Source organism: Mycolicibacter hiberniae, from assembly GCF_010729485.1.
In the GTDB taxonomy this organism is placed as follows: Bacteria; Actinomycetota; Actinomycetes; order Mycobacteriales; family Mycobacteriaceae; genus Mycobacterium; species Mycobacterium hiberniae.
In genome coordinates, this window is record NZ_AP022609.1 from 1 (window position 1) to 228,627 (window position 228,627).

General features: G+C 67.9%; 209 protein-coding genes, 4 tRNA genes and 10 pseudogenes (1 of these 223 only partly in view). 117 read left to right on the forward strand and 106 right to left on the reverse strand.

Features of this window, described 5'->3' with window-relative positions; translation table 11 throughout:
• Positions 1-48 precede the first annotated feature (48 nt).
• From G6N14_RS21405 to G6N14_RS00030, 9 genes and pseudogenes are all read right to left on the reverse strand, one after another.
• A pseudogene (locus G6N14_RS21405) lies at positions 49-1,457 on the reverse strand (AMP-binding protein).
• A 13-nt stretch (positions 1,458-1,470) separates the two neighbouring features.
• On the reverse strand, positions 1,471-2,019 hold the full coding sequence (locus G6N14_RS00010) for an enoyl-CoA hydratase/isomerase family protein (protein ID WP_268967477.1): 549 nt from the start codon (positions 2,017-2,019) through the stop codon (positions 1,471-1,473).
• Between the two features lie 79 nt (positions 2,020-2,098).
• Positions 2,099-2,260, reverse strand: a pseudogene (locus G6N14_RS21330) (enoyl-CoA hydratase/isomerase family protein); the annotation flags it as partial.
• 97 nt (positions 2,261-2,357) lie between these two features.
• Positions 2,358-2,801, reverse strand: a complete 444-nt coding sequence (locus G6N14_RS20720; RefSeq protein WP_235674189.1) for an enoyl-CoA hydratase/isomerase family protein — start codon at positions 2,799-2,801, stop codon at positions 2,358-2,360.
• Positions 2,726-2,995 carry an enoyl-CoA hydratase/isomerase family protein gene (locus G6N14_RS20725; protein ID WP_235674190.1) on the reverse strand — a complete coding sequence of 90 codons (270 nt, stop codon included), beginning with the start codon at positions 2,993-2,995 and terminating at the stop codon, positions 2,726-2,728. Before G6N14_RS20725 ends, G6N14_RS20720 begins: the two co-directional genes overlap by 76 nt.
• Positions 2,992-4,224: pseudogene (locus tag G6N14_RS00020) on the reverse strand (acyl-CoA dehydrogenase family protein). The gene G6N14_RS20725 and the pseudogene G6N14_RS00020 overlap by 4 nt, the downstream one beginning before the upstream one ends.
• Positions 4,221-4,820 (reverse strand): enoyl-CoA hydratase/isomerase family protein, encoded by a 600-nt coding sequence (locus G6N14_RS00025; protein WP_407663152.1) that lies wholly within the window; start codon positions 4,818-4,820, stop codon positions 4,221-4,223. The pseudogene G6N14_RS00020 and the gene G6N14_RS00025 overlap by 4 nt, the downstream one beginning before the upstream one ends.
• Positions 4,750-5,025, reverse strand: a complete 276-nt coding sequence (locus G6N14_RS21410; protein ID WP_235674192.1) for a Clp protease/crotonase-like domain-containing protein — start codon at positions 5,023-5,025, stop codon at positions 4,750-4,752. Before G6N14_RS21410 ends, G6N14_RS00025 begins: the two co-directional genes overlap by 71 nt.
• 7 nt (positions 5,026-5,032) lie before the next feature.
• Positions 5,033-6,283, reverse strand: a complete 1,251-nt coding sequence (locus tag G6N14_RS00030) for a hotdog family protein (protein WP_085136602.1) — start codon at positions 6,281-6,283, stop codon at positions 5,033-5,035.
• A gap of 97 nt (positions 6,284-6,380) precedes the next feature.
• Here G6N14_RS00030 and G6N14_RS00035 point away from each other — a divergent pair.
• Positions 6,381-7,201, forward strand: a pseudogene (locus G6N14_RS00035) (enoyl-CoA hydratase/isomerase family protein).
• Between the two features lie 8 nt (positions 7,202-7,209).
• Here the strand turns inward: G6N14_RS00035 and G6N14_RS00040 are convergent.
• A pseudogene (locus G6N14_RS00040) lies at positions 7,210-8,070 on the reverse strand (SDR family NAD(P)-dependent oxidoreductase).
• Positions 8,071-8,125: 55 nt separating this feature from the next.
• Between G6N14_RS00040 and G6N14_RS00045 the strand changes: the two are divergent.
• Positions 8,126-9,697, forward strand: coding sequence for a class I adenylate-forming enzyme family protein (locus tag G6N14_RS00045; protein ID WP_085136605.1), 1,572 nt, complete (start codon positions 8,126-8,128; stop codon positions 9,695-9,697).
• 10 nt (positions 9,698-9,707) lie between these two features.
• On the opposite strand, the pseudogene G6N14_RS00050 reads toward G6N14_RS00045, so the two are convergent.
• From G6N14_RS00050 to G6N14_RS00060, 3 genes and pseudogenes are all read right to left on the reverse strand, one after another.
• Positions 9,708-11,008: pseudogene (locus tag G6N14_RS00050) on the reverse strand (amidohydrolase family protein).
• Between the two features lies 1 nt (position 11,009).
• The gene (locus G6N14_RS00055; protein WP_085136607.1) at positions 11,010-11,420 is read right to left on the reverse strand and encodes a Zn-ribbon domain-containing OB-fold protein; all 411 of its coding nucleotides are present in this window, start codon (positions 11,418-11,420) and stop codon (positions 11,010-11,012) included.
• Positions 11,420-12,565, reverse strand: a complete 1,146-nt coding sequence (locus G6N14_RS00060; protein WP_085136608.1) for an acetyl-CoA acetyltransferase — start codon at positions 12,563-12,565, stop codon at positions 11,420-11,422. The genes G6N14_RS00055 and G6N14_RS00060 overlap by 1 nt, the downstream gene beginning before the upstream one ends.
• Before the next feature lie 78 nt (positions 12,566-12,643).
• Between G6N14_RS00060 and G6N14_RS00065 the strand changes: the two genes are divergently transcribed.
• The 4 genes and pseudogenes from G6N14_RS00065 to G6N14_RS00080 all read left to right on the forward strand — a co-directional run bounded on the left by G6N14_RS00065 (position 12,644) and on the right by G6N14_RS00080 (position 16,493).
• Complete coding sequence (locus G6N14_RS00065; protein ID WP_085136758.1) at positions 12,644-13,426, forward strand: HpcH/HpaI aldolase family protein; 783 nt, start codon at positions 12,644-12,646, stop codon at positions 13,424-13,426.
• A 37-nt stretch (positions 13,427-13,463) separates the two neighbouring features.
• Positions 13,464-14,578 (forward strand): annotated as a pseudogene (locus G6N14_RS21335) (TauD/TfdA family dioxygenase).
• Positions 14,575-15,667 (forward strand): annotated as a pseudogene (locus tag G6N14_RS00075) (hydroxyacid dehydrogenase). Before G6N14_RS21335 ends, G6N14_RS00075 begins: the two co-directional pseudogenes overlap by 4 nt.
• Positions 15,664-16,493: pseudogene (locus tag G6N14_RS00080) on the forward strand (enoyl-CoA hydratase/isomerase family protein). The pseudogenes G6N14_RS00075 and G6N14_RS00080 overlap by 4 nt, the downstream one beginning before the upstream one ends.
• Before the next feature lie 39 nt (positions 16,494-16,532).
• Here the strand turns inward: G6N14_RS00080 and G6N14_RS00085 are convergent.
• Positions 16,533-17,722: pseudogene (locus tag G6N14_RS00085) on the reverse strand (amidohydrolase family protein).
• Positions 17,723-17,914: 192 nt separating this feature from the next.
• On the opposite strand from G6N14_RS00085, the gene G6N14_RS00090 reads away from it, so the two are divergent.
• Positions 17,915-18,688 carry a TetR/AcrR family transcriptional regulator gene (locus G6N14_RS00090; protein WP_085136612.1) on the forward strand — a complete coding sequence of 258 codons (774 nt, stop codon included), beginning with the start codon at positions 17,915-17,917 and terminating at the stop codon, positions 18,686-18,688.
• Between the two features lie 6 nt (positions 18,689-18,694).
• Here the strand turns inward: G6N14_RS00090 and G6N14_RS00095 are convergent, their stop codons facing one another.
• Positions 18,695-19,855 carry an acyl-CoA dehydrogenase family protein gene (locus tag G6N14_RS00095; RefSeq protein ID WP_085136613.1) on the reverse strand — a complete coding sequence of 387 codons (1,161 nt, stop codon included), beginning with the start codon at positions 19,853-19,855 and terminating at the stop codon, positions 18,695-18,697.
• 90 nt (positions 19,856-19,945) lie between these two features.
• Between G6N14_RS00095 and G6N14_RS00100 the strand changes: the two genes are divergently transcribed.
• Complete coding sequence (locus tag G6N14_RS00100; RefSeq protein ID WP_085136614.1) at positions 19,946-20,959, forward strand: acyl-CoA dehydrogenase family protein; 1,014 nt, start codon at positions 19,946-19,948, stop codon at positions 20,957-20,959.
• A 25-nt stretch (positions 20,960-20,984) separates the two neighbouring features.
• On the opposite strand, the gene G6N14_RS00105 is transcribed toward G6N14_RS00100, so the two are convergent.
• Complete coding sequence (locus tag G6N14_RS00105) at positions 20,985-21,875, reverse strand: enoyl-CoA hydratase (protein ID WP_085136615.1); 891 nt, start codon at positions 21,873-21,875, stop codon at positions 20,985-20,987.
• Between the two features lie 80 nt (positions 21,876-21,955).
• Between G6N14_RS00105 and G6N14_RS00110 the strand changes: the two genes are divergently transcribed.
• From G6N14_RS00110 to G6N14_RS00120, 3 genes are read left to right on the forward strand one after another with little or no spacing between them, the layout of a single operon-like run.
• On the forward strand, positions 21,956-23,149 hold the full coding sequence (locus G6N14_RS00110; protein WP_234808981.1) for an amidohydrolase family protein: 1,194 nt from the start codon (positions 21,956-21,958) through the stop codon (positions 23,147-23,149).
• A 7-nt stretch (positions 23,150-23,156) separates the two neighbouring features.
• Complete coding sequence (locus G6N14_RS00115; protein WP_085136760.1) at positions 23,157-24,254, forward strand: NAD(P)H-dependent amine dehydrogenase family protein; 1,098 nt, start codon at positions 23,157-23,159, stop codon at positions 24,252-24,254.
• On the forward strand, positions 24,235-24,894 hold the full coding sequence (locus tag G6N14_RS00120) for a nitroreductase family protein (protein WP_179960796.1): 660 nt from the start codon (positions 24,235-24,237) through the stop codon (positions 24,892-24,894). The genes G6N14_RS00115 and G6N14_RS00120 overlap by 20 nt, the downstream gene beginning before the upstream one ends.
• A gap of 16 nt (positions 24,895-24,910) precedes the next feature.
• Here the strand turns inward: G6N14_RS00120 and G6N14_RS00125 are convergent, their stop codons facing one another.
• Entirely contained in the window at positions 24,911-25,780 is an 870-nt protein-coding gene (locus G6N14_RS00125; protein WP_085136617.1) for a 1,4-dihydroxy-2-naphthoate polyprenyltransferase, read from the reverse strand.
• 104 nt (positions 25,781-25,884) lie between these two features.
• Between G6N14_RS00125 and G6N14_RS00130 the strand changes: the two genes are divergently transcribed.
• Positions 25,885-26,661, forward strand: coding sequence for an S-methyl-5'-thioadenosine phosphorylase (locus G6N14_RS00130; protein ID WP_085136618.1), 777 nt, complete (start codon positions 25,885-25,887; stop codon positions 26,659-26,661).
• A 16-nt stretch (positions 26,662-26,677) separates the two neighbouring features.
• Here G6N14_RS00130 and G6N14_RS00135 read toward each other — a convergent pair whose 3' ends face one another.
• Positions 26,678-27,412, reverse strand: a complete 735-nt coding sequence (locus G6N14_RS00135) for a cutinase family protein (protein ID WP_085136762.1) — start codon at positions 27,410-27,412, stop codon at positions 26,678-26,680.
• Between the two features lie 118 nt (positions 27,413-27,530).
• A complete protein-coding gene (locus G6N14_RS00140; protein WP_085136619.1) occupies positions 27,531-29,003 on the reverse strand; it encodes a DUF7937 domain-containing protein in 1,473 nt (490 codons plus the stop codon).
• Positions 29,004-29,121: 118 nt separating this feature from the next.
• On the opposite strand from G6N14_RS00140, the gene G6N14_RS00145 reads away from it, so the two are divergent.
• Entirely contained in the window at positions 29,122-30,774 is a 1,653-nt protein-coding gene (locus G6N14_RS00145; RefSeq protein WP_109559879.1) for a DUF7159 family protein, read from the forward strand.
• Positions 30,775-30,832: 58 nt separating this feature from the next.
• Here G6N14_RS00145 and menE read toward each other — a convergent pair whose 3' ends face one another.
• The 9 genes from menE to G6N14_RS00190 all read right to left on the reverse strand — a co-directional run bounded on the left by menE (position 30,833) and on the right by G6N14_RS00190 (position 37,843).
• A complete protein-coding gene (gene menE, locus G6N14_RS00150; protein ID WP_234808997.1) occupies positions 30,833-31,978 on the reverse strand; it encodes an o-succinylbenzoate--CoA ligase in 1,146 nt (381 codons plus the stop codon).
• A gap of 14 nt (positions 31,979-31,992) precedes the next feature.
• The gene (locus G6N14_RS00155) at positions 31,993-32,295 is read right to left on the reverse strand and encodes a DUF3349 domain-containing protein (RefSeq protein ID WP_085136622.1); all 303 of its coding nucleotides are present in this window, start codon (positions 32,293-32,295) and stop codon (positions 31,993-31,995) included.
• Positions 32,296-32,352: 57 nt separating this feature from the next.
• Positions 32,353-32,643 (reverse strand): hypothetical protein, encoded by a 291-nt coding sequence (locus G6N14_RS00160; RefSeq protein WP_085136763.1) that lies wholly within the window; start codon positions 32,641-32,643, stop codon positions 32,353-32,355.
• Between the two features lie 5 nt (positions 32,644-32,648).
• Positions 32,649-33,854 carry an inorganic phosphate transporter gene (locus G6N14_RS00165; RefSeq protein ID WP_085136623.1) on the reverse strand — a complete coding sequence of 402 codons (1,206 nt, stop codon included), beginning with the start codon at positions 33,852-33,854 and terminating at the stop codon, positions 32,649-32,651.
• Positions 33,855-33,897: 43 nt separating this feature from the next.
• Positions 33,898-34,191 carry a hypothetical protein gene (locus tag G6N14_RS00170; protein ID WP_085128117.1) on the reverse strand — a complete coding sequence of 98 codons (294 nt, stop codon included), beginning with the start codon at positions 34,189-34,191 and terminating at the stop codon, positions 33,898-33,900.
• Complete coding sequence (locus G6N14_RS00175; protein ID WP_085136624.1) at positions 34,188-35,465, reverse strand: inorganic phosphate transporter; 1,278 nt, start codon at positions 35,463-35,465, stop codon at positions 34,188-34,190. The genes G6N14_RS00170 and G6N14_RS00175 overlap by 4 nt, the downstream gene beginning before the upstream one ends.
• 107 nt (positions 35,466-35,572) lie before the next feature.
• Positions 35,573-35,983, reverse strand: a complete 411-nt coding sequence (locus tag G6N14_RS00180; protein WP_085136625.1) for a VOC family protein — start codon at positions 35,981-35,983, stop codon at positions 35,573-35,575.
• Between the two features lie 33 nt (positions 35,984-36,016).
• Positions 36,017-36,886, reverse strand: a complete 870-nt coding sequence (locus G6N14_RS00185; RefSeq protein ID WP_085136626.1) for an SDR family oxidoreductase — start codon at positions 36,884-36,886, stop codon at positions 36,017-36,019.
• A gap of 42 nt (positions 36,887-36,928) precedes the next feature.
• Positions 36,929-37,843, reverse strand: coding sequence for a 1,4-dihydroxy-2-naphthoyl-CoA synthase (locus G6N14_RS00190; protein ID WP_085136627.1), 915 nt, complete (start codon positions 37,841-37,843; stop codon positions 36,929-36,931).
• Between the two features lie 216 nt (positions 37,844-38,059).
• Here G6N14_RS00190 and G6N14_RS00195 point away from each other — a divergent pair, with 216 nt between their 5' ends.
• Positions 38,060-39,037, forward strand: a complete 978-nt coding sequence (locus tag G6N14_RS00195) for an o-succinylbenzoate synthase (RefSeq protein WP_085136628.1) — start codon at positions 38,060-38,062, stop codon at positions 39,035-39,037.
• Between the two features lie 4 nt (positions 39,038-39,041).
• On the opposite strand, the gene G6N14_RS00200 is transcribed toward G6N14_RS00195, so the two are convergent.
• Positions 39,042-39,764, reverse strand: a complete 723-nt coding sequence (locus G6N14_RS00200) for a sensor domain-containing protein (RefSeq protein ID WP_234808982.1) — start codon at positions 39,762-39,764, stop codon at positions 39,042-39,044.
• 37 nt (positions 39,765-39,801) lie between these two features.
• Here G6N14_RS00200 and G6N14_RS00205 point away from each other — a divergent pair, with 37 nt between their 5' ends.
• From G6N14_RS00205 to G6N14_RS00215, 3 genes are read left to right on the forward strand one after another with little or no spacing between them, the layout of a single operon-like run.
• Entirely contained in the window at positions 39,802-40,632 is an 831-nt protein-coding gene (locus G6N14_RS00205) for an alpha/beta fold hydrolase (RefSeq protein ID WP_085136629.1), read from the forward strand.
• A gap of 10 nt (positions 40,633-40,642) precedes the next feature.
• Positions 40,643-42,295: a 2-succinyl-5-enolpyruvyl-6-hydroxy-3-cyclohexene-1-carboxylic-acid synthase gene (gene menD, locus G6N14_RS00210; protein ID WP_085136630.1), complete on the forward strand. Its 1,653-nt coding sequence runs from the start codon at positions 40,643-40,645 to the stop codon at positions 42,293-42,295.
• Between the two features lie 47 nt (positions 42,296-42,342).
• Positions 42,343-42,861 (forward strand): DUF3592 domain-containing protein, encoded by a 519-nt coding sequence (locus G6N14_RS00215; RefSeq protein WP_085136765.1) that lies wholly within the window; start codon positions 42,343-42,345, stop codon positions 42,859-42,861.
• On the opposite strand, the gene G6N14_RS00220 is transcribed toward G6N14_RS00215, so the two are convergent.
• The gene (locus G6N14_RS00220; RefSeq protein WP_085136631.1) at positions 42,858-43,502 is read right to left on the reverse strand and encodes a DsbA family protein; all 645 of its coding nucleotides are present in this window, start codon (positions 43,500-43,502) and stop codon (positions 42,858-42,860) included. The genes G6N14_RS00215 and G6N14_RS00220 overlap by 4 nt on opposite strands.
• Before the next feature lie 37 nt (positions 43,503-43,539).
• Between G6N14_RS00220 and G6N14_RS00225 the strand changes: the two genes are divergently transcribed.
• A complete protein-coding gene (locus tag G6N14_RS00225; protein WP_085136632.1) occupies positions 43,540-44,232 on the forward strand; it encodes a demethylmenaquinone methyltransferase in 693 nt (230 codons plus the stop codon).
• A 21-nt stretch (positions 44,233-44,253) separates the two neighbouring features.
• Here G6N14_RS00225 and G6N14_RS00230 read toward each other — a convergent pair whose 3' ends face one another.
• On the reverse strand, positions 44,254-44,937 hold the full coding sequence (locus tag G6N14_RS00230) for a class I SAM-dependent methyltransferase (protein WP_085136633.1): 684 nt from the start codon (positions 44,935-44,937) through the stop codon (positions 44,254-44,256).
• A 71-nt stretch (positions 44,938-45,008) separates the two neighbouring features.
• Positions 45,009-46,238: a menaquinone reductase MenJ gene (gene menJ / locus G6N14_RS00235; RefSeq protein ID WP_085136634.1), complete on the reverse strand. Its 1,230-nt coding sequence runs from the start codon at positions 46,236-46,238 to the stop codon at positions 45,009-45,011.
• Positions 46,239-46,259: 21 nt separating this feature from the next.
• On the opposite strand from menJ, the gene grcC1 reads away from it, so the two are divergent.
• Together grcC1 and htpX are read left to right on the forward strand one after the other, a co-directional pair.
• On the forward strand, positions 46,260-47,276 hold the full coding sequence (gene grcC1 / locus G6N14_RS00240) for a nonaprenyl/(2E,6E)-farnesyl/geranylgeranyl diphosphat synthase (protein ID WP_165756894.1): 1,017 nt from the start codon (positions 46,260-46,262) through the stop codon (positions 47,274-47,276).
• Positions 47,277-47,349: 73 nt separating this feature from the next.
• Positions 47,350-48,198, forward strand: a complete 849-nt coding sequence (htpX, locus tag G6N14_RS00245; RefSeq protein ID WP_085136635.1) for a zinc metalloprotease HtpX — start codon at positions 47,350-47,352, stop codon at positions 48,196-48,198.
• 31 nt (positions 48,199-48,229) lie between these two features.
• Here the strand turns inward: htpX and G6N14_RS00250 are convergent, their stop codons facing one another.
• From G6N14_RS00250 to G6N14_RS00265, 4 genes are all read right to left on the reverse strand, one after another.
• Positions 48,230-49,807 (reverse strand): SulP family inorganic anion transporter, encoded by a 1,578-nt coding sequence (locus G6N14_RS00250; RefSeq protein WP_085136636.1) that lies wholly within the window; start codon positions 49,805-49,807, stop codon positions 48,230-48,232.
• A 162-nt stretch (positions 49,808-49,969) separates the two neighbouring features.
• Positions 49,970-50,992, reverse strand: coding sequence for an NAD(P)H-dependent glycerol-3-phosphate dehydrogenase (locus G6N14_RS00255; protein ID WP_085136637.1), 1,023 nt, complete (start codon positions 50,990-50,992; stop codon positions 49,970-49,972).
• Positions 50,993-51,091: 99 nt separating this feature from the next.
• Complete coding sequence (locus tag G6N14_RS00260) at positions 51,092-52,567, reverse strand: flavin-containing monooxygenase (protein ID WP_085136638.1); 1,476 nt, start codon at positions 52,565-52,567, stop codon at positions 51,092-51,094.
• Between the two features lie 45 nt (positions 52,568-52,612).
• Positions 52,613-53,104 (reverse strand): YajQ family cyclic di-GMP-binding protein, encoded by a 492-nt coding sequence (locus G6N14_RS00265; protein WP_085136639.1) that lies wholly within the window; start codon positions 53,102-53,104, stop codon positions 52,613-52,615.
• Positions 53,105-53,184: 80 nt separating this feature from the next.
• Between G6N14_RS00265 and G6N14_RS00270 the strand changes: the two genes are divergently transcribed.
• Positions 53,185-53,270: transfer RNA gene (locus G6N14_RS00270), tRNA-Tyr, on the forward strand.
• A 109-nt stretch (positions 53,271-53,379) separates the two neighbouring features.
• Positions 53,380-54,345, forward strand: a complete 966-nt coding sequence (locus G6N14_RS00275; RefSeq protein ID WP_085136640.1) for an amidohydrolase family protein — start codon at positions 53,380-53,382, stop codon at positions 54,343-54,345.
• 43 nt (positions 54,346-54,388) lie between these two features.
• Here G6N14_RS00275 and G6N14_RS00280 read toward each other — a convergent pair whose 3' ends face one another.
• Positions 54,389-55,531 (reverse strand): acyl-CoA dehydrogenase family protein, encoded by a 1,143-nt coding sequence (locus tag G6N14_RS00280; protein WP_085136641.1) that lies wholly within the window; start codon positions 55,529-55,531, stop codon positions 54,389-54,391.
• A gap of 111 nt (positions 55,532-55,642) precedes the next feature.
• Between G6N14_RS00280 and G6N14_RS00285 the strand changes: the two genes are divergently transcribed.
• Genes G6N14_RS00285 through G6N14_RS00340 form a run of 12 tightly spaced genes read left to right on the forward strand, consistent with a single transcriptional unit; the run spans position 55,643 to position 67,796 of the window.
• Positions 55,643-56,818, forward strand: coding sequence for an acyl-CoA dehydrogenase family protein (locus G6N14_RS00285; RefSeq protein ID WP_085136642.1), 1,176 nt, complete (start codon positions 55,643-55,645; stop codon positions 56,816-56,818).
• 22 nt (positions 56,819-56,840) lie between these two features.
• Positions 56,841-57,998: an amidohydrolase family protein gene (locus G6N14_RS00290; RefSeq protein ID WP_085136767.1), complete on the forward strand. Its 1,158-nt coding sequence runs from the start codon at positions 56,841-56,843 to the stop codon at positions 57,996-57,998.
• Entirely contained in the window at positions 57,998-58,285 is a 288-nt protein-coding gene (locus G6N14_RS00295) for a hypothetical protein (RefSeq protein ID WP_085136643.1), read from the forward strand. Before G6N14_RS00290 ends, G6N14_RS00295 begins: the two co-directional genes overlap by 1 nt.
• Before the next feature lie 31 nt (positions 58,286-58,316).
• Positions 58,317-59,159 carry an MlaE family ABC transporter permease gene (locus G6N14_RS00300; RefSeq protein ID WP_085128139.1) on the forward strand — a complete coding sequence of 281 codons (843 nt, stop codon included), beginning with the start codon at positions 58,317-58,319 and terminating at the stop codon, positions 59,157-59,159.
• A complete protein-coding gene (locus tag G6N14_RS00305; RefSeq protein ID WP_165756895.1) occupies positions 59,159-60,013 on the forward strand; it encodes an ABC transporter permease in 855 nt (284 codons plus the stop codon). Before G6N14_RS00300 ends, G6N14_RS00305 begins: the two co-directional genes overlap by 1 nt.
• Before the next feature lie 2 nt (positions 60,014-60,015).
• Positions 60,016-61,371: an MlaD family protein gene (locus G6N14_RS00310; RefSeq protein ID WP_085136645.1), complete on the forward strand. Its 1,356-nt coding sequence runs from the start codon at positions 60,016-60,018 to the stop codon at positions 61,369-61,371.
• Positions 61,368-62,408, forward strand: a complete 1,041-nt coding sequence (locus tag G6N14_RS00315; RefSeq protein ID WP_085136646.1) for an MCE family protein — start codon at positions 61,368-61,370, stop codon at positions 62,406-62,408. Before G6N14_RS00310 ends, G6N14_RS00315 begins: the two co-directional genes overlap by 4 nt.
• A 4-nt stretch (positions 62,409-62,412) precedes the next feature.
• A complete protein-coding gene (locus G6N14_RS00320; protein ID WP_234808983.1) occupies positions 62,413-63,450 on the forward strand; it encodes an MCE family protein in 1,038 nt (345 codons plus the stop codon).
• Entirely contained in the window at positions 63,447-64,553 is a 1,107-nt protein-coding gene (locus tag G6N14_RS00325; RefSeq protein ID WP_085136647.1) for an MCE family protein, read from the forward strand. Before G6N14_RS00320 ends, G6N14_RS00325 begins: the two co-directional genes overlap by 4 nt.
• A complete protein-coding gene (locus G6N14_RS00330; RefSeq protein ID WP_085136648.1) occupies positions 64,550-65,773 on the forward strand; it encodes an MlaD family protein in 1,224 nt (407 codons plus the stop codon). Before G6N14_RS00325 ends, G6N14_RS00330 begins: the two co-directional genes overlap by 4 nt.
• Complete coding sequence (locus G6N14_RS00335; RefSeq protein WP_234808984.1) at positions 65,770-67,032, forward strand: MlaD family protein; 1,263 nt, start codon at positions 65,770-65,772, stop codon at positions 67,030-67,032. The genes G6N14_RS00330 and G6N14_RS00335 overlap by 4 nt, the downstream gene beginning before the upstream one ends.
• Positions 67,033-67,055: 23 nt before the next feature.
• On the forward strand, positions 67,056-67,796 hold the full coding sequence (locus G6N14_RS00340) for an RsiV family protein (protein WP_234808985.1): 741 nt from the start codon (positions 67,056-67,058) through the stop codon (positions 67,794-67,796).
• Here G6N14_RS00340 and G6N14_RS00345 read toward each other — a convergent pair.
• From G6N14_RS00345 to G6N14_RS00355, 3 genes are read right to left on the reverse strand one after another with little or no spacing between them, the layout of a single operon-like run.
• Entirely contained in the window at positions 67,786-68,223 is a 438-nt protein-coding gene (locus G6N14_RS00345) for a DUF2599 domain-containing protein (RefSeq protein WP_085136649.1), read from the reverse strand. The two genes, G6N14_RS00340 and G6N14_RS00345, sit on opposite strands and share 11 nt — an antisense overlap.
• Positions 68,224-68,233: 10 nt before the next feature.
• Positions 68,234-68,449 carry a ferredoxin gene (locus G6N14_RS00350; protein WP_234808986.1) on the reverse strand — a complete coding sequence of 72 codons (216 nt, stop codon included), beginning with the start codon at positions 68,447-68,449 and terminating at the stop codon, positions 68,234-68,236.
• A complete protein-coding gene (locus G6N14_RS00355) occupies positions 68,434-69,906 on the reverse strand; it encodes an aldehyde dehydrogenase family protein (protein WP_085136650.1) in 1,473 nt (490 codons plus the stop codon). Before G6N14_RS00355 ends, G6N14_RS00350 begins: the two co-directional genes overlap by 16 nt.
• 95 nt (positions 69,907-70,001) lie before the next feature.
• On the opposite strand from G6N14_RS00355, the gene G6N14_RS00360 reads away from it, so the two are divergent.
• Positions 70,002-70,799: a FadR/GntR family transcriptional regulator gene (locus G6N14_RS00360; protein WP_085136651.1), complete on the forward strand. Its 798-nt coding sequence runs from the start codon at positions 70,002-70,004 to the stop codon at positions 70,797-70,799.
• Positions 70,800-70,806: 7 nt separating this feature from the next.
• On the opposite strand, the gene G6N14_RS00365 is transcribed toward G6N14_RS00360, so the two are convergent.
• The 9 genes from G6N14_RS00365 to G6N14_RS00405 form a co-directional block, all read right to left on the reverse strand.
• Positions 70,807-72,015: a CaiB/BaiF CoA transferase family protein gene (locus tag G6N14_RS00365; protein ID WP_085136652.1), complete on the reverse strand. Its 1,209-nt coding sequence runs from the start codon at positions 72,013-72,015 to the stop codon at positions 70,807-70,809.
• A gap of 27 nt (positions 72,016-72,042) precedes the next feature.
• Positions 72,043-73,137 (reverse strand): DUF7064 domain-containing protein, encoded by a 1,095-nt coding sequence (locus tag G6N14_RS00370; protein ID WP_085136653.1) that lies wholly within the window; start codon positions 73,135-73,137, stop codon positions 72,043-72,045.
• A gap of 85 nt (positions 73,138-73,222) precedes the next feature.
• Positions 73,223-74,062 carry an acyl-CoA thioesterase gene (locus G6N14_RS00375; RefSeq protein ID WP_085136654.1) on the reverse strand — a complete coding sequence of 280 codons (840 nt, stop codon included), beginning with the start codon at positions 74,060-74,062 and terminating at the stop codon, positions 73,223-73,225.
• Positions 74,059-75,231 (reverse strand): thiolase family protein, encoded by a 1,173-nt coding sequence (locus G6N14_RS00380; protein WP_085136655.1) that lies wholly within the window; start codon positions 75,229-75,231, stop codon positions 74,059-74,061. The genes G6N14_RS00375 and G6N14_RS00380 overlap by 4 nt, the downstream gene beginning before the upstream one ends.
• A 51-nt stretch (positions 75,232-75,282) precedes the next feature.
• Positions 75,283-76,488: a thiolase family protein gene (locus G6N14_RS00385; protein WP_109559881.1), complete on the reverse strand. Its 1,206-nt coding sequence runs from the start codon at positions 76,486-76,488 to the stop codon at positions 75,283-75,285.
• On the reverse strand, positions 76,485-76,913 hold the full coding sequence (locus tag G6N14_RS00390; protein WP_085136656.1) for a Zn-ribbon domain-containing OB-fold protein: 429 nt from the start codon (positions 76,911-76,913) through the stop codon (positions 76,485-76,487). Before G6N14_RS00390 ends, G6N14_RS00385 begins: the two co-directional genes overlap by 4 nt.
• Before the next feature lie 30 nt (positions 76,914-76,943).
• Complete coding sequence (locus G6N14_RS00395; protein WP_085136657.1) at positions 76,944-78,506, reverse strand: AMP-binding protein; 1,563 nt, start codon at positions 78,504-78,506, stop codon at positions 76,944-76,946.
• Between the two features lie 82 nt (positions 78,507-78,588).
• On the reverse strand, positions 78,589-80,022 hold the full coding sequence (locus G6N14_RS00400; RefSeq protein WP_085136658.1) for a FadR/GntR family transcriptional regulator: 1,434 nt from the start codon (positions 80,020-80,022) through the stop codon (positions 78,589-78,591).
• A gap of 4 nt (positions 80,023-80,026) precedes the next feature.
• Positions 80,027-80,860, reverse strand: a complete 834-nt coding sequence (locus tag G6N14_RS00405; RefSeq protein ID WP_085136659.1) for an enoyl-CoA hydratase/isomerase family protein — start codon at positions 80,858-80,860, stop codon at positions 80,027-80,029.
• 55 nt (positions 80,861-80,915) lie between these two features.
• Between G6N14_RS00405 and G6N14_RS00410 the strand changes: the two genes are divergently transcribed.
• The 6 genes from G6N14_RS00410 to G6N14_RS00435 are packed head-to-tail and all read left to right on the forward strand — an operon-like array spanning position 80,916 to position 88,766.
• On the forward strand, positions 80,916-81,821 hold the full coding sequence (locus tag G6N14_RS00410) for an SDR family oxidoreductase (RefSeq protein WP_085136660.1): 906 nt from the start codon (positions 80,916-80,918) through the stop codon (positions 81,819-81,821).
• A 48-nt stretch (positions 81,822-81,869) separates the two neighbouring features.
• The gene (locus tag G6N14_RS00415) at positions 81,870-83,102 is read left to right on the forward strand and encodes a cytochrome P450 family protein (RefSeq protein ID WP_234808987.1); all 1,233 of its coding nucleotides are present in this window, start codon (positions 81,870-81,872) and stop codon (positions 83,100-83,102) included.
• 1 nt (position 83,103) lies between these two features.
• Positions 83,104-84,375 (forward strand): FAS1-like dehydratase domain-containing protein, encoded by a 1,272-nt coding sequence (locus G6N14_RS00420; RefSeq protein WP_085136662.1) that lies wholly within the window; start codon positions 83,104-83,106, stop codon positions 84,373-84,375.
• The gene (locus tag G6N14_RS00425) at positions 84,372-85,193 is read left to right on the forward strand and encodes an enoyl-CoA hydratase/isomerase family protein (protein WP_085136663.1); all 822 of its coding nucleotides are present in this window, start codon (positions 84,372-84,374) and stop codon (positions 85,191-85,193) included. Before G6N14_RS00420 ends, G6N14_RS00425 begins: the two co-directional genes overlap by 4 nt.
• Entirely contained in the window at positions 85,190-86,569 is a 1,380-nt protein-coding gene (locus G6N14_RS00430; protein WP_109559894.1) for a phosphotransferase family protein, read from the forward strand. The genes G6N14_RS00425 and G6N14_RS00430 overlap by 4 nt, the downstream gene beginning before the upstream one ends.
• A 34-nt stretch (positions 86,570-86,603) precedes the next feature.
• Positions 86,604-88,766, forward strand: coding sequence for an acyl-CoA dehydrogenase family protein (locus G6N14_RS00435; RefSeq protein ID WP_085136664.1), 2,163 nt, complete (start codon positions 86,604-86,606; stop codon positions 88,764-88,766).
• Between the two features lie 17 nt (positions 88,767-88,783).
• Here the strand turns inward: G6N14_RS00435 and G6N14_RS00440 are convergent, their stop codons facing one another.
• Positions 88,784-89,197: a Zn-ribbon domain-containing OB-fold protein gene (locus tag G6N14_RS00440; protein WP_085136665.1), complete on the reverse strand. Its 414-nt coding sequence runs from the start codon at positions 89,195-89,197 to the stop codon at positions 88,784-88,786.
• Positions 89,198-89,241: 44 nt separating this feature from the next.
• On the opposite strand from G6N14_RS00440, the gene G6N14_RS00445 reads away from it, so the two are divergent.
• Genes G6N14_RS00445 through G6N14_RS00465 form a run of 5 tightly spaced genes read left to right on the forward strand, consistent with a single transcriptional unit; the run spans position 89,242 to position 94,845 of the window.
• The gene (locus G6N14_RS00445) at positions 89,242-90,387 is read left to right on the forward strand and encodes a thiolase family protein (RefSeq protein ID WP_085136666.1); all 1,146 of its coding nucleotides are present in this window, start codon (positions 89,242-89,244) and stop codon (positions 90,385-90,387) included.
• Positions 90,381-91,937, forward strand: a complete 1,557-nt coding sequence (locus G6N14_RS00450) for a class I adenylate-forming enzyme family protein (RefSeq protein WP_234808988.1) — start codon at positions 90,381-90,383, stop codon at positions 91,935-91,937. Before G6N14_RS00445 ends, G6N14_RS00450 begins: the two co-directional genes overlap by 7 nt.
• Positions 91,938-91,953: 16 nt before the next feature.
• The gene (locus G6N14_RS00455; RefSeq protein WP_085136667.1) at positions 91,954-92,808 is read left to right on the forward strand and encodes a mycofactocin-coupled SDR family oxidoreductase; all 855 of its coding nucleotides are present in this window, start codon (positions 91,954-91,956) and stop codon (positions 92,806-92,808) included.
• A 10-nt stretch (positions 92,809-92,818) separates the two neighbouring features.
• Positions 92,819-93,826, forward strand: coding sequence for an LLM class flavin-dependent oxidoreductase (locus G6N14_RS00460; protein WP_085136668.1), 1,008 nt, complete (start codon positions 92,819-92,821; stop codon positions 93,824-93,826).
• On the forward strand, positions 93,823-94,845 hold the full coding sequence (locus G6N14_RS00465; RefSeq protein WP_085136669.1) for a spirocyclase AveC family protein: 1,023 nt from the start codon (positions 93,823-93,825) through the stop codon (positions 94,843-94,845). The genes G6N14_RS00460 and G6N14_RS00465 overlap by 4 nt, the downstream gene beginning before the upstream one ends.
• Before the next feature lie 35 nt (positions 94,846-94,880).
• On the opposite strand, the gene G6N14_RS00470 is transcribed toward G6N14_RS00465, so the two are convergent.
• Positions 94,881-95,771 carry an SDR family NAD(P)-dependent oxidoreductase gene (locus tag G6N14_RS00470; RefSeq protein WP_085136670.1) on the reverse strand — a complete coding sequence of 297 codons (891 nt, stop codon included), beginning with the start codon at positions 95,769-95,771 and terminating at the stop codon, positions 94,881-94,883.
• A gap of 19 nt (positions 95,772-95,790) precedes the next feature.
• On the reverse strand, positions 95,791-96,780 hold the full coding sequence (locus G6N14_RS00475) for an alpha/beta hydrolase (RefSeq protein ID WP_133054941.1): 990 nt from the start codon (positions 96,778-96,780) through the stop codon (positions 95,791-95,793).
• Positions 96,781-96,950: 170 nt separating this feature from the next.
• Here G6N14_RS00475 and G6N14_RS00480 point away from each other — a divergent pair, with 170 nt between their 5' ends.
• Both G6N14_RS00480 and fadD4 read left to right on the forward strand, forming a co-directional pair.
• Complete coding sequence (locus G6N14_RS00480) at positions 96,951-97,211, forward strand: hypothetical protein (RefSeq protein ID WP_085136672.1); 261 nt, start codon at positions 96,951-96,953, stop codon at positions 97,209-97,211.
• 2 nt (positions 97,212-97,213) lie between these two features.
• Positions 97,214-98,740, forward strand: a complete 1,527-nt coding sequence (gene fadD4, locus G6N14_RS00485) for a fatty-acid--CoA ligase FadD4 (protein ID WP_085136673.1) — start codon at positions 97,214-97,216, stop codon at positions 98,738-98,740.
• Between the two features lie 42 nt (positions 98,741-98,782).
• Here the strand turns inward: fadD4 and G6N14_RS00490 are convergent, their stop codons facing one another.
• A complete protein-coding gene (locus tag G6N14_RS00490) occupies positions 98,783-99,214 on the reverse strand; it encodes a pyridoxamine 5'-phosphate oxidase family protein (RefSeq protein ID WP_085136674.1) in 432 nt (143 codons plus the stop codon).
• A gap of 116 nt (positions 99,215-99,330) precedes the next feature.
• Between G6N14_RS00490 and G6N14_RS00495 the strand changes: the two genes are divergently transcribed.
• The 5 genes from G6N14_RS00495 (at position 99,331) to G6N14_RS00515 (ending at position 104,455) form a co-directional block, all read left to right on the forward strand.
• Entirely contained in the window at positions 99,331-100,929 is a 1,599-nt protein-coding gene (locus tag G6N14_RS00495; protein ID WP_085136675.1) for an amidohydrolase, read from the forward strand.
• A gap of 87 nt (positions 100,930-101,016) precedes the next feature.
• Entirely contained in the window at positions 101,017-101,802 is a 786-nt protein-coding gene (locus G6N14_RS00500; RefSeq protein WP_085136676.1) for a class I SAM-dependent methyltransferase, read from the forward strand.
• 21 nt (positions 101,803-101,823) lie between these two features.
• On the forward strand, positions 101,824-102,300 hold the full coding sequence (locus tag G6N14_RS00505; RefSeq protein ID WP_085136677.1) for a DUF309 domain-containing protein: 477 nt from the start codon (positions 101,824-101,826) through the stop codon (positions 102,298-102,300).
• A complete protein-coding gene (galT, locus tag G6N14_RS00510) occupies positions 102,297-103,379 on the forward strand; it encodes a galactose-1-phosphate uridylyltransferase (RefSeq protein WP_085136678.1) in 1,083 nt (360 codons plus the stop codon). The genes G6N14_RS00505 and galT overlap by 4 nt, the downstream gene beginning before the upstream one ends.
• Positions 103,376-104,455: a galactokinase gene (locus tag G6N14_RS00515; RefSeq protein WP_085136679.1), complete on the forward strand. Its 1,080-nt coding sequence runs from the start codon at positions 103,376-103,378 to the stop codon at positions 104,453-104,455. The genes galT and G6N14_RS00515 overlap by 4 nt, the downstream gene beginning before the upstream one ends.
• Before the next feature lie 22 nt (positions 104,456-104,477).
• Here G6N14_RS00515 and G6N14_RS00520 read toward each other — a convergent pair whose 3' ends face one another.
• The 3 genes from G6N14_RS00520 to G6N14_RS00530 all read right to left on the reverse strand — a co-directional run bounded on the left by G6N14_RS00520 (position 104,478) and on the right by G6N14_RS00530 (position 108,609).
• Positions 104,478-106,844, reverse strand: coding sequence for a lysylphosphatidylglycerol synthase transmembrane domain-containing protein (locus tag G6N14_RS00520; protein ID WP_085136680.1), 2,367 nt, complete (start codon positions 106,842-106,844; stop codon positions 104,478-104,480).
• A 221-nt stretch (positions 106,845-107,065) separates the two neighbouring features.
• Positions 107,066-107,941 (reverse strand): oxidoreductase, encoded by an 876-nt coding sequence (locus tag G6N14_RS00525; RefSeq protein ID WP_085136773.1) that lies wholly within the window; start codon positions 107,939-107,941, stop codon positions 107,066-107,068.
• A gap of 5 nt (positions 107,942-107,946) precedes the next feature.
• A complete protein-coding gene (locus G6N14_RS00530; protein WP_109559882.1) occupies positions 107,947-108,609 on the reverse strand; it encodes an ankyrin repeat domain-containing protein in 663 nt (220 codons plus the stop codon).
• 217 nt (positions 108,610-108,826) lie between these two features.
• Here G6N14_RS00530 and G6N14_RS00535 point away from each other — a divergent pair, with 217 nt between their 5' ends.
• A complete protein-coding gene (locus G6N14_RS00535) occupies positions 108,827-109,615 on the forward strand; it encodes a hypothetical protein (protein ID WP_085136774.1) in 789 nt (262 codons plus the stop codon).
• Here G6N14_RS00535 and G6N14_RS00540 read toward each other — a convergent pair.
• The 5 genes from G6N14_RS00540 to G6N14_RS00560 all read right to left on the reverse strand — a co-directional run bounded on the left by G6N14_RS00540 (position 109,590) and on the right by G6N14_RS00560 (position 113,297).
• Positions 109,590-109,892: a hypothetical protein gene (locus G6N14_RS00540; RefSeq protein WP_085136682.1), complete on the reverse strand. Its 303-nt coding sequence runs from the start codon at positions 109,890-109,892 to the stop codon at positions 109,590-109,592. The genes G6N14_RS00535 and G6N14_RS00540 overlap by 26 nt on opposite strands.
• Positions 109,889-110,137, reverse strand: a complete 249-nt coding sequence (locus G6N14_RS00545) for a hypothetical protein (RefSeq protein WP_133054942.1) — start codon at positions 110,135-110,137, stop codon at positions 109,889-109,891. The genes G6N14_RS00540 and G6N14_RS00545 overlap by 4 nt, the downstream gene beginning before the upstream one ends.
• 119 nt (positions 110,138-110,256) lie before the next feature.
• Positions 110,257-111,534: a DUF4226 domain-containing protein gene (locus tag G6N14_RS00550; protein WP_085136684.1), complete on the reverse strand. Its 1,278-nt coding sequence runs from the start codon at positions 111,532-111,534 to the stop codon at positions 110,257-110,259.
• Between the two features lie 60 nt (positions 111,535-111,594).
• Positions 111,595-112,401, reverse strand: a complete 807-nt coding sequence (locus G6N14_RS00555) for an acyl-CoA thioesterase (protein WP_085136685.1) — start codon at positions 112,399-112,401, stop codon at positions 111,595-111,597.
• 50 nt (positions 112,402-112,451) lie between these two features.
• Positions 112,452-113,297, reverse strand: coding sequence for a class I SAM-dependent methyltransferase (locus G6N14_RS00560; RefSeq protein WP_085136686.1), 846 nt, complete (start codon positions 113,295-113,297; stop codon positions 112,452-112,454).
• A gap of 267 nt (positions 113,298-113,564) precedes the next feature.
• Between G6N14_RS00560 and G6N14_RS00565 the strand changes: the two genes are divergently transcribed.
• The 3 genes from G6N14_RS00565 (at position 113,565) to G6N14_RS00575 (ending at position 115,878) form a co-directional block, all read left to right on the forward strand.
• Positions 113,565-115,133: an acyl-CoA carboxylase subunit beta gene (locus G6N14_RS00565; protein ID WP_085136687.1), complete on the forward strand. Its 1,569-nt coding sequence runs from the start codon at positions 113,565-113,567 to the stop codon at positions 115,131-115,133.
• Positions 115,134-115,255: 122 nt separating this feature from the next.
• Positions 115,256-115,471: a hypothetical protein gene (locus G6N14_RS00570; protein WP_085136688.1), complete on the forward strand. Its 216-nt coding sequence runs from the start codon at positions 115,256-115,258 to the stop codon at positions 115,469-115,471.
• Positions 115,468-115,878, forward strand: a complete 411-nt coding sequence (locus G6N14_RS00575) for a hypothetical protein (protein WP_085136689.1) — start codon at positions 115,468-115,470, stop codon at positions 115,876-115,878. Before G6N14_RS00570 ends, G6N14_RS00575 begins: the two co-directional genes overlap by 4 nt.
• A 13-nt stretch (positions 115,879-115,891) precedes the next feature.
• On the opposite strand, the gene G6N14_RS00580 is transcribed toward G6N14_RS00575, so the two are convergent.
• Together G6N14_RS00580 and G6N14_RS00585 are read right to left on the reverse strand one after the other, a co-directional pair.
• Complete coding sequence (locus tag G6N14_RS00580; RefSeq protein ID WP_085136690.1) at positions 115,892-116,353, reverse strand: hypothetical protein; 462 nt, start codon at positions 116,351-116,353, stop codon at positions 115,892-115,894.
• Positions 116,354-116,428: 75 nt separating this feature from the next.
• A complete protein-coding gene (locus G6N14_RS00585; RefSeq protein WP_085136775.1) occupies positions 116,429-117,214 on the reverse strand; it encodes a chymotrypsin family serine protease in 786 nt (261 codons plus the stop codon).
• 161 nt (positions 117,215-117,375) lie between these two features.
• On the opposite strand from G6N14_RS00585, the gene G6N14_RS00590 reads away from it, so the two are divergent.
• Positions 117,376-118,803, forward strand: coding sequence for a protein adenylyltransferase SelO (locus G6N14_RS00590; RefSeq protein WP_085136691.1), 1,428 nt, complete (start codon positions 117,376-117,378; stop codon positions 118,801-118,803).
• Between the two features lie 16 nt (positions 118,804-118,819).
• Here the strand turns inward: G6N14_RS00590 and G6N14_RS00595 are convergent, their stop codons facing one another.
• Complete coding sequence (locus G6N14_RS00595; RefSeq protein ID WP_085136692.1) at positions 118,820-121,156, reverse strand: MMPL family transporter; 2,337 nt, start codon at positions 121,154-121,156, stop codon at positions 118,820-118,822.
• A 166-nt stretch (positions 121,157-121,322) separates the two neighbouring features.
• On the opposite strand from G6N14_RS00595, the gene G6N14_RS00600 reads away from it, so the two are divergent.
• From G6N14_RS00600 to G6N14_RS00610, 3 genes are read left to right on the forward strand one after another with little or no spacing between them, the layout of a single operon-like run.
• Complete coding sequence (locus G6N14_RS00600; RefSeq protein ID WP_085136693.1) at positions 121,323-122,363, forward strand: type III polyketide synthase; 1,041 nt, start codon at positions 121,323-121,325, stop codon at positions 122,361-122,363.
• 2 nt (positions 122,364-122,365) lie between these two features.
• The gene (locus tag G6N14_RS00605; protein ID WP_085136694.1) at positions 122,366-122,866 is read left to right on the forward strand and encodes an isoprenylcysteine carboxyl methyltransferase family protein; all 501 of its coding nucleotides are present in this window, start codon (positions 122,366-122,368) and stop codon (positions 122,864-122,866) included.
• The gene (locus G6N14_RS00610; RefSeq protein ID WP_085136695.1) at positions 122,863-123,879 is read left to right on the forward strand and encodes an NAD(P)/FAD-dependent oxidoreductase; all 1,017 of its coding nucleotides are present in this window, start codon (positions 122,863-122,865) and stop codon (positions 123,877-123,879) included. The genes G6N14_RS00605 and G6N14_RS00610 overlap by 4 nt, the downstream gene beginning before the upstream one ends.
• Here G6N14_RS00610 and G6N14_RS00615 read toward each other — a convergent pair.
• From G6N14_RS00615 to G6N14_RS00665, 11 genes are all read right to left on the reverse strand, one after another.
• Positions 123,764-124,915, reverse strand: a complete 1,152-nt coding sequence (locus G6N14_RS00615; RefSeq protein ID WP_109559883.1) for an aminotransferase class I/II-fold pyridoxal phosphate-dependent enzyme — start codon at positions 124,913-124,915, stop codon at positions 123,764-123,766. The genes G6N14_RS00610 and G6N14_RS00615 overlap by 116 nt on opposite strands.
• Positions 124,912-125,934, reverse strand: a complete 1,023-nt coding sequence (locus G6N14_RS00620; protein WP_085136696.1) for a 3-oxoacyl-ACP synthase III family protein — start codon at positions 125,932-125,934, stop codon at positions 124,912-124,914. The genes G6N14_RS00615 and G6N14_RS00620 overlap by 4 nt, the downstream gene beginning before the upstream one ends.
• A gap of 7 nt (positions 125,935-125,941) precedes the next feature.
• On the reverse strand, positions 125,942-126,607 hold the full coding sequence (locus G6N14_RS00625) for a DUF8713 domain-containing protein (protein ID WP_085136697.1): 666 nt from the start codon (positions 126,605-126,607) through the stop codon (positions 125,942-125,944).
• Positions 126,585-128,324: a thiamine pyrophosphate-binding protein gene (locus tag G6N14_RS00630; protein ID WP_085136698.1), complete on the reverse strand. Its 1,740-nt coding sequence runs from the start codon at positions 128,322-128,324 to the stop codon at positions 126,585-126,587. Before G6N14_RS00630 ends, G6N14_RS00625 begins: the two co-directional genes overlap by 23 nt.
• A gap of 86 nt (positions 128,325-128,410) precedes the next feature.
• Complete coding sequence (locus G6N14_RS00635; protein WP_085136699.1) at positions 128,411-129,115, reverse strand: anti-sigma factor family protein; 705 nt, start codon at positions 129,113-129,115, stop codon at positions 128,411-128,413.
• On the reverse strand, positions 129,112-129,645 hold the full coding sequence (locus G6N14_RS00640) for a sigma-70 family RNA polymerase sigma factor (protein ID WP_085136776.1): 534 nt from the start codon (positions 129,643-129,645) through the stop codon (positions 129,112-129,114). Before G6N14_RS00640 ends, G6N14_RS00635 begins: the two co-directional genes overlap by 4 nt.
• 61 nt (positions 129,646-129,706) lie before the next feature.
• The gene (locus G6N14_RS00645) at positions 129,707-131,335 is read right to left on the reverse strand and encodes a carotenoid oxygenase family protein (RefSeq protein ID WP_085136700.1); all 1,629 of its coding nucleotides are present in this window, start codon (positions 131,333-131,335) and stop codon (positions 129,707-129,709) included.
• Entirely contained in the window at positions 131,332-131,598 is a 267-nt protein-coding gene (locus tag G6N14_RS00650) for a sigma factor-like helix-turn-helix DNA-binding protein (RefSeq protein WP_085136777.1), read from the reverse strand. Before G6N14_RS00650 ends, G6N14_RS00645 begins: the two co-directional genes overlap by 4 nt.
• Before the next feature lie 261 nt (positions 131,599-131,859).
• Positions 131,860-132,627: a chymotrypsin family serine protease gene (locus G6N14_RS00655; RefSeq protein WP_085136701.1), complete on the reverse strand. Its 768-nt coding sequence runs from the start codon at positions 132,625-132,627 to the stop codon at positions 131,860-131,862.
• 152 nt (positions 132,628-132,779) lie between these two features.
• A complete protein-coding gene (locus G6N14_RS00660; protein ID WP_234808989.1) occupies positions 132,780-133,739 on the reverse strand; it encodes a NaeI family type II restriction endonuclease in 960 nt (319 codons plus the stop codon).
• A 194-nt stretch (positions 133,740-133,933) separates the two neighbouring features.
• Positions 133,934-135,013 (reverse strand): DNA cytosine methyltransferase, encoded by a 1,080-nt coding sequence (locus tag G6N14_RS00665; RefSeq protein WP_085136778.1) that lies wholly within the window; start codon positions 135,011-135,013, stop codon positions 133,934-133,936.
• Between the two features lie 119 nt (positions 135,014-135,132).
• Between G6N14_RS00665 and G6N14_RS00670 the strand changes: the two genes are divergently transcribed.
• Positions 135,133-135,558, forward strand: a complete 426-nt coding sequence (locus G6N14_RS00670) for a very short patch repair endonuclease (RefSeq protein WP_264079963.1) — start codon at positions 135,133-135,135, stop codon at positions 135,556-135,558.
• A 174-nt stretch (positions 135,559-135,732) separates the two neighbouring features.
• On the opposite strand, the gene G6N14_RS00675 is transcribed toward G6N14_RS00670, so the two are convergent.
• The 6 genes from G6N14_RS00675 to G6N14_RS00700 form a co-directional block, all read right to left on the reverse strand.
• Complete coding sequence (locus tag G6N14_RS00675; RefSeq protein ID WP_234808990.1) at positions 135,733-136,497, reverse strand: DUF6339 family protein; 765 nt, start codon at positions 136,495-136,497, stop codon at positions 135,733-135,735.
• Between the two features lie 29 nt (positions 136,498-136,526).
• Entirely contained in the window at positions 136,527-137,420 is an 894-nt protein-coding gene (locus G6N14_RS00680) for a hypothetical protein (RefSeq protein WP_085136705.1), read from the reverse strand.
• Positions 137,410-139,269 (reverse strand): hypothetical protein, encoded by a 1,860-nt coding sequence (locus G6N14_RS00685; protein ID WP_133054943.1) that lies wholly within the window; start codon positions 139,267-139,269, stop codon positions 137,410-137,412. Before G6N14_RS00685 ends, G6N14_RS00680 begins: the two co-directional genes overlap by 11 nt.
• Positions 139,266-140,261 carry a PD-(D/E)XK motif protein gene (locus G6N14_RS00690; RefSeq protein WP_085136707.1) on the reverse strand — a complete coding sequence of 332 codons (996 nt, stop codon included), beginning with the start codon at positions 140,259-140,261 and terminating at the stop codon, positions 139,266-139,268. The genes G6N14_RS00685 and G6N14_RS00690 overlap by 4 nt, the downstream gene beginning before the upstream one ends.
• A complete protein-coding gene (locus G6N14_RS00695; protein ID WP_085136708.1) occupies positions 140,258-142,858 on the reverse strand; it encodes a Z1 domain-containing protein in 2,601 nt (866 codons plus the stop codon). The genes G6N14_RS00690 and G6N14_RS00695 overlap by 4 nt, the downstream gene beginning before the upstream one ends.
• Positions 142,859-143,006: 148 nt before the next feature.
• Complete coding sequence (locus tag G6N14_RS00700) at positions 143,007-143,156, reverse strand: hypothetical protein (RefSeq protein ID WP_163786996.1); 150 nt, start codon at positions 143,154-143,156, stop codon at positions 143,007-143,009.
• A 38-nt stretch (positions 143,157-143,194) separates the two neighbouring features.
• Between G6N14_RS00700 and G6N14_RS00705 the strand changes: the two genes are divergently transcribed.
• Both G6N14_RS00705 and G6N14_RS21175 read left to right on the forward strand, forming a co-directional pair.
• On the forward strand, positions 143,195-144,859 hold the full coding sequence (locus tag G6N14_RS00705) for an ABC-F family ATP-binding cassette domain-containing protein (protein ID WP_085136709.1): 1,665 nt from the start codon (positions 143,195-143,197) through the stop codon (positions 144,857-144,859).
• 232 nt (positions 144,860-145,091) lie between these two features.
• The gene (locus G6N14_RS21175) at positions 145,092-145,226 is read left to right on the forward strand and encodes a hypothetical protein (protein ID WP_264079961.1); all 135 of its coding nucleotides are present in this window, start codon (positions 145,092-145,094) and stop codon (positions 145,224-145,226) included.
• A gap of 170 nt (positions 145,227-145,396) precedes the next feature.
• Here the strand turns inward: G6N14_RS21175 and G6N14_RS00710 are convergent, their stop codons facing one another.
• Entirely contained in the window at positions 145,397-145,651 is a 255-nt protein-coding gene (locus G6N14_RS00710; protein WP_085136710.1) for a hypothetical protein, read from the reverse strand.
• A gap of 42 nt (positions 145,652-145,693) precedes the next feature.
• Between G6N14_RS00710 and G6N14_RS00715 the strand changes: the two genes are divergently transcribed.
• A complete protein-coding gene (locus tag G6N14_RS00715) occupies positions 145,694-146,179 on the forward strand; it encodes a nuclear transport factor 2 family protein (protein ID WP_085136711.1) in 486 nt (161 codons plus the stop codon).
• Positions 146,180-146,181: 2 nt separating this feature from the next.
• Positions 146,182-147,018: an SDR family NAD(P)-dependent oxidoreductase gene (locus tag G6N14_RS00720; protein ID WP_085136712.1), complete on the forward strand. Its 837-nt coding sequence runs from the start codon at positions 146,182-146,184 to the stop codon at positions 147,016-147,018.
• 4 nt (positions 147,019-147,022) lie between these two features.
• Here the strand turns inward: G6N14_RS00720 and G6N14_RS00725 are convergent, their stop codons facing one another.
• Complete coding sequence (locus G6N14_RS00725) at positions 147,023-148,441, reverse strand: SDR family oxidoreductase (protein ID WP_085127883.1); 1,419 nt, start codon at positions 148,439-148,441, stop codon at positions 147,023-147,025.
• 71 nt (positions 148,442-148,512) lie between these two features.
• On the opposite strand from G6N14_RS00725, the gene G6N14_RS00730 reads away from it, so the two are divergent.
• On the forward strand, positions 148,513-150,153 hold the full coding sequence (locus G6N14_RS00730) for a peptide chain release factor 3 (RefSeq protein WP_085136779.1): 1,641 nt from the start codon (positions 148,513-148,515) through the stop codon (positions 150,151-150,153).
• A gap of 20 nt (positions 150,154-150,173) precedes the next feature.
• Here G6N14_RS00730 and G6N14_RS00735 read toward each other — a convergent pair whose 3' ends face one another.
• The 7 genes from G6N14_RS00735 to recC form a co-directional block, all read right to left on the reverse strand.
• The gene (locus G6N14_RS00735; RefSeq protein WP_085136713.1) at positions 150,174-151,643 is read right to left on the reverse strand and encodes a glycoside hydrolase family 130 protein; all 1,470 of its coding nucleotides are present in this window, start codon (positions 151,641-151,643) and stop codon (positions 150,174-150,176) included.
• Positions 151,640-152,662, reverse strand: coding sequence for a glycosyltransferase (locus G6N14_RS00740; RefSeq protein WP_085136714.1), 1,023 nt, complete (start codon positions 152,660-152,662; stop codon positions 151,640-151,642). Before G6N14_RS00740 ends, G6N14_RS00735 begins: the two co-directional genes overlap by 4 nt.
• Positions 152,659-153,837 carry a glycosyltransferase gene (locus G6N14_RS00745; protein WP_085136715.1) on the reverse strand — a complete coding sequence of 393 codons (1,179 nt, stop codon included), beginning with the start codon at positions 153,835-153,837 and terminating at the stop codon, positions 152,659-152,661. The genes G6N14_RS00740 and G6N14_RS00745 overlap by 4 nt, the downstream gene beginning before the upstream one ends.
• Before the next feature lie 117 nt (positions 153,838-153,954).
• Positions 153,955-154,851, reverse strand: coding sequence for an NYN domain-containing protein (locus G6N14_RS00750; protein WP_085136780.1), 897 nt, complete (start codon positions 154,849-154,851; stop codon positions 153,955-153,957).
• Positions 154,852-155,209: 358 nt separating this feature from the next.
• Entirely contained in the window at positions 155,210-156,949 is a 1,740-nt protein-coding gene (gene recD, locus G6N14_RS00755) for an exodeoxyribonuclease V subunit alpha (protein WP_085134874.1), read from the reverse strand.
• Positions 156,946-160,233 carry an exodeoxyribonuclease V subunit beta gene (recB, locus tag G6N14_RS00760; protein WP_085135062.1) on the reverse strand — a complete coding sequence of 1,096 codons (3,288 nt, stop codon included), beginning with the start codon at positions 160,231-160,233 and terminating at the stop codon, positions 156,946-156,948. Before recB ends, recD begins: the two co-directional genes overlap by 4 nt.
• Positions 160,233-163,529 (reverse strand): exodeoxyribonuclease V subunit gamma, encoded by a 3,297-nt coding sequence (gene recC, locus G6N14_RS00765; protein WP_085135063.1) that lies wholly within the window; start codon positions 163,527-163,529, stop codon positions 160,233-160,235. The genes recB and recC overlap by 1 nt, the downstream gene beginning before the upstream one ends.
• A 114-nt stretch (positions 163,530-163,643) precedes the next feature.
• Here recC and G6N14_RS00770 point away from each other — a divergent pair, with 114 nt between their 5' ends.
• The 3 genes from G6N14_RS00770 (at position 163,644) to G6N14_RS00780 (ending at position 166,252) form a co-directional block, all read left to right on the forward strand.
• Positions 163,644-164,129, forward strand: a complete 486-nt coding sequence (locus G6N14_RS00770; protein WP_085134875.1) for a protein disulfide oxidoreductase — start codon at positions 163,644-163,646, stop codon at positions 164,127-164,129.
• A complete protein-coding gene (locus G6N14_RS00775; protein ID WP_085134877.1) occupies positions 164,126-164,989 on the forward strand; it encodes a cytochrome c biogenesis CcdA family protein in 864 nt (287 codons plus the stop codon). The genes G6N14_RS00770 and G6N14_RS00775 overlap by 4 nt, the downstream gene beginning before the upstream one ends.
• Positions 164,990-165,142: 153 nt before the next feature.
• Positions 165,143-166,252: a 6-phosphofructokinase gene (locus G6N14_RS00780; RefSeq protein ID WP_085134878.1), complete on the forward strand. Its 1,110-nt coding sequence runs from the start codon at positions 165,143-165,145 to the stop codon at positions 166,250-166,252.
• A gap of 40 nt (positions 166,253-166,292) precedes the next feature.
• Here the strand turns inward: G6N14_RS00780 and G6N14_RS00785 are convergent, their stop codons facing one another.
• From G6N14_RS00785 to G6N14_RS00800, 4 genes are read right to left on the reverse strand one after another with little or no spacing between them, the layout of a single operon-like run.
• On the reverse strand, positions 166,293-166,913 hold the full coding sequence (locus tag G6N14_RS00785) for an RES family NAD+ phosphorylase (protein WP_109559740.1): 621 nt from the start codon (positions 166,911-166,913) through the stop codon (positions 166,293-166,295).
• Entirely contained in the window at positions 166,906-167,421 is a 516-nt protein-coding gene (locus G6N14_RS00790; RefSeq protein WP_085135064.1) for a hypothetical protein, read from the reverse strand. Before G6N14_RS00790 ends, G6N14_RS00785 begins: the two co-directional genes overlap by 8 nt.
• Before the next feature lie 48 nt (positions 167,422-167,469).
• A complete protein-coding gene (locus tag G6N14_RS00795) occupies positions 167,470-168,330 on the reverse strand; it encodes a cytochrome c biogenesis CcdA family protein (protein ID WP_085134879.1) in 861 nt (286 codons plus the stop codon).
• Positions 168,327-168,839: a redoxin domain-containing protein gene (locus G6N14_RS00800; RefSeq protein ID WP_085135066.1), complete on the reverse strand. Its 513-nt coding sequence runs from the start codon at positions 168,837-168,839 to the stop codon at positions 168,327-168,329. Before G6N14_RS00800 ends, G6N14_RS00795 begins: the two co-directional genes overlap by 4 nt.
• Positions 168,840-168,957: 118 nt before the next feature.
• Here G6N14_RS00800 and cynS point away from each other — a divergent pair, with 118 nt between their 5' ends.
• Positions 168,958-169,407 carry a cyanase gene (gene cynS / locus G6N14_RS00805; RefSeq protein ID WP_085134880.1) on the forward strand — a complete coding sequence of 150 codons (450 nt, stop codon included), beginning with the start codon at positions 168,958-168,960 and terminating at the stop codon, positions 169,405-169,407.
• Positions 169,408-169,418: 11 nt separating this feature from the next.
• Positions 169,419-170,474, forward strand: a complete 1,056-nt coding sequence (locus G6N14_RS00810; RefSeq protein WP_085135067.1) for a patatin-like phospholipase family protein — start codon at positions 169,419-169,421, stop codon at positions 170,472-170,474.
• On the opposite strand, the gene G6N14_RS00815 is transcribed toward G6N14_RS00810, so the two are convergent.
• Positions 170,471-171,304, reverse strand: coding sequence for a DUF8453 domain-containing protein (locus tag G6N14_RS00815; RefSeq protein ID WP_085134881.1), 834 nt, complete (start codon positions 171,302-171,304; stop codon positions 170,471-170,473). The two genes, G6N14_RS00810 and G6N14_RS00815, sit on opposite strands and share 4 nt — an antisense overlap.
• An 11-nt stretch (positions 171,305-171,315) precedes the next feature.
• A complete protein-coding gene (locus G6N14_RS00820; protein WP_085135068.1) occupies positions 171,316-172,032 on the reverse strand; it encodes an MBL fold metallo-hydrolase in 717 nt (238 codons plus the stop codon).
• A 195-nt stretch (positions 172,033-172,227) separates the two neighbouring features.
• Between G6N14_RS00820 and G6N14_RS00825 the strand changes: the two genes are divergently transcribed.
• From G6N14_RS00825 to rplA, 11 genes are all read left to right on the forward strand, one after another.
• A tRNA-Thr gene (locus G6N14_RS00825) sits at positions 172,228-172,300 on the forward strand.
• 38 nt (positions 172,301-172,338) lie between these two features.
• Positions 172,339-172,412 (forward strand) — tRNA-Met (locus tag G6N14_RS00830).
• Positions 172,413-172,455: 43 nt separating this feature from the next.
• On the forward strand, positions 172,456-172,623 hold the full coding sequence (rpmG, locus tag G6N14_RS00835) for a 50S ribosomal protein L33 (protein ID WP_024440978.1): 168 nt from the start codon (positions 172,456-172,458) through the stop codon (positions 172,621-172,623).
• 12 nt (positions 172,624-172,635) lie between these two features.
• Positions 172,636-173,112, forward strand: coding sequence for a (3R)-hydroxyacyl-ACP dehydratase subunit HadA (gene hadA / locus G6N14_RS00840; RefSeq protein WP_085134882.1), 477 nt, complete (start codon positions 172,636-172,638; stop codon positions 173,110-173,112).
• A complete protein-coding gene (gene hadB / locus G6N14_RS00845; RefSeq protein ID WP_085134883.1) occupies positions 173,099-173,527 on the forward strand; it encodes a (3R)-hydroxyacyl-ACP dehydratase subunit HadB in 429 nt (142 codons plus the stop codon). The genes hadA and hadB overlap by 14 nt, the downstream gene beginning before the upstream one ends.
• Before the next feature lie 12 nt (positions 173,528-173,539).
• Complete coding sequence (hadC, locus tag G6N14_RS00850) at positions 173,540-174,040, forward strand: (3R)-hydroxyacyl-ACP dehydratase subunit HadC (protein ID WP_085134884.1); 501 nt, start codon at positions 173,540-173,542, stop codon at positions 174,038-174,040.
• Between the two features lie 159 nt (positions 174,041-174,199).
• Positions 174,200-174,272, forward strand: a tRNA-Trp gene (locus G6N14_RS00855).
• A 77-nt stretch (positions 174,273-174,349) separates the two neighbouring features.
• Positions 174,350-174,790: a preprotein translocase subunit SecE gene (gene secE / locus G6N14_RS00860; RefSeq protein ID WP_085134885.1), complete on the forward strand. Its 441-nt coding sequence runs from the start codon at positions 174,350-174,352 to the stop codon at positions 174,788-174,790.
• Positions 174,791-174,813: 23 nt separating this feature from the next.
• A complete protein-coding gene (gene nusG, locus G6N14_RS00865) occupies positions 174,814-175,593 on the forward strand; it encodes a transcription termination/antitermination protein NusG (RefSeq protein ID WP_085134886.1) in 780 nt (259 codons plus the stop codon).
• A 25-nt stretch (positions 175,594-175,618) separates the two neighbouring features.
• Positions 175,619-176,047 carry a 50S ribosomal protein L11 gene (gene rplK, locus G6N14_RS00870; RefSeq protein ID WP_085134887.1) on the forward strand — a complete coding sequence of 143 codons (429 nt, stop codon included), beginning with the start codon at positions 175,619-175,621 and terminating at the stop codon, positions 176,045-176,047.
• Between the two features lie 157 nt (positions 176,048-176,204).
• The gene (gene rplA / locus G6N14_RS00875) at positions 176,205-176,912 is read left to right on the forward strand and encodes a 50S ribosomal protein L1 (RefSeq protein WP_085134888.1); all 708 of its coding nucleotides are present in this window, start codon (positions 176,205-176,207) and stop codon (positions 176,910-176,912) included.
• 133 nt (positions 176,913-177,045) lie between these two features.
• On the opposite strand, the gene G6N14_RS00880 is transcribed toward rplA, so the two are convergent.
• The 5 genes from G6N14_RS00880 to G6N14_RS00900 all read right to left on the reverse strand — a co-directional run bounded on the left by G6N14_RS00880 (position 177,046) and on the right by G6N14_RS00900 (position 181,929).
• Positions 177,046-177,936 carry a cyclopropane mycolic acid synthase family methyltransferase gene (locus G6N14_RS00880; protein WP_085134889.1) on the reverse strand — a complete coding sequence of 297 codons (891 nt, stop codon included), beginning with the start codon at positions 177,934-177,936 and terminating at the stop codon, positions 177,046-177,048.
• A 149-nt stretch (positions 177,937-178,085) separates the two neighbouring features.
• Positions 178,086-178,949: a cyclopropane mycolic acid synthase family methyltransferase gene (locus tag G6N14_RS00885; RefSeq protein WP_085134890.1), complete on the reverse strand. Its 864-nt coding sequence runs from the start codon at positions 178,947-178,949 to the stop codon at positions 178,086-178,088.
• A gap of 116 nt (positions 178,950-179,065) precedes the next feature.
• Complete coding sequence (locus G6N14_RS00890; RefSeq protein ID WP_085134891.1) at positions 179,066-179,971, reverse strand: alpha/beta fold hydrolase; 906 nt, start codon at positions 179,969-179,971, stop codon at positions 179,066-179,068.
• 2 nt (positions 179,972-179,973) lie between these two features.
• Positions 179,974-181,329, reverse strand: coding sequence for an ABC1 kinase family protein (locus G6N14_RS00895; RefSeq protein WP_085134892.1), 1,356 nt, complete (start codon positions 181,327-181,329; stop codon positions 179,974-179,976).
• A gap of 75 nt (positions 181,330-181,404) precedes the next feature.
• Positions 181,405-181,929 (reverse strand): DinB family protein, encoded by a 525-nt coding sequence (locus tag G6N14_RS00900; protein ID WP_085134893.1) that lies wholly within the window; start codon positions 181,927-181,929, stop codon positions 181,405-181,407.
• A gap of 102 nt (positions 181,930-182,031) precedes the next feature.
• Here G6N14_RS00900 and G6N14_RS00905 point away from each other — a divergent pair, with 102 nt between their 5' ends.
• From G6N14_RS00905 to rplL, 4 genes are all read left to right on the forward strand, one after another.
• Entirely contained in the window at positions 182,032-186,210 is a 4,179-nt protein-coding gene (locus G6N14_RS00905) for a glycoside hydrolase family 38 N-terminal domain-containing protein (protein ID WP_085134894.1), read from the forward strand.
• On the forward strand, positions 186,210-187,124 hold the full coding sequence (locus G6N14_RS00910; protein WP_085134895.1) for an ROK family protein: 915 nt from the start codon (positions 186,210-186,212) through the stop codon (positions 187,122-187,124). Before G6N14_RS00905 ends, G6N14_RS00910 begins: the two co-directional genes overlap by 1 nt.
• A gap of 326 nt (positions 187,125-187,450) precedes the next feature.
• Complete coding sequence (gene rplJ / locus G6N14_RS00915) at positions 187,451-188,077, forward strand: 50S ribosomal protein L10 (protein WP_085134896.1); 627 nt, start codon at positions 187,451-187,453, stop codon at positions 188,075-188,077.
• 45 nt (positions 188,078-188,122) lie between these two features.
• On the forward strand, positions 188,123-188,509 hold the full coding sequence (rplL, locus tag G6N14_RS00920) for a 50S ribosomal protein L7/L12 (protein ID WP_085134897.1): 387 nt from the start codon (positions 188,123-188,125) through the stop codon (positions 188,507-188,509).
• A gap of 54 nt (positions 188,510-188,563) precedes the next feature.
• On the opposite strand, the gene G6N14_RS00925 is transcribed toward rplL, so the two are convergent.
• Positions 188,564-189,271 (reverse strand): TetR/AcrR family transcriptional regulator, encoded by a 708-nt coding sequence (locus tag G6N14_RS00925; RefSeq protein ID WP_085134898.1) that lies wholly within the window; start codon positions 189,269-189,271, stop codon positions 188,564-188,566.
• Between the two features lie 60 nt (positions 189,272-189,331).
• On the opposite strand from G6N14_RS00925, the gene G6N14_RS00930 reads away from it, so the two are divergent.
• From G6N14_RS00930 to G6N14_RS00975, 10 genes are all read left to right on the forward strand, one after another.
• On the forward strand, positions 189,332-190,840 hold the full coding sequence (locus tag G6N14_RS00930) for a carotenoid oxygenase family protein (protein WP_275986583.1): 1,509 nt from the start codon (positions 189,332-189,334) through the stop codon (positions 190,838-190,840).
• A 95-nt stretch (positions 190,841-190,935) separates the two neighbouring features.
• Positions 190,936-191,988 (forward strand): ABC transporter ATP-binding protein, encoded by a 1,053-nt coding sequence (locus G6N14_RS00935; RefSeq protein WP_085134899.1) that lies wholly within the window; start codon positions 190,936-190,938, stop codon positions 191,986-191,988.
• Between the two features lie 364 nt (positions 191,989-192,352).
• A complete protein-coding gene (rpoB, locus tag G6N14_RS00940) occupies positions 192,353-195,898 on the forward strand; it encodes a DNA-directed RNA polymerase subunit beta (RefSeq protein ID WP_109559743.1) in 3,546 nt (1,181 codons plus the stop codon).
• Positions 195,899-195,936: 38 nt separating this feature from the next.
• Positions 195,937-199,887 carry a DNA-directed RNA polymerase subunit beta' gene (locus G6N14_RS00945; protein WP_085134901.1) on the forward strand — a complete coding sequence of 1,317 codons (3,951 nt, stop codon included), beginning with the start codon at positions 195,937-195,939 and terminating at the stop codon, positions 199,885-199,887.
• 133 nt (positions 199,888-200,020) lie between these two features.
• Positions 200,021-201,502: a glutamate-cysteine ligase family protein gene (locus tag G6N14_RS00950; RefSeq protein ID WP_085134902.1), complete on the forward strand. Its 1,482-nt coding sequence runs from the start codon at positions 200,021-200,023 to the stop codon at positions 201,500-201,502.
• A 34-nt stretch (positions 201,503-201,536) separates the two neighbouring features.
• Positions 201,537-202,295, forward strand: a complete 759-nt coding sequence (locus tag G6N14_RS00955) for a deoxyribonuclease IV (protein WP_085134903.1) — start codon at positions 201,537-201,539, stop codon at positions 202,293-202,295.
• A 319-nt stretch (positions 202,296-202,614) separates the two neighbouring features.
• The gene (locus G6N14_RS00960) at positions 202,615-204,255 is read left to right on the forward strand and encodes an acyl-CoA dehydrogenase family protein (RefSeq protein WP_085134904.1); all 1,641 of its coding nucleotides are present in this window, start codon (positions 202,615-202,617) and stop codon (positions 204,253-204,255) included.
• Positions 204,256-204,267: 12 nt separating this feature from the next.
• Positions 204,268-205,203, forward strand: a complete 936-nt coding sequence (locus G6N14_RS00965) for a crotonase/enoyl-CoA hydratase family protein (RefSeq protein ID WP_085134905.1) — start codon at positions 204,268-204,270, stop codon at positions 205,201-205,203.
• A gap of 22 nt (positions 205,204-205,225) precedes the next feature.
• Positions 205,226-205,936 (forward strand): PaaX family transcriptional regulator C-terminal domain-containing protein, encoded by a 711-nt coding sequence (locus tag G6N14_RS00970; RefSeq protein ID WP_407663153.1) that lies wholly within the window; start codon positions 205,226-205,228, stop codon positions 205,934-205,936.
• A complete protein-coding gene (locus G6N14_RS00975; RefSeq protein ID WP_085134907.1) occupies positions 205,933-206,697 on the forward strand; it encodes a crotonase/enoyl-CoA hydratase family protein in 765 nt (254 codons plus the stop codon). The genes G6N14_RS00970 and G6N14_RS00975 overlap by 4 nt, the downstream gene beginning before the upstream one ends.
• Positions 206,698-206,730: 33 nt before the next feature.
• On the opposite strand, the gene G6N14_RS00980 is transcribed toward G6N14_RS00975, so the two are convergent.
• A complete protein-coding gene (locus G6N14_RS00980) occupies positions 206,731-207,138 on the reverse strand; it encodes a DUF3060 domain-containing protein (protein ID WP_085134908.1) in 408 nt (135 codons plus the stop codon).
• Positions 207,135-207,503, reverse strand: a complete 369-nt coding sequence (locus G6N14_RS00985; protein ID WP_085134909.1) for a DUF3060 domain-containing protein — start codon at positions 207,501-207,503, stop codon at positions 207,135-207,137. Before G6N14_RS00985 ends, G6N14_RS00980 begins: the two co-directional genes overlap by 4 nt.
• Before the next feature lie 134 nt (positions 207,504-207,637).
• Between G6N14_RS00985 and G6N14_RS00990 the strand changes: the two genes are divergently transcribed.
• From G6N14_RS00990 to G6N14_RS01050, 13 genes are all read left to right on the forward strand, one after another.
• Positions 207,638-208,267, forward strand: coding sequence for a TetR/AcrR family transcriptional regulator (locus tag G6N14_RS00990; RefSeq protein ID WP_085134910.1), 630 nt, complete (start codon positions 207,638-207,640; stop codon positions 208,265-208,267).
• A gap of 255 nt (positions 208,268-208,522) precedes the next feature.
• Positions 208,523-208,897 (forward strand): 30S ribosomal protein S12, encoded by a 375-nt coding sequence (rpsL, locus tag G6N14_RS00995; RefSeq protein WP_007767794.1) that lies wholly within the window; start codon positions 208,523-208,525, stop codon positions 208,895-208,897.
• Positions 208,897-209,367, forward strand: coding sequence for a 30S ribosomal protein S7 (rpsG, locus tag G6N14_RS01000; RefSeq protein WP_064997884.1), 471 nt, complete (start codon positions 208,897-208,899; stop codon positions 209,365-209,367). The genes rpsL and rpsG overlap by 1 nt, the downstream gene beginning before the upstream one ends.
• A 76-nt stretch (positions 209,368-209,443) precedes the next feature.
• Entirely contained in the window at positions 209,444-211,546 is a 2,103-nt protein-coding gene (gene fusA, locus G6N14_RS01005; RefSeq protein ID WP_085134911.1) for an elongation factor G, read from the forward strand.
• A 91-nt stretch (positions 211,547-211,637) separates the two neighbouring features.
• Complete coding sequence (gene tuf, locus G6N14_RS01010) at positions 211,638-212,828, forward strand: elongation factor Tu (protein WP_085134912.1); 1,191 nt, start codon at positions 211,638-211,640, stop codon at positions 212,826-212,828.
• Between the two features lie 102 nt (positions 212,829-212,930).
• Complete coding sequence (locus G6N14_RS01015; RefSeq protein ID WP_085134913.1) at positions 212,931-213,737, forward strand: SHOCT domain-containing protein; 807 nt, start codon at positions 212,931-212,933, stop codon at positions 213,735-213,737.
• Between the two features lie 51 nt (positions 213,738-213,788).
• Complete coding sequence (locus G6N14_RS01020) at positions 213,789-214,619, forward strand: mycofactocin-coupled SDR family oxidoreductase (RefSeq protein WP_085134914.1); 831 nt, start codon at positions 213,789-213,791, stop codon at positions 214,617-214,619.
• The gene (locus G6N14_RS01025) at positions 214,616-215,830 is read left to right on the forward strand and encodes an NAD(P)/FAD-dependent oxidoreductase (protein ID WP_109559751.1); all 1,215 of its coding nucleotides are present in this window, start codon (positions 214,616-214,618) and stop codon (positions 215,828-215,830) included. Before G6N14_RS01020 ends, G6N14_RS01025 begins: the two co-directional genes overlap by 4 nt.
• Before the next feature lie 64 nt (positions 215,831-215,894).
• Positions 215,895-216,938, forward strand: coding sequence for a phosphotransferase family protein (locus tag G6N14_RS01030; RefSeq protein WP_085134915.1), 1,044 nt, complete (start codon positions 215,895-215,897; stop codon positions 216,936-216,938).
• A gap of 1 nt (position 216,939) precedes the next feature.
• Positions 216,940-217,701: an SDR family NAD(P)-dependent oxidoreductase gene (locus G6N14_RS01035; protein ID WP_085134916.1), complete on the forward strand. Its 762-nt coding sequence runs from the start codon at positions 216,940-216,942 to the stop codon at positions 217,699-217,701.
• Between the two features lie 24 nt (positions 217,702-217,725).
• Complete coding sequence (locus tag G6N14_RS01040) at positions 217,726-219,042, forward strand: acyl-CoA dehydrogenase family protein (RefSeq protein WP_085134917.1); 1,317 nt, start codon at positions 217,726-217,728, stop codon at positions 219,040-219,042.
• On the forward strand, positions 219,039-219,647 hold the full coding sequence (locus G6N14_RS01045) for a TetR/AcrR family transcriptional regulator (RefSeq protein ID WP_085134918.1): 609 nt from the start codon (positions 219,039-219,041) through the stop codon (positions 219,645-219,647). The genes G6N14_RS01040 and G6N14_RS01045 overlap by 4 nt, the downstream gene beginning before the upstream one ends.
• Entirely contained in the window at positions 219,647-220,615 is a 969-nt protein-coding gene (locus tag G6N14_RS01050; RefSeq protein WP_085134919.1) for an NADPH:quinone oxidoreductase family protein, read from the forward strand. Before G6N14_RS01045 ends, G6N14_RS01050 begins: the two co-directional genes overlap by 1 nt.
• Here G6N14_RS01050 and G6N14_RS01055 read toward each other — a convergent pair.
• Together G6N14_RS01055 and G6N14_RS01060 are read right to left on the reverse strand one after the other, a co-directional pair.
• The gene (locus G6N14_RS01055) at positions 220,602-221,006 is read right to left on the reverse strand and encodes a lipocalin-like domain-containing protein (RefSeq protein WP_085134920.1); all 405 of its coding nucleotides are present in this window, start codon (positions 221,004-221,006) and stop codon (positions 220,602-220,604) included. The two genes, G6N14_RS01050 and G6N14_RS01055, sit on opposite strands and share 14 nt — an antisense overlap.
• Positions 221,006-222,502 (reverse strand): acyl-CoA carboxylase subunit beta, encoded by a 1,497-nt coding sequence (locus tag G6N14_RS01060; RefSeq protein WP_085134921.1) that lies wholly within the window; start codon positions 222,500-222,502, stop codon positions 221,006-221,008. Before G6N14_RS01060 ends, G6N14_RS01055 begins: the two co-directional genes overlap by 1 nt.
• Before the next feature lie 151 nt (positions 222,503-222,653).
• Here G6N14_RS01060 and G6N14_RS01065 point away from each other — a divergent pair, with 151 nt between their 5' ends.
• The 7 genes from G6N14_RS01065 to G6N14_RS01095 form a co-directional block, all read left to right on the forward strand.
• Positions 222,654-223,745 (forward strand): phosphotransferase family protein, encoded by a 1,092-nt coding sequence (locus G6N14_RS01065; protein WP_085134922.1) that lies wholly within the window; start codon positions 222,654-222,656, stop codon positions 223,743-223,745.
• A gap of 25 nt (positions 223,746-223,770) precedes the next feature.
• Positions 223,771-224,604 carry an enoyl-CoA hydratase/isomerase family protein gene (locus G6N14_RS01070; RefSeq protein ID WP_085135071.1) on the forward strand — a complete coding sequence of 278 codons (834 nt, stop codon included), beginning with the start codon at positions 223,771-223,773 and terminating at the stop codon, positions 224,602-224,604.
• Positions 224,605-224,725: 121 nt separating this feature from the next.
• Positions 224,726-225,532: an MlaE family ABC transporter permease gene (locus G6N14_RS01075; RefSeq protein ID WP_085134923.1), complete on the forward strand. Its 807-nt coding sequence runs from the start codon at positions 224,726-224,728 to the stop codon at positions 225,530-225,532.
• Between the two features lie 3 nt (positions 225,533-225,535).
• On the forward strand, positions 225,536-226,390 hold the full coding sequence (locus G6N14_RS01080) for an MlaE family ABC transporter permease (protein ID WP_085134924.1): 855 nt from the start codon (positions 225,536-225,538) through the stop codon (positions 226,388-226,390).
• A gap of 63 nt (positions 226,391-226,453) precedes the next feature.
• Entirely contained in the window at positions 226,454-228,031 is a 1,578-nt protein-coding gene (locus G6N14_RS01085; RefSeq protein WP_085134925.1) for a methylmalonyl-CoA mutase family protein, read from the forward strand.
• Entirely contained in the window at positions 228,031-228,462 is a 432-nt protein-coding gene (locus tag G6N14_RS01090; RefSeq protein ID WP_085134926.1) for a cobalamin B12-binding domain-containing protein, read from the forward strand. Before G6N14_RS01085 ends, G6N14_RS01090 begins: the two co-directional genes overlap by 1 nt.
• A gap of 2 nt (positions 228,463-228,464) precedes the next feature.
• Positions 228,465-228,627 carry the start of a TIGR03564 family F420-dependent LLM class oxidoreductase gene (locus G6N14_RS01095; protein WP_085134927.1) on the forward strand. 791 nt of this gene lie beyond the right edge of the window, so 163 of the gene's 954 nt are visible here — the first part of the coding sequence; its start codon is at positions 228,465-228,467; the stop codon falls past the right edge of the window.

Here is a 228,627-nt window from a genome sequence, read left to right on the forward strand (position 1 = left end):
GTCAGGACATGACTGCGGCCCGGTTATCCCGCCGGGGAAGCTGTCGGATCACTCGTGATCGCCGGGCAGCAGGTTGCGTTTGACCACCTTGCCGACCTCGTTGCGCGGAAGCTGATCGACGAACACGATGCGCGCGGGCACCCGGTGGGTCAGTCGCGCGGCACCAGGCATCCAGATCCTGCACGGTCACTGTGTCGTCAAGACGAACCACGAACGCCCACGGCACCTCACCGACACGCTCGTCGACGCCGACGACGGCGGCCTCGCACCCCGCCGCGGACAGCAGAACATCCTCCACGGTGCCCGGGAACACCTTCAACCCGCCGCGGTTGATCATGTCCGACACTCGCCGTCGAGCCAGAGGAATCCGTCGTCGTCGAACCAGCCGAGATCGCCGGTGCGAAACCAGCCGTCGGCGGTGAGCCGGTCCCAAAACGCCGGGTCGATTTTGCGGGCCTTCGTCGTCGGAGTGCGCACCAGCACTTCGTCATCGGCGATCATGACATCGATCCCCGGCAACGGGCGCCCGACGGACCCCAGTTTGGTCTCACCCCATTCGCGGGCGTCAGCGGCTGACCAGCCGACCACCCGCCGCCGAGTTCGGTCTGACCGTAGGAGTTGAGCACCACGACCCGAACTTGTCGCGGAAGGCCGCGGCGTGGATCGAGACAACGGGCGGTGACCGATCGCACGATCGTCAGTGGTGACAGGTCGGTCACCGTCGTCTCGTGCAGCACCATGGTCAACGCACGTCGGCGGCAGCACGGTGGAGCGCAACCGGTGTCGCTTGACCAGCATGGCGAAATCTCGTGGTGTGAAGCGCTCCATCAGCACCACACCGGAGCCTGCGCGGAACGCGAACAGCACCTGGTAGATACCCGCCCACAACGACAGCGACAGGGGTACCAGATTCGGCATCGGCGCCCGTTTGGCCCTGGGGGCGTTCGAATTTCCCCGAAGTTTGCTCAGCAGGCGGTCGATGAGATCGAGCACCGTGGCGTGCCGCGGCACCGGCTTCGGCTTCCCGGTGGTGCCCGAGGTGAACTGCAGCAGTGCGACGTCGGCGTCGTATTGGGGTCGTTCGGGCGGCGCCGTCGGCAGACAGCGCCAGGCCGCCCGTTGTCGGTGATCACCGGCAGTCCGCAAGCGGCGAAGCGATGCGCCGACCTGCCTGTGGTGACCACGGCGACCGGCCGCAGGGTAGCCAGCTGCTCGGCAAGTTCTGCGTCGGCCGCCCGCGGATTGAGCGGGGTATAGACGCCGCCGGCGAGCCAGGTGCCGAAAAGCGCCGCGACGGTGATGGCGTCGTTGGGCAGCATCGCCGCCACCACCTGCCCGGTCTGCAATCCTGCGGCAGTCAGCAGGTCGCCGAGCAACTGGGCTCCGCCGATCAGTTGTTCGCGGCTGACGTCGTGATCGACGGTATGTACAGCGATGGGCGGCAGACCGTCGAGCAGCCTGCGCCAGGCTTCATGAATCCGGCTCCAACGGAAGCCATTGCGGGGAGCGTTTGTCGGCGAAGGCGCGCGGGCCCTCGTCTTGGTCGGGGTGACCCCACATCGATGTCAGGTGTTTGGCGCCTTCCCGGCACGCGTCGGTCAACCCGTACTCCAGGGCGCACAGTGCGCTTGGTGGCGCGCATGCCGCCGGCGAGTTTTGGGCGATCTTCTCCGCGAGTTCCTGGGCGACGTCGCGCAGCTTCTCCGGTGGATCGACGACCTGGCTGATCATGCCGAGTTGGTGGCGCGCTGCGCGGTGAGTCGCTCGTGGCTGCCGACCAGCGCCATCCGCAGCACGGCCTCGGCGGTATCTGCGCATCAGCGCGATGGTCTCCAGCGCGCTGACCTGACCGATCGAGACATGGGGATCGACGAAAGTCGCATCGGCGGAGGCGATGACGATGTCGGCGTCGGCGACCCAGTGCAGGCCGCCACCTGCGCACACGCCGTTGACCGCGGTGATGACCGGTTTGCCGACGTTGCAATGCCAGGCGGTGAGCCCGAGGTCGAGGGAGGACATCGTCTCCCCGAACTGCTCGGTTGTCCCTTCGTCGAGTTCCGACGTCGGTGCCCACCTGGAACGCGCGGCCGTTGCCGGTGTGCACGATGACCCGGACGCTGGTGTCAGCGTCGAGTTCAGCCCATGCCCTGCGGAACTCCTGGCGCATGAGCAGGTCATAGGCGTTGAGTCGCTCGGGACGGTTGTTGATGATCCAACCGACCGGTCCGCGACGCTCTACGATCAGCCGCTGGTAAGTCATGACACCTCCGAAGAACCCATGCGCCGATCGCCTCTGCCGCTTCGCGGCGGGCTTTGAGTCAGTCCGACTTCCAACGACCGCCACAGCGCCTGCTTGGTCACTCGCACGCAGTCGGGCAGTTGGTCGCGATCGCTGCGGCCAACGTGCCCGCCGCGGTGCGCAGCCGGTCTTGCGCGACGACCTCCGATACGATGCCCAGTTCGTAGGCGCGTTGTGCGGAGATACGTTCGCCTCGACCGCTCAACGCCATTCGGGTTATCCCCTCCATCGGCGATTTGCGCAACAGGGTGATCGCTTCGTAGGCGACGGCCTGCCCGACGGAAACGTGTGGGTCGACGAAGGAGGCGCACTCGGCGGCGATCACGATATCGGCGTCGGCGACCAGATGCAGCCCGCCGCCGGCGCACACGCCGTTCACCGCGGCGATCACCGGTTTCCAGACATCGCAGTGCCAAGACGAGATCTTCAGCTCGGCGTCCCGGGTCCGCCGGGAGTGCTTGCGCATGGCGTCCCTGTCGCGCGCCACCTGTACGACGTCCATGCCGGTGCAGAACGCCTTCCGTTGGCGGTGTTGACGATCACCCGAACGTCGGGGTCGGCCTCGAGGTCAGCCCAGGCGTGTTCGAGCTCGTCGAGCATCAGCGCATCAAAGGCGTTGCCGGCCTCCGGGCGGTTCAGGATGAGCCAGCCGATGCCGCCGCTCTTCTGCACAATCAGCCGTTCGTAGTCGGTCACGATCGCGGAATGTCCTTCCACGGCTTTCCTTCCAGGGATCGGGCCTTGGGCAGTCCGAGCACCCGTTCGCCGAGGATGTTCTTGTTGATATCGGTGGTGCCGCCCTCGGTGCCGTTGGCCAGACTGCGCATCCAGCCCTGGACGTCCCGCGGCAGCGTCGTCGTCATCGGAGCGGGCCAGGCGATCGAAGCGGTGCCGCCAGGTCGACGATGAGATCCTGAATCTGCTGGTTGAGCGTGGCCTGGTGGACCTTTCCGATAGACGACGCGGCGCCGGGTGACTGGCCGCCGCCAGCGCCTGCCGTACCGGGCGTTGGTCCAGCCGCGTACCTGTTCCTGCGCCCATAGACGCATCACCTTGGTGCGGATGACGGGATCGGCCCAGCGGCCGGTCTCCTGCGCCAATGCGATCAACCGCTGCGCGCTGGAACCGCCGAGCCGGCCCATGCCGCCGGAGCCCGATCCCGAAACCATCTGGCGCTCGACCGACAGCGTCGATGCGCTGACCCGCCAGCCGTCGTTGAGGTCGCCCACCCGGTGCGCATCAGGAACCCGCGCGCCGTCTAGGAACACCTCGTTGAACTCGCGCTCACCGGTGATCTGACGCAACGGGCGCACGTCGACACCGGATTGGTGCATATCGAGCAGAAAGTAGGTGATGCCCCGATGTTTTGGCAGTTCGGGATCGGTGCGCGCCAGCAAGATCCCGAAATCGGCCTCATCGGCCCAGGTCGTCCAGACCTTCTGACCGGTGATCACCCATTCGTCGCCGTCGCGTACCGCGCGAGTGGCCAGTGAAGCCAGGTCCGAGCCGGCACCGGGCTCGCTGAACAGCTGGCACCACTTCTCCTCGTTCCGCACGATGGGGGGCAGGAACCGCAAGCGCTGCTGTTCGGTCCCGTGACTGAACAGAGCCGCCGCCGTGTTGTTGAGGCCCAACGGGTTCAGGCGCGTCAACCGCAGTGGGGCGAGCGCGGTTTCGATGGCGCGCGCCACGTCGCCGGAGACCCCCAGCCCACCGTGCTCCGGCTGCCAGCCCGGCACGACCAGGCCGGATGAGGCGAAGGTGGGATACCACCGCCGGTAGGCGTCCGCGGTGCGGACGGTGCGCAGTGCCCGCGGACCTTCGGCCGCGGCGCGCCAGTGTTCAGGCACCTCGGCCCGTATCCATTGCTCAACTGTGGCTACCGCTTGTTCTGCGGTGCTCGAGGCGTCGATCGGCAGTGTCATCGACCCTGAAACTCCGCTTCCCGCTTCTCCCGGAAGGCCGCCAGGCCCGCTTTGAAGTCGTCACTGCGGGTCGCCAGTTCCAGAGCCATGGCTTCGTTGTGGAGGTGCCGGTCGAGGTCCAGTCCGTTCCCGCTCTGTAGCAGCCATTTGGTGAGGCCCAGCGCGACCGTCGGCCCGGTCGCGATCCGGTTCGTGAACTCGTCGGCAGCGGCAGCCAGATCGGTTGGGGCGTGGGCCTCGTGGATGATCTCCCATGCTGCGGCCTGAGCACCGGAGAGCTCCTCGCCGAGCATCAGTAGTCGGCGGGTGCGCACCATCCCGATCAGGCGGGGCAGCAGCCATGCGGCGCCGCTGTCCGGACTCAGACCGCGGGCCATGAACGGTTCCCAGAATTTCGTGTCGTCGGCGGCCAGGCAGAAGTCGGATGCCAGGGCGATATGGAACCCGAGTCCGGCAGCCCAGCCGTGCACCACCGAGACGATCGGCACCTGCGTCTCGAGCATCAGCGGGATGAGCCGGTTGGCCTTATTCGGCAGTCTGCGCTGGGTGGCGCCGACGCGCGGTTTGCGTGCAAAAGGTGCGGTCGTTGTGATCAGGTCCGACCCCGCAGAAGTCCGGCCCGTTGGCGTCGATGCGGATGACGCGCACCTCTTCGTCGGTACCGGCTGCCGCGACGTGGGCCACCAGGGCGTCGAGGACTACATCGTCGATCGCGTTGCGCCGCTCGGCACGGTCGAGGGTCAGGCGCAACTCGTGGCCCCGGTGTTCTACCACGAGGCCCGGGACGCCGGCGTAGGTCATCAGCGGCTCAATCCTGCGCGAACCGCGCCGACACCGCGGTCAGCAGTTGGGTGAGGTCGGTTGCTCCGCCGGGCGGATCGGGTAGCCGGACCGGACCTCGTTCACGGCTGGGCAGCAGGACGGTGGCATGGCCCGGCGCGGTGATTTCGCCTCGGTGGTTGGTGGCCGCCAATTCCAATTCGACGGCCGGCCGGTCCCCCTCGGCGAGGAACTTGCGCACCACGGTCCCTGAGATGGTGTGCAGGTCGCCGACGTAGTTGAACAGCCGGAACTCGCAGTCCAATTTCCACAGCCAGGCGTCATCGCCCATCCAATCGGTGCACAGATGGATGAGCCACGTCTCGCGCATCCGGCCATAGTCGAACGTGGTCGGGTTTCCGGCGCCGCGGGCAGCATCGGGGTCCCAGTGGACGCGCTGCGCAACATCGGGCACACCTTGCTCATTGGGCGTGTAGAACCGGGGAATTCGCTGCCGGTTGCGCCATGCCAGCCGTAGCGGTCGCACACCGTACATACCGGTGCCCATGCCGACGTGCCAGCAGACCATGTCGGTGACGGTCAGTGGCCCCTTGGTCAGCGGCCCGACGGCGTCACCCTCCCGGACGTCTTCCCACCATCGCGGCTCGGACCCGCGCGGGGCCTCCCTCGGGTACCGCGCGTCGATCTCGGTGATCTCCTCCGGTGTCCAGGTCTTGAGCTCGACCCCCTGGTATTTCTTGCGACCGCGGGCCTTGCTGCGTTCGGTGCGGATCATGTTGCGGTACTGGCCTCCGAGGATGGTTCCCTCGTCGTCGCGGAAGACCTGCGCCGTCCACTCGTGGACGGCGCGCTCGGCGAAATCGCTGGTCTTGTCGAGTGCTGCCACCAGGGCGTTGCGCCGATAGACGCGATGTCCTGCTCGCAGCGGCGCCCACCATTCCCGCGACGATGACGCGTAGAAGGCGTGTACACCCCGCAGCGGGTCGCCCTTGGTGAGCGCGCGGTCCGCCTCGGACAGCTCGGTGACTTCGTCCTCTCCGATCACGGTGTCACCGCCTATCAGCGGCGGCGGCGCGATCGGTTCGCCCCAAACCGATTTGGACGCATAGTCGGGATCGCACCACAGTGGATTTCCGTCGCCGTAGCTCTCCGCGGCATGGCGAAAGGCGTCTTCGTTGGGACGCCGGTAGTGCGGTGGCTGCGGGTTGGGGACGGCGATGCCGATGGTGGCCCGCAGCCGTTCCAGCGCCTCATCGGTGATTTGGCCGGTGCCGGTCATCGCGCAACCTCCTCATGGCGCATGCACTTGGTCGAGACCAAAGTGAGAATTAAGATACCCGAAAACGGAAAGCGACGTTAACGTAGGGCGGGTTTGGATGCCGGAAGAACCGATCGGGATCAATTACGACGTGGGGTCCGACAATGTGGGCCGCATCGTCATAGACCGCCCAGACGTCGGAAACTCTTTGTCGCCATTGGCTCGAGATGCGCTCGCCGACGTCCTGATCAGTGCACACGCAGACCCCGGAGTTCGAGCGGTACTCTTGGCGTCAACGGGTTCGCGGCACTTCTGTACCGGTGCGGGCTTGGCATCGGCACCAGCCGATACGTCCAGGCAGCTTCCCCCCGACCGGCGTCCGGGTGATATTGCGCGCCAACTGGCGCACGGCTGGCAACGGTTGGTGGGCGCTGTCCTCGACTGTGACAAACCGGTTGTGGCGGCATTCAGCGGAACAGCGTTAGGTGGCGGTGCCAGTCTGGTGCTGGCGTGCGATCTGGTGGTGATGGGGCAGCAGTCGGCGTTGGTCGAGGATTCGTGCATCGCGGGATCGTGCCCGACTCCGGGGCCGTGCACCTGCTGACCAGGATCGTCGGCCTGCGTAAGGCCACCGAACTGCTGATGTTGGGTCAGCCGGTGGATGCCGAGGAGTGTTTGCGGCTGGGTCTGGTGAACCGCGTAGTGCCCGCCGACGAGGTGCACCAGGCCGCGGACGCCCTGGCGGTACAGCTGGCGGCGGGGCCGTCGGTGATGCTTGCCCTGACCAAGCGCCTGCTCGCGGTTTCGGCGGAGTCGCCGCGGGAGCGTGGGTTCGAGCAGGAGGCATGGGCGGCCGAACTGAACTCCCGCACAGCTGATCTGCACGAAGGTCTGCAGTCCTTCGCCGAGCGCCGGTCGCCGCGGTTCCGCGGGCGCTGAGCGTGCCTTCAGCCGGCGGCGGGCCCGCCCCGGATGGTGAACGACGAGCTGTCGTCGATCTGGTCGATCGCGGCGGCCACGCCTTCGGCGGTCAGGGCGGGTCCTCGATTCCTTTCGTCACGCCGATGAACACCCGAGACACCTTGCCGGCGCCGACCGAATAGATATGGGCCGTGCGCTCACAGCTGCGGTGCGCCAGATACACCACCACCGGGGTGACCAACTCCGGGTCCATCGCCTTGGCCGCCTCGCCCATGATGTCCTCGGTCATCCGGGTCCGCGCGATGGGCGCGATGGCGTTGACGGTGATGCCGTTGCGTGCCCCCTCGATCGCCAGCACATGCATCATTCCGACCAGGCCCATCTTGGCGGCCCCATAGTTGGTCTGTCCGAAGTTGCCGAAAAGACCGGTGCCCGAAGTGGTATGCACTATCCGGCCGTAGTTCTGCTCCCGCATGATCGGCCACACTGCGCGGGTCACGTTGAACGCGCCGGTGAGATGTACGGCAATCACTGCGCCGAACTGGTCGGCTGTCATGTTCTTGAAGGCGGCGTCGCGCAGAATCCCGGCATTGTTGACCAGGATGTCGACGCGCCCGTAAGCCTCCAGTGCCGCCGTGACGATGGCCTCACCACCCGCCTCGGTGGCCACCGAATCGGCGTTCGCTATGGCTGTTCCCCCCTCCGCGGTGATCTCGTCCACAACGCGCTGGGCCACCGACTCGGAGGCGCCGCTGCCGTCGACTGCGCTGCCGAGGTCGTTCACCACAACCCGGGCCCGCGGCGCTCAGTTCGATCGCGTGGCAGCGGCCGAGCCCTCCGCCGGCACCGGTGACGATGGCTACCTGGTTGTCGAATGCAAGTGTCATGGGTGAGAGGTTACATTCGCAGTATCGAGAATTATTGTTTGCATCGGAGGATCTCATGACGTGCCCGACCGGTCTTCTGGGCAATGCGGGGCCGCGCGCCGCCGGACTGCGGGCGCGCTATCGGGCCGCCGGGCATTGGTCGCAGCAGTCGCTGGACCTTGTACACGACACTGCGGCAAGGCATCCCGAGAGGATCGCATTGATCGATCGGGGCGAACAGATCAGCTTTGCTGAACTGGACGGCCGCATCGACAGGATATGCCGGGAGCTGACCGGGGCTGGCGCGGCGCCGGGGAGTGCGGTTGTCGTGGTGGCCGGCAACGACGTCGACTCGGTGGCCGCCGTGCACGCGGTTCAGCGTTGTGATGCCGTCGTGCTGCTGGTGCCACGCAGCGCCGGCGCTGCGCAGATCGCTCAGATCATTGATCGCACCGGGGCATCGTTCGGTTTGGCGCCGAACTGGCCGACGGCGGCCGAAGAGCTGGCCACGAGGTGCAGGTGGATCGCGAGCTCAGAGGGTGACTCGTTCAGGGCACCGGCACCGCATCGGCCCCACCGGCCCGCCGATGAACCGTCGTTTGTGCTGTACACCTCGGGGACCACCGCCGAGCCCAAGGGGGTGGTGCACTCGCTGAGCACCCTGCACAAGGCGTCCGCCAACTACATCGCCGCCGCCGGACTGGGGCCGGCGGACCGGATCTTCCTGATCAGCCCGCTGGCGTCTGTCACCGGTGTGGTGCAGGCCTTGTTCATCGGTCCCATGCTTGCGGCGCCGATCGTGCTGGAGGACCGTTGGGATCCCGCGGGGACGTGCGACTTCCTATTGTCCAGCGGGGCGACGTGGTACGGCGGACCCGACCGCCTGCTGGACCGGCTGCTCGACGAGGCGGTGGCACGGGAAAGTCCGGTGCCGCTGCGTGCGGTATATCTTGGCGGCACCATGCTCGACCCACGGATCGTCGAACGCGTCGAGGATGACTTCGGCATCGTCGTGATGCGAGCGTATGGATCCTCGGAGGTCCCGGTCAGCACCTCCGGGCAGCGGACGGACGCCCGGCAGGTGCGACATGCCGACGACGGAGTGCCGCTGGCCGATGTCGAGGTGCGACTGGGTTCGAGCGGGGATTCGGCGGAGTGTTGCATCCGTGGTCCGCACACCTTTCTGGGTTATACCGATCCCGCCGCCGACGACAACGCCTTCGACGGAGAGTGGTTCCGCACCGGCGACGTCGCCGAGGTCGACGGCGGACGGGTCCGCATCGTGGGGCGGATCAAGGACATCGTGATCCGCAACGGGATGAAGATTCCCGCTGCCGAGGTCGAGCAGGCGGTGGCCGCGATAGCCGGTGTCGGCGAATGCGCGGCGTACTCGGTTCCCGATGCGACCACCGGAGAGCGATTGGCCCTGGCTCTGGTGCTCGACGGCGACGCGGAGTTGTCGCTGGCAGAGTTGACTGCGGCGCTGGTGTCGGCCGGACTGCCCAAGTACAAGCTGCCCGAGGAATTGGTGTTCTGGGATCAGCCGCTGCCGGTCAATGCCAACGGCAAGGTGGCGCGCAACAGGTTGCACGAGCATGCGGCCGGTCGGCCACGGGTGGTGGCCGACCGCCTGGTCGCAGCAGATTGATCGCCAGACGTCAGTCGGAACCGCTGACGTTGACGGTGGCCTCTTTGATCTGGGCCTGCCAGTCCGACGACTGGCTACTGTGGTCCCGTTTGGACAGCGCCTGAATCGAGACATCGTGGCCCTCGGCGGCCTTGCGCAGACTTCCGACGGTGGCCTGCTCGCGGGTGATGTGGGTGAACGGGTCCCAGTGATACCAGCGCATGGCGTTCTCGTGGGTCATCTTGTTGATGTCGGCGTCGGGTACGTCGAACTGCTTGAGCACCGCATCGAGTTCCTCGGGGGCGCTGGGCCACATGGAGTCCGAGTGCGGGTAGTCGGCCTCCCAGCAGATGTTGTCGACGCCGATCTTGTTGCGCAGTTCCACCCCGACCGGGTCGGAGATGAAGCAGGTCAGAAAATGGTCGCGGAAGAACTCCGAGGGTTTCTGCTGACCGAAGTCCTGACCGGTCCACGTCGAGTGCATCTCGTAGGTGCGGTCGACACGGTCGAGGAAATACGGGATCCACCCGGTGCCGCCCTCGGACAGCGCGATCTTGAGGTCCGGGTAGGCCTTGACCGGCTTGGACCACAGCAGATCCGCGGCGGCCTGCACGATGTTCATCGGCTGCAGGGTGATCATCACATCCATCGGAGCGTCCGGTGCGGTGATGGCCAGTCGACCCGAGGAGCCGATGTGCACATTGAGCACGGTATCGGTGTCGACCAGCGCATCCCACATGGGTTTCCAGTGCTCCAGGTCGTGGAAACTCGGGTAGCCCATCGCCGCCGGGTTCTCGGTGAAGGTCATCGAGTGCACGCCGCGGGCGGCGTTGCGGCGAATCTCCTTGGCGCATGCTGCGGGATCCCAGATCACGGGCAGCGTCATCGGGATGAACCGGGCCGGATAGGCGCCACACCACTCCTCGACGTGCCAGTCGTTGTAGGCCTGGATGAGTGCCAGGGAGAAGTCGTGGTCCTCGGTGGCGAACAGCCGCCCGGCGAAGCCCGGGAAGGAGGAAAGCACATCGAACCCAGGATGCCGCCGGCGTTCATGTCCATGACGCGTTCGTCGACGTTGTAACAGCCGGGCCGGATCTCATCGAGTGCCTGCGGCTCGAGTCCGTACTCCTCCTTGGGCCGGCCGGCAACGGCGTTGAGCGCCACGTTCGGGATGGTGACGTCGCGGAACTGCCACCGGTCGCTGCCGTCTGCGTCGTGCACCAGTCGCGGAGCGTCGTGCTGGTACTTCTTGGGCAGGTGGTTGGCAAACATGTCGGGCGGTTCGACGATGTGATCGTCGACGCTGACCAGGATCATGTCGTCTTTGTTCACTTCATTTCCTCTCGCGTGCCGGCGTGAAAATCGGGATGGCGAAGCCGTCTTCGCCGTGGCGAAAGTCGAGAATGAGCTCCAGCCCGGCATCGAGCTGCTCGACGGTGCAGTTTTCGATGTTGGTCATCAGGCGTGGCCCCTCGGCCAGGTCCACCATGGCGACCACATACGGAGTGCGCGCGTCGAAAGGAGCGGCGTTCTGGTGGACGACGGTCCAGGTATAGAGCGTTGCGCGGCCACATGCCGGGTTGGGCGATACGTCTTCGCTCCAGCAGTGTGGGCAGAACGACCTGTGATGCAGCGAGTTTCGGCCACAATCCCGGCACGCGTTGACCAGCAGCCTGCCGTTCTGGATGGCCGACCACCATGCCGCGCTGTCCACGTCGATGGTGGGTCGATCGGGGCTCGTCATCACTGCCTCCCCAGGATCATCGTGGCACTGTGACTGAAGAAGCCGCCGGTAGCGTGTACGCAGGCGAGCTCGGCATCCTCGACCTGGCGTTCGCCGCACTCACCGCGAAGCTGCCGCACCGCTTCGACCATGAGGAACATGCCGCGCATTCCCGGGTGGCAGGCGGCCAGCCCGCCGCCGTCGGTGTTGGTGGGCAGCGCGCCACCGGGCCGCAATGCCCCCGAACCGATGAATGCGCCTCCCTCGCCCTTGGCGCAGAAGCCGAGGTCTTCGACGGTGAACAGCACAGTGGCGGTGAAGGAGTCGTAGAGCTGGCACACATCGATATCGGCGGGACGCACACCGGCCTGGGCGAAGGCGGCCGGTCCGGACAGGGCACCGGCCGACGTGGTGAAGTCATCCCAGGCGCTCATGCTGACGTGCGAGGCGGCGTCGGCGGAACCGAGTACCCAGACCGGCTCCTTGGCGCAGTTGCGGGCCACGGCTTCACTGGCCAGCACCACCGCGCCGCCACCGTCGGTGCGCAGGCAGACGTGTTTGGCGGTGAAGGGATCGGCCAGCATGGGCGCGGCCGCCACGTCGTCTACGGTGATGCGTTCCCGGTCGAAGGCGTTCTCGTTGCCGGCCGCCCACTCGTGCGCGGCGACCGCGACCTCGGCCAGTTGCTCGGCAGTGGTGCCGAACTCGATCATGTGCCTGCGGGCGGCCATGGCGTACTTGGCGATCAGCGTGGCGCCATAGGGAGCCTCGTACTGCATGGCACCTCCGGCACCCATCGCCGCAGCCGAGGCTCGGGTTCGCCGTTTGACGTCCGAGCGGGCGGTGGAGCCGTAGGTGAGCAGGATGACGTCGACCTCGCCCGCCGCGATGGCGGCGACCGCATGTCGGGCCATCACCTCCCACGAGGAGCCGCCCACATTGGTGGCATCGACCCAGCGCGGCCCCAGGCCGAGGTACTCGCTGACCTCGATCGGTGGCAGCAGCGTCCCGTGGCCGCCGAAACCCTCGATATCGTCCTTGGACAGGCCGGCGTCGGCAATAGCACGGCGTGCGGCCTGGGCCATCAGCCCCATCGCGGTCATATCGGGCACCCGCCCGCAGTCGGAGAGTCCCGCTCCCACGATGGCAACGCGCTTGGACGGCATAGCACATGGTAACCACACCGGTAACGGCGTTTACCGAACACCGTCAATAGTGATTCTCATTCCGCTAACGTCAGCATGATGCGGAACAACCTCAGGGCGGAGTTGCGCGGCGACCGGTTGGTGCTGTGTCTGGCCCTGCTGAACTCTCGGACGCCCGAGGTGCCGGCGATCGCTGCCGCCTGCGGTTACGACGCGATCTACGTCGACCTTGAGCACACCTCGACGTCGTTGGAGACGGCAGCGCTGATGTGTGTGGGCGCCGTCGGTGCGGGCATCGCGGGCCTGGTCCGAGTGCCCTCACAGGACCCCGGGGTGATCGCGCGAGTTCTCGATGGTGGCGCAGTGGGAGTTATTGTTCCACATGTCAATTCGGCAGACGAGGCGGCCGCGGTGGTGGCTGCGGCCAGGTTCCCTCCGGTCGGGCGGCGGTCGATCTCCGGCCCCAGTGTGGTGAGCGGATATCGTCCCCTCGAACCGTCCGGACTCACCGCCGAGCTGGAGCGCCAGACGGTCGTGGCCGTCATGATCGAAACCGTGCAAGCCGTAGCGGATTGTGACCTGATTGCCGCGGTCCCCGGTGTCGACATGATCCTGCTGGGCCCGAGTGACCTGACCGCCGAGATGGGAATCCACGGCGATTACGAGAATGATGATTTCCATTCTGCGGTACGCTCTGTTGCAGCGGCTTGTCGTAGACACGGCGTGGCGCTGGGAATCGCCGGTATCAAGTCGGTTGAACTGCTGGAACGGTTTGTGGGCCTGGGCCTGCGATTCATTTCGGCGGGGACCGATGTCGGGATGATGACCGAGGCGGCCGGCTCCCGCGCGCTGGCGCTCCGTGCTTTGTCGACGGGTCGCTGACAAGCGCACAGGCCGCGCACGACGACAGGAGCCCGGGATGCCCACCGCGATACACACCGCACAGGTCAGCGACTCGATGGCGTGGACCGGCGCTGACTTCACCAGCAAAGAGGAACTCTGCTTCGACCTGTCCGCCCGCAATGTGGCGGCGCTGGAGTCGATCCTGGTGCGGACAGCGGCAAGGGACCGAGACGACATCACCTTCGACGACGTGCGCCATCCCGACCTCGATGACGACCTCGCGAGGCTGTATCGCGACCTGATGTTCGGCAAGGGCTTGGCGTGCGTCCGCGGATTCCCGGTCGAGCAGCACTCCGTGGAGGATCTGGAGCGGATCTACTGGGCGTTCTGCTGGCATCTGGGATATCCGGTGTCCAACAACTCCTTCGGTGACCGTCTGGTTCGGGTCCAGGAGGAGATCCTGCCCAACGGTGTACAACCGGCCCGGGGCACCAAGTCCAGCGCGGAGCTGGCGATGCACAACGATGCCGCCGACATTCTGTCGCTGCTGTGTGTGTATCCGGCGCTGTCCGGTGGTGAGAGCCAGTTCGCCAGCGGCCCGCGGCGCACAATCGGATCCTGGCGGAGCGACCTGACCTGCTGCCGGTTCTTTACCAGGGGTTCCCGCACCATCGTCGCAGCGAGCAGCCCGATGACCAGCCCGATGTCACGCCGTACGACGTGCCGGTGTTCTCGCAGGTCGACGGCCGGGTCTGCATCAACTTCACGTACAGCAGCATCCTGCCCGCGATGAAGACCCTGGGCCGCGAGTTCACGCCCGAACAGAATGAGGCCATTGAGTTGCTCCGGCGGGTACTCGTCGAGCAACAGGTCGAGTTCCGGCTCGAATCGGGGGAGGCCGCGGTGGCCAATAACTTTGCGATGTGCCACTCACGCTCCGATTTCGTCAGCAGCACGGACCCGAAGAAGGCGCGCTGCTTCCTGCGAGCCTGGATGGAGGTGCCGCGCGAGGACCGCCGACTGCCGCTCGGCCGCGAGTACTTCCACATGGAGAACAAGGACATGCGGCTCGGGTACGACGTAGTGCCGGGCCGGGACGGCTCCATAGCGCGCAACGACTACAAGAATGTTGACGCCGAGCTGGCCGACATGTTCAAGGCCGCCCAGGTGAAGCCCAAGCCAAGCCGGTGAGCAGGACGTACCCGCGGCTGGCATACGAGCGGTGGACCGACCCCGTCGCCGGCGACGTGCTGGAGACCGCCGACATCGATGTCGTCAGGCTGGATCTGTCGGCGCCGGCCGAACGCAACTGGTCGGTACTGGAGTCGGCGCACGGCTACCAGGTGGCCACCCGTACCGACACCGCGTCACTACCCGGCGCCTCGCAGTATCTGGCCGGGGCCGAGCTGATCGCACGGTGCGAGAACCTGTTGGCGGTCTGTTCTGCCGGGGCCGGTTACGACGTGATCGATGTGCAGGCCTGCACGCGTGCCGGTGTGGCGGTGTGCAACAACTCGGGGCCCGGCGCGGAGGCGGTGGCCGAACACGCGCTCGGGTTCATGCTCGATCTGGCGAAGAAGATCACCGTCTCAGACCGCGCCCTGCGCGCGGGACCGGTGGAGAACCGGCTGACCCTGCGCGGAACTCAGCTGCTCGGCAAGACTCTCGGGGTCATCGGCCTCGGGGCGATCGGCTCTCGACTCGTGGAACTCTGCGCTCCGTTCGGGATGAACGTGCTCGCCTACGATCCGTATCTGGACGAGGCCAGAGCAGCAGAACTCGGGGTGGTCGGGGTCGCGCTTGCCGAGCTGATGCGATGCTCGGACTTCGTCCAGGTCACCTGTCCGCTGACGGCCGAGACCGAGGGACTTCTCGGGCGCGCGGAGTTTGCCGCGATGAAATCGACGGCGTACTTCATCACCACCGCGCGCGGGCCGGTCCACGACGAGCACGCGCTGCTGGACGCCTTGCGCAGCGGCGCGATAGCAGGGGCCGGCCTCGATGTGTTCCATACCGAACCGCCCCGGCCTGATGATCCGCTGCTGCAGATGGACAATGTCGTGGCGACCCCCCACACCGCCGGAATCACCGTCGAGGCGGCACGCGATATCGCGGTCGCCACCGCGACCCAGTGGAAGGCGATCTTTGCCGGGCCAGCTGCCGCCCCGGCTGCTCAATCCCGATGTGTGGCCGCGCTACTGCGAGCGGTTCAACGACGTGTTCGGTTTCCGTCCACACGCCGAATCTGACCCGGCGGATTTCGACTCAACGCGAAGGTGAGGACTGTGGGATACCAGACGATCGAGTTCGAGGTGCGCGGGCACACGGCATGTGTGACCCTCAATCGACCCGAGGTGCTCAACGCCATCAACGACGAGATGATCGCCGAGCTGGCCGAGGTGTACGCCGAGGTCGAGACGTCATCGGACATCTGGACCCTGATCATCACCGGCGCGGGCCGGGCGCTGTGTGGGGCGCCGATGTCAACAAGGCCGCCGACCACGACATGGAAAACGCCGCGGGAATCGACAACCAAGGCGAACCCATCCTGAGCTCGCTGCGGCAGTGGGATGCCCCGCAGGAGGCGACACCGCCCTGGCTGCAGATGACCAAACCGATTATCTGTGCGGTCAACGGAATCGCGTGCGGTGCAGGTATGGATCTGGTCACCACGGCGGACATCACCATCGCCGCGGAGAGCGCATCCTTGATGGACCCGCATGTGAGTATCGGCGTGGCGTCGGGGCGGGAAGCCGTACGACTGGCCCGGATCCTGCCGCTTCCGGTGGCGATGCGGCTGGTGCTCATGGGGCGTCATGAGCGGCTCAGTGCCCAGCGGGCCTACGATCTGGGCATCTTCACCGAGGTGGTGCCAGACGCCGCGTTGTTGGACCGGTCCTGGGAGATCGCCGAGATCGTCAACGCGAATGCGCCGCTGGCCGTGCGCGGATCACGGATGGCGGTGCGCAACGGCCTGACGCTGCCGATTCACGAGGCGGAGTTGCTGGCCGAGAACTACCGCATGAAGGTGGCACTGACCAAGGATGCGATCGAGGGACCGCGAGCGTTCTTGGAGAAGCGCACGCCGCAGTGGCAGGCGCGCTAGATCGTCGCGCTTTTCGCGCTTGAAGCCTCGCCCGTTCTCCTACGCCAAGCCGAAGAAATTCTTCGCGTTGGTGGACAATACCTTTCGCTTGGTTTCCTCATCGAGACCTTCGGTCGCCTTGTTGGCGACCTCGGTGCTGTGTGGCCAGTTGGTGTCGTTGTGCGGGTAGTCGGTCTCGAACATCAGCTGATCGGGCCCGATGAGGTCGAGGATGCGAAACGCCACCGGATCGCCGAAGGTCGAGAACCACACCCGGCCGGGTATCTGGCTGCTCGGCGGCGCGGTGAGCAACGGGTGGATACCGCCCCATCCCCGACGGTCTTCCCACACCTCGTCGACGCGTTGTAGGTAATAGGGGATCCAACCGGCCTGTGCCTCGGCGAACGCCAGCTTGAGCTGGGGAAACTGCATCAGCTTGGCCGAGAACAGCCAGTCCACCAGTGCGATCGTGCAGTTGACCGCCATGAGCGCACTGGTGACCACGTGCGGGGCGTCGGGCGACGACTTGGTCAGTGATGAGCTCGACCCGATGTGCATCATGATGCCGACGTTGTTGCGTTCGCAGGCGGCGAAGAACGGGTCCCAGTAGCCGCTGTGGATCGACGGCAGATCGAGGCGTGCGGGGAGCTCGGAGAAGCAGACGGCGGGCATGCCTTTGGCCGCAACCCGCTCCACTTCTTTGGCGGCCAGCTCTGCGTCCCACAGCGGGATGATTCCGAGTGGAATCAGCCGACCGTTCGACCCCGCGCCCCACTCGTCGATCTGGAAGTCGTTGTAGGCCTGGACGCAGAGCAGGGACAGGTCTTTGTCCTTGCCGTAGAGGAATCGTTGCCCGCAGAACCGGACGAGCGTGTTGGGGAAGCACGCCGAGGCCTCGATCCCAGCGATATCCATGTCGGCGAGACGGTCCGCGACGCGGTAGCAGCCGGGGCGCATCTCGTCGTAGGTGATCGGGTCGGTGGTGAGTTCGTCGATCTCGTAGCCGCCGCCGCGCTGATGAGCGGGATCGGGATGAGGGCGTCTTCGTAATGCCAGATGTCGGCTTCGCGGCCGCCCGCGTCGTCAATGAACGCGACGTCGGAGGTGACACTGGGGTCCATACGTCCGCGGTGCCTGACGATTCGCGGCCCGACGTCCCGGTAGCGCGCGGGCAGCCTGCTGGTCCACAGGTCGGCCGGCTCGACGAGGTGGTCGTCCGGCGAGACGATCGGAATATCTGCAGAGCTGATTGAACTCAACGCCGTACTCCTTCGCCACGCCCGACAGCAAGTATTTGTTAAAAACGAGAATGCGCGTTTCCACGATAGCGTATCGGTACCGCGCCCGGTGCTGGGATGGCGGGGCGCGGCCGGCGAAAATCAACATGCTCGTGTAGGTAGACGGACAATTCTCGCCGGCGATCCCGTATCCTTCGAGGCATCATGAACGCGAAGAAAGGCACTCCCGGCGGCGCGCCGGCCGAGTTGGAGATTGTCGAAGCCGAACTGGACAGCCCCGGCACGACCTGGCAACAGCGAACCATCGACCGGCGACTCAGTGCTGCGCGGGCACGCGCCCTTGCGCGGAGTTCGCGATTCCTGGCCACGGCTCTCGAGCTCATCGAAGAGTCCGGGCGAGCCGACTTCACCATCCAGACGCTGATCGATCGCTCCAGCCTGAGTCTGCGGGCTTTCTACCAGCACTTTGCGGGCAAGGAAGAGCTGCTGCTCGCGCTCTACGAAGACGTCACCAGTCAGTTCACCGAAAGTATCCGCCAGGAGGTCGCGGCCGCGGACGGGCCGATGGAGCAACTCGAAGCGTTCTGCCGCGGATTCCTCTCCCGTGCTGAATCCTCGGAGAAGTCCGGCGGTCGGGTCATGACCATCTACAACCTCAGCCTGGAGATCGAACGTCCCACCGACTTTGCGAAGATCTGGGAGCCGCATCAGAAGCTTCTCACCAAGATCGTGACGGCCTGTTCGCGTGCCGGTCTGGTTCGCAGGGATCTGACGCCCGCGCAGCTGACCACACTGTTGAACTCGACTCTGACCGCACTCGCGCAGATCGGCGTGTTCCAGCTCGGCACCAAGGGTGCCGAGCTCACCGAAGATCAGTTGTGGGCCTGGTGTAAGCAGGCGATCTCGCCGCCGGCGGACGAGAAGCCGGCGCCAGTGCGGGCTTCGCGCCCGTCGCGCGCGCGCACGGCCCGTAAGTAGCGCAGGCTAACGGGGTAGACCCAGGCCGTGTTGCGCAATGATCGATCGTTGAACTTCGCTGGTGCCGGCGTAGATCGTGGTACCGAGGGCGAACCGGAGTAGCTGTTCGAACCTGCCCCGCTCGGGGGAGGTCGGGTCCAGATAGGCCCGGGCCCCGTCAGGGCCCACCAGTTCGACGATGTCCTGACTCGCACGCTCCAGGGCTTCGGTGCTGAAGACCTTGGACATCGGGCCTTCGGCGACCGGTTGTCTGCCCTGCTCGCTGAGCCATACACAGCGTCGCTGCAGCAACGTGGCGACTTCGGTCTCCATTGCGACTCTGGCGATTCGGCGTCGCACATCGGGCCGGCTCATCGGTACCGCGCCACCGTCGGGTGGGGTCGCCTGCGCCCACTGCTCGGCGTGGTGCAGAAGACGGGCGATGTGCGGCCCCCAGCCCGAGGCGTGCTCGTACTCCAGCGAGAGCCGCAGCACCTGCCAGCCGCCGTCGATCTCGCCGATACGCCACTGGTCGCCGATACGCACGTCGCTGTAGAAGGTGACGTTGGTGCGCTCCCCGGACAGCGTCCAGACCGCCTGCGCCTCGAACCCGGGGCTGTCTCGCGGTACCAGGAACATGGTTAGTCCCTTGTGCTTCGGCTTGTCCGGACTGGTCCTGGCGAGCAGGAACACGTAGTCGGCGATGTGACCGTTGGTGGTGAACATCTTCGATCCGTTGATGATCCAGTCCTCGCCTTCGCGCACAGCGCGGGTGGTCGCCGCTGCGACGTCCGAGCCGCACTCGGGTTCGGTGAATCCCAGCGCGATGGTGATATCGCCCCGCATGGCGTCGGCAACGATCCTCTCCCGCATCGCGGGGGTGCCGGCGGTTTGAATGATCTTCGCCACCATGCGGGTTGTCTCGGACAGGTATACCGGTGCGTCGAAGCGCATCATCTGTTCCTTGACCACCTGCTCGGCCCACAGTCCGCGATTCTGGCCGCCCAACTCGACCGGCCAGGCCGGGGCGAAGTAGCCCTTGTCCACCAGGCCCTTGGCGAAGCTCTCGTCATGGGAGACCCCGCTGCGGTAGGTCTGCTCCTCGAACTCGGGCGTCAGCACCTCCTGCAGATGTGCTTGTACCTCAGCGCTGAATTCCGCGGTCTCCGAGTCGAGTCGAAAATGCATGCCTGGCACCAATCTCTCGCCGGAACACCTAGACGATACTGCTAATCTCAAAAGTGAGAGCAATCATATCCGCTGGAACGGGGCACTGACTTGGACCTGAGCCTGTCCGACGAGCAGCGTCAGCTCGTCGACTCCTTCGCCGCCCTGTATGCGCGTGAGTCGACTTCGGAGCGGGTGCGCGCCGCCGAGCCGACGGGTTTCGACGCCGCCCTGTGGCTGGCGCTGCGGGAAACGGGTGTCGTGGAGATGGCCGTACCCGAATGTGACGGTGGGTGGGGTGCCTCCGTGCTCGAGCTGGCGTTGTTGGCCGAACAGCACGGCAGGGCAATAGGATCGGCTCCCGTCATCGAGGTCCAGGTTGCTGCGGGGCTGTTGGCGGCATGCGGCGGGCCGGGGGCCGAACTGCTGGCAACGGCGATGTCGGGTCAGAAACTGATCACCTTCGCGCCGCGCCGGTCCCATGGTTCGGAATTGGGAATGGTGCCGGCGGGCGCGGTCGCCGACGCGGTGATCGCGCTCGTGGGCGATCGGCTGGTGGCATCGAGCACCGCCGAAAGAACCGTGGTCGGCAACCTGGGAGCCCTGCCGTTGGCCGACGTGGCGATCGACCCGCACGCCGTCACCCTGGCCGAGGGCGCCCAAGCGATTGCCCTGCATTCGTCTGCGCTGGACCGGTGGCTGACGCTGACCGCGGCTGCGCTGGTCGGTATCGGCGGTCGCGCTGTCGAGGTGGGTGCACAGTACGCCCAGCAGCGCAAAGCCTTTGGTGTGGCGATCGGATCCTTCCAGGCGGTCTCACACCCGCTGGCCGACAGTGCCACGGCCGTCGACGGTGCGCGGCTGCTGGCGTTCGAGGCGGCGTGTGCGTTCACCGACGAGACTCCACGGGTAACGGAGCTGTCCGCCATGGCGTTCGCCTTCGCCGCCGAGTCCGCCCGGGATGCCACCCGGACCAGCCTGCACGTGCACGGGGGATACGGCTTCGGCATGGAGGCCGATGTCCAGTTGTACTATCGGCGGGCCCGCGGCTTGACCCTGGTCTACGGAGATCCGTTGACCGCACTGGACCGGGTCGCCGACGCGCGCTACGGCGCCACCGGCTGATGGGCGGTCATTCCAGCGCCCGAACCTAATCCTTGACGGCCAGGACGACCGGAGGTGCGCTGCGCCAGTCCGGTACGCCCTGCTCGGGGCCGGCCGTGGCGAGCTTGTCGTCGCGGATGCCCGACCAGTGCGAGTGATTCAGCTGGTGCAGAGTGAAACACGCCTGCAGCGAGTTGTAGAAGCCCATGTTGTCCTGGGTCTGGTTGACCGACTCCTTGATGAGCAACGCGGCCATGGTGGGCACCGAGGCGATCCTGCGGGCCAACTCCAGGGTGCGGTCGGGAAGTTCGTCACGGGTAAAGACCTTGCTGACCATGCCCAGTCGGTGTGCCTCGTGGATGTCGATGGCGTCGCCGGTCAGCATGAGTTCCTTGGCCTTGCGAGCGCCGAATTCCCAAGGGTGGCCGAAGTACTCCATGCCGCACATGCCCAGGCGGGTGCCGACCACATCGGCGAACCGCACATCCTCACTGCCGACGATCAGATCGCACGCCCACATCAGCATCAGACCGGCGGAGAACACATCGCCGTGCACCTGGGCAATGGTGATCTTGCGCAGGTTTCGCCAGCGCAGGGTGTTCTGGAAGAAGTAGTGCCACTCCTGCAGCATGCACTTCTCGGCGCCCTCCCGCGTTCCGCCGTTGATGGCCGCCGTCGGGTGCTGACCGGGGCCGGGCAGGTACTCGCTGATCGCCTGCTTGGACCCGATGTCATGGCCGGAGGAGAACATCTTGCCCTCGCCGGCCAGGATGACCACCCGGACGTTGTCGTCGGCCTCGGCGGCGCCGAACGCCTCGTCGAGTTCCACCAGCATGCCGCGATTCTGCGCGTTGCGCTGATCCGGCCGGTTCAGTGATATCCGGACGATGCTGCCGCCGTCGTAGGCCTGCCATTTCAGGAACTGGTAATCGCCCACCGCTCTCCCTCTTCCCGCTATGGTAATAATGTTATCGGCTGATGAGAAGGTATATTCTCACACGTAACTTAGGAGTCGCCGTGGCCCCTCCCGTCCGTGAGATCTGGGACGCCGACAACCATCTGTACGAGCCCGCCGACGCATACACGCGGCATCTCCCGCGGCAGTATCGCGACGCCATCCAGTGGATACAGGTCGGCGGCCAGACGAAGTTGATGATCAAGGGGCGGCTGACCGACACCATCCCCAACCCGACGTACGAGGTAGTGGCCTCGCCGGGGGCCTGGGCCGACTACTTCCGCGGGATCAATCCCGACGGTAAGTCGTTGCGGGAGCTGGCCGATCCCATCGCCTGCCCGGACTCGTTCCGCCGCGCCGATCAGCGGCTGGCTCTGCTCGACGAGCAGGGCGTCCACGCCTGCGTGATGTTTCCCACCACCGGGGGAATGCTCGAAGAGCGAATGACCGACGACATCGAGCTGGCGCACGCGGTGGTCCACGCGTACAACCGGTGGCTGTTGGAGGAGTGGAGCTTCGATTACCGCGGACGTATTTTTGCGACACCGGTGATCACCCTGCCCGATGTCGACAAGGCCGTCGCCGAACTCGACTGGTGCGTCGAGAACGGGGCGCGTGCCGTGCTGGTGAACCCGCGGCCGGTGGCAACGCCCTCGGGCCGGACCACCTCGATGGGACAGCCGTACTTCGATCCGTTCTGGGCGCGTCTGAGTCAGCACGGGATTCCGGTGCTCATGCATGCCTGCGATTCCGGCTATGACCGCTACAGCCGCGACTGGGAGGGCGCCGGCGCCGAGTACCAGCCGTTCAAGCCCGATGCGTTCAAGACGATCGTGTACGAGGACGCCCGCTCGATCCTGGACACCTGCGCCGCGCTGGTCGCGCACGGTGTCTTCACCCGCCACCCCGGGGTGCGGGTCGGTGTCGTCGAGAACGGCGGCAACTGGGTGCCGCGGCTGATCGACCTCTTCGATCGCGTCTACAAGAAGATGCCGGCCGAGTTCGGCGAACATCCGGTCGCCGCGTTCAAGCGACACATCTGGGTGAACCCGTTCCACGAGGAGGATATGGCCGGGCTCATCGACCTGATCGGCGCGGATCGAGTGCTGTTCGGCTCGGACTACCCGCACCCAGAAGGGCTGGCCCATCCGGCGGAGCTGACACCGGAGATCGCCGCCCTGGACGAACCGGTGATCGAACGTATCGTCGGCGCCAACCTGCGTGAGCTGCTGACGGCGGTGCCCGGTGGCCGATAACCCACGGGTGATCCTCTGGGGGCCGGGTCAGGTGGGTATCGGAGCGTTGCGCGCGCTCATTGCGCATCCCGGGCTGGACCTGGTCGGGCTGATCGTGCATTCGGAGTCCAAGGCCGGGCGCGACGCCGGGGAGATCTGTGGCATGCCCACGACCGGGGTGATCGCTACCCGCGACATCGATGCCGCGCTGGCGATCGATGCCGAGGTGGTCGCGTTCTTCGCCTCCGGCGATTACCGCTACCGGGAGGCCGCCGAGGATGTCGCGCGCTGTCTGCGCGCAGGCAAGAACGTGGTGTGCACATCCCTTGTGCCACTGTGCTATCCACCCGCGGCCGACCGCGAAACCGTCAAGCTTCTCCAGGACGCCTGCCGCGAGGGCGGCACCAGTCTGTTCAACAGCGGCGTTGACCCCGGCTGGGCGAACGATGTCATCGCGCTGACGATGACCGGGTTCAGCAGCAGGGTCGACACCATCACGATGCTGGAGATCCTCGACTACGGCCCGATCGCCCAACCGGAGATCATGTTCGATTTCATGGGTTTCGGTCATACGCCGGATTACCCGGCCCCGCTGTTCGACCCGGCGCGGCTGGCCGCGCTGTGGTCGCCGATCGTCCACCTGGTCGCGGACGGCGTCGGTCTGCCCCTGGATCGTGTCGAGACGACGATCGACAAGTGGCTGGCCACCGAGCGCTACCAGGTCGCCTCCGGCTGGGTGGAGCCCGGAACCATGGGCGGTATGCGCTTCAAGCTGGCCGGAATACTGGACGGCGAGGAACGTGTCGTGCTCGAGCACATCACCCGGATGGGTGAGCATGCGGCACCGGACTGGCCGCAGCATCAATCACCGCACGGCGGTTACCGGGTGATCGTCGACGGGTTGCCGACCTACACCGTCGACATCGAGATGCACGGGCGCGGAAACAACATGCGCGGGCTCACCTACGCGACGGTGATGCGAGAGCTCAATGCGATCCCGGCGGTGATTCGCGCAGAACCGGGCCTGCTGTCGACCCTGGATCTGCCGTTGGTCACCGGGCCGGTGCGGGGCGGTACCTGGCAAGGGGTCCTGCCGCGGAGGGTGCATGAACCACAACTCGGTTGAGCCGGTCTCGGACGATCTGTGGACGGTGATGAGCACCGCGACGGCGGTGCGGCGCTACCGCGACGAGGCCGTTCCCGATCAGATGCTGGAGAAGTGCCTGACGGCGGCGTCCTGGGCACCCTCGGGCGGCAACGGGCAACCCTGGCGGTTCGTGGTGCTCAACTCGCCGGAATTGCGTGCGCTCGTCACCACCGCCGCGCAGCGCACCTGGGAGGTGATGAAGGACTTCTACCGGCTGCCGGACGTCACCGACAGCGCCGACGATCCCAAATCACGCACATTGCGCACCATGGCCGAACACATGCGCGTCGGTGGCGGCGCACCCGCTCTGGTGTTGTTCTGCGTGCAGCCGCAGCGGGGCACCACGGAGTTGCAGCAGGGGGGCTCGGTGTTCCCCGCCGTCCAGAACTTCCTGCTGGCGGCGCGTTCGCAGGGGCTGGGCGCGGCCATCACCCTGTGGCAGGACGCCTGCGACGCCGAGTTGCGCCGGATCGTCGGCATCCCCGATACCTGGAAGGTCGCGACCTTGGTCACCGTGGGCTGGCCACGAGGACACCACCATCGGGTCCGACGCAAACCACTGGCCGATGTCGCGGTCCGCGACCATTGGGATCGGCCCTGGACACCTCAACCGGTCTGACCGGGTTTCGGCCCCGTCAGCGCAGAAACAACGCCGTCGCCTCCACGGTTGCCCACACCAACATGACCAGGCCGGTATCGCGCAACACCGGGATCAGCGCCGCCCCGCGCAGTCCGGAGCGCACCGGCGCAGCCGCGCGCAGGGCCAGCGGCGTGGCGATCAGCCCGACTGCGCACCACGGCGTGGCCCGCATCAGGGCCAGCGTCATCAGTCCGGTCAACGCCAGCAGCAGCGTGTAGAGGACCCGCGTGCGGGCGTCGCCGAGCCGGACCGCCAGCGTCAGTTTGCCGGCCGGCTCGTCGGTGGGGATGTCGCGCAGATTGTTGGCCACCAGCACCGCCGAGGACAGCGCGCCCACCCCGACCGCCAGCGCGCCGCCGACCCAGTCGATCCGCAGAGCCTGGGTGTATTGGGTGCCCAGCACCGCGACCAGACCGAAGAACACGAAGACCGCGATCTCGCCGAAGCCGGCGTAGCCGTACGGTCGCGACCCGCCGGTGTAGAGCCATGCTCCGGCAATGCAGACCGCCCCCACTGCCAGCAGCCAGGGCGCGGTGAGCAGGGCCAGCACCAAACCGGCCAGCGCTGCCACCGACAGCGCGGCGATCGCTGCGGACAGCACCGCCCGGGGGCTCGCCAGCCTGGCGCCCACCAGGCGCACCGGGCCGCTGCGATCGTCGTCGGTGCCCCGGATGCCGTCGGAGTAGTCATTGGCGTAGTTGACCCCGATGATCAGCGCCACCGCGACGGTCAGCGCCAGCAAGGCCTTCCACCACACTGCGGCGCCCAGCCACGCGGCCGCGCCCGTTCCGGCGACCACAGGGGCGATCGCATTGGGCAGGGTGCGGGGACGTGCCCCCTCTATCCATTGTGCGAAGCTGGCCACCGCACGATCCTTGCATGAGCGGCGGAACGTGCTCGGCGGTGACGACCCGATCGGGGTGGCCGTCAGCGGCGAGGTACCACCGAGATCAGGAGGAAGCGGCGGACATGCTGGGCGTGATCGGCGGTAGCGGCTTCTATTCGTTCTTCGGTGACGACGCGCGCCGCGTCACCAGCGACACCCCCTACGGGAGCCCCAGCGCCGAGATCACCGTCGGTGCGGTCGGCGGCCACGAGGTCGCCTTTCTGCCGCGGCACGGCGCGGCGCACGAGTATTCGGCCCACACGGTTCCCTATCGGGCCAACATGTGGGCGCTACGGGCGCTGGGAGTGCGGCGGATCCTGGCGCCCTGTGCGGTCGGCAGCCTGACTCCGGAACTGCCCCCCGGCTCGGTGGTGGTCCCCGACCAGCTGGTGGACCGCACCCGCGGCCGTGTCGACACCTACTTCGACGACGGCGGTGTGCACGTCGAGTTCGCCGATCCGTACTGCCCGGCGCTGCGGGCCGCGGTGACCGGGCTGCCCGACGTCGTCGACGGCGGGACCATGGTGGTGATCCAGGGCCCGCGCTTTTCCACCCGCGCCGAAAGTCAATGGTTCGCCGCGGCCGGATTCCGGCTGGTCAACATGACCGGGTATCCCGAGTCGGTGCTGGCCCGGGAGTTGGAAATGTGTTATGCCGCGGTAGCTCTGGTCACCGACTTGGATGCCGGTGTCGACGTCGGCGCCGGCGTGAAGGCCGTCGACGTGTTCGCCGAGTTCCAGAAGAACATCGAGCCGTTCAAAAACCTGGTGCACCAAGCCATCGAACAGATCGACGCCGAGCGCACCTGCACGCACTGCCTACCGCATGCGGGTATTCAGCTGCCGTTCGAACTGCCCTGAATCGACGTAGCGGCGCTCAGAGGTGGGCGGCCGCATACTCGGCGCCCTGCTCAGTCATGCCGTTGACGCCGTACGACGCATGTGCGAAGGGCGGCCCGCCGGCGGGAGCGCCGTTGCAGATGGTGTCGCCGTCGGCGCACAGTTCCAAGGCCTTGGACGCATACTGTGGACCGATCCGCACTGGTGGCGCGCCGTTGGGCGCAAGGAACTCCGCCGAAGGCTTGCCGAACAAGACGACCGCCGCAACGTGGTTGGCCACTGACGGCGGCATCGGCTGGGGGAGGTAGGCGAGGTAGGCGGCGGGGACTTCTTTGGGAACCTCGGCCGACGTGGTGTAGCCGGCCAGCGCCGCACCTTGTGAGAAGCCGCCCAGCACGATGCGGGTGTTGGGGCAGTTCGCGGCGGTGTTCTCGATATGGGTGCCGGCGTCTCGGATACCGTCGACCACGGTGCGGGCGAAGTCGACACCGCCGCCGAAATCATTGCTGGCGGCGTAATTGACCGGATACACCTCGAAGGAGCGCTCACCCACCTTGGCCCGCAGCGCATCGACGAAGGATTGACCGATGCCGCCGACGCCGGGTGGCTCGCCGGTGCCGCGCGCGAACACCACCTCCACGTCGGGGCAGGGTTGCGCCGAGACGGATGGGACGCCGGGGGCCACCAGTGCGGCACCGCCCAGCACCATCGCTGCGCCCAGATACCGAGCGATGCGCCGTGTTGTCGTTGTGACCAGTGCAGTGATGTCCATCGTGACCTTCATCCGTATTGTTTGCCCGCGCTCACGAGCAGAAAGTTTCGGCTACCCGTCGTCGGAGTTCGATAAACGCCTCGGTGCACCGGTGCTCGTGCTGGCCGCGCGAAGGCACTCAGTCGCCGCTCGAGCTGCCCTGCACCACGTCGCCGTCTTCGGCTGCATCGTCGCTGCCCCGATAGATCTTTGGTCCACCCGTGGGTGCGGCGGTGGGAGAGTTCGCTGATCGGAAGATGCGCGGTGCGCCGGGCTCGCCGGGCTTGTGGCGGTCGTGGGCGGGCACCGTCAGGCGTCCGACGACGATTGCCACCGCCAGGCCGCACAGGGCAAGCCCGCACAGCACCACGTCGAAGGTGCTGGTGATCTGCTGCGCGAGTCCGTTGCCGTACACCGGGTTCGCCGCCGCTGCGACGCGCTGGGCCTCGGTGAGCCGTGGAGCCAGACCGACGCCCACCACCACGCGCGCCACCGTGAAGCCGACGAGGACGGCACTCACCGACCAGACGGCGGGCGCCGGCAGGGATCGACTGCCCAGGTTGAGCCGCAGCCAGATCGCCAGGGCCGCGCTCACCACGTCGAACGCGCCCATCGCAACGCTGTCGTAGGGCGAACGCGGCAGGTCCAGGCCGGCAGCGACGCTCAGGTCGACGATGCGCATGAGGGCCGACCCGCAACTCCAGACCGCGATGAGCAGCAGCGTGTTGCGGGTCGCCGCCAGCCACGTCGTCGGCGACGCGTCGCGTGCCGCGGCTACCGCGAGCAATGCCCCGGCCGCCACCCACACCAGATAGCCCTCGAAACCGACCCCCGCCGTGGAGGTGTTCTGGGCGATGCCGTGAAAGCCGTCGATGTCGCGGCCCACCGGCAGCACCCACACCAGGAGTGCGGAAACCACAGTGGCTGCGCCGAGAAGGACAACGCTGAGTTGGGATGCCTTGTCGCGCAGTAGCACCCACCGCGAGGCGAAGAGCACCGTGACCCATGCCACCGCCCCGTACACCAGGGCGGTCGCGATGATCGCCACCTGCTCGCGGCCGAAGCCGTCGGCGGACTGTGCGTCGGGCAGGGCGAACCTCACCCGCCAATAGAGGTTGAACAGCGTGCTCAGGGTGGCACCGGCGATCGATGCGTACCCCAGGGCCCGGACTGTGCGCCGCCACAGCCGCACCGGTCCGGCAAGTACCGGTTGTGCGGCGAGCAACGCCCCTGCGGTGCCCAGCAAGGCGCCCGGGCCCACCCCGCCCGGCGGGCGCGGGCTTCCCCCGTAGCGCACCGTCTGCAGCACGTCGGCGGCTACCACACCGAGCACCAACAGCAGATACGGCGTGGCCAGCAGCAGTCGCAGCGCCGCGGTGGCGGCCGGATCGGCGGGCTCACGCGTGATCGCCCAGGGCCCGGCGTAGGTGGCGGCGATCGCCGCGACTGCGAGCACCGTGGCGACGGCCAGCGCAACCGCCAACCACGCCGTGGTGTCCGGGATTCCGACGCCGAGGTACACGCTCCACGGCAGGGCCGAGGCCGTGATCAGCAGTGCTGCGGCCGTCGCATCGCGGCCGAAATTCCAGGCCCTGGTCGACTCGGCGATCACCTGCTCACCATAGCCGCGAGCGGCACCTACGCCGTGGACCTGCGACGATCAGGCCGTTCGGCTCTCGGTCAGGCGCGGCTAGACTGGCTAATCGAGTGGCCGCGGAAGGAGACGCGTAATGGACGTCGCGCTCGGGGTGTCGATCACCGGCGCGCTCGCCCGGCTGGCGCTCGTCGAGTCGGACGGCTACGGCGATGCCGTCCTCGACGAGTCGATGCTCGACCTGACGCGCAATCCAGTCGAAACGCTGACCGACACCGTGCTCGGTACGCACCGCATGCTGGCCCACGAGGGCCACCGGTTGGCGGCGACGCGACTGTGCTGGTCGGACGCGGAATTGCTCGCCCAGCTCCGCCGGGCCCTGGAGGAGGCGGGGGTCGAGAACGTCGCCGAGCTGGCCCAGGCGCGTTCGGCCGTGGCGCTGGCGCGCAACGCCACCGACGAGGACGGTCAGACCACGTGGTTGCCCGCCGGACCGGCCGGCGACGCGACCATGACCGCACCGGCGGTGACGCAGGCCAGCGCCGTGGAGGCAGCGTCCACGGAGCTGGCGCCAGCGGTGGCCGAAGGCCAGCCGGAGCAGCAGCTGGCGTATTCGATGACCGACGACGACGGTGAGTTGCTGCCGGTGGAGTACGCCGAGAACGACTACGAAGGCTACGAGGCCGACTACGGGGGAGTTGACCCCGCTGAAGCCGACGAACAGGCTCCACTGCCGCCGGTGGGGCGTGCACTTCTGGTGGGCAGCTCGGTCGGGGGAATTCTGGTGGCCGGATGCGCGGCACTGGCGGTGGCGGTGACCATCGGCATCCGCCCGACCGCCGCGTCCACAACGTCGCAGCCCCCGGTGGTGCCGCCGCCCCAGTCCCAGCCGGTGCCGGGCAACTTCATGCCCGTGCTGCCGGTACCCAAGCCGGTGCCCACGTCCGTTCCGCAGGTTCCGCCGCTGAACTCCATTGTGGCGCCCGTGAATCCAGCTCCGGCCGTGGTTGTTCCGCCGGCGGTGCCGGCATCCCCGGCGCCTCCTGCGGTGATCCCGTTCCCGATTCCGATCCCGATCATCACCGGACCCGTCGGGGGCGGCGGCGGTTGGCTGCCCGGCTCGGGTAACGGTGGGGGAGGTGTCGGGCCAGGTCGCGACCACGGCGAAGGTGGTCACTCCGGCGGCGATGCCGGCTCGGGCGGCAATACGGGAGGCAACGGCCCAGGCGGCAACCCGGGCGAATCCGGCAGCGGTTCAGGCGGTTCCGGCGACAGTGGTTCCGGCGGCAACACCGGCGGGTCCGGCGGCAACACCGGGGGTTCTGAAGGCAGCGGTTCCGGGGGTGGCGACGGGGGCGGCGACGCGGGCGGATCCGGTTCCGGTGGACAGGGCGGAGACACGAGCGGTTCCAGCGGTTCGGGTTCGGGGACTTCCGGGTCGAACGGTTCCGGTTCGGGGACTTCCGGCTCCGGCGGTTCGGGTTCGGGAACATCCGGGTCGGACGGCACAGGCGGCTCCGGCGCTACGTCGGGGGGCCCCTCGGGTGAATCAGGTGGCTCCGGCGGTACTTCCGCCGGTTCCGGCGGCACCGCCGGCGATTCCGGCGGCGGCGGATCGAGCTCCGCGGGCTCAGGCGGCGACGCCGGGGCATCGTCGGGCAGTAGCGGCTCCAGCGGCGACTCCGGCGGCTCGAGTAGCGGCTCGAGCGGCGCCTCCGGCGGCTCGAGCGGTGGTTCCAGCGGCGGCTCCAGCGGCTCGAGCGGTGGCTCGAGTAGTGGGGCGGACTGAACTTCTCACCCGGTGACCGCGCAGGGCCGGCTCGCTGGCGGCGATTCGGGCTCGCGGTCTAGCCTGACGCTTTCCGGCCGGCAGAGAACTGGTGCGCCAGTGCTTTTCGATCCAGTTTGCCGATCCCGTGCCGGGGGAGCGAGGCGACGAGATGCAGCTCGCGGGGCGCGGCCGTAGTGTCCAGAGACTTCGCGACATGGGCGCGCAGCTCTTCCAGGGTCGGCGGTGCCGCACCGGGCGCCGGCACGACCGCGGCGACCACGCGCTGCCCCAGTCGATCGTCGTCGATCCCGAACACCGCGCACTCGGCCACCGCGGGATGGGTCGACAACGCCGACTCCACCGGACCGGGAAGCACCGTCAGGCCGCCGGTGCTGATGGCGTCATCGGCTCGGCCGAGCACCGTCAGACGGCCCGAGGAATCAAGGGCGCCAACGTCATCGGTGACAAACCATCCTGGCTGCGCGAACGGGTCCGGCTCAACCGGATTGCGATAACCGCGGGCCAGGGTGGGACCGCCGATCGTGATACGGCCCTCGCTGCCGATGCGCACCCGGACGCCCGACAGCGGAATCCCGTCATAGACGCAACCGCCGGCGGTTTCGCTCATGCCGTAGGTGCGCACCACCCGCACTCCTGCGGTTGCTGCGGCGTCCAGTACCGGTTGCGGTGCCGGGCCTCCGCCCAGCAGCACCGCGTCCAGCTCCGCCAGTGCGGCCGCGGAAGCCGGGACTGTCAGCGCCTTGGCCAGTTGGGTGGCGACCAGTGAGGTGTAGCGCCGGCCAGATCCGAGTGCCGACACCGCTGCGGGTAACTGCGCGACGTCGAAACCTGTTGTCACATCGAGCTCTACGGGGTCCATACCCGAAGCAACGCTGCGCACCAGCACCTGGATGCCGGCGATATGGTGGGCCGGCAGGGCCAGCAGCCAGCGGCCTGGTCCGCCCAGTCGCTCGTGCGTGGCAGTGGCGCTGGCCATCAGAGACGCCGCTGTCAGCAGGGCGCCCTTGGGCGTCCCGGTGGTTCCCGAGGTGGTCACCACCAGCGCGAGGTCGTCGCTGATGGGTTCACCCACCCGCAATGCGGTCAGGGTCGATGGATCGGTGTCCGGGCCTACCGGCGTGAATGCGTCGTTTCGCCCATCCAAAACCTCCTGCAGGGCGGGCAGGAGCGCGGCAACGGCACCGCCGGGCGGAATCGCCAGCGCACGCAGGAGTGCTATGGGTTGCCTCCGTTGGTGGGGGCGTCATCGAGCAGCCAGCCCTTTGCCGCCAGCCGCTCACGTACCCGTTCGACATCCTCAGTGGCGGGCAGTTCGTTGGTCAGACGGGCGATCAGCACGCCGATGTCGATGCGGTCGAACTCCCCGCGGCCGATCAGTTCGCGGGCGACGTCTTTGACTTCGTCGTTGGTCAGCCGCCGCGACAGCAGTGCCAGTAGCGGAACGTAGTCATTCTGCGGCACGCCGTCGGGATACCCGGCGCGCAGCCAGGCGACGATCGAGGTGAGAAACTTGTTCATACCGCGTCAACTTCCCGCACCGACACCGCCAGGAACATGTCGGCTGCCATAGTACGTCTAGTCAAAGCCAAACACCTCGTCCCACGTGCCCCAGTCTTCCCACTGCCAGCCGATCCGATGCTCGATGAAGTCGCGGGCGATGAACAGCACCCCGACCGCCACGGCGGCGATTAACACCGCGAAGACCGTCCACCGCAGCAGGATCAGCTCTCGGCGGTAATGCGTCGCTGTGTCGGCTGCGTCACCCAGTCGGACGCCGACGGCGAACAACGCCGGCAGTGCGGTGCCGACCAGCAGGCCGAAGATCAGGATCTTCGCTGTCGCAACGTAGTCGAACCAGCTGCTCAAGGTGGTCACGCGCCGACCTCCTCGGTGCCTACCTTGTCCGCAACGCTGGGTGCATCCGGTTGGGGCGCAATGACTTCGAGACCATCCGTCATATGGGCGCCCCAGTCGGCGGTGACGTTGGTGTGGTCGACCGGGACTTTGCGCGACTGCAGCCAGATGAGTGCGGAGGCTCCCACCAGCAGTACCGCCCCGGTGATGGTGCCGGGGTAGCCGCCGATGCGGTGGATCATCTGGTAAGTGCCTGCCCCGATGGCGCCGGCCAGCGGCAGCGTGATCAACCAGGCGGTCGCCATCCGGCGGGCGACTCCCCAACGCACGGTGGCGCCGGGCCTTCCCAGACCCGATCCCAACACCGAACCCGTCACTACCTGCGTGGTCGACAGTGAGTAGCCGAAGTGACTGGACAGCAAAATGATGGCCGCCGAGGACGACTCGGCAGCCATCCCCTGGGGGGATTCGATCTCGACGAGTCCCTTGCCCAAGGTGCGGATAACCCGCCACCCGCCGAAATAGGTGCCGGCGGCCATCGCCACCGCACACGACACGATCACCCACAGCGGCGGTGTGACATCGGTCTTGTGGGCGGCCCCGTAGGAGATCAAGGCGAGGAAGATCATGCCCATGGTCTTTTGGGCGTCGTTGGTGCCGTGCGCCAGCGACATCAGGGCCGCGGAGACCACTTGGCCGCGCCGGAAGTCCCGCAGGGTGCGTTTTCGCGAGACGCCCCGGCTCAACCGGTACACCAGCCAGGTGCCGACGGTGGCGATCAAGGTTGCGGCCAGCACGGCGATCACCGTGGGCACCAGCACCTTCGAGACCACCCCGGGCCAGCGCACCCCGGCCGTGCCGGCGGCGGCCAGCATGGCGCCCACGACGCCGCCGATCAAGGCGTGCGACGAGCTGGACGGGATGCCGAAAAGCCAGGTGGTCAGGTTCCACACGATGCCGCCGACGAGTCCGGCGAACATCACCTCCAGCGTCACCAGATTGGTGACCACGAGGTCTTTGGCCACCGTGGCCGCCACCTGGGTGGACATGAACGCGCCGACAAGATTAAGCGTCGCGCACAGCGTCACCGCCGTCTTGGGCTTGAGAGCACCGCTGGCGATCCCGGTGGCCACAGCGTTGCCGGTGTCGTGGAAGCCGTTGGTGAAGTCGAAAGCCAGGGCGGTGATCACAACCGTGATCAACAGGAACAGCTCCAAGGTCACCGTGCGGATTTTTGCAGCAGAACCGGGACCTTGTCGAGCCGGGTCAGCCGTGCTTGGCGCCCAGCAGGTACCAACCCAGATGGTGGCCCAGGAAGTCGCGGGCGATGAACAGCACCCCGAGGATCGCCACGGCCAGCACAACCAGGAAGATCGTCCAGCTCAGAGCCACCAACAGCGACCGGCGCAGGCCGGGCGTCCCGGCGTCCACCGCGGAGGCGCTGGTGCCGGCCGCGTTCACCCGGACGCCGACGGCGAACAGCGCCGGCAGCAGTCCACCGACCAGCAGGCCGAAAACCAGGATCTTCAGCGTGGCGTCGAAGTTGAACCACTGGCTCATGAGCGGATGACCTCGCGGGCCGGGGCGGGGGTATCGGGCACAGCCGCCAGCTTCGCCTCGTCGGTGCCGGCTTCGAGCGCCGCGCGCAGGGCGCGCTCGACTTCCTGACCGGCTTCCTCGGGCCGCACGCCCGGGGCGTCCAGGCCGCCGGTCAGGGTGCCGTCCCATTCGGCGTTGACGTTGCTGTGGTCGATACGGGCGCGGCGCGACCGCAGCCAGATCGCCAGCACCGCCGTGATCAGCAGGGTCACGCCGACGGCGATGCCGAAGTAGCCGCCGATGCCGTGCACCAGGCCGTACGCGCCGGAGCCGACGCCGCCGGCCATGGGCAGGGTCACCAGCCAGGCCGATGCCATCCGCCCGGCGACGCCCCAGCGGACCTGTGCGCCGGGCTTGCCGACGCCGCTGCCGAGCACCGAACCGGTGGCGACCTGGGTGGTGGACAGCGAGTAGCCGAAGTGGCTGGACAGCAGGATGACGGCGGCGGCCGACGACTCGGCCGCCATGCCCTGGGGAGACTTGATCTCGACCAGTCCCTTGCCCAGGGTGCGGATGATGCGCCAGCCGCCGGTGTAGGTGCCGGCGGCCATGGCCAGCGCGCAGCTGACGATCACCCACAACGGGGGAAGGGTTTCGGACGTGCTGACGGCGCCGTAGGACATCAGGGCCAGGAAGATGACACCCATGGTCTTCTGCGCGTCGTTGGTGCCGTGCGCCAGGGACACCAACGCGGCCGAACCGATCTGGCCACGCCGGAACAACTTCTCGGACCGCTTCTCGTCCACGCCGCGGGTTGCGCGGTAGACCAGCCAGGTGCCGACGGAGGCGATCACCGTGGCGATCAGGGTGGCGACCACCGCCGGGACCAGCACCTTTGAGACCACGCCGCTCCAGATCACCCCGTGGCCGCCCACCGCGGCGATCATCGCGCCCACGATGCCGCCGATCAAGGCGTGCGACGAGCTCGACGGAATGCCGAGCAACCAGGTCAGCAGGTTCCACACGATGCCGCCGACCAGGCCGGCGAAAATGAGTTCCAGGCTCACCAGCTGGGCGTCGACCAGCCCCTTGGCGATCGTCGCCGCGACCGCGGTGGACAGGAACGCGCCGATCAGGTTCAGGCAGGCCGACAGGGTGACCGCTGCCTTGGGCTTGAGCGCACCGCTGGCAATCGACGTCGCCATCGCATTTCCGGTGTCATGGAAGCCGTTGGTGAAGTCGAAGGCCAAAGCCGTGACTACCACGATGATCAAAAGGAACAGATCAAGGCTCACGGGAGCATCACGGCACTGATTCTGGTGCCTCGATGGGGCCGTTGTCTAACCATCGCCGGTGGGAAACGCCGGTGTATGTCGAGACGTTTCGAACTGTTTGCCGTTCGTTAACCTGACGCCTCGGGCTGTTTGGCCTGGCGGGTGTCGCGCCGCAGCGGATGCTCGGCGGGCACCTCCACGAATATCAGCGTCAGGCCGTCCGGATCGGTGACATGCATCTCACGCAGACCCCAGGGCTCCTGGCGTGCTTCCCGGGCGATCGGCACGCCACGCTCCTGCAGTTCGGCCTGAGTCGCGGCGACGTCGCGCACCTGCAGCCACAGTGCCCCCGGGAACGGTGGTGGAGCAACGCGCGGGTTGCCGTGCCCGGCGAGTTCGATCAGCGACTGGCCGGCGTAGAACACCATTCCGGCGCCGTAGTCGCGGGCGATCGCCAACCCGATCTCGTCACGGTAGAACCGCAGCGAGCGTTGGTAGTCGACCGGGCGGAGCAAGACCCGGCTGGCCAGAATCTCCATGCCTGCGTGTCTAGCACGTTCGGCGCCGCGGTATCAGCGACCGCGCTGCATGACCGAGGTGACCAAGCCCGGGGCCACCACATCCAGGGCGCGCGCGGTCACCGCGATGCGCGGGGCGATGCGCACCGGTCGGCTGCGCGCCGCGGTGATCATCCATTCGGCGGCCTCGCCGGAACTCAATGCCGGGCGGTTCTCGAAGGCTTTGGTGGGCGCGATCATCGGGGTGGCCACCAGCGGGTAGTACAGCGTGGTGGAATGCACCCCCTCGCCGGCCCACTCCGTTTCGATGACGCGGCTGACCGCCGACAGCGCCGTCTTGGAGGCGTTGTACACCCCGAACAGCGGTGAGGCTTCGCTCATCACACCCCAGGTGGCGACGTTGATGATGTGCCCGTCGCCGCGCTGGCGCATGCCCGGGGCGATCGCGCGGATCAGGCGCAGCGGCGAGTAGTAGTTCAGGGTCATGGTCCGCTCGACGTCGTGCCAGCGGTCCAGCGACTCCGCCAGCGGCCGCCGAATGGAACGCCCGGCGTTGTTGACCAGGATGTCCACCCCGCCCAGACGGGCTTCGACGTCGGCGGCCAAAGCGTCGATGGCCGCCATGTCGGACAGGTCGCAGGCAATCGCGATGCCCTGGCCGCCGGCGGCGGTGATCCGTGCCACGACCTCGTCGAGCAGGTCCTTACGGCGGGCCACCGCGACCACGGTGGCGCCCTCGGCGGCGAACCGCTCCGCCGCGGCCTCGCCGATACCCGAGGAGGCGCCGGTGAGCAGCACCCGCTTGCCGCGCAGCTCGATCGGCTTGGCCAGCGGCCGGTATGCCAGCAGTTGCGGCGCGACGGGCGGCCGCATTGCGGTCAGGAAGGCCGCCTCGGTCAGGCGGCGCAGCGGGCTCTTGCTCATGGTTGGCGAGTCTAGGCGGGGGCTCGCGGCAGGCGATCGCCCCTAGAAGTAGCGGGGGAACCGGCTCCAGTCCGGATCGCGCTTCTCCAGGAACGAGTCGCGGCCCTCGACCGCCTCGTCGGTCATGTAGGCCAGCCGGGTGGCTTCCCCGGCGAACAGTTGCTGACCCACCAGGCCGTCATCGAGCAGGTTGAAGGCGAACTTCAGCATGCGCTGCGCCTGAGGCGATTTGCCGTTGATCTCCTTGGCCCACTGCACGCCGGTGGCTTCCAGATCGGCATGGTCCACCACGTCGTTGACCGCGCCCATCTGGTGCATCTGCTCGGCGGTGTAGGTCCGGCCCAGAAAGAAGATCTCGCGAGCGAACTTCTGGCCCACCTGCCGGGCCAGGTAGGCGCTGCCGTACCCGCCGTCGAAGCTGCCGACGTCGGCGTCGGTCTGCTTGAACCTCGCGTGCTCGCGGCTGGCCAGGGTGAGGTCGCACACCACATGCAAACTGTGCCCGCCGCCGGCGGCCCAGCCGTTGACCAGGCAGATCACCGGTTTGGGCATGAACCGGATCAGCCGCTGCACCTCCAGGATGTGTAGCCTGCCCGCCCGGGCCGCATCGACGGTGTCGGCGGTCTCCCCGGCGGCGTACTGGTAGCCGCTGCGCCCGCGAATGCGCTGATCGCCCCCGGAGCAGAACGCCCAGCCGCCGTCTTTGGGGGAGGGCCCGTTGCCGGTCAGCAGCACCACGCCGACGTCCGGAGACATCCTGGCGTGATCCAGCGCCTGGTACAGCTCGTCGACGGTGTGCGGCCGAAACGCGTTGCGCACCTCGGGACGGTTGAACGCCACCCGCACCGTCGCGTCGGTGACGTGGCGGTGATAGGTGATATCGGTCAGGTCGGCGAAGCCGGCGTCGTACTCCGAGACCGGTCGCCAGATGCTCTCGTCAAAGGGGTTGCTGCTCACGCCTGCGACCGTACCGGTGCGGTGGCGTCAGGTGGCGCGACCCTGTGGGCGGACGCGCGCAGTCCGGCCGCAGTGGCAGCAGCGGCCGACCAGGGTGTCTACCGTGGAGACGATGACCAGGCAGGTGTGGACGGCCCGGACGAACCGCGGTCTTGACGGCACGGCCCGTGTGCACGGTCCACGCGGGGCCGCCGAACCGGCGACGAGCCGCCGCGCGTGAGCACGAGCCACCGGCCTGAGGGGCCGCCGCCGCTGGACGACATCCTCGACCGCCTGCACGTGGTGGCGCTGCCGATGCGCGTCACATTTCGCGGCATCATGGTGCGTGAGGTGGCACTGATCGACGGTCCGGCCGGCTGGGGAGAGTTCGGCGCCTTCGCTGAATACGAACCGCCCGAGGCCGCGCACTGGCTGGCCGCCGCACTGGAGGCCGCCTACCGCCCACCGCCACCGTCCCTTCGCCACCGCGTCCCCATCAACGCAACAGTGCCCGCGGTCGAGCCCGAACGGGTGCCCGAGGTGCTGGCGCGGTTCCCCGGCGCCCGTACCGCCAAAGTCAAAGTCGCCGAGCCGGGCCAGTCCCTGGCCGACGATGTCGCCCGAGTCGAGGCAGTCCGCGCGCTGATCCCCACCGTGCGCGTCGACGCCAACGGCGGCTGGACCGTGGCTCAGGCCGTTGCGGCGGAAAAGGCACTGGGCGCACTGGAATACCTGGAGCAGCCCTGTGCCACGGTCGCCGAACTGGCGGCGTTGCGCCGCAGGATCGACACGCCGGTGGCCGCCGACGAAAGCATCCGCAAAGCCGAGGACCCCCTGGCGGTCAAGGCCGCTGACGCGGCCGATATTGCTGTCCTGAAAGTCGCCCCGCTGGGCGGCGTGGGCCCGCTGTTGACGATCGCCGGCCAGATCGGCATTCCGGTGGTGATCTCCAGCGCTATCGACTCGGCGGTCGGCATCGCCGCCGGGCTGCGCGCCGCGGCAGCGCTGCCGGATCTGCAGTACGCCTGCGGCCTGGGTACCGGATCCCTGTTCGTCGAGGACATCGCCGAGACGCCGGCGCCGACCGACGGCTACTTACCGGTGCAGCCGGTTGTCCCGGACCCGGCCCGGCTGCAGGCTCTGCGCGCGACGCCGCAACGCCGTCAGTGGTGGATCGACCGGATCGGCTCCTGCCATCGCCTATTGCGGCGCTGAGCCCTCACACGCTGGGCAGTCGGGCGTCGATCCCGTTGGCGATCGTCACGGCTTCATCGCTGACGTAGAGCTTGCAGGCCAGTACGTCGATCGCCACGTTGTTGGTGACGCGCAGGGCCCGCTGGCATGACCAACCCGCGCTTCCGTCCTGGTGCTGGGTCATCCACAGCGTCCAGTCGACGTCGGTCACCGGGTCGAATGTCCAGGAGGTGTCGGGGCGGTCGTTTTTGACGGTGCCGAAAGTTCGCTCCCCGCACGGGGACCATTGCCGGGCGGTCATGCCGAAGAAATCCCGCGCGGCGTCTCGGGTGGCGAACACCGTCGCGGCCTGAATCACGAAATGGTCGTGGCTGTACTCGGTGAGGCTCTGGACCAGCGTCGCCGTCCAGTCTGCGTCGCCGTACACCGTCTTCTCGGCGGGCATCCAGGCCACCAGGCAGCTGTGGTCGGGGAATTGGCGGCCGGAGTCGAACATCCGCGATCGGGAGTCTTGCACCCGCATGCCGCCGGCCCCCATGATGTCGCTGACGGTGGTGGCCTTGAGCAGCAGTTCGGGCAGCATGGCGGCGGTCACCGGCCGGGGGCCGTCGCGGTCGGCGGGGATCGCCACTCCGCCGGTGACGCGTGCGCAGTCCGTCAGCACGGCGCAGGCCAGCATCAGTACCGATACCAACCCGGCGTGCCGTAGCCGCATCACCTTCCCCCGCTGCGCAGTTGCGATGCTCACACTTTAAAGCGCCGAGGCGTCGCGTACCTTCACTCTGGTGACCAACCTCGCCTACGACGACCGCAATCAGGAGGGGGAGCCGGTCCTTTTCATCGCCGGGCGCGGGGGCGCCGGCCGGGGCTGGCATCTGCATCAGGTCCGCGAGTTCCAGCTCGCCCGGTACCGCCCGATCACCTTCGACAACCGGGGCATCGGTGCCACCGAGAACGCTTCCGGGTTCACCACCGAGACGATGGTGGCCGACACCGCCGAACTGATCGAATCGCTGAACATCGCCCCGGTCCGCATCGTCGCGGTGTCGATGGGCTCGTTCATCGCCCAAGAACTGATGCTGGCACGGCCCGAGTTGGTGAAATCCGCTGTCTTGATGGCAACCCGCGGCCGCCACGACCGCGCCCGCGAGTTCTTCTATTCCGCCGAAGCCAAACTCGCCGAATCCGGTGCCGATCTTCCCGCCGAGTACGAAGCCAAAGTGCGCCTGCTGGAGAGCTTTTCACCGAAGACGCTCAGTGACGACGCGGCAATCAAGGACTGGATCGCGATGTTCACCATGTGGCCGGTCAAAAACACCCCGGGATTACGTTGCCAGCTCGACGTGGCACCGCTGACCAACCGGCTGCCCGCCTACGCCAATATCACCCAGCCGGTGCTGGTGATCGGTTTCGGCGACGACGTCGTCACCCCGGCGCACCTGAGCCGCGAAGTCGCCGACGCGATCCCGGGCGCACGCTACCTGGAGATCCCCGACGCCGGGCACCTCGGTTTCATCGAGAAGCCCGACCAGGTCAACAAGGCGGCCCTGGAGTTCCTGGCCGAGGTCGACGGCAAGCCCTTCCGCTGGGCGGCTGCACCGTCGCCGCACGACTAACCTGATACCAATGACCAACCCCTCGACGGCACAGGCCCGCATCGTCGTCGACGAGCTGATTCGCGGTGGCGTCCGCGACGTGGTGCTGTGCCCGGGATCACGCAACGCGCCGCTGGCGTTCGCACTGCACGACGCCGACCGGGCCGGTCGGCTGCGGCTGCACGTGCGCATCGACGAGCGCACCGCCGGCTATCTGGCGGTCGGGCTGGCGGTGGGGGCGGGCGCGCCGGTGTGCGTGGCGATGACCTCGGGCACGGCAGTGGCCAACCTGGGACCGGCGGTGGTCGAGGCCAACTACGCCCGGGTCCCGCTGATCGTGCTGAGCGCCAACCGTCCCTACGAGTTGCTGGGCACCGGCGCCAACCAGACCATGGAACAACTCGGCTACTTCGGTACTCAGGTGCGCGCCACGATCAGCCTGGGTCTGGCCGAGGACGCCCCCGAGCGCATGGCCGCCCTCAATGCCACGTGGCGGTCGGCGGTGTGCCGAGTCTTGGTCGCTGCCACCGGATCTCGGACCGCCAACGCCGGACCGGTGCAGTTCGACATCCCGCTGCGCGAGCCGTTGGTGCCCGACGCCGACGACACGGGATCGCTACCGCCGGGCCGACCGCACGGGCGTCCCTGGACACTGACCCCGCCGGTCAGCTTCGACCAGCCCGTGGATATCGACCTGACCCCGGACACCGTGGTGATCGCCGGGCACGGCGCGGGGCGCCACCGGAACCTGGCGGCGCTGCCCACCGTCGCCGAACCCACCGCTCCGGCGCCGGAGAATCCGCTGCACCCGCTGGCGCTACCCCTGCTGCGCCCGCAGCAGGTCATCATGGCCGGCCGGCCCACCCTGCACCGCCCGGTGTCGAGCCTGCTGGCCGACCCCACGGTGCCGGTGTACGCCCTGACCACCGGCCCGCGCTGGCCGGACGTCTCGGGGAACTCGCAGGCCACCGGTACCCGGGCCGTCACCTTTGGGGAACCCGACCCGGCTTGGCTGCGCCGCTGCGCGGAGCTGAACCGGCATGCCGAGGCCGCGGTGCGTGAGCAGTTGGCGGCGCACCCGCTCACCACCGGCCTGCACGTGGCCGCTGCCGTGGCCGCCGCACTGCGCCCCGGCGACCAGGTGGTGCTCGGCGCTTCCAACCCGGTACGCGACGCCGCCCTGGTCGGGCTGGGCAACGCCGTGGACCGCGGCGGTATCACCGTACGGTCCAACCGCGGCGTGGCCGGGATCGACGGCACGGTGTCCACCGCGATCGGCGCCGCCCTGGCACACGAGCGGGGCAATCCCGACGCGCGCACCCTCGCGCTGATCGGGGACCTGACGTTCGTCCACGACAGCTCCGGGTTGCTGATCGGGCCCACCGAGCCCACACCGCAGCAGCTGACGATCGTGGTGTCCAACGACAACGGTGGCGGCATCTTCGAGCTGCTCGAGCAGGGCGACCCGAGGTTCGCCGATGTCTCATCTCGGGTCTTCGGCACCCCGCACGATGTCGACGTCGCCGCGCTGTGCCGCGCCTATCACGTCGAGTTCTCCCAGGTCGAGGCCGAAGCCCTGCCCGCCGCACTGGCCGAACCCGCCGGCGGTGTGCGTGTGCTGGAGGTCAAAGCGGACCGGTCGTCGCTGCGGTCATTGCATGCCGCTATCAAGGCGGCGCTGTGAGGCTGCCCGATTATCGGTCCACCCGGGCCTATCGAACCCTGAAACCGTTGGTGCACGGCCTGATCTGGGGGGACGGCGCCCTGCCCCGCAACTCGCCGGCGGGCCGGGCGCTGCGCTGGGCGCGCATCGGCGTGCTGATCATGGTGACGCTGGTGACGCTGCAGTCGCTACTGCTGGTCGCCGGCGCCTGGCGCAACGACATCACCATCGAGCGGGACATGGGCGTGGCCGAGGCCGAAGTGCTCAACGCGGGCTTTCGCCGTTCCACTATCGAGTTCGTGACGCCGGAGCGGATCACCTACCGCCCGGAGCTCGGTGTGCTCTATCCCTCGGAGTTGGCGACCGGGATGAGGATCTACGTCGAATACAACAAGGCCGACCCGGATCTGGTGCGGGTCCAGCACCGCACCGCGGTGCTGGCCGTCATCCCGGCCGGCTCGGTCGCGGTGATCGCGTGGCTGGTCGGGATCGCGGCGCTGGCGGGGTGCAATCTGGCCGAACGACGGTGCGCCAGGACCCGGTCGGTGATGCGGCGCTCGGGTGGCCGGGGAACGCCGAGCGGCTAGCGCTGTTGCACGAGCTGGTCGAGCCAGCCGGTGTCGTCGGTGTCCACCACCGTCCTGGTGGTCAGGTCATACACCGTCGGGGTGCCGGGGCTGGCCGGGTTCGCCGCCAGCAGCTGCACGCGGTTGAAGGCGTTCATCGACGTGGTGTCCACGGCCGGCTGCGCGGCGGCGATGCGCTGCACCACGTGCTCGGGCAGGCCGCTTTCGCCGGCGGTGGCGGCGATCTCCGCCACCTCGGGCGTGCCGCCCTTGCGGTACAGAGCCGTCACGAACGTCTGGTAGGCATCGGCCGACGTGGCCGGGTCGGTCGCTGCCATCAGGGCGTTGCCGACTCGGGCGGAGATGTCGTTGTGGCGACGGGCATCCAGAAACGTCATCCACCGGTAGGTCACCGCCACCTCGCCGTCGGCCAGGTGCCGGCCGAGAGCCTCACCGAAGGCCGCTTCGAACTTGGCGCACTCCGAGCACTGCGCGTCGCAGAAGATCTCCAGCTGTACCGGGGCGGCGGGCGCGCCGGCCAGCACGCCGAAGTGATCGGCGCTCAGCGCCGTACCGGGCCGGTCCGGTTCGGCTGCCGCCGGACCCGACAGGGACCCGCCCAGGACCGCCAGCGCTGCGAATGTGCCTAGCAAAGACCGCATTCCAGGAACCCTATCGGAGGCGGGTACCGTCGGTCGGGTGAGCCGCGCGAGCCTGGACAAAGATCCGCACGCCGTGGCGTCGATGTTCGACGGCGTCGCCCGGCGTTACGACCTGACCAATACCGTGCTGTCGCTGGGCAGAGACCGCTCCTGGCGGCGGGCCACCCGGCTGGCCCTGGAGCTGCGGCCCGGCCAACGGGTGCTCGACCTGGCCGCGGGCACCGCGGTGTCGACGGTGGAGTTGGCCCGCTCCGGTGCCTGGTGTGTGGCAGCCGACTTCTCGGTCGGGATGCTGGCCGCCGGTGCCCGTCGCGCGGTGCCCAAGGTCGCCGGGGACGCCACCAGGCTGCCCTTCGCCGACGCCGTGTTCGACGCCGTGACCATCAGCTTCGGCTTGCGCAACGTGGTCGATCACACCGCGGGACTGCGGGAGATGGCCCGGGTGACCCGGCCGGGCGGACGGCTGGTGGTCTGCGAGTTCTCCACCCCGACTGTGCCGGTGTTCGCCACCGCCTACAAGGAGTATCTGATGCGCGCGCTGCCGGCGGTGGCGCGCGCCGTGTCCTCCAACCCGGAGGCCTACGTCTACCTCGCCGAATCGATCCGCGCCTGGCCGGATCAGGCCGCGCTGGCCGAGCAGATTCGCGCCGCGGGCTGGTCGGAGGTGGGCTGGCGCAATCTCACCGGCGGGATCGTCGCGCTGCATTCGGCCCGCAAACCGCTGGAGTGATGCGCCCCGCCCGGGCGCTGTTCAGCCCAGGTGTGCCGAGAGCAACCACCCGGCAGCGGACTTGCGCCCGCCCGGCTCGTCGCGCAGAGGGACGCCACCGAAGCCGGGGAAGTCGTCGGGGAACACCGCGTGCAGGCGGGCCGGCTTGATCTCATCGACCACCCAGTACTTGGAGACGACGTCGCGCAACTCGTCGGAGGTCACCGCGAACGGGGGGCCTTCGGGAATGGCGGCCTTGTCGAAGACCAGCACGAAGTAGGACGCCCCGGGGGCGGCCGCCCGGGCGATGCAACGCTGGTAGCCCTCCCGGGCCTCCATCGGGATCGAGTGGAACAGCGTGCTGTCGACGATGGTGCCGAACCGGCCGTCGTAGCCGGAGAACGCGCTGATGTCGGCGACCTCGAAGGTGGCGTTGGTCAGTCCCCGCCGGGCCGCCTCGCGCCGGGCCAGGTCGATGGCGGTGGGCGAACTGTCCAGGCCCACGGTGGTGTGGCCCCGTTCGGCCAGGTACAGCGAGATGGCGGCTTCGCCGCATCCGACGTCGAGGATGTCACCGTGGAACTTGCCCTCGGCGATCAGTCGGGCCAACTCGGGCTGGGGCTCCCCGATGCTCCACGGTGGTTTGGCGCCAGCCCCGAACTGCTCGGACTCGCCCCGGTAGGCGGCGTCGAACTGCAAGTCCATGGAATCGCTGGAATCGCTCATCACCCCGGTATAGCAACGCCCGTCGCGTACGTCAACGAGGTTGATATGCAGGTGGTCCCGCGCGCACGCCGCTAGGAGAACGGGCGGCGGCGGTCGGCCAACCGGGACAGTCGTCCCCCGCCGCGCCAGGCCCGCGCCACCAGATCCGCGTCGTCGTCGGTGACCAGGTTGGCCATCACCCGCACCGCCACCCGCATCAGCGCCGTCGAGCGCATCGCCACCGGGCCGCTGGCGGGCAGGAAACGGGGGAACGTCAGCAGCAGCGCCAGCCGCCGCGCCACCGAGAACCCGCGAGCATAGTGGGCGGTCAGCAGGGCCGGCCAGGCCTGGGAGAGGTCGCCCGCGCCGGCATCGCCCAGCAGTTCGACGGCCAGCCGCCCGGTCTCCAAGCCGTAGTCAATGCCCTCGCCGTTGAGCGGGTTCACACACGCCGCGGCGTCACCGATCAACATCCAGTTGGGTCCCGCGACGCCGGAGACCGCACCGCCCATGGGCAGCAGCGCGCTGGCCGGTGCACGCACCGGGCCCTGGAAACCCCACTCCTCGCGGCGCAGGTCGGCGTAGTAGGACATCAGCGGTCGCAGCGCCACATCGGCCGGCCTCTTGACGGTGGCCAGCGCGCCGACGCCGATGTTGACCTCGCCGTTGCCCAGCGGAAAGATCCAGCCGTAGCCCGGCAGCACCGCGCCTTCCGGCGAACGCAGCTCCAGATGCGAGGTCAGCCACGGCTCGTCACTGCGCGGCGAGGCCAGATAGCCGCGGGCAGCCACCCCGTAGACCGTCTCCTGGTGCCATTGGCGGCCCAGCACCCGGCCCAACGTCGAGCGTGCCCCGTCGGCGACGATCAACGTCCGGCAGGCCACCTCGGCGCCGTCGGCCAGCACCACCGCGCGCACCCGACCCGACGAATCGTGTTGAACGCCGAGGGCCTTGACACCCAGCAACATCCGGGCGCCGGACTCCTCGGCGACCTTGCGGATGCGCTCATCGAGTTCGGTGCGCGGCGCCGCGCTGCTGCTCGACGGGAAGCTTCGACCGGGCCAGGGCACCTCGACATGGCCCCCGAAGCCCGTCAGCCGCAGGCCCCGGTGCCGGATGTGGCTGTCCAGCCACTCGCCGAGGCCGAGCAACTCCAGTTGCTCGACCGCACGCGGGGTCAGGCCGTCCCCACACGGCTTGTCCCGGGGGAAGCCGGCCGAATCGACCACCAGCACGTCGTAGCCGGCCCGAGCTGCCCAGGCGGCTGCCGCCGACCCGGCCGGTCCGGCGCCCACCACCACCACATCAGCCTGCGAATTCACAGTGACCAGTATGTTGGACCCGTGAGGACACCGGCGAGCGTGGTGGCGGGGCTGGATTTCGGCGGCCTGGGGGACCCGGGTTTTGCGGGCCGAGTCCGTGACGGCGTCGCCCGCATCGAAGACCTGATGGACACCGAGCTGCGTGGCGGAGACGGCCTGATGACCGAGGCCGTGACCCACCTGTTCGAGGCCGGCGGAAAGCGCTTCCGTCCGCTGTTCACGGTGCTGTCAGCCCAGCTGGGACCGGAGCCGGACGCCTGGCAGGTGACGGTGGCCGGTGCGGTGATCGAGCTGGTGCACCTGGCGACGCTCTACCACGACGACGTGATGGACGAGGCGCAGATCCGCCGCGGGGCGCCGAGCGCCAACGCGCGATGGGGAAACAACATCGCGATCCTGGCCGGTGACTACCTGTTCGCGACGGCCTCGCGGCTGGTCTCGCGGCTGGGCCCGGATGCGGTGCGCATCATCGCCGAGACCTTCGCGCAGCTGGTGACCGGACAGATGCGCGAGACCCGCGGGGCCGCCGAGGGCGTGGACGCGGTAGAGCACTACCTCAAGGTGGTCTACGAGAAGACGGCCTGTCTGATCTCGGCGTCGGGTCGTTTCGGCGCGACGTTCTCCGGTGCCGACGACGACCAGATCGAGCGACTGGCCCGGCTGGGCGGGATCGTGGGCACCGCGTTCCAGATCTCCGACGACATCATCGACATCGACTCCGACCCCGACGAGTCCGGCAAGCTGCCCGGCACCGATCTCCGTGAGGGCGTCCACACGTTGCCGGTGCTCTTCGCGTTGCAGCAGAGCGGGGCAGACGCCGACCGGCTGCGCGAGCTGCTGGTCGGGCCGGTCACCGACGACGCGGCGGTGCAGGAGGCGCTGGGACTGCTGCGGGCGTCGGCCGGCATGGTCAAGGCCAAGGAGACGGTGGCCGACTACGCGGCGCAGGCGCGTGTGGAGCTGGCCGCGCTACCCGACTGTGTCGGGCGGGCGGCGCTGGCCGGCCTGGTCGACTACACCGTGAACCGGCACGGCTGACCACAATTGCGGAACTCCTGGGAGGTCGGCGGCGTTTAATGAGCACGACCGAGGTTCTCCAAGGAGGAAGTCGATGACCTGGCACCCGCACCACAACACGGCAAAGACGTTCTTTCTGCTGTTCGTGATGTCGGCGTTGATCGTTCTGGTGGGCAGGGCGTTCGGACCCCAGATGATGTGGGTGGCGGTGTTGTTCGCCGTGGCGATGAACGCCTACACCTACTTCAACAGCGACAAGCTGGCGCTGCGGGCGATGCGGGCCCAACCGGTGACGGAGGTCCAGGCGCCGGAGATCTATCGGATCGTGCGCGAGTTGGCCACCACGGCGCACCAGCCGATGCCCCGGTTGTACGTCAGCGACACCAACGCCCCCAACGCTTTCGCCACCGGCCGCAACCCGCGGCACGCCGCGGTGTGTTGTACCAGCGGGATCCTGCGCCTGCTCAACGAACGTGAGCTGCGTGCGGTGCTGGCCCACGAGCTGTCGCACGTCTACAACCGCGACATCCTGATCTCGTGTGTGGCCGGGGCGCTGGCCTCGGTCATCACCGGTTTGGCCAATATGGCGATGTTCATGGGCAACCGCCGCGACGGCAATCCGCTGGCGATGCTGCTGGTGGCGCTGGTCGGTCCGCTGGCCGCCTCGGTGGTGCGGATGGCCGTGTCGCGGTCGCGGGAGTACCAGGCTGACGAATCCGGCGCCGTGCTCTCAGGCGACCCGCTGGCGCTGGCGTCGGCGTTGCGCAAGATCTCCGACGGTGTGCAGTCCGCGCCGCTGCCGCCCGAGCCCGAGCTGGCCAGCCAGTCGCACCTGATGATCGCCAACCCCTTCCGGGCGGGCGAGAAGGTCGGTCAGCTGTTTGCCACCCACCCTCCGATGGCCGACCGGATTCGCCGGCTGGAGGCCATGGCCCGCGGTTAGGGGTACCGACCCGCCGAGGCGGCCAGTCCGGTCAGTTCCGGCTCAAGGGCGCATCGTGGAGGTGCAGATCGGTGTGCCCGGCCGTTCCCGGGACCGCGCCGTCGCCCGGTGTGCAGGTGCTGCACGCGGCGGCCAGGATCGGCGGGGTCTCGTCGAAGGCGTACACCATGCCGCCCGTCGCGCGATGCTGGTCCTGCCAGTCCGCCAGGGCCTGCTCAGCCGCATGGTCGAGGTAGGTGGTCGAGACCTCCAGGCGAACCCGCGCCCCGACCGGGATGTTCGCCAGCACGCCGGTCAGCTTCGGCAACGCCAGGAAGGTGCAGGCGCCCGCCACGCACACGTGCCACTCGTCGCCCACCTGCTCGGCGGTGACCTTGACCCGCAGCACCCGCCAGCCGGTCAGTGCCAGCGCCAGGACCAGGCCGATCAGCACGCCTTCGAGCAGGTTGAGGAAGACCACGCCCAGGATGGTCACCAGATACACCGCGATGTCACCGGAGTGCCAAGCGGTTTCGACGTGCACCAGTTTGATCAGCTGAATACCGATGGTGATCAGCAGGCCGGCCAGCGCCGCGCTGGGGATCTTGTCCACGATTCCCGCGAACGGCAGTGCGAACAGCAGGATCCAGACGCCGTGCAGGAAGGCCGACGCCCGCGACTTCGCGCCGGCGGTCACGTTGGTGGCACTGCGCACGATCACCCCGGTGATCGGCAGGCCGCCCAACATTCCCGAGGTGACGTTGGCGGTGCCCTGCCCGATCAGTTCGCGGTTGAAATCGGTCCGCGGACCGGTGTGCATGCGGTCCACCGACACTGCCGAGAGCAGGCTCTCCACGCTGGCGATCAGCGCCACGGTCACCACTCCGATGACGGCCGCGGTCCACTTGCCGTGCGGCAACTCCGGCAGCTGGATCGCGTCCAGCAACGACCCGTCGAGGGTGATGCGCTGCACGTCCAGGGAGAAGATCAGAGACAGCAGCGTCGCCCCGGTGATCGCGACCAGCGGGCCCGGAATGCGGCCCAACGGCCCCCGCACCGATCGCCAGGCGAGCATGGTGACGATCACCAGGATTCCCAGGATCGGCTCGGGGCCCTGGGCGTCGATCACCGCATGGGGCAGACCGATCACGTTGTCCCAGGCCGAGCTGGCCGACTTCCCGCCGAGCATCACGTGCAGCTGCTGCAGTGCGATGGTCACACCGATCCCGGCCAGCATGGCGTGCACCACCACCGGCGAGATCGCCAGGGCGGCCCGCGCGACCCGGCTCAGCCCCAGCAGCACCTGCAGGATGCCCGCGCCGACGGTGATCGCGCAGGTCACCTTCCAGCCGAAGCGGGCCACCAAATCGGCCACGACCACCGTCAGTCCGGCCGCCGGTCCGCTCACCTGCAGCGGAGATCCGCCCAGCACGCCGACGACGAGGCCTCCCACGATGGCGGCGATGAGCCCGGCCAGCACGGGCGCACCCGAGGCGATGGCAATGCCCAGCGACAGGGGCAGCGCCACCAGGAACACCACCAGGGATGCCGGAAGGTCATCGCGCAGAACTGACCGTGACCAGGCCTTTCTCTGGTCTGCGGCGTGGCCGGCGCGGCGAGCGATCAGCATCGAGGTGGACCTCTGCTCTTCGTAGGGTTTTGCTGAGACCCCGTGAAGCTATTCCATGCGCATTACCTGTGATCGAATACGACATGTCCATTAAGTAAACAAAGGTTACCGCGTCGGCATCAGATGTACAGGGTTCACACAGCCATAATCCGGGTTACCCAGTCAGAATCCCGTGCCCTCCACCTCGTGACCAGGAGTTTCGGCGATCAGCCCGCGATAGGCCTGCTCCACCGTCGAGCCGTGGTTGATCACGCCGTCGACCTCGCGGGCGATCGGCATGCTCAGCCCGTACTGCGCGGCGAACTTCATGATCACGCTGGCCGCGCGGACGCCCTCGGCCACCTGGTTCATCGACGCGATGATCTCGTCGATCGTCTTACCGGCGCCCAACTGCTCGCCGACATAGCGGTTACGGCTGCGCTGGCTGGTGCAGGTGACGATCAGGTCGCCCATTCCGGCCAGACCGGCGAAAGTGTCGCGGGCCCCGCCCATCGCCTCGCCGAGCTTAGACATCTCCCGCACCGATCGCGACATCACCATCGCCCGGGTGTTCTCCCCGATCCCCAGCGAATAACCCATGCCCACCGCGATCGCGTACACGTTCTTCAACGCGCCGGCCATCTCGACCCCGACCACGTCGTCACTGGTGTAGACCCGGAATCGCTTGGTGCGGAACAGCGATGCCAGTACGCAGGCCAGGTTCGGGTCGGGCATGGCCAGCACCGCGGCCGCGGCGTAGCCCTCGGCGACCTCGCGGGCGATGTTCGGGCCGGCCAGGATGCCGGCGGGATGCCCCGGCAGCACCTCGTCGACGATCTGCGACATCCGCATATTGGTGCCCTGCTCAAGGCCTTTGACCAGTGACACCACCGGCACCCAGGGGCGCAGCTCCGGGGCCAGCTCTTCGAGCACGCTGCGGAAGCCGTGCGAGGGGACCGCCATCACCACGACGTCGGCGCAGTGCGCGGCTTCGGCGAAGTCGGTGGTGGCGCGCAGTGTGCTGCTGAGCTCCACTTCGGTGCCCAGGTAGCGGCTGTTGCGGTGGTTGTCGTTGATGTCAGCGGCCGTCGATTCCGATCGGACCCACTGCAGCGTGGGCGCGCGGCGAGAGCAGATGGAAGCCACGGTGGTGCCGAAAGATCCACCGCCGAGCACAACGACATTGGGGGTACGAGTAACAGGCATGAGCGACAGCGTATTGCCGTCGCCACGGCCACACCTGCCGTTTGGGGCAGTGGTTTCGGCGCGCCCGCCCCAGCCGGCGGGGCCGCCGGCGACGGCGGGCTATCCGGCCAGCGGAATCGGTTCGCCGGGCCGCCCGAACACCATCGACTCGGCGATGCGGTCGAAGCGAAAGTCCAGGGCGTCGGCGAAGTAGTTCTGCCGCACATTCCAGGGCCGCTTGGTGCCCGAGCGTGGCAGCGCACGCGGTGCCCGCAGCACATAGCCGGCTTGGATGTCCCAGGCCGGCTTCTCGCCCATCGGCGTGTCGCCGCGGTGCGGGTAGGCGTGGGTGTAGCCGCGAGAAGCCATGTAGGCCATCAGCTTGGCGGTCGCTCGGGCGGTGATGTCGGCGCGCAGCGTCCACGACGCGTTGGTGTAGCCGACGCACCAGAACAGGTTCGGTACGTCTTCGAGCATGTGCGCCTTGTAGACGAAGCGATCGGTGGCTTTGATCTCTGTGCCGTCCAGGCTGATCCGCACGCCGCCGAGCGCCTGCAACTGCAGACCGGTGGCGGTGATGATGATGTCGGCGTCCAGATGCGTCCCGGACTGCAAGACGATGCCGGTGGCGTCGAAGCGGTCGATCCGGTCGGTCACCATCTCGACCCGCCCAGCGCTGATCTCGGTGTAGAGATCGGCATCGGGAATCAGGCACAGGCGCTGGTCCCACGGTTGATAGGGCGGCTTGAAGTGGGTGTCGATGTCGTAATCCGGCGGCAGGTTCTGCACCGCCGTGCGGCGCAGCATCCATTTGAGAATCGGCGGCGTCTTGCGGGCCAGAACCCAGACGTAGCCCTCGGACAGCGCCATGGTGAGCCGCAGGATCGCGTGCGCCCAGCTGCGGGGAAACAGTTTGGCGACCACATCGACGAAACGACTGCCGCGGGTCGCCGAGATCAAGTAGGTGGGCGTGCGCTGCAGCAGGGTCACGTGCCCGGCGTCTTCGGCCAACGCCGGTACCAGCGACATCGCGGTGGCCCCGCTACCGATCACCACCACCTTCTTGCCGGTGTAGTCGAGGTCTTCGGGCCAGTGTTGCGGATGGACCACCGTTCCCGAGAACGTCTCCGAGCCGGGGAAGTCCGGGGTGTAACCGCTGTCGTAGTTGTAGTAGCCGGAGCCGAAGAAGACGAACCTGCTGCGGTAGGTCCGCTGGGTCCCGGCTTCGTCGGCGGTGATCGTCCAGGTGTCGGTCGCCGAATCCCAGTCGGCCGCCAGGACGTGATTGTTGAACCGGATGTGGCGGTCGATGCCGTACTTATGCGCGGTATCGGTCAGGTAGTCGCGGATCTCGTCGCCGTCGGCGACGCGTTCGCGCCCCTGCCAGGGTTCGTACGGCAGGCTCAGCGTGAAAATGCTGCTGTCGGAGCGCACACCGGGGTAGCGGAACAGGTCCCAGGTCCCGCCGATGCGCTCCCGTCGTTCCAGGATCACGTAGTTCACGCCGGGGTTGCCCTCGGCGATGCGGTAGGCCGCGCCGATCCCCGAGATGCCCGCTCCGATGATGACGACGTCCGCGACCTCTTCAGTAGTCACGGTCCCAGCCTAGGCACCGGGCGGGCTGCTGGGTCCGAGATTGCGCTACCGGTAGTTCACAAATTGCAGGGCGACATCCAGGTCGGCTCCCTTGAGCAACGCGATGACGGCCTGCAGGTCGTCGCGCTTCTTCGACGACACCCGGATTTCGTCACCCTGCACCTGGGACTTGACGCCCTTGGGACCCTCGTCGCGGATCAACTTGTTGATCTTCTTGGCGTGCTCGGCGTCGATGCCCTGCTTGAGGCTGCCGCTGACTTTGTAGGTCTTGCCCGAAGGCTGGGGCTCGCCGGCGTCGAACGCCTTCATCGAGATGTCGCGGCGGATCAGTTTCTCCTTGAAAACGTCGACCGCGGCCTTGACCCGCTCCTCGGTGGAGCTGACCAGCTCGATGGTCTCCTCACCCTTCCACGAGATGGTGGTGTCGGTGCCGCGGAAGTCGAACCGGGTGGCCAATTCCTTGGCGGCCTGGTTCAAGGCGTTGTCGACCTCCTGCCGGTCGACCTTGCTGACGATGTCGAACGATGAATCCGCCACGAGACCTTGTCCTCTCCTCGAGTTGTGCGGGCCGTTTGTGTTGTGGGTACATCCTCGTTGTAGTCTGCTAGGCGCGATGAGGCAGGTTGCCCGAGCGGCCAATGGGAGCGGACTGTAAATCCGTCGGCGCAAGCCTACGCAGGTTCGAATCCTGCACCTGCCACCAAGGTCAGGCCCCCGGTTTTTCCGGGGGCCTGATTTGGTTGTGCGGGACCCGCAGGCCGCGGCGAGTAGCGTGGTCGCCAGGGGAAACTCGGGGCGGAAGCGGGGCGGCGATGCGCACCATCGCATTGGAAGAGCACTTTCTGACCGGCGAACTCGCCCACTACAGCGATGCGACCCGCGAGCTGGCCCAGCCCCAGATCTGGCGGGAGACCGCCCCGCGGCTGACCGATCTGGCCGAACAGCGCCTGGCGGACATGGACCGCGCCGGTGTGGACATCGCGGTCCTGTCGTTGACCGCGCCGGGAATTCAGGCCGAACCCGATCCGCAACTGGCGGTGGCCCGCGCCGCCGAGGTCAACGACTTCCTGGCGGGACTGGTGGCCGCCAACCCGGGCCGGTTTCGGGGATTCGCCGCATTGCCGTTGCAGGACCCGGAGGCCGCGGCCAAGGAGCTGCAGCGTGCGGTCGAGCAGCTCGGGCTGTGCGGTGCCCTGGTCAACGCGCACACCGGCGGGGTGTACCTGGACGCACCGCCCCTGCGGGTGGTGTGGGAGCGCGCCGAAGCGCTGGACGTCCCGCTGTACCTGCACCCGGCGAACGGTTTCGACACCCCGCACGTCATCGCCGGCCACCCGGAGCTGATCGGACCGATGTGGAGTTGGGGCACCGATACCGCCACCCACGCGCTGCGGATCATCTTCGGTGGGGTGTTCGACGACTTCCCCGGAGCCAAACTGCTGCTCGGGCACATGGGCGAGAGCCTGCCCTATTCGCTGTGGCGGCTGGACTCACGGTGGGACTGGCACCGACACCACGGTGTGCAGCTCGCGCTCGGGCATCCCTCGCACTACCTGCGCCGCAATCTCTACGTGACCACCAGCGGGGTGTGCGACAACCCGCCGCTGTTGTGTGCGCTCGCCGCGCTGGGGCCCGAGCATGTCCTGTTCGCCACCGATTACCCGTACGAGGACATCGACGTCGCCACCGCCTTCCTGGCCGGTGCGCCGATCTCCGAGGCCGACCGCGCCCTGATCAGCCACCTCAACGCCGAGAGCCTGCTGCACATCGCCGATTGACGCGGGCCCTGATCGCCTTGGGGCACGGGCGGTCCGGGGTGGTTCAGGCCGACGCCGTCGCGGTGGTCAGGCCGGCCTCGATCGACTGGCACAGTAACTCCCGGTGGTGCGTGGCGTCGCCGGAGAGCATGGCGTCGACCCGGGCCCGGCGCAGGTACAGATGCAGGTCGTGTTCCCAGGTGAACCCGATGCCGCCGTGCAACTGCAGTGCCTCACCGGCGATCCGGTTCACCGCGTCGGAGACATAGGCCTTGGCGATGCTGACCGCCCGGTCGGCCTGCGGATGTGCGGCGTCGAGGGCCATCGCCGCGTAGTAGGTCGCGGCGGTGCTCGCCTGGGACCAGATCCGCATGTTGGCGCATTTGTGCTTGACCGCCTGGAAGCTGCCGACGGGGCGGCCGAACTGGACGCGATCCTTGACGTATTCGGTGGTCATGGCGAGCAGTCGTTCACCGATCCCGACCATCTCGGCGCAAGTCAGGGCCGTGGCCAACAGCAGCGACCGGGTGATCGCACACTGGGCCTGATCGCCGTCGGCGATCAGCGACGAGGCGTCCAGCCGCACCTGGTCAAAGCGCACGTCGCAGTAGCTGCGCGTGACGTCGAGAGTCTGCTGGCGCTCGATCCGGATTCCGGGGGCGTCGGCGGGAACCACGAACCGGGCCGGCCCGGTGTCGAGGGCCGCGTCGACGATCAGCACCTGCGCGCTGTCGGCGTCCTGGACGCTGACCTTCGATCCGGTGAGGGTGAAGCCGTCGGGGCGTCGTTGCGCGCGCGTCGTGATGCCGGCCGCCGACCAGGGCCGGCCGAACTCGGCGAAGGCCCAGGTGGCGATCACGGTTCCCGCGCAGATCGCCGGCAACAGTGCCGAGCGGTGCGCATGGTCGGACCGGCCCAGCGCGTCGGCCGCCACCACCACCGGCAGGAACGGGACGCAGCCGAGGCCCCGGCCCAGTTCTGCGGCGACCAGCGCCAGCTCGACGGTCTGCTGGCCGAGCCCGCCGTCGTCTTCGGCCACGCCGAGGGCGGGCCAGCCGAGTTCGGTGCCGCGCCGCCACAATTCGGGATCGAACCCGTGCGCGGTGTCGATGAGGTTCCGGGCCGTCTCCACCGGGAACTTGGTCGCCAACAGGGAACGAGTCGAGTCGACGATGCCGCGCTGCTCGTCGGTGAGCTCGAAGTCCACGGGCCGCTCCTTAACGCGAGATGCGCAAACAGGTTGGGGATTGAAAATCCGTTACCGAAGATACAGGATACTGATTAAGCTTAATCCTGGCGCGACGAACCGGAGGCAACGTTGCATCTCGGGCAAGACACCGAACTGGACGCGTTGCGAGCGCGGGTACGAGATCTTGCGGCCCGGTACGCGCCACCGCGCAACAAGCACACCGGGGTGCGCGCGCCGGAGGCCCACGAGATACCGGCGCTGCGGAAATGGACCGGACTGCTGTTCGAAGAGCAGTTGCTCGGGGTGCACTGGCCGGTCTCCTACGGCGGGCTGCCGGACGCCCATCCGCTGCACGAGTCGGTGGTCACCGACGAGCTGATCAGGGTCGGCGCGGCCGGCCCGGTCGGCGGCGGCCTGCTTGCCGCAGCGGCGGTCATCGCCTCGGGAACCGATGAGCAGAAGGACTACTTCCTCCCGCGAATCCGTACCGGGGAACACATTTGGTGCCAGTTGTTCAGCGAACCCGACGCCGGCAGTGACCTGGCCGGGCTGCGCACGCGAGCCACCCGCGACGGCGACGACTTCGTCGTCGACGGCCAGAAGGTGTGGACCACCAACGGGCAGCACGCGGACTTCGGTTACCTGTTGGCCAGGACCGATCCGGATGCCCCCAAGCACGCCGGTATCACCGCGTTCGCGCTCGCCATGGACACCCCCGGTGTGTCGGTGCGCCCACTGCGCGAGATCACCGGCACCGCCGACTTCAACGAGGTGTTCCTCGACGCGGTGCGGATCCCCGCCGGGCAGGTCATCGGTGCGGTCAACGCGGGCTGGGCGGTCACCACGACCAGTCTGGCGCACGAGCGCTCCAGCGCCGGGGCCGGAGCGTCGCTCTTCGGGGCGCTGGACAGGCTGGCGGCCCTGGCCGGCGCGGTCCCGCGGGGCGGACGGCGGGCCATCGATCACGACGACGTCCGGCAGGCGCTCGGCGGCTTCGTCGCCGACGTGCATGTCAACGCGCTGGTTTCAGCGCTGGGCGACAGCCGATCGCTGCACGGCACCGGCGATGCTGCCGATGCCCCGATCTCGAAGATCCTGTTCAGCGAGATCAACCTCGCCTTGCACGAATACGGCATGCAGTTGCAGGGCCACGACGGCGTGCGGATCGAAGGCGATGCGCAGGTCTACGACGAGGGCTGGTGGCAGGACGCCTTCATGTACGGCCGTGCCTTCACGATTGCCGGCGGCACCAACGAGGTGCTGCGCAATCTGATCGCCGAGCGTGCGCTCGGCCTGCCTCGCTGACCGATCGAGCAAAGGAGACACCATGCCGTTGCAGGACTGGATGAAAGTCATCTCGGTCGACGACCACGTCATCGAACACCCCTTGGTGTGGCAGGACCGGCTCTCGGAATCCGAGCGTGCCGAGGGCCCGCAGATCATCGAGACCGCCGAGGGCCACCATGTGTGGCGCTACGAGGGACAGTTGTATCCGCAGATCGGCCTCAACGCCGTGGCCGGCAAGCCGCCCGCGGAGTACGGCATGGAGCCGGTGCGCTACGGCCAGATGATCCCCGGCTGCTACGACCCGGACGAGCGCCTCAAGGACATGGACATCGACGGTATCCACGGGGCGCTGTGCTTCCCGTCGTTCCCGGGCTTCGGCGGGGGAGTGTTCCAGCGCGCCAAGGACAAGGACTTGGCGCTGTCGTGTGTGCGGGCGTGGAACGACTTCCAGGTCGAGGAGTGGTGCGCGTCGGCTCCGGGCCGGTTGATCCCGTTGGGGATCCTGCCCACCTGGGACCCGCAGTTGGCCGCCGCGGAGGTGGAGCGGCTGGCGCAGATCGGTACCCGGGCGGTGTCCTTCCCGGACAGCCCGGTGCCGCTGGACCTGCCGTCCTTCCACCATCCCACCCACTGGGAGCCGGTCTGGGACGCGCTCGAAGCCGCCGACATGCCGGTCTGCCTGCACTTCGGCTCCGGCGGTTACGTGCCGGGATTCCCCGCCCGCAACCCGTCGCCCGAGGACACGGCGCCGTTCGCGGTGGCCATCGCCACCTTCTCCACCAACCTCATGTGGAGCACCGCCGATCTCGTCTTCTCCGGCATGCTGCAGCGGCACCCGAATCTGAAGTTCATGTTGTCCGAGGGCGGAATCGGCTGGATCCCTTACCTGCTGGAGCGGATGGACTACACCTGGGAGCGGCACCGGTGGTATCAGAAGATCAGCCGCACGGACCGTCCGTCGGATCTGTTCCGCCGGCACTTCTGGGGCTGCTTCATCGACGACGAACACGGGGTCGCGTCCCGGGATGCGATCGGGATCGAGAACATCCTCATCGAGGTGGACTATCCGCACTCGGACTCCAACTGGCCCAACAGTCGCAAGAGAATCGCCGAGACACTACGCGAGGTGAGCGACAGCGACGTACACCGGATCGTGGAACTCAACGCCCGCGAGCTGTTGCACCTCGGTGACCGATGATGGACTCCAGCGGGGGGCGTCCGGAGACCGACGACTATGACCTGCTGACCTTCGGTGAGGTCGCGGCGCGGCTCACCGAGGTGCTGGCCGCCGAGACCGCAGAGCTGGAAAGGCTACGCCGCCAACCCAATCCCGACCAGGCCGCGATGCGGGGAATCGAACAACGCATCGAGCGCCTGAAAGCCGGCGCCCAGCGCTACAGCGAGGAGCAGCGAACCAACAGCGCGTTCGTCCGCCGATACGGCTCACTGACCGCCTCGTCAGACGATCGTCCGCCATGGCGTTGACCAATCGGGAAAACCGGGGAGGGAACCGCCGATGACAGCGGAGCTCCCCTCCCCGCTGGGGGAGGTCCGGGAGTGGACGCACGGCTACGTCGAGCGCCATCCCATCGCATCGCTGAAAACCGTGGGCAGCCAGGCCGCTCTGGGCGTGCGGGCAATGCAATACCTGTTCATCGACATCATCGAGCGCCGGTTCGCCTTCCGTGAGTTCGTCGAGCAGGCGACGTTCATGGCTTCGACCGCGATGCTGCCCACCATGTGCGTGGCCATCCCCATCGGGGTGACGCTGCAGATCCAGTTCGCGCTGCTCGCCGGCCAGGTCGGTGCGACGTCGCTGGCCGGCGCGGCCAGCGGGCTGGCAGTCATCCGGCAGGGCGCCCCACTGGTCGCTGCGCTGCTGATGGCGTCGGCGGTCGGCTCGGCCATCTGCGCCGACCTGGGCTCGCGCACCATTCGCGAAGAGGTCGACGCGCTTGAAGTGCTGGGTATCTCGGCGATCCGGCGCCTCGTCGTGCCGCGCTTGGCCGCGGCGATCACCGTCGGCCTGGCGTTGACCGGTCTGGTGAGCTTCATCGGTTTTCTGGCCGGCTACCTGTTCAACACCTTCGCCCAAGGCGGAGCCCCCGGGAGCTTCGTGTCGACGTTCGCGTCCTTTGCGACCGTCGGGGACCTCGTCGTGACCCTGATCAAGTCGGTGGTCTTCGGTGCGATCGTCGCCATCGTGGCCTGTGACAAGGGATTGACCACCAAGGGTGGTCCCGCGGGGGTGGCCAATTCGGTCAACGCCACCGTGGTGGCCTCAATTCTGCTGCTGATGGTCACCAATGTGCTGTTCACCCAGATGTACGTCCTGATGTTCCCGAAGGCGGCCCTGTGATGGCCGCCCCCTATCTGCCTCCCGGAGTTCGGCCACTGCTCGGCGCCACGACCGCGGTGGCGAACACCGTCATGCGGCTCGGTCACATGCTGACCTTCTTCGCGCACGCCGTCGCGGGAGTGCCGGTGATGCTGACGCGATACCGCAAGGCCTTCCTGATCATCCTGTCCGACGTCAGCTGGGGCAACGGGTCGATTGTGGTGGGCGGCGGCACCGCGGGAGTGATCATCGTGCTGGGGGCCACCGCGGGCGCCATCGTCGGCATCGAGGGGTACCAGGCCCTGCACCTGCTCGGGATGGAACCGGCGGCGGGCCTGTTGTCCTCCACGGTGTCGACCCGAGAGCTGGCGCCGATCATGGCCGCCCTGGCCTTCGCGGCGCAGGCCGGTTGCCGCTTCACCGCTCAGCTCGGTTCGATGCGCATCTCTGAAGAGATCGATGCGATGGAATCACTGGCCATCCGGCCGATCCCGTACCTGGTGACCACCCGGCTGGTGGCCTCCACGCTGGCGATCATCCCGCTGTACATCTTGTGCCTGGTGGTCAACTACGCGACCGTGAAGACCATCGTGACGTTCGCGGGGGGCCTGTCCGGCGGCTCCTTCGAGCATTACTTCGGCTTGGTGCTGACCGGCACCGATGTCGTGTACTCGGTGATCAAAGCCGTGGTCTTCGTCCTCATCACATCGACCATCCAGTGCTATTACGGCTACTTCGCAGCCGGCGGTCCGCAAGGAGTCGGGGTGGCGGCCGGCCGGGCGATGCGGGCCAGCATCTCGGTGATGATCATCGCGAACCTGCTTCTCACTGTGGGTCTTTGGGGGATCGGATCGGGAGCAAGGCTGGGGGGATAGGCATGCAGCAGATCGAATCGGCGCATCGGCAGCTGGCCGGCTGGCGCCTGTTGCTCCGGGGGCTCGCCGTGCTGACCGGGGTGCTGCTGCTCGCCGGAGTGGCGATCGCCAAGTCGCAGGGCGCCGTCTCCGAGCACGTCGCCGTCACCGCCCTGCTCACCGACGTCGGCGACGGCCTGCCCAAAGGCTCCGACGTCAAGTTCCGCGGCGCGCTGGTGGGCTCCGTCGCGAAGGTGACACCGGCGCTGGGCGGGCGACCCAATGCCGCGGAACTGATCATCGACCCGCACTTCGCACCGGGAATTCCGGCGACGGTGACTGCTCGCGTGGTACCCAGCAATGTTTTTGCGGTCTCCTCAATCCAACTGGTGGACAACGGACCGGCCAGCGGGCTGCGCAGCGGCGCCCGGATCGTTCAGGATCAGAGCCTGGCCACCGTCCAATTCCAGACCGTGCTGACCAAGCTGCGCGAAATCCTCGGCGCGATCGGCCGGCCCGACTCCGGCGACTCGATCGGCGTGCTACAGGCCGTCGCGGAAGCCACCGGCGGCCGCGGCGACACCCTCACCGCCGCCGGTGGCGGCGCCAAGCGGATCGTCCGGCAGCTCAACGAGGTGATGCAGGCCCAAGGCTCGGCGTCCACCGTCGGCCAGCTCACCGACGCGTTGACGGGCCTGCAGACAGCTGCGCCGGAGCTGCTGGAGACGGTGCACCAGATGGTCGTGCCCATGCGGACCCTGGCCGAAAAACGGCAGGCGCTCACCGACTTCCTGGCAGCCGGTAACACCACCACGGGATCGATGGCGGAAGCCTTCGTCAACAACACCGACCGGATGATCGTCATCACCACCCAGCTCTCCCCGGTGCTCGGTGTGTTGGCCGACGCCGGTGGCGAGTTCGCTCCCATGGTCACCCGGATGAACAACGTGGTGAACAGGTTCTTCGACCACGTCTGGCGCTCGGATCGCCACACGGCGGTGGGCAAGTTCCTGCTGGTCATCACCCCCAACCGGATGTACACCCGCGGGGACTGCCCGCGCTACGGCAGCCTCGAGGGCCCCAGTTGCCAGACCGCGCCGCTGTCCGCCGATCCGCCATTGCTTCCGCAAGCCATCGATCCCCGCAACTATCCGCTCGCGCCGGAGCTGACCGGCGGCGGCCCGGGTTTGGTGGGCGGTCCCGAGGAACTGGCGAAACTGACCGAGATCCTCGGCCCGGACACCAACCCGGCCTCGGAGCTGCTCTTAGGTCCGGTGCTGCGCGGAACCACCGTGCAGATGATCCCCGAACCGGCAGCGCCCCCCGGCGCGCCGGCCGAAGCCACGCCTGCGGGCCCCACCCAGGCAGGTGGCTCATGAGTGGCCACCACCGCCGGCTGCTGGGGCTGTGCACGTTTCTGGCCGTCTGCTTCGCGCTCACCTGGACCGTTTTCGTCACGCTGCAACGCCAGGTCGCCGGCCCGACGACGCCGTATGCCGCGCTGTTCACCGATGTCTCCGGCCTGAAAGCCGGTGACGACGTCCGCATGGCCGGAGTCCGGGTCGGCCGGGTCGAGGGCGTGACCCTGCAGGGTGAGCTGGCCCGGGTCGACTTCCGCATCGAGAAGGCGCAGCCGCTCTCGGGCGACACCAGGGCCTCGATCGACTACCAGAACCTGGTCGGCCAGCGCTACGTGGGTCTGTCGCTGGGCACGTTCGACAACCCCGGGGTGCTGCGGCCAGGCACGGTGATCCCGGTCGAGCGCACCCAACCGTCATTCGACATCTCGCACCTGCTCAACGGATTCGAGCCGTTGTTCGCCCTGCTCAACCCCGAGGAGGTGGACAACCTCACCTCCGCGGTCATCGCCTCGATGCAAGGGGATACCGGCGCGATCACCCAACTCATCGCCGACACCACCCAACTGGCCCAGGCCTACTCCGGCACCGATGAACTCCTGGACCCGGTGTTGACCAACCTGAGATCGGTTCTCGAGTCGGTGGCCCGGCGCGGTGGGGACGTCGAGTCCAGCATCTCCTCGGCCAAGGACATGTTCCACGGGTTTGCCGCCCGGCGTGCGGAATTCGTCACCTCCCTCGACCAGGTGTCGGTGGTGGGGCAACGTCTGGCCAACGTGATCGGCGATATCCAGCCCGACCTGCGCGAGTTCGTGCAACGCGAGCCCGGGTTCGCCAAGCACTTCATGGACAACAAACAGGGATTCGCCTACATGGGCTTCAACATTCCGCTGATGCTCAAGGGTCTGGCCCGGATGAGCCAAGAGGGGTCTTATCTCGACATCTACGCCTGCAACATCACGGTCAGCGAGTTCCCCCGCATCGACGCCCTGATCGACGCCATTCTGCGCAACGGGACACCAAGCGGGGCAAAACAATTCAGTGCGAAATGCAGGTGAGGACGTGAACAGGATCAGCGCCGTGCTGCGGCGCCCCATCGAGAGCCACGGCAACCTGCGGCTCGGGCTAGTCACGGTGGCGGTGATCGCGCTGCTCTGCGGCGGCGTGCTGGGCATGGGAAAGATGGGCGTGGGCCGCCTCACCTACACCGCTGACTTCGCTCAGGCCGCCGGCCTGAGTGCCGGCGACCAGATCACGGTGGCCGGCGTCCGGGTCGGTGCGGTCAAGGGCCTTCGGCTCGAAGACGACCACGTGGCCGTGGCGATGGAGATCGACAAAGGCCTGCACCTGGGAGCGGACACTCGAGCGTCGATCAAGCTCACCACGTTGCTCGGCGCGCGCTATGTGGACCTACGGCCGGCCGGCTCCGGAGGGCTGGCCCAGCGGCGCATCCCGTTGGCCAACACCGAAGTGCCCTACGACCTGCAATCCGCGCTGCAGGATGCGACCACGACGTTCGACGCCGTCGACGCCGAGAAGATCGCCCACTCGATGACCACATTGTCCCGGCAGCTGCAAGGCGGCCCGGAGATCCTGCCCCAGGCACTCGACAACATTGCGCACCTGTCCGCGGTCATCGGGGCCCGGCGCGACGAGATCGGCAGTCTGCTGCGCAGCACGCAGCAGGTGTCCGAACTGTTGGGCAGGCAGCAGAGCAGCCTGGGGGTGCTGATGCTGCAGGGCCGCGATGTGCTCGCCGACCTGGCGGCCCGGCGGGAGGTCATCGTGCGACTCATCAACGCGACCACCAAGCTCATCGCGCAGCTGCAACCGGTGCTCGTTGGGGATCGCCGCCAGACCCGCGAACTGCTGGCCAACCTCGACGGAATGCTGTCCTCGGTCGGCCGCAACGATGAGCTGTTCCGGAATATGTTGCAGATCATGCCCGTTCCGATCAGGAACTTCTCCAACGCGACGGGCAACGGCAACGAGTTCGACTTCAGTTCGACGGGCGGCACGCTCATCGACTCGTTCATGTGCGCGATCAGCGGCCGTGCCAAGCAGTTCAACCTGCCGCACTACTTCGAGGACTGCGGATGAGCGGGCGGCTGATCGCCAAGGCGCTCGGGGTCGTCGCGATGGCCCTGGCCGCGTTCGGCTGTTCCCACGACTCACCGGGGCCGCTGGCCCGCGGCATGACCGTCACGGCCCAGTTCGACAACGCCAGCGGACTCTATGAGGGCAACGCCGTCTCCGTGCTGGGCATGCGCGTGGGCAAGATCGTCAAGATCGAGGCCAGGGGCGACTACGTGCAGGTCACCATGTACATCGACGGCGGAGTCAAGATCCCGGCGGACGCCCAGGCCGTCACGGTCTCGACCTCGATCCTCACCGACCGGCACATCGAGTTCACCCCGGTGTACCGGGGCGGACCGCTGCTGGCCGACAACGACTCGCTCAGCCTCGCCCGCACCCGCACACCGGTGGAGTTCGACCGGGTGCTGGCGATGATCGACAAGCTGTCGCTGCAATTGGCCGGCGACGGTGCAGGTTCGGGGCCGGTCGCCGATCTGCTCAGCATCAGCGCATCGATGACCGGCGGAAACGGCACCAAGATCCGGTCGGCGCTGAGCCAGCTGTCGGAGGCGCTGAAGATGAGCCAGGACCGCGGGGCCCCCACCCGCGAGGCGATCACCACGATCATCACCAACCTCGACCGGCTGACCAAAGCCGCCGCCGACAACGATGCGACCATCCGGGAATTCGGCACCGCGGTGCGGCAGTTGAGCAGCGTCCTGGAAGGCCAGCGCCTGGGCCGTGGATCCACCGGCGCACAGCTCAATCAGATCCTCACGGAGATAACCGACCTGCTGGAAAGCAACCGCGACGTCCTCAAATCCACCACAGCAAACGCCGAGACCGTCACCCGGGCGATAGCCGACTACCGCCGCGAGATGGCTGAGACGCTCGACCTCATCCCGATGCTGGCGGACAACGTCTACAACATGATCGACCCCATCAAGGCAGCCATTCGCGCGCATCCGCTGCTGGACCAGGTCGAGCTGAACACGCAGGCCACCAAAGAGATGTGCAACCTGCTGGGCATGCGTCAGTTGGGCTGCGCCACCGGAACAATCCAGGACTTCGGTCCCGATTTCGGCATCACCAGCATGATCGAGGGACTGGCGGGTCTGGGTTCATGACGTCACGCATCAGCTCTGTGACCGCGGCGGTGGTGCTGGCCGGCGCCCTCAGCTCCTGTTCGGTCGGCCTGGACCGGCTGCCGCTGCCCGCACCGTCCGCGGGAGCCCGGACCTACCCCATCACCGCCACATTCGCCAACGCCCTCAACCTTCCCACCAAGGCCAAGGTTCGGCTCTCCGGAGCAGATGTGGGCGAAGTGGAGTCGATGTCGGCGCGGGACTACACCGCCGTGGTCACCATGCGGATATCCGCGGACACCCAGATCCCGGTCGGCACCACCGCCGAGCTGCGGTCGGCGACGCCGCTGGGTGACATCTTCGTTTCGCTCAAGCCGCCCGCGGACGCCCACCCGGGTGTCGTGCTGATGGCACCGGGCGATGCGATTCCCGCGCACGCGACCGCCACGGCCGCCTCCGTCGAGCAGGTGCTCACCACGGCGTCTCTGCTCAGCAACGGCGGCGCCATCCGCAATGTGATCAATGTCGTCAACGGCATGGGGCATGCGGTCGGCGGCAAGGGCGAGGATCTCAAGCAGTTCCTCGACGAGTCCACCCGGATCGTGCAGAACCTCTCAGACCGATCGACGGCCATCAAAACGGTGCTCGCGCAGAGCGGCGAGCTGTCCACGACGCTGTCGGATCGGCAGCAGAGCATCGACGAGGCCATCGAGGCAAGCGCGCCGGCACTGGGAACCCTGGCCGGCAACACCGATCACGTCGTGGACCTGGCCGCAAACATCAACCGCATCACGTTGCAACTGGCCAAGTTTCCGTCGGTCAGGGGTGAGATATCGCGCAGTATGATCGCCGATCTCAACCGGCTGTCGGCCGGCCTGGACGCGGCGACCAACGCCCCGGACGCCTCCCTGGAGAATTTCAGCAGAGTTTTCGGGCCGATGCTGAAGCTGACGAACTCCACCTCCTCGCACGTCGATATCGACTTGGCCGATATGGCGGTCGGCGCATTCGCCGACCTCCACCACCCCGGTGACCCCGGCAGCCACGGGCCCACCCGGGAGGACTTCCGCAATATGGTCGGCAGCATCAGCTATGCGCTGATCAAGGTCCGTGACAAGTTCTGGGGCGCCCCCACCATGCCGCCCGGGCTGGTACCCCCGCCCGATCTGATCGGCCCGCGGCCCGGCGAACTGACACCGGCACCGCCCCGGCCCAATCTGCTGGCACCGGGCGTCTCGACTCCTCCGGCGGGGTTGCCATGACCGCGATGCTCGGGTGGAGTCTGGATGCGCTGCGCTACCTGCGGGCGCGACGGCTGGGGCTGTCGGCGGCGGCGCTGGCGGTGATGCTGGTGGTCGGGGTGCTCTACCTGCTGTTCGGCACGCTGCGGATCGATCCGGCGCGATCGGACATCAAGGTGCGGGTGCACCTGGCCGAGACCGGTGGGCTGCTGCCCGGCCAGGACGTGACGCTGCGGGGCGTGCCCATCGGCCGCGTGCACTCGATCGACATGTCCGGCGACGGGGTCGTGGCGATCGCCGCTCTGGACCCGGGTGCCGCCGTGCCGGCGGGCAGCGTTGCGCACGTATCGGCACTGTCGCCGGCGGGAGAGCAGTACCTGGACTTCCGGGCCGATACCAACGCCGGACCGTATCTGAGCGACGGGGCCGAAATCGACACCGCCCGGACACGCACACCGGTCGCACTGTCGACACTGCTGGCGGATATGGACGGCACGCTGGCCCAGCTCGATCCGGCGACACTGGCCGCCGTCTTCGACGAGCTCCGGGTCGGTCGGCAGGGGCCGCAGAAGCTGGCGGCCATCCTCGACGGCGGCGCGTTCCTGGCGTCGACGCTGGACTCGGTGTTGCCGCAGACGGTGAGTCTGCTCAACACCAGCAAGGTCGTGCTCTCCACCGTCGGCGATGTCAGTCCGGGGCTGGCGGCGACCTCGGCGAACCTGTCGTCGGTGCTGCGCGGGGTGCAGCAGATGGACGGTGGGTATCGGCGGCTTCTCGACAGCGGACCGGCGGCCATGGCGGGTATCGACGCCCTGATCGCGGACAACTCACCCACCATGGTGCAGCTGCTGGGCAATCTGACGACGGTCTCGCAACTGATGTACGTGCGAGTCCCGGCGTTGCAGGAGCTGTTCTTCCCGCAGTACCGCGACGGATCGGCACTGGACGCGGCCGCCAGTACCTTCCGGGACGGTGGCGTGTGGGGAGCCGTCAGTCTCTACCAACGGTATTCGTGCGACTTCAACCTGCCCAAGGCCCCGCCGACGGTGGCCGACCATCCGGAACCGTACCTGTACACCTATTGCCCCAACCCCGACCCGAAGTATCTGGTTCGGGGCGCACGCAACGCGCCCAGACCGCCGGGGGACGACACCGCGGGACCGCCGCCCGGCGTCAACCCGTTGCAGCGCGCCGACCCGACCCCGCAGGGGCCGTACACCATTGACCTGCCCTATGCCGGACCGACGCTGCCCCTACCCCCGCCGCCGAGTGGGCCATGAGTGCAGTCGAAAGGAGCGCACCCATGTCGGAATCCGGACCACGCCCGCTGTGGCGCCGCACGCTGCCGGTCCTGCTGGCGGCGGTCCTGGCGCTGTTGTCGCCGGCACCGGCCCCGGCCGACCCGGCATCAGGTGGTGTCGGCTACGCCGTGATTGCGGCGAGGCTGACCGGGACCAGTCCCAACGAGCTGGGGACCTGGACGGTGGACTACGAGAGGGTCGCCGGGGGCGACCCGGCGATCACCGATCCGATCAACCAGATCCTCGACGACGAGGCCGCCGGGCAGATCGCCACCTACGTGGCCAGCTCCAGCCACACGACGCCATGGACCTTTCACACTCAGGGGCGGTTGTTGTTCCGGCCGGTCACCGTATCGGCGTTGTTCGACGGTGAGTACAACGCCGTCGAGCTGCCGAACATGCCGTACAAGACGGTGGCGACCCGGGTTTTCGATGCGCGCAGCGGGATTCAGATCGTCTGGGAGAACCTCTTCGTCGACAGACAGGCCGGTCTGCGCAGGCTTTCGGAGCTCACCAAGAAGATCCTGCCGACGGTCTATCCGGCTCCGCTGGGCGGCTGGGCGGAATACGGCCCCGGAATGGCCCCGCTGGAACGCAACTTCAGAGCGTGGATTCCCACCGCGCAGGGGCTAGAACTGCATTTCCCCGAGTACCAGGTCGGCCGCGGCGTACACGTCATCACGATTCCCTGGCCAGCCGTGATCGACCTCATCGCACCGGAATTCGTGCCGATCACCAGTTGAGGACGTCGTCGGGGCCGCCCGGGTTACACCCCGAGTTGAGCATGATCGTGTCGGCCACCACCGGCCGCCACGGCTCCAGGTTCCAGGTGCCGACCTTGCCCGGATTGGTGAACGAGGACAGCTGCCAGAAACAGAAGAACTGCTTCTGCATGGTCAGGGTGTTGGCATCCGGTGCGTTCTGCAGGAGCTCAGCCCAGGCGTCATAGCTTTGGGCGCCATTGGTGAACACCCCGGATGCGGCCCACCCCCACGCGGTGGGGAACACCCGCAGGGTCGCCCGGTCGCCGTTGTCGACCCACTCCACATGGTCGATGTACTGCGGTGAACCCGGCGGGCGCGGGGGCACCGGATCGGCGTTCGCCGAACTGCCGGCGAACAGCACCGCCAGCACCCCGGCGGCGGTGGCGGCCACGCGTTCCCCGCTCATCACATCCTTCTCAGTCCACCAGTCGGATGGCCGCGCGGGGGCACGACGACGCGGCCTCGCGTGCGTCGTCGTGCCGGCCTTCGGGCACCGTGATCTCGTCGACCACGCTGTATCCGTCGTCATCGAGGTCGAAGAGATCGGGTGCCACGGCAAAGCACCGGCCGTGCCCCTCACAGCGGTCGTGGTCGACGATCGCGCGCACCGCCGTGCCTACCCGACCGGCCACTGCAAGGCTTTGTGCTGCAGGTATTCCGACAGCCCGTACTCGCCGAACTCGCGGCCGATGCCACTCTGCTTGTAGCCGCCGAACGGGGAAGCCGGGTTGAGTCCCCCACCGCCGCCGTTGATCACGACCATCCCGGTCCGCAGCCTTCGGGCGACCGCGTCGGCGCGCAACGGATCCGCCGACCACACCCCGCCGGCCAGACCGTAGCGGCTGTCGTTGGCGATCCGCACCGCGTCGTCGTCATCGGTGAACGGAATCACCACCGCGACAGGGCCGAAGATCTCCTCCTGCGCGATGCGCATGCTGTTGTCGACACCCACGAACAGCGTCGGCTCGACGTAATAGCCGCGGTCCAGGTGTGCCGGGCGCTTGCCGCCGAAGGCGATCTGCGCGCCCTCTTCGACACCGCTGGCGATCAGCGACTCCACCCGCTCGCGCTGCACCTCGCGGATCAGCGGTCCCATCATGGTCGCGGGGTCGGACGGATCACCGACGCTGATGAATCCCAGGACACCGACGATCCGGGCCACCAGATCGTCGTGCAGCGACTCGTGCACCAGAATCCTGGTCTGCAGGGCACAGCCCTGACCGGCGTGGGTGATGAAGCCGGCCAGCACGCCCTGCAGCGCCTTGTCCAGGTCGGCATCGGCGAGCAGGATGTTCGCCGACTTACCGCCGAGCTCGAGCACCACCTTCTTGATGCTCTCAGCGCCCTGGGTGTAGACCTTGCGGCCGACGGCGTCGGATCCGGTGAAACTGATGATGTCCACGCCCGGATGGCGGGTCAGGCGCTCACCCGCGGCGATATCGCCGGTGACGACGTTCAGCACGCCCGGCGGCAGCCCGGCAGCCTCGGCGATCTCACCGAGAACCATGGCCTCCAACGGGGTGTAGGGCGAGGACTTGAGCACCGCCGTACAACCCGCGGCCAGCGCCGGACCCACCTTGGCCAGGTTCAGCAGGATAGGAAAGTTGAACGCGGTGATCAGCGCGGCGACACCGTAGGGTTCGCGCACCGCGACCCCGTGCCCGATGCCCTGGCCGTAGATGGGCGGCACCGGCGCCTCGAACGAGAATTGGGGCAGCACGCGGTGCACCAGGTCGTTGAAGTGGTCGATGGGGGTGCCCACCTGGAGCATGTCGGCCAGCATCCGGGTGGAGCCGGCCTCGGCGATGTTCAGTTCGACGAGTTCGGCTCTCCGGCGGGTCAGCTCATCGGCCATCGCTGCCAGGATGCGTCCGCGTTCGGCGGGACGCATTGTGGGCCAAGGGCCTTCGTCGAAAGCGGTGCGCGCCGCTGCGACGGCGGTGTCGATATCCGCGGTGGTCGCCTGCGGCACCTCGGCAATGATCTCCTCATTCGCCGGGTTGACGACCTCGAGGACTTCGCTGCCCGAGCCTTCGACCCACGAGCCGTTGATGAACAGGCCGCGGGCCGGTAGTCGTGTCGTGGTCACGGAATCCTCCTGGTAGATGGGCGATGAGTATGCTGAATTAGATATTCGGGTTCGGGGCGGGCGTGGTGCGCCGCGGACGGCCAAGGAGTGCTGATATGGCTACGGTGAATCCGGGCGCTGGTTCGACAAAGCTGGTGCGGGCGCCCAAGACGGCCGAGATCATCGCCGATCATCTGCGCAGCAGCATTGTCCGGGGTGTCCTGAAGGACGGTGACGCGCTGCCCACCGAGGTGGAACTGGTCAAGCAGTTCGGCGTCTCGCGGCCCACCCTGCGGGAGGCGTTTCGCATTCTGGAGAGCGAATCGCTCATCGTCGTCCGGCGCGGGTCGCGGGGCGGGGTTCTGGTGTCCGCACCGGAAACCTCCGTGGCGGCCCGCAACTTCGGCTTGCTCCTGCAGATGTCGGGAACCACGCTGGCCGACCTCTACGAGGCCCGCAAGGTCTTCGAGCCCGCCGCAGCGCAGATGCTGGCGCAACGTGCCACACCGCACGACGTCGAGGACCTCAAGGCTGCGGCCGCGGCGCTGGCGGCGCTGGTCGCCCGGGGAACCGACGCCGCCGACTTCGGAGAGTGGTCGGCTGCCACCTTCAGGTTCCACGACCTGATCCTGGAACGGGCCGGCAACAACACGATCGCTCTGGTCGGCGCCGTGCTGCGCGAAGTCGTCACCCGCCATATGGCCCGGGTGATGGCGGTGGCCGGGGGCAATCACGACGAGATCGAGAAGCAGTTCAAGCGCACCATCCGGACCTTCAACAAGTTCACCGCGCTGATCGAAGCGGGCAAAGGCGTTGAGGCAAAAGAGCTCTGGAGCGCGCACATGGAACGGGCCGGCCGCAACATGCTGTGGGGCGGACTCGCCAGGGAAACCGTGCTCGACCTCTACGTCTGACATCGCATCAGCCCAGGGCGCCGTCGTCGCGCAGGGAGTTGATCGCATCCCAGTCCAGCCCGAACTCCAGTAGGATCTCCTCGGTGTGCTGTCCGAGTTCGGGCGCGGGACCGACCGGAACGTTGGGGGTCTCGTCGAATTGGTAGGGCGGGGCGACCAGTCGGAAGGGGCGGTCGTCTGCTCCGGTGACCGTGGGCAGGTAGCCGTTGTCGGCCACCTGCGGGCTTTCGCACACCTCGTCGAAGGTGGCCGCGGCCGACCATACTCCGGAGAACCCCGCGAGCAGCTGCTTCCACTCCGCCAGGGTCCGCGAGCCGAAGACCTTGTCGAGTTCGGCGACGCAGGCCGAGCGGTTGGCGAAGCGCTGCGCGGTATTGCCGAATCGCTCGTCGGCGGCCAAGTCGGTGCGCCCGACGATTTCGCACAATTCGGGCCAGAACCGATCGGATTGCAGGCACACCAGATTCAGCCACCGATCATCGGCCGTGCGGTAGCTGTTGACGATCGGATTCGGCGCTTCCCGGCGGTCGGTGCGGGGGATCTCGCTGACGCCGACCGCGCTGGCGGCCAGATCCGGACCCATTGTCCACATGCCGGTGTTCAGCAGTGACACATCGACCACCCCGCCCTGGCCGGTCCGCTCGCGGCGGAACAGGGCCATGGCGATCGCACCGGCGATCGCGCTGGAGCCCTGCAGGTCGAAGAACGCGGCCGGCTGCGCGGCCGGCGCGTCGGCGCCGGGTGCGGTGAGCTTGTGCTGGACGCCGGCCGCCGACCATGCCGCGGCGGCATCGAATCCGCCGGCGTCCGCCTGGGACCCGCGGCTGCCCCATCCGGAACCGCGGGCGTAGATGAGGCGCTCGTGGCCGGCGCGCAGGTCTTCCGCCTCGATGCCGAGCTTGGCGCGCACCTTGGGCAGGTAACTGGTCAAGAACACGTCAGCGGTGGCGGTCAACTGGCGAAGTGTCGCGATGCCACTGGGGCGGGACAGGTCCAGGGTGATGCTGCGCTTGCCGCGGTTGGGCACCTGCAGGAAGGGATTGGGCAGCGACGTGTCGCCGTTGAGCGAATTCAGCAGGCCCCGTTGGGGGTCACCGGTCGGCGGCTCGACCTTGATCACGTCGGCACCGAGGTCGGCCAGAATGGCGCCGGCGCCCGGGACGAATGTCCACGCGGCCACCTCGATGACGCGTACGCCCTCGAACGGTCGGATCACTTGGTTTCTCCTGGTCTAGGTTTCGCGTCAGTGCGTGGCGTGCAGGGCTTCGAGCATGCGAGCGAAATGTTGTGGATGCCAGATGTCTTGGTCTTCACCCCAGCCGATCTCACCGTCGAGGTCCCACCGCATGAGCGCGGTGCTGCCGCCGCCGCGCTCGCAGATGTGGCTGACCGTGAACCCCTCGGCGTCCATCACCCGGCCGGTGACGTCCACCAGATGCACGTGCATGTGCGAACTCCAGCCGGTGACCGGGTCGCGGTAGTTCTTCATCCGGCTGGCCGATTTGTCCAACCGCTCGAAACGGCCGTCCCGCAACAGCCAGCCGTGGTTCAGCGGAGACCAACCCTCGGCGTCGCCCTCGGCGACCCGTGCGAAGGCCAGAAAGCCGGTGCGCGGTCCGCAATGGCCGAAGATGTACTGGATCCGGCCGCGGCCGCGTTCTCGCTCGATCTCCCGCCAGCGTGCACCGCCGGGGTGCAGGACCCGGTCGCCCTGGGCCGCCGGGGCGGTTCGCGGGGGCCGGGGACCGCCCCGCGGGGCCCAGGTCCGGTCCCGGATCGAGTAGCAGTCGATCGGAATCCGCTCCCCGTTCAGCACCAGCTCGCCGGTGACGTGGCCGAGCTGATCGAAGTGGGTGTGCGTCATGAACGGCGGTTCGCCGGGGGTGAATCGGCGCGGGTCGTGGGTGCCCTCGAAGGTGAGCCGCACCGCGAAGTCGGACTCCGGGTCCTGGTACTCGATGCGGTATTCGCGCATGGGGCGCACCATCTGCACACTGAACCCGCCGCCGGGCAGCACGATGTCGCGCAGATCCAGGCTGGTGTCGGCGAGGGGGACATCGCTGCGCATCCGGAAATACCGCAGATGCTCCGGGGTCGCACCGGCTGGATCCCACACGTAGACCCGCCATGTCGCGGTGCCGCGGCTGGTGTGGAACTCCGCGTGCAGCCACCCGCCGATCTTGCGTTCGGGGATGTTGAACGACCACCAGGTGGTCTCGGTCCAGAACGGGTCGGCCGGGCACGGGTGGAAGTCGTCGTCGGCCGGGGTGAACGGGCAATCCGCGCTAACGGCTTGCGGTGTGGCTCCCAACGTGTCCGCTGACGGCCTGGTCGACATAGCCGTGATCCTAACTGAAAAGGATACTGATTTAGTAGTTAATTGCTGCGATCAGCCAGCCGGACGACCCGCGCCGGACGCCTGCCTACGGTGCCCCGCCGGTGGCGTCGAACAGCGACTCCTGGGTCAGGCTGGCCACCAGAGCGCCGCGTTGGTCGTAGATCTGACCGGCGTAGACGCCGCGGCCGCCCGAGGCGGCCAGCGGATGCAGATCGAGCAGGAGCCAGTCGTTGGGATCGCCGCGCCGGTGCAGCCACACCGCATGATCGATGCTCGGCAGCAGCCCCACCCGTTCGATCTCCGGTGCCCGGGACAGCCCGGTGCACAGATCCGAGACGAACACCACCCCGCAGGCCCGGGCATTCGGATCGTCGTCCAGCGGCTCGCGGATGCGGACCCAGAACTGCGCCGGCCACCGGTACCAGGGTTGGCCGCCGTCGGGCACCCGCGCTTCCAGGTCGAAGGTGCGCGAGGCATTGAGTTCGTAGGTGACCAGCTCGGCCGGAGGCGGCACGGCGGGGATCTCGACGGCCTGGTACTCGGTGGCGTCATCTTTGGGACGCGAGAAGGAGCATCCCATCGAGAAGATCGCGGTGGTGCCCTGATACGCGGTGACGCGCCGGCCCGAGTAGCGCCCGCCATCGCGATCGCGGTCCACGCGCAGCTCCACCGGCCTGCCGGCATCGCCGGCCGCCAAGAAGTACCCGTGCAGCGAGTGCGCCACCCGGTCGCCGGGCACCGTGAGGCTGGCGGCGCGCAGCGCCTGGGCGGCGATCTGGCCGCCGTAGATGGCGCGCCGACCGGTCACCGCCACCGGGTCGGCAAGGAAGCGGTCGTGCGGAAGCCGCCGCAGCGTCAACAGCTCGGCCACCGCTGTGGGAGTGACCTGCTCCCCGTCGAACACCTCACGCGAGGTGAGGTTCACAGCAACTCGATGATCGTCGCATTCGCCATCCCGCCGCCCTCGCACATCGTCTGCAGGCCGAAACGTATTCCTTCGCGCCGCATGCGATGCACCATCGTGGTCATCAGGCGTGCGCCGGAGGCGCCCAGCGGGTGGCCCAGCGCAATCGCCCCGCCGCTCGGGTTGGTCGCCGGCTCGACGGCCCCGGTCTCCTTCAGCCAGGCCAGCACCACGGGGGCGAACGCCTCGTTGACCTCGAACGTGCCGATATCCGATATGGCCAGGCCGGCCCGGTCGAGGGCCTTGGCGGTGGCGGGTATCGGCGCGGTCAGCATCATCACCGGGTCGGAACCGGCGAGCACTGCGGTATGGATGCGGGCCCACGACGCGAGCCCCAGTGCGCGGGCCCGCTCGGAGGTGGTGATGAGCAGTGCCGCGGACCCGTCGCTGATCTGCGACGAGCTGCCCGCGGTGATCACGCCGTCGGCGGCGAAGGCGGGCTTCAACCCGGCGAGTTTCTCGGCCGTGGTGTCCGGCCGGACCCCGCCGTCGGTGTCCACAGTCGTTCCGTCGGGCAGGGCCACCGGAACGATCTCCTCGGCGAACTCGCCGGCTTGGATGGCCCGCGCCGCGCGGTGGTGCGAACCGGCGCTGAACTCGTCGATCTGCGAACGCGACAGCGACCAGCGCTCAGCGATCATTTCGGCGCCGAGGCCCTGGTGGAAGTGCTTGACGCCGTAGCGTTCCCGCTCGGATTCGGTCATCGGATCGCCCACGTCGACGCCGCGCGAGGCGCCCATAGGCACCCGGCTCATCATCTCCACCCCGCCGGCCACGGCGACGTCGTACTGGCCGGAGATGACCCCCGCCGCCGCGAAGTGCAGCGCCTGCTGGCTGGATCCGCACTGCCGGTCCACCGTGGTGCCGGGCACGTCCTCGGGCCAGCCGGCACTGAGCACCGCGTGCCGGGCGATGTTGCCGGTCTGCTCGCCGACCTGGCTCACACAGCCCCAGATGACGTCGTCGACGACCGCGGGATCGATTCCGGTGCGATCGGCCAGGGCCCGCAGCACCTGCGCGGACACTTCGCCGGCGGCGATGCCCGACAGCGCGCCGTTGCGGCGCCCGACCGGCGTGCGCACCGCGCCGACGATCACCGCGTCGCGGCCGGGTGTCTGGTGTGTGGTCACGGGGACTCCTCTGCCCTGGGGGATGCTGTCTGGGTCGATGGGTGCGGGGAGTCAGCCGGCCTTTTCCAGAATGTGGATGCCGCAGGTGGAACCCAGGCCGATGACATGCGCCAAACCGACACGGGCGCCGTCGATCTGGCGCGGTCCGGCCTCGCCGCGCAGGTGCTGGCAGATCTCCCACACGTTGGCGATGCCGGTGGCCGCAATCGGGTGGCCCTTGGATTGCAGGCCGCCGGAGACGTTGACGGGAAGCTTGCCGTCGCGCCAGGGTGCGCCGCTTTCGAAGAAGTCGACCGCGCCGCCGGGCGGGCACAGGCCCAGGTTGTCGTAGTGCACCAGTTCGGCGGTGGCGAAGCAGTCGTGCAGCTCCACGAGGTCCAGATCGGCGGGTCCGATCCCGGCCTGCTCGTAGGCCTGGGTTGCGGCGTTACGGGTGACGGTGTTGACGTTGGGAAGTACCTGGCATGCCGGTTCCCAGGGATCGGTGGTCAGCACCGAGGCGCTGACCTTGACTGCCCGCCGGCGCTGCTCGGCCGAAAGTGATTGGAGCCGTTCGTCGCTGACCACTACGGCCGCGGCCGCGCCGTCGCAGTTGGCCGAACACATCGGGCGGGTGTTCGGATAGGCGATCATGACATCGTTCATGATCTCCTGCGCGGACATGGCTTTGGTGTGGGCCGCCAGCGGGTTCAGCGTGGAATGGGAGTGGTTCTTCTCGCTGATCCGGGCGAACAGTTCCAGCGGTGTTCCGGCGTAGTCGTGGCGATGCAGGTACTGCATGCCGATCTGGGCGAACACCCCGGGCATCAGGTCGGTCCCGACGCGGCCCTCCAGTCCGGTGACCGCATCCAGCCGGCCCTGTGGCTGCCAGGTCTTGGGTCCGGTGCCGGCCTTGCCGGAGGCGCCGAGCATCCCGGCGCCGGCGAGCTTCTCGGCGCCCACCGCCAGCCCGAGGTGGGCTTCACCGGCCTTGATCGCCAGCATGGCGGTGCGCAGCGCTGTGGCACCGGTGGCGCAGGCGTTGGCCACGTTGAACACCGGGATGCCGGTCTGGCCGAGCTGCTTCTGGACGGCCTGCCCGTAGCCGGGTGGGCCGAACAGGTTGCCGGCGGCCAGCACGTCGATGTCGGCGACGGTGACCCCGGCGTCGGCCAGGGCAGCGCGGGCGGCTTCGACGCCGAGCCCCACCCCGTCGCGATCCGGCCGCTTGCCGAACTTGGTCATCGAGATGCCCAGAATCCAGAGGTCACCGTTCACCGCAGGTCCTCGCTTTCGTTCGCCGGCTCGAATCCGAACCCGATCGCGGTACGGCCCTCGTCGTCGGTACCGATCGGAAAGGTGGTCAGGCGCAGGGGCATGCCCAGGCGGACCGCATCCACCGTGGGATCGACGTTGACGACGTTGGCCCGCACCGAGATGCCGGCGCAGTCCACCACGCCGGCCACGTAGGGCACGGGCACGCCGGGGGCGGCCACTTCGACCACGGTGAAGGTCTCCAGGGTTCCGGTGGGCGAAACCGGCTCGGTGGTGAAGTCAGCGCCGAAACACGACGCGCAGGCGTCGCGCCGGTCGAAGTAGTACGCGCCGCAGGTGACGCATACCGTCGCGACCAGCTTCGGGGGGTCCTCCAGGCTCAGATACCCGACTATCGGGATGGGTTTCCCAGCAGCGGTCTCGCTCATGGCGTCGCGGTCCTTTCGATCGGGTTCGGTTCAGACCTGTCGTCCCGCGCCCGCCCAGTAGGCGTCGCGGAGCGTACGTTTGACCAGCTTTCCGGTTTCGGTGCGGGGCAGCGCGGTGACGAAATCCACCGAGCGCGGGCATTTGAATCCGGCCAGCCGGTCGCGGCAGTACGTGATCAGTTCGTCGGCCAGCTGGTCGCTGGGCTCGGCCCCGTCGAGCAGCTCGACCACCGCTTTGACCTGTTCGCCCCATTCCGGGTCGGGTACGCCGATGACGGCGGCGTCGGCGACGGCGGGGTGAGTGCTCAAGGCGCCTTCGACCTCGGCCGGGTAGATGTTGACGCCACCGCTGATGATCATGTCCTTGGCGCGGTCGCAGATGAACAGGTAGCCGTCGTCGTCGAGGTAGCCGACGTCACCGATGGTGAAGGCGGACCCGCGATGCACCGAGGCCGTCAGTTCGGCGTCATTGCGGTATTCGAAGCGTTCCCCGTCCAGGCGCTCGATATAGACGTTGCCGATGGCGTTGGCAGGCAGGTCATGGCCGTCGTCGTCGATGATTCTGACCCGGACTCCGCGGATCGGCCGGCCCACGGTTCCGGGTTTCTGCAGCCAGCGGTACGGCTTGGCGATGGTTGCGGCGCCCTCGGTGCCGCCGTAGGTCTCCCAGATCGCCGGGCCCCACCAGGCCAGCATCTCTTTTTTGACCTCAAGGGGGCACGGGGCGGCCGAGTGCACCACCGACCGCAGGCTGGACAGGTCATACTTCGCGCGTACCTCGGGGGCGAGCTTGAGCATCCGGACGAACTGAGTCGGCACCATGTAGGCGGTTGTCACCCGGTGGCGTTCGATCGCGGCGAGCGTCTGCTCGGCGTCGAAGCGGCCCAGGATCGCCAGTGGCTGACCGACGTTGAGGGCTCCCAGGTAGAAACTTTGGCAACCGGCGTGGTGCATGCCGGTGGAGACCAGGTGAGCACCGTCGAAGGGACGGAAGTCGAACGCGCGGCCGAAGACGGCCATCGCGTTCGCCGCCTCCGAAGGGTCCCGGCCGTCGAGTTGGCGCACGATCCCCTTCGGCTTGCCGGTGGTGCCCGAGGAATACCGGATGGAATCGCCCTGCGTGCGGTCGGCGGGCGGGGTGGTCGGCTGCCCGGCCAGGAAGTCCGATTCGGCCACAAACCCGTCGGCGTTCGTATCGCCGACGACGATCCGGACGCGGGTCTCCTCGGGTAGGGCGGTGAAGCGGTCCAGATAGTCGCTGTGGGTGACCAGCACCCCGGCGCCGGAATGGTCGAGGATCGAGGTGAACTCGTCGGCCGACAGGGCCGTGTTCAACGTCAGGTAGCGCAGCCCGATCTCGTTGGTGGCAAGTTGCCAGATGACCGCGTCCACGTCGTTGGGCAGGGCGTAGGCCACCACCGATCCGGGGGGGAGGCCGTGTGCGCGCAGGGCGTGGGAAACCCGGTGCGCGGCCGCGGTCAGTTCACCGAAGCTGAGGGTGCGGCCGCTGGGAGATTCGACGATGGCCGGTGCGTCGGGTTGGTCTTCGGCGATCCACCACACGCCCAGACGCTGGTCCCACGGATGTTGCATCGACCCTCCACGCTCGAAATAGCTAGAACAGTATCCTCAATTAAGGGCCAGGGGAAGGCCCGGGTGCAGCCCGGGGGCCGGGTCAGTCGTCCGGCGCCGAGGTCGCGGTCATGTGCGCGCGCATCCGCATCACGGCCAATTCGGCGTCACCGGCGGTGAGCGCATCGAGGATGCCGCGGTGGGCGGGCTCGATCTTCGCCCGTTGCGAGATCGCGCCGATACGCGGGTCGGCGTCGGCGAGCTGGGCGAAGAAGTGCCAGCCCAGTCGCATGGTGACGCCGTGGACCAGCCGCAGCGCGTTGTTGTCGGTGAGCGAGGCCAAGGTCGAGTGGAAGTCCTCGCCGTGCGAAAACGCCGGCCCCAGGCCCTTGTTGCACTCGTGGTGCAACGCCTGTTCGAGGGCATCGGCCCGCTCGGGTGCCGCACGCAGCGCCGCGGCCGCCTGCTCGACCACCGCCAGCTCGAGTCCGGCCCGCAGGTCCATGATGTCGCGCAGCCGGACCCCGCGCCGGCGCAGGTAGATGGTGATGATTTCGACCAGTGCGGAGATGTCAGGCTCGGCGACGAACAGCCCGCCGCCGGGCCCGCGCCGGGTCAGCGCGATCTGGTGATACTCCAGAATCCGGATCGCTTCGCGCACCACGGCGCGGCTGGCGTGGTGGGTGCTCATCAAGGTCGACTCGGATCCGATGAAGGCGCCCGGGGCAGCGCCCGACGTCAGGATCTCGGCGAACAGCCGGCGGGCCAGCGCCTCACCCCGCTTGTCGCCCAGGGTTCCGGCCAGGGCGACCGCCGGGTCGAGCCGCTGACGGGTGGCCGGCTGGGCGCGGATGAAATCGGCCTCGGCCTGCAGATGGCGCCGCATCCGGTCGCGGGCCTGTCCGGGGTTGTTGGTCAGGATCGCCCTGGCGATGCTGTCGTGCGCTCGCGCGGTCTGGCGATCGGTGTCGGGCGGCAGCGCCGCGCTGTCGTTGAAATAGAAGTTGGTGAGCCGTCCGAACGCCTCGACGAACAGCTCGAGGACCGGGTTGGCGGTCAGGGTCGCCAGCTGAGAGTGCAGCAGCCGGTAATTGGAGAACGTTCCCGCGGATTCCTGCTCCAGGGTGTGGCGGATCGCGGCGATGTCGGATTCGGTGATCCGTTGCGAGGCGATCTCGGCCGCCAACTCCTCGAGCAGAATGCGGGTGGCGAACACTTCGTCGAGGGTGGCGTCGACGCGCAGCAGGTGGATGATGCCCGGGCCGATCACGGCGTCGACCTCAGGTTCGTCGATCACCAGCCCGCCGCCGGTTCCGCGCCGCATCCGCGCCACATGCTGGTGCTCGACCAGCCGAATCGCCTCCCGGAAGACGGCGCGGCTCACCCCGTAGCGGGCCAGCAGTTCGGCTTCCGAACCCAGAACCTGGCCGACCGGCCAGCCCAGCTCGATGACGTCGGCGATGATCTGCTCGGCGGCACGTCCGGCCAGCTTGGCGCGACGCGAGTCGACGCGGGGGACGATCAGCTCTGGGTTCACATGCTCACCGGTACAGGGCCGGTCCGTTGCGCCGCGGGCTGGCGCGGCGTTCGGCCAGGGGCGGGTTACCGATATGGGTGTAGGCCATGCCGTTCTGCAGAGCGGTTGACCGGGTCATGTCTAAAGATTCCCATATCGCGCGGATAGTGCCCTGGATTGCCTGGGGGCTGCGTTCTGCGATCGACGCCGCGATGTCGCGGGCGCGGGAGTGCAGCTGCTCGCGAGGCACCACCTCGGACACCAGACCGATCCGCAGCGCCGTGGCCGCTGAGATGCGTTCCTCGGTTCCCATCAGCGCCCAGCGCAGCACCTCACCGAGCGGTACGCCCCGGTGCAGCATGCCGATCGGCTCGAGCGCCGACACGATCGAGGCGTTGGCGTGCGGATCGAAGAACGCGGCTTCCTCGGAGCAGATGATGATGTCGGATTCGTTGAGCAGATATTGAGCGCCGCCGGCGGCCATGCCGTGTACCGCGGTGACCACTGGTTTCCAGCAGCGGTGATGGATCTTCGGTGAGATCACCATGCCCGGGTCGAAGGTGTTCCAGATGTTGCTGCGGAAGAACCAGCTGGAGTCGCCCTTGACGTCCACTCCGGTGCAGAACGCGCGATCGCCGGCGGCCTGCAGCACGACGACGTGAATGTCGTCGGTGTCGCGCACCGTGCGCCAGGCCCAGGTCAGTTCGCTCGCCATCCGGGCGGAGATTGCGTTCATGGCGTCCGGGCGGTTCAGGGTGATGGTGGCGATGTGGTCGGCGACGTCGAACGCGATGTGCTCGAGCGGGATCGGTTCGCCTGCGCTGCCATCGGTAGCACCCTGAGGGGTAGCGGAAATCATAGAAATCAGTGTACTAATAATTTCCAACGGGACAGCGGGATACAGGGAAGTAGAGATGGGGACTCTGGACGGACGCGTCGCGGTGGTCACAGGTGCCGGGCGTGGCATCGGCCGCGAGCATGCGTTGCTCTTTGCCGCCGAAGGAGCCAAGGTCGTGGTGAATGACCTCGGCGGCGCCAGCGACGGAACCGGAGGCGACCGCACTCCGGCCCAGGACGTGGTTGCCGAGATCCGCGACAGCGGCGGCGACGCGCTGGCCAATCATGACGACGTCGCGACCTGGTCGGGAGCGCATTCGTTGATCCGCACCGCGATCGAGCAGTTCGGCGATCTGCACGTCCTGGTCAACAACGCCGGCATTCTGCGCGACCGCACGGTGGTCAACATGACCGAGGCGGAGTTCGACGACGTCATCCGGGTGCACCTCAAAGGGCACTTCGCCCCGCTGCGCCATGCGGCGGCGTACTGGCGGGACCAGGCGAAGAGCGGTGTCGTCACCGACCGGTCGGTGATCAACACCTCGTCGACCTCCGGCCTGTTCGGTCAGCCCGGCCAAACCAACTATGGCGCAGCCAAATCCGGCATCGCGATGATGACCATGATCGCCGCGGAGGAACTGGCCCGATACGGGGTTCGGGTGAATGCCATCGCGCCGGCGGCGCTGACCCGGCTCACCGCGGGCCTGCCCGGGGTGCCCGATCCCGGCAGCAGCGACGCCGTAGGGGCCATGGACCCCGCCAACGTGGCGCCGTTCGTGGCCTACCTGGCAACCGCGGACAGTCCGATCACCGGTCGGGTGTTCTTCGTCATGGGCGGTTCGGTGCAGCTGTTCCAGCCGTGGTCGATCATCGACCGGATCGATGCACCCAGCGGAGAACGCTGGACGGTGACGGACCTGCAGACCAAGGCGGCCCACTTCGCAGAGGTGCCTTTCGAACTCAATCATCCGATGAGGGGCTGAGGTGGGCGGCATCCGTTTCCGAGCGGCGATCCGACGAGTAGCGCATCGATGGGAGTAGCAATGGCCAAGGCTGCCAACCTGGAGCAGACCGCGCTGGGAAGCCGGGAGATGCTCGATGACCCCTACGAGCGCTTTGCCTACCTGCGCTCGCACGCCCCGGTGTCCTGGGCCACCGCGCCGCAGCTGCTGCGCGGCAGGGGCGGCTACCTGCTCACCCGGTTCGACGACGTCATGGCGCTGCACAGCGAGGACCGGTATTCCACCGATGTGCTCAAGTACACCCCGGTGGGCAAATTCGCCTGGGTGCTGCCGCCGACCATCCGGATGCTGACCCAGACCATGGTGTTCAAAGACGACCCGGACCACAAGCGGTTGCGGGCGCTTGTGCACAAGGCGTTCACCCCGAAGCTGGTGGCCACCATGGAATCGGACATCGTCAAGATCGCCGATCAGCTGGCCGACGAGGTGGCGGCCAAACGCGATGTCGACCTGGCGCACGAATACGCGGTCCGGCTACCGCTGGCCGTCATCGCCAAAATGCTCGGGGTGGCCGACAAGGACCGCGACGAGTTCCACCACCTGGTGGAGAAGGTGGGCGACGGTGGCCGCAAACTGGGCATGTTCTCGGCGGCGCGACGGCTTGTCCAGCTGTTTGAGGAGCTGATCGAAGAACGCCGGGTCCGTCCGGACGACGGCCTGATCTCGGACCTGGTGCGGGCCAATGCCGACGGCGACCGGCTCACGCACAAGGAGACGGTGGCCATGGTCTTCCTGTTGCTGCTGGCCGGGCACGACACCACCGCCAGCCTGATCGGCAGCAGCGTCCTGGCGCTCATCGAGCATCCCGACCAGCTTGCCCTGCTGCGCCAGCAGCCCGAGTTGCTGGCGGGAACCGGCATCGAGGAACTGCTGCGCTTCACCTCACCGGTGGCCTCGGGCGCGGCGCGGCTGGCCAAAGAAGATGTCGAAATCCACGGTGTCGCCATCCCGCGCGGGTCGCAGATTCTCGGCATGATCGCCTCGGCCAACCGGGACGAGACGGTGTTCGACAACCCCGACTCCCTGGATCTGACCCGAAAGCCCAACCGCCACCTGGCTTTCAACTTCGGCATGCACTACTGCCTGGGCCACCAGCTGGCCCGCCTCGAGGGCCGCATCGCCCTGACGGCACTGCTGGATCGCTTCTCGCACTGGGAACTGACAGTTCCCAAGGAAAAACTGCATTACAAGCCCACGGTGTCGCTGCGCGGGCTGACCAAACTACCGATACGGATGTACTGACATGACGCAGACGGAGCAGGCCCAAGAATTCGATTACGCCATCAAGGACGAGGACATCGAGCGCGCCAAGCTGCTGCTCGGCGTGGATACCCCGACGAGCATCGATGAGTACTACCGCGAGCTCAGCGCCGACGGGATCCGCAACTTCGCCCGTGCCTACGGCGACGACAACCCGCTGTTCGCCGATCCGCAGTACGCGGCCGGCACCCGCTGGGGGGCGCCGATCGCGCCACCGATGATCCATATCGCGATGGCCCGCAAGATGTTGGGCGACCCGATCCCCGAGGACATTCGCAAAGCCACCAGGGGCCTGTTCTCCGGCGTGCACATGTTCGTCTCGGGGCAGGACACCGAGTGGTACGCGCCGGTGTACCCGGGCGACACGCTCTACGGCTTCGGTGGCTTGGAGTCCATCGAGGAAAAGGCCAGCGAGTACGCCGGCCGTTCGGTCATCCGGCGCATCAGGTCGGTCCGCATCAACCAGCGCGGCGAAGTGGTAGCGGTGACCCGCATGATCCTGATCGCCACCGAACGCAAGAAGTCGCGGGAACGCGGCAAGTACATGGGCCTGACGGCCGCGACCTACACCGACGACGAGATCGCCGAGATCGACGAGATTTACGCCGCCGAAGGTCCCCGCGGTGCCGAGCCCCGCTACTACGAGGACGTCAACGTCGGCGATGTCTTGCCGAAGATGGCCAAGGGGCCGTTCACTCTGACGGACATGATCTGCTTCCATGCCGGTGGTTACGGCCTGGCGCCGTACGGCATCGGACCGGGCCGGGTGGGCTACAAGAACCGGCAGCGCGCGCCCAAGTTCTACATCAAGAACGCGGCGGGAATTCCCGATGTGGCGCAGCGGCTGCACTGGGAGAACGAATGGTCGCAGTCGATCGGTAACCCGATGGCCTATGACTACGGCGTCATGCGGGAGTGTTGGCTGACCCACTACGTCACCGACTGGATGGGTGACGACGGCTGGCTGGTCCGCCAGTACGACGAGATGCGCAAGTTCAACTTCATCGGTGACACCCAGATCATCACCGGGGAGGTGGTGGGCAAGCGCATCGAGAACGGCAATGCCCTCGTCGACCTGGAGTTCCGGGCCACCAGCCAGCGGGGCGAGGTCACCGCACCGGCGACGGCCACCGTTGCCCTGCCGAGCCGGGAACTCGGCCCGGTGATCCTGCCGCAGCCCGATGAGGAACTGCGGCGCAAGGCAGCTTCGATGCTGCGGCGCCACAACGAGCTCCGGCACGGAAACACACGGTGATCGAGACCGGCACCGAGACGGTGCTGGCCCAGGTCGTCGAGGGAGTCGGAGTCATCTCCTTCAACCGGCCGCATCGGCGCAACGCACTGCACAGCGAGATGTATGTGGCGATTCCCGCGCTGCTGGAGCGCTTCGCCGCCGACGACGACATCGGTTGCGTGGTCATCACCGGCACCGGCAGCGCGTTCTGCGCCGGCGGCGACGTCCGCGACGGCGGCTCGGCCCGGGAAGTCACCGCGCCGGATCCCGAGGCCCAGGTCCTGGAACGCAGCGCAGTGCTCGCCGACAACGCGCGGATGGTGACGCTGCTGCACGAGATGCCGAAGATCACCATCGCCGCGCTGCCCGGCGCGGCAGTCGGCGCCGGGATGAGTATCGCGCTGTCCACCGATCTGCGGATCGCAGCGCGCTCGGCCAAGCTGGTTCCGGGCTGGTCGAAGCTGGCCTTCTCCGGTGATTTCGGTGGTGCGTGGTTCCTGACCCACCTGCTCGGGCCGTCCCGGGCGCTGGAACTGCTGATTGCGGATCAGCCCATCGACAGCGACACCGGTTTGGCGTTGGGGCTGTTCAATCGCGTGGTCGATGATGCGGAGCTGTCCGCGGCTGCGCTGGCCTGGGCAGCCGAGATCGCCGCGGGACCGACCGCGGCGTTCGCCGGTACCAAGGCCAATGTCCTTGATGCGCAGCGCCTACCGCTGCACGAGGCAGTAAAGGCGGAGAGTGAGCGCATGGTGCGCAGCGCGCTCACCGCCGAACATCGGGACGCGGTCAAGGCGTGGCTTGCCACGGCGGCGAAGAAGACGCAGGCGCGCCGATGAGCAGTCCCAAGCCCGGGATCGGGGAGGAGATCCGGCAGTGGATCGCCGAGGTCACCGGTGCCGATCGGGTCGAAAGCCGGCAGGTATCCGGGGGCGCCAGCCGACAGGCCTGGTTCGTCGACGTCACCATCGGGTCGCAGACTCAGGAGCTGTTCCTGCGGTATGACCCGAAGCCCGCCGATCCCGGCGGCGCGTTTCATCCCCTGCAGGTAGAGGCCGAGATCATGGCCGAGCTGCATCGTCACGGGGTCACTGTGCCCCGCGTCATCGCCGCGCATCCGGTGCAGCAGGCCGTGCTGCTGGAACGAGTGGGCGGGCAGACCTGGTTCCGGTTGATCAAAGATCCCGATGAGCAGGTGCGCACCGCGCGCGACTTCATCGCCAAACTTGCTGCCCTGCACCGGATCGACGCATGCGATCTCAAGATCGACAGTCTGGGCCCGGCCGGTCCGGTGGCCGAGCACGTGCGCGCCGAGATCGCGGCGATGCGGGCGCGGGTGGCGCGGTACGGCAAACCCGCACCGCTGGTGACGTTCTGCATCGACTGGCTGGATCGCAATGTGCCCGACTACGACGGGCCGACGGTGTTGGTCCAGGGCGACACCGGACCGGGAAACTTCATGTACGCCGACGGTGCCGTCACGGCCGTAGTCGACTGGGAGTTGGCCCATTTCGGCGACCCGATGGACGACATCGCCTGGTTGTCGCTGCGGGCGGTCCAGGACACCTTCACCGTGTTCCCGGATCGGCTGGCCGAGTACGAACAACTGTCCGGACATCGCATCGACGAAGGACGGGTCTGGTACTACCGGTTGTTCGCCGAAACCCGTCTGGCGTCGATCAACCCGGGCACCGTGGACATCAGGGCCTCGGCACCGGCCGGGTCACCGGACGCCGGGAACAGCCTGATCTACGGCATGCTGCACCGGCGGATGCTGGTGGAGGCGCTGGCGCAGGTGGTCGGCATTCCCGAGGTAGACGTCGACCTGCCCGAGGACGGCGGCGACGGGGAGTTCTCGGCGGTCTATGAGGCGGCGGCCTCTTCGCTGTCCGGCGCGGCGGAACGCATCACCGATGCCCTGGCGATGCGCTACGTGAAAGGCGCGGCGCGACTGGTCAAGTACCTCGCCGAAGTCAACCGGGTCGGTGCGCAGGTCGATGCGGCCGAAACCGCCGAACTGGCCGCGCTGCTGGGCGGTGTCCCGGCGTCGGTGTCGGCGGGCCGGGCCGCGCTGGCCGAGGCGGTGGGCCGCGGCGCGATCAGCGAATACGACTACGTCGCCCAGTTGTGGCGCGGCATCAAACGTGACGACTACCTGACTCGAACGGCCTCGGGGGCGCTGGCGCGCCGTACCTGGCCGCCGCTGAGTCATTGAAGAAGAATCCCGATAAGCAAGGAGCGCTGGACCGTTGGGTATCGCAATCACCGAAGAACACCGGGAGCTGGCCGGGGTAGCCCGGTCCTTCCTGGAAGCGCGTAAGGCTCGCGAGGCGGCCCGGACGCTGCTGGATGCCCACGACGAGCCGCAGGTCTCGTTCTGGGACGAGTTGGCCGGCCTGGGCTGGCTGGGCCTGCACATCGATGAGCAGTACGGCGGTGCGGGCTGCGGCCTGCTGGAACTGGTCACCGTGGTCGAGGAGTTCGGCCGCGTCAACGCCCCGGGTTCCTTCGTCCCGACGGTGACGGCCTCCGCGGTGATTGCGGCGGCCGGCAACGAAGCCCAGCGAGCACGCTGGCTTCCCGGGCTGGTCGACGGTTCGGTGACCGGCGCCGTCGACGTCGACTCGTCGGTGACGGCACACGGCGACGAATTCTCCGGCGATGCCCTGGTGATCGGGGCCGGGCTGGCCGATGTCCTGGTGCTGTCGGTGGGGGAGGACGTCATCGTGGTCGGCAGCGATGCCGCCGGCGTGCGTGTCGAGGTTCCGGCCAACCTCGATCCGACTCGACGGTCGGGACGGGTCGCGCTGGCCGGTGTCGCGGCGGCCGGGGTCGACATCCTGCCCGGCGCGGCAGCGCTGGCGAAGTCACTGGCCCGCACCATCTTTGCCGCAGAGGCCATCGGCGGAGCCCAGGACTGCGTGGAGCATGCGGTGGCCTACGCCAAGGTTCGCGAGCAGTTCGGCCGCACCATCGGAACCTTCCAGGCCGTCAAGCATCATGCCGCCAACATGCTGGTGGCGGCCGAGTCGGCCACAGCCACGGTATGGGATGCCGCTCGGGCGGCTGCCGACGGCGACGAGCAGCTCGCGCTGATGGCCGCATGCGCTGCCACCCTGGCCTTCTCGGCCTACGTGCACAATGCCGAGCTCAATATCCAGCTGCACGGCGGTATCGGATTCACCTGGGAGCATGACGCGCACCTGCACCTGCGGCGGGCTCTGGTGCTGCGCGGCCTGTTCGGCGGCCGGGACGCCCCGGCGCAGGCGTACGAACTGACAGCCAAGGGCGTGGTGCGGGAGAACTCGATCGAACTCCCGGCGCAGGCCGAGACGCTGCGCGCCGAGGTCCGCGCCGAGGTCGCCTCCTGGTCCGGGCTGGACGAGGCCGCGTTGCGCGAGCGGATGATCGAAACCGGTTATGTGATGCCGCACTGGCCCAAGCCGTGGGGCCGGGCCGCAGACGCGGTCGAGCAGCTGGTGATCGAACAGGAACTGGCCGACGCGGCGGTCAAGCGGCCGGATTACGGCATCACCGCGTGGGTGATCCTGACTCTGATCCAGCACGGCAGTGCCGAGCAGATCGAGCGGTACGTCGCTCCGGCGCTGCGTAAGGAAGAAGTCTGGTGCCAGCTGTTCTCCGAGCCGGGTGCCGGATCGGACGCCGCGGCGGTGGCCACCAAGGCGGTCCGTGTCGACGGCGGCTGGGTCATCAACGGGCAGAAGGTATGGACCAGCGGAGCCCAGCACTGCCAGCGGGGTCTGGCGACGGTGCGCACCGATCCCGATGCGCCCAAGCACAGTGGCATCACCACGGTGATCATCGATATGGCCGCCGAGGGCGTCGAGGTTCGGCCGCTGCGCCAGATCACCGGGGGAGCTGAGTTCAACGAGGTGTTCTTCACCGACGTGTTCATCCCCGACGAGAACGTGGTCGGGCAGCCCAACGCCGGCTGGACGGTGGCCCGCGCGACGCTGGGCAATGAGCGGGTCAGCATCGGCGGCGGGGCGGCCAGCGCCGACGGTGCGACGCGGGTGATCGTGGACCTGACCCAGCGCTACGGCGACGACATCGCCGGCGGGCCCGAACGAGCCGGCAGGTTCATCGCCGAAGACCACGCTCTGCGGCTGCTGAACCTACGGCGGGTGGTGCGCAGTGTGAGCGGCGCAGAACCCGGCCCGGAGGGCAACGTGACCAAGCTGCTGATCGCCGAGCACGTGGTCAAGCGGGCCGGACTGTCGGCGGAGTTGTTCGGTCGCGACGTCGCGGTGCTGACGGCGCCGGCGAAGGTGACGGGCCTGCTGGTGCTGGGATCCCGCGGGATGACGATCGCCGGCGGAACATCAGAGGTGACCCGTAATCAGATCGCCGAGCGCATCCTCGGTCTGCCGCGCGACCCGTTGATCAAATGAGGGGGACGGCGGGGTGTTCAGGCCGGGGCGAACACCGGCACGAACGCCTCGCCGTGCTCCTCGAAGCGGACCCGCAGGGCCATCCCGCAGGTCAGCGAATCCACGTCGCAGTCGACGAGGTTGGTGACCAGCCGCAGACCGGGCTGTTCGGCGATCTCGACCAGCGCGATGACGAACGGCGTTGGCACATCGGGATGAAACTGCTGATGCGCCACGGTGTAGCTGTACAGCGTGGCGTCCCCGGAGACCGCGGCGAAGGCCAGCGGCTCACCGCAGTCCGAGCAGTTGCTCCGGGGCGGATGGACGTAGCGCCGGCAGGGTTCGCACCGGGCGAGATGCAACTTCCCGTCGGCCCCGCCGGTCCAGAAGCCGCGGTTGTGATCGTCGATCCCGGGCAGAATCCGGGGGGCGAAAGCGGGCACAGGCGCCATTGTTTAATAGTACACTCATTTATGACATTGGCGACGGAGGTTTCATGATCGAAGCGGCGCGGCCCGCTCCGGTGATCTCGGGGACCGGGATCTCGGGCATCGGGAGGCGGACCGGCATCCCCGCCGCGGACATGACGGTGCAGGCCTGCACGGCGGCCATCGCCGACGCCGGCCTCAAGCCCGCCGACATCGACGGGATCATCACCCTCGGTGACACCCCGGCCGCCGAGGCCGCCGCCCTGTTGGGGATCGCCGATCCCGGTGATTTCGGCACGGCCTTCGGGTCCGCGGGACTGCTCACCCCGGTGGTGCAGGCCGCCGAGGCGGTCGCCTCGGGCCGGCTCCGGCATGTCCTGGTCTACCGCACGGTGCAGATGATCGGTGGCACCGCGCAAGCGCCGAAGAAGGGCGCCAAGCTCCCCGACGCACTGTCGGACGTCGGTTACCTGCTTGCCGCCCACGCCTATTCGGCAGCCAACTGGCTGGCGCTGCATTGCCGGCGGCACATGGATCTCTACGGCACCACCAAGGAGCAGCTCGGCTGGGTGGCGATCAACGCGCGCCGCAACGCCGCCCGCAACCCGCTGGCGGTGTACCGCGAGCCGATCACCATGGACGACTACCTCAACGCCAGGCCGGTCTCCACTCCGCTGGGCCTGCTGGACTGTGACGTCCCGGTCGACGGATCCATCGCGCTGGTGATCTCGGTGGCCGACCACCGCCGCAACGCCCCCCACGGGGCGGTGGCCATCGAGGCATCCGGGGGGTCCTCCGGGGCGGGCGGATGGTTCAGCCGTGCCGACTATCCGCAGATGGCCGCTACCGACGCGGCAGCCCAGATGTGGTCGAAGACCTCGCTCAAGCCCGCAGATGTCGACCTCGCCGAACTCTACGACGGGTTCAGTTTCCTCACCCTGGCCTGGCTGGAAGCGCTCGGCTTCTGCGCGCGCGGCGAGTCCGGACCGTTCGTCGACGGCGGCCAGCGCATCGCGCTCGACGGCGAGCTGCCGCTGAACACCTACGGCGGGCAACTGTCCGCCGGACGTATGCACGGCTACTGGGTGCTGCATGAGGCATGTCAGCAGCTGCGCGGGTGCGCCGGCCCGACGTCTCTGGCCACCCGGCCGGAGGTGGCCGTGGTCTCCGCCGGCGGCGGACCGATCGCAGGATGTGTGCTGCTGTCATGCTGACCCCGGCCACCGAGACGTTGGCGGACATACCCGGCGAGATGGTCCGCGCCGCAGCGCAGCACGGCGCCACCGCAGTGCAGGTGCACAGCGACGTCAACCCCTACTCGGGTTCGCTCGGTGAGATCTTCGGGGAAAGCTGCCGGGTGGCCGCGTCCCTGGCGGCGCTCGGTATCGGGCCCGGTGACGTGGTGGCCCTGCAGTTGCCCAACTGGCGGGAGTGCTTCACCGCGCATGCCGGGATCTGGCTGGCGGGGGCGGTCGCGCTGCCCATCGTGCCGATCTACGGTCCCGCCGAAGTCGCCTTCATCGCCCGGCAATCCGGGGCCCGGGCGTTGATCCTGGCCCGCGAGAACCGCAACCGCGACGCCGCCGCGACCCTGGCCGCGCTCGCCGACGTGCCGAGCCTGCAGCACCGCATCCTGGTCGGCGCTGCGCTGCCGGGAACACTGTCCTATGTCGAGCTCGCCGCTGCCGCCGCACCCGGCTTCACCCCGGTCGTCGACGACGACCCGCACCGGCGCTGCCTGCTGGTGTACACCTCCGGCACCACCGCCGAGCCCAAGGGTGTGCAGCACACTCATGCCAGCCTGCTCGGCGAGGTGGCATCGCTGGACCAGATGCGTTCCTCCGGGCCAGATCTGACCACCCTGTCGGTCTTCCCCTCCGGACATATCGCCGGCACACTCGGCATCCTGCGGATGCTGTGCCGGGGCAGCAGCACCATCGCGATGGATGCCTGGAACCCCGAGAAAGCCGCGACCCTCATCGATCGTTACGCGGTGGGCTCCTCCGGCGGTGCGCCCATTCACCTCAGCGGGATACTCGACATCGCGGAGCGCGACCGGCTGGACCTGTCCAGTCTGCGGGAATACACCACCGGCGCCGCCGGGGTGGCCGGCGCCCTGATCCGCCGAGCCGACGGGTTCGGCATCGGGGCGTTCCGGTGCTATGGCTCCTCAGAGCATCCGACGATCAGCTCGGGACGCCCGGAGGATCCGCTGCACAAGCGGGCCGACACCGACGGCCGGATCTGTCCGGGCACCGAGGTCAGAATCGTCGATGACGACGGCCGCGACCTGGCCATCGGCGAGGCCGGCGAGATTTTGACCCGCGGCCCCGAAGTGTTCAGCGGGTACACCGATTCGGAGTTCACCCGCGCCGGCATGGTCGACGGATGGTTCCGTACCGGAGATGTCGGGCGCCTCGATGCCGACGGATACCTCACCATCACCGACCGCAAGAAGGACATCATCGTCCGAGGCGGAGAGAACATCTCCTCCAAGGAAGTCGAGGACGTGCTGAGCGCGCATCCGGCGATCGCCGAGGCCGCCGCGGTCGGTGCACCTGATGAGACTTACGGCGAGCGGGTCTGCGCCTTCGTGGTCGTCAACCCCGGCCGCAGATTCGACCTCGCCGACGCCGCAGCATATTTCGCCGACTGCGGCTTGGCGCGGCAGAAGACCCCGGAGCGCATCGTGGTGGTTTCCGAACTGCCGCGCACGGCGAGCGGAAAGATTCAAAAGCACGTTCTCCGAGAACAACTCAGATAGGCGGAAGGGAACCGAGATGGGCAGAGTAGACGGAAAAGTCGTCCTGGTCACCGGCGGGGCGCGCGGTCAGGGCCGCCGGCACGCCGTGCGGCTGGCCGAGGAAGGCGCCGACATCATCTTGTTCGATGTCTGTGCCGATATCGAACACAACGAGTACGCGCTGGCCCGCCCTGAGGACCTGGACGAGGCCTGCCGAGAGGTCGAGAAGTCCGGCCACCGGGTGACTGCGGCCGCCGTGGACGTCCGCGACCGCGCCGCCGTCGAGGCCGCGCTGGCCGCAGCGGTCGCCGAGATGGGCAAGCTCGATGTGGTGGTCGCCAATGCCGGCATCTGCCCGCTGGGGCTCAACCAGCCGATCGGCGCCTTCGCGAACGCCTTCGACGTCGACTTCGTCGGGGTCGTCAACACCGTGCACGCGGCACTGCAGTACCTGACGGCCGGAGCGTCGATCGTGACCGTCGGTTCGGTGGCGGGGCTCTTGGCGGAGAAGGCGGGGCCCGGTGCGGCGATGGGCCCGCAGGGATCCGGCGGTGCCGGCTACAACCTGGCCAAGCAGTTCATCGACAAGTACACCCTGGCGCTGGCCGCGCAACTGTCACCGCTGTCCATCCGTGCCAACGTGGTGCATCCGACCAATGTCAACACCCCCATGCTGCACAACGAGGGGATGTACAAGATGTTCCGCCCGGATCTGGAGCACCCCGGCGTGGACGACGCCCTGCTCACCTTCCCGATGATGCAAGGCATGCCCATTCCGTACGTGGAGCCCGAAGACGTCTCGCACGCGGTGTGCTACCTGGCCTCTGACGAGTCCCGATATGTCACCGGGGTGCAACTCAAGGTGGATGCCGGCGCCAGCCTGAAGTTCTAAAGAAGCCGGCATGAGGTGGGGAATGCCCTGGCCCGGGGCTGATCTCGCGCAGCGTTGCGAGCAGGCGGGCGCTGTCGCCTTCTGTGCCGGCGAGTTCGCCGACACCAGTGCGTATGTGACGGCTGCCGAAATGGCGCGATCCACCACCACGGCCAGGACGGGGCCGGGCATCGCCTATGCGTTTGCCCGGTCACCGTTCGTGCACGCCTCTTCGGTGCGCCACCTCAACCGGATTGCGCCCGGCCGGGTCTTTTTGGGGCTGGGGGCGGGAACGGCACGGATGAACCGCGACTGGTTCGGCGTCGACTCCAGCCACCCCGCTCGCCGGATGGCCGAACTCGTCAGCTGCATCCGCGGTTTCCTGCAGGCCGAGAATGACCAGAAGATCGTGTTCGACGGCGACTTCTACTCGTTGAACACCCACATCCGGGCACCGGTCATGGGCCCCATCGACGTACCGATCCTGCTGGGAGCCTTCAACGTCCATATGATCCGCTCCGCCGGGAGCGTGGCGGACGGGGTACTGGGCCACCCGCTGTTCACCGACAGGTGGTGGACCGACGTGGTCGATCCGCAACTGGCGATCGGCGCTGCACGGCAGGGCCGGGATCCAGCCGAGCTGAAGCGCTGGGGCTGGATCACCACCGTGATCGACAACGAAGACCCGCAGCGCGCGGTTCAGGACGCCAAGCGCCAGATCGCGTTCGAGCTCACCGTCCGGACCTACGACTCGCTGGTGGACCTGCACGGCTGGCAGGACGAAGTCGCGGCGATCCGAGCCGAGTTCGCCAAGGGCAACGCCCGCGAGCTGGGCAAGCACGTCAGCGATGACATGTTGTGGGCGATGGCGGTGTGCGGCGACACCGCCCAGGCCCGCGAGATGCTGGCAGCCCGGCGGCGGCTGCCCGACATCGGCTTCTTCTCGCCGCCAGGCTTTCTCGTCAGTCCGCGGCGCCGACAGCGCTACGGAGAACAGGTGATCCAGGCGTTTGCCGAGAATGGAGAAGTTCTGACATGACCACAAGTTCTGTCACCACCGATGGCGACACGATGAAACAGCTTTGGGTGGGTGCCAAGGAGTCGCCGCCCATCGTCTGGCTGGCGCGGCTCGGTGCGGTGTTCGTGGTGTTTCAGCTCTACGTGTATCTGCGCTGGATCTTCTCGGACAGCTTCGCGCCCACACCGGCTGGACCCGACCCGATCCCGGGATCCTCGATGTTCTGGATCCGGTTCTGGGAGATCGGCTGTGTGCTGCTCGGTATCGGGCTCATCTGGTGGATCGTGCGCAAAATGCGGGCCGAGCGGGAGATTCCGCCGATCGGGATCTTCGTGGTGGCCTGGCTGCTGGCAGCCTGGCAGGACCCCGGCGTCAACGCGACCCGTCCGGTCTTCGCATACAACAGTGGCTTCTTCAACAGGGGAACCTGGGGCGAGTTCATTCCCGGGTGGGTGAGCAAGGGCGCGGAGAATCCCCAGCCCCTGATCTACTTCCTGGCCAGCTACATCGTGTTGACCCCGCTGGCGATCATGGGCATCGACAAACTGATCGGCCGGCTGCGCACCGCGGCGCCCCGGCTGAACAGGGCGGGCGTGCTGGCGACGATGGTGCTGCTGTTCACCGTGCTGGACATCGTGCTGGAGCAGTACTTCCATCGCGTCGGCCTGTGGACCTACCTCCGCGTGGACGGTTCATGGTCGATCTTCTCCGGCCACCTGTATCAGTTCCCCCTGTACGAAGGCGTTTTCTTCGGCGGCATCGTGAGCACGTTGTCCATCGCCATCTACTGCTTCCGGGACAAGGACGGCCGGATGATCACCGACGCCGGGATCGAGAAGCTGCGCAACAAGCGCATGGTCCCGCTGGTACGCATCCTGGCTCTGACCGGCGTGTTCAACGTGATCATGATGGTCTTCATGCTCGGCTTCAACCTGGTGAATCAGCACGCCGACACCCAACCGGCGCAAGACATCCCGAGTTACCTGCACCACGATATGTGCGGCCTGGGCCCGAATCCGCCGTGCCCGCCGCTACCGTGACCGGCTGAGCTGGCAGGGCGGTCGGCTCCTGCCCGTCAGCTTTCGCTCGTCGACTGACCCACGCCGATCTCGTGGAACATCAGGTTCTGCAACCGGTGCAGGGTGCGCGGTGCCACCGATTCGGCGGCCAAGTACATCGAACCCAGGGGGTTGTTGACCGCCCGGGGACGGCGCCTGATGGCGTCGATCAACATGTCGGCCGCCTGGTCGACGGTCAGCGAGGCGAAGCCGCTCCAATCGGTGGGGGCGATCATCTCGGTGTCGACGAGCGGCAGATGCACGTTGGTGAAGTGGACGCCGTCGCGCAGACTCTCGATCGCGGCGACGCCGAAGAAGGCGTCCAACGCCGCCTTGGAGCCGATGTACGCCGAGAACGTGGGCAGGTTCGACAACACCCCGATCGAGGAACTGTGCACGACGTGGCCGCTTCGGCGCCTGCGCATCTCGGGCAGCAGGCGCAGCGTCAGGCCCACGCCGGCCAGGTAATTGAGCCGCATCGTGCGCTCGTAGTCGTGCAGTCGGTGTTCGGATTCGGCGACCGAGCGCATGATGGATCTGCCCGCGTTGCTCACGAAGACGTCCGGCGCACCGAAACGGTCGAGTACGGCCTGGGCGACCTCGTTGATGCCCTCCTCGGTGGACAGATCGCCGACCACCGCGTGCGCCTTCCCGCCAGTGGCCTCGATCGACTGCACCAGACGGTCGAGTTCGTCGGCGCGCCGGGCCGTGACGACGGCTGTGGCCCCCGCGCCCGCGACCCGCTCGGCCAGCCGTTTGCCGATGCCGCTCGACGCGCCCGTGATGAGAACGACGCGACCGGAGACGCGCTCGGCCAGCGACGGGGTGCCCAACCGGGGAATAGGTACGGGCTTGGTCAGCACGTTGATCGACTGGCGCATGGCACGGCGTAGCGGATTCGGTGTCATATCAGGGCAGATCCTTTGGTCAGGCAGCTGGTTGGGTGCCGGGTGTTGCCGCATGGAGTTCGTTGAGGTAGACGGCCGCGCGGCGCAGAGCGGCCATGCCCTCCGGCAGGATGTCGGCCAGGACCGGGAAGACGTGGATCTGACGGTCCCACAGTTCGAGGGTGGTTCGCACACCGTTGTCGGCCAGGTGCCGGGCGAAATCCACGGCGTCGGGCGCGACGAATTCCTGCGAGCCGACCTGGATGAGGGTGGCGGGCAGGCCGGTGACATCGGCGCACAGCAGGCTGGTGGTGGCTCCGATACCGTCGGCGCCACCGGCCCGCGACTCGACCTTCGCCAGACTCCGGCACAGGGCGTTGTAGGCGCGGCGGCCGATCAACGCGTCCCGGTACCGCCCGCGACGGTGCGGTATGGGGGTGAAGTCCAGGCCCGGCGACCAGCACACCAGCCCGGCCGGTTTGCCGAGACTGCGCTGTCGCACGGTGATGGCGGTGGCGACGGACAGGAAGCCCCCCGCCGAGTCGCCGACGATGCTGATGTCGCCGGCCTGGTAGCCCCGGCCGATCAGCCACTCGAAGGCTTCCGCACAGTCGCGTACCGAACTGCTGACCGGGTGGCGGGGGCTCTGACGGTAATCCACCACCAGTGCGGTCTGACCGGTTTCGCGGACCAGGTGCGAGACCGCCCGGCGGTGGGTGTTGGGCCCCCCGACGTAGAAGGCCCCGCCGTGCAGGTACAGCAGGACATGGGGCGACCGGGGGCCGGCGGCCGGCCGGATGATCTCGGCGTACATCTCGCCGACACGCACCGGCTCGACGGTGACCCCGGACAGTTTGGGCAGGCATTTGGCGGCGAGTTCGGCAACGGCGAACGGCCACGGGAGATCCAGGAGATGACCGCCGACGTACACCGCCGGCTTCACCAGTAGCTTGGCGGCTTTGCATACCGCACGGGCGCGGAGGCTTCTCCCGGCGACGAAGGAGATAGCCAACTCCTGGCCAGTCGTCACGACGTGCTCCTTAACGCTGGGTTCCGCGTGGCGTCCGGGACCCCTTGCGCGAGAACGATCGAGCTGAAGTTATCAGACCTCTTCGGCCCGGGATCCGGCAGAATCACCCGAGACGCGTGTTGCCGGACCGGATACTATCGAATAGATCAGTATCCTATTAGGAGGTGCGCATGACACTCAAGTCCGGAACCCGGCTGACGTTGCCCGGGTCCACCTGCGAGGTCATGGTCGTCCGCCCGCCGTCCACCGACGGTGAGCTCTCCGCGCACGAGGGTCAGGACGGCCAGGAGCCGATCTTGGTCGGCAAGCGGTACGCCGATGAGGAATCCGGGCTGGAAGTGCTGTGCGTCAAGGCCGGCGCCGGGCCGCTGCGGTTCGCCGGGCGCGCGCTGGTCCTGCGGGCGGCCAAGCCGCTGCCGGCGTCGGACTGATCATGCAGATCCGGCAGTGGGCGGATTCCGGGCGAACCGCGTTGATCCTGCATCCGAGCGGCATCCAGATCACCTTCGCCGAGCTCGAGGCGCGAGCGAACCGGTTGGCGCACCATTTCCGGGCGGCGGGACTGCGTGAGGGCCACACGGTCGCCGTGCTGATGGAGAACAACGAACACATGCACGCGGTGATGTGGGCCGCCCGTCGCTGCGGGCTGTACTACGCGACCATCAGCACGCATCTCACCGCTGCCGAAGCCGCCTACATCCTCGAGAACAGCGGCGCCACAGCCATAGTCGGGTCGGTTGCCACCCGGGACGTCTGCGCTGCGCTCGGTTCGCATCTGGGCGGCGGGTTGCCGGAGCTGCGGATCCTGGCCGGCGGGCAGCTCGACGGCTGGCAGCAGTACCCGGACTGCGTGGCGCACCGGCCGGACGGGCCGATCGCCGACGAACGCGAGGGCGATCTGCTGCAGTACTCCTCGGGCACCACCGGGCTGCCCAAGGGAATCCGCCGCGAGCTGCCGCACCAGTCACCGCAGGACGCCGGGTTGCTGCTGGCGCCGCTGCTCACCGCCGCCGGCATCGACTCGGGCTCGGTGTATCTGAGCCCGGCGCCGCTCTACCACACCGCGCCGTCGTTCTGGTCGATGTCCGCGCAGGCCCTTGGCGCGACGGTGGTGATGCTGGAGAAGTTCGACCCCCGCGGTGCGCTCGAGGCGATCGAGCGCTACCGCGTCACCCACGGACAGTTCGTGCCGACGATGTTCGTCCGGATGCTCAAGCTGCCCGAAGCGGTACGCGCCGGCTACGACGTGTCCAGCCTGTGCCGGGTGGTGCATGCCGCGGCGCCCTGCCCGCCGGAGATCAAGCGGCAGATGCTCCAGTGGTGGGGGCCGATCATCGATGAGTTCTACGGATCCTCCGAAGGCGCCGGAGCCTCCTACATCCGGGCGCAGGACTGGCTGTCGCATCCGGGCTCGGTGGGCCGGCCGATGGGCGGTGCGGTGCACATCGTCGGCGAGGACGGTGCCGAGCTACCCGCCGGCGAGCACGGGGAGATCTACTTCGAAGGGGGGCTGTCTTTCTCCTACCTCAACGACGCGGCCAAGACCGCCGCGACCCGCAACGACCGGGGCTGGGTCACCGTCGGCGACATCGGCTACCTCGACGACGACGGCTACCTGTACCTGACCGACCGGCGGCACCATGTGATCATCTCCGGCGGGGTCAACATCTACCCGCAGGAAGCCGAGAACCTGCTGATCAGCCACCCCCGGGTGCTCGACGCCGCGGTCTTCGGCATCCCGGACCCGGCCATGGGTCAGTCGGTCACAGCGGTGGTGCAGTGCGTGGAACCCGCGGACGCCGGCGAGGACTTCGCCCAGGAGCTGATCGCCTGGTTGCGCGACCGGCTGGCCGCCTACAAATGTCCGCGGTCGATCGCCTTCGAGGACGTGCTGCCGCGCACCGAGGCAGGGAAGTTGCGCAAGCAGGAGCTGGCATCGCGCTATTCGCCGCGCCCCTGACCCGGGCCGGCCGCCCCGCCCCGACGCGGTGCGCCGGCGGCGTCAGAGATCCCCGGAGAAGTCCGCGGTCAACCAGCGGTCCGGGCGGATGGTGAACAACACGCCGGGCGCGTCGTCGAGGGCGGCGGCGAAAGCCCGGCCGGCCTCTTCGCCCAGGTAGCGAATCGCAATGGCCTCGCGTGGGGGCCGCGGGGCCGGCGTGACGGTATCGGTCACGGTGCCCTCGACGATCACATATTGATAGGGCAGCTCTTCGCGCTGCACCACCAGCGTCACCGCGCCGGCCTGCTCGATGAGCTTGGCCTTACGCGAGCCGGCGCCGGTGTTGACCAGGATGTCGCCGCCGGGGGTGTAGTCGTACCAAATCGGGACACTGGCCGGAGGGCGGCCATCGGTGGCGGCGACGGACAGCACGGCGACGTGCTTGTCGGCGAGGAACTGCTGACGTTCGGTTTCAGTGAAGGCTCTGGGCATACCGGCTCGAACAGCGGTTGACCCCGGGCTATTCCACCGGGCATCGGAGAGGTTCTCCGGCCAGGGCGCTCCCAGCGCCTTACACTCCGGCGAAGCCTGCCGATAAGGAGCCCACGATGCCCGCAGCCGATCTCGTCGTCACCGGCACCATACTGACGGTCAACGACGCGCAACCGACTGCCGAGGCGCTGGCCGTCACCGACGGGCGCATCGTCGCCGTCGGCGGCCGCAAGGACATCGAGGCACTGATCGGTCCGAACACCCGGGTGTACGACACCGGCGAGGGCTGCGTGCTGCCCGGCTTCGTCGAGGCCCACGGGCATCCGCTGATGGAGTCGGTTGTGCTGTCCGGCCGGATGGTCGACATCCGGCCGGTCACCCTGACCGACGCCGACGCTGTGGTGGATCTGGTCCGCAAAGAGGTGGCCGCTCGCGGCGCCGAGGGGGCGTACGCGGTCGGCTGGGACCAGTTGCTGCAGCCGGGCCTGCCCGAGCCCACCTTGGCCTGGCTGGACAGCGTCTCCCCGGACGCCCCGCTGGTGATCGTGCACAACTCGGGCCACAAGGCGTACTTCAACAGCGCGGCCGGCCGAGCGGCCGGTCTCAGCCGCGACACCCCCGACCCGATCGGGGCGAAGTACGGCCGTGACGCCGCCGGCGAACTGGACGGCACCGCGGAGGAGACCGCCGCGCTCATTCCGCTGCTGGGCGAGGCGATGCTGCCCGGCGACGCCCCGGCGATGCTGCGGGCCGAATGCGCGCGGCTCAACCGGGCAGGGCTGACGACAATCTCGGAGATGGCGTTCTCGCCGCAGTTCCGGCCGTTGGTGCAAGCACTGCATGACGAGTTGACGGTGCGACTGCGCACCTATGAGATCTCCAACGCGGCGCTGCACACCGATGCCTCGCCGGGCGACGGTGACGACATGCTGCGCCAGGTGGGTATCAAGATCTGGGTGGACGGCTCGCCGTGGATCGGCAACATCGACCTGTCCTTCCCGTACTTGGACACCGAGGCCACCCGGATCATCGGCGTCGAACCCGGATCGTGCGGGCATGCCAACTACACCGGCGAACAATTGAGGCGAATCGTTGAGGCGTACTTCCCGCACGGCTGGCAGATGGCCTGCCACGTCCACGGCGACAACGGAGTCGACACCATCCTCGACGTCTACGAAGATGCGCTGCGCCGGCACCCGCGCGCCGATCATCGGTTGCGCCTCGAACACGTCGGCGCCATCCGCCCCGAGCAGTTGCGCCGTGCCGCTGAGTTGGGTGTCACCTGCAGCCTGTTCGTCGACCACCTCCACTACTGGGGTGACGTTCTGGTCGACGGCCTGTTCGGGGAGGAACACGGCTCACGCTGGATGCCGGCGGCCTCCGCCGTGGCGGCGGGCATGCGTATCTCGCTGCACAACGACGCACCGGTCACCCCCGAAGAGCCGTTGCGCAACATCAGCGTCGCCGCCACTCGCCGGGCGCCCAGCGGGCGAGTGCTGGCGCCCGAGGAGAGGCTGACCGTCGAGCAGGCGATCCGGGCGCAGACCCTCGATGCGGCCTGGCAGTTGTTCGCCGACGATGTGACCGGCTCCCTGGAGGTGGGAAAGTATGCCGACCTGGTGGTGCTGTCGGCCGACCCACGCGCCGTCGGCCCGGAGGCGATCGCCGATCTTGAGGTGCGCGCCACCTTCCTGGCCGGCCGCCAGGTGGTCTGATCCGGAGAGCCGGAACCGTATTTAGAGCAAACATCGGGGTCCAAAGTCCTCTGGCCAGTGAAGGCTGGTAAGGCTAACCTCCGTTGCATGAGTCTGCCGATGCCCGACCGCAAGACCGCTGACCTGCCCGGCCACTGGCTCTTTGCCCGCCTGGGCAAACGCGTGCTGCGGCCCGGTGGCGTCGGCCTGACCCACCGCATGCTGGCCGACGCGCAGCTGGCCGGCGCCGATGTCGTCGAACTCGCACCCGGCATGGGCCGCACCGCGACGGAGATCCTCAAACGCCGGCCCGGCACCTACACCGGCGTCGAGGCCGACGACCATGCCGCCGGTGTCGTTCGCTCGGTGGTGGGCGACAAGGGACGGGTTGTCACCGGCCAGGCCTCGGAGACCGGGCTGGCCGCCGACAGCGCCGACGTCGTCATCGGCGAGGCGATGCTGACCATGCAGACCAACACCCACAAGTCCGAGATCATGCGGGAGGCCTTCCGGGTGCTGCGGCCGGGCGGCCGCTATGCCATCCACGAAATGATGCTGCAGCCCGCCGATGTGCCCGAGGCCGTCAAGGATGAGGTCCGCACCGCGCTGGCCCGCTCCATCAAGGTCAATGCCCGGCCGCTGACCGCCGGGGAGTGGACGGATCTGCTCACCGAGGCCGGCTTCACCGTCGAGACGGTTTCCTACGCCCCCATGGCGCTGCTGGAGCCGCACCGGCTGATCGCCGACGAGGGCGTGTTGGGTGCGCTGAGATTCGTGTTCAACGTGCTGCGCGATTCCGACGCGCGGGCCCGGGTGCTCAACATGCGCGCGACGTTCCGCCGCCATCGCAGCAATATGGGCGCCATCGAGGTGATTGCCGCCAAACCCGCCTGATCGGCTTGCCATGATGGACGGGTGACAACCCGCGACCGCGACGCCTCGGGCCGCCCGCGCAACGCCCGCCCGCGTGATCGGCTGGGCCGGCCCCTGCCGCGCGGCAGCCAGGGTGGGGTCGAGGGGGTCCCCGACGACCTGGACTTGCCGCCGGCCCAGATGCTGGCCTACGCCCAGTTGCTGCTGGACGACGGCCTGGCGTTCAACGCCCACGAGGTGCTCGAAGCCGCCTGGAAGCATCGGCCGCCCGCCGAACGCGAACTCTGGCAGGGGCTGGCCCAGCTCGCAGTCGGCATCACCCACGTCCAGCGCGGCAACGTCACCGGCGCGGTCAGTCTGCTGCGTCGCGGCGCGGAACATCTGGCCGGCGTGCGGCCCCCGGCGCCGTACGGTGTCGATCTCGACGGATTGCGGGGCTTCGCCACGCAGCTGGCCGATGACGTGGCGGCCGGGATCGAGATCGGCCCGCAGCGACTGCATCCGCGGCTGGTCGCGTGAGCACACCGCTGCGCTGGACGCTTGCCGACGGCCGCGACCTGCTGTTGTTCGCCCTTCCGGGCCGCACTGCCGCCCCGGTGTTGGATCGCCGGCCGTTGTCGGCCCGCGATCCCGAGCCGTCGCAGTTGCGCTTCGACCGCACCACCGGTCAGTGGGTGATCATCGCCGCGCAGCGACAGGACCGCACCTACCACCCGCCCGCCGAGGACTGCCCGCTGTGCCCGGGGCCCAGCGGGCTGACCAGCGAGGTACCGGCGACCGACTATGACGTCGCGGTCTTCGAGAACCGGTTCCCCAGCCTGGCCGGGGCCGGTGCTCTGGACACCGTCCCGCCCGACGGTGCCGCGTTCGTCGGGGCACCCGGCTACGGCCGGTGTGAAGTCATCTGTTTCTCGGCCGATCACACCGGGTCGTTCGCCGAACTGCCGGCCGCGCATGCCCTGCTGGTGGTGCAGGCGTGGCGACACCGCACGGCTGATCTGTTGGCTCGCCCCGGTGTCGAGCAGGTGTTCTGCTTCGAAAACCGCGGGCGGGAGATCGGGGTGACACTGGCGCACCCCCACGGCCAGATCTACGGCTACCCCTACCTGACCCCGCGCACCGCCGCGATGCTGACCCAGGCGCGGGAGCATCGAATCAGGCACGGCACCAATCTGTTCGCCGATCTGCTGGAGGCCGAGCGCGCCGCGGGGACGCGGATCGTGAGGCAGACCGAACACTTCACCGCGTTCGTGCCGTTCGCCGCGAGGTGGCCGGTAGAGCTGCACCTGTACCCGAACCGGCGGGTACACAATCTGACCGAGCTGACCGATGCCGAACTCGAGGACTTCGCGTCTGTCTACCACGACGTGCTGGGCCGCTTCGACCGCATGTACGACGCCCCGCTGCCCTACATGGCCGCACTGCACCAGTACCGCGCCCAGGGCGCTCAGGCGGACGGATATTTCCATGTCGAGTTCATGTCGATCAAGCGCAGCGCCACCAAGCTGAAGTATCTGGCCGCTTCGGAATCGGCGATGGACGCGTTCATCGCCGACGTCACCCCGGAGGCAGTGGCGGCTAGGCTGCGTGAGCTGTGATCACCTATTCCGCGCCCGGCCGGGTCAATCTGATCGGCGAACACACCGACTACAACGGCGGATTCGCGCTGCCCATCGCGCTGCCCCAACGCACCAGCGTCAGCTTCACACCCGCCGAGACGGACACCCTCACGGTGGTCAGCGACCGAGCCGACGCGCCGGTGAACATTCCGCTGAGCACCGCACCCGGACAGATCGCCGGCTGGGGCGCCTATGCCGCGGGAGTGGTCTGGGCGCTGCGCGACAGCGGGTTCGCGGTCCCCGGCGGAACCATGACCGTTCGCAGCGACGTACCGATCGGCTCCGGTCTGTCCTCCTCGGCAGCCCTGGAATGTGCCGTACTGGGCGCCCTGGCTTCGGCGGCCGGTCTGGACATCGACCGCATTGAGCAGGCCCGGATCGGCCAGCGCGCCGAGAACGAGTATGTCGGAGCGCCAACGGGTTTGCTGGATCAGCTGGCCTCACTGTTCGGCGAGGTGTCGCACGCGCTGCTGATCGACTTCCGCGATGTCGCCGTGCACCCGGTGCCTTTCGACCCCGACGAGTCCGGGGTGACCCTGCTGCTGATCGACTCCGGGCAACGGCACACACACGCCGACGGCGAGTACGGCGCTCGGCGCGCATCGTGTGAGCGGGCCGCCGCCGAGTTGGGGGTGCCGTCGCTGCGCGAGGTCGCGCACCGGGGTGTCGAGGCGCTGGCGGCGCTCAGCGACCCGGTCGATGCCCGCCGGGCACGGCATGTGCTGACCGAGAACGAGCGGGTGCTGGATTTTGTCGCGGCATGCGCAGAGCGCGACTTCGCCGCTGCCGGAGCGCTGTTCACCGCGTCGCACGCTTCGATGCGCGACGACTTCGAGATCACCACCGAACACATCGACCTGATCGCCGACAGCGCGGTGGCCGCCGGAGCGCACGGTGCCCGGATGACCGGCGGCGGGTTCGGTGGTTGTGTGATCGCCCTGGTGCCCGCCGAGCTCACGATGAAGGTCGGTGACGCGGTGCGCGCCGCGGTCACCGCGGCCGGCTACCCGGAACCGGAGGTGAGTCGGGTGTACGCGGCGGCCGGGGCGGGTTAGCGCCGACAGTCACGGTGTTGTGTCAGATCATCTCGTTCTCGGTCAGCCAGCGCATCACCGGCCAGCCCACGAACACCGGCAGCCAGCAGGTCAGCACCCGGTAGAGCAGTACCGAGGGGACCGCCAGTGCAGGCGGGACACCGAAGGCAGCCAGCCCACCGATGAGGGCGGCCTCCACCGCTCCCACCCCGCCGGGTGTCGGCGCGGCGGAGGCCAGGGTGCCGCCGACCATGGTCACCACCGTCACGGTGACAAACGAGGTGTTGCCGCCGAAAGCTTCCACACTGGCCCACAGTGCCAGCGCCGCCCCGAGTGTGGTGCCGGCCGCGCCCAGCACGATCAACGCCAGCCGGCTGGGCTCACGGGCCAACTCCACCAGGTCCCCGGTGACTTCCTTGAGCCGCGGCCGCAGTGCGGTCGTCAGCCAGCGGCGCAGATTCGGGACCAGCAACACGATGCCGGCCAACCCGAGCGCCACCCCGGCGAGCAGGTAGAGCATGGTCGCGCCGGGAACGAAGTGCGACAGGTCCGTTGAGGCACCGGCGGCGGTGGTGAAGATGACCAGCAGGATCACGTGCACGATCACCTGGACCGACTGCTGCAGGGCTACCGCGGCGGTGGCGCGCAGGGTGCTCAGACCGCCCTTCTGCAGAAATCTGGTGCTCAGCGCCAGGCCGCCCACGCCGGCCGGGGTGGTGGTGGCCGCAAAAGTGTTGGCCACCTGCATGATCGCCAGGTGCCGAAACCTGACCGAGCCGTTGGCGCAGGCCCACAGCGCGCCCGCCGCGCCGACATAGGTCAGCGATGAGACGGTCAGCCCGACCAGGGCCCACCACCAATTCGCGTGGCGCAGTTGGGAGAAGAACGTAGGAACCTGGCTGATGAACGGATAGGCCACGTAGACCAGGGCGACCAGCAGGACCAGCTGGATGAGCTGGCTGCGGGTGAAGCGGGTGATGGTTTTGGTCTGGATCTGATCCGTGCCGGTCTGGCGCTTGACCTCCTCGCGGGCGGCGGCGATCACCCCGGCGACCTCGGGAACGGTCTTGCGCAGACGCGCGGGCACCGCCGATTTGGTGAGCCGGCGTGACGCGGCCAGCACCGTGCTGCGGCCGAAGTGCTCGATCGCCGCGTCCACCGCGTCGGCCGGGCCGTACAGCGACGACGTGGTCACCAACAACTGGGCGATATCGGACTGCAGCTGGGTGTCGGTGGCACCGTATTCGGCGTTGCCGAAGCCGCCGAACAGCACGTTGCCCCCGTCGACGGTCATCTCCTTGCACCGCAGATCGCCATGCGAGATCTGCTGATCGTGCAGCCGGCGCAAGGACTCCCACGGCTTGGCCACCGGCGTCGTGGCGGTGGATTCGGCCAGCGGGGCACCCCGGGACGGGGTATGTGCATAAAGCGTCCAGCCCCGGTCCAGGGAGGCGACGGCCACCGTGGCGGTGTTGGCTATCCCGCTGTCGCCGATGGCGATCGCCATCAGCGCGCGGTGCTCGACGGCCCGGTGCAGCGAGGCGTGCAGCGGTGCGGTCTCGGTGTTGCGCAACCGCAGTTTGCGCCAGAGCTGGCGCAGCGCGCCCCCGCTGCGCTGGTTGGGGCCGTAGAGCTCGATGATGGTCGGGTATGCCCCGACGGTGGACAGCACCAGTGGGCCGGGGCCCGCCGGCCGGATGACGGCGAGCTCGGAGACGGTGTGACCGCGACGGGCCAGGGCGCGGACGGTACCGTCCAGCGGCACTTCCAGCGCGGGCGTGCCGACGATCAGGATCACCAGGGCTCCGACGAACCACCCGACCGCCAGGCCGAGCAGCGAACGGGCCGGCACGATGGCGCTGACCACCAGGTGAATCGGCACGAAAGCGAGCAGCAGGGTCCACCACCAGCGCCGCCACCGGGCCGGCAGCCAGGGACCGGACACGGTGAGCACCGCGGCGAGCATTGCGATCCAGCGCGGGTCGTCGAGGAACTGCGCCAGTGTGGTGGCGAGCCGATCCGAGAGGTCGAAATGCCAATTCGGTGCGGCCAGGCCGTTGCTGCGGATCGACAGCGATACCACCGCCAGCAGCCCGGCCACCGCGTACGCCCCGAGCAGTTTCCACTGCCGGGAGGCCACCAGCCCGATCAGGATGGCGAACGGCAACACCAGGATCGCGATGCCGTAGGCGAGGTAGACCAGGTTGGCGTGGGTGGGCGAGAGCACCCCGACGATCTCGGATACCGATCGCTCCAGGGTCACCCATTCGTAGCGGGTGACCAGCGAGCTGGTGATGACGGTCGCGAGGAAGAGGCTGGCCAGCACCAGACGCAGAATGTCGTTGGTGCGTCGGGTCAGCGGCTGTAGGAGGTTGCCGGTGACCGCGACATCGCGCCCCTCAACTCGCATGATCTCTTTCGGTCCGTCTCAGGCCGCATCGCGTGGCGGCTCGCCACAACTTAACCGGTGAGTAGCGGTACCACCGTGGTTTGTCGGTGAGATGCGGCCGCGTCGCCCCCGGCAAATCCCATGCGTCACACCCGTCACGGCTGGGAGCGGGGGATCGCAGCGGTGGGCGTCGGCCCGTCATCGGGCAGGCGCCGCACCCGGCAACGCCTGTGCGTGTCAGGTCAGAGCGGGTAGTGGACTCCGGTCATCTTCTCCGACTCCTCCCACAACCGGAGCCACAGCCGTAGGTCCTTCGACAGCTTGTTCGAGGGGCAGGGTCCCACCGGGCCGCGGGACTGGTTCAGCTTGGTCGGACCCCAGTAGATGTTCGGGTCGGCATCGGGGACGGTGGCGGCGAACAGGATGGATTCGGCGCCCCGCTCCGGCGGCTGGCCGACCAGTGGCGCGCCGAACCTGGCGACCAGGCCCACGATGGTCTTGTCGTTGGAGAACAGGTCGGTGCTCGAGACGCCCGGATGTACCGCGTAGGAACGCAGGGGCGAGCCGGCTGCGACCAGCCGCCGCTGCAGCTCTCGTGCGAACATCAGATTGGCCAGCTTCGACTGGGCGTAGGCCAGGTTGCGCTGATAGGGCCGGTTCTCGTAGTTGAGATCGTCGATCCAGAACTTCGGGGTCTGCTTGTGCGCGATGCTCGACACCGTCACCACCCGGTCGGTGATCCGATCCAGTAGCAGGCCGGTCAGCGCGAAGTGGCCCAGGTGGTTGACACCGAACTGCACCTCGAAGCCGTCCACGGTGCGCCGTTTGGGGATGTTCATGATCCCGGCGTTGTTGACCAGTACATCCACCTGGCCCTGCTGGGCGGCGAAATCGCGCACCGACGCCAGGCTGCCCAGATCCAGTGCCGCCACCGTGACGTCGCCGTCGATCCCGTCGGCGATCTGCTGGGCCTTGGCGGTGTTGCGGCAGGCCATGACCACCGTGGCGCCCTTGGCGGCGAGGGTCTTGGTGACGACCTCGCCCAAACCGCCGTTGGCGCCGGTCACCACGAAGGTGCGGCCGGACTGGTCCGTAGTGTCCGCGATTGAGAAAGACATGCCGGTCACGCTACCTGCCCGGCCTGCTCGCCGGAGGCCGCCGTGTGGTCGGTGACCAGCACCGCGCCGCGGTGGGTGATCACCTGCACCCGGCCGGCGCTCTCGGTTTCCAGGTAGCCGCGGCGCAACCGCGCGCGGATACCGCTGGCTATCCCGGGAATTGCGACGTGCACCGACCGCCGGGGCGCTTCGTGCAGCACCGCGACCGGCGGGTAGCGCAGGGTGCGGCGCAGTTGGCGGTCGGTGAGAGCGGAAAAGATCTGGGTGGTGCGAATGGTGCCGTCGATGGCCCACTCCAGGTTGGCGTCCAGTGCGCGGACCCGCTCAGCGGAATGCGGCGACGGAGGCGGGGTCAGCAACCTGATCAACGGCAGCGGGTGCCGCTGATCGAGCGCGGTGTCCCGTGCCGTCCAGCCCCGGGCGTCGCGCAGCGAACGCAGCGCTCCCCGTTCGACCAGTTCGGCAACGACATCCGCCGCTCCGTGCCGGGCGGCCTGATGCAGCGGCGTGATCCACTCGGGACTGCCGGGGCGCCACTGATTGACGTTGAGCGCCGGAACGGCGTCGAGCAGATCGAACAGGGCCGGCCAGTCGCCGGCGTCGGCGGCATCGGCCATCTTGTGCCCGGCTGCGCTGACCTCCTCCGGCAGCAGAGAAGGGTCCAACACGCCGGGCCAATCTAAAGGGGGTTCGTCCATGCGCCCAACCGTATCGAGGGGGTCTGACAAGTTCGGTTGGACGCGGTTGTGCGCCAAGTCTTGTCGGGCGTGCGAGGCACTGCGCGCCGTCGTTGCGGGTGTTCGGCGAAACGACTTGTCGGTGGTCGGGCGTACGGTCGTCTGGCAGGCAATTTCCTACGTGCTCTTGGACAATCGAAAGGAATCGATGTCGGAATCCGGTGAGGATCCATCTGCGGTCACTCGAATCATCCTGCTCGGGGATCGAGCGACCGTTGAGCTTCATGCCGAGCTGGCCGCCGATGCGGCCACGAAGAACTGCACGATCGTCGAGGCTTTCTGTTTCGAGGTGGGGGAGGCCGGTGGCACCGACGACCTGACCGACGTCGACGCGGTGATCGCAGCGGTGGGCCGCGCTATCGCGGGCCGCATGGATGTCTGGGTGCCGTTCCCCGGCCCGGACTTCACCCGGGAACAGCATCTGCGGAGAATCAGCATGGTGCTGCAGCGTCATGGTCTGAACCTGCGCCTGACGCGGGACCTCTTTTCCGCACCCATCGACGGTGGGATGAATGAGATCGACTTCGCGCTGCGCCGTGAGGTGCGCGCCGTCGACGACCTCGACCACGCGGCATTGGCTGCCGAAGGCGCGAAGAGCTTGAGCAGGGAGATCGCGCTGGCCCTGGGTGGGTCCCGCGGTCCGCAGACGGTGCGGCGGATCCGGGCCGACGACACCGGGCGCCCGCTACCGCCGGCCCTGCCGTCGCCCAAGGTGCCGTGGCCGCAGCGCAAGTGGCCGCTGGAGGACTACGTGCGCTGGCTGGTGCACGAATGCGGTGTCACCCAGGCGGCCACCGCACGGGTGCTCAACTCGGTCGGGCAGCGCACGCCGACCGGCCGGCTGTGGCAGGCGAGCACGGTGTCCAAGCTGCTCAACGGCAGGTACGACGGACCGCGGCGTCGCGGTGACTTCACGCCGGATGCAAGAGCAGGGTGAACACCAGCGGTGGGATGACGACCAGCGCAACGGTCAGTGGCGTCGCCAGGTAGCCGATGAGCATGCCCAAGCCCACCTGAGCGGTTTTGACGCCGCCGGTCTGCCACATGAAGAAGCCGGTCGGCACCACGATCAGGGTCGCGATACCCAACAGGTACAGCTGAACGATCCAATAGGGAGCCGTCAGCCACGTCGCGGTCTCGACGATCGCGATGGTCGCCAGCGCGGCGTGGAAACCGTGCCGACTGTAGCGGTCTTCGGCGGGCGGGGCGCTCATGAGGCGTTCAACAGCAGCAGGTAGGACAAGGCGTATGACCAGCCGACGGCGGTGGCTGCCAGACCGGCTCCCCCGAGGGCCAATCCCTGGCCGCGCCGGCGCGGTGAATCAGCGCCCTCCAGCTTCACGCCGATCAGCAGCGATGCGACAGTCGCGACAGTGGTAGAGATCGCGATCACGAGGGAGTACCCGGCATCACTGTTGATCGGAAAGTGGATCAACAGCCAGCCGAGGCCCACCGCCACTGCGAACACACCTTGGAAGACCAGCGGTGCCGCCCATGTGGCGGTCCGCCAGAGGTCCGGACTCCTGTCGTGCCGACGTTTCCGTAGTGCGCCAGCCATTTACCAGCTCCTCTCGATGCTCACGCGGGGACACCGCCCGGCCGACCCGGAGCCGACGACGCCGACGGCGGCGCGGTGGTCGGCCCGAAGTCGGTGGCGGGGATCGGGGTTCGGACATCGAAGCGCGGATTCCACGAACCGCCGTGATCGAACGGCGCGAACGCCTTGCCGCCGACGCCGATGTCATGGTGGAACGGCAGATTCAACATCGGCGCATGGCTGCGGCCGGACTGGGCGGGGTCGATCAACACGGTCCGGGCGCCGCCGGGCAGGTCCTGGTAGATCTCCAGTGAGGGGTAGTCGGATCGCGTGCCGTCGACGTGGACACCGCCCGGGCCGGGGGTGAACACCAGGTCGCCGTTGACGCTGAGGCGGTGATCGCCGAGCAATCCGCGCGGGTCGGTGAGGGTCCCAGGTGCGAGGGGGTTGCCGGCGTCGTATTTGATCCGCACCGATCCGTCCGCGGCCTGCGCCACGCTGCCTTGGGGGACGCCGACTTTCACCTGACGTACCGAGCCGTCGGGATTGAGCTCGACGGAGGGATTCTGGCGCATCACCACGATGCCGTTGTCGTAGTCGATGTAGGTGGTGACCTTGGTGTCTTCGGGGTCGAAGTCCTTCGTTGCGCTTCTGCCGTTGCCCGCATCGCGTGCCAGCAGGCGCTGCACCCATGGCTGCTCGATCCACTGTGACGCGCGCACCACGCCCTGCCCCGGTACGGGCTCGATCCGGGCCACCCGAACCTCGGAATTCGCACCCCGGAAGTCGGGGTTGTAGGTATGTGCATCCAGAGCGGCCGCGGTGGTCCAATCTGACCTGGAGATCGGGTCGCGCCCGAACACCTCCCGGAAGGCGGCGGCCTGATTTCGGCGCCGTTCGTCATCGGTGGCGGGGGCTTGTTTGAAGGAGTGGTCGACGGCCTGGATGCTCGGCCGCTGCCGGTCCTCGGTGGCGTAGCCGCCGCCCACCGATCGCACCGCCTGCGCGCGGGCGTGGCTGTCGGCGGCGGTGTCGGCGATCACCTGGTGGATGTCGTGGCTCTTGGCGGCCAGGAACCGCTGGAACTGCCGGGCGCCGGCGGGGGTGTCCAACGCCAGCGCCCGCGGGTGGGCCAGGACGGCGCGCAGTTCGGCCTCGATACTGTCGAGCCGTTTGCGGCTCTGCAGCGCTACCTGCGTGGCGCCGTGCACCGTCGCCGCGAAAGCCCGGTCGGCCTGGGCGGACGTCTGCAGCCGCCGCGCCAGGACGTCCTCGCGTCCGCGCGCGGCATCGGCGTGAGCGCCGAGTTCCTCGGGCATGGTGGCGACGTTAGTTCAGCTGCGACGATCGCGGTATTCACCCGAGGGCCGGTGGCGATGTCAGTCCTTGAAATACACCAGCTGATGGGTGCTGGCCAGCAGCTGGCCGGCGCGTGACCACAGGTGCGCGCTCTGATCGAAGTAGCCGCGCGAGAACCGGTTGGCGTGCGCGCTGGCCAGCAGGAAATCGCCGCCGAGAGCGTCGATTTCACGTTGGTCGGCGTGAAAATAGGTGGTCAGCGAGATGGTGCCGGCCGGCAGGAACCTGCCGCGGCGCAGGAAGGCCCGCGGGAAAAAGACATCCGACAGACAGGCCAGCGCGGTGAAGTCGAGCGCTCGGCCTTGGGCGTCGCGTACCCACAGCGTCGTGGTGGACGAAGTACTGGGCTCCACGGCCCTCAGCGGTACCGGGCCCTCGGCGAACCGCATGTCGTAGCGCTTGGCCCAGACGATCGCGTCGACGAAGGCCCCGCGGGTGAGGTCCTCGGGTGCGGGGACGCTCGGCGGGCGGGTTTCGTCGTCGGCCCAGGTGTCGCGGTGCAGGCCGAACAGCGCGGTCGCCGTGGTCTTGACCTCGTCGCCTTGGCGAAGTTCGAGCACCCAGTGCTGGTTGCTGCGATTGGTGCGAGCGGCCCGCAGACCGATGTCGAATTCGCCGTCGGCGATGGGCGCGGCGAAGTTGACGGTCAGCGCCAGCGGATCGCCGATGCGGTCGGGATGGGACTCCACGGCGCGCAACAGCACCGCCGCGGTGATCCCCCCGAACGGCCCGACCATGTTGGCCCACTCCGGGTCGGTGGCCCCGCGGAACGTCTCGGCGTCGACGGCGTCGAGGCGCACGGCGCGGTCGAAGGGGTGTTCGGTCACAGCGGCCCTCCCGGCAAGCGGAACGATATCGGTCACGCTATCGCGGGCGGTCAGCCCGGATTGACCGCCGTCACCACCCAGGTGTGCCCGGGGAACTTCAGGACTCCGTCGACGCGGTGCCGGCGCAGCTCGCCGCGCAGGTCCTCGACCACAGCGGCCCAGCCGTCCTCGCCGAGCCGGGAAGGCAACTCGGCGCGGGCCTGCTGGCCGGTGCGGTTGGACAGGATCATCGTCAGGCGTTCCTCGACGCCGTCGCTGCCGTCGATGCTGAAGTTGCAGACCCCGTCGAACGCCGCTACACCCACCTGGGCCCAGCCGGCGTCAGTCAGGACAGCGCTTACCCGGTCGGCGTTGCCGAAGGCCAGCGGACCCGGCGCGGTGGGATCCACCGCGGCAGGTGGCGATTCCAGCTGCGCGGCCAGCAGGTCGACGCCCACGGAGAACATCGGGTTGTCGCCTTCGCGCCAGCACACGAACGCCAAGCCGGCACCCGGCGCTGCGGCGCTGCGGATGTTGATGAATGCGGCCACCGGGTCGTCGAAGAACATCACCCCGAACCGCGAGACGACCCGGTCAAACGGCGCCCCGCCGGCCCGCAGATCGAGGGTCTGGGCGTCCCCGAGCGTCACGGTGGCCTGCGGAACCCGCCGGCGGGCCGCGGTCACCATGGGCTCGGAGATATCGACGCCGAACGGGACGGCGCGCAGTGCCGCCACCCGTTTCAACAGCGTCCCGGAACCGCAACCGATGTCGAGCACCCTTGCGCCGGCTCGGATGTCGGCGGCCCGCATCACGGCGTCGGCGAACGGGGCAAGCGCCGCCTCGAAGATTGCCGCATTGTCGACCCAATCCACCCCTTGGGTCGCCCAAGACTGCTGCTGATCCTCGTTGGCCATGGCCCCAGCGTAAGGTGCGGCGCGGTCTAGCCTGTCAGCCGTGGATGGCCAGACGTTCTACACCCAGACCGGTCCCGGGCAGGGTGCGATGACGCAGACGGTGGGGGTGTGCGGAGCCGCGTGCGCCGGACCCGGGTGACCAGACTTTTGCCCGCCTCTGAGCGACAGTGGCCGTTATGTCAGCCTCGGGGGATCCGCCGGGTGCCGCGCTCGGCTGCGACGGGTGGCCCATGATGGTGTTCACGTTCGACAGTGAAGGAACCTCGCATGCCTGACGCTCCGCTGCGCGACGACCACCTCGAACTGCTGCGCCGCCGCGCACTGACCGAGGACGCGGCGCGCCCGCAGGCTGTGCAACGCCGCCACGACGCCGGCGGCCGTACCGCACGGGAGAACATCGCCGACCTGGTCGACCCCGGGACGTTCGTGGAGTACGGGCGGTTCGCGATCGCCGCCCAACGTGCCCGCCGCGACGTCGACGACCTGATCGCCAACACCCCCGGCGACGGCCTGCTTGGTGGCACCGCCACCATCAACAGCGCCCTGTTCGGCCGCGAGCGCAGCGCGTGCGCGGTGCTGGCCTACGACTACACCGTGCTGGCCGGCACCCAGGGGGCGATCGGCCACTTCAAGAAGGACCGGCTGTTCGAACTGATCGCCCGGATGCGCCTGCCCACGGTCTTCTTCGCCGAAGGCGGCGGCGGGCGCCCCGGGGATACCGACTACCCGACGGTGTCGTCTCTGGATGTCCCCGCGTTCGCGTTGTGGGCCAAACTGTCCGGTCTGGTGCCGCGCATCGCCGTGGTCAAGGGCCGTTGTTTTGCCGGCAACGCCGTCATCGCGGGTTGTTCGGATCTGATCATCGCCACCGCCGATACCTCGATCGGCATGGCGGGCCCGGCGATGATCGCCGGCGGCGGCCTGGGCCAGGTCGCCCCCGACGACGTCGGGCCCCTCTCGGTACAGGCACCCAACGGCGTCGTCGATGTGGTGGTGGCCGACGAAGCCGAAGCCGTCGCGGTGACCAAGAAGGTGCTCGGCTATTTCCAGGGCGCGACCGCGGCCGGCCCGGCACCCGACCAAAACGCCTTGCGCACCATGATTCCCGAGCGCGCCCGGCGCGCCTACCCGCTCAAGCCCATCATCGAGACCATCGCCGACGCCGACTCGGTGACCTTCCTGCGGGAGAAATTCGCCCCCGAGATGGTCACCGCACTGGCCCGCATCGAAGGCCGCCCGGTCGGAATCATCGGCAACAACACCATGGTGATGGCCGGGGCCATCACCGCCGGCGCATCGGACAAGGCCGCCCGATTCCTGCAGCTCTGCGACGCCTTCGGGCTGCCGGTGGTGTCGCTCATCGACTGCCCGGGCTACATGGTGGGCCCGGCCGCCGAAGCAGAAGCCCTGGTGCGGCGAGCATCTCGGCTGTTGGTGGCCGGCGCCGCGCTGCGGGTGCCGCTGATCGCGGTGATCCTGCGCCGCGGCTACGGGCTGGGTGCTCAAGCCATGATGGGCGGCAGCCTGCACGAGCCGGTGCTGACCGTGGCCTGGCCCGGCGCGCACCTGGGCCCGATGGGGCTGGAGGGCGCGGTCCGGTTGGGTCTGCGCAAGGAACTCGAGGCCATCGCCGACGCCGACGAGCGCGAGGAACGGGTGCGCCAAGCCACCACCGCCGCCGAGGAGCACGCCAAAGCCCTCAACGCCGCAGCGATTTTCGAGATCGACGACGTGATCGACCCCGCCGAGACCCGGGGTCTGATCGCGGCGACACTGGCGGCGTCGGAAGCGGTCGGCCGTGACGTGCCGCCGCGGCGTTTCGTCGACACGTTCTGAGGGCTTACGTCGAGCTGAGCCGCCGGCCCTCTGCTAGGACGGAAGGTGGCCGGTGAACGTGACCGTTCGCTGGTGTCACAGTTGCCCGCGCGGAATCGTCTACATGACATGAGCAGTAAGACATGGCCGGGACGTTGACCGCGTTCACCGGGCGACCCGTCGATGACGAAACCGTGGGACTCGGCCTACGCGCGGCCGGGACCTTCGAGTGGATTCCCGGGCTCGGCTGTCCCGGCGTCGCAGCGGTGCGGGGGCACACGTACGGGGCGGGCCTGCAGCCGGCACTGGCCGACGACTTTCGCCACGCCGTCTCGAACCAGACGAGGGGATCGCCATGACCATCGACCTGCCCTACATCGATGAACACACGCTACGGATCGACGCGCCGCGCGACCGGGTTTGGAGGGCCCTGCAGCGCTATGTCGAGGCCATGTTGCGCGCCAACGAACACAATCCGCTTCTCGCGCCGCTCGGCCTGCAGCCCCGCGCAGGCTTTGCAGTGGCCGAAAGTGTTGAGTTGCAACGTATCGTTCTCGTGGGCCGGCATCGATTCTCCCGGTATCGGTTGGTCTTCGAGCTCACCGACGCTTCGACGGGCGCTACGCGCGTACACGCACAGACCTATGCGGCTTTTCCAGGGCCGCACGGCCGCATCTACCGCACCCTGGTGATCGGGACCCGGCTGCACGTCGTCGCGACGAACTACCTGTTGCGGGAGATTCGCGCCGCGGCAGCAGTCGGCTAACCTCGCGGCCCGATCACGCCGCCGAGCGCAGATCCCTATCCCCGCTGGCCGGCTTCGGCGCCGGCCGGTCTCGCGGCGGCACCCACCCTACGTAGGTCAGATACAACCCGATGAGCGCGAACAGCACGTAGGCAGCGCGCGCCCAGCCCTCGGCGCGCATGACCAGGTTCGCACTCGCGATGCTGCTGTCGGGAAACACCACCAGCGCCAGCCCCTTGAGTGCGGTGAGCCAGCCCGTCACCGACACGCAGATCGCTGCTGCGCCCCGCCAATAGGGGTGAAAAGCCACCACGATCAAACCGGCCAACAGCGTGAACGCCCCAGTCGACCACAGCCACAGGGGATCGGCGGAGAAGTCGGAAGCCCAGATCTGCGGGGCCCGGAAGACCGCCGCCGCGGTGAGGACGACCAGGAACGGCCCGATCACCCGGGCGAACATCTGCGTCCTGGCTTGAGGTTGTTCTGACACATTCATCACGCCGACCTCCTGAACCGTGTTTCCCCAGCATACGAGCTGTTTACGGCTGCGGCCACTGCGTTGTCGGCGGCGTCAAAGGCCCGTCGTGGTGTCCAGTGTCAGCTCCCAGGCCGACAGCCACGGCGTGATGGTCTGGGCGATCGAGAACGGGTGCGGGTCTTCACAACTGGGCTCTGAGTAGGTGCCGTCGGAGACCGCGACGTAGATGCCGACAGCCTCGGTGGTGCCGTCCTCGCGCAGCCGGTACACCGGTCCGCCGGAATCGCCGCAGATACCCCCGGCTTCGAACCGGACTTTATTCGCTTCGCTGGCCACCACTGGCCCGCACAGCGGTCCACCGGTTCGAATCCCGAAGTGGCACAAGACGTCGCCGACGGCCACGTCCTCAGCGACCCCGGTGACCGGATGCCCGTCGACGACTGAGGTCAGGGGGATCTTGCCCGGATCGTCCAGGAGGATCAGCCCCATATCGTAGTCGTCCCAGTCGCTGCCGTCGTTGACGGTCTCGGTGAACGTGCCGATGGTGCGATAGGCGAATGCACCGCCGTGGCGAATCACCACCTGGCCCGGGCCCCCGCCCGGGTTGCAGTGGCCCGCCGCGAGCAAGCCGGGCTGGTTGTCGCGGGTGCGCACCAGGAATCCCGTAGTACAGGTGATGCCGGCGGCGTTTCCGCCGGCCGATACGTTGATGCCGATACCGGGCCCGATCACGTGCGCAAGCGGAATCGGGCTTTGCGGGCGGATGGGGTGTGCGCGGTTCACCTGATACAGCCCAACGAAGATCGCGACGACCACGACGGCGATCCCCAACCGCCATGCCACCGTCTTCGCCCTGTCCAGGCGGTGCTGTGCCGTCACCGTGGCCACGGTAGCGGCCCGCCTTCCAGGGCGGTCCGAGTGAGGGCCATTTGCGCACCGCAGTGATCGCCCTCAAGGGCCGCAGGGAGCGTGAGTGCACCGGCGCGCCTGCGGGCAATCGGATCCTGGGTCAGGAACGCTGCCTTGCGTAGGCTGGCCAGATGGCGTCCCCGACTCTGACCGCCGACTTCGCCCGCGCGCTGCCGGAGCTCGCCCAGCCCTGGCAGGCCGCCGTTCCGCCGGAGCCGAAGCTGGTGGTCCTCAACGAAGCGCTGGCTGCCGACCTGGGTCTGGACTCCGCCTGGCTGCGCAGCTCCGACGGTCTGAAGTTCTTGACGGGAAACGCCGTTCCCGACGGCGCCACCCCGGTCGCGCAGGCCTATGCCGGTCATCAATTCGGCAACTACGTCCCGCTGCTCGGCGACGGACGCGCCCTGCTGCTCGGCGAACTCGACCACAGCACGCCCCGCGACATCCACCTCAAGGGTTCCGGGCGCACCCCGTTCGCTCGCGGTGGCGACGGGTTGGCTGTCGTCGGCCCGATGCTGCGTGAGTACGTGATCAGCGAAGCCATGCACGCCCTGGGCATTCCCACCACCCGGTCCCTGGCCGTGGTCGCCACCGGAGCACACGTGCAACGCGAAACGGCGCTGCCCGGTGCGGTGCTGACCCGCATCGCCGGCAGTCACCTGCGGGTGGGCAGCTTCCAGTTGGTTGCCCAGCAGGCCCGCGCCACCCGCGATCTGAGCCTGCTGCGCCGGCTGGCCGACTACGCGATCGCCCGCCACTACCTGCAAGCCGCGCAAGCCGAGAACCCTTACCTGGCACTGTTTCAGGAGGTGCTCGAGGCCCAGGCCTCGCTGATCGCGAAGTGGATGCACGTCGGGTTCGTGCACGGGGTGATGAACACCGACAATATGACCATCTCCGGGGAGACCATCGACTACGGGCCGTGCGCCTTCATGGAGGCCTACGACCCGGCCACGGTGTACAGCTCCATCGATTACGCCGGGCGCTACGCCTACGGCAACCAGCCGCTGGTGGCCCAGTGGAACCTGGCCCGCTTCGCCGAAGCCATCCTGCCGCTGCTCGCCACCACCGAGGAGCTGGCGCTGTCGGTGGCGGTAGAAACCCTCGAAGGCTTCATGCCGCGCTATCACAGCTACTGGTCGGCTGGGATGCTGGCCAAGTTCGGGCTGACCGGCAGCGTGGAGTCCGCCGCCCTCATCGACCAGGCACTGGCGCTGCTCAAGGACAACCAGGTGGACTACACGTCGTTCTTCCGGCAACTCGCCCGCGCCGGGCGCGGTGACCCCGACGCGCTGCCGCCGGTGTTCGCCGACTGGCTGCACCGCTGGCGGGCCCTGGAACCCGACGCCGACGCCATGGACCGGGTCAACCCGGTCTACATCCCCCGCAACCATCTGGTGGAGCAGGCGTTGACCGCCGCGATGCATGGCGAGCTGGCCCCCGTGCTCACGCTGCTGGAGGTGATCGGCGAGCCCTACCGCGAACGTGACGGTCTGCAGGACTACGCCGCACCCGCGCCGCCCGAATTCGGGGAGTACCGCACCTTCTGCGGAACGTGATCGCCCGCACCGGCGATCACTCCGACGTTGACACCACGGCCTCGCTGTGCGCCCGCCCCGCCCGATGTGCACCGTGCTGGGCCGGGACATGCGGGCTTCGATGGCCCGGCGGTGCGGCATGCCGGCCCGCCGCGCCACTACCGTCCTCGCGGATCGTGAAGCGCTGCGCCACCCAGCGCAGCGGGCCCGGTGCCCACCAGTTCCACCGGCCCATCAGGTGCATGAACGCCGGCACCAGCACCATCCGAATCAGCGTGGCATCGGCCAGGACCGCCAACGTCAGACCGAGCCCCAACATGCGCATGAAGGACACCTGCGCGGCGATCAGCGCGGCGAACGAGATCGACATGATCAGTGCCGCAGCGGTGATCACCCGGGCGGTATGCGCCAGGCCCAGCGCCACACTCTCGTCGTTGTCGGCGCGGGTGCGCCCCGAGGCCAACCAGTACTCCCGGATCCGGGAGACCAGGAACACCTCGTAGTCCATCGACAGCCCGAACGAGATGCAGAACAGCAACACCGGCACGTTGGCCACCAGCATCCCGGTGGGTGTGGTGCCGAGCGCCCCGAGATTGCCGTCCTGGAAAATCCAGACCAGCGCACCGAACGCCGCGGACAGCGACAAGATGTTGAGGATCAGCGCTTTGATCGGCAACACCACGCTGCCGGTCAGCAGGAACAACAGTCCGAAGGTGATGACGCCGATCAGTCCCAGCACCTGCGGCAGACGGTCGGTGATCGCGTTGACGCTGTCGCGGTTGATCTGGGCCAGCCCGCCCATCTGCACTGGCCGCTGGTCGGGTCCGGGGACCTGATGAAGCCGATCGAGCTGGGTCTCCGAACGCTGCGAAAACAGCGGGGCGGTGCTGGAGACGGTCAGCAACACGCTGTCGTCCTTGATCCCGGTGGCCGCTGAGGGATCACCCACCCGGTTGCCGGCAACAAAGGTCCCGGTCGGCGCCGACACCGACGACACGTCGGGCACCCGGGACAGTTCAGCGGCGTAGCGGTCCAACTCGGCGGGGCCGACCCCGCGTGCGTCGCGAACCACGATCGGCACCGCCTGAGCGGAGTCGTCGGCGAACTGCTCGCGCAGCGCGTCGCCGACCTGATGGGCCGTCGCTGTTCGCGGCAGCACCCGGTCATCGGGGTAGCCCCACCTCACCCCGAGAAACGGAACACCGACCGCCACCAGCAGTGTGACCACCGTCAGGCCGATCGGCACCGCGTGGCGGGCCACGAACGTGGTGGACCGATACCAGAAACCCTGTTCGATGGGCCGGGCCACCGGTGCGGGGCGCCGCAGCAGCCGGCGAAGCAGGCGGCGCAGGTCCAGCGCATCGAGCCGGGTCCCCAGCAGGGCGATCGCCGCCGGGGTGATCACGATGGCGGCGATCGCCACGAACGCCACGGTCGCCACCCCGGCGTAGGCGAACGACTTGAGGAAATACATCGGGAACAACACCATGGCGGCCATCGACAGCGCGACGGTGATCGCCGAGAACAGCACGGTGCGGCCGGCGGTGGTCATGGTGCGGATCAGCGCTCGGTCAGGCGCGGCGCCCTCGGCCAGTTCGTCGCGGTAGCGGCTGATGATCAGCAGCGTGTAGTCGATCGCCAGCGCCAAACCCATCGCCGTGGTGAGGTTCATCGCGAAGATCGACACATCGGTGCCTAGCGAGATCAGCCGCAGCACCGCCATCGAGCCCACGATCGCCAGCCCGCCCAGCGCCACCGGCAACGCCGCCGTCAACAGGCCCCCGAAAACCCACACCAGCACCGCGAAGCTCAACGGGATCGCGATCGATTCCATCAGCAGTAGGTCATGCTGATTCTGATGATTGATCTGCGCGTAGACCATCGCGCCGCCGCCGGCACGAACGCTGACGCCGTCCCGGTCGTGGGCGACCTGGTCGGCCAGGGTGCGGGCGTACTTCTGGGCGTCGTTCTCGCCGCCGCGCAGGTTGGCCACGATCATGCCGGCCGAACCGTCGGTGCTGATCAGCCGGGCGGCGGCCGTCGGTGCACCGGTCCAGGGCGAGGTGACGTTGAAGACGTGCGGCGAGTCCCGCAGCTCTGCGGCGATCTCGGTGCCCACCGAGCGGACCTGCTCGCTGTGAACTCCCTGCGGGGAACTCACCAGGATCAGCAGTTGCTGGTCACTCTGGCCGAATTTGTCGGTCAGTAACGCGGTGGCCTGCGCAGATTCCGAACCCGGATCCTGGAAACCGCCTGCGGACAGGTTGTCGGCCACCGGGATTCCGAACACCGCGGCAGCGACCATCACCAGGCCGGCCAAGGCCAGAACACGACGTGGAGCGGCGAGGGCCAGCAGGGCTATTCGGTGCAGCAATCCCGTGACCTTTCGCCGGGCCGGTCAACCGGAGGTGCCGGCGCACCCCCACCGACAACATACGTAGTGGACCGTCCGAGCGTTCAACATTTGCCGGCTATCGGTCAAGATCGGCCAGGTACTCCGAGCAGGTGAACCGGGGCGTCGGCGGTGCCGTGACTTCGGCATGGACAACACACCGACCGTAGCCGCCGTCGCGGTGGAATTCCCTTCACACCAACACCGTCAGGGGGAGGTGATGGCCGCCCTGTCGGACTTCGCCAGCCCGGACTTTCAGCGGTTCGCCGCGCACAGTGGCGTCGCCACCCGGCAGCTGGCGCTGCCGCTGGGGCGCTATTCCAAGCTCAGCGGCTTCACCGAGGCCAACGACGAATACCTCGACATCGCGCTCGAGCTCAGTGAGCGGGCGCTGCTGGCGGCGCTCGATCGCGCCGGAATCGCACCCTCCGACGTCGATGTGGTGTTCTCGACGACGGTGACCGGACTGTCGGTTCCTTCTCTGGAGGGGCGTTTGGTCAACCGGATCGGTCTTCGCTCCGACGTCAAACGCGTCCCGCTGTTCGGGCTGGGCTGCGTCGCCGGTGCGGCCGGCCTGGCCCGGGTCCACGACTACCTCCGTGCCTTTCCCGACCAGGTGGCGGCCCTGGTCGCCGTCGAACTGTGCTCGCTGACGGTGCAGCGCCAAGACCATTCCGTGGCAAACTTGGTTGCCGCCAGCCTTTTCGGCGACGGTGCTGCGGCGGTCATCGCGACAGGAGCCAGACGTGCCGCCCGTGGACCGCGGCTGCTGGCGACCCAGTCTCAGACCTACCCCGACACCGACGACATCTTGGGATGGAAGATCGGCAGTGAGGGCTTCAGCATCGTCTTGGGTGTGGAGATCGTCGCGATCGTCGAGAAATACCTCGGTGAGAACGTCCGCGAATTCCTGGCGAACCACGGCCTGGTCAGCGACGATATCTCGACATGGATCGTGCATGCCGCCGGGCCCAAGGTGATCGATGCGGTCGAGAATCTGCTGCATCTGGGTCCGGACGCCTTGACACGCACCCGAAAGTCGCTGCACGACCACGGGAACCTGTCCTCGGTGTCCGTCCTGGACATCCTCGACGGCATCGAGTCCGATCCGCCGCCGCCGGGCTCCCGCGGACTGATGATCGCGATGGGGCCGGGCTTTTCGGCCGAACTCGTGCTGCTGGAGTGGTGAGCATGTACTACCTGTTGATTCTGGCGGTCGGGCTGGAGCGCCTGGTGGAACTGGCGGTGGCCAAGAACAACGCACGGTGGGCATTCGCCAACGGCGGCACCGAATTCGGACACCGGCACTATCCGGTGATGGTCGGCATCCATGCGGCGCTGTTGCTCAGCTGCGTCGGCGAGGTGGCGCTGCTGCACCGGCCCTTCTTCCCCTGGCTGGGCTGGCCCATGTTCGCGGTGGCCGCCCTGAGCCAGGGGCTGCGCTGGTGGTGCGTGACCACGCTCGGCCGGCGCTGGAACACCCTGGTGATCGTCATGCCCGAAAGCCCGCTGGTGCACGGCGGCCCGTATCGCTGGATCCGTCACCCCAACTATGTGGCCGTGGTACTCGAAGGGCTGGCACTACCGTTGATCCATACCGCGTGGCTGACCGCGCTCTGGTTCGGCCTGGCAAACGCCGCGGTGCTGTTGGAGCGGATTCGGGTGGAGAACGTGGCATTGGGGTATCGATGACCGGCTTCGACACCGACCTGCTGATCGTCGGCGGCGGACCGGGGGGACTTGCCACAGCGCTGTGCGCTCGTCAGCAGGGGCTTTCGGTGATCGTCGCCGATCCTCGGGCCAGCCCCATCGACAAGGCCTGCGGGGAGGGGCTGATGCCGGGCGGGCTGGAGGTGCTCACCTCGCTCGGGGTGGATCCAGAAGGTATGCCCCTGCGCGGCATCACCTACCTCGACGAGCAGCGACGGGCGGAGGCCCCGTTCCGCAATGGGCCGGGGCGCGGCGTGCGCCGCACCACGCTGCACGCTGCGCTGACCGATCAGGCCAAGCGCAGCGACGTCGACTGGATCGCCGCCCGCATCGGCGACGTCGTTCAAGACGACAGGGGAGTCACCGCCGGCGGCGTCCGAGCCCGGTGGCTGATCGCCGCCGACGGACTGCACTCCACCGTCCGCCGCGCCGTCGGGATCTCCTGTACCGCCGGCGTGCCCCGGCGCTACGGGCTGCGGTGGCACTACCGGGTTCCGGCGTGGTCGGAATCCGTCGAGGTGTACTGGTCGCGCTGGGGAGAGGCCTACGTGACGCCGGTCGACCCGGAGCTGGTGGGGGTGGCCGTATTGTCGGCGCACCGCCCCCAGCTGGACTGGTTTCCGCGCCTGGCAGCCCGCCTCGGTGACGCCCCACACGGCCCCGCCCGGGGCTGCGGGCCGATGCGGCAAGTGGTTTCGCGCCGTGTCGCCGGCCGGGTGCTGCTGGTCGGCGACGCGGCCGGCTACGAGGATGCGCTCACCGGCGAGGGCATCAGCCTGGCCGTCAAGCAGGCCGCCGCGGCTGTCGCCGCGATCATCGACGACAACCCGGATGCTTACGAGCGCTCCTGGCGCTCGATCACCCGCCGGTATCGCCTGCTCACCCGGGGGTTGGTGCTGGCCGGTGCATGGCAGCCGGCCCGACGGGCGCTGGTTCCCGCATGCTGCGCACTGCCGAGCGTGTTCGACCGCGCGGTGCACCTGCTGGCCCACTGAGGGCCCGCTCCACCGCCGCCAGCACCCGCAGCGTCGATGCCCGCGAACCCACCGTGATGCGCACCGCTCCGTCCGGATAGCCGCGGACCCGCAGACCGCTGCCGGTGAAAGCCTCGCTCCAGGACCGCTCCGCCGCCGTCAGGTACACGAAGTTGGCGTGCGAATCGGTGGTGCGGGCACCTGCTGCGTGCAACCGGGCCCGCAGATAGCTGCGCTCGGCGACGATCCGGGCGATGCGCTGCTCCAACTGCGCTGCGGCCGCATACGACGCGGCCACCGCCTCGGTGCATCCGGCGCCGGTGCCGAACGGAAGCTGCGTCGACCACAGCAGGCCGGCCAGCGCCGGCGCCGCCAGCGCATAGCCGATCCGCAGCCCGGCCAGACCGTAGGCCTTGGAGAAGGTCCGCAACACGATCACGTTCGGAAACCGCGCGATGAGGCGGGACACGTCGATGCGCCGGCCGGGGGAGACGAATTCGATGTAGGCCTCGTCGAGCACCACGATGGTGTCGGCGGGTACGTTCGCAACCAGCCGTTCGACCTCGGCGACGGGCTCCACGGTTCCGGTCGGATTGTGCGGCCGGCACACCACGACCATCCGCGCATGTTGGGCGGCGTGCGCCATGGCGGTCAGATCATGATGGCCGTCGCCGTCGAGTGGTATGTCGACCAGGTCCAGGCCGGCCATGCGCGCAAAAGCCGGAAACCCATCAAAAGTAGGTGTGCTCAATACGATTCGTTCTCCGGGAGTTGCGAACGTTTGGAACACCCGCAGTGCCAGCCCGGACGCCCCGGAACCGATGGCCACGTTCTCCTCGCCCACCTGCGCGTGATCGGCTATCAGACGGCGCAACCGGAAGGGCAGAAAGTCCGGATAGCGGTTGGCCGCGCCCATGCGGTCGATCAGTGCCGCACGCACCGCCGGCAGCGGCGGCAGCGGGCTCTCGTTGAGCGCCAACGCGAAAGGATCGACCGCTGACGGGCCCGCGCCGCTACGGTGCGCGATCAAGGAATCCGCATACGCCGCAGACGTCATCGCGGCGGTCCGCCCCAGCGGATCGCGGCCGCACCGGCGAAATCACCGGCGTGCGCGAAGCCGGCCATCACCACCACCTCGCCCGGTGACACCCGCCGTTGGGCAATCGCGCGATCGAGGTTGATCGGGATACCGGCGCCGAACAGGTTGCCATACTGATCGAAGGTGTCCATATGGCGCGATTCGGGCACTTCGAGGGCTTCGCGCCAATTGCGCAGAAACACCCGGTTGGGCTGATTGGTGACCAGCAGGCCGATATCGGCGGCGGACACTCCGATGCGGTGACACACCGCCAGGGCGACCTCGGGAACCTGCCGGTTTCCGCGCGCGAGCACCTTGGTGATCTTGTCGTCGGTGAATCCGATGTAGCCGGCCCCCGGCCCGGGTTGCCACCACTTGCGGTACGGGTCGACGGCGTAGGTCATATCGCCGGCGTACTGCCCGTAGGTCCGGCATTCGACGTCGAGGATCGGCGAGTGATCCGACCGGGTCACCAACCCGACAGCGGCGCCGTCGCCGGGCACCGAGGCCTGCGGCTTTCCGCGCACGGCAGGCTGATCGAACACCTGACCGGCGGCGTTCTGGGCGATGGCGATCAACGCCGTGCGCCCGGCGCCGGCCGCCAGCAGCTGGCGGGCGACGTTGAGGCCCAGGATGAAGGCAGCGCAGCCGCCGTTGTGCAGGTCCAGCACCGTGGTCGGGTGCATCCCCAATCGGTGGGCGATGCCGCCGCCGGCGCCGCAGAACGGGATGTCGGGCAACTGAGTGTGCGTGATCAAGATGTCGACGTTCTCGATGACCTCTCGGCCGTGGCGTTCGATGATTCCCTGTGCCGCCTGCTCGATCATGTCGGCCGCGGTCTCGTCGGTTCCCACGTGGTGGCGGAACTTGGGTGCGCGGAACATCAGGTTGTCGCGCAACGTATCGGACTCGGCGAACTGCATGTAGTAATCGGCGCCGACGGGTTCGCCCGGAACATAGCTGGAGACGTCGGTCAGGCTGACGACGGATCGGTTCATGATCGACTCACCGCATCCAGAACGGGGTGATCGGCAGGCCATTGCGGTGCCGGTATTCGGCGATCGCCTTCAAGTTCTTCAGTTCCAGCAGATGGCCGGCGCCGAACATGTCCCAGAAGTCGCCCACCCACACCGGTCGCTGCGGTGGCGCGGTGTCCGGATAGGGGTTGTGGTCGTAGAACGGGTGGTGGCAATTGGTCCACAGCACAACCGATCCGGGCTTGTTGAGCACGACCTGAGCGTCGATGACCCGCATCAGGTAGATCATCCAGAGGTGGTCGGGCTGGTCCCAGGCGCAGTGATAGTCCACGGTACGCGCTTGCCGGTTGGACACCGTGCGGGTGTAGATCTTGGTTTCCGAACCCAGGCGGTCGTAGGCGAGCCAAAGCCCGGATTCGTCGGCCGGGGTGAAGCCGCGCAGACTGTAGGTCCACTCTTCCAAACAGCGGGTGTCGGAAAGGTATTCGAACAATTCGTCGGGCGGACAGTCGATGTAGTCGTTGACGGTGCAATAGTCGCCGAAGACCGCGTCGTGAGGGTAGACCGAGTGCATCATCTCCATGATGATCGGGGTGGCGACCTCCCGGGGGCTGGTCTCGACGCGGACCAGGCCGTCGATGGGCCCCGGTGAGCCGGTGTGAACGCTGATATCAGCGAGTGCTGGCAACGACATTGCAGTGATCCTCCTGGTGGGTGGTTACTTCGCCGTTGTGGCGGAGTGCGGTGTCGGGTTTGGCCGAGGGGGCAAGGAACGGGGCGAACGGGGGTATCTCGTCGGCGGCGCACTCGACGCTGATCACCGACGGGCCGTTGCGGTCCAACGCCCGTGCCACCGCCTCGGCGAACGCGCCGGCGTCGGTGGCGTCGATGGCGGTGAGGCCCGGCAACATCGAGGCCAGACCGGCGCCGAGGTGGCTGGGAGTGAAGCGGTTGTAGCTGTAGAGGCCGTCGTAGAAAAGCTGCTCGCGGGTGACGCACATGGCGTGCGCGTTGTTGTTCAACAGCACGAACAGGATCGGAAGGCGGTATTGGACGGCGGTGTGAATCTCCATCCCGTGCATGAAGAACGCGCCGTCTCCGGCGATCACCACGGTGCGCCGGCCGCGGCCCAGTGCCGTGCCGATACCGGCGCCGAAGCTGTAGCCCATGCCGCCCATACCGAGTGCAGCCAGGTAGCGACCGCCGCGGCGCGGCGGCAGGTAGTGGATCGCCGCCGCGCCGGTGTTGCCGGCATCGACGACGATGTCGGTGCCGTCGGGCAGCGTGCGGTCCAGCACGGCCATCGCATCCCGATAGCGCACTCCCGGGCCGGTGTAGGGCGGGGGAGCCAACGCGGTGCGTGGCACCGTCTCGGGTACGCGTAGCCACCGCGGACGCCCGGCGCCGGAGAGTTCCCGGCAGATGGCGCGCAGCGACACGCGAAGGTCGGCGGTGTGCACGTGTGTGCACGGCAGGTACGGCGCCGCTGAACCGATCGACAGGGTGCGAACAGCGCTCAGGGCTTCATCGAGGCCGGCGCGCGCCGTCAGCGACAGTCGGGTTCCCACCACCAGGCACACCGCGCTGGCGTGCAGGGTCTCGACGACTGACGGGTGGCCCATCACACCTGCCACCCCCAGTGCTGAGGAGGCTCCCAGACCCGTTGTGCCGGAGACATCCTTGGCGTCCGGGACGCACACCACCCGGGCCCGCAGCAGTGCCCGCAGGTTCTCGAGTTCGGCGCGGGCGTCGTCGCGGGCCACCTGCTCGCCCGCGATGATCGTGACCGGTCCGTGGGCGTTGCGCAGCGCCCGCAGGATGGGATGCGGGTCGCTGATCACGCGATGATCGCCGCCGTGGTAGGCGCCGGAAGTCGGAATCGTGATGAGTGCCTGCTGAACATCCTTGGGCAGCAGAAGTACTGCGGGCCCACCGGTGCGTGCGGCGGCGATCGCGCGAGGTAGGGCAGCCAGGATGTGTTCGGGGTCGGTCACCCGCTCGCAGAAGACCGATACCGCCGAGAACAACGCCTGCGCGTCGAGTGCGCCGTTGCGGCCGCTGGTGTCTTGAAAACTGCCCCGGCCGTCCAAAGCGCTCGGCGCCTGGCCTACCAGCGCCAGCACCGGCACCCGGCTGGCCAAGGATTCACCCAGACCGGCAATAAGATTCAGCGCGCCGCCGCCCGACGTGGCGGCCACCACTCCCAGGCCGGCGCCGCTGCGGCTGTAGCCATCGGCCATGGTGGCCGCGGAGAACTCATGTTTGGCCAGCACCGCGGTGATGCCGGGGAGGAAATACGCTGCGTCGTAAAGATCTTCGATATTCGCGCCATCGACGCCGAAGATGTGACCGACTCCCATGGCCGCCAACTGGGCGACGATGTGATCGACCACGGTAGCAATCCTGGACATCTGCCCGCCTAACTCGTGACGATGTCATTGACACGGTTCGCGGCGGGCTTTGGTTCAGGAGCCATCGCTTGACGGCTCGGCACGAGCTACAGCGTGCGCTCCAGCAGGACCTTGCCGTCAACGGCCGAAACCACTTGAACGGCAGCGATTTGATGCGACGGTGTCGAGATGCTGCCCGCCGGTGTGGCAGTGTGCCCGGGTTCAGCGACCCAGGTCGCCAACCGGGTCTGGCTGCCGTCGCGTCCCACCACCACCAACGCCAGGGTGTCGTGGTGGGCGTTCACCGGCGCCAGGCAGACACAGCTCAAGTCGATGTAGCTGCCCCAGGAGTTGTCGGTGACAACGACCGTACTGGCCAGCGCCGTCGTTCCGACCTGCGCCATCGGCACCGCATCGTGGTGAGGTGATGTCGTGGTGGCGTCGATGCCGATCAGCACACCGATGCCCAGGACGGCCGCCGCGGCAGCCGACGCCGACCACGTCACCAGCCGGGTACGGCGGCGACGCCGGCGCACCTCGGTGAGCAGGGCCGGCAGCAGAGTGCCCGGGGGCGGCGGCTGCGCGGCACCGGAGGCATCCATCGCGGTGACACCGGCATCGTCGAGCTGCGAGAGCAGGGCAGGCACGCCGCTGATCTCGGCGACGGCCTCGCGGCACTGCGCGCACCCGGCGAGGTGCCCTTCGAATTCTCGCCGATCAGCCGGTGACAACGACCCGAGCACGTAGGCGGCATCCCACATCGCGTAAGGGTGCTCGCCGTCGGCCGGGGCGAACTCTCGTGGCGTGGTCATCGTGTCACCCCCATCTCCTGTAGGGCGAGTCGTAGAGCCCGTACCGCATAGTGCAGGCGTGATTTCACAGTTCCCTCAGCGATCCCGAGGTTCTCGGCGATCTGGCCCGTACTCCATCCACGGTAATAGGAGCGCTCGATCACCGCCCGGTGTTCCTCCGACAGACGGGTCATCGCGTCGCCGATCAGCATCCGGTCCAGGGCGTTGTCCACCTCGTCGCGAGTGGCCTGCTCGGGGGCGGTCGTCTCGTCGAGCGATGCGACGACGTGACGGTACCGCGCGCTGCGTCGTTCATCGATGATCATGTTGCGGGCCACGGTGCACAACCAGGCCCGAGGCGAGCGTTCGGCGTCGCCGATGACCTCCGGGTGTTGCCAGGCACGCAGCAGCGTCTCCTGCACGACGTCTTCGGCGCGGCTGGCATCGCCGGTCAAGCGCAGGGCGTAGCGCCATAACACCGCGGCGTGCTCCTCGTAGAGCCCTCGTATCAGCGCGGCTTCATGGTCCGACGGAATACCGGTCCGAGGCAAGCTGATCACCTCCTGCCTAATGGCACGAAGTGCGAGCCCGCCGGGTTCATGTTTTGGCACCTCAGTCCGGGATCCAGCTCCCGTGAAAGCCGTGCGGCACGCGCCGCGGCAGTCGTACCCGGGCGACTGGTGGGGCGTCGAAGTCCGACGCGTTGAGGATCACCAGGTCGCTGGACTCGCGGACCGGACTGTAGACGTAACTCAGATACCAGCCGGCCGATTCGTCCCGCTGGCCCGGCGCCGGTGCGAACACCGCCTCATCAGGCGCGCCCGCCATGCCGTTGACGCCGAATCGGTGCACCTCGGCGCTGTCGTGAACCAGGTCGTAGCGGACCAGGCCCTGCGTGCTGACCGCGACGGCGTAGCGAGCGTCGGCACCGACGCGGCGGTCGTCCACGCGGGGGAACTCGATGTCGCGGTCGTCGAGCTGGGTCTGGGCCACCGCGCCGGTGGCCAGGTCGATCGTCCAGCGCCACAGCGCGGCGGTGGTCTCGAAGTCGCTACTGCCGCGCCACAGTTCGGGGTAGCGGACCACATGCAGCACTATCTCGTTGCCGCGGTGCGATTCCACGTCGAATGCGTTGGCGATGTGGAAGACGTAGCACGGGTCGATGTCGAACCAGCGGACCGGACCGAAGGGGTCGTCGCGGCGCAACACGCCGATGCGGGCGCCGTAGGTGTCGTCCCAGCGGTACGGCAGGTCACGCTCGATGGGCCCGGTGAGCGCGACCCGCGGATTGAACACCAACGGCAGGTCCAGGAACACCACATGCTGCGCGGTCAGCGCGAAGTCATGCATCAGCGTCAGTCCGGGGACCTCGATCGGACGGCGAACCCTCACGGTGCCGTCAGCACCGGCCCGGTAGTAGTTGATGTGCGGCCGGGTCAGATCGCCGTAGCCGAAGAAGTGCAGTTCGCCGGTGGCGGGACAGACTTTGGGGTGCGGGGCCATCGAATCGACCAGTTGGCCGCCGAAGTCGTAGGCACCCACCGTGTCCAAGTCGTGGGTGATCTCGTAGGGCAACGCGGTGTCCATCAGGGCCAGGGTCTTGCCGGCGTGCTGGATCACGTGCGTGTTGGCCGCGCTGGCCCGCAGATTGCGGCTGCCGTCGTCGTTGAGCGGCGGGACCCGACGTTCGAAGCTGTCGGTGCGCACCCAACGGTTGCGGTACCAGGCAGCCCGGCCGTTCTCCAGCCGAACCCCGTGCACCATGCCGTCCCCGGTGCACCAGTGCCCGCCCGCGTCGCGCGGGTTGGGGCCGTTACGCAGATACCAGCCGTTCAGTTCGGCCGGGATACTTCCCTCGACCGTCAGGTCGAAGGCGGTGAGCTCGTCGGGGACCGGGCCGTAGTTGCCGGGCCGGAAGACCGGAAACACCGTTTCCGGCGGCTGCAGCACCGCCACCGGGGCGGCGGAATCCCGCTGATCCGTGAGCCCGTGGACGCTGTGGGCTACTCGGGTGCGTGCGGTCGGGAAATGTGCGCTGCGCTCGCCGTCGACGGCGGGGGTGAAGTCCTCACGGTCCAGCAGGGACAGCACCGCGGGCATCTCGGCGAGTGTGTGGACGGCTTCCTGGCACAACGCGCATTGCGCCAGGTGTGTCTCGAATTCGCGACGGTCGGCCACCGACAGGGATCCCAGCACGTAGGCGGCATCCCACTTGCTGTACTCGTGGTGCGACGTGGTCATAGCACCGTTCCCATGTCTCGCAGTGTCTGTTGCAGGGTCCGCAGGGCGTAGTGCAGCTGGGCTTTCACGGTGTTTTCGGCGATCTGCAGATCTGCCGCGATCTGTGCGGTGCTCCAGCCGTCGGAGACGGCACGCCGCAGCAGGGCCCGGTGATCGGTGGAGAGCCGCGCCAGCGCGGTGGCGACCCGGGCGCGGGTGGGCGCGACACCGGGGGGTGTGGTGGGTGAGGCGCTGCTCAGGCGGCCGTGATCGTCAGTGGTCATGACACTGCGGATCCGGTCCCGGGTGCCTGGCGGCACCTGATTGCCCGGCCGCGGCTTCCCGCGGGTGGTGTCGATCTTCCGCTGGTTTTCTTCTCTGCATGCACCAGCCTCCCGGAGGTGACACGAGGCAGCGTCGCGTCCGGTTCACCATCCGATCGGATGTCCGCCGCTGCGGCCGTGTTCTCCAGTGTGGCGCGCGCGGGCCGGCGGGGGTAGGGACCGGCGACCATTAGCGGGTGCCGGAAACTCGAGCCCGGTTCGCTACGCCGACGTGGTGACCAGCGTCAGCTGCCAGGCATCCAGCCACGGCTTGATCAGCTGCGCGACCGACGATTCGTTCGGCGCTTCGCAGGCCGCCTCGGGATCCTCGCCGTCGGACACCACGGTCAGGATGCCGACCGCTTCGGCGGTGCCGTCGGGCCGCATCCGAAACGCGGGGCCACCGGCATCGCCGCAGGTGCCGGACGCGGTGAACCGGACCTTGTCCTTCTCCGCCGCGGCCACCGGTCCGCACAGCGGCTCGTCGCTACGGCTTCCCAGATGGCACAGGGTGTCGCCGACCTCGACACGTTCGGCCAGGCCGGTCACCGGAAGGCCGTCGATCTCCGAGGTCAGCGGAATTTTGCCCGGGTCGTTGAGGGTGATCAGGCCGATGTTGTTGCCGGTCCTGGCGTCGTAGACGCTTTCGGCGAAGGTGCCGACGGTGGGGTACAGGGCGCCGTGGTGGATGGACACCGCGCCGCGCCCACCGGGCGTGTTGCAGTGCCCCGCCGACAGCAGCCCCGGCTGGCCGGTCTTGGTCTGCACCAGGAAGCCCGCGGTGCAGCTGGTGGCCTCCGAGCTGCCGTCGGCGGTGACATTGATTCCGACACCGGGGCCGATGGCCTCCGCGGCAGGAAGCGGGATGAGCTGGCGCACCGGTTGGGCGCGGGTAGACCAGACGATGCCCGCTAGGACGGCGACGGCGAGGGCCGCGAAGCCCAGGCGAGTGAGGAGGGTTTTGGGTGGGAGTCGTCGAAAGGCAGCCACTTAGGCGAGGGTACCGAGAGTGGGGCGGGTGTGGGGGTGGGGAGATTTCGCGGAGGGTGAACAGGGGGGTGATTGGATCCCGCCTCGCAGGTACTCGACATTCGGTACGAGGACACCGCGCCGAATGTCGAGCTGGGTGCCGGCGCCTAACGCTAGGCGGAGGTGGGCGCTACCAGCTTCTTGGGCAGCTCCGGTGCAACGACCGTCGGCTCGTCAACCTGCGCCACGGCCCATCGCTGGCCGCTCAGGATGCAGCACGGTCGTGTGTCGGCCTCGGACACCGGCGTCACGCGCACAGCGATCCACTCACCCTTAACGGGGACAGGAAGCTGCAGCGCGGTGGCGATGGCGGGGTGCGAATCTTGGTGGCCGAGTATCAGGATGCCTCCCGATCGAAGGTGCAGGCGGGCGTCACGAACGCGCTTCGGCGCGTCGTCCTGCTGTCCGACGGTGAGGACGGTCTGGCGGCCAACTATCTGTCCCTGGACTTCGCGGAACAGCTGGTCCACCCTTTTCTGCCCAGAATTCGGAAACGAGAAAATGCGTTCGCGTCTGTCCGGGTTCAGGTGCAGCAGCAGATTTCGCGGCAGGTCGGCCTGGAGGCCGCCCCAAAGCCAGTAGACGCCTGCCGCCGACGATTCCGCGAGGCGCCGCTTGTTGTCTCTGTTATATGCGCGGACGGTGTCGCCGTTGTCGTCCAGCTTCCATCGCAAAGACTCGTCGCTGACGGTGGTCAGCCCTGCCGCCCAGCGGCTCGTGGTGTCGTCGAACCAGGTGAGAAGTGCGGGGTGGTCAGCCCTGCCCTGGCGGTCGCCGTGGTCGGCGCAGAGGTACATCTCCATCGGGATCTCCCAGCCCCCGAGATCCTTGGAGAACTTACAGTCGATGTCTCGGCCGGCTATCTGCCAGTCCAGATGGTCTCCGTTGCAAAACTCGAACTCCTTGGTCAGATTCACCTCAACGGCGGTGCCCAAGTATGTCTTCTCGGTCTTCGTCAGGTGCTGGTAGGCCCAGCGGCCGGTGCGCTGGCCATCGAGCAGCTCGTCGAGGGAATCGCGCAGGGCCCATCGGAAGCGTTCGCGAGCGTCCGGTGCGTCATCGAACCAGTCCACAATTGGCTGCAACGAAGGGGGTATGTATTGCTCCAAGCCGCTCTTCAGAGTCCATGCTCGAGGCATCCTGCCCATCGGTCCGGTGGGCGCAGGGTGTGTACGGAAGACGTTGCGGCGCCGTCGAAGGGCCTGTGCACGGGAATCCTGCACGGCCGTCGCAGGACGGTCGTCAAACAGTGAATGGGTTCCGGCGGTCACAGATAGGGCCGCAGGTGCCTCGCGATGGCCTGGGCGAGACCGACGGGGACCGCGTTGCCGATTTGGCGGGCGATCTCGATCTTCGTCCCACACCACAGGAAGTCCTCTGGGAATCCCTGCAGTCGAGCGGCTTCGAGGTGGGTGATCGGCCGGTTCACCCGGTTACGCCCCCGAGCGTCCCACTGTGGGTGCAGGTAGGCGCCTTTCTCGGGCTTATAGAATTCGGTGCGGATCGTGTGCGAGGGGAAATTCCACTGCATTCGACCCATGACGTCGGTGGTGCCAGTCGGTTTCTCACGCCAGCAGCGTGGGAGTAGATGCTCCGGGACGTCGAACCGTCCGCCGCCGGGCGGGACATGGTCGTAGCGTTGCAGGGAAAGCGCTGTGGGGTTGCGACCGATATGTAGGTCCAGCCCCTTGAAGACTCCCGGGACCGTCTCGCCGAAGAAACTGGTGGTGCTTGCGGGGAGGCTGGTGGTTGAGGGACGGGCAGGTAATCCCTTGATTCGTGTCTTGGTGCCGGTCCATGGAAGGAGTGCCGAGCCCGCAGCGGGGTTTCGGGCGTGTGTCTGCTCGGGCAGCTCAATCCGGCCGACGCGGGAGCCGATGACGATGGTTCGGATACGTCGTTGGGCGACGCCGAAGTCGGCGGCATTGAGGTGGCCGTAGCTGAGGGTGTAGCCCTTGAGGGATCCGTTCTCAGTTTCGGCGAGGAGGAGCTGGAACTCCGGCGACTTCATGAACCGGTCGACGTTCTCGATGACGAAGACCTTGGGTTTGGCGGCGCTGACCACGCGCAGGTACTCGCGCCAGAGTTGGTTGCGCGGGTCGTTGATGTCTTTCGATCCCAGGTTGGAGAATCCCTGGCAGGGTGGTCCGCCGATCACGACGTCGGCGGTGGGTATCGCATTCTTTTTGACCGACTTGATGTCGCCCCAGACCGTGTGGTCTTCGCCGAAGTTCGCGGCGTAGGTGGCGGCGGCGTACAGGTCATACTCGACCGACAGCACAGGGGCGTACCCTTCGGCCGCGAAGCCGGCCGTCATGCCTCCGCAACCTGCGAAAAGGTCGATCATGTCCACCACGAGGCGATGTTATCGACCGGTACCGACAGTGGCCGGTACCGACTCACCCAATACGGCTGCCACCTCCGGTTATGGGGCGTAGGGCCCGTCATCCGGTCACACTGGAACCCGTGACGGAGTCGTGGGCATCGAGCGAGCACGCCCGGCTCACGATGCGTGCCAATCGCAGCAGGGACACCAAGCCTGAGCTCGCGGTGCGTCGGTTGGTGCACGCAATGGGCCTGCGGTATCGCGTCGACTTCCCGCCGCTCCCCTCAAACCGCCGAATGCGCGCCGACCTGGTGTTCACCCGCGCCCGGGTCGCGGTCTTCATCGACGGCTGCTTCTGGCATGGCTGCCCTGATCACCACACAGTGGCCCGCACCAATGCGGAGTTCTGGGCGACGAAGGTGTTGGGCAACCGCACCCGTGATGAACGGACGAATGCTGTGCTGACCGACGCGGGGTGGACCGTCCTGCGCTTTTGGGAACACGAGGACCCGAGTACCGCCGCGCAGGCGATAAGGGAGGTGGTCGAATCGACCAGGTTGGGTTAGGTCGGACCTCAGACCGGTGATGCGTCGGACCGTGTCAGTGGCCCGCCATGCGACGGGCGAACGATCGAAGTTAGCGAATGAACCCTCGCACTCCGGACAAACACTTGCGTTGAGAAACTGACGCCGTCGGCCAGTACGGGTTTCTGACGAGTCGACTACTGAACGGTTCCCACGTCAGTCCTTGGCTCGTGCCACCCGGAGTAGTTCTGTGACGGACGTTTCGAGCACACGGTCAGACCATGCGACGAGGTCGCTCTCTGACATGAGTGAGTCATCGATGAAATACATCTCACGAAGCAGCCTCTGGGTGGCGTCACGCAAAAGGTCGCGCCTCGAGATCCCACTCCCATCCGCGCATTTGAGGAAGCGCTGCGCAAACGTCGAGACAAGGAGCGGGTTGGCGCCGATGGTGTCTGCGCGCTCGGTCAGTTGGTTGAACTCCCCCTCCTGAATTCGCTCGGCCAGCTCGGGTGCGGCCTCCAGCTGTACAGCCCGCCACCACTGGCGTCCCCAGGTGTGACGGGTCAAATCGGAACCGATCCAACGCTGGAGATTCCAACGCCCGGACTGTCGACGCCACTTCCAGCGCCAATGTGTGATGTCAGGCAGCAGCGCTATGGCACACCATGACCACAAGTCACGAGAGCCGGCTTCTGACCAATTCATCGGCATCATGGCCGCAAACGCGGCGAACACTTCAGCATCGAACCTACGGCGCGCCTCGTCGCCTGCGTCCCCGTCCTGGTCGTAGCCGTATCGAATGTTGAAGCCGTACTGCGTGGCGATCTCGACGATCCCACCTCTCAACGCTTCGATCTCCGCCCGACCGGCGCGCCGGCCAACGCTGCTGAAGGAGAAGTGTTCGGTCGTGAGATCTATCTCCGGTCCCGATGTCTCGCCGAGAACTGCAAGCCGCTTCTCGGCCATCGATCGATCCATCCGCGGCCAGAGTAGAGGTTCGTCTGGCATTAAAATATCCTCCCGGCCGCTATTCGGCGAGCCATCGCCTGGAACCGTGACTGCCGCCAGCCAATCTGCGACGGGTCATACATGTCACCAAGATCGAGATTCCCGGTTTGCTCGATCAGCCCGCACAGCACTTGGCCGACGCTGCCGTCGCCGTGTTCCTCGGGACCGAGCTCCCCGTTGTTTTTCAACGCATAGGCGAGTTCGAGAACGACCTGCATGACACCGGAACTGAGCTCATCGATCAACGCTTGCTGCTCGCGAGTCGGATTATCGGCCTCTATGGCTTTGATCAAGGCCTTGTCGCGCTCGTTGATGAAGACCTGAAACTCGGCACTGAAATTTGCGCCGAGATCGGTTGAAGTCTCGACAAACCAGGAGGACCGATCATCATATGTCCGGGTCCTGAAGTCGACGACGGCCATGGGGAACATCGATCCTTCGCCTTCGAGCGTGACCGAAACCCTGTCTCGAACAAGAACAGCGCCGCGAATGTGGGGTGCGCCGGCCAGGGGCGCTTCGACGTCTTCGTGGAGGGTGATGGCAGTCGTGATCTGGATAGTTCCGCCGATCTCGCTGCCTGGGAGCGTCACTTGGATGTCATTCCTCGATCTGTCGAGGCGTCGGGTGAACAGATGGCGCTGGATCTTCGATGCGTCGCTTCGCCAACTGACTACCAAGGCCAATGGGATGCTGGCTGGAAGCCGGCACTGGTCCCTCAACGCTGCCAGGTCGACGACTACACCGCGTGACAAAGCAATATCGGTTCCAGTGACCCAACCGTCTACCGGCGAGATCAGCGGAACCGACCCGCCCCGATCGAGATGCATCCACGGATGCATCTCCACTACCTCGTCGGCCGGAGTCAGATATGGCGGCGTGAATTCATTGGCCACCCGTTACCCCCTGGCTCACGGAGATTCGTACTGAGACATCGTCGAGAGCTCTGGCCCGTGCAGTCCACCGCCCCTTGCGGATATCGCCTCCAGCAAGCTCGCCGCCGAGGACTCGATCCGATGGATCTCCTTCGAAATACCAACAGAGGACTTCGGTTCGTGCACTGCCGGCTGGGGCGTCGTCCGGATTCTCGCTGCGGCCGCCTGCCAACACCACCGACGCTGACGCACTGATGGTCGCGCCTTCCGGGACCGTGTTTGGCACCTCCACCACGTACTCGACGTATGAGGTGTCGCCGTCCACGACGAGGTGTGAGGCGCGTAGGGTCTTGACCCTTGTCGACGGCCCTGTGCCGGAACTGCCATTACTACGTCCAGGCGGGCGCTTCCCGGAGCCCACCGGCCTGGTTCCAGTTGCTCCTTGGACCAGAGCCCCGAGCGAACTGGACAGTCTTCCGAGACCTTGGACCGCCTTCGACCGTGCGCCCGTACGGGTTTCGACCTGCTTGCGACACTCGTCACTCAGGAATCGCTTGGATCCCTGCACAATCCCCTTGGCCGCTCCGGCCAGGGTTCCCACCTCCCACGTGTCGTGGGTGGGGGGTTCTGCTTGTGCGAAGAGCTCGTCCACGGCTGGTGATACAACAAAGGAGCCGACATAACCGATATCTGTGGTCGGCATCGGTTCACCTTCGAAGTAGTCCACGACCAATTCGGTCTGTCGCATGCGAGCGATGTGGCGGTACGGACGCTGCATTGGTGCGATCTGCTCGATGCTGCGCCATGCCTTGCTTGGGCCGCTGAGCAGACCGGGCATGGTGAATTCGATTGAGACATGCCCCAGTCGGCCGTATTGCCTGGTGTGTGTCGTCATCATGAAGTCGTTACCGCGGCGTGAGTGGACGTTGTCCAATGACTTCGCAAAATCGGACAATACCGGTAACGCCTCAAGGGGTGGAAGTTCCAATTCGTCGCCGTCTATGTACAGCGAGAAGTGGATATCCTGCCGTCGGATTTGCGATCCCATCTTGGGCCACAAGTACCAATACAGGTATGCGCGCAACCGCTCCCCGAGCAACCCCGGATCTGAATTTATATCGTCGAGCTCGAGATTCGGCAGAATCACCACCACGTCCGTGCCTGTTCGGCCATCTGCGAAGCCCGGGAGGCCTAGATCGGACGCGACCGCTTCCGCTACAGCGCCAATTAGTGGATCTGGAACGTCGTCGTTGATCTCGCCCCACCAATGGCGTCCGGTCAACCGTCTGTCGCTGGGGGTGGTTTCAACACCTCCTAATGCTGCACCCATGAGGCGACGCGACCGGGCGTTCCCTTCGGTATTGAGGGTGTCGACCAATATCGCACTGGCTTCACTGATTCGATAGAAGATTCCTTTGCCGAAGCCGTACGTGCCTCCTCCGAGGTGCTTGTCTCGAGGTTCGCCGACGTTCCTGATGAACTGAACAAAATCCGCGCTGACGCCGGCGGCTGCCGGCTCGTCGGACCGTATCGGCCCGCCGAGGCCGTTGGTACCCCGGTCGGAGACTGTGAGAATCCACGAGTTGGAATGCAGTTTGTTGAGAAGGCCGCGGCCCTTTCCCGACTCGCTAGATGTCCCCAGAATCTCTCGCCAGGTGGGAGCGCCGGCTCCAAGCCGTCGCAACTCGATGCGTACGTCGACAGGGCCCTCTCGATCGTCCCGTCGAGCATCCCAGCTGTTCTGTACGGCTTCGCGAACCAACACCGCGTATTCGGGCAGCCCGGGACGCCCGAGCTGTCGCTTGATTCCTTCTGCGGTCTGGCCGCCTTCAGGCGGGAAAGGCTGTGACCACCAACGTATATCGCTCATGATTTCCTTTTCTGGAGCGTATCGACCGACCCAGGAGTCAGCCGATCGCGAACGGCTGCAAGTTGTATGTCGTAGCTGAGGCCACTGACTACGTCCGCTAACACGGGTCCGAGAGTGTCTCGGGTGATCCGCGGAAAGTCGTTGTCTACCTTGCCGATCAAGCTCTCCGTGACTTCGAATCGCGTGACGTCTTCCATAGACTCATATACACCAATTCTGGCGGCTCGTTGTCGCACGACAGCGGGATCATCGCATTCGGTGAGGATCTCACCGAGCAGTTCGGGCACTGTTCGCCCGTTGGGCTCCTCGACGACCCGGCGGATGATGAGGTAGAGAGGCTTACCGTCCGCCGAAACGAGCTGCTCCAGTCCGTGAACAGTTATGGTTTCCGAGTTGTCACCTACGGACTTGACTTCGATACTCGCATCCGCAAGCTCGAAGTCATGTGGTTTCCGCTCAGGGCCGGTCCACGACGCCGCATGAAAATCCGAGAATCCGACAACGAGATCTTGAAGTACAGATAACTCCCCGAAAGCTGCCAATTTCTCCTGGTGTGTGAGCGGCCGTACGTCCGCCAGCGTTGCAAACAGCCGTCGCCATGCTGCGAGCGTCGCCGCTGCCGCACCGATTGGGTGACTGGCGTTTTCGACTGCCGCTATGACCTCGCCGACCACCGTGTCGAACTCTAAGTTCAATGCCGGCAGTCGGCAATGGATGTCGAAGTACCTGCCTTCGGCAGCCGTTTCGCCGCCGGTCCCGAAACGGAAGTTCCGGAACGACATGGCCAGCGGGCTGCGGGTATTTTCCGGATGAGGCGTCCCGTCGGCCGGGATCAACAGGTGGTGCTGGCCCAACTCGTCAACTGCCTGAATCAATTTGCGGCTGTGTGCGACGATGGGCAAGGTCATCGATCGCCAGCCGCCGGGGGACGCCACCCCTTCGCTCTCGATCTGAGGCCAATGGTCAAAGACAAGTTTTTGGTAGTCGCTCATCTCCGTGCCCCGTATACCTCGGCGTCAGTATCAACCTCCTCTGGGAATGTCGCGAGATCGACAGCGACATGCGTCATCTGCACGGCGTCGCGTTCGCTGTCCGAGTACGAGGTCTTGGGGAACACAAGGGCCAGTCCGAGTGGGTTTGAGGAGGCATTCATGGGTTCACGCACTCCGGCACTCCTGTCCGAATGTGGTTTGCCGATTCGGTCCAATGGATAGAGGACTAGGAGGCCTTTGCCTCGGAGTTCGGGCGCTTCGATTCGTCGCTCCTTCAACTCCGCCTCTGTCATACTGCGCGCTTCGGTGCTGGACAGTCCGTCGACATCGACGACGAGGTCGACCTTGCTCATAAGGGTCTTGATGTCTGCCACCTCGCCGCTGCCCTTGTACGGCGCACGGATAGACGAGGGGACGGTTAAGCCGGCCAGCTGCACGTCCTCACCACTGCCGCCTATTACTGCGACGTTCCAGCGGACGAGTTTCGGGTCATCCAGCGCGTTCTGATGCTCGATGTACTGGAGTAGCTGCTCAGTACTCATATCGGCTTGGTCCGGAACGATGTCGTATTCCTCGAGAAAACTGCGAACGTCGTTCACTTTCACGTTGCGCAGCACCACACCTCCGTTGGCCAGAGGTTCCGGCTGGCTGTGCCGCATCGCCGCCGCAACGAGCCGCTCGCCAGCGCGCCAGTTGTTCGCCAGCCAGGGTTCGTTCCAGCGTCGGTAGAAACGAGTCTGTAGACGGGCGCCGGAATAGGAGATCCGATTCGGTCTCGCAGCACCCATCTTCGCTGTAACTCGAAGTGCGGGGTGGGTACGAATACGCACGGCGGCTTCCATAGGAGTGATTCCCTGCAATTCGTAGACCGCCATGTCCTGCCGCATCTCATGCTCGACGAGCGCGAGATGTCGGAAGGCTCGGCGCAGATCGTCCGTCATCCAGATTCGCGGCAGATCCTCGTATCCGACTCGGAAGCCGAACCACCGGCCCATCTGCAGCAGGGTGTCGTAAGTGTTCGTCGGACGGAGGAAGACGCTTGAGACCAGGCCCTCGAGCGTGATTCCTCGCGACAGGGTGTTGCCGCCGATTGCGATGACCGTGTACGACTCTTCCTCGTCATATTGGAGCCTGGCCTCGCTCTTGGAATTGTCGATGATGATTCGACAGTCATCGACAACGGCGTGAAGGAACGGTCCGATCTCATCGAACGTCAGCGGCGTCAGGTTGAACTGTTCCGCGGGTACGCGAGAGCTCTCGAAAGTCCATAGGCTGCGCAGCTCATCGAGTACTGCTGGATCGGCCGATATCAGTGAGGCCAGCAGCCGTTTCAGTTCGGCATCTATGACAGGTGCGAACTTTTCGTGAACTGAAGTCTGGAACGAGGTGTGAATCAACATGGATGAATCACCCCTGTCGCCCCGACGCCACCGGGCAGCGGTCGCTAGGACGAACCAGCGGATTGCCGACCGCAGCTCGTGGGTCACCACTGGGTAGAAGTCGTCAAGGTCGGCTCTGCCGCGAGGTCTGAGTAGGAATTCGTCTTCGTCAGGGATGATCCGGATCATGTCCAAGCCCTGTTCATCATCCTGGTCCAGGTCTGGGACGTCCCTTCCGAAGAGTGTCGACGACCCGAAATAGTTCTCAGGCTGCGGAAGTGGGTAGATGAAGTCTCTCGGGTACAGATCGTCTGAATCAGAGGGGTCGATGAAGACATTCGCGAAAGGTGTTGCAGTGTAGCCGATGTACGTACCGCGCGAAAACAGTCCCAGGATCTGTCGAATCAAAGGGTTGATGGTGTTCGTCTCGATCGATGCTTGGTCGGCCTCGTCGTCGATCACGAGCACTTGAGCCGTCTGGAGCACGTCCCTCGCGCTCGGCTTGTTCAGCCACAGGTGCAGCTTTCGGAGAACTGCGGCGTTCTTTTTCACGACCAGCAATGATGTCTGGCCGTGCGCGGAGAGATAGGCGACGGCGTCCTGCTTTCCAGGCTTCTTGGAGTCATCGCCCAGCCGGGTCAGGTCGAAGTCGCCGTCAACGCCGGTGATTGTGAACCACCGTCCTGGAACCTTGGCCGTGAGATTTTTGATCAATCGATCCTGAGTCTGCTTTCGCAGCGAGTTGTGGATGCCGGCCAGCACTATCACCATGCGGTACTTCCGGTCCGCCAACTTTGCTGCCACCGCAGTGAAATTCGTCGTCTTCCCACTCTGGATATGTCCTACAACCAGTCCCCGTGCCGACCGCGGCTCGCCACTGGGATCAGGTGTGAGCCGGACGATCGTGTCCGAGGCCTCATTCAGAGCGTCGATCTGGTTTCCTCTTCCCTTCTCGATCAGCTGTTGGCGGAATGCGCCCCAGCACTGGTCGGTCTCGAGCGCCCCCGGGTACCAGGAGTCCTCATGCTTCGGCTTGATGATCGGTCCGCCCTGCATCACCTTCTGCACCCGCTCTTGGAAGCGCTTGACGAGCAGTGCGGCCTGGGACTCGTCGATCACACCCACACTGAGGAACCGGTCAGCCGCCGCGGAAGCGCCACCATGGCCCATCGCCCAGTCCGCGAACATGTCGTAGAACTGATCGAGATCTACGGCCATTGCGCGCCTCCCTTTTTAACTGCTCGTCAATGGGTCTAGCCCGGTAATCAGCGGAGTCGTCGATCGAAACCCGACGTGAAGCTACCAAATCTGGAGTCCCTCGCCGGGCTATTTCACTCGGAGTCGTACGCCTATAACGCTGTTGGCCTCATTGGCTGGGCAGCGCAATGGCCATTTCCGCGAGAATGGTTCGCAGGAACTGCTGTTCGGTTCGCGCCAGCAGGATCAACACGATCGGTGCAACACCGAACGAATTCCCCCGGCGTTTCCGGACGCGCACGGGTTTGAGAACCGCCATCGCTCCATGCCTCGTCCATCCCCTGCGACCATGTACCGATGACCGCAACACTCGTCGCCAAGGACGTCGCCGGCGGCTTCGCGCACCGCACGCTGTTCGAGGGCGTTGACCTCACCGTGGCACCCGGCGACGTCATCGGTGTCGTGGGTGCCAACGGCGCCGGCAAGAGCACCCTGTTGCGGATCCTCGCCGGCGCCCTGCAGCCGCTCGACGGCTCGGTCAACATCGCCCCGGCCGACGCGTTCGTCGGTTGGCTGCCGCAGGAGCACGAGCGGGTGGAAGGGGAGACCGTCGGCGCCTATATCGCCCGCCGGACCGGCTGCGCACAGGCCGCGCAGGCCATGGACGCCGCGGCCGCGGCCCTGGCAGATCCGGATCGGGCTCCCACGCATACCGATCCGGCCGACGCCTACTCCATTGCGCTGGACCATTGGCTTGTCACCGGCGCGGCGGACCTCGACGACCGGGTGCCGGCGGTGCTCGCCGACCTCGGACTGGCCTCGGAGGCTGTACGGCCCGAGTCGACGCTGATGACCGGGCTGTCGGGTGGGCAGGCCGCCCGGGTGGGCTTGGCTGCGCTGATGCTGTCGCGGTTCGACATCGTCCTGCTCGATGAGCCGACCAACGATCTCGACCTGGACGGGCTGGCCCGGCTGGAGCAGTTCGTCCGTGATCTTCGTGGCGGGGTGGTGCTGGTCAGCCACGATCGGGAGTTCCTGGCCCGCAGCGTCACTCGTGTCCTGGAATTGGATCTGGCTCAGAACACCACAACCGTGTTCGGCGGCGGATACGACAGCTATCTCGAGGAACGGGAGATCAACCGCCGGCACCGGCGTGAACAGTACGAGGAATTCGCCGAGAAGAAGGCCGACCTGGTCGCTCGTGCCCGCACGCAGCGGGAATGGTCGAGCCAGGGCGTCCGCAACGCGATGCGCAAGGCGCCGGACAACGACAAGAATCGGCGCCGCGCCGCTACGGATTCCAGTGAGAAACAGGCGCAGAAGGTGCGTCAGATGGAGAGCCGGATCGCCCGCCTGGAGGAGGTCGTCGAACCCCGCAAGGAATGGACCCTGCAATTCAGCATCGGGGCCGCACCTCGGTCGAGTTCGGTGGTTGCGACACTCGACAGTGCCGTGGTGCGGCAAGGCGATTTCGTCCTCGGCCCCGTGTCGCTACAGGTCAGTGCCGGCGAAAGGATCGGCATCGTGGGCCCCAACGGGGCCGGAAAGTCGACGCTGCTGCGACTGCTGCTTGGCCGTCAGCAGCCCGACGCGGGCCGCGCAAGCCTGGGTGCGAACGTTGCTATCGGTGAAATCGACCAGGCGCGCGCCGACTTCACCGGCCCCACCCGGCTGGTCGATCGCTTCGAGCAGCGGGTGCCGGACTGGTCGACCGCCGACGTGCGAACCCTGCTGGCGAAGTTCGGGCTGACCGCCGACCATGTGGAGCGCGCGGCCGACGACCTTTCGCCCGGGGAGCGCACCCGCGCCGGCCTGGCGTTGCTGCAGGCCCGCGGCACGAACGTGTTGGTCCTCGACGAACCGACCAACCATCTCGATCTGCCTGCCATCGAACAGCTTGAGCAGGCGCTGGAAACCTACGACGGTGCGCTGCTGTTGGTGACCCACGACCGCCGGATGTTGCAGAACGTCCGGTTGGACCGCTCCTGGCTAGTCGAGGGCGGGAGCGTCACCGAGTTGTAGGCGGAAGCGGTCATCCGACTCGGGTGGCTGACCCCTTTTGACCAGCACATACGCGCCGGTGGGCGTGCAGTCCTGCAGCCCCCGCCACGTCCTGACCTGCGGCCGGCAGCGCTCTGCTGCATTCCCCCGACTTTCCCGTAGATGGGACGGGGCTGGCATTTTCCTTAGAGGTATGATGTGGTGTAGACCACGTTAGAAACCTTGATGTGATGTACGCCACAGGAGGCAGGTAATGACCACTTTTTTGACCGGCTTGGGCGTCACGGCAGCCACCGCGACTGTCAGCGCCGGCATGATGGGTCACGCCACCGTGGCGTTGTGTGTTGGCCTGGTGTCGGCGGCCTTCTTCGCCGGCCAAATCTGCTGACACGTCCCCACAGCGGCAGTAGCAGTCAGTAGCGGCCGAGCCCCTCGGCGCCACCGGGCGGCTGCCCCTGAGCACCCCGATCCCAGCAGGCGCAACATCTCCGCAGCGTGGTTACGCAGCTCGCGGGCCGGGACTGCAGCAGCCATGCTCCGAATGTGGCGACTCAACCCCTACCCGGCCCCCGGCACGACCTGCCGGCAGCTGTAGGTCACCGGGTCGCACATCACGGGCAGGGTGGTCCAGCCGCCGTAGGTGCCCGGAACATTCCACGTCGGCAACAGCGGCCCGTCGTAGTACGGGTTGGGCATGTAGCGGCAGGTGTTGACCGCCGCGCAGGGCGGCGGAGCATCCGCCCCGGCGATCGCAGCAACGCCGCTTCCCAGGCAGATTGCGGCTAGGGCGGTGAGTACCAGCAGGTATCGCATGCCCCCACCGGGGCACGCGCTACCGACAACTATCGTCGAGCGATGACTCTCGAGGAGCGGCTGACCGCGCTCGAACAGATCGAGGCGATCAAAGCCCTCAAGCACCGCTATTTCCGGGCCTGCGACGCCAAAGACCCCGAGACCTTCCGGGCCTGCTTCATCGCCCGCGGCGCCGACATTCATTACGGACCTTTGGGCGGATTCGACGACGCCGACCAGATCGCCGCGGTGTTCACCCGGGTCGCGTTGCACAAGGTCGACGGCAAACCGGTGATCCTCGACATGCACCACGGCATGCACCCCGACATCGCCCTCACCGGCCCCGGCACGGCCACCGGACGCTGGACGCTGAAATTCCGCCAGCTCAACCTGATCGAGCGCACCGAACGCCTGCTCACCGGCGAGTACGACGACGACTACGTGATCGAGGACGGGAGCTGGAAAATGGCCCGCAGCCACTTCCGGCAGCTCTGGGCCATCACCCGGCCGCAAGGCGACGATTGGATTCTGGAGCAGGGGGAGATCTGACGATGAGCGCCCGGATCGCCCTGGTCACCGGGGCCAGCCGCAGCGTCGGCAAAGGCGTCGCGTTGGCGCTCGGCTCACACGGCTGGACGGTGTATGTCACCGCGCGCGGCGAGGTCGGCGCCGATGGGCCGCTGGATCAGACCGCCCGGGCGGTCACCGAACGCGGTGGCCGCGGCATCGCCGTGCAGTGTGACCACCGCGACGACGCGCAGATCGCCGCGCTGTTCGCCCGCATCGCCGACGAGTACGACGGCCGGCTGGACCTGCTGGTCAACAACGTGTGGGCCGCGCCGAAGGGCTTCGCCGGGTTCACCGAGAAGTTCTGGCAGCGCCCGCTCTCGGACTGGGACACCCTGATCGGGGTGGGGCTGCGCGCCCACTACGTCGCCTCGGTGCGCGCCGCGCAGCTGATGGTGGCGCGCGGTGCGGGCCTGATCGCCAACATCTCCTCCTTCGGCGCCCGCGGGCACCTGCACTCGGTGCTCTACGGCATGTCCAAGGCCGGACTGGACAAGATGGCCGCCGACATGGCCGTCGAACTGACCGGAACCGGGGTGAGCGCGGTCTCGCTGTGGCCGGGCCTGGTCAAAAACGAAGTCATGCAGGGCTTCATGGACCGCGGACTGGACAACTTCCAGGGCTACCCGCTGGCCAACGCCGAAACCCCGGAGTTCATCGGCCGTGTCATCGCCGCCCTGGCCGACGACCCGGACATCGCGGCTCGCAGCGGACACACCTTGATCACCGCCGAGGCCGCGCTGGACTTTCGTGTCACCGACATCGAGGGCAACCAGCCCGATTCGCACCGCGCCCTGTTCGGCGGCGGGCCGCTCTACTGACCGGCTACCAGTTGCTCGGCGCGTAATCCTTGAGGAAGCACCCGTACAGATCCTCGCCGGCTTCCCCGCGCACGATCGGGTCATAGACCCGGGCGGCGCCGTCGACCAGATCCAGCGGGGCGTGGAATCCCTCCTCAGCCAGACGCAGCTTGGTGGGATGCGGGCGCTCATCGGTGATCCAGCCGGTGTCCACCGCCGTCATCAGGATGCGATCGTTCTCCAGCATTTCGGCGGCACTGGTGCGGGTCAACATGTTCAGCGCGGCCTTGGCCATATTGGTGTGCGGATGGCCCGGACCCTTGTAGCGGCGGCTGAACTGACCCTCCATCGCCGAGACATTCACCACGTACTTACGGCGGGCCTTCGATGCCGCCATGGCCGGGCGAAGCCGGCTCACCAGGATGAACGGTGCCGTTTGATTGCACAGCTGCACTTCGAGCAGCTCCAGGGCGTCGACCTCGTGCACCCGCTGCGTCCAGCTGTTCACCGGGGCGGTGTCGGGCAACAGCCCGCCCGCGTCGATCGCGGTGCCGGCGGCAATTCGCGCCGGGGAGGCGCTGCGGGCAGTCAAGGCCAGCTCAGTCAGCGCGTGCGGCGCCTGATGCTCGGCGAGGCTGCCGGCCAGGGCCGCCGGGTGGGCGTCGCTGACATGGTCGAACGTGATGACGTCAACCAGCTCGTTGGAGGAGGTGCGTTCGGCCTCGATGAGGGCGGCATAGGACCCGGGGGCACGGCGCACCGTCTGCGCCGCGTTGTTGATCAGGATGTCCAACGGGCCCTGGCCGGCCACCGTGTCCGCCAGTGCGACGACCTGGGCCGGGTCGCGCAGGTCGATACCCACCACCTGCAGTCGGTGCAGCCAGTCAGCGCTGTCGGGCATCGCGGCGAAGCGGCGCACCGCGTCGTTGGGGAAACGGGTGGTGATGGTGGTGTGCGCACCGTCGCGCAGCAGCCGCAACGCGATATACATGCCGATCTTGGCGCGCCCGCCGGTGAGCAGGGCGCGCCGGCCGGTCAGGTCGGTGCGGGCATCCCGTTTGGCCCGGCTCATGGCGGCGCAGTCCGGGCAGAGTTGGTGATAGAACGCGTCTACCTGCGTGTAGTGGGTCTTGCAGATGTAGCAGGCCCGCGAGCGCAGCAGCGTGCCCGCCGACGCCCCGACCGCGGCCGACACCAGCGGAATACCCTGCGTCTCGTCGTCGATACGGCCCGGTGCCCCGGTGGCCGTGGCGGCGATGACGGCCTGGTCAGCGGCGGCAACGGCGTCGCGTTTGGCAGTCCGGCGGGCCTTCTTGAGTTGCTTGAACATGCGCGCGGTGGCTCGGCGCACCGCGACGGCGTCGGGGTGCTCGGGCGGCAGCGCGTCGATCTCGGCGAGCACCTGTAGGCAGGCGGCGAGCCTTTCGGGGTCGATCGCGGTCACGCGTGGAAGGGTATCGGGCCGGGCGCTCGATTACCGATTTGCGCAAGATCGCCAATACACTCAGCGACGCAATGACCGACAACGCCCTGGATTCACCGACGGTCGCCGCCGCGCCGCAAACCGGCCGGATCTCGTCTGAAGCGGGTCGCCGGCGAACCTTTGCCGTCATCAGCCACCCCGATGCCGGCAAATCCACCTTGACCGAAGCCCTGGTGCTGCATGCCAAGGCCATCACCGAGGCCGGTGCGGTGCACGGCAAATCCGGTCGTCGTGCCACGGTGTCGGACTGGATGGAGATGGAGAAAGCCCGCGGCATCTCCATCACGTCGACTGCCCTGCAGTTCCCCTACCGCACCCCCAAGGGCCAGGACTGCGTCATCAACCTGCTCGACACCCCTGGCCACGCCGACTTCTCCGAAGACACCTACCGGGTGCTGACCGCCGTCGACTCCGCGGTCATGCTCATCGACGCCGCGAAAGGCCTTGAGCCGCAGACCCTCAAGCTGTTCCAGGTATGCCGCCATCGCCGGATCCCGATCATCACGGTGATCAACAAGTGGGACCGGCCCGGCCGGCACGCCCTGGAACTGATGGACGAGATCGCGACCCGCATCGGACTGCGTCCCACCCCGCTGACCTGGCCGGTCGGCATCGCCGGAGAATTCGACGGGGTGCTCGATCGCCGGTCCGGCAACTTCATCCGGTTCACCCGTACCGCCGGTGGTGCTACCGCGGCACCCGAGGAGCACATCGCCGCGGCCGATGCGCATGCCGCGGCCGGTGATGACTGGGACACCGCGGTCGAAGAGTGCGAGCTGCTCTCAGCCGACGGATCCGACTTCGACCGCGAGGCGTTCCTCGACTGCACGGCGACGCCGGTGCTGTTCACCTCGGCGGCCTTGAACTTCGGCGTGAATCAGCTTCTCGACGTGCTCACCGAGTTGGCGCCGGCGCCCAGCGGGGCGCTCGACGTCGACGGGACCCGCCGGGCCACCGACGCACCGTTCAGCGCCTTCGTGTTCAAGGTGCAGGCGGGAATGGACTCCGCCCATCGCGATCGCATCGCCTTCGCGCGGGTGTACTCGGGAACCTTCGAACGCGGTGACGTGCTCACTCACGCCGCGACCGGCAAGCCCTTTGTCACCAAGTACGCCCAGTCGGTGTTCGGCCAACAGCGCTCCACCTTGGACACCGCCTGGCCCGGTGATGTGATCGGGCTGGCCAACGCTGCGGCCCTGCGCCCCGGCGACACGCTGTATTGCGATGTGCCCGTGCAATACCCGCCGATCCCGAGCTTCTCGCCCGAGCATTTCTCGGTGGCGCGCAACGTCGATCCCAGCAAGCACAAGCAATTCCGCCGCGGCATCGAACAGTTGGACCAGGAGGGCGTCGTGCAGGTGCTGGTCTCCGATCGCCGCGGTGAGCAGGCGCCGGTACTCGCCGCGGTCGGCCCGATGCAGTTCGAGGTGGCCGCGCACCGGATGGCTCGAGAAATGGGGGCCCCGATCACGCTGGAGTCGCTGCCCTATCAGGTGGCGCGGATCGTGGACGCCGACGACGTCGACTTCGTCAACAAGCAATCGCTGGCGGAAGTCTTGACCCGCACTGACGGGGTGCACCTGGTGTTGTTCTCCAACGCTTGGCGCCTGCAGGGTTTCCAGCGCGACAACCCCGACGTGCAGCTGCGGTCCCTGGTGGCCGCGGAGGGATAGGCGAACCCCACGGCCAGCCGTCAGTCACACAGTGCGGCAAGCAGTTCGGGCAGCGGCACGGTGGCGATACCGATGGCGGAGTCGCCGATACCGTACGGCAGCACCAGGGTGTCGGCGTGCACCAGGGCGCCGCAGGAGTAGATCACATTGGGCACATAGCCATCCTGCTCGTCGCCGGCGGGGCTCAGCAGCGGTTCGCGTAGCCGGCCGACCATCCGAGTGGGATCGTCGAGATCGAGCAGAATCGCTCCGATGCGATAGGTGCGCATCGGGCCCACCCCGTGGGTGAGCACCAGCCAGCCGGCTTCGGTCTCGATGGGCGGACCGCAGTTCCCGAGCTGCAACGCCTCCCACGCCTGGGCGGGGCGTTGAACTGGAACCGCGCTCGGCCACACCGACAGGTGATCGGAGTAGGCGATCGCATTCGACTCGCGGTCCGCTCTCGACATCGCCGCGAACCGGCCTCGAATCCGGCGCGGAAACAATGCCAGTCCCTTATTGGCCGCGGCGCTTCCGGCTATCGGCGTGGAGGTAAACGAGCGGAAATCCGTTGTCTCCAAGAGCTGTTGGCTGATATGTGATCCGCTGTAGGCGGTGTAGGTGGCAAGCCACCTGAGGGTGCCGTCGTCGTCGGTGAAGCGGACGAATCGAGCGTCCTCCATCCCGGCCCGCTCAGCATCCATCGATGGACACAGCACCCGCTCGGAAAGCGGTATGGCATCGGGAAACCTGACGGCATAGGTACGTGCGGCGATGGCGCGGATCGCCGAGATCGTCTCTCGGGCGCGTCCACGGGTGCTCAGATGGGTCTCAAGCTCGGCCAGTCGCTGATCGAGCTCCGTTCGGGTGAAGCGGTCGCCGAGCCCGTCGAGGACGTAGCCGGTTGCCTCGCCGGCGTCGTCGAGTCGGGCGAGCTCACTGCGAAAGACGGCTGCGTCCAGCAGGGTCGCGCTGGCTGCTCCGACGGTGGCGAAGGGGCTCAGGTCATCGATGGTGGCGCGCCCGAACGCGTCGACGATGCCGGTTCGGAACCCGATCGAGGAACGATGTCCTTCTCCGATACCCCGTACGCTCATGATGAATCGCAGCCCGCCCGCGCGCGTTCCCGCCTGGTCGGGGTGCGCCACGATGCTGGGATTGCACAACGCCGCACCCTCGATGGCGTATTCGCTGGTGAACGTCGCACCGAGCAACAACATGCGTACCTCGGAGAGTTCCCGCTGGGGATCCAACCGGTCGGCGAGTTCCCGGGCGTGTCGGCCGAAGGTGCCGACCAGATCACGGTGACGGCCGTCGAAGCGTGCCACGACATCGTCTAACGACGAACGCGCCTCGTCCTCGTCCAGCGCCAGAATCCGCCGGAGCACCTGTCCCGCACGGGACTCCTGGTGCTCGAAACCTTCCTGGCCGGGTACGAAGAGTCGGGTGACCACGCGCGACGGATCGGCCGCGAGCCGCTGGGGACTCCGCGTGGCCAACCCGTAAGTCATTGCGGCACAGTCGCGAAATGCTGGGCCTGCTGCAGGGTCGACAGCACAGCCAGGGTCGACTCCGCGCCTTGATTGCGATTCACTCCGTCGGCGTGCAGACCGTCGAATCCGGCGCCCGTCTGCGGATCCCACATCAGCTGTCGCGCGTCGTTGGCGCCCTGGAACCACGCCGCGGCCGCCCGGACTCCGTCCGGCCAGATCTGTCTGGCGTCGACGCCGGCGGCACGTGCGCACGCATCTGCGAGGGTGGCCACCTCGATCGGCTGCTGGTCGAATCCGGGCCGCCGGTCGTCGGGGCCGCGTCCCTCCGCGGGCGTGGGTGACAGGTGCCCGTCCGTCGATTCGTATCCGACCAGCCACTCCAACAGATCCAGGCCGCGCTGCCACAGTGTCGGCGTGTCGAGTGCATCACCCGCAGCGATCATCGCCTCGGCAAGGACCGCGTTCGCGTAGGTCAGTCGCGCCTCAGGCCATAGCCAAGTGGGGTTGCCGGTCGGTTCGGGGACGGTGGCGGCGTAGTCGGAGACGAGCTCGCGGGCCGCGCGATGTCCGGGGTTGACCTTCAGGAGTTCCGCGGCCCCCAATGCGGCGAACGCCATGGCGCGCGGCCACGTCGACCGTCCCTGGGCGGCGCGCTCGAACTGCACGATGGCCGACTGGCGCACCCATCCCACGTCGCTCCTGGCAGCGGCCGTTCCGAGGCCCCAGACGCATCTGCCCCAGCAATCCTCGAAGGTCGGCTCGTCGGCCCAGCCGCCGGTGCTGTCCATCCGATTGCGGCAAGCCCCGGTGAGGGCCTGCGCCTCGTTCAGAAACCGCACCGCGACACTGGCGAGGCGGTGCACGTCCCCATCAGCGCGGGGCTGTCGGCTGCTGACGACGAGCACGCGGCTCATATCGTCGGTGCAGTAGCCGTGTTCGGGCCTCGGCTCGGCGAGGCAGGCATGCTCGAAGGTGCCCCGATGGTCCGTCATGCGCAGCAGATGGTCGAAGATCGGGGCCGGCGTGCCGACGGTCATACCGATGCCGGCCGCTGCGCGAGATGGCGGCGCGCCACGCTCAGATAGGCATTGGCGACGCTCGCCCACGCCATCGACGGGGCCAGCCGGCGGGCCTCGGCGGCCATCGAACCGGCCGCCCGAGGATCGGTCAGCACCCGGCGCAGGGCAGCGGCAAGCGCGTCGGGGTCATCGTGGCCCACGACGATGCCCGCCCCGGTGCCGAGAAGCTCAATGGCGTGCGGGAAGGCGGTGGCGACCACGGGCCGGCCGCACGCAATGGCGTCAACCAGCACACCGGAGGTGACCTGGTCGGCGGAGTCGTAGGGCAGCACGACCGCAGCCGAGGACTGGACCAGTGCCATCAGTGACGAAACGCCCCGGTAATCGGGGTCGAAAGACACCGAGCCGGCCACCCCGCTGCTGCGTGCCTGTTCGGCACGTGCGTCACGGTAGGCCTCGCCGTCGGCGGCCAGAACCTTCGGATGCGTCCGCCCGGCCACCAGGTAGCGCGGCCGCCCGGGGAGATCGTGCAGCGATCCCATCACGTCGATAACCCGCTCGATGCCCTTGCCGGGCCCCAGCAGGCCCCAGGTCAACAGGGTGGGCCTGCCGGAACGCTTCAACGAGACGCGCCCTGGCACCGTCGCGCCGTGCGGGATTGTGGTGACTTTACGGCGATCGATGTCGAAGTCGAGGCACAGGCGCTCACTGGCCACCTCGGACATGACGACCACTTGATCCGCCCGTGCCGCTATCGCTTCGAACACCGAACGCTGGTGTGGCGTAGGGCTTTTGAGGATCGTGTGCGCGACGACGATGGACGGCACGTGCAACCCGTCGATCAGATCCACTACATCTTCCCCGTCGGCGCCGCCATAGACCCCGTACTCGTGCTGGATGATCGCGACATCGTTCTGGTTGAGCAGTTCGGCGCTGGCCGCCACCGATGCCGCCGACCCGTTGACCAGCTCACCGACGACGCGGGAACTACTGGAAGGCGTGCCGTCCGCTATGCGCACGACACTGACCTCAGCGCCATTGGCGGACAGTGCGTCGGACAGTGAGGCGGTAAAGGTCGCCAGCCCGCACGGGGTGGGCGGATAGGTACTGACGATGCCGAAACTCGGCGGACGCGCATAGCGTTGCTCCGTCTTCGGAGCGGTAAAGGGCGGGCAGGCGAACAGAGCATCCATGGTGATCCCGGCAAACGGTCGTCCCCGGTGTGTCCGGTGCGAGCGGGTTGCTCTAAAAGATCAACGGCAAGAACGCTGACTCATCCCGGACTGGCTCGGATCCCAACCTTTTCCACCCTACACCCCGTTTTCGCCGGCTTCCCCGCGCAGCCGCACCAAGCGCGTTGTCGAACTCTCGTCGAGCTCTACCAGATCCGAGTAGGACCGCAGGAAGTCGCTGAACGACTTATAACCCAGCGCTTTCTCGCTGAAAGAGGGATCCATTCGCTTCATCTGCGCCTTGACCGACGAATTGTGCAGCCACTCGACGTCATCCTTCTCCAAGCCGATCTGCAGCGCGCGGATAAGTAAGGCGGTCGCGGTGTCTTGCGGATCCGGCTGCGGCGGCTCCTCGGGCTCCTCCTTTGCCTGGCGGGTGCGCCGCGTGGGCTCGGTCGCGGCGTCGACGGGTGCGGGCTTGTACACCGGCACTCCGGGAAGCGCGTCATAGCTGACGAAGTCGTCGCACGCCGCCGCCAGTGCGCGGCTCGTCGATCCGGCCACCCCGATGCCAACCACATAGCGGCCCAAGCGTTTACAGCGCTGTGCCAGCGGAATGTAGTCGGAGTCACCGGCCACGATCACCACGTGGGTCAAATCCGGCAGCCGAAACATGTCCTCGACCGCGTCGACCGCCAACCGGATGTCGGCGCCGTTCTTACCGTAGGCCGCTGCCGGGAACAGCTGGACCAGGTCAACCGCTCGCCCCACCAGTTGCGCGCGGTAGCCGGTGTTGACCTCGGCTGACCAGTCGGCGTAGGCGCGGGTGAGCACCAGCGTGCCGAACGACGATGCGAAGTCGATGATCGCCCCGACGTCGACGGTGGCCCGCGCCAGCCGCTCGGGTTGTTTGGCCAGGCCCTTGGCCTTGTCCTTCTGAAACGAGCTGCGGCCGTTGACCTGGTCATAGCGAGAGATCACGATGTTGTCGAAGTCGAGGTACACCGCGACCCGGGTATTGCCGGCTTCCGTCATGGTTCCAGTGTGGCGCACCACCGGCCCCATCCATAACGGCTGGGCGGTGATGGGGGAGTTGCCCACCTCTGAGCGACACCTCCGGGTCCGGGTCCGGGTCCGGGGTCGAGGCAGGGGCCGGGGCGGGGGCCGGGGTCGAGGCAGGGGCCGGGGCAGGGGCCGGGGCCGGGGCGTGCGAGTTGTCGCTCAGAGGTGGGCACCAGGCCACATGGGCCGGTCCGGGCCGGGGCGGGGCCGGGGCGGGGGCGTGGCGGGGCACGGGCCGAGGCCGGGGCGGGGGCGCGCGACTTGTCGCTCAGAGGCGGGCAACGATCCACTTGGTCTGGCCCCGGCGATGCGCCTCAGCGGCCGAAGCCCCTCACACCTGTCGCAACCGCAGCGCCAGCCCGGAGGCCCGCACCACCCGGCGAGCCAGCGCGGCCCGCACGGAGGCCTCCGAGCCCACCACCCGCACCTTCGTCTTGGCCCGTGTCACCGCCGTGTAGAACAACTCCCGGGTCAAAAGCCGCGACTCGACGGGCGGCATCAACACGGTCACCTCGCGGGCCTGGCTGCCCTGGCTCTTGTGGATCGTCAGCGCGTACATGGTCTCCACGTCGGCGAGCCGGCTGGTGGCGAACTCCAGCGGGCCCGACGCCGTGGTGATCACCGCGCGCAGCCCCTCGTCGCGCACCACCACCGCCCCGGTGTCGCCGTTGCGCAGCCCTAGCCCGTAGTCGTTGGCGGTCACCAGCAGTGGTCGACCGGCATACCACTCGGCCCACATCGGGTCCCCGGTCTGTTCGGCCACCCAGCGGCGGATCTGCTGGTTCCAGTGCCGCACCCCGTGCAGGCCCTCCCGATGCGCGCACAGCAACCGGTGCTCGTCCAGCGTCGTCGAGGCCGCCGCGGCGTCGCCGAGCAGCGCGGCCTGGCGAACCGCCAACGCGTGCGGCACCACCAGCGCCGAGAGTCGCTGCGCCACATCGGCCACGCTGTCGGTGTCGAGCCACTCCACGTGCTCACCGCCGGCGGCCAGCAGCGCGATCGCCCGGTCGGCGTCGCCGTCGCGGATCGCCACCGCCAGCGCACCGATCGACTCGCCGAACCGGTGGGATGTCCGCAGCGTCGCCACCCGGGTGTCCGGTCGCGCCGCCAGGCCGTCCACTAGGTCGGCCAGCACCGCCCCGGCCTCCACCGATGCCAGCTGATCGGCATCGCCCACCAGAATGAGCCGGGCCTCGGGCCGCATGGCCTCCAGCAGCCGGGCCATCAGCGTCAGCGACACCATCGACGTCTCGTCCACGACGATCACGTCGTGCGGCAGCCGGTTGCCCCGATCGTGACGAAACCGCACTGAACTGTCGGGGCGCGAACCCAGCAACGTGTGCAACGTGGTGGCGCCCAGCCCGGCCAACCGCGCCTGATCCACCGGCTCCAGCGCAGCCACCTCCGCGGCCACCGCTTCGGTCAGTCGGGCCGCCGCCTTACCGGTCGGCGCGGCCAGCGCGATGCGCAGCCCGGCCGTCCCGGAGAGTTCGGCGTGCTCGGCCAGCAGCGCCAACAGTCGCGCCACCGTGGTCGTCTTGCCGGTGCCGGGGCCACCGGTGAGCACCGTAACCGGTTGCGACAGCGCGATTTCGGCGGCCAACCGCTGCTCGTCGAAGTCGCCCGGCGGGAAGAGTCGCTCGAAGGCGGGCAAATCCGCCGGTGCCGTCCCGGGCGCGGACAACGCCAGCAGGTCGGTGCAGACCTGCTGCTCCTCGCGCCAATACCGGTCGAGGTAGAGCAACCGGTCGTCGTAGAGCCGCAGCACCTGCGCGGCGACCAGCCGACTGTCCCGCACGGCGGCCAGCCAAGCTCCCGGCTCCGGCCACGAAACGTCGGCGACGTCGGTGTCGGCGGCCACCGACGACAGATCCAGGCAGACCGACCCGTGCCGCAGTGCGCGCACCGTCAGCGCCAGCGCCAGACCCACCGTCTCATCAGGCTCAGCGCTCAGGGCGGTGATGCGTTGCGCGGTATGCACATCGGCGGAATCGAGCACGCCGGCGCGGTTGAAGTCCCGCAGCAGGCCGGTCGCCGCGCTGGCTATGCGCCACTCGAGCAGTTCGCTCATGTCGTCCGCCTCGTGTGCAGCAGGTCCGACAAGGCCACCACGAGTGATGCCGGCGGCCGCCAGTCGAACACCCCGGCGCGGTGCCCGTCGATGACCGGGGTGTCCGGGCCGCACATCCCGCGCACGAACAGATACAGCACCCCGCCCAGGTGCGTGTCCGGGGCGTAGCCGGGCAGTCGCCAGCGCAGGAAGCGGTGCAGCACGGCGGTATACAGCAGCGCCTGCAAGGGGTAATCCGAGTGCAGCATCGCCGAAGTCAGCCGGTTGAACCCGTAGTCGGCGGCCGTGTCGCCGAGCCGGTTGGTCTTGTAGTCGACCACCAGGAACCGCTGCTGCGGCACCCGCAGCACCACGTCGATCGACCCGGACAGATATCCGCGCAGCGGCTGGCCGCCCAAGGCCTCGGTGGCCAGCCGGTCGGCGTATGCAGCGAACGGGTCGTCGGAGGGCAGATGCTCACGCAGCAACTCCCCGACCTCGGCCAGCCGTATCTCCGGTGCCGGTCCGTGCCGATCTCCGCCGGCCAGCGGGATCTCGAAATCCAATTCCCGCAACCGGTCTCGGGTACCGATCTGGCGCAGGGTCAATTCGTCGGCCAGCGGTCCCAGCGGGGTGTCGTGCAGGGGAACCAGGGCCGCCGCCAGCGCGGCCGGATCGGCATCGACAGACCACCAGTCGGCGTGCCGGCGCACGTGCGTCTCCAGCTCCGACGCCAAGTCCTCGGCGAACGGATCAGCCGTCTCCAGCACGGCGTGCACCAGGGAGCCGAACGCCGCCCCGGCGGGCAGCTCGGACATCGGTGACACCATCTCCGCCCCGGCCGGCGGTGGAGGTTCCCCGACGACGGCGATGTCGTCGGCCTCGTCGTCGCGGGCGGTGAACTCCGGCTCGCTGTGCACCCCGGACGTCCCGGTCTGATCGGCCTGCCGAATCAGCCCCGAATACGAGGTGCGTCGCCAGCCGGTATCGATGTGCCGGTGGAAGTGCCGCGCTTGGAGCCCATCCGGTGGTGCCGGCGGGGAAGTAGGGGTAACGGGGGCGATCACCGAGTCCTCGATCACCAAACCGCCGGCGGCCTCCCACTGCCGGAAACAGGCCAGGGCCTCGTCATCGGTCGGCTTGGGCTCGCAGCGATCCGGCACCGCCGCCTCGCCGCGGCAGCGGCCCCGCAGCAGCCGGGACAGGCCACCGTTGGGTTCGTCGTAGGACGCCGCCCACCACGCCACCACCTGCGACTGCGCCCGGGTCAGCGCCACATAGGCGAGCCGGATGTCGTTGCGGGCGGCCTCGGCCAAACTCAACCGCTGCACGACGGTGTGGTCGGAGCTGTCCGGGCCGCCGATGTGCCGGCAGCGCACATCGGACTCGTGATAGAGCGGGATGGCTTCGTCGAACATGTGCCGGTTGAACGCGAACGGCAGATAGACGACGGGGAACTGCAATCCCTTGGCACCCCACACCGTCAGGATCTGCACCGCCGCGGCGTCGGAATCCAGGCGGCGATTGTGCTGCCCACGGCCGATTCCCTGCGTGCATTGCCGCCGCAACCAGTCCCGCAGCGCCGGCAGGCCCAGCCGATCGCGGTGCGCGGCCTCATGCAGCAGCTGTGCCACATGCGCCAGATCGGTCATGGTGCGTTCGCCGCCGTACTCGCCGAGCAGACGGCGCTTGAGCCCGGCCACCTGTGCGGCCTCGAACACCGCCGCCGGCCCGTGCAGCCGCAGCTCGTCAGCCCAGTCCCGCAGGGTCGAGGCCACCTCGTCGGTCAGCGCGTCCGCGCCGTCGGCCAGTGCGGCCGCGGTGTGGCCGAAGAACACCGTCGCCGCGGCGGCCCGCACCAACCCGGCCCGGTGGGTGGCGTCGAAGGCCTCCAGCAGGCACAGCCAGTCGGCGGCCGCGGTCGAGGAGAACACGTCGGCATCGCCAGTGAACACCGCCGCAATCCCCGTCCGCAGCAAGGCTTCCTGGCAGACCGCCGCATCCTTGCTGTTCTCCACGATCACCGCCACGTCGCCGGGGCTGATGGGCCGCCCGTCGAACGTCGCCCCACCGGCACACAATGCGGCGACATCGGCGGCCAAGTCGTCGGGGATGTGCCGGCGCAGCGTGGTCATGGGAATGACGCGGTCTGCGCTGACGCCGGATGCCGCGCGACCCACCACCCGCAACCGGAACGGGGCCGCACTCGGTGTGCCGGCCAGCCGGCTGCCCACGACCGCGGCCTCCACGTCGTGCACCACGATCTGCGGGTCGCCCAGCGCCGCGCCGCCCATCACCGTCTGCAGGGCGTCGACCAGGACAGAGTCGCTGCGCCAATTCACCGCCAGGGTGCGCTGCTGCCCAGCGCTGCGCGCGGCCTGCAGGTAGGTGTAGACATCGCCGCCGCGAAATCCGTAGATCGCCTGCTTGGGGTCACCGATGAGCACCACCGCCGAATGCCCCACGAAGCCGCGCTCGATCACCTGCCATTGGATCGGGTCGGTGTCCTGGAACTCGTCGACCATCACGATGGGCCAACGCTGACGCATCCGATCGCGAGCCGGGGAGTCCACCGGTTCCAGCGCGGCGGCCAACCGGCGCAGCAAGTCGTCGTAGCCCAGCACCCCGAGCCGGCGTTTCCGCAATTCCAGCTCGGTGCAGACCGCGTCGACGAACCGCAGCCGCACCTCGGCAGCCGAACCCGGTTCCGGATTCTGCGGGCGCAGTTGGGCATACGGATCGGCAACCACCACCCGGGCGAGTTTGAGCGCGTCGCCGTAGCTCAGGGCCACCTCGTCGCGCTGGGTGCCGAACTGCGCGAGGTACAGGTCATCGACCACCTGGACCACCAGGTCTTCCAGGCTGTCCACCAACTCCACCCCGGCGCTGGTGTCCCCGGCGATACCCAGCGATTTCAGGACCAGGTGGCAGAACTGGTGGGTGGTGGCGATGGTCGCTGCGTCGAAGCCCGCCAAAGCATCACGCAGCCGGCGGCACCGCAGTTCCCGCTCGGCGGCGCTACCGCCGAGCAGGTGTGCCACCAGATCGTTGGGCTCGCCGGCAGCGGTGCCGTCGAGGGCTGCCAGCGTCTGCACCAACTGTCGGCGGACCCGGTCACGCAGTTCCCGGGTGGCCGCGCGGCTGAACGTGATCAGCAACATCTCGTCCAAGGTGGCGTGTCCCTCGGCCAGGTAGCGAGTCACCAGCCCGGCCAGGGTGAACGTCTTGCCGGTGCCGGCGCTGGCCTCCAGCACCGTGGTGCTGCCGCGGGCCGGGAGCGGGCCCAGCAGATCGAAGCGCTCCATCACCGCACCGACCGTTCCGCGCGCAACAGCGGCAACCACAGCCGGGCGGCCAGGGCGCCCAGGCGGGTGTCCTCGCCGTCGACGGCCTCCCCGGGGCGCGGCGGGCCCAGCAGCACCTCGAACGGCGCACGGGCCCCCCAGACCCGGACACTGGCGGGTTCGGCGTCCTCGCCCGGGAAGCGCTGTGTGGTCCATCTGCTCCGGGCATACCCGACCGGGTCGCGGCCGGCGTGCCGCTTTTCGGCCCACGCAAACGAGGTTTTGACCGGCAGGGGAAGCGGTTCGCAGCGGCCGATGTCATAGAGCCACACCAGTTCCCGCAGGGTTTCGCTCGCCTCCGATGGCGGCCCCAGCAGCCGCTGCAACACGCGTTCGCCGTCGCGGGCCCGGCCGATGCAACGGGCGCTCCAGGCGGTGTCCGGATACGCAGCCGCCAGCGCCACCAGCGGAATCCAGGCCTGCAACAGATGGGTGTCGCGCAACTTGGAGTAATTCACCGATACCGTGCTCCCACCGAACACCGGGGTGACGGTTCCGGTCAGCCGGCGCCCCCCGCCGAGATCCAGATCGAGGTCGTAGGTGGCCGGCGTGCCGACCCGGTGTTCGTGTGCCGCGCTGGCCAACAGCACCACCCGGTCCCGAATCTGCTTGGCGGTGCGCCAGCCCAGCTGGCCGGGCGGCAGGCTGCCGCGCCGCCATTCGGCCTCGATGGCCTTGGCAGGGTCGACGCCGAGCAGCATGTCGTGCAACATCCGGTTGCCGACCGCCCATTCGCCCAGCGCGTCGATCTCCACCGGCATGCCGTCTTCGACCTCGTCGACCTCCCACGGCAGGGTGTAGTTCAGCGCACTGAAGAACCCCTTGACCGGGTCCTTGAAGAACTTCAGCAGGTCGACGAGCGCGATGTCACCGGCCGGCGGCGCGGGCAACGCACCGTCGATGAACCGCGGTGCGTCCCGGCGCGTTCCGGCGGCGGTTTTAGCGGCCAGCGGCACGGTGGGGTCGAAGGTGAACGGCACGTCGGGGATCAGGCGCCCGGGTTCGACATTCTTGACGTCGAACGGCTGCAGCGGGTGCTCCACGATGAGCTGGTCGCGGACGGGCTGCGGGGTGGTGTGGTCGAGCGCGTCGATCAGTTCGGCCAGCGGGACCGCGGGCGGGCGGGGGTGGCCGGTGTGTTCGTCGGCGCCGGTGTAGGTGATCACCAGCTTCTCGGTGGCGGCGGTGATCGCGTCCAGCAGCAATTGCCGATCCTCGGAACGGATGTCGCGTTCCCCGGTCAGCGGGGCGCGGGCCAGCACGTCGTCGCCGTCCGGGAGATCCAGCCGGGGGAACACCCCGTCGTCGACCCCGAGCAGACACACCACCCGATGCGGCACCGACCGCATCGGCACCATGGTGCACACCGTCAGGGTTCCGGTGCGGAAGTTGGCGCGGGTGGGCCGTCCGGCCAGGTGGCCCGACATCAGTACCCGGACATCGGGCAGCCGCAACGCGGTGTCGCGGCGCGCGCCGGCGTCGTCGAGCACCTGGGCGAGTTCCCGCTGCAGGTGGGCGCTCTGCCACGCGTCCTCGGCGTCGGCCAACTGGTCGACACCGGCACGGAGGGCGGTGATCCAGTCGTCCAGCGGGCGGGTGCCGTCGAGAGCGTCCACCGCCGACTGCAACCGCGTGACGAACTCCGCGAGCGTGCCGGCCAGCTCCACCTGGCTGCTGCCGACGTCGTCGAGCGGCAGCGCGGTATCGAGCCAAGCCTGCGAATCGTCCGACATCGCCACCCCGGTCAAGAGTCGGTCCAACCCGAAACGCCAGGTGTTGTGCACGATCCGGGACAGCCCGTAGCGCTCCCGGGTGTGCGGATCGAAACCCCACCGGATATTGGCGGTACGCACCCAGGTGGTGATCTGCGCCAGGTCGTCCTCGGTGAAACCGAACTTCGCCCGCACCGGCTCGGTGTGGGCGAGGTTGAGCACCGCGGTCGCGGTGGCGCGGCTGCCGGCGATCTCCAGCAGCTCGGCCGCCACCCCCAGCAACGGATTGGTCTGGCTCAGCGCCCGGTCGGCCAGCTGCACCCGCAGCCGGTGCGCCGGATGGGCCTGTCCGGCCAGCTCGCCCAGCCCGAAATCGGCGACGATCAGCGGTGCGTAGGTTTCGATGTCCGGGCACATCACCACGATGTCGCGCGGCTCGAGAGTCGGATCGTCGTGCAGCAGCCCCAGCAGGACTTCGCGCAGCACGTCGACCTGCCGGGCCGGACTGTGGCAGCTGTGCACCTGCACCGAGCGGTCCCGCACCGCCTTGCTGCGCCCCGCCGGTCGCACCGCATTGGCGCTCAAATCCGACTGCAGCCAGCCCAGCAGGGTATCGGGATGGGCTGTCGCACCCAGATATTCATCGCTGTCGGGGGAGTTCGGCAGCGCCCGCTGCAGCTCACGCAGATCGCGGCCCAGCGTTTCCAGCAGCGGATGGTGGGCCCGGTGCCGCGACGGGTCCTGCCTGCGCGGCACCACGCCGTGCACGCCGCTCAGTTCCCGCCACAGCGCATCGGAGGGATGCGGCAACCACAGGTGCAGGTCGTGGTGGCTGGCCAGCGCGTCGAGCAACTCGATGTCGGTGGCCGCCAACCGGGTGTGGCCGAACAGCGACAACCGGGCCGGCAGCGTCTCGGTGGGCGCCTGCCGCAGCCGGGCGACCGTAGCGCGGTGCCGCTGATCGGGCGGATCGATGCCGACGGCGGCGACCAGAGCCCGCCACAGCGGCGGCTGCCAGTCCAAGTCGCCGGGCAACGCGCCGCCGGCGCCGTCGGTGGACTCGCCGGCGCTCCAGTCGGCGAGCAACCGCGGCCGCTGGCGGGCATAGGAGGCGAACAGGCCGGCCAGCCGGCGGGCCACCGCGTAGCGCCGCCCGCGGCGCAGCTCACCTTCCGGGCTGGGGTCCCCGTGGCCCACATGCTTTGCCAGCGTGGCGCACCAGGGCTGATCCAGGCTGGCGTCGATCACCGCCAGCAGCGGCCAGGTCATGGCATTGCCGGACCACGGATCGTCGTCGCCGGCGCCGGTGATCTCAGCGATCAGCGAGGCCGGACTGCGGAACCGCACACCCGCGCACACCCCGTCGCCGCCGAGACCGGCACCCAGCGTGTGCGACAGGCGTTGAGACAGCCAGCGCTCCACCCCGCGGGCCGGCACCAGCACCAGCTCCTCGGCGAACGGGTCGGGCGGCGGGGTGGCCAACAGCGCACCGAGGCCGTCGGCAAGGGCGTCGGTGCGTTCGGCACGGTGCAGGTGCAGTCCCATCGCGGCCACCATAAACCGCGGCCCCGACGTCCCGTGCCGTCTCGGCACCCGACGGGCCGGGCGCCGAACCACCGAACCGCTGAACCGGCGGCCGGTGCACATCGTGTGCAAGGCATGAGGATCTACACCCTGATACTGGCCGCTGTCGCCGCACTGCTCGTCAGCCTGGCCGCGCCCCCGGCGGCTACGGCAGCCGACGAACGACTTCAGTTCGCCACCACCACCATCGACGGGGCACCCTTCGACGGCGCCGGACTGCAGGGCAAACCGGTGGTGCTGTGGTTCTGGACGCCGTGGTGCCCGTTCTGCAATGCCGAGGCACCGTCGGTGAGCCAGGTGGCCGCCGCCAACCCGCGAGTGACGTTCGTGGGAATAGCGGCACACTCCGATGTGGCCGCCATGCGCAACTTCGCGGCCAAGTACCACCTGAACTTCACCAACCTCAACGACGCCGACGGCGAGATCTGGGCGCGCTTCGGGGTGCCCTGGCAGCCCGCCTACGTCTTCGAACGCTCCGACGGCACCTCGACGTTCGTGAACAACCCCACTTCGGCGATGACTCAGAAGGAGTTGTCCGACCGCGTCGCGGCCCTGGCGTGAGCCCGGACCTGCCCGCGCTGGCCTTCGCCGCAGGGCTGGTGGCCGCCCTCAACCCGTGCGGGTTCGCGCTGCTGCCCGCCTATCTGGCGCTGGTGGTACGCGGGCAGGGCGGTGGCACCGGGGTCGCCGTGGGCCGGGCGCTGGTGGCCACCGGGGCCATGACGCTCGGCTTCCTGGCGGTGTTCGGCGCCTTCGGGCTGCTCACCGTCGCGGTTGCCCAGCGGGTGCAGCAGTATCTGCCCTACGCCACGGTCGTGATCGGCGCCGTGCTGGTCGTGATGGGTGTGTGGCTGCTGGCGGGCCACCGGCTCGCGGTGATGTCGTTGGGTGGGCGGTGGGCACCGACCGCCCGGATCGGATCCATGTTCGGCTACGGCATGGGCTACGCGTGCGCATCACTGGGTTGCACGATCGGTCCTTTCCTGGCGGTCACCGGGGCCGCACTGCCCGCGGGCACGTCCGGGGCGCTGGTCTACCTGGCGTACGCGGCCGGCTTCGGGCTGCTGGTCGGGGTTCTGGCGGTCGCCGTGGCGCTGGCCAGCTCGGCACTGATCGCCCGGATGCGCCGCAGCACCCGCTACGCCGGCCGGGTCAGCGGTGCGCTGCTGGTCGCGGTCGGGCTGTACGTCGGCTACTACGGCTACTACGAAATCCGGCTGTTCGAGCTGAGCGCCGGGGCGGATGACCGGGTGCTGGCCGTGGCGGGCCGGCTCCAGGGCGCGCTCGCCGGCTGGGTGCATCAACAGGGGGCCTGGCCCTGGCTGTCGGTGCTGGCGCTCATCGCAGTCGGGGCACTGGTGCGCCGCCCGCCGACCCGGTCATCGACGCCGACGCGCAGCCCCCCGACCCGCCACGAATGAGAGCGCCGAACCGGGTGTCCTCGTTAGGCTGGCAGGCGTGAAAGCCGTTTGTTGCAGCAACACCGAACCTGTCGCCGACTCACCGACTCCGATCCCGTCCCGGGCCGCCACGTTCCCGCTTGGCCCCACGTGCTCGGTGCCGGAGGTCACCGGGTGAGCGAGGGCATCAAACGCATCGCGATCAGCACCGGCGGCGGCGACGCACCCGGTCTCAACGCCGTCATCTACGCCGCCACCCTCGCTGCGCTTAGCCGGGGCTGGGACGTCGTCGGGATCCGCGACGGCTACAACGGGTTGCTGCTCGGCGACGAGTACCCCGACGGCGGGGTGATCGAGCTGACCAGGGACCGGGTCCGGGGCATCATCCACCAGGGCGGCACCATTCTGGGCAGCACCAACCGCGGTAACCCGATCGCCTACCCGGTGCAACAGCCCGACGGCAGCTGGATCGAACAGGACCGCACCGAGGAGTTGCTCGGGCGCTTCGACCAGCACCGCATCGACGCGCTGATCACCATCGGCGGTGACGGCTCGCTGTCGATCGGCCATCACCTGCATCAGGCGGGGCTGCGGTTGGTCGGGGTGCCCAAGACCATCGACAACGATCTGGAGTGCACCGCGGCGACGTTCGGCTTCGACAGTGCCGTCGACTTCGCCTCGGAATGCATCGACCGGCTGTTCTCCACGGCCACCTCGCACAGCCGGATCCTCGTCGTGGAGGTGATGGGTCGCTACGCCGGCTGGATCGCCCTGCACGCCGGGATGGCCTCGGGAGTGCACGCCATCTTGATCCCGGAGATCCCGTATCGCCTTGATCCGGTGGCAGCGCTGATCAACGAACGTGCGCAACGCGGTTCGACCTACTCGATCGTGTGCGTGGCCGAGGGAGCCAAACCGGTGGGCGGGGTGCACACCGTGGCGGGCAAAGCGGTGGGCCAGGCCGAACGTCTGGGCGGGGTCGGGACCAAGGTCGCCGCCGAACTCGAGGCACTGACCGGGCGCGAGTCTCGCGCCGTGGTCCTCGGACACCTGCTGCGCGGCGGTTCGCCGAGCTCGGGGGACCGGTTGCTGGGACTGCGGTTCGGGGCGGCGGCGGTGCGGGCCCTCGACGAGGGACACAGCGGGGTGATGGTGGCGCTCAACCCGCCGACGGTGGACTATGTGCCGTTGGCTGCGGCCACCCGCCAGCAGAAAGTGGTTCCGCTGGACTGTGATGCGATCCAAACCGCGCGCGACCTGGGCATCAGGTTCGGCGACGAATGACGGCTGCGCCGGTGCGGCGGATGGCGGATCGGCGGAAGCCTCAGTAGTAGGCAACGGTGAAGCCGTGCCGCAGCACCAGATCTGCTGTCACATCCGGGCGTTGCTGCAACGGCCAGGCCTCGATGTCGAACGCGGCGCCGGCGAAGAAGGCGTAGTTGACCGACGTCTCCGGAGTGGTGCGGGAGCGGTAGACGATCGCGTCCGGGCATTCGTCGGGTTGCGGCCACCAGCGCCGCACGGCGTCTGCCAACTGCTGGCAGGTGGTCCACACCGCGTCGTGCTGTCCGGTGCTGATCTGATCGTCGACACCGAGCGCATCGAGATTGCGTTCGGTGCGCAGATCGAGCACCCGCAGGTGCCGGTTGGCCGACAGCCGGACCAGGTGGTGGCCGGCGTGGTCCCCGGGGATCAGCAGTCCGGTCAGCCGGTAGCGCTCCCGAAACGCACCGAGGAGATCGGTTGCCGCGTAACGGGTGCGGAACCTCGCCGACGGCGGATCGAAGCGATGGCGCGGCTCGGCGAAACCCGTCCAGTCCCATTGGTCGGGGTGGTCGGCGTCCAGGCGCCACAACTGTGTCCCGGCGGTGATCCGGCGGCGACGCAGGCCGGCGGGCCGGGACTCGGGAAGCGGTATCCGGTAGCCGGCGGGAAGCTCAGGCACCGAGCGAGGTGAGCAGTCGACCCGCGGCCGGCGCGGTCTCGGGGTTCCGGAGCGCCTCGGCGATCGAGATGCCGCCCAGCTCGTCATGGGTGAGGCGCATGATGCGATCGGCCGCCAGCGGGTCGGTGGTGAACCGGCCCAGCAGCTCCAGGATCTGCGGCAGGTCGGTGCGCGGCCGCGCACCGTCGAACTGCCACGCCGGGAACCAGGTCTGGTTTCCCACGGCCGCGCCGATGAGCTTGCCGCGGCTGCGCAACCGGTGCACGGCCTGCGGCGTGCCCAGCCGCAGCAGCTCCTGGACCTTCGGGGTGGGCAGCGCCCCGGCGACGAAGTCGTCGATCACCGCGGCGCGGCGCTGGTCGTTCAGGGCGTGGGCGGCGATGCGCTCCAAGGTGCCCTGGGGCGCCGTCGGCGCGTCCAGCAACGCGTCGAGGACATGGGCGAACCCGGCGTCGGTGCGGGCGCGCTCGGCTACTTGACGGGCGATCGGTGCGACGGCGGTGGGCATGCCCTCGATACTACCCGGCATCGACGGCTATTGAAACAATCGAAACAATCAGCTGTTGCGGGTACCCAGGCGGCCCACCAGTGCGCGCCAGCCCAGCGCACCGGCCACCAGCGCGCCGATCGCGCCCAACAGCCCCCAGGCGCCCAGCGCATCGACGTGACCGGCAAGCCAGGACTGCACCGCGCTCGCGGCTTCGATCACCGGATCGCCGGCATCGGCCCCGGCGAAGTACAACCGCATCTCGTAGTAGCCGTAATAGCCCACGTACAGGCCGGTCGCCACCACCATCCCCCCGGCGATCCGGCCCACATGCGGCAGCACCCGGCGCAACGCCGCGCCGGCCGACGAGCCCGCCCACGCCACCGCCAGCGCGGCCACGCCGACTGTGATGCTCATGCCGACCGCGTAGGCGACGAACGCCAGGACCCCGGCCAGCGCCGCCCCCTGCCGGAACGTCATCGACACCACCGCCAGAAACGGTGCGATGGTGCACGACAGCGACGCCACGGCGTAGCCGACGCCATAGCCGTACATCGATCCCAGCCGCGCAGTCGGCGCGTCGCCCGCCGGGCGGGGCACCAGCACGGCGATGTCGCGGCCGGCCAACAGCCATACCCCCGCTGCCAGCAGTGCCGCACCGATCACCATGGTGGCAAACGGCAGATACTTCTGCGCCGAGGCCAGCAGCGGCGAGACCGCAAGCCCGAAGAGGCCGAACACCGTCAGGAACCCGGCCGCCATCACCACCGTCGCCGTCGCCGCCCGGGCCAGCGCCACCGGACGCGAGGTGTCGCCGCTGCCGGCGATCACCAGCCCCAGATACCCGGGCAGAAACGCGAACCCGCACGGGTTCAACGCCGCCACCATTCCGGCTCCCAGGGCGAAATCGACAGCAGTGGTGTCGATCACGACCCCGTCAGCGCCTGCAGCCGCCTGCTCAGCTCGGCTTCGGGCAGCGAGCCCGTGGCCACCTCGATCCGGCCGTCCGGGTGCAGGAAGGCGTACGAGGGCTGGCGGGTCACCCCGAACCGGGCCCATACCGAGGCGTCGGTGTCGGCCAACTCGGTGAAGCCGTCGACGCCGTAGCGGGCGGCGAAGGACCGCAACGTGTCCGGCCGGCCCTGTGCCCCCACCCCGACGAACGTCACCTTCGGGTGTGCGGCGGCCAGCCGGGCGACCATCGGCGCATCCCGTTGGCACAGCGGGCACCACGGCGTCCAAAACCACAACACCGCCGGCCTGCCGCTCAGGCTCGCGCCGGAAAAGGGCCGGCCGTCCAGGGTTTGGGCGGTGAAATCCAGCTGCGCGTTCTCCGCGCGGGTCTGCGAACCGCAGCCGAAGATCAGGATGGCGATCGCCACCAGGGCCATGAGCGCAACGGCTGATCGACTACGCCCAGGGGCCTTGTCAGGGGGCATGACGGCGAGTATGCCACCGGATTCCGCCGCGCCGGCGCACACCCGCAGGCCGCGCTGCGGCGCCGGCATCGCTGTGCCGATGCATCGAAGTGCGAACCGTTGCAGGCATGCTGGAGGCATGAACCGAAGCCAGATCACCGAGCAGATCATCGCCGCGCGTCTCGCCAAGGGGCTGACATGGCAGGAGTTGGCCGACGCGGTCGGCAAGCCGGTCGTATGGACCACCTCGGCGCTGCTGGGTCAGCACCCCATTCCCGCCGAGCTGGGCACGAAGCTGGCGGACCTGTTGGGGCTGGACCCGGCGGTGGTGCCGGTACTGGCCGCGGTGCCGATGCGCGGCGGGCTCACCGGGCCGCCCACCGACCCGACCATCTACCGGCTCTACGAGGCGATCGGTGTCTACGGGCCGGCGATCAAGGAGCTGATCCACGAGCAGTTCGGCGACGGCATCATGAGCGCCATCAACTTCAGCATGGACATCCAGCGCAGGGAGCACCCGGGCGGTGACCGGGTGGTGATCACCCTCGACGGGAAGTTTCTTGGCTACGAATGGAATTCAGCGGACTGACGGGTCCATCGATGCCCGCCCGCCGAGCGCGCGACATCCCGCCGCTGACCGCCGACCTGGTGTTGTCGGGCGGGGGAGTGCGGTTTGTCGGACTGGTCGGAGCGGCGGTCGCGCTGATGGACGCCGGCTACTCGGTGCAGCGCATCTCCGGGGTGTCCGGCGGCTCGGTGGTGGGCACGATTCTGGCCGCCGCCAGCCAGGGCGACCAGCTGAGCGCCGCACAGGTCAAAGAGCTGGCGCTGTCGGTGCCGCTGCGCTCGTGGCGCGACGCGGCTCCGGTGCCCTTGGTGGGGCCGGTGTGGGGATTCCTGCGCGACAGTGCCCTCTACCGCGGCGACGTCGCCCACCGGTGGATCCGCGGCGAGCTGGCGAACCTGGGCGTACGCACCTGGGGAGATCTGGCCTACCCCGCCGATGACCTGCCCGAACGGCGCTACCGAGCCGTGGTCACCGTGACCGATGTGACGACCGGTCAGCTGGTCCGGCTGCCGTGGGACTACCGACGGGTCTACGGGCTCGACCCCGACGAGCAATCGGTGGCCGACGCGGTGCGTGCCTCGATGGCGGTCCCGTTCTTCTACCGCCCGGTGACACTGACCAGCGCCGCTGGACTGCGATCCACCCTTGTCGACGGCGGGGTGCTGTCGAACTTCCCGATCTACACCTTCGACCGGCTCGACGGCAGACCGCCGCAGTGGCCCACCTTCGGCGTCACCGTGGTCCCGGAGATCGCCGACGGCGTGGGCGCCATGGTTCCGGTACTGCGCCCGCTGCGGCTGTTCGGGCAGGCACTGCTGCTGGAGAACCTGATCAGCACCATGCTGGTCGGTCACGACCAGACTTATCTGAACCAGCCCTGGGTCAGTGTCCGCGCCATCAAGGTCAACTCCACCGACGTCAGCGTGCTGGACTTCGACATCTCCCGCGACCGGCTCGAAAAGCTCTACGACAACGGCTACGCCGCGGCGAGCGAGTTTTTGACCACCTGGGACTGGGCGGCCTATCTGCAGCGGTTCCGCGCGGCTCACTACCCGCCCACACCGCCGGTGGGTCGAACTGACGCTTAGTTGCGGTGCTTACCCAGCTCGGCGCTGGCATCGCCGAGCCGCACCGTGATGTCGGTGTTGCCGGCAGCCTCGAGCTGCTCGCGACCGCGCAGCCGATCCTGGATCTCGCGGGCCGCCCCGTTGATCCGCTCGATCTCCGCGCGAAACGCGTCCGGGCGGGTCTCCTTGCTGGCGTAATGGAAGTAGCTGAGCAGACTGCGCAGCAGTTCCAGCTTCTGCTTCTCCCGCCTGGCCAGGTCGTGCGTCGTCATCAACTCGACGCGCCGCACCGGCGGCAGATCCCCCCAGTCCAGGACCACCTTGTTCTGGTAGCGGGGTTGCTTGCCGCGCCGGCCGAACCAGCCCTTGGGTTCGCCGGGGCAGTCGGCGTAGCTGACCGTGCCGGTGAAGCGCGACTCGATACCCTCGCCCAGCTCGGCGCGGTCGATCGCCGAGTCCCACACCGTCCGCCACTCTTGGTTGGGTGCCAGCACCGTCAGTTCCTCGGGCAGTTGCAGCGCCACCACGTCGGCATAGCCGTCGGAGGCGGTCTCGTAGCGGGCGACGGTGGGCGGCTGGTCAAACGCGAACCGGATGTCGTAGGCGGCGGTCTTGCCGAAGTTGCGGACCACCAGCTCGATGACGTGCCAGTCCGCGGCGTGCGGCTCCATGAACATCGCCACGTGCGGGCGGGTCTGCTCGGCCGCCAGCTTGCGATTGCGCTGCAATTGACGGTTCAGATAGATCAGGGCCAGCACCGTGATGACGATGGCCAGCCACGCGGCCCAGGCCAGCCAGGTGGTCGCGCTCGCCTGGGCGACGTCGTACAAGCGGTCCTCGACTGAATCCATCGGCCTTCCCCTCATCCGCCCATCAGCATGCGCCACCTGTCCAGGTTTGCGGCGCTGAATACGTAGTTGGATCGCTTGACTTCCGACAGGGCGGCGCTGGGATCGGCCGAATACCAGTGCCCGGGGAACACCGTCGGGTCGCCGGGCAGGGCGGCCAACTGCTGCAGACTGCGGAACATCTCGTCGGAGTCGCCGCCGGGGAAGTCGGTCCGGCCGCAGCCTTCCAGGAACAACGTGTCGCCGGCGACCAGCCGGCCGTCCACCAGGAAGCACTGGCTGCCGGGGGTGTGTCCGGGCGTGTGCAACAGCTCGATGTCGACGGCGCCGACGCTGACCCTGTCGCCGTGATCGTGTGCGGTCAGATCGGTCATGGGAATTTCGGTGACACGTGAAACCCACTGGGCTTCATGGGTATTCACGTGCACCGGAACACTGACTCGGTCGAGCAGCTCGGCGAGCCCCTTGAGTTCGAAACCCATCATCTTGCCGCCCACGTGGTCGGGGTGGTGATGGGTGACCAGCACGCCGGAAAGGCGCATGCCGTCGGCCTCGAGCGTGTCGAGCAGATCGCCGGCGGCGTAGGCCGGATCGACCACCACGGCCTCGCCGGTCTCGCGGTCGCCGATCAGGTAGGCGAAGTTGCGCATCTGTGCGGCCATCGGGTCGCCGGCGGCGTAGTCGCGTCCAGAGAGCAATTGGCGGAAATACAGCCGGTCGGATTCTCCCACGTCCATCAGCCTAAAGCAGCGGCCTTAGGCAGCGCGGCGAAGCCGGGCGCGGGTGCGGCGCCCTGCGCACCGGGAAACATCACCGCCGGTGCGGGGTGCCTGGCCGGGTTCTTCCGGTGCGGTTTGGTGACCTCGTGGGCGAGGTTGTAACCTTCTACAGGCTTGCAGCACCCGAAAGGGTCGCTGGAGGCCAAGGCCCCCTTAGCTCAGTCGGCAGAGCGTTTCCATGGTAAGGAAAAGGTCAACGGTTCGATTCCGTTAGGGGGCTCGGTGGACGCCGGGCCTGCTGGCAGGTGTATTACCCGCGGCGATGTAGCTCAGTTGGTTAGAGCGAACGACTCATAATCGTTAGGTCGCCGGTTCAAGTCCGGCCATCGCTACTACGAGAACCAGCGCAACAACAGATGAAAGAGGGCAGCTGACGTGGCCTCCAGCACCGATGTCCGGCCGAAGATCACTTTGGCCTGTGAGGTGTGCAAGCACCGCAACTACATCACCAAGAAGAACCGCCGCAACGACCCCGACCGGCTGGAGCTGAAGAAATTCTGCCCCAACTGCGGCAAGCATGAGTCGCACCGCGAATCTCGCTAAGTAGGTCCAGGCGTGTCGTTGGCAGATCGCCTCGCCGGGGCGCATTTTCGCTACCCCGACTACTACGAGGTGGATCGGGAAAAGATCCGGGAGTACGCGCGCGCGGTCAAATCGGTGGATCCGTGCAGCGCCGACCTGCGGGCGGCCGCTGGACTGGGCTACGACGGTTTGGTGGCTCCGCTGACCTTCATCTCGGTGTTCGGGCACATGGCCATTTCCGGTTTCTTCGCGCATTGTGGCGTCACCACCGATGACGCGCAGATTGTCCAGGTCGACCAGAAGATCGAGTTCTACCGGGCGATCACCGAAGGCGACCGGCTGCACTGCGACGTGTCGGTCGAATCGGTGCGCCGCGCGCACGGCACCGACATCATCGTGACCAAGCAGGTAGTCACCGACGAGGCCGGCAACATCGTGCAGCAGACGTATACGACATTGGCCGGTCGCGCCGGCGAGGGAGATAAGGGTTTCAACGATGGCGTTGCGTGAGTTCAGTTCGGTCAAGGTCGGCGATCAGCTGCCCGAGCGGGTCATCCCGCTGTCGCGGCAGGACCTGGTCAACTACGCCGGGGTGTCCGGTGACCTCAACCCGATCCACTGGGACGACGAGATCGCCCAGCAGGTGGGCCTGGACACCGCTATCGCCCACGGCATGCTGACCATGGGGCTCGGCGGCGGTTACATCACCGCCTGGGTGGGGGACCCGGGCGCGGTGACCGAGTACAACGTGCGCTTCACCTCGGTGGTGCCGGTGCCCAACGACGGCAAGGGCGCGGAGATCACCTTCAGCGGCCGGATCAAGTCCGCCGACCCGGAGACCAAGACGGTTGCCATTGCGATCACCGCCACCACCGGCGGAAAGAAGATCTTCGGGCGGGCGGTGGCCTCCGCCAAGCTGGCCTAGGGAGGCGCAGCCATGGCGATCAAGACTGATATCCGGGGCATGATCTGGCGTTACCCCGAGCCGTTCATGGTGGGCCGCGAAAAGATCCGCGAGTTCGCCCGCGCGGTCAAAGCGGAGGACCCCGCCAGCTTCGATGAGGCGGCAGCGGCCGAACTGGGCCACGACGCACTGGTGGCACCGCTCACTTTCGTGGCGGCGTTGGCCCAGCTGGTGCAGTCCGACTTCTTCCGTCACGTCGACACCGGTTACACCACCATGCAGATGGTGCAGGTCGACCAGGGCTTCACCTACCACAAGCCGATCAAGGCCGGCGACATGCTGATCGCCCGGATGGAGATCTCCTCGGTCAACGAGCGTTTTGGGGCTGACATCGTCACCACCCGCAACATCTTGACCAACGAGAACGGCGAGGTGGTGCTGGAGGCGTTCACCACGATGATGGGTCATGAGGGTGATGGTTCGGTCAACCTTCGATGGGATGCGGAATCCGGTCAGGTCGTCCGAACAGCCTGATTAGTAACTGGCCGTCGCGGCGAGGTACACTCGGACCTCGGGGTTTTCCCAGCATTAGCGCGCTTTCCGTGAGGCGAACGGGGGGCGCGCGAATTGTGTGAGCCGGAGACGGCGCACAGGCGAAGCTTCCGAACCCGCCGGTTGGTGCGCCAACCGCGAAGGGGCGTAGCTCAACTGGCAGAGCAGCGGTCTCCAAAACCGCAGGTTGCAGGTTCAAGTCCTGTCGCCCCTGCTGACGTGCCATGGTGGACACTGGACACCATGCGCGGTACGGCAATGAGGTAAGCGCGAACAACGAAGGAGCATGCGGTGACCGACGAGCTCGACCGTCCCGCAGCCGACGGCGACAGCGATGCCGAGTCCGGCCGCAGCAGTCGCACGGCCGTGGTGAACAGGCAGGTCGGCGACCCGCTGCGGCCCACCGGCAAGCGTTCGCGCCGTCGTGCTGCAGGTGACGGCGTCGAAGATGTGGACTCCACCGCCACTGAGCTGGGCGCTGACGACGCCGGCAAGGCCGCCAAGAAGAAGGCCAAGAAGAAGTCGGACGGGCCCTCGCGCAACCCGTTCATCTTCGTGCTCAACTTTCTCAAGCAGGTCGTCGGCGAACTTCGCAAGGTGATCTGGCCGAACCGCAAGCAGATGGTCACCTACACCGCGGTGGTGCTGGCTTTCCTGGTCTTCATGGTGACGTTGGTCGCCGGGGCAGACTACGGATGGGCCCGCCTGGTGCTGCTGGTGTTCGGCCAGTGAAGTTATAGGAAGGACTGACAACCGTGACTACCTTCGACGGCGATACGCCTGCGGGCGAGCCGGTCGACGAGGCGGCGAGCACCGAGGTTCCCGCTGAGGACTCCGCGGTGGAGGCCACCGAGTCTGACGCCCCAGAAGCCCCAGAAGCCGCAGAGGCGGCCCACGACGAGCCGGCCGAGGAGCTCGACCCCGCGGCGGCGCTGAAGGCCGAGCTGCGCTCCAAGCCGGGCGACTGGTACGTCATCCACTCCTACGCCGGCTACGAGAACAAGGTGAAGGCCAACCTCGAGACCCGCGTGCAGAACCTGGACGTCGGCGACTACATCTTCCAGGTGGAGGTTCCCACCGAAGAGGTCACCGAGATCAAGAACGGCCAGCGCAAGCAGGTCAACCGCAAGGTGCTGCCGGGCTACATCCTGGTTCGGATGGATCTCACCGACGACTCCTGGTCGGCGGTGCGCAACACCCCGGGCGTGACCGGGTTCGTCGGCGCCACCTCGCGGCCGACCTCGCTGCCGCTGGACGACGTGGTCAAGTTCCTGCTGCCGCAGGGCGGGGCCAAGAAGCAGGCGCGTGGCACGGCGGGCGCCGCGGCCGCCGCCGAGGGCGGTCTGGAGCGGCCCATCATCGAGGTCGACTACGAAGTCGGCGAGTCGGTCACCGTGATGGACGGCCCGTTCGCCACGCTGCCCGCCTCCATCAGCGAGGTCAACGCCGAGCAGCAGAAGCTCAAGGTTCTGGTGTCCATCTTCGGACGCGAGACACCAGTGGAACTGGCCTTCAACCAGGTCTCAAAGATTTAGTACGCAGGAAAGGAAACACCCTCTCATGGCCCCGAAGAAGAAGGTCGCCGGGCTGATCAAGCTTCAGATCAAGGCAGGCGAGGCCAACCCCGCGCCGCCGGTCGGACCCGCACTTGGTCAGCACGGCGTGAACATCATGGAATTCTGCAAGGCGTACAACGCCGCGACGGAGAGCCAGCGCGGCAACGTCATCCCCGTGGAGATCACCGTCTACGAGGACCGCAGCTTCACGTTTGCGCTCAAGACCCCGCCCGCGGCGCGGATGCTGCTCAAGGCCGCCGGTGTCGCCAAGGGTTCGGCCGAGCCGCACAAGACCAAGGTTGCCAAGGTGACCTGGGACCAGGTGCGCGAGATCGCCGAGACCAAGAAGGCCGACCTCAACGCCAACGACATCGAGGCGGGAGCCAAGATCATCGCCGGTACCGCCCGCTCCATGGGTATCACCGTCGAGTAGTAGCAGTACCTCGGCGAATCGACCGAGCACGACCGAGCGGGGCGAGGAACGAGCCCCAGCAAGGGAATGCGAGGGAGCATTCGACGAGAAACAAGTACGTGGGAGGGCCAGCTTCGGCCCGACTTTAACCACGACCAACCACGAGATTGGATCACCGATGAGCAAGACCAGCAAGGCCTACCGCGCCGCCGCCGAGAAGGTGGACCGCGACAACCTCTACAGCCCGCTGCAGGCGGCGAAACTGGCCAAGGAGACGTCGTCGACCAAGCAGGACGCCACCGTCGAGGTGGCCATCCGGCTGGGGGTCGACCCGCGTAAGGCCGACCAGATGGTGCGCGGCACCGTCAACCTGCCGCACGGCACCGGTAAGACCGCGCGCGTGGCGGTGTTCGCGGTCGGCGAGAAGGCCGAGCAGGCCATCGCCGCCGGCGCCGACGTGGTCGGCAGCGACGACCTGATCGAGAAGATCCAGGGCGGGTTCCTCGACTTCGACGCCGCGATCGCCACCCCGGACCAGATGGCCAAGGTGGGCCGGATCGCCCGCGTGCTCGGCCCGCGTGGCCTGATGCCCAACCCCAAGACCGGCACCGTCACCCCCGATGTCGCCAAGGCCGTGGCCGACATCAAGGGCGGCAAGATCAACTTCCGGGTGGACAAGCAGGCCAACCTGCACTTCGTGATCGGCAAGGCGTCCTTCGACGAGAAGAACCTGGTCGAGAACTACGGTGCCGCCCTCGATGAGGTACTGCGGCTCAAGCCGTCGTCCTCCAAGGGTCGTTACCTCAAGAAGGTCACGATCTCGACCACGACGGGCCCCGGCATCCCGGTGGACCCGGCCGTGACCCGCAACTTCACGGCCGAATAAGACCCTCCGAAAAGCCCCCGTCACGCGCCGGCGTGCGGGGGCTTTTCGCTGTGCGCAGGGAGCCTGGGCAAGCCCCACCGAAAAGCCCCCGTCACGCGTGGTGCGTGCGGGGGCTTTTCGCGGTGCGCTGGGATCAGGCGGGTTGCTTGACGTAGGTGACCAGACTGACGTCCAGGGTCTCGTCGGTGAAGTAGTACTCGCAGCCGCGCAGGTACTTCATGTAGCGCTGGTAGACCTCTTCGGACTGGATGGCCACAGCCTCGTCGTGGTTGGCCTCCAACGCGTCGCCCCACATCTTCAGCGTCTTGATGTAGTGGGGGCGCAGCGAAAGCGCTTCGGGCACAGTGAAACCGGCCTTTTCGCCGTGCTCCACCATCATCTTGGTGGTGGGTAGCCGCCCACCCGGGAAGATCTCGGTCAGGATGAACTTGATGAACCGGGCGGTTTCGAACGTCAGCTTTTTGCCGCGTGCGTTGAGCTCATAGGGGTGGAAGCCCACGCTGCTCTGGATGGTCATCCGCCCATCGGCCGGCATGTTGTCATAACAGTTCTTGAAGAACGCGTCGTAGTTCTCGAAACCGAAGTGCTCGAAGGCCTCGATCGACACGATCCGGTCCACCGGCTCGTGGAACTGCTCCCAACCCTGCAGCAGGACGCGCCGCGACCGGTCGGTGTCGATGGCGTCCAGCAGGCCCTGGGTGTAGGCGTGCTGGTTCTTCGACAGGGTCAGGCCGATCACGTTGACGTCGTACTTCTCGACGGCCCGCTTCATGGTCGCGCCCCAGCCGCAACCGACATCCAGCAGCGTCATACCGGGACGCAGGTCCAGCTTGTCCAGGTTCAGGTCGAGCTTGGCGATCTGAGCCTCCGCCAAGGTGACATCCGGGGACTCGAAGTACGCGCAGCTGTAGGTGCGGCTCGGATCCTGGAACAGTGCGAAGAAATCGTCCGACAGGTCGTAGTGGGCCTGGATGTTTTCGAACTTCGGACGCATCTCCGCGGTGTCTGTCGCTTTGTCCACCATGTGTGACTGATTGCCTTCCTGATGAAACCCGCGGTGAGTCGGACGTGATGTCCGCCACGCCGGCCAACTGTTGAAGCTTAACGGGTTGGGGGGTGAATCCGTTGACGTGAAATGCAGCCAAGCCGAAACCCGCGGCAGGCCGATCCGGACTATTTTTGCAGCGTGTACTGGTGGACGCTGGTGTTTCCGTTTTGGAACAGTGCCACACAGCCGTTGAGGTACTTGTCGAAGCGGTCGTAGGCCTCCTGGCCCTGCACCTCGATCGCCCGCTCCTTGTTAGCCTCCAGCATCGCCGCCCAGTCCTGCAGGGTGCGTGCGTAGTGCGGCCCGATCTCGTCGTCCCGGGTCACGGTGAAACCGGCGTCGGCGGCGTACTTGCGGGGCAACCACGCCGACGGAAGCTGACCGCCGGGGAAGATCTCCCGCATGATGAACAGGGTGAACTTGGCGAGCGACATGGTCATCGGAATGCCCTTTTCCTGGGCCTCGTCCTGCCCGCTGATCGCGGTGATCGTGTGCAGCAGCATCCGGCCGTCGTCGGGCAGCGCGTTGTAGGCGGTCTCGAAGAAGGCCGGCCAGCGGTCGCGGCCGAAGTGCTCGAACGCGCCGATCGACACGATCCGGTCCACCTTGTCGGTGAACTCCTCCCAACCCTGCAGTCGCACCTCGACGGTGCGGTTGGTGTCCACCTTGGCGAGCTTGTCGATGGCGTACTGACGCTGCTCGCCGCTGAGGGTGAGGCCGATGACGTTGACGTCATACTTCTCCAGCGCGTGCTGCATGCAGGCCCCCCAGCCGCAGCCGACGTCGAGCAGTGTCATGCCGGGCTCCAGGCCCAGCTTGCCCAGCGCCAGGTCGAACTTGGCGATCTGCGCCTCGTCGCAGGTGGTGTCCTTGTCGGGGTAAAACCCGCAGGTGTAGCCCATTGTCGGACCTAGGAACAGCTCGTAGAACTCGTTGGAGATGTCATAGATCGACTGAAGTTCTTCGTACTTCGGTTCCAATTTCGGCATGGCTATGTCAACTCGCGATCTGTCTCAAAGAGGGGAGGGTGTGGATAGCGTACCGTTGCCGGTCTGTTATGAGCACTCCGGCGTGGCTTTGCTCGACGCCGGGCCGGCCGCCGCGGCTACCGTCCCGCAGCAAATGTGGTGGTCAGCTCGCTGATCAACGGGTCCCAGAGCTCTTCGGGCAGGTCGTGGCCCATACCCTCGAACAACACCAGGCGTGCCGAGTCGATGGCGTCGGCGATCGCCCGTCCGCCCGCCGGGCGCATCAGCTTGTCGGCCAGGCCGTGGATGACCACGGTGGGCGCCGTGATCAGCCGGTCGTAAGCGGCCAGGCTGCCGCTGGCCAGGATGGCCCCGAATTGGCGGGCGATCCCCCACGGGTAGTAGCTGCGCTCGTAGGCCTCGATGATGTTGGCCCGCAGCTTCTCTTCCGGCGTCGGGTAGCCGGGGCTGCCGATGATCCGGCTGGCGCGCACCGCGTTGTCGATGATCACCTCGCGCGGGGAGTCCGGCGACGGTCCGGTCAGCAGCGCCATCAGCGCCCGCGGTGCCGGCGGCGGCAGGAAACGCCGGTTGTTGCTGGAGAAGATGACGGCCAGCGAACGGGTCCGGGTGGCGAATCGGGCCGCGAAGACCTGCGCGATCATGCCCCCCATCGAGGCGCCGACCACATGCGCCTGCTCGATACCCAGATGGTCCAGCAGGGCGGCGGCGTCGTCGGCCATGTCTTCGAGGGTGTAGGGCGCCGGGCTGGGCCTACCCAGCCAGAACCGGGCCATGCGCGGGACCACCGCGTCACGTCCGCGATGGTGGTCGAGCTTGCTGGACAAGCCGACGTCGCGGTTGTCGAAGCGGATCACCCGGTGGCCCTGGGCCACCAGCTTCTCGCAGAAACCGGTGCGCCACAGCAGCAGCTGGGCGCCCAGTCCCATCACCAGCAGCACCGGGGGATCCTCGGGGTTGCCCAAGTCTTCGTAGAAGATCTCCAGATCCCCCGAGCGGGCGCGGCCACTGCGTATCTCCACGGTCAGACTTCCGGCTCTTCGGTGTGGTCTTTGTGCTCGCGGCTGACATCGACCATGAAGTTGGCGAAGTAGCCGGTCAGCTGCGGATCCGACATCATCTGCCAGCGCGGGGCCAGCAGCTTCATGTACCGCTCCACATAGAGGAACTGCTTGCCGATCAGGACCAGCTCGCGCGGCAGCTTGACGTCGTAGGCGTCGGCAAGTGCCCCGAGCTGCCGACCGATCTCGGCGTAGGACATGTCGCCCAGCGATTTCATGGTCAGCGGCGTGGCGAACGCCTCGAGGTCCTTGGCGGCCTGACCCTCGGGTTTGACGGTGCCCACCGCACCCATCAGCACCACGATCTTGCCGGCGGCGGCGTGGTCCTTCTTGACCAGCAGCGCATACACCAGCTCGCGCAGCAGCCAGCGGGTGCGCGGGTCGATGCGCCCCATGATGCCGAAGTCCAGGAACACCACCCGGCCCTGGTCGTCGACCAGCAGGTTGCCGGCGTGCAGGTCGCCGTGGAACAGCCCGTGCCGCAGTCCGCCCTCGAAGGTGGAGAACAGCAGTGCCTTGACCAGCTCCACGCCGTCGAATCCGGCCTTGCGGATGGCGGGCGCGTCGTCGATGCGCAGTCCCGACACCCGCTCCATGGTCAGCACCCGCTCGCTGGTGAAGTCCCAGTACACGTCGGGCACCTTGATGTTGCGGCCCAAGGGAGAGGCGTGCAGGTGCGAGACCCAGGTCTGCATCGACTGGCCCTCGATGCGGAAGTCCAGTTCCTCGGCCAGGTTGTCGGCGAAATCGGCGACCACATCGCCGGCCGACAGCCGCCGGCCCAGCTTGGCCAGCTCCACCACCTGTGCGAACCGCTTGAGGATCTGCAGGTCGGCGGCGACCCGGCGGCGGATGCCCGGCCGCTGAATCTTGACCACCACCTCCTCGCCGCTGTGCAGGGTGGCGAAGTGCACCTGGGCGATCGACGCCGAGGCGATCGGCGTCTCGTCGAACTTCGCGAACAGCTCCTGCGGCTCGGCGCCCAGTTCTTCGACGAGCAAATGATGCACTTCGGCGGGGTCGGCAGGGGGGACGGCGTCGAGCAGCCCGCGGAACTCCCGCGACAGCGGCTCGCCGAATGCGCCGGGACTCGAGGCGATGATCTGGCCGAACTTGACGTAGGTGGGGCCCAAGTCGGCGAACGTCTGGGGCAGCTCGCGGATCACCTTCTGCTGAATCGGTCCCGGCGAGAGCAGCCGGGTGAAAACACGGGTGGCGGCGCGGGCGAGCTGCCAGCCCGTCACACCGATACGGGCCGCCTCAACCGGCAACGGCACCCGATCGAGCTGGGCGACCTGGCGGGGTGGGGTCGAACTCATTGCTGCAGTCTGCCAAATCAGCGGCGGAAGTTCTCCGCCAGCGCACCGGTCACCGGTGGGCACGTCCGGGCATGGTCAGTCCTTTGGATCGCGCTGGTGCGCGTACAGATCGCGCAGGCAGGCGATTTCGGCTCCGTGATGGATGGCTTCGCGGTGGATGTGTATGACCAGCTCCGCCATGGTGTGGTCGGCCCACGGCCCCTCCGCCGCACCGATGGGCCGGTCCAAGGCGGACGCATCGAGGCCGCGCACCCCGGCCATCCAGCCTGCGTAGGCGTCATCGAGCTGGCGCAGCGCGGTGGCGGCGTCGAGGGCGTAGGGCCAGCTCTGGTAGTCGGCCGGCGGCCCGCCGAAGTGGTGGTGGTTGCGCGCGGCGAACACGCCGACGGTGACGTGCGCCATCCGCCAGGCGATGGTGGTGAAGGGCGCGGGCTCGGGCGCCGGGAAGGCGAAGTCGATGCCGCCGCGGTGTACGGTCCAGCAGCCGGCCACCGGCTCCCACAGGTACTCGTCGTCGGTGAGGCCGTCCAGCCGGGGCCGCAGCTGGTTCTGCCAGTGCCAGTCGAGCTGGTTGGCCAGCAGGTCAGGAGAGACGGGCATGACCCGAGCCTGCCAGGCAGTTCGGACAATTCCCACCCACACCGGCCACGGCCGGTCACCGAAAGGCTCCGCCGGCTGGGCGGGCGTCCGTAGGTTTGTGGCATGCGGATCCTCGACGTCGAATCGACCGAGAAGTTCGTCGGACCGGCCGACGCACCCGCGCAACTGGTCCGGGTCGACTACCGCGACGCCGACGTGGCGACACCGCTGCGTATCGACGGCGCGGGGCTGGCCGGCGAAGCCGTGGCCGAGCCCGGAAGCGGTGTCGTCGAGGTCCCGGTGACGGTCGCCGACCCGACGCCCGGCCAGCAGCGTGCCGCAAGAGCCAACGGCATCGACTTCACCTTCACCGTGGCCGAGCCCGGCTGGACCCTGTTCATGGTCGGCCATTTCCATTACGACCCGGTGTGGTGGAACACCCAGGCCAACTACACCAGCGTGTGGACCGAGCACCCGCTCGGGGCGTGCCGGCAGTCCAACGGCTTCGACCTGGTGCGCGCCCACCTGGACTGGGCCCGCGACCACCCCGAGTACAAGTTCGTGATGGCCGAGGTCGACTACCTCAAGCCCTACTGGGACACCCACCCGCAGGACCGCGCCGAACTGCGCCGGCTGCTCGCGCAGGGCCGGGTCGAGGTGATGGGCGGCACGTACAACGAACCGTCGACGAACCTCACCGACGCCGAGACCACGATTCGCAACCTGGTGGCCGGGATGGGCTTCCAGCGCGACGTCATGGGCGCCGATCCGGTCACGGCGTGGCAGCTGGACGTGTTCGGCCACGATCCCCAGTTCCCCGGGCTGGCCGCCGACGCCGGGCTGTCGTCCAGCGCCTGGGCCCGCGGACCGTTTCACCAGTGGGGCCCGATGGCCGAGCGCGGCGATCCCCGGCGGATGCAGTTCCCCAGCGAGTTCGAATGGATCGCGCCGTCGGGCCGCGGCCTGCTGACCCACTACATGCCCGCGCACTACGCGGCCGGCTGGTGGATGGATGCCAGCGCGTCGCTGGCGGCCGCGCAGGACGACGTCTACCGGCTGTTCGTCGACATGAAGAAGGTGGCCGCCACCCGCAACGTCCTGCTGCCGGTGGGCACCGACTTCACCCCGCCCAACCGGTGGATCACCCAGATCCACCGGGACTGGAACGCCCGCTACACCTGGCCGAGGTTCATCTGCGCCCTGCCGCGCGAGTTCTTCGCCGCGGTGCGCGCCGAACTGCGGCAGCGCGGGGCCCAACCGTCCCCGCAGACCCGCGACATGAACCCGATCTACACCGGTTGCCACGTGTCCTACATCGACACCAAGCAGGCCAACCGGGCCGCCGAACGGGCGACCCTCGGGGCGGAGCGCTTCGCGGTGTTCGCCGCGGCGCTGACCGGCGCACCCTATCCGGACGCCGCCCTGGCCAAGGCCTGGGCGCAACTGTGTTACGGCGCCCACCACGACGCGATCACCGGCTCGGAGGCCGACCAGGTCTATCTGGACCTGCTGACCGGCTGGCGCGACGCCTGGCAGTTGGGCACCGACGCCCGCGACAACGCCCTGACGGCGCTGTCGGGCCTGGTGGAAACCGGCCACGACGGGCAGCACGTGGTGGTGTGGAACCCGGTGGCCCGGGACCGCACCGATGTCGTCACCGTGCACCTGGCGTCCCCGCTGGCGGCCGGTGCCCGAGTCATCGACTCCGACGGCATCGAGCATGCCGCCCATGTCGACCACGGGGGCAGCACGCTGAGCTGGCTGGCGGTTGACGTGCCGTCGCTGGGCTGGCGGTCCTCCCGGGTGATCCCCACCCCGGATGCCCGCGGCTGGCAACCGGTGGCCGGCGCCGAGATCAGCAACGAGCACCACCGGCTGGTCGCCGACCCGGCCCGCGGCGGCGGGATCGCGTCGTGGCGCCACCGGGGCCGCGAGATGATCGTCGACGGCGGATGGGGCAACCAGCTCGCCGTCTACGACGAATACCCCCGGCACCCGCAGTCCGGTGAGGGACCGTGGCATCTGGTGCCCAGCGGCAACCTGTTCACCTCGGCGGTGGCCACCGCCGTGACCGTGCAGGCCCAGCACGGCCCGCTGGGGCAGCGGCTGGTGGTGTCCGGTCAGATCCGCGACGTGCTGACCTACACCCAGACCCTGACCCTGTGGCACGGGGTGGACCGGGTGGACTGTGCCACGACCGTGCACGAGTTCACCGGGGCCGACCACCTGCTGCGGCTGCGCTGGCCCTGCCCGATCCCCGGCGCCATGCCCGTCGCCGAGGTGGCCGACGCGGTGATCGGACGTGGCTTCGCCGTCCTGCACGAGCCCAGTGGGCGTTCGGTGGACACGGCGCAGTACCCCCGCACCCTGGACACCTCCGCCCACCGGTGGTTCGGCCTGTCGGCGACCGTCCGGATCAACGCCGGCGGCGGCAGCCGAGCGGTGTCGGTGGCCGAAGTCGTCCGCCCGGCCGGGCTCGCGTCGCCGCGGGAGTTGATGGTCGCGCTGGTGCGGCGCGGAGTCACCGCCACCTGTTCGCAGGCCGAGGGGCCCCGCTACGGCGACCTCGGCGTCGACTCCAACCTGCCCGACGTCCGCATCGCCCTGGGCGGGCCGGACCGTAACGGTTTCACCCGAGCCGTGCTGGCGGACGCCGATCCGGCGTACACCGCCGAGCTGCGCAGCCAGCTCGAGCGGCACGGCCGGGCCAGGGTGTGGGTTCCGGCGCAGACCCCGCTGGCGCGGGCCTGGGTTCCCGGAGCCGACCTGACCGGCCCGCGCGCCCTGCCCGTGCTGATGCTCGCCGCCCGCGACGACGACGGGCTGGCGGCCGAGATCAGCCGGTTGGCCGACGATCTGGCCGACGCCCAGATCGAGGTCGAGCAGGACGTCAGCGCGCAGATGGAGCCCTTCGAGGCGCGCACCGTCGCGCTGATCAACCGGGGCGTGCCCAGTTTCGCCGTCGACACCGCGGGCACCCTGCACACCGCGTTGCTGCGCTCCTGCACCAGCTGGCCGTCGGCGTCGTGGACCGACGGCCCCCGGCGGGCCGCCCCCGACGGCAGCGCCTTCCAGCTGCAGCACTGGACACACACCTTCGACTACGCACTGGTGGCCGGCGACGGCGACTGGCGCGACGCGCAGATCCCCGAGCGCAGCGCGCAGTTCGCCGATCCGCTGCGGGCCGTCCCGGCGGCTGAAGGCGGCGGCCCGCTGCCGGCGAGCGGATCGTTGCTGCGCCTCGGCGACGGCGTGGGCCTGGGTGCGCTCAAGGCGGCGGGAAATCCGCTGGCCCGCGGCAGCGCGGCGCCGGTCGACCCGAGCACCGTCACCCTGCGGCTGGTGGAGACCCACGGCGCCGGGGCCGCGGTCTCGGCGCACAGCGACGTGGGCACGCTCACCGTCCTGGGCCGCGCCGATCTCCTGGAACAGCCGCTCGAGCAGCCTGTTCCCGACCGGCTGCACGGCTGCGAGATCGCCACGCTCACTGCGCGCCTGCGCGTCGAGGGCAGCGGTGCGGGCCGTGCGGCCACCGGCCTGGCGCCGGAGACGGAGGCGGCGCAGCCGCTGTACGCCCGGTACTGGCTGCACAACCGCGGCCCGGCGCCGCTGGGCGGTCTGCCGGCGATCCCGGCGGTGCACCCGCACCGGGTCGACGCCGAGCCGGGCACGCAGCACACCCTCGAGCTGACCGTGGCCAGCGACTGCGTGGACTCGACGTTGACCGGCGTGGTGACGTGGCAGTGCCCGCCGGGCTGGGCCGTCACGCCGGACGAACACCGGGTGCGCCTGGCGGCCGGGGAGCATCTGCGCGTGCCGGTGAGCGTGCGGGTGCCGGCCGCCGCCGGCCCGGGGCTCTACCCGCTGCGGGCTCGACTCGACCTGTCCGGCGACCTGCCGCGGGCCTGGTCCCAGCCGGTCGAAGACGTGGCGGTGGTGCGCGTGGCGGATCCGGGTGCCGACCGGCTGCTCTATGTCGAGAACCTCGAGGAGCTCGCGGTTACCGCGGGGCGGTCTGGACGGCTGACGGTCACGGTCGGCACCGACGCCCACGCCGACCTGGCGATCGAGGCGCACCTGATCAGTCCCTGGGGCACCTGGGAGTGGGCCGGGCCCCCGGCGGTCGGTGCCGTGGTGCCGGCCGGGGGGTGCGTGGAGCTGGGCTTCGATATCGCTCCGCCGGCGTGGACCCAGCCGGGTGCCTGGTGGGCGTTGGTCCGGGTCGCCGGGGCGGGTGCGCTGGCCTATTCGAACGCTGTGCCGATAGCGGTGCTGGCGCCGAGCCGGGTGACGGTCGACTGATGGGCGCCACCCTGGCGCTGGACGTCGGCGGAACCAAGGTCGCCGTGGGCCTGGTCGATTCCGGCGGGGCGCTGACCTACACCGCCACCCTGCCCACCCCGGCCGATCAGGGCACCGAGGTGGTGTGGTCGGTGGTGGCCGAGCTGATCGCCGGCGCCCTCGACGCCGCCGGCGGACGGGTGGACGCGGTCGGCATCGGCTCGGCCGGGCCCGTCGACGTCGGCATCGGTACGGTCAGCCCGCTCAATATCGCGGGCTGGCGCGGCTTCGCCCTGCGTGACCGGGTGGCTGCCGCGGTGCCCGGCGTGCCGGTCCGCCTGGGCGGCGACGGGGTCTGCATGGCGCTCGGCGAGTACCGGTACGGCGCCGGACGCGGCAGGCGATCCATGCTCGGGATGGTGGTGTCGACCGGGGTGGGCGGGGGCCTGGTGCTCGACGGCGCCCCCCTGCACGGCCGTACCGGCAATGCGGGGCACGTCGGGCATGTCGTGGTCGATCCGCAGGGCGAGGTGTGCCGCTGTGGCGGGCGCGGTTGCGTGGAGACCATCGCGTCCGGCCCGGCGATGGTGCGCTGGGCGCTGAGCAACGGCTGGGTCCCGCAAGCCCCGGTGGCCGACGCCAAGGCGCTGTCCGCGGCGGCGCAAGCCGGTGACCCGGTGGCCGTGCAGGCGTTCCGGCGTGGCACCGACGCACTGGCGGTGATGATCACCTCGGTGGCGGCGGTGTGCGATCTGGATCTGGTGGTCATCGGTGGGGGAGTCGCCAAGTCCGGGGCCGTGCTGTTCGGGCCGCTGCGGACTGCGCTGGGGCAGCGGGCCCGGCTCGATTTCCTGAGCGGGTTGCAGGTGGTGCCCGCAGAACTCGGCGGCGACGCCGGGTTGGTGGGCGCCGCGGTCCTGGCCACCTTGGATTGACTCTGCGCCCACCACGGCAAAGTGCGAGAAGGCCCCGCGGTGGGCGCAGAGTCAATCCAAGGTGGCTGTGGACCCCGTTTTGGCCAAACAGCACTTGACGGGCTATGGTCAGTGGCGATCCACCGAAGACCGTCGGTCACCGAGCAATCGGTTGAAGGTCCGGGAAGTATCCCGGCGGCCCACGCAGGAGGACGAGGCACCGGCGCAGCCGGCACGTTTCTGTGACGCCCCGACCGCATCCTGCGTCGGGGCGTTCGTTATTTCCCGGGTGGGTCACCGAGACAAGAGTGACTTGAGACAAGCACAGCGACCCCGAGGAGGTATGCATGGCGCGGGCTGACAAGACCGCCGCCGTCGCGGACATCGTCGAGCAGTTCAACGAGTCGGCCGCCACCCTGATCACCGAGTATCGCGGTCTGACGGTGGCGAACCTGGCGGAGCTGCGGCGATCACTTGCCGGTTCTGCCACCTACACGGTGGCGAAGAACACGCTGGTCAAGCGGGCTGCTGCCGAGGCCGGGCTGGAGGGCCTCGAGGAGCTGTTCGCCGGTCCGACGGCGATCGCTTTCGTTCGGGGTGAGCCCGTCGACGCCGCCAAGGCCATCAAGAAGTTCGCCAAGGACCACAAGGCGCTGGTCATCAAGGGCGGCTACATGGACGGTCGGGCACTGACCGTCGCCGAGGTGGAGCGCATCGCCGACCTGGAGTCGCGCGAGGTGCTGCTGGCCAAGATGGCCGGTGCCATGAAGGCCAACCTGTCCAAGGCTGCCGGACTGTTTGCTGCCCCGGCATCGCAGATGGCGCGCCTGGCAGCGGCGCTGCAGGAGAAGAAGCCCGCCGAGGCTGCTCCTGCCGCCGAGGCCCCGGCTGCCGAGGCGCCGGCCGAGGCCGAGGCTCCCGCCGAGACCGACGCTCCGGCGGAGGCCGCCGAGGCTGCGGCCGAGACCGAATAACCCCCATCCCAACTTCCCTAACCGGAATCAGAAAGGACCGAAATCATGGCTAAATTGTCCACCGAAGAGCTGCTCGACGTCTTCAAAGAGATGACCCTGCTGGAACTGTCGGAGTTCGTGAAGCAGTTCGAGGAGACCTTCGACGTCACCGCCGCGGCTCCGGTCGCTGTGGCCGCCGTCGCAGGTGCCGCCCCCGCCGCTGAGGCCGCCGAGGAGCAGTCCGAGTTCGACGTCATCCTGGAGTCGGCCGGCGAGAAGAAGATCGGCGTGATCAAGGTGGTCCGCGAGATCGTCTCCGGCCTGGGCCTCAAGGAAGCCAAGGACCTGGTCGACAGCGCCCCCAAGCCGCTGCTGGAGAAGGTCGCCAAGGAGGCTGCCGAGGACGCCAAGGCCAAGCTCGAGGCGGCCGGCGCCAGCGTCACCGTCAAGTAGTAGCGCTACGCAGCAAAGCCCCCGGGCCCGCAAGGGTCCGGGGGCTTTTGCCGTTCAGCCCTGGTGGCGCGCCGCGGCCAGCGACTGCGCCGCCCGCTCGGGCGTATCGCCGAGGGCGACCAGCAGGCTGATCGTCATCGGACTCAGGACCTGGGTTGCCGCGTGGACCTCGTCGTCGGCGCCGCCGAAGTAGCCGGCCAGTTCCAGCATCATGAAGCCGTGCATCACCGTCCAGAACTGCGCGGCGGCGGCCACCACCGCCGCGTCGGTCTGCTCGGCCGACGCGTTCGGCACCACCCGCAGGCGGCCGGCCTGTATCGATCGGTGCACGCCCCGGACCAGGTGGGCGAAGCTTGGCACCGCGGCATCGATTTCGGCGGTGCCGAACGCCAGCATGTTGTGGGCGGGCGCATTGATGCCGTGTGCGCTGGTGCTGCCGAACATCAGCCGGTACAGGTGGGGCCGATCGCGGGCGAACCTGCGGTAGACGATCCCGGTGGCGAGCAGGTCGGCGACGGGATCGTCGGTGGCGGGCAGCGTCAGTGCCACGTCGAACTGGCGCAGGCCCTCGTCGGTGATCGCGGCGATCAGCTGCGGCATCCCGCCGAAGTGGGTGTAGACCGCCATGGTGGAGGTTCCGGCGGCGGCGGCGATCTTGCGGGTCTGCAGCGCCTCGGGACCGTGTTCGTCAAGCAGGGCGAGGGCTGCGGTCAGCAAGTCCGCGCGCACCGTCCGCTCGGGCTGCGAAGTCACGCTTGCCATCGTCGCACAGGGGGCGTACGGTTCCAATAACACGGAAATAACAATGTTATGGAGGCTTCCATGTCGATCGAAACGCCACGTTCGGCGCGGACGCCGAACCCCTACCTCGACGACGTCCTGGCTCCGGTCGACACCGAGTTGACGGTGACCGACCTGCGCGTCAGCGGCCAGATCCCGGACTACCTCGACGGACGCTACCTGCGCAACGGACCCAATCCGGTCGCCGACGTCGATCCGGCGACCTACCACTGGTTCACCGGCGACCCGATGGTGCACGGCGTGGCGTTGCGTGACGGCCGGGCCCGCTGGTACCGCAACCGCTGGGTGCGCACCCCGGCGGTCTGTGCCGCGCTGGGCGAACCGCTGCCGGGCCGCATCGACGTGCGGGCCGGGATGAAGTCCGTCGGACCCAACACCAACGTGGTCGAGCACGCCGGCAAGACGCTGGCGCTGGTGGAGGGGGGAGTGGCCAGCTACGAGCTGACCGAGGATCTGGACACGATCGGCACCTGCGACTTCGACGGCACCCTGTACGGGGGCTACACCGCGCACCCGCATCGTGACCCGCGCACCGGCGAGTTGCACGCCGTGTCCTATTCCTTCGCCCGCGGCAGTTCCGTGCAGTACTCGGTGATCGACACCGCCGGGCGCATGCGCCGCTCCGTCGACATCGCGGTGACCGGAGCGCCGATGATGCACGACTTCTCGCTGACCGAGAAGTACGTGGTGGTCTACGACCTGCCGGTCACCTTCGATTCGGCCGACGTGCTGCCGGTGCGCATGCCCCGCTGGCTCAAGGCACCGGCCCGCATGGTGCTCAGCAGTCTGATCGGAAAGGTCCGGCTGCCCAGCCCGGTCACCGCGCTGGTCAACCGCGACACCAGGCCCCCGACCGGGATGCCCTACTCGTGGAATGCCGACTACCCCGCGCGCATCGGGGTGATGCCGCGCGAGGGCGCGCCGAAGGTGCGCTGGTTCGAGGTGGAATCCTGCTATGTCTTCCACCCGGTCAACGCCTACACCGAGGTCTCGCCGGCCGGACACGAGTTGCTGGTCCTCGACGTGGTGCGCTACACGAAGATGTTCGAGGTCGACCGGCACGGCCCGGGTGACGTTGCGCCCACGCTGGACCGCTGGACCATCGACCTGGACACCGGGGCGGTGAGCACCGAGGCGCGCGATGACCGGCCGCAGGAGTTCCCGCGGATCAACGAGGCGCTGACGGGGGCCAAACACCGTTTCGGCTACACCATGGGCATCCAGGGCGGTTTCGTCGGCGGCGCGGGGGCGCCGATGTCGACCGCGCTCTACAAGCACGACTACCTGAACGGAACGAGCCTGACCGCGCCGCTGGACCCGGCGCTGGTGATCGGCGAGATGTCGTTCGTGCCCCGGCCCGGCGGCCGCGAGGAGGACGACGGCGTGCTGATCGGCATGGCACACCACCGGGGCGACGACGAGGGGCGATTGCTGATCCTCGACGCCGCCTCCTGTGAGCCGGTGGCCACCGTGCACCTGCCCCAACGGGTTCCGATGGGCTTCCACGGCAACTGGACACCTGTCGACTGAGGCGGACCGCCGATAACGGTCGCACGGGTGCGCTACAGTGGCCCAAGCCACAAGCCAGTCGTGGCACGACCAGACGTTGCGGAAGGACCTCACTAATGGGTGTCGCCATCGAGGTACAGGGGCTTACCAAGTCCTTCGGATCGGCCCGGATTTGGGAAGACGTCTCTATGACCATTCCCGAGGGAGAGGTCAGCGTTCTGCTCGGACCCTCCGGTACCGGCAAGTCCGTGTTCTTGAAGTCCCTGATCGGCCTGCTGCGCCCCGAGCGCGGGTCGATCACCATCGACGGCACCGACATCCTGCAGTGTTCGGCCAAGGAGCTCTACGAGATCCGCACGCTGTTCGGCGTGCTGTTCCAGGACGGCGCGCTGTTCGGGTCGATGAACATCTACGACAACACCGCCTTCCCGCTGCGTGAGCACACCAAGAAGTCCGAGAAGGAAATCCGTGACATCGTCATGGAGAAGCTCGAGATGGTCGGTATGCCCAACGACGGCTACAAGTTCCCCGGCGAGATCTCCGGTGGTATGCGCAAGCGTGCCGGCCTGGCCCGGGCCCTGGTGCTCGACCCGCAGATCATCCTCTGCGACGAGCCCGACTCCGGCCTGGACCCGGTCCGCACGGCCTACCTGAGCCAGCTGCTGATCGACATCAACGCCCAGATCGACGCCACCATCCTCATCGTCACGCACAACATCAACATCGCGCGCACGGTGCCGGACAACATCGGCATGCTGTTCCGCAAGGAGCTGGTGATGTTCGGGCCCCGCGAGGTGCTGCTGACCTCCGACGAGCCGGTGGTGCGCCAGTTCCTCAACGGCCGGCGTATCGGCCCCATCGGCATGTCCGAGGAGAAGGACCAGGCGACCGCGGCGGCCGAGGAGGCCATGATGGCCGCCGGCCAGAGCGACGGCGGCGTCGAAGAGATCGAGGGCGTGCCGCCCCAGCTCAGCGCGACCCCCGGCCTGCCGGAGCGCAAGGGGGTGGCGCGCCGCCGGGCTCGGGTGCGCGAGATTCTGCACACCCTGCCCGCCAACGCCCAGGCGGCCATCCGTGACGAGCTCGACGGCGCTCACCACTACGCCGTCCACGAGTTCCCGGCGGACGAAGACGCTCCCACTGCGTCGATCCCGACCCCGCCTGGCTGAGTCCGGCCAGGCTCGCCGATCGCAGCTCTTGACGGACGGACCTCGACGGTCCAATCTGTTCACCAGCACACTTGCGGGAGTCCGGCGGAGGCCAGCCAGCACCGATAGGGCTCCGGGACGGCGCAGTTGAGGATTGCGTCAGCCTGCGCTATTGTTGGACGTTGCGCTGGCTTCCTCCTGCCCATCCCTTACCCGCACCCGAACACCGCAGTACAGCCTGAGCCAGATCTTTCGGCTCGATTCAGGACTGTCACCTCGTGGTTGGGCTGTGCGTGAGCCGGACAGAGCGTTCGCCAGCCCAACCAACGGTCGATATTCGCAGCGAACGGGCCCGGTGAGAACCGGGGTCCGCTGGCCGCATTAGGTGCTGGAAGGATGCATCTTGGCAGTCTCGCGCCAGAGCAAAAAGAACGCCTCAGGTACTACCCACAATTCTCCCAACAGCTCCGTGCCCGGGGCCCCCAACCGGGTGTCCTTCGCCAAGCTGCGTGAACCTCTCGAGGTTCCGGGTCTGCTCGACGTGCAGACGGACTCGTTCCAGTGGCTGATCGGGGCGCCGCAGTGGCGCGAGAAGATGGCCCAGCAGACCGGTGCTGCGCCCAAGGGTGGCCTTGAAGACGTGCTCGAAGAGCTGTCCCCGATTGAGGACTTCTCCGGCTCCATGTCGCTGTCGTTCTCCGACCCGCGGTTCGACGAGGTCAAGGCGCCGGTCGACGAGTGCCGCGACAAGGACATGACGTATGCCGCCCCGCTGTTCGTCACCGCGGAGTTCATCAACAACAACACCGGCGAGATCAAGAGCCAGACGGTGTTCATGGGTGACTTCCCGATGATGACCGAGAAGGGCACGTTCATCATCAACGGCACCGAGCGCGTGGTGGTGTCCCAGCTGGTGCGTTCGCCGGGCGTGTACTTCGACGCCAACATCGACAAGTCCACCGAGAAGACGCTGCACTCGGTGAAGGTGATCCCGGGCCGCGGCGCCTGGCTGGAGTTCGACGTCGATAAGCGCGACCTGGTCGGCGTCCGTATCGACCGCAAGCGCCGTCAGCCGGTCACCATCCTGCTCAAGGCGCTGGGCTGGACCTCCGAGGCGATCCGGGAGCGGTTCGGCTTCTCCGAGATCATGATGTCGACGCTGGAGAAAGACAGCGCCGCCAGCCCCGACGAGGCGCTGCTGGACATCTACCGCAAGCTGCGGCCGGGCGAGCCGCCCACCAAGGAGTCCGCGCAGGCGTTACTGGAGAACCTGTTCTTCAAGGAGAAGCGCTACGACCTGGCGCGGGTGGGTCGCTACAAGATCAACAAGAAGCTCGGTCTGACCGCCAACCCGGGCGAGGCGCAGGCGACCACCCTGACCGAAGAGGACATCGTGGCCACCATCGAGTACCTGGTGCGCCTGCACCAGGCCGCTCAGGACGGCGTCTCGGCCACCATGACGGTGCCGGGCGGTGTCGAGGTTCCCGTCGAGGTCGACGACATCGACCACTTCGGCAACCGGCGGCTGCGCACCGTGGGTGAGCTGATCCAGAACCAGATCCGGGTCGGCCTGTCCCGGATGGAGCGGGTGGTCCGTGAGCGGATGACGACGCAGGATGTCGAGGCCATCACGCCGCAGACCCTGATCAACATCCGCCCGGTGGTCGCCGCGATCAAGGAGTTCTTCGGCACCAGCCAGCTCTCCCAGTTCATGGACCAGAACAACCCGCTGTCGGGCCTGACCCACAAGCGCCGCCTGTCGGCGCTGGGCCCGGGTGGTCTGTCCCGGGAGCGGGCCGGCCTGGAAGTTCGTGACGTGCACCCGTCCCACTACGGCCGGATGTGTCCGATCGAGACCCCGGAAGGCCCCAACATCGGCCTGATCGGGTCGCTGTCGGTGTACGCACGGGTCAACCCGTTCGGCTTCATCGAGACGCCCTACCGCAAGGTGGTCGACGGTGTGGTCACCGACGAGATCCACTACCTGACCGCCGACGAGGAGGACCGCCACGTCGTGGCGCAGGCCAACTCGCCGCTGGAGGACGACGGCCACTTCGCCGAGGAGCGCGTGCTGGTGCGCCGTAAGGGCGGCGAGGTCGAGTACGTGTCTTCGGCCGAGGTCGACTACATGGACGTCTCCCCGCGCCAGATGGTGTCGGTGGCCACGGCCATGATCCCGTTCCTCGAGCACGACGACGCCAACCGTGCCCTGATGGGTGCCAACATGCAGCGTCAGGCGGTTCCGCTGGTGCGCAGCGAGGCGCCGCTGGTGGGCACCGGCATGGAGTTGCGCGCCGCGATCGACGCCGGCGACGTGATCGTCGCCGACAAGACCGGTGTCATCGAGGAGGTGTCCGCCGACTACGTCACGGTGATGGCCGACGACGGCACCCGCCAGACCTACCGGATGCGCAAGTTCAACCGGTCCAACCACGGCACCTGCGCCAACCAGCGTCCGATCGTCGACGCCGGCCAGCGCGTGGAGGCCGGTCAGGTGATCGCGGACGGCCCGTGCACCGACAACGGTGAGATGGCCCTGGGCAAGAACCTGCTCGTGGCGATCATGCCGTGGGAAGGGCACAACTACGAGGACGCGATCATCCTGTCCAACAGGCTGGTCGAGGAGGACACGCTGACCTCGATCCACATCGAGGAGCACGAGATCGACGCCCGCGACACCAAGCTGGGCGCCGAGGAGATCACCCGGGACATCCCGAACGTCTCCGATGAGGTGCTGGCCGACCTCGACGAGCGCGGCATCGTGCGTATCGGTGCCGAGGTCCGCGACGGCGACATCCTGGTCGGCAAGGTCACCCCCAAGGGTGAGACCGAGCTGACGCCCGAAGAGCGGCTGCTGCGTGCGATCTTCGGCGAGAAGGCTCGCGAGGTCCGCGACACCTCACTGAAGGTGCCGCACGGTGAGTCCGGCAAGGTCATCGGCATCCGGGTGTTCTCCCGCGAGGACGACGACGAGCTGCCCGCCGGTGTCAACGAGCTGGTGCGTGTCTACGTCGCGCAGAAGCGCAAGATCTCCGACGGTGACAAGCTGGCCGGCCGCCACGGCAACAAGGGCGTCATCGGCAAGATCCTGCCGGCGGAGGACATGCCGTTCCTGCCGGACGGCACGCCGGTCGACATCATCTTGAACACCCACGGTGTGCCGCGGCGTATGAACATCGGTCAGATCCTGGAGACCCACCTGGGCTGGATCGCCAAGACCGGCTGGAACATCGATGTGGCGGCCGGTACGCCGGATTGGGCGGATCAGCTCCCCGAGGAGCTCTACTCCGCCGGACCCGACACCCGCACCGCGACCCCGGTGTTCGACGGCGCGAAGGAGGCCGAGCTGCAGGGCCTGCTGTCCTCGACGTTGGCCAACCGCGACGGTGAAGTCATGGTCAACGGCGACGGCAAGGCGCAGCTGTTCGACGGCCGCTCCGGTGAGCCGTTCCCGTACCCGGTGACCGTCGGCTACATGTACATCATGAAGCTGCACCACCTGGTGGACGACAAGATTCACGCGCGTTCCACCGGTCCGTACTCGATGATCACCCAGCAGCCGCTGGGTGGTAAGGCGCAGTTCGGTGGCCAGCGGTTCGGTGAGATGGAGTGCTGGGCCATGCAGGCCTACGGTGCGGCGTACACGCTGCAGGAGCTGCTGACGATCAAGTCCGACGACACCGTCGGCCGGGTCAAGGTCTACGAGGCGATCGTCAAGGGCGAGAACATCCCCGAGCCGGGCATCCCGGAGTCCTTCAAGGTGCTGCTCAAAGAGCTGCAGTCCCTGTGCCTCAACGTCGAGGTGCTCGCGAAGGACGGTGCGGCGATCGAGCTGCGCGAAGGCGAGGACGAAGACCTGGAGCGGGCAGCCGCCAACCTGGGAATCAACCTGTCCCGCAACGAATCCGCTTCTGTGGAAGACCTGGCCTAGTTACTAGTTACTAATCCCGCAAGGGGAAAGGGAGTTACGTGCTAGACGTCAACTTCTTCGATGAGCTCCGCATCGGCCTGGCGACCGCGGAGGACATCCGGCAATGGTCCTACGGCGAGGTCAAGAAGCCGGAAACGATCAACTACCGCACGCTCAAGCCCGAGAAGGACGGCCTGTTCTGCGAGAAGATCTTCGGACCGACTCGCGACTGGGAGTGCTACTGCGGCAAGTACAAGCGGGTGCGCTTCAAGGGCATCATCTGTGAGCGCTGTGGCGTCGAGGTAACTCGCGCCAAGGTGCGTCGTGAGCGGATGGGCCACATCGAACTGGCCGCCCCGGTCACTCACATCTGGTACTTCAAGGGCGTGCCGTCGCGCCTGGGCTACCTGCTGGACCTGGCACCCAAGGACCTCGAGAAGATCATCTACTTCGCGGCCTACGTCATCACCAGCGTCGACACCGAGATGCGCCACAACGAGCTCTCCACCCTGGAAGCCGAGATGGTCGTCGAGAAGAAGTCGGTCGAGGACCAGCGCGACGCCGACCTGGAAGCCCGTGCCCAGAAGCTCGAGGCCGACCTGGCCGAGCTCGAGGCCGAGGGTGCCAAAGCCGACGTGCGCCGTAAGGTTCGCGACGGCGGCGAACGCGAGATGCGCCAGCTGCGCGATCGTGCCCAGCGCGAGCTGGACCGCCTCGGCAACATCTGGGACACCTTCGTCAAGCTGGCTCCCAAGCAGCTGATCGTCGACGAGACCGTCTACCGCGAGCTGGTGGATCGCTACGGCGAGTACTTCACCGGCGCCATGGGTGCCGAGTCGATCCAGAAGCTCATCGAGACCTTCGACATCGACGCCGAGGCCGAGTCGCTGCGCGACATCATCAAGAACGGCAAGGGCCAGAAGAAGCTTCGCGCCCTCAAGCGACTGAAGGTGGTCGCCGCGTTCCAGCAGTCGGGCAACTCCCCGATGGGCATGGTGCTCGACGCGGTGCCGGTGATCCCGCCGGAGCTGCGCCCGATGGTCCAGCTCGACGGTGGCCGGTTCGCCACCAGTGACCTCAACGACCTGTACCGCCGGGTCATCAACCGCAACAACCGTCTCAAGCGACTGATCGATCTGGGTGCGCCCGAGATCATCGTCAACAACGAGAAACGGATGCTGCAGGAGTCGGTCGACGCGCTGTTCGACAACGGCCGTCGTGGCCGGCCGGTCACCGGACCGGGCAACCGCCCGCTGAAGTCCTTGAGCGACCTGCTCAAGGGCAAGCAGGGCCGGTTCCGTCAGAACCTGCTCGGCAAGCGTGTCGACTACTCGGGCCGTTCGGTGATCGTCGTCGGTCCCCAGCTCAAACTGCACCAATGCGGTCTGCCGAAGCTGATGGCACTGGAGCTGTTCAAGCCGTTCGTGATGAAGCGACTGGTCGACCTGAACCACGCCCAGAACATCAAGAGCGCCAAGCGGATGGTGGAGCGGCAGCGCCCCCAGGTGTGGGACGTCCTCGAAGAGGTCATCGCCCAGCACCCGGTGCTGCTCAACCGTGCACCCACGCTGCACCGGTTGGGTATTCAGGCCTTCGAGCCGCAGCTGGTGGAAGGCAAGGCGATCCAGCTGCACCCGCTGGTCTGTGAAGCCTTCAACGCCGACTTCGACGGCGACCAGATGGCTGTGCACCTGCCGCTGAGCGCCGAGGCGCAGGCCGAGGCCCGCATCCTGATGCTGTCTTCCAACAACATCCTGTCGCCGGCGTCGGGCCGTCCGCTGGCCATGCCGCGACTGGACATGGTCACGGGCCTGTACTACCTGACCACCGAGATCAAAGGTGACACAGGCGAATACACTCCGGCCGCCAAGGACCGCCCGGAGTCTGGCGTGTACTCCTCGCCGGCTGAGGCGATCATGGCCGTGGACCGCGGCGCGTTGAGCGTGCGGGCGCGGATCAAAGTGCGGCTGGACCAGCTGCGGCCGCCGGCTGAGGTGGAGACCGAGCTGTTCGGCGAGAACGGCTGGCGCCCGGGCGGCGCCTGGATCGCCGAGACCACGCTGGGCCGGGTCCTGTTCAACGAGCTGCTGCCGGCCGGGTACCCGTTCGTGGACAAGCAGATGCACAAGAAGGTTCAGGCCGTCATCATCAACGACCTGGCCGAGCGCTACCCGATGATCGTGGTCGCGCAGACCGTGGACAAGCTCAAGGACGCCGGCTTCTACTGGGCCACGCGTTCGGGGGTCACGGTGTCGATGGCCGACGTGCTGGTGCCGCCGCGCAAGAAGGAGATCCTCGACGCCTACGAGGAGCGCGCCGACAAGCTGGAGAAGCAGTTCCAGCGTGGTGCTCTCAACCGGGACGAGCGCAACGAGGCGCTGGTGGAGATCTGGAAGGAAGCCACCGAGGAGGTGGGTCAGGCGCTGCGTGACCACTACCCGTCCGACAACCCGATCATCACGATCGTGGACTCCGGTGCGACGGGTAACTTCACCCAGACCCGGACGCTGGCCGGCATGAAGGGTCTGGTGACCAACCCCAAGGGTGAGTTCATCCCGCGGCCGATCAAGTCCTCCTTCCGTGAGGGCCTGACCGTGCTGGAGTACTTCATCAACACCCACGGCGCCCGAAAGGGCTTGGCGGACACCGCGTTGCGTACCGCCGACTCGGGTTACCTGACCCGTCGTCTGGTGGACGTGTCCCAGGACGTGATCGTGCGCGAGCACGACTGCGGCACTGAGCGCGGCATCATCGTCGACTTGGCCGAGGTGCAGGCCGACGGATCGCTGATCCGCAACCCGTTCGTCGAGACCTCGGCGTACGCCCGCACGCTGGCCGTGGACGCGGTCGACAGCAACGGCAACGTTGTGGTCGAGCGCGGACACGACCTGGGCGACCCGTCGATCGAGGCGCTGCTGGCGGCCGGTGTCGCCACCGTCAAGGTGCGTTCGGTGCTGACCTGCGCCACCGGAACCGGGGTCTGCGCAACGTGCTACGGCCGCTCGATGGCAACCGGCAAGCTGGTGGACATCGGTGAGGCGGTCGGTATCGTCGCCGCCCAGTCCATCGGTGAGCCCGGCACGCAGCTGACCATGCGTACCTTCCACCAGGGTGGTGTCGGTGAAGACATCACCGGTGGTCTGCCGCGGGTGCAGGAACTGTTCGAGGCGCGGGTGCCGCGCGGCAAGGCGCCGATCGCCGACGTCGCCGGGCGGGTGCAGCTGGAAGAGGGCGAGAAGTTCTACAAGATCACGATCGTGCCGGACGACGGTGGCGAGGAAGTGGTCTACGACAAGCTGCCCAAGCGTCAGCGGCTGCGCGTGTTCAAGCACGAGGACGGCTCGGAGCGGTTGCTGGCCGACGGCGACCACGTCGAGGTCGGACAGCAGCTCATGGAGGGTTCTGCCGACCCGCACGAGGTGCTGCGCGTGCAGGGGCCCCGTGAGGTGCAGATCCACCTGGTCAACGAGGTCCAGCAGGTCTACCGGGCCCAGGGTGTGTCGATCCACGACAAGCACATCGAGGTGATCGTCCGGCAGATGCTGCGCCGGGTGACCATCATCGACTCGGGCGCCACGGAGTTCCTGCCCGGTTCGCTGACCGAGCGGGCCGAGTTCGAGACGGCGAACCGGCGGGTGGTGGCCGAGGGCCTCGAGCCCGCGGCTGGGCGTCCGGTGCTGATGGGTATCACCAAGGCATCGCTGGCCACCGACTCGTGGCTGTCGGCGGCCTCCTTCCAGGAGACCACCCGCGTGCTGACCGATGCGGCGATCAACTGCCGCAGCGACAAGCTGCAGGGCCTGAAGGAGAACGTGATCATCGGCAAGCTGATCCCGGCCGGCACCGGCATCAACCGGTACCGCAACATCGCCGTTCAGCCCACCGAAGAGGCCCGGGCCGCTGCGTACACGATCCCGTCCTACGAGGATCAGTACTACAGCCCGGACTTCGGCGCCGCCACCGGCGCCGCGGTTCCGCTGGACGACTACGGGTACAGCGACTACCGCTAGTCGGCAACGAGAAGAGCCCCGGAGCAGCGCTCCGGGGCTCTTCTCATTGGCTCGCAGGCCGAAACAGCGGCGCTGCGCCCGTCGTGAGCACGCAAGGTTGCGGCCCGGCAGCCGGCAAGGTTGCATCGTTGGCATGGGGGACGAACTCAAGGACACCACCTTTTCCCGCACCCAGCGCCGCCAGTACCGGCACAAGATCCAGCAATGCCTGGATGTCTTCGAGACGATGCTGGCTCAGGCCAGCTTCGACTGCGATCCGCCGTTGACCGGCATGGAGATCGAGGGCAACCTGATCGGCGCCGACTACCTGCCGACCATGGCCAACGCCGGTGTCCTGTCATCGATCGACGATCCGGCATTTCAGCGGGAATTGGGTTCCTACAACATCGAGTTCAACGTGCCGCCCCGGCAGTTCACGGCGCTGTCCGCGCTGGATCTCGAAGCTGAGGTGCGGGCCCGGCTCAATGCCGCCGAGGCCAAGGCCCGCGCCCACGACGCGCGGATCGTGATGATCGGGATTCTGCCGACGCTGATGCCCGATCATCTGTCCGGGGACTGGATGAGTGACTCGGCGCGGTATGTGGCGCTCAATGACTCGATCTTCGCCGCCCGCGGCGAAGACATCGACATCGACATCGACGGCCCGGAGCCGCTGAACCTGCACGTCGGAGACATCGCGCCGGAATCGGCTTGCACCAGTACACAATTGCACCTGCAAGTCTCGCCGTCAGACTTCGCCAGCCACTGGAATGCCGCGCAGGTGGTGGCCGGCCCGCAACTGGCGATCGGCGCCAATTCGCCCTACTTCTTCGGCCATCGGCTCTGGGCGGAGACCCGGGTGGAGTTGTTCGCCCAATCCACCGACACCCGCCCCGACGAACTGAAGAACCAGGGCGTGCGGCCCCGGGTCTGGTTCGGTGAACGGTGGATCACCTCGATTTTCGACCTGTTCGAGGAGAACGTGCGCTACTTTCCGTCGCTGCTTCCCGAGATCTCCGATGAGGACCCGGCCGACGAACTCGCGCAGGGCCGCACCCCGCAGCTGGCCGAGCTGCGTCTGCACAACGGCACCGTCTACCGCTGGAATCGACCGGTCTACGACGTCGTGGACGGCCGGCCGCACCTGCGGGTGGAGAACCGCGTCCTGCCTTCGGGTCCTACGGTCGCCGATATGGTGGCCAACGCGGTCTTCTACTACGGCCTGCTGCACCGCCTGGCCCGTGAGCAGCGTCCGCTGTGGACCCAGTTGGGTTTTGCGGTGGCCCACGACAACTTTCGGCGGGCGGCGCGCCACGGCATGGCGGCCCGGCTGTTCTGGCCGGGTCTGGGCGAGGTGAGTGCGGCGGAGTTGACGCGGCGCGTGCTGCTGCCGTTGGCCCGGCAGGGTCTGGAGGAATGGGGCGTGGCAGCCGAGGTGGTCGACCACTACCTGGGGATCATCGCCGATCGGGTGACGACCGGACGCAACGGCGCCACCTGGCAGGTGGCGACGGTTCGGGCGTTGCAGGAGCGGGGCGCCAGCCGGACTGCCGCACTGTCGGAGATGCTGCGCCGCTACTGCACGCACATGCACACCAACCAGCCGGTGCACACCTGGCCGATCGATCTGGACTGACCGTCGGCGTCGCGGCGCCGGTAGGCTGGCCGCCGTGTTGATCGGATCCCATGTGCGCCCGCAGAATCCGCTGGCAGCCGCCGAGGCCGAGGGGGCCGAGGTGGTGCAGATATTCCTCGGCAACCCGCAGAGCTGGAAGCCTCCCAAGCCCCGCGACGACGCGGCGCAACTGCGCGCGGCGGCGCTGCCGATCTATGTCCACGCGCCCTACCTGATCAACGTCGCCTCGCCGAACAACCGGGTGCGCATCCCGTCGCGCACCGTCTTGCAGCAGACCTGCGACGCCGCCGCCGACGTCGGCGCGGTCGCGGTGATCGTGCACGGCGGCCACGTCACCGCCGACGACGACGATCCGCAGGCGGGTTTCGTCCGATGGCGCAAGGCGCTGGACCGCCTGGAGACCACGGTCCCGGTGTACCTGGAGAACACCGCCGGGGGCGAGTACGCGATGGCGCGGCACTTCGACACCATCGCCAAGCTGTGGGACCACATCGGCGATACCGGCGTCGGGTTCTGCCTGGACACCTGCCACACCTGGGCGGCCGGGGAATCCCTGCCCGACGCCGCGGAGCGCATCAAGGCGATCACCGGACGCATCGATCTGGTGCACTGCAACGACTCCAAGGACGCCCCGGGTTCCGGGCGCGACCGGCACGCCAACTTCGGCACCGGGCAGATCGATCCGGACCTGCTGGTCGCGGTGGTCAAGGCTGCCGGTGCGCCGGTGATCTGCGAAACCGCGGAGGAGGGCCGCAAGGCCGACATCGCGTTCCTGCGGGACAGAGTGGGCTGATACTGCTGACGCCCTAAAACCATTCCTTATGGCTGATTCATGTCAAACGGCGTGACATCTGGTTGGTTCTGTGCTACAACTGTTTGTAGGCGCCGTGACTACGGCGGCTGCGCACACTCGTCGTCTCAGCACTGGAGGGGGTCCACATGTCTGAGCAGCATGGCGTAGGGGGAATGCGCAGCGCCTAGTCCGGCGCCTCAAAATCGACGGCGGTCACGGCCTGAACTCCCGAATTCAGGTTGTGACCGCCGTTTATTGCGTCTGGCTCCCTGCGGTTACAGCCATTGTGCATGCGTGGAATAACAGTAATATTCCGGTTATGGCCGACACGCATATCGTCACCAACCAGGTACTTCCGCTGGAGGGGTTCAACCCCGCGTCGTCCCCGGTCCTGATCGAGGCACTGATCCGCGAGGGCGGCCAGTGGGGCGTCGACGCGGTCACCGAACTCGGAGCCCTGTCCGCATCCCAGCAGGTGCAACGCTGGGGCCAGCTGGCCGACCGCAACCGCCCGGTGCTGCACACCCACGACGTGGTCGGCAACCGGATCGACGAGGTCGAATACGACCCGGCCTACCACGAGTTGATGCGCGCCGCGATAGCGCACGGCCTGCACGCAGCCCCGTGGGCCGACCCGCGGCCCGGCGCGCACGTCGTCCGCGGCGCGCAGACCGGCGTGTGGACCGCCGAGCCGGGCCACATGTGTCCGATCTCGATGACGTACGCGGTCGTGCCCGCACTACGCAACAACGCCGAACTCGCCAAGACCTACGAGCCGCTGCTGACCAGCCGCGTCTACGACCCCGAGCTGAAGGTGCCGGCAGCCAAAGCCGGAATCACCGCGGGCATGTCGATGACCGAGAAGCAGGGCGGCTCCGATGTGCGCGCCGGAACCACCCAGGCGGTGCCCAACGCCGATGGCAGCTACGCGCTGACCGGCCACAAGTGGTTCACCTCGGCGCCGATGTGCGACGTGTTCCTGGTGCTGGCGCAGGCGCCCGGTGGGCTGAGCTGCTTCTTCCTGCCCCGCATCCTGCCCGACGGCACCCGCAACCGGATGCGGCTGCAGCGGCTCAAGGACAAACTGGGCAACCACGCCAACGCCTCCAGCGAGGTCGAATACGACGGCGCCACCGCGTGGCTGGTGGGACAGGAGGGCCGCGGCGTCTCGGTCATCATCGAGATGGTCAACCTCACCCGGCTGGACTGCGCGCTGGGCAGCGCGACCAGCATGCGGATGGGGCTGGCACGCGCCACCTACCACGCTGCGCACCGCAAGGCGTTCGGCGCGTACCTGATCGATCAACCGCTGATGCGCAACGTGCTGGCGGACCTGGCCGTGGAGGCTGAGGCGGCCACCATGGTCGCGATGCGGATGGCCGGCGCCACGGACAAGGCGGTGCGCGGCGACGAGCGCGAGGGCCTGCTGCGCCGGCTCGGCCTGGCGGCCACCAAGTACTGGGTCTGCAAACGCGCCACGCCGCACGCCGCCGAGGCGATGGAGTGCCTGGGCGGCAACGGCTACATCGAGGACTCGCTGATGCCGCGGTTGTATCGGGAGGCGCCGCTGATGGGCATCTGGGAGGGGTCGGGCAACGTCAGCGCCCTGGACACGCTGCGCGCGCTGGCCACCGCCCCGCAATCGGTCGACGTGCTCTTCGACGAGCTCGCCGGCGCCGCCGGGCAGGATCAGCGCCTCGACTCCCACGTCGCAGCGTTGCAGACCCAACTTGCCGGCCTCGGATCCGACCTCGTCGCCGCCCAGATCCAGGCCCGCAAAGTCGCCGAGGACATCTGCCTGGCGCTGCAGGGTGCGCTGCTGGTGCGCCACGGCCACCCGGCTGTCGCCGAGGCCTTCCTGGCGACCCGGCTCGCGCACCAGTGGGGCGGTGCATTCGGCACCCTGCCGGCCGGTCTGGACCTCGGACCGATCATCGAGCGCGCGCTGGTCAAGGGCTGAGGCCGGCACGCCATGCGGCACCACATCGCCCCGGTCGAATTCGACAACCTGCGGACCATGACCTACGAGGTCACCGACCGCGTCGCCCGGATCACCTTCGACCGCCCCGAGCACGGCAACGCGATCACCGCCGACACTCCACGGGAACTGTCGGCACTGGTCGAGCGAGCCGATCTGGACCCAAATGTGCACGTGATCCTGGTATCGGGCCGCGGCGAGGGATTCTGCGCGGGCTTCGACCTGGGCGCCTACGCCGACGGGTCCGCATCGGCGGGCGGGGAGGACTACCGCGGCACCGTGCTCGACGGCAAGACCCAAGCCGCCAACCATCGCCCGGACAAGCCGTGGGACCCGATGACCGACTACCAGATGATGAGCCGTTTCGTTCGGGGCTTTGCGTCGCTGATGTACGCCGACAAGCCGACCGTGGTCAAAATCCACGGCTACTGCGTGGCCGGCGGCACCGATATCGCACTGCACGCCGATCAGGTGATCGCGGCATCCGACGCAAAGATCGGGTATCCGCCGGCCCGGGTGTGGGGAGTGCCGGCGGCGGGACTGTGGGCGCACCGGCTCGGCGACCAGCGCGCCAAACGCCTCCTGCTGACCGGCGACTGCATCACCGGCGCGCAGGCCGCCGAATGGGGGCTGGCGATCGAGGCTCCCGATCCGGCCGACCTCGATGAGCGCACGGAGCGCCTGGTGGCCCGCATCGCCGCGATGCCGGTCAACCAGCTGATCATGGCCAAGCTCGCGCTCAACACTGCGCTGCTGCAACAGGGCGTGGCCACCAGCCGGATGGTCAGCACCGTGTTCGACGGGGTGGCACGGCACACGCCCGAAGGCCACGCCTTCGTCGCCGACGCGGTGGCGCATGGGTTCCGCGACGCCGTGCGGCACCGCGACGAGCCGTTCGGGGACTACGGCCGGCAGGCCTCCGGGGTTTAGGACGCCACGCATGCCGGTACGGATGACAGCGCGCTCGGTAGTCCTGTCGGTGCTCCTGGGGGCGCACCCGGCCTCGGCTACCGCGGGTGAATTGTTGCGCCTCACCGCTGGTTTCGGCATCAAGGAGACCGCCTTGCGAGTGGCGCTGACCCGGCTGGTCGCCGCCGGCGACCTGGTGCGCTCCGCCGAGGGCTACGGACTGTCCGAGCGTCTGCTCGAGCGCCAGCGCCGACAGGACGCCGCCCTGGACCCGCAGACCACCGCCTGGGGCGGCGACTGGCTGGCCGTGGTGATCACCAGCGTCGGCTGCGACGCGCGAACCCGGGCGGGCCTGCGGGCGGGGCTGTCCGAGCGGCGGTTCGCCGAACTGCGCGAGGGGTTCTGGATGCGCCCGGACAATATCGCCGCCGAGCTCGACGGCCTGAAACAGCACACCCGGCTGCTCATCGCGCGCGACGACAATCCGGACGAACTGGCTGCCACGCTGTGGGACCTGACCGGGTGGGCCCAGACCGGCCACGAGCTGCTCGCCGCCATGGCCGAGGCGCCGGACATACCGGCCCGCTTCGTCGTCGCCGCAGCCATGGTCCGTCACCTGCGCCGGGACCCGGTGCTGCCCACCGAACTGCTTCCGGCGGACTGGCCGGGGGCGCGAATCCGCAGTCGCTACGCGGAGTTCGCGGACGAACTGGTCTCGCGCCGCGACGCGAGCCGAGAGGCGGTCTTGCAATGAACGATGCGGTACGTGTGGAGCGCAGCGGCCCGGTCACCACGGTGATCCTCAACCGGCCACAGGCGCGCAACGCCGTCGACGGCCCGACCGCCGCCGCGCTGTATCAGGCCTTCGACGAGTTCGAGCGCGACCAGGCGGCGTCGGTGGCGGTGTTGTGGGGAGACCACGGAACCTTTTGCGCAGGGGCCGATCTCAAAGCATTCGGCACCCCCGCCGCCAATCAGACCCACCGCAGCGGTCCCGGTCCCATGGGGCCCACCCGAATGATGTTGTCCAAACCGGTGATCGCCGCCGTGAGCGGCCACGCGGTGGCCGGGGGCCTGGAACTGGCGCTGTGGTGCGACCTGCGGGTGGTCGAGGCCGACGCGGTGTTCGGGGTCTTCTGCCGGCGATGGGGGGTGCCGCTCATCGACGGCGGCACCGTGCGACTGCCTCGGCTGATCGGGCACAGCCGCGCTATGGACATGATCCTCACCGGCCGGGCGGTGAACGCCGAGGAGGCGCTGGCAATCGGCCTGGCCAATCGGGTGGTCCCCCCCGGCCACGCCCGCCGGGCGGCAGAGCGGTTGGCCCTCGACCTGGCCGAACTGCCGCAGGGCTGCCTGCGTTCGGACCGGTTGTCGGCGTTGCGGCAGTGGGGCTTGACCGAATCCCACGCGCTGGATCAGGAATTCGACAGCATCGCGCGGGTGGCCGATGAGGCGCTGCGCGGGGCGGACCGGTTCGCCGGCGGTGCCGGCCGCCACGGCGCCAAAGCGTGAGCGCGGGCCCGGGTGCCCAGCGGGCGGTGCCCGTCAGCGTCGCGCGGTGACGGTGTTGCCCGACCCGCGATCGTCGACCTTGGGCTCCCCGTTGCGATAGGTGACCGAATTGTTGAGCCCGGTCAGCGTCAGCGTCTTGCCGATGCGCTCGATGGTGATGCGGTTGTCGGCACCGCTGACGTCGACCGCCTCACAGCTGCCCCGGACCGTCAGCGTGTTGTTGGAACCGGCCACGGTGAGCGACTTGCCATCAGCGCAGTCCAGGGCCGACGTCGCGCCGAACGACGCGTAGCTGAGCATGTCGGAGAACTGCCCGCCGTAGCTCTTGGCGATCCGCGCGGATTTCGGCGCCGGCGACCCGCAGCCGGTGAGCACGACCGCCAGCAGCGCGATCCCGCCGGCCACCAGCGGGCAGCGGTAGAGCCGGCGAACGCCGGTCACGCCGCCGGTACGCGTTGGAGCCGGTTGGTCATCCCCAGCTCGCGTCCGCGGTCGAACAGCAGTGGATCACCGTTGTGGTAGTAGACGGTCTGGTCGTAGCCGTACACGGTGACGTCGTTGACGATGTTCTCGGCGATCACGGTGTTCTGCGAACCCTGCATGGTCACCGCCCAGCAACTGCCCATCGCGTGGACGGTCACATTGACACCGTTGACGAACAGCGTGCCGCCGTCGCAGTCCAGAACGCGCGTCTCGTGCACCCCGTAGATGTGGATGTCACCGGGCACCGCGTGCGTGCTCGCGGCGCCGCCCAGGCAACCGGCTGCCAGAGCCAGCAGCGCGCCGGCACACGCGGTCCATTTCATCGACGGTTACCTCTCACCAGACGCAATTCGGCACAGCTTACGTCGGACGCGCTGGCGCGTACTCGGGTTCCCCTCTGATCGGTCGATTAGAGTTCTGTGCTGACCTCCTCCGGCCAATGTGAAGGGCGTACTCCATGTCAGCTCGACCCGACCCGCCCGCCACGGGGGGTCGCTCGCGCGCCAACGGCAAATCGGGGGCGCGCCCGGTCAAGCTGAGCCGCGACGGCATCGTCAACGCTGCCCTGAACTTCCTGGACCGGGAGGGCTGGGATGCCCTGACTATCAACGCATTGGCCACGCAGCTGGGCACCAAGGGGCCGTCGCTGTACAACCACGTGCACAGCCTGGGCGACCTGCGGCGCGCCATGCGCATGCGTGTCATCGACGACATCCTCGAGATGCTGACCCAGGTCGGCCAGGGCCGCGCCCGCGATGACGCGGTGTTGGCGATGGCCGGCGCCTACCGCAGCTATGCCCACCATCACCCGGGCCGGTATTCGGCGTTCACCCGGATGCCGCTGGGCGGCGAGGACCCGGAGTACACCGCCGCCGCCACTCGCGCTGCCGCCCCGGTCATCGAGGTGTTGATGTCCTATGGCCTCGAAGGGGAGCGGGCTTTTCACGCGGCCCTGGAGTTCTGGGCGGCCATGCACGGATTTGTGCTGCTGGAGATGACCGGAGTCATGGACGACGTCGACACCGACGCCGTCTTCGCCGATATGGTGCGCCGGCTGGCTTCGGCGATGGACAGCCGCACCGAGTAGCCGCGGGGCCGGTGCAGCAGGCCGGCGTCGACGCGCTTTGACCTGCCAGAGTGTTGGCGGGTAATGTGGTAGCTCGTGCCTGGCCACCGAGGCGCGTTTGGTGACATAACGCGCGCGCCTGGCCCAATTCGCATGTCCATTATGCAGCGGAGTAATCCGCGGCGGTCCATGCGACACGCCCGACCGCGGGGTAGCGGTGGGGCACAGACTGCAGGTTTTACGAGAGTTTTGAACAGCGATACAGGAAGCCGGTAGATGCCAACCATTCAGCAGCTGGTCCGTAAGGGCCGCCGCGACAAGGTCGCCAAGGTGAAGACTGCGGCCCTCAAGGGCAGCCCGCAGCGTCGGGGCGTGTGCACCCGCGTGTACACCACCACCCCCAAGAAGCCGAACTCGGCACTTCGCAAGGTGGCGCGTGTCAAGCTGACCAGCCAGGTGGAGGTGACCGCCTACATCCCGGGTGAGGGTCACAACCTGCAGGAGCACTCGATGGTGCTGGTGCGTGGCGGGCGTGTGAAGGACCTGCCGGGTGTGCGCTACAAGATCATTCGCGGCTCGCTGGACACCCAGGGAGTCAAGAACCGCAAGCAGGCCCGCAGCCGCTATGGCGCGAAGAAGGAGAAGAGCTGATGCCGCGCAAGGGCCCCGCACCCAAGCGTCCGCTGGTCAACGACCCGGTCTACGGATCGCAGCTGGTCACCCAGCTGGTCAACAAGGTGCTGCTCGACGGCAAGAAGTCGCTGGCCGAGCGCATCGTCTACGGCGCTCTCGAGCAGGCTCGGGAGAAGACCGGTACCGACCCGGTTGTGACGCTCAAGCGTGCGATGGACAACGTCAAGCCGGCGCTGGAGGTCCGCAGCCGCCGCGTCGGTGGTGCCACCTACCAGGTGCCGGTCGAGGTGCGTGCCGAGCGCTCCACCACGCTGGCGCTGCGCTGGCTGGTCAGCTTCTCGCGGGCTCGCCGGGAGAAGACCATGATCGAGCGGCTGGCCAACGAGATCCTGGACGCCAGCAATGGCCTGGGCGCTGCGGTCAAGCGGCGTGAAGACACCCACAAGATGGCCGAGGCCAACCGGGCGTTCGCGCACTACCGCTGGTGATCACGTCGGCGGCCTGACCGCCGACGCGCCTGCGACAACAAGCAATTGAAGTAACCGAAAGAGTGGGAAGACTGCTGTGGCACAGGATGTGCTGACTGACCTGAACAAGGTCCGCAATATCGGCATCATGGCGCACATCGATGCGGGTAAGACGACGACGACCGAGCGGATCCTGTACTACACCGGCGTCAACTACAAGATCGGTGAGACGCACGACGGTGCCTCCACGACCGACTGGATGGAGCAGGAGCAGGAGCGCGGCATCACCATCACCTCCGCCGCGGTGACCTGCTTCTGGAACAAAAACCAGATCAACATCATCGACACCCCGGGCCACGTCGACTTCACCGTCGAGGTGGAGCGCTCCCTGCGTGTCCTTGATGGCGCCGTTGCCGTGTTCGACGGCAAGGAGGGCGTGGAGCCGCAGTCTGAGCAGGTGTGGCGGCAGGCCGACAAGTACGACGTGCCCCGGATCTGCTTCGTCAACAAGATGGACAAGCTCGGTGCGGACTTCTACTTCACCGTGCGCACCATCGAAGAGCGCCTCGGTGCCCGGCCCCTGGTGATCCAGTTGCCCATCGGTGCGGAGAACGACTTCGAGGGCATCGTCGACCTGGTCGAGATGAACGCCAAGGTGTGGCGCGGCGAGACCAAGCTCGGTGAGACCTACGAGACCATCGAGATCCCGGCCGATCTGGCGGACAAGGCGGACGAGTACCGGACGGCTCTGCTGGAAGCCGTCGCCGAGACCGATGAGGCTCTGCTGGAGAAGTACCTCGGGGGCGAGGAGCTCTCGACCGAGGAGATCAAGGGCGGCATCCGCAAGCTGACGGTCTCTTCGGAGCTCTACCCGGTGCTGTGCGGCAGCGCGTTCAAGAACAAGGGTGTCCAGCCGATGCTGGACGCGGTGATCGACTACCTGCCGTCGCCGCTGGACGTCGAGTCGGTGCAGGGCCACGTGCCCGGCAAGGAAGACGAGATCATCAGCCGCAAGCCCAGCATCGACGAGCCGTTCTCGGCGCTGGCGTTCAAGATCGCGGTGCACCCGTTCTTCGGCAAGCTCACCTACGTTCGGGTGTACTCGGGCAAGGTGGAGTCCGGCACGCAGGTGGTCAACTCGACCAAGGGCAAGAAGGAGCGGCTGGGCAAGCTGTTCCAGATGCACTCCAACAAGGAGAACCCGGTCGACTCGGCGTTTGCCGGCCACATCTACGCGATGATTGGCCTCAAGGACACCACCACCGGCGACACCTTGTGCGACCCGAACAACCAGATCGTGCTGGAGTCGATGACGTTCCCGGCTCCGGTCATCGAGGTGGCCATCGAGCCCAAGACCAAGAGCGACCAGGAGAAGCTGAGCCTGGCGATCCAGAAGCTGGCCGAAGAGGACCCGACGTTCAAGGTGCACCTGGACCAGGAGACCGGCCAGACCGTGATCGGCGGCATGGGCGAGCTGCACCTGGACATCCTGGTGGACCGCATGCGCCGCGAGTTCAAGGTCGAGGCCAACGTCGGCAAGCCGCAGGTGGCCTACAAGGAGACCATCCGCCGCAAGGTGGAGAAGGTCGAATACACCCACAAGAAGCAGACGGGTGGCTCGGGCCAGTTCGCGAAGGTCCTCATCGACATTGAACCGTTCACCGGTGAAGACGGTGCGACCTACGAGTTCGAGAACAAGGTCACCGGTGGCCGCGTGCCCCGCGAGTACATCCCCGCGGTGGACGCCGGGGCCCAGGACGCCATGCAGTACGGCGTGCTGGCCGGCTACCCGCTGGTCAACATCAAGGTCACCCTGACCGACGGTCAGTACCACGACGTCGACTCCTCCGAGATGGCATTCAAGGTTGCCGGCTCGCAGGCGCTGAAGAAGGCTGCCGCTGCCGCGCAGCCGGTGATCCTGGAACCGATCATGGCCGTTGAGGTCACCACGCCCGAGGACTACATGGGCGACGTGATCGGCGACCTGAACTCCCGCCGTGGTCAGATCCAGGCCATGGAGGAGCGCAGCGGTGCGCGTGTCGTCAAGGCGCTGGTGCCGCTGTCGGAGATGTTCGGCTACGTCGGAGACCTCCGGTCGAAGACCCAGGGCCGGGCGAACTACTCCATGGTTTTCGACTCCTACGCCGAAGTGCCGGCGCAGGTGTCGAAGGAGATTATCGCGAAGGCAACGGGCGAGTAACTAACTTCGCGCCCGTGCCGCTACGGTGGCACAAACCAAAAAAGATCAATCCTGCTGTAACCCAGCACCAACAAGTCCAGGAGGACAAGAAGTGGCGAAGGCGAAGTTCGAGCGGACGAAGCCGCACGTCAACATCGGGACCATCGGTCACGTTGACCACGGCAAGACCACGCTGACCGCGGCTATCACCAAGGTTCTGCACGACAAGTACCCGGCCCTCAACGAGTCGCGTGCGTTCGACCAGATCGACAACGCTCCCGAAGAGCGTCAGCGCGGTATCACGATCAACATCTCCCACGTTGAGTACCAGACCGAGAAGCGGCACTACGCCCACGTCGACGCGCCGGGCCACGCCGACTACATCAAGAACATGATCACCGGTGCCGCCCAGATGGACGGCGCGATTCTGGTGGTCGCGGCCACCGACGGCCCGATGCCGCAGACCCGCGAGCACGTGCTGCTGGCCCGTCAGGTCGGTGTGCCCTACATCCTGGTGGCGCTGAACAAGTCCGACATGGTCGACGACGAGGAGCTGCTCGAGCTCGTCGAGCTGGAGGTCCGCGAACTGCTGGGTGCCCAGGAGTTCGACGAGGAGGCCCCGGTGGTCCGGGTGTCGGCTCTCAAGGCCCTCGAGGGCGACGAGAAGTGGGTCAAGTCCGTCGAGGACCTGATGGACGCCGTCGACGAGTCCATCCCGGACCCGGTCCGCGAGACCGACAAGCCGTTCCTGATGCCCGTTGAGGACGTGTTCACGATCACCGGTCGTGGCACCGTGGTCACCGGACGTGTCGAGCGTGGCGTGATCAACGTCAACGAGGACGTCGAGATCGTCGGCATCAAGCCCACCGTCACCAAGACCACCGTCACCGGTGTCGAGATGTTCCGCAAGCTGCTGGACCAGGGTCAGGCCGGTGACAACGTCGGTCTGCTGATCCGTGGTATCAAGCGTGAGGACGTCGAGCGCGGCCAGGTTGTGGTCAAGCCCGGCACCACCACCCCGCACACCGAGTTCGAGGGTCAGGCCTACATCCTGTCCAAGGACGAGGGTGGTCGCCACACGCCGTTCTTCAACAACTACCGTCCGCAGTTCTACTTCCGGACCACGGACGTGACCGGTGTCGTGACGCTGCCGGAGGGCACCGAGATGGTGATGCCCGGTGACAACACCGAGATGACCGTCAAGCTGATCCAGCCCGTCGCCATGGACGAGGGTCTGCGGTTCGCCATCCGCGAGGGTGGTCGTACCGTCGGCGCCGGCCGGGTCGTCAAGATCATCAAGTAGTTCTCTTTCTGCGACAGCAGAGGCGAAAGCCCCCTTCCCCGCGCGGGAAGGGGGCTTTCGTATTTGCCGGCGAGAACCCGGCGCGGCGATATTCTGTGGCACATGGTATGGCGCTACCTGAAAGCCCAGTTCATGGTTCTGTTGTTCGGCGGGCTGGTGGGGCCCATCTTCCTGATCTGCTACCTGGGCTTCGGCCGGCTGGCGGGACTGGAATGGATGCTCTACTGGGGCATTGCGGTCACCTGTGCTGACGTGGTGGCCGCGGTGCTGTGGACCGGCTACGGAGCGAAGGCCGCGAGCCGGCAGCAGTACCTCGAACAGCACGGCGTGCTGGCCCTGGCGCAGGTGGTCGCCATTCACGAGACCTCGACCCGGGTCAACAACCAGCCGCTGGTCAAACTCGACCTGCACATCGAAGGGCCGGGTCTGGCGCCGTTCGACACCCAGGACCGTGTGTTGGCCACCCTGAACCGGTTGCCGGTGATCACCGCGCGCCGGCTTGCCGTCCTGGTCGACCCCACCACCAACGACTTCTACGTCGATTGGCAGCGCAGCGCGCTGCTGGGCGGCACGGTCCCGGCACGGTTCACCCTCGCCGAGGACAACAAGACCTACGATCTGACCGGCCACACCGGCCCGGTGATGAAGCTTCTGCAGATCCTGCGGGCGCACGGCATCCCGGTGCAGGGCCAGATCGACATCCGCTCCGACCCGGCGGTGCGTCAGCAGGTGGCCGCGGTGGTCCGTCAGGCCGCCGAGCAGAGCACCGAGGCGGCGGCGGGCCGGGACGCCGTCGAGCCGAGATCGGCGGGAGAGCGCCTGCAGGAATTGGAGGTTCTGCGCCAGGAAGGAGTCGTCACCGACGACGAGTACCACCAGAAGCGCCAGCAGATCATCGCCGAGCTATGACGGTCCCCGATCGGTAGAACACGTTCTATATCGAGCTGTTAGCCTCGTCAGGTGAGCGAGAGCCAGAACCACAATCTGCAGGGCAAGGTGGCCTTCGTGACCGGCGCGGCGCGCGGTCAGGGCCGTTCGCACGCGATCCGGCTGGCGGCCGCCGGCGCCGACATCATCGCCACCGACATCTGCGGTCCGGTGTCGGACTCCATCACCTATCCCGCGGCCAACCCCGAAGATTTCGCCGAGATGGTCAGCGCTGTCGAAGCGCAGGGCCGCAAGGTGCTGGCCCGTCCGGTGGATGTCCGCGACGACGAAGGGCTGCGCAGCCTGGTCGCTGACGGCGTCGAGCAATTCGGCCGCCTCGACGTCCTGGTCGCCAACGCCGGGGTGCTGAGCTGGGGCCGGCTGTGGGAGCTCACCGACGAGCAGTGGAACACCGTGATCGACGTGAACCTGACCGGCACCTGGCGCACCATCCGTGCGGCGGTGCCGGCGATGATCGCGGCCGACAACGGCGGATCCATCGTGATCGTCAGCTCCTCGGCGGGATTGAAGGCCACCCCGGGCAACGGCCACTACGCCGCGAGCAAGCACGCGCTGGTGGGCCTGACCAACACGCTGGCCCTCGAAGTCGGGGCGCACCGCATCCGGGTGAACTCGATTCATCCCTACTCGGTGGACACTCCGATGATCGAGCCGCAGGTGATGGCCGAGATCTTCACCGAGCGGCCGGACTATCTGCACGCGTTCCCCCCGATGCCACTGCACCCGCAGACGTTCATGACGCCTGATCAGGTCTCCGACGTGGTGGTTTGGTTGGCTGGCGATGGCTCTGGAATCCTGACGGGAGTCCAGATCCAGGTCGACAAGGGCGCGCTCAAGTACTGATCGCCTCTGGTCGGCAGAACAGGGGGATAGTGGTGCCCGACAACGGGATCGTCATCGTCGGCGGCGGACTGGCGGCCGTGCGCACAGCCGAGGAACTGCGGCGCGCGGAATACGCGGGCCCGATCACGATCGTCTCCGACGAGACCCGCCCGCCGTACGACCGGCCGCCGCTGACCAAAGAGGTGCTGCGCGGCGAGCGTGACGACACCACGCTGGAGCCCCCCGAGTTCTACGCCCAGCACGACATCAGCCTGCGGTTGGGCTGCGGTGCCCGCAGCGTCGACACCGCGGCGCAGGAAGTGACCCTGGCCGACGGCACCGTGCTCGGCTACGACCACCTGGTGATCGCCACCGGGCTGGTGCCGCGGCGCATCCCGAGCCTGCCCGACCTCGACGGAATCCGGGTGATCCGGTCCTTCCAGGACAGCCTGGCGGTGCGCGACGACGCGGCCGGGGCCGGCCGGGCGGTGGTGATCGGGGCCGGCTTCATCGGTTGTGAGGCGGCGGCCAGTCTGCGCAAGCTGGGCTTGGAGGTGGTCCTGGTCGAGCCGCAGCCGGCGCCGCTGGCCGCTGTGCTCGGTGAGCAGATCGGCGAACTGGTGGCGCGGCTGCACCGGGCCAACGGGGTCGATGTGCGCAGCGGCGTCGGGGTGGCCGAAGTTCGCGGCGCGGGACGCGTAGAGACCGTGGTGCTCACCGATGGGACCGAACTGGCGGCCGACGTGGTGGTGCTCGGAGTCGGCTCGCGGCCGGCGACCGAATGGCTGGAGGGCTCCGGTGTGGAGCTGGACAACGGGGTGGTGTGCGACGCGACCGGGCGCACCAGCGCGCCCCGGGTGTGGGCGGTCGGCGACGTCGCCTTCTGGCGGGGCCGCGAGGGGCATCAGGTGCGGGTGGAGCACTGGAGCAACGTCGTCGCCCAGGCCCGCGCCATGGTCCCGAACATGCTGGGCCGGGAGTCGCTGCACGACGTGGCGGTGCCGGCGTATTTCTGGAGCGACCAGTACGACGTGAAGATCCAGTGCCTGGGCGAGCCGGAGGCCACCGACACCGTGCACCTGGTCGAGGACGACGGCCACAAGTTCCTGGCCTACTACGAGCGCAACGGCGTGCTGGCCGGGGTGGTGGGCGCCGGACGGCCCGGCAAGGTGATGGGGGCGCGGGGCAAGATCGCCGCGGGAGCCCCGATCTCCGAGGTGCTCAGCCCGTAGGCCGATCGGCCCACGCACTCCGGCGGAGAACGCTATTCTCTGTTCGGAGATTGCGAGGTGCGCGATGGCGGAGGGCCAGCGGTCCCGGCTCGACGGCGGCCGGCTGGGGCGATGGCTCGACGCCCACGGTGCACCCGGCCACGGCGAGTACCCCCGGCTTGAACCGCTGACCGGAGGCTCGCAGAACACGCTCTACCGGGTGCGCCGGGGCGAGGCCACCCTGGTGCTGAGGATGCCCGGCCTGCGCGCCGACGCCGCCCGTATCGACGGGCTGCGGCGCGAGATCCGCCTGGTGCGGGCGTTGTCGGACACCGACGTACCGCATGCGCGGCTGATCGCCGCTGACGACGGTGAGCTGCTCGGCACCCCGTTCTACGTCATGGCTGAGGTGACCGGCTGGAATTCGACCGGCAACGCCTGGCCGGCCCCGTTCGACTCGGACCGAAATGCCCGCCGCGGCCTGGCTTTCGAGCTGGTCGGGGGCGCCGCCCGGCTCGGCCGGGTGGACTGGCGGGCGCAGGGCCTCGACGGGTTCGGCCGCCCGGACGGATTCCACGAGCGCCAGGTGGACCGCTGGCTGGCATTCCTGGACCGCTACCGGGTGCGGGAGCTGCCAGGTCTCGACGAGGCCGCGGACTGGCTGCGCCGCAACCGGCCGCAGCACTACACCCCGGGCATCATGCACGGCGACTACCAGTTCGCCAACGTGATGTACGCCCACGGGGCACCCGCGAAACTGGTCGCCATCATCGACTGGGAGATGACGACCGTCGGGGATCCGCTGCTGGACCTGGCCTGGGCTTTGCTGGGCTATGACGGCGAGAACCCGCGCACCGACGGGTATTACGCCGACCTCGCCGGGATGCCGGCCCGATCCGAGCTGCTGGCGCACTACGAGCGGCTCAGCGGCCTGTCCACCGAGAACATCGACTACTACCTGGTGCTGGCCAACTGGAAGCTGGGGATCGTGTTGGAGAAGACCTACGCCGCCTCGGTCACCGGCGCAGCGGTCGACCCGCAGATCGCCGCCGCCATGGGACCGATGATCCCGCAGTTGATCGGTGCCGCAGCCGAACTCGCCCGTTCCCTTCCGTCGAAGCGAGCTTGACATGGGTTACGCCGACGCGCTCTTCGACCTGACCGACCGCGTGGTCCTGGTCACCGGCGGCAGTCGCGGCCTGGGCCGCGAGATGGCGATGGCCGCCGCCCGGTGCGGCGCGGACGTGCTGATCGCCAGCCGCAAATATCAGGCCTGCCAGCTGGCCGCTGCCGAGATCGAGGCCGCCACCGGACGCTCGGTGATGCCCTATGCCGTGCACGTCGGGCACTGGGATGAGCTCGACGGATTGGTCGATGCGGCCTATCAGCGGTTCGGCCGGGTCGACGTGTTGGTCAACAACGCCGGCATGTCGCCGGTCTACGACAAGCAGACCGACGTCACCGAGAAGATGTTCGACGCCGTGGTCAACCTCAACCTCAAAGGGCCCTTTAGGTTGTCGGCGTTGATCGGTGAACGGATGGTGGCAGCCGGCCGGGGATCGATCATCAATGTCAGCACCCACGGGTCGCTGCGCCCGCACCCGTCCTTCATTCCCTACGCTGCGGCCAAGGCCGGCCTCAACGTCATGACCGAGGCGCTGGCCCAGGCTTTCGGGCCGACGGTGCGGGTTAACACCTTGATGCCCGGCCCCTTTCTCACCGATATCTCCAAGGCCTGGGACTTCGGCCAAGCCGACAACCCCTTCGGCGCCGCGGCATTGCAGCGCGCCGGAAATCCGCCCGAGATCGTCGGCGCGGCACTGTTTCTGATGTCGGATGCCTCCAGTTTCACCACCGGCTCGATCCTGCGGGCCGACGGCGGCAGTGCCTGAGGCACAGGCGAAAGGATTGAAGCGATGGCGTGGGACTTCTCCACCGAACCGGAGTTCGAGGCCAAGCTCGACTGGATCCGTTCCTTCGTGCACGACGAGGTCGAACCATTGGAGGTGCTGTTTCCCGGCTGCGAATATCTGCCGCTGACCGAGGAACGCCGCCGTATCGTCGGCCCCCTCAAGGACCGGGTGCGCGAGCAGGGGCTGTGGGCTCCGCACCTGGGTCCCGAGCTGGGCGGTCAGGGATTCGGGGCGGTCAAACTGACCCTGATCAACGAGATCCTCGGCCGGTCCAGCTGGGCGCCGATCGTGTTCGGCACCCAGGCCCCCGACACCGGCAACGCCGAGATCCTGGCCCGCTTCGGCACGCAAGAGCAAAAAGACCGCTACCTGGCCGGCCTGCTGTCGGGGGAGATCTTCTCCTGCTTCTCGATGACCGAGCCGCAGGGCGGCGCCGACCCGCGGGTGTTCACCACCAGGGCCCGGCGCGCCGGCCCCGAAGACGATGCCGACTGGGTGATCACCGGACGCAAGTACTTCTCCTCCAACGCCTCGGTGGCGTCGTTCTTCATCGTGGTGGCCATCACCGACCCCGATGTACCCGTGCACCGCGGGGCGTCGACCTTCCTGGTTCCGGCCGGCACCCCCGGCCTGGTCATCGAAGCCACCCATCACCTGGTCGGCTCGCATCCCCACGAGGCCGGGCATTCGCTGGTGCGCTACGACGACGTCCGGGTGCCGGCCGACGCGATCCTGGGGGAACCGGGGCAAGGATTCCTGATCCTGCAGAGCCGGCTGGCCGGCGGGCGCCTGCATCACGCCATGCGCGCGATCGGCGTGGCGCAGCGCGCCATCGACATGATGGCCCGCCGCGCCAAAAGCCGCTTCACCCAGGGCAGTTCGCTGGCCGACAAGCAGCTCGTGCAGGCCTTCATCGCCGACTCCTACGCCGAACTGATCCCGTTCCGGCTCACGGTGCTGCACGCCGCGTGGCTGATCGACTCCGGCGACGAGAAGGCGGCCCGCGCCGAGATCGGGGTCTGCAAGATCCTGGCCTCGCAGATACTCAAGTCGATCGGGTTGCGCGCCATCCAGGTACACGGCGCCATGGGGCTGACCGAACAGCTGCCCCTGACGAATGTGCTGCTGGGCGGCGTGGCGCTGGGCCTGGCCGACGGCCCCACCGAGGCGCACAAGGTGAACCTGGCCCGGCTGCTGCTCAAGGACTACGAGGCCGAGGATCCGGAGTGGCCCAGCGAGTTCCTGGACAACCGCATCGCGGCCGCCCGCGCGAAGTACGGCCACCTGCTCGACGAGATCCCCGCGGTGCCCAGACCATGAGCCGGGTCGAGGCGGCGGTGCACCGCGCGCTCGACGACCGGCAGCGCGAGGCCACCGCCGAGGTGGAGCGCATCCTGGCCGCTGCGGTCACGGTGTTGCAGCGCAGCGCGCCCGAACCGCCCCGGGTCTGCGACATCGTCGCCGAGGCGGGCTCGTCGAACAAGGCGTTCTACCGCTACTTCGCCGGCAAGGACGACGTGATCCTGGCGGTGATGGAACGCGGCGTCGCGATCGTGGTGTCCTACCTGGAACACCAGATGGCCAAGGACCGCGCGCTGGCGGCCCAGGTCGCGCGGTGGATTCGCGGCGCCCTGGCGCAGCTCTCCGACCCGCACCTGCTGAGCCTGAGCCGCACCGCCAGCACCCAGCTGGAGGCGGGCGGGCAGCGGCGGTTATCCGATCAGGAGATCCTGGCGCCGTTGCGCGATCTGCTCACCGCGCCGGTCGGCGCACTCGGTGGCGACGACCCCCGCCGGGATGCCGACCTGGTCTTTGGCGCTACCTTGTCGACCATGCGTGGCTACCTCAATACGGGTCGCCGGCCTGCGCCGGCCGATGTGGATCACCTGGTGTCGTTCTGCCTGCGTGGGTTGGGGGCCCACTGATGCGCGCGATCGTCTGCGAGCGCTACGGGCCGCCCGAAGACCTGGTGCTGCGGGAGCTGCCGGATCCGGAGCCCGGGCCCGGCACCATGGTGGTCCGGGTGCGCGCGGCGGCGGTCAACTTCCCCGACGTGCTGATGATCGACGGCAAGTACCAGCTCAAGATCCCGGTGCCGTTCACCCCCGGCAGCGAGCTGGCCGGTGACGTGCTGGCCGTCGGGGAGGGCGTGGCCTTCGCGCCCGGCGACCGGGTGGTCGGCACGTCGTTCGTGGGCGGCTTCGCCGAGCAGGCGTTGGTGCCCGCCGCGGTCGCAACACCGATCCCCGAGGGCATCGACTACGCGGCCGCGGCCGGTTTCGGCGTCACCTACCGCACCGCCTATCACGCCCTGCGCTCGGTGGCCCGCGTCGGTGAAGGCGACTGGGTGGTGGTGCTGGGCGCGGCCGGTGGTGTCGGGCTGGCCGCCGTCGACCTCGGCGTGGCGATGGGCGCCAAAGTACTCGCGGCGGCCTCAAGCCCGGAGAAGCTGGAGGTGTGCCGGCAACGCGGCGCGGCGGCGACCGTGGACTACGACCGCGAGGACCTCAAGACGCGCATCCGCGAGATCACCGGCGCGGGCGCGCAGGCGGTGCTGGATCCGGTCGGCGGGCCCTACGCCGAGCCGGCGCTGCGCAGTCTGGCCCGCGGCGGGCGCTTCGTCACGCTCGGCTACGCCTCCGGCGTCATTCCCGCGATCCCGCTGAACCTGGTGATGCTCAAGGGCATCACCGTGCAGGGCATGGAGATCCGCACCTTCGCCACCGACTTTCCGGCGGAGAACGAGCGCGATCTGGCCGAGCTGCAGCGGCTGTTCGCCGAGGGCACGGTCAGCCCCTACATCGGTGCCCGTTTCCCATTGGCCGACACCGCGGCCGCGCTGCGCTACGTCGCCGACCGCAAGGCGGTCGGCAAGGTGATCATCGACGTCTGACCCAGACCAGGGTGTGCCGGCCCGTGACCCCGCCGCTGGTGGTCGTCGCCGACAGGGTCAGCCGGTCGCCGTCGACCCGCGCCTGCCGCACCTGCGGTGCCGCCAGCAGCTGCGGCAGCATCGACACACTGACCTCGTGGCGTACCGTCGCGGTGTCTTCGTCGACGTGGAAGCGGCCGCCGTAGGCGATATAGGAGGGCGACATGTCGTCGCGCGCAGCCTCCTCGGCGCTCCCGGTCAGCTGCGCGGACATGTAGCCGTCGCCGGTGTAGAGGATCAAGCCGCGCGGCTGCGTGCCCAGGGGATGCGACACCGCGCCGGTGGCGATGTCGACGGAGTCGAACGATGCCAGCTTCCAGCCGCCGAGCATGGCCTCGCGCAGGGTGCTCATCAGGGCATGATGACGGTTCGGGCCACCGGCTCGGCGGCGGCCTGGCGGCTGTGCAGGCCACGCTGCAGGGCGCACAGCAGCGCGTCGCGGGTCTCGCGGGGGTCGATGAGCTCGTCGAAGCCGAGCTGCTGGGCGGAGTGATAGGACGCCTGCAGTTCGGTGTCGCGCAGCTTGGCCGCCAGATCCTCCCCGGCGTGCGAGGCCGCGCTGAGCGCCGCGGCGCTCATCGCGCCCATCGTCGCCCCGGGATAGGCGAAGGTCGCCACCTGCGCGTCGAAACCCAGCAGCGACATCACCATGGAACCGAACCCGTAGGCCTTGCGCAGGGTCAGATGCAGCTTCAAGGTGGTGGCCGCGGTCTGGGCGGCGAACATCCGGGCACCGGCCCGCAGCACCCCCGCGCGCTCCGAGCGGCTGCCGGGCAACATGCCGGGATTGTCGGCCAGGAACACGATCGGCAGGTGGAACGAGTCGGCCACCATGATGAAGTGCGCCGCCTTGTCCGCGGCGTCGGTGTCGATGGAACCGGCCAGCACCTGCGGCTGGTTGGCCACCACCGCAACCGGATGGCCGCCCAGATGCGCCAGGGCGCAGACGATCGCGCGGCCGAACCGCGGTTGGACCTCGAACCAGTCGGGCCGGTCGAAGACGACGTCGAGCACCGAGCGCATGTCGTAGACGCGGCGGTTGTCGCGCGACACGATGTCGAGCAGTTCGGGCGTGGCCCGTGATTCGGCGGCGGAATCCGGTGCCAGTGACACCGGATAGGACCAGGCGCTGGACGGAAAGTAGGACAGGTAGCGGCGGATGTCGTCGAGCACCGCCGCGTCGTCGGCGCCGAAGTTGTGCACCACACCGCTGGTCAGCGCCACGTCGGGGCCGCCCAGGTCTTCTTTGGAGATCACCTCGCCGGTGGACTCTTTGACCACCGGCGGGCCGGCCGTGAAGATCGCGCCGTGCGGGCTCATGATCCGGAAATCGCAGACCGGGCCGACCAGGGCGCCGTGCCCGGCCGACGGGCCGAGTACCGCGGCCACTGTCGGCACCTTGCCCGAGCACTGCGCCTGGGCCAGCAAGTCGGTGGGGGTGCGGCCGTAGTGTTCCCCGGTGGGCCGGAACCCGGCGCCCTCGAGCAGCATCACCAGCGGGATCTTGTCGCGCAGCGCCAGTTCGGCGATGCGGTAGCGCTTGGCGTTGCCGCCGGGGCCGATACTGCCCGCCAGCGTGGTGAAGTCCTCGGCGCCCACCATCACAGGCGAGCCGTTGATGAGCCCCGATCCGACCACGATGCCGTCGGCAGCGATCTGGCCGCCGACCATGGAGCCCAGCTCACGGAAGCTTCCGGGATCGAGCAGGTGACCGATGCGTGCGCGCGCGTCGAGTTTGCCGGCAGCCCGGTGTTTGGCCACCCGCTCGGGGCCGCCCATGGCCCGGGTGTGCTGTCGCCGACGGTCGAGGTCCTCCAGAGTTTCCTGCCAGTCCCGGGCATTCGTCATCTGCGGCGTCCTCTTTCGTTGACCATACTGAAATTCTTACTGTAGCGTCTGCGAGCATGGCTGGAAGCGGCTTGCGGGCGCTCGCCCAGTATTCGCGTCGGCCTGAGCGTTCGGCTGAGCTCGGTTGGGCCGCAGCCGAGTTGGTGAAGCCGTGAACGCGCGGACCGCGATACCCCGGCATCCGCGCGACGTCACGAGCCAGTGGTTGTCGACGGTGTTGAGTGCCCGCGGCGAACCGGTCGAGGTGGCCTCGGTCGATGTCGTCGCCGTCGGTACCGGGCAGACCGGCGCCACCTATCGGGTGCTGGCCGACTACCGCGACAACCCCGCCGGGCTGCCGGGCAGTTTCGTGATCAAGCTACCGGCCGCCGATGACGCCGTGCGGGATCGCGTCGTCCTGGGCTATCGCAGTGAGTGCGCCTTCTATCAGGAGGTTGCCGCGCGGGTGAAGGTACCGATACCGCAGTGCTTCCATTGCGACATCAACGAGGATGCAACCGAGTACGCACTGCTGCTCGCCGATCGGTCGCCCGCGGTTCAGGGCGATCAGATCGCCGGCTGCGACCCGCACCAGGCCCGGCTGGCGGTGACCGCTCTGGCCGGTCTGCACGCGCCGACCTGGTGCGATCAGCGCTGGCTGACCTTCTCCGGCCTGGCCATGTCCCAGCTGGACGCCGACGGCGCCAGGGGGATGGGCGACATCGCCCGGATGTGCGCCGCCGTCACCGTGCAGCGACTCGGCGCCCAACTCGGCGACGCCGACTGCGAGACGCTGACCGCGGCCCTGGATCTCATCACCCCGTGGCTGTCGGCACCGGTGGGTCGGTTCGCGCTGATCCACGGCGACTATCGGCTGGACAACATGCTGTTCAGTCCCGACGGCGAAGCGATCTGGGTGGTGGACTGGCAGACGCTGGGCGTTGGGCTGCCGGCCCGCGATCTGGCTTTTTTCACCGGCACCAGCGTGGAACCCGAGCTGCGCAACCGGATCGAAGCCGATCTGGTCGCCGAGTACCACAGCGCGTTGCTGGGCCATGGTGTCACCGGCTATGACCGGGAAACCTGTTGGCAGGACTACCGTTTCGGCGCGCTGCAGGTGCCGCTGATCTGCGCGCTGGGCCTGGTTTTCGCGACCGGCACCGACCGCGGCGACGACATGTTCGTGACGATGCTGCGGCGGGGATGCCAGGCCATCCGTGATCTGGGCACGCTGGAGCTGGTGGTCGAGCTGGCCGGTCGTTGACGACGAAGAAGGAGAGGTCGCGCTGATGGATGCTCAACCGCAGGGGTCCTCCCGGTCGGGGCCACCCGAGGGGGACTGGCTGGGGACGCCGTACCTGACGCTGCGGCGGGAGGGGCCCATCGCCGTCTGCACCATCGACCGGCCCCAGGCCCGCAATGCGCTGACCCCCGCCATGTACTTCGGTCTGCGATACGCGGTGGGCCGGGTCAATCAGGATCCGGGGCTGGCCGGGCTGCTGATCACCGGTACCGGCGACGTGTTCGCCCCCGGCGGCGACATGGGCGGCGGCGGCGCGGACGACTGGATCACCTTCGGTGCCGCGCTGGGCATGGACATCACCCCGTTCGACACCCTGCGCAGTTCGGTCAAGCCGGTTGTCTGCGCCGTCAACGGACTGTGCCAGGGCGGCGGACTGCAGATCGCCCTGTGCAGTGATGTGGCGGTGGTCAGCGACCGGGCCACCTTCCGGGTGCCGGAGCTGTTCCGCGGGATCGCCGACACCTACTACAGCCAGATGCTGGCGCGGGTGATCGGGCCGGTCCGCACGCGGGACCTGATGTTCACCGGCCGCACCGTCGATGCGCACGAGGCCCTCGACTGGGGCCTGGTGGCCCGGGTGGTTGCGCACGACGACCTGCTCGACACCGCGCGCGAGGTGCTGGCGCAGTGCTGTCGCACCGCCCCGGCGGCGCGCGGGGTGGTCAAGGCCAGCCTGGACTCCTACCTCGGCCTGTTCGACCGGATCGGGATGAACACCAGCCTGGGCGCCCCGGAGGCCGTCGAGGGTTTCCGGGCGTTCAAGGAACGCAGATCACCGCAGTGGGTCCACCCCGATCTGCAGGTCGACGGCCGGCTCTGAAGTGCACCCGCTGTGTTTACGCAATACGAGAATCTGTGTGCAATAAAAGCAGAACCGGGTATCCCAAAATTCTCAAATCCGATAGGATTCCACACGCAGTGACGCGGGAGGAGCCGGCCTGATGGGGATGAAAGACCTGATCCGGTGGTCCCCGGGGGCCGCGGCAGCCCGCCTGGCCGGCCCCATGGAGGCGGTCGGTGGACTCTTCACGATGTCGGTGGACGCGGTCAGGTTCGCGTTCCGGCGGCCGTTCCAGGCCCGTGAATTCATCGAACAGTGCTGGTTCGTCGCCCGGGTCTCGCTGATGCCCACCCTGCTGGTGGCCATTCCCTTCACGGTCCTGGTCAGCTTCATCCTCAATATCCTGCTGCGTGAGCTCGGGGCCGCGGATCTGTCCGGTGCCGGGGCCGCCTTCGGCGCCGTCACCCAGGTGGGACCGATGGTGACCGTGTTGATCGTGGCCGGGGCCGGTGCCACCGCGATGTGCGCCGACCTGGGCTCGCGCACCATCCGGGAAGAGATCGACGCCATGGAGGTGCTGGGCATCAACCCGGTGCAACGGCTGGTGACACCGCGCATGCTTGCCGCCGGCCTGGTGGCGCTGCTGCTCAACAGCCTGGTGGTGATCATCGGCATCCTCGGCGGTTATGCCTTCTCGGTCTTCGTCCAAGACGTCAACCCGGGCGCATTCGCGGCAGGCATCACCTTGCTGACCGGTGTTCCCGAACTGGTCATCTCCTGCGTCAAGGCCGCGCTGTTCGGTCTGATCGCGGGAATGGTGGCCTGCTACCGGGGTCTGACCATCTCCGGCGGCGGCGCCAAAGCCGTGGGCAACGCGGTCAACGAAACCGTCGTCTATGCCTTCATGTCACTGTTCGTGGTCAATGTCGTCGTCACCGCCATCGGCATCAAGATGACGGCACGCTGAGGCATGGCAGTGCGCAGTCTGCAGGCCGTCTACCCGCGCCTGACGCGGCAGCTCCGGCGCCCGATCACGGCGCTGAGCCAGGTGGGCGATCACACCCTGTTCTACGGCAGGGCGATCGCCACCACGCCGTTCGCCTTCGCCCGCTACCGCCGCGAGGTCATCCGGCTGATCGCCGAGATCAGCATGGGCACCGGCACCCTGGCGATGATCGGCGGCACCGTGGTGATCGTCGGCTTCCTGACCCTGGCGGCCGGCGGCACGCTGGCGGTGCAGGGCTACAGCTCGCTGGGCAACATCGGCATCGAGGCCCTGACCGGATTTCTGGCGGCGTTCATCAATGTGCGTATCTCGGCTCCGGTGGTCGCCGGCATCGGCTTGGCCGCCACCTTCGGTGCCGGGGTCACGGCGCAGCTGGGGGCGATGCGGATCAACGAGGAGATCGACGCGCTGGAAGCGATGGCCATCCGCCCGATCGCCTACCTGGTCAGCACCCGCATCGTCGCCGGACTGGTGGCGATCGTTCCGCTGTATGCCATCGCGGTGATCCTGTCCTTTATGGCCAGCCGCTTCACCACGGTGTTCCTGTTCGGGCAGTCGGCCGGGCTCTACGACCACTATTTCCGCACGTTTCTCAACCCCATCGACCTGTTGTGGTCGTTTCTGCAGGCGTTCCTGATGGCGATCACGATCCTGCTGATCCACACCTACTTCGGCTACTTCGCCGCCGGCGGCCCGGCCGGGGTCGGGGTCGCGGTCGGCAACGCGGTGCGGACCTCGCTGATCGTGGTGGTCTCGGTGACCCTGTTGGTCTCGCTGGCGGTCTACGGGGCCAGCGGCAACTTCAACCTGGCGGGGTAGCGGGCAGGCGTTTTCATCTGACGGTATTGGCATTCTCATTTCGTGCCAGTACCGTATCCATCGATGAGCGACCCAGTGCAGACCTCCTCCGGGATCCCGCTGAAACCGGTATACGGCCCGGAAGACCGGCGCGAAGAACCGCCGCCACCCGGGACCTATCCCTTCACCCGCGGCAACTTCGAGTCCGGATACCGCGGCCGGCTGTGGACCTTCCGCCAGTACTCCGGGTTCGGCACCGCCGAAGAGTCCAACCGGCGCTACCAGTACCTGCTGAGCCAGGGCGGCACCGGGCTGTCGGTGGCACTGGACCTGCCGACGCAGTGCGGGTACGACTCCGACGACCCCGAGGTCATGGAAGAGGTCGGCCGGGTCGGGGTGGCGGTGGACACCCTGGCCGACGCCGAGATCCTGTTCGACTCGATCCCGCTGGACAAGATCAGCACCAGCTTCACCATCAACGGCACCGCCGCGATCCTGCTGGCGTTCTACGTGGCCGCGGCTGAGCGGGCCGGGGTACCCCGGGCCAAACTCACCGGCACCATCCAGAACGACATCCTCAAGGAATACGCCTCCCGGGGCACCTGGATCTGGCCTCCCGAGCCATCACTGCGGCTGATCGCCGACACCATCGAGTTCTGCGCCGCCGAAGTACCCCGCTTCAACGCGATCTCGGTCGCCGGTGCGCACTTCCGCGACGCCGGTGCCAACGCGGTGCAGGAGATGGCGTTCACGCTGGCCGACGGCGTCACCTACTGCGACACCGTCGTCGAGCGTGGCCGCATGAGCATCGAGCAGTTCGCCCCGCAGGTCTCGTTCTTCTTCTACACCCACGGCGACTTCTTCGAAGAGATCGCCAAATACCGGGCCGGCCGACGCCGGTGGGCCACGATCGTGCGGGAACGCTACGGCGCCAGCAGCGACAAGGCATCGATGTTCCGGTTCGGCTGCGTGGCAGGCGGGGCATCCCTGTTCGCCCCGCAGGCGCAGAACAACCTGGTGCGAGTGGCCTACGAGTCGATGGCCGCGGTGCTCGGCGGGGTTCAGTCGATGTTCACCGCCGCCTGGGACGAGCCCTTCGCCCTGCCCAGCGAGGAATCGGCGACCCTGGCGCTGCGCACCCAGCAGATCCTCGCCTATGAGACCGGGGTGACCCGGGTGGCCGATCCGCTCGGCGGCTCCTACTTCGTCGAGGCGCTCACCGACGCCACCGAGGAACGCATCATCGAGATCATGGCCGACCTGGAGAACCACGGCGGCATGGTGCGTGCCATCGAGGACGGCTATCTGCAGGGTCTGATCGCCGACGAGGCGTTCACGATCCACCACGAGATAGAGTCCGGCAGCCGACCCGTCGTCGGCGTCAACAAGTTCACCAGTGACGAGCCGCCACCGGAGATCGCCACCTACGAGCTCGATGCCGAAGGCCGCGAGGTCCAGCTCAAGCGGCTGGCGCGGGTCAAGGCCGAGCGCAACGCCGACGACGTCGCCGCCAAACTGGCGGCGCTGTCGCGCGCCGCCGAGGGCGACGCCAACCTCATGCATCCCCTGATCGACTGCGCTAACGCCTACTGCACGGTGGGCGAGATGGTCTCGGCGCTCAAGAACATCTGGGGCGAATTCCAGCAACCGGTGGTGTTCTGATGACTACTTCGCCTTCCACCTCCGCAGGTGTCCCGGCCCGCGTCCTGGTGGCCAAACCGGGGCTCGACGGTCACGATCGCGGAGCCAAGATCGTCGCCCGCACGCTGCGTGACGCCGGTTTCGAGGTCATCTACACCGGCATCCGCCAGCGCGTCGAGGACATCGTCGCCACCGCCCTGCAGGAGGACGTGGCGGTGGTGGGCCTGAGCATCCTGTCCGGCGCGCACGTCGCATTGACCGGTCGCGTCGTGGATGCCCTGCGTGCCGCCGACGCCGGCGACATCGGGGTGGTGGTCGGCGGAACCATTCCGCAAGGCGATGTGCCCAAGTTGCTGGCGGCAGGCGCCGCGGCGGTGTTCCCCACCGGAACGTCCCTGGAGGAATTGGTGACCGGAGTGCGTCAGGTGGTCGAAAGGGCGGAGGCGCAGTAGGTATGCGACTTGGGGTGATGATCGGAGCCGAACGCGGCGACATGGCGCGCAAAGTCGCCAAGCTGATCTCCGACATCGAATGGGCCGATGAGGCGGGCCTGGCCACCGCGTGGATGCCGCAGGTGCCCGACGATTTCGATCTGCTGAGCATGGTGGCGCTGATGG

Excerpts from the sequence above, each read along its gene's own strand:
- G6N14_RS00620 (WP_085136696.1), bottom strand. The coding sequence starts at position 125,934 with ATGAACCGATCCGTCGTCAGCCTGACCGACGTCTCCAGCTATGTTCCG.
- G6N14_RS00520 (WP_085136680.1), bottom strand. The coding sequence starts at position 106,844 with ATGCGAGTTGAGGGGCGCGATGTCGCGGTCACCGGCAACCTCCTACAG.
- G6N14_RS00065 (WP_085136758.1), top strand. The coding sequence starts at position 12,644 with ATGCGGAACAACCTCAGGGCGGAGTTGCGCGGCGACCGGTTGGTGCTG.
- G6N14_RS00910 (WP_085134895.1), top strand. The coding sequence starts at position 186,210 with ATGGGCGCCACCCTGGCGCTGGACGTCGGCGGAACCAAGGTCGCCGTG.
- G6N14_RS00185 (WP_085136626.1), bottom strand. The coding sequence starts at position 36,886 with ATGAGCAAGAGCCCGCTGCGCCGCCTGACCGAGGCGGCCTTCCTGACC.
- G6N14_RS00370 (WP_085136653.1), bottom strand. The coding sequence starts at position 73,137 with ATGTCGACCAGGCCGTCAGCGGACACGTTGGGAGCCACACCGCAAGCC.
- G6N14_RS21175 (WP_264079961.1), top strand. The coding sequence starts at position 145,092 with ATGACCACTTTTTTGACCGGCTTGGGCGTCACGGCAGCCACCGCGACT.
- G6N14_RS01030 (WP_085134915.1), top strand. The coding sequence starts at position 215,895 with ATGGCGGAGGGCCAGCGGTCCCGGCTCGACGGCGGCCGGCTGGGGCGA.
- G6N14_RS00315 (WP_085136646.1), top strand. The coding sequence starts at position 61,368 with ATGAGTGGCCACCACCGCCGGCTGCTGGGGCTGTGCACGTTTCTGGCC.
- cynS (WP_085134880.1), top strand. The coding sequence starts at position 168,958 with ATGAACCGAAGCCAGATCACCGAGCAGATCATCGCCGCGCGTCTCGCC.
- G6N14_RS00975 (WP_085134907.1), top strand. The coding sequence starts at position 205,933 with ATGAACGATGCGGTACGTGTGGAGCGCAGCGGCCCGGTCACCACGGTG.
- G6N14_RS00900 (WP_085134893.1), bottom strand. The coding sequence starts at position 181,929 with ATGCCCGTCTCTCCTGACCTGCTGGCCAACCAGCTCGACTGGCACTGG.
- G6N14_RS00045 (WP_085136605.1), top strand. The coding sequence starts at position 8,126 with ATGACGTGCCCGACCGGTCTTCTGGGCAATGCGGGGCCGCGCGCCGCC.
- G6N14_RS00295 (WP_085136643.1), top strand. The coding sequence starts at position 57,998 with ATGGACTCCAGCGGGGGGCGTCCGGAGACCGACGACTATGACCTGCTG.
- G6N14_RS00605 (WP_085136694.1), top strand. The coding sequence starts at position 122,366 with ATGTACTACCTGTTGATTCTGGCGGTCGGGCTGGAGCGCCTGGTGGAA.
- G6N14_RS00410 (WP_085136660.1), top strand. The coding sequence starts at position 80,916 with ATGGGGACTCTGGACGGACGCGTCGCGGTGGTCACAGGTGCCGGGCGT.
- G6N14_RS00415 (WP_234808987.1), top strand. The coding sequence starts at position 81,870 with ATGGGAGTAGCAATGGCCAAGGCTGCCAACCTGGAGCAGACCGCGCTG.
- G6N14_RS00455 (WP_085136667.1), top strand. The coding sequence starts at position 91,954 with ATGGGCAGAGTAGACGGAAAAGTCGTCCTGGTCACCGGCGGGGCGCGC.
- G6N14_RS00965 (WP_085134905.1), top strand. The coding sequence starts at position 204,268 with ATGCGGCACCACATCGCCCCGGTCGAATTCGACAACCTGCGGACCATG.
- G6N14_RS00925 (WP_085134898.1), bottom strand. The coding sequence starts at position 189,271 with ATGGCAAGCGTGACTTCGCAGCCCGAGCGGACGGTGCGCGCGGACTTG.
- G6N14_RS00960 (WP_085134904.1), top strand. The coding sequence starts at position 202,615 with ATGGCCGACACGCATATCGTCACCAACCAGGTACTTCCGCTGGAGGGG.
- G6N14_RS00990 (WP_085134910.1), top strand. The coding sequence starts at position 207,638 with ATGTCAGCTCGACCCGACCCGCCCGCCACGGGGGGTCGCTCGCGCGCC.
- G6N14_RS00170 (WP_085128117.1), bottom strand. The coding sequence starts at position 34,191 with ATGAGCCAGTGGTTCAACTTCGACGCCACGCTGAAGATCCTGGTTTTC.
- G6N14_RS01040 (WP_085134917.1), top strand. The coding sequence starts at position 217,726 with ATGGCGTGGGACTTCTCCACCGAACCGGAGTTCGAGGCCAAGCTCGAC.
- G6N14_RS00405 (WP_085136659.1), bottom strand. The coding sequence starts at position 80,860 with ATGATTTCCGCTACCCCTCAGGGTGCTACCGATGGCAGCGCAGGCGAA.
- G6N14_RS00635 (WP_085136699.1), bottom strand. The coding sequence starts at position 129,115 with ATGACCACGCCACGAGAGTTCGCCCCGGCCGACGGCGAGCACCCTTAC.
- G6N14_RS00710 (WP_085136710.1), bottom strand. The coding sequence starts at position 145,651 with ATGCGATACCTGCTGGTACTCACCGCCCTAGCCGCAATCTGCCTGGGA.
- G6N14_RS00720 (WP_085136712.1), top strand. The coding sequence starts at position 146,182 with ATGAGCGCCCGGATCGCCCTGGTCACCGGGGCCAGCCGCAGCGTCGGC.
- G6N14_RS00250 (WP_085136636.1), bottom strand. The coding sequence starts at position 49,807 with ATGCTGATCGCTCGCCGCGCCGGCCACGCCGCAGACCAGAGAAAGGCC.
- G6N14_RS00895 (WP_085134892.1), bottom strand. The coding sequence starts at position 181,329 with ATGAGTTCGACCCCACCCCGCCAGGTCGCCCAGCTCGATCGGGTGCCG.
- G6N14_RS00450 (WP_234808988.1), top strand. The coding sequence starts at position 90,381 with ATGCTGACCCCGGCCACCGAGACGTTGGCGGACATACCCGGCGAGATG.
- G6N14_RS00430 (WP_109559894.1), top strand. The coding sequence starts at position 85,190 with ATGAGCAGTCCCAAGCCCGGGATCGGGGAGGAGATCCGGCAGTGGATC.
- rpsL (WP_007767794.1), top strand. The coding sequence starts at position 208,523 with ATGCCAACCATTCAGCAGCTGGTCCGTAAGGGCCGCCGCGACAAGGTC.
- G6N14_RS01055 (WP_085134920.1), bottom strand. The coding sequence starts at position 221,006 with ATGAGCACCCTGCGCGAGGCCATGCTCGGCGGCTGGAAGCTGGCATCG.
- rplA (WP_085134888.1), top strand. The coding sequence starts at position 176,205 with ATGAGCAAGACCAGCAAGGCCTACCGCGCCGCCGCCGAGAAGGTGGAC.
- recC (WP_085135063.1), bottom strand. The coding sequence starts at position 163,529 with ATGGGACTGCACCTGCACCGTGCCGAACGCACCGACGCCCTTGCCGAC.
- G6N14_RS00325 (WP_085136647.1), top strand. The coding sequence starts at position 63,447 with ATGAGCGGGCGGCTGATCGCCAAGGCGCTCGGGGTCGTCGCGATGGCC.
- G6N14_RS00230 (WP_085136633.1), bottom strand. The coding sequence starts at position 44,937 with ATGAGCGATTCCAGCGATTCCATGGACTTGCAGTTCGACGCCGCCTAC.
- G6N14_RS00060 (WP_085136608.1), bottom strand. The coding sequence starts at position 12,565 with ATGCCGTCCAAGCGCGTTGCCATCGTGGGAGCGGGACTCTCCGACTGC.
- G6N14_RS01045 (WP_085134918.1), top strand. The coding sequence starts at position 219,039 with ATGAGCCGGGTCGAGGCGGCGGTGCACCGCGCGCTCGACGACCGGCAG.
- G6N14_RS00345 (WP_085136649.1), bottom strand. The coding sequence starts at position 68,223 with ATGAGCGGGGAACGCGTGGCCGCCACCGCCGCCGGGGTGCTGGCGGTG.
- G6N14_RS00610 (WP_085136695.1), top strand. The coding sequence starts at position 122,863 with ATGACCGGCTTCGACACCGACCTGCTGATCGTCGGCGGCGGACCGGGG.
- rplK (WP_085134887.1), top strand. The coding sequence starts at position 175,619 with ATGGCCCCGAAGAAGAAGGTCGCCGGGCTGATCAAGCTTCAGATCAAG.
- recB (WP_085135062.1), bottom strand. The coding sequence starts at position 160,233 with ATGGAGCGCTTCGATCTGCTGGGCCCGCTCCCGGCCCGCGGCAGCACC.
- G6N14_RS00715 (WP_085136711.1), top strand. The coding sequence starts at position 145,694 with ATGACTCTCGAGGAGCGGCTGACCGCGCTCGAACAGATCGAGGCGATC.
- G6N14_RS00550 (WP_085136684.1), bottom strand. The coding sequence starts at position 111,534 with ATGCCCGAGGAACTCGGCGCTCACGCCGATGCCGCGCGCGGACGCGAG.
- G6N14_RS00275 (WP_085136640.1), top strand. The coding sequence starts at position 53,380 with ATGCGCACCATCGCATTGGAAGAGCACTTTCTGACCGGCGAACTCGCC.
- G6N14_RS00740 (WP_085136714.1), bottom strand. The coding sequence starts at position 152,662 with ATGACCGTCGGCACGCCGGCCCCGATCTTCGACCATCTGCTGCGCATG.
- G6N14_RS00665 (WP_085136778.1), bottom strand. The coding sequence starts at position 135,013 with ATGATCGACCTTTTCGCAGGTTGCGGAGGCATGACGGCCGGCTTCGCG.
- G6N14_RS00535 (WP_085136774.1), top strand. The coding sequence starts at position 108,827 with ATGTCGGAATCCGGTGAGGATCCATCTGCGGTCACTCGAATCATCCTG.
- G6N14_RS01050 (WP_085134919.1), top strand. The coding sequence starts at position 219,647 with ATGCGCGCGATCGTCTGCGAGCGCTACGGGCCGCCCGAAGACCTGGTG.
- G6N14_RS00130 (WP_085136618.1), top strand. The coding sequence starts at position 25,885 with ATGCTGGGCGTGATCGGCGGTAGCGGCTTCTATTCGTTCTTCGGTGAC.
- G6N14_RS00395 (WP_085136657.1), bottom strand. The coding sequence starts at position 78,506 with ATGCAACATCCGTGGGACCAGCGTCTGGGCGTGTGGTGGATCGCCGAA.
- G6N14_RS00630 (WP_085136698.1), bottom strand. The coding sequence starts at position 128,324 with ATGTCCAGGATTGCTACCGTGGTCGATCACATCGTCGCCCAGTTGGCG.
- G6N14_RS00705 (WP_085136709.1), top strand. The coding sequence starts at position 143,195 with ATGACCGCAACACTCGTCGCCAAGGACGTCGCCGGCGGCTTCGCGCAC.
- G6N14_RS01035 (WP_085134916.1), top strand. The coding sequence starts at position 216,940 with ATGGGTTACGCCGACGCGCTCTTCGACCTGACCGACCGCGTGGTCCTG.
- G6N14_RS00690 (WP_085136707.1), bottom strand. The coding sequence starts at position 140,261 with ATGAGCGACTACCAAAAACTTGTCTTTGACCATTGGCCTCAGATCGAG.
- G6N14_RS00220 (WP_085136631.1), bottom strand. The coding sequence starts at position 43,502 with ATGCGGTCTTTGCTAGGCACATTCGCAGCGCTGGCGGTCCTGGGCGGG.
- G6N14_RS00145 (WP_109559879.1), top strand. The coding sequence starts at position 29,122 with ATGGACGTCGCGCTCGGGGTGTCGATCACCGGCGCGCTCGCCCGGCTG.
- fadD4 (WP_085136673.1), top strand. The coding sequence starts at position 97,214 with ATGCAGATCCGGCAGTGGGCGGATTCCGGGCGAACCGCGTTGATCCTG.
- G6N14_RS21410 (WP_235674192.1), bottom strand. The coding sequence starts at position 5,025 with ATGACCTACGCCGGCGTCCCGGGCCTCGTGGTAGAACACCGGGGCCAC.
- G6N14_RS20720 (WP_235674189.1), bottom strand. The coding sequence starts at position 2,801 with ATGGACGTCGTACAGGTGGCGCGCGACAGGGACGCCATGCGCAAGCAC.
- G6N14_RS00300 (WP_085128139.1), top strand. The coding sequence starts at position 58,317 with ATGACAGCGGAGCTCCCCTCCCCGCTGGGGGAGGTCCGGGAGTGGACG.
- G6N14_RS00180 (WP_085136625.1), bottom strand. The coding sequence starts at position 35,983 with ATGGAGATTCTGGCCAGCCGGGTCTTGCTCCGCCCGGTCGACTACCAA.
- G6N14_RS00590 (WP_085136691.1), top strand. The coding sequence starts at position 117,376 with ATGGCGTCCCCGACTCTGACCGCCGACTTCGCCCGCGCGCTGCCGGAG.
- G6N14_RS00810 (WP_085135067.1), top strand. The coding sequence starts at position 169,419 with ATGCCCGCCCGCCGAGCGCGCGACATCCCGCCGCTGACCGCCGACCTG.
- G6N14_RS00305 (WP_165756895.1), top strand. The coding sequence starts at position 59,159 with ATGGCCGCCCCCTATCTGCCTCCCGGAGTTCGGCCACTGCTCGGCGCC.
- G6N14_RS00675 (WP_234808990.1), bottom strand. The coding sequence starts at position 136,497 with ATGGATCGATCGATGGCCGAGAAGCGGCTTGCAGTTCTCGGCGAGACA.
- G6N14_RS00445 (WP_085136666.1), top strand. The coding sequence starts at position 89,242 with ATGATCGAAGCGGCGCGGCCCGCTCCGGTGATCTCGGGGACCGGGATC.
- menD (WP_085136630.1), top strand. The coding sequence starts at position 40,643 with ATGACCAACCCCTCGACGGCACAGGCCCGCATCGTCGTCGACGAGCTG.
- G6N14_RS00770 (WP_085134875.1), top strand. The coding sequence starts at position 163,644 with ATGAGGATCTACACCCTGATACTGGCCGCTGTCGCCGCACTGCTCGTC.
- G6N14_RS00500 (WP_085136676.1), top strand. The coding sequence starts at position 101,017 with ATGAGTCTGCCGATGCCCGACCGCAAGACCGCTGACCTGCCCGGCCAC.
- recD (WP_085134874.1), bottom strand. The coding sequence starts at position 156,949 with ATGAGCGAACTGCTCGAGTGGCGCATAGCCAGCGCGGCGACCGGCCTG.
- G6N14_RS00645 (WP_085136700.1), bottom strand. The coding sequence starts at position 131,335 with ATGACCACGTCGCACCACGAGTACAGCAAGTGGGATGCCGCCTACGTG.
- G6N14_RS00525 (WP_085136773.1), bottom strand. The coding sequence starts at position 107,941 with ATGTCTTTCTCAATCGCGGACACTACGGACCAGTCCGGCCGCACCTTC.
- G6N14_RS00095 (WP_085136613.1), bottom strand. The coding sequence starts at position 19,855 with ATGCATTTTCGACTCGACTCGGAGACCGCGGAATTCAGCGCTGAGGTA.
- G6N14_RS00055 (WP_085136607.1), bottom strand. The coding sequence starts at position 11,420 with ATGACGAGCCCCGATCGACCCACCATCGACGTGGACAGCGCGGCATGG.
- G6N14_RS00335 (WP_234808984.1), top strand. The coding sequence starts at position 65,770 with ATGACCGCGATGCTCGGGTGGAGTCTGGATGCGCTGCGCTACCTGCGG.
- G6N14_RS00650 (WP_085136777.1), bottom strand. The coding sequence starts at position 131,598 with ATGACCACTGACGATCACGGCCGCCTGAGCAGCGCCTCACCCACCACA.
- G6N14_RS00330 (WP_085136648.1), top strand. The coding sequence starts at position 64,550 with ATGACGTCACGCATCAGCTCTGTGACCGCGGCGGTGGTGCTGGCCGGC.
- G6N14_RS00575 (WP_085136689.1), top strand. The coding sequence starts at position 115,468 with ATGACCATCGACCTGCCCTACATCGATGAACACACGCTACGGATCGAC.
- G6N14_RS00730 (WP_085136779.1), top strand. The coding sequence starts at position 148,513 with ATGACCGACAACGCCCTGGATTCACCGACGGTCGCCGCCGCGCCGCAA.
- G6N14_RS00800 (WP_085135066.1), bottom strand. The coding sequence starts at position 168,839 with ATGCCCCCTGACAAGGCCCCTGGGCGTAGTCGATCAGCCGTTGCGCTC.
- G6N14_RS00310 (WP_085136645.1), top strand. The coding sequence starts at position 60,016 with ATGCAGCAGATCGAATCGGCGCATCGGCAGCTGGCCGGCTGGCGCCTG.
- G6N14_RS00970 (WP_407663153.1), top strand. The coding sequence starts at position 205,226 with ATGACAGCGCGCTCGGTAGTCCTGTCGGTGCTCCTGGGGGCGCACCCG.
- G6N14_RS00885 (WP_085134890.1), bottom strand. The coding sequence starts at position 178,949 with ATGCCGAAATTGGAACCGAAGTACGAAGAACTTCAGTCGATCTATGAC.
- G6N14_RS00390 (WP_085136656.1), bottom strand. The coding sequence starts at position 76,913 with ATGAGCGAGACCGCTGCTGGGAAACCCATCCCGATAGTCGGGTATCTG.
- G6N14_RS01060 (WP_085134921.1), bottom strand. The coding sequence starts at position 222,502 with ATGACGAATGCCCGGGACTGGCAGGAAACTCTGGAGGACCTCGACCGT.
- G6N14_RS00615 (WP_109559883.1), bottom strand. The coding sequence starts at position 124,915 with ATGACGTCTGCGGCGTATGCGGATTCCTTGATCGCGCACCGTAGCGGC.
- hadC (WP_085134884.1), top strand. The coding sequence starts at position 173,540 with ATGGCGATCAAGACTGATATCCGGGGCATGATCTGGCGTTACCCCGAG.
- G6N14_RS00540 (WP_085136682.1), bottom strand. The coding sequence starts at position 109,892 with ATGAGCGCCCCGCCCGCCGAAGACCGCTACAGTCGGCACGGTTTCCAC.
- G6N14_RS00560 (WP_085136686.1), bottom strand. The coding sequence starts at position 113,297 with ATGGCCAACGAGGATCAGCAGCAGTCTTGGGCGACCCAAGGGGTGGAT.
- G6N14_RS00790 (WP_085135064.1), bottom strand. The coding sequence starts at position 167,421 with ATGCCCACCGCCGTCGCACCGATCGCCCGTCAAGTAGCCGAGCGCGCC.
- G6N14_RS00420 (WP_085136662.1), top strand. The coding sequence starts at position 83,104 with ATGACGCAGACGGAGCAGGCCCAAGAATTCGATTACGCCATCAAGGAC.
- G6N14_RS00735 (WP_085136713.1), bottom strand. The coding sequence starts at position 151,643 with ATGACTTACGGGTTGGCCACGCGGAGTCCCCAGCGGCTCGCGGCCGAT.
- G6N14_RS00090 (WP_085136612.1), top strand. The coding sequence starts at position 17,915 with ATGAACGCGAAGAAAGGCACTCCCGGCGGCGCGCCGGCCGAGTTGGAG.
- G6N14_RS00750 (WP_085136780.1), bottom strand. The coding sequence starts at position 154,851 with ATGACGGAAGCCGGCAATACCCGGGTCGCGGTGTACCTCGACTTCGAC.
- G6N14_RS01085 (WP_085134925.1), top strand. The coding sequence starts at position 226,454 with ATGAGCGACCCAGTGCAGACCTCCTCCGGGATCCCGCTGAAACCGGTA.
- G6N14_RS00155 (WP_085136622.1), bottom strand. The coding sequence starts at position 32,295 with ATGAACAAGTTTCTCACCTCGATCGTCGCCTGGCTGCGCGCCGGGTAT.
- G6N14_RS01080 (WP_085134924.1), top strand. The coding sequence starts at position 225,536 with ATGGCAGTGCGCAGTCTGCAGGCCGTCTACCCGCGCCTGACGCGGCAG.
- G6N14_RS00935 (WP_085134899.1), top strand. The coding sequence starts at position 190,936 with ATGGGTGTCGCCATCGAGGTACAGGGGCTTACCAAGTCCTTCGGATCG.
- G6N14_RS00120 (WP_179960796.1), top strand. The coding sequence starts at position 24,235 with ATGAACCACAACTCGGTTGAGCCGGTCTCGGACGATCTGTGGACGGTG.
- G6N14_RS00570 (WP_085136688.1), top strand. The coding sequence starts at position 115,256 with ATGGCCGGGACGTTGACCGCGTTCACCGGGCGACCCGTCGATGACGAA.
- G6N14_RS01015 (WP_085134913.1), top strand. The coding sequence starts at position 212,931 with ATGGTATGGCGCTACCTGAAAGCCCAGTTCATGGTTCTGTTGTTCGGC.
- rpsG (WP_064997884.1), top strand. The coding sequence starts at position 208,897 with ATGCCGCGCAAGGGCCCCGCACCCAAGCGTCCGCTGGTCAACGACCCG.
- G6N14_RS01075 (WP_085134923.1), top strand. The coding sequence starts at position 224,726 with ATGGGGATGAAAGACCTGATCCGGTGGTCCCCGGGGGCCGCGGCAGCC.
- G6N14_RS00470 (WP_085136670.1), bottom strand. The coding sequence starts at position 95,771 with ATGACACCGAATCCGCTACGCCGTGCCATGCGCCAGTCGATCAACGTG.
- G6N14_RS00565 (WP_085136687.1), top strand. The coding sequence starts at position 113,565 with ATGCCTGACGCTCCGCTGCGCGACGACCACCTCGAACTGCTGCGCCGC.
- G6N14_RS00905 (WP_085134894.1), top strand. The coding sequence starts at position 182,032 with ATGCGGATCCTCGACGTCGAATCGACCGAGAAGTTCGTCGGACCGGCC.
- rplJ (WP_085134896.1), top strand. The coding sequence starts at position 187,451 with ATGGCGCGGGCTGACAAGACCGCCGCCGTCGCGGACATCGTCGAGCAG.
- G6N14_RS00010 (WP_268967477.1), bottom strand. The coding sequence starts at position 2,019 with ATGTCCTCCCTCGACCTCGGGCTCACCGCCTGGCATTGCAACGTCGGC.
- G6N14_RS00465 (WP_085136669.1), top strand. The coding sequence starts at position 93,823 with ATGACCACAAGTTCTGTCACCACCGATGGCGACACGATGAAACAGCTT.
- G6N14_RS01070 (WP_085135071.1), top strand. The coding sequence starts at position 223,771 with ATGGATGCTCAACCGCAGGGGTCCTCCCGGTCGGGGCCACCCGAGGGG.
- G6N14_RS00135 (WP_085136762.1), bottom strand. The coding sequence starts at position 27,412 with ATGGACATCACTGCACTGGTCACAACGACAACACGGCGCATCGCTCGG.
- G6N14_RS00490 (WP_085136674.1), bottom strand. The coding sequence starts at position 99,214 with ATGCCCAGAGCCTTCACTGAAACCGAACGTCAGCAGTTCCTCGCCGAC.
- htpX (WP_085136635.1), top strand. The coding sequence starts at position 47,350 with ATGACCTGGCACCCGCACCACAACACGGCAAAGACGTTCTTTCTGCTG.
- rplL (WP_085134897.1), top strand. The coding sequence starts at position 188,123 with ATGGCTAAATTGTCCACCGAAGAGCTGCTCGACGTCTTCAAAGAGATG.
- G6N14_RS00880 (WP_085134889.1), bottom strand. The coding sequence starts at position 177,936 with ATGGTGGACAAAGCGACAGACACCGCGGAGATGCGTCCGAAGTTCGAA.
- G6N14_RS00290 (WP_085136767.1), top strand. The coding sequence starts at position 56,841 with ATGCCGTTGCAGGACTGGATGAAAGTCATCTCGGTCGACGACCACGTC.
- G6N14_RS00625 (WP_085136697.1), bottom strand. The coding sequence starts at position 126,607 with ATGTCGTTGCCAGCACTCGCTGATATCAGCGTTCACACCGGCTCACCG.
- G6N14_RS00695 (WP_085136708.1), bottom strand. The coding sequence starts at position 142,858 with ATGGCCGTAGATCTCGATCAGTTCTACGACATGTTCGCGGACTGGGCG.
- G6N14_RS00340 (WP_234808985.1), top strand. The coding sequence starts at position 67,056 with ATGTCGGAATCCGGACCACGCCCGCTGTGGCGCCGCACGCTGCCGGTC.
- G6N14_RS00745 (WP_085136715.1), bottom strand. The coding sequence starts at position 153,837 with ATGGATGCTCTGTTCGCCTGCCCGCCCTTTACCGCTCCGAAGACGGAG.
- G6N14_RS00685 (WP_133054943.1), bottom strand. The coding sequence starts at position 139,269 with ATGAGCGATATACGTTGGTGGTCACAGCCTTTCCCGCCTGAAGGCGGC.
- G6N14_RS00950 (WP_085134902.1), top strand. The coding sequence starts at position 200,021 with ATGGGGGACGAACTCAAGGACACCACCTTTTCCCGCACCCAGCGCCGC.
- G6N14_RS00700 (WP_163786996.1), bottom strand. The coding sequence starts at position 143,156 with ATGGCGGTTCTCAAACCCGTGCGCGTCCGGAAACGCCGGGGGAATTCG.
- hadB (WP_085134883.1), top strand. The coding sequence starts at position 173,099 with ATGGCGTTGCGTGAGTTCAGTTCGGTCAAGGTCGGCGATCAGCTGCCC.
- G6N14_RS00985 (WP_085134909.1), bottom strand. The coding sequence starts at position 207,503 with ATGAAATGGACCGCGTGTGCCGGCGCGCTGCTGGCTCTGGCAGCCGGT.
- G6N14_RS00600 (WP_085136693.1), top strand. The coding sequence starts at position 121,323 with ATGGACAACACACCGACCGTAGCCGCCGTCGCGGTGGAATTCCCTTCA.
- G6N14_RS00440 (WP_085136665.1), bottom strand. The coding sequence starts at position 89,197 with ATGGCGCCTGTGCCCGCTTTCGCCCCCCGGATTCTGCCCGGGATCGAC.
- G6N14_RS00930 (WP_275986583.1), top strand. The coding sequence starts at position 189,332 with ATGTCGATCGAAACGCCACGTTCGGCGCGGACGCCGAACCCCTACCTC.
- G6N14_RS00815 (WP_085134881.1), bottom strand. The coding sequence starts at position 171,304 with ATGGATTCAGTCGAGGACCGCTTGTACGACGTCGCCCAGGCGAGCGCG.
- G6N14_RS00460 (WP_085136668.1), top strand. The coding sequence starts at position 92,819 with ATGAGGTGGGGAATGCCCTGGCCCGGGGCTGATCTCGCGCAGCGTTGC.
- G6N14_RS00480 (WP_085136672.1), top strand. The coding sequence starts at position 96,951 with ATGACACTCAAGTCCGGAACCCGGCTGACGTTGCCCGGGTCCACCTGC.
- G6N14_RS01090 (WP_085134926.1), top strand. The coding sequence starts at position 228,031 with ATGACTACTTCGCCTTCCACCTCCGCAGGTGTCCCGGCCCGCGTCCTG.
- G6N14_RS00495 (WP_085136675.1), top strand. The coding sequence starts at position 99,331 with ATGCCCGCAGCCGATCTCGTCGTCACCGGCACCATACTGACGGTCAAC.
- G6N14_RS00030 (WP_085136602.1), bottom strand. The coding sequence starts at position 6,283 with ATGACCGGCACCGGCCAAATCACCGATGAGGCGCTGGAACGGCTGCGG.
- G6N14_RS00360 (WP_085136651.1), top strand. The coding sequence starts at position 70,002 with ATGGCTACGGTGAATCCGGGCGCTGGTTCGACAAAGCTGGTGCGGGCG.
- G6N14_RS00580 (WP_085136690.1), bottom strand. The coding sequence starts at position 116,353 with ATGAATGTGTCAGAACAACCTCAAGCCAGGACGCAGATGTTCGCCCGG.
- G6N14_RS00255 (WP_085136637.1), bottom strand. The coding sequence starts at position 50,992 with ATGCCTGTTACTCGTACCCCCAATGTCGTTGTGCTCGGCGGTGGATCT.